We start from the raw sequence: 229,516 nt of genomic DNA on the forward strand, positions 1-229,516 counted from the left end.
CACAGTGACTCCACCGGACCCGTCGAAAGGAAGTGGCGAGGCATGAGCACGGACGGACACGAGGTGACGCTTCTCACGAGGGCGGGGTGCGGTGCGTGCGCGCCGGCCCGCGAGCGGCTGCTGGTGGTGTGCGAGGAGTTCGGGCTGGAACTGACGTGCATAGACGTCGACGAGGCGGCGGCCACGGACCCCGAATTGCGGGCCGAATTCGGCGACCGATTGCCGGTGGTATTGCTCGACGGACGTGAGCACAGTTACTGGGAGGTCGACGAAGAGCGCCTTCGCTCGGATTTACGCAAGTAAGGGAACCCTAAAAGGGGGATCTTCCGATGCCGTGCAGGTAGGACCGCATGTCGCGCAGTCGCAGCGACTTTGTGCATGGGTTCACAAGCAGTTACCGTGGTGTGAACAATTCCCCGGAGCATCGTGAAGAACGGCATCGAATGCCGGTCGGACGAGGAGCCAACGACGTGACCGAAACGCACCAGACGCATGGGTCTGTGGCCCCTGGCGTCACGGGGGCGGTCGGGCAGTCTGTGGTCGGGTCTCCGGCCCCCTCGGTCGCCGGCGCGGCTCCGCTCCCCGAATCGCGGGACATCCCCCAGGCTACGGTGACGCGCCTCGCGACGTACCTGCGGGTCCTCGGAGTGCTGACGGAACGCGGCACGATCATCGTCTCGAGCGAAGAACTCGCCGCCGCTTCCGGTGTCGGTTCCGCGAAGCTCCGCAAGGACCTTTCCTTCCTGGGGCCGAACGGTGTGCGCGGCGTCGGCTACGACGTGACGCGCCTGCGGGCCCGCATCGAGCGAGCACTCGGCCTGGACCGCGGACACAAGGTGGTGCTCGTCGGCGTCGGAAACCTCGGCCAGGCGCTCGCCGGCTACGGCGGCTTCGGCCGTCGCGGGTTCTCCATGGTCGGACTGTTCGACAGCGACCCGGCGCGGGTCGGTGCGCCGGTGGGCGACCTCACCGTGCGGCACGTCGACGAACTCGAACAGGCCTGCGCCGAACTCGAGGCCACCATCGGTGTCATCTCGACGCCCGACGAGGCGGCGCAGGAAGTCGCCGACCGTCTGGTGCGCGCCGGACTGCGCTGCATCCTCAGCTTCTCCCCGACTTCGCTCGACGTCCCCGATCACGTCGAGATGCGCCGCGTCGACCTCGCGGTCGAAATGCAGGTCCTCTCGTTCAACAGCGCACGCAACACGGAATCGGTCCCCACCGCTCCCCGCGTCCGCATCGGACATTCGGCTGTCCCGTCCACCGCACCAAGAAACGGATCAGTGATCGCGCCGTGAGTGTTCTGCTTGTCGGGGTCTCGCACAGGACGGCCCCGGTGCCGGTTCTCGAGCGGGTAGCTGTCACCGACACCGATCGCCCGAAGCTGACGGACAAGCTTCTGGCGTCGTCGCACATCTCGGAGGCGATGATCGTCTCCACCTGCAACCGGGTGGAGATCTACGCCGTCGTCGATGCGTTCCACGGTGCGCTGTCCGAGGTCGGCGAATTGCTTGCCGACCACTCCGGGCTGGATCTCACCGATCTGCACCGGCACGCGTACGTCCGCTACAGCGAGGCTGCGGCGGAGCACCTGTTCGCCGTGGCCAGCGGCCTCGACTCGATGGTGATCGGCGAGCAGCAGATCCTGGGGCAGATCAGGACCGCCTACGCGTCTTCCGACGCCCAGCAGGCCGCGGGCCGCACGCTGCACGAACTCGCGCAGCAGGCGCTGCGCGTCGGCAAGCGGGTGCACTCGGAGACGGGCATCGACTCGGCGGGCGCGTCCGTCGTGTCCGTGGCCCTCGACCGGGCTGCCGGCATCGTCGGCGACGGCGGACTGGCCGGACGCACCGCCGTCGTGGTCGGCGCCGGATCCATGGGTGGCCTGTCGGTCGCGCACCTCACGCGTGCCGGGATCGGCCGCATCGTCGTCGTGAATCGCACCAAGGAGCGTGCGGAGCACCTCGCCGACACCGCCCGGTCCAACGGTGTGGAGGCGGATGCCCTCGAGCTGAGTGAACTCCCGGCCGCGATGGCCCAGGCGGACGTCCTCGTGACCTGTACCGGCGCGGTCGGCGCCGTCGTCACGCTCGCGGACACCCACCGGGCGCTGGTACAGCCCGGCCGCGACGCCGAACGCCCCCTCGTCATCTGCGACCTCGGACTGCCCCGCGACGTGGAGCCCGCCGTGTCGGGCCTGCCCGGGGTCACCGTCCTCGACATGGAATCGCTGCAGCGCGATCCCGCCGCAGGCGCCGCCGCATCCGACGCCGACGCCGCCCGGACGATCGTCGCCGCCGAACTCGCCAACTACCTCGCCGGCCAGCGGCTGGCGGAGGTCACGCCGACCGTCACCGCCCTGCGCCAGCGCGCCGCGGACGTGGTCGAGGCGGAGCTGATGCGCCTGGATTCGCGTCTGCCCGGACTCGACGACCCCGAGCGCGACGAGGTCGCACGCACCGTGCGGCGAGTGGTCGACAAACTCCTCCACGCTCCCACGGTCAGGGTGAAGCAGCTCGCCTCCGCACCCGGTGGCGACTCCTACGCCGCCGCCCTGCGTGAGCTGTTCGAACTCAGCCCCGGGTCCGTCGAGGCCGTCGCCAAGCCCACCGACCTCGGCGGCGCCACCGACCTGAGCGCCATCGACATCACGGATGGCTTCATCGCCGGCCAGGACCCGCGCCTGCGCCGCTTCGTCACAGACGACAACCATGGGAAGGAATCGCAGGCATGAGCGCCGTCGGCACCCGTACGCTGCGGATCGGAACCCGTGGGAGTGAGCTCGCGACCACCCAGGCCGGAACCGTGCGTGACGCACTGATCTCGGCCGGGCACGACGCCGAGCTCGTCATCATCAAGACCAAGGGCGACCAGTCCATGGAATCGGTGGAGAAGATCGGAGTCGGCGTCTTCACCGCCGAACTCCGGGAAGCGCTCGCCGACGGACGCGTCGACGTGGCCGTCCACTCCTACAAGGACCTGCCGACCGCCCCCGACGAACGGTTCACCATTGCCGCCATCCCGCCGCGCGAGGATCCCCGCGACGCGCTCGTGGCCCGCGACGGACTGGTACTCGGTGAACTGCCCGCCGGTTCGAAGGTCGGCACGTCCGCACCGCGGCGCACGTCGCAGCTCCGGGCGCTGGGCCTCGGCCTCGACATCCGCCCGCTGCGCGGCAACCTGCAGCGGCGCCTCGGCAAGGTCGAGTCCGGCGAACTCGACGCGGTCGTCCTCGCCCGAGCGGGCCTGGCGCGGATCGGACGACTGGACCTGATCACCGAGTCCATCGAACCGGTCCAGATGCTGCCCGCACCCGCGCAGGGCGCGCTCGCCGTCGAATGCCTGTCGGCGAACACAGCGCTCGTCGCGATCCTGTCGGAGCTCGACGACCCGAACAGCCGCGCAGCCGTCACGGCGGAACGCGCACTGCTCGCCGAGCTCGAGGCCGGCTGCACCGCGCCCGTCGGCGCCATCGCCGAGGTCGTCGAATCACTCGACGACGACGGCCGCATCTTCGACGAACTGTCCGTCCGGGGCTGCGCCGCAGCCATCGACGGTTCCGACGTCATACGCACGGGGGCCGTGGGCTCCCCGGAGAACGCCGAAGAACTCGGCCGCTCCGTCGCGCGCGAGCTTCTCGAGCTCGGTGCGCGGGAGCTGATGAATGTCACCGAGGCCGGTGATGCCGATGTTTGATGTGCGAAGGCCGACTGATCGGCCGATCCGCTTCCTGTACCCATCTCGACACATGATCGCACTGGAGAATTACCGATGAGCCGAGTCCGTAAGAACACCCCCGGACGAATCCTGTTCGTGGGATCCGGACCGGGCGATCCGGCACTGCTCACCGTGCACGCACGGGACGTCCTTGCCGCAGCGACCCTCGCCTTCACCGACCCCGACGTCGACAAGGGCGTCACGGTCCTGGTGGGCACCGACCTGGGCGTCGACGCCGAGACCGGTGAGCCGCTCGCGGAGGTCCGTCCCGCACTGGGTGAGCCGGCGGAGGTCGCGAAGACCCTCGTCCACGAGGCGAAGAACGGCCACGACGTCGTGCGGCTGGTGTCCGGCGATCCGCTGACCACCGACTCCGTGATCGCCGAGGTCACCGCCGTCGCCCGCACCCAGGTGCAGTTCGAGGTCCTGCCGGGCCTGCCGTCCGCGTCCGCCGTCCCGTCCTACGCCGGTATGGCACTGGGGTCGGGACACACCGAGGCCGACGTCCGCGGCGAGGTCGACTGGGCCGCCCTGGCCGCCGCACCCGGACCACTGGTCCTGCATGCCACGTCGGGTCATCTCGCCGAGACGGCGAGCGCCCTCGTCGAGCACGGCCTGGCTCCGCAGACCCCGGCCGCCATCACGGTCCGCGGCACCACCCGCCAGCAGCGCACCGTGGAGGCAACCCTCGCGACGCTGAACGAGGCCGGTTCCGAACTGGTCGGTTCGCTGGTCGTGACGGTCGGCAAGGTCGTCGCCCAGCGCAACAAGATGTCCTGGTGGGAGTCGCGCGCACTGTACGGCTGGAAGGTCCTGGTGCCGCGCACCAAGGATCAGGCAGGCGAAATGAGCGACCGCCTCGTCACGCACGGCGCCATTCCGATCGAGGTGCCCACCATCGCCGTCGAGCCGCCCCGCAGCCCGGCGCAGATGGAACGGTCCGTGAAGGGCCTCGTCGACGGCCGGTACCAGTGGGTGGTCTTCACGTCCACCAACGCGGTGCGTGCGGTGTGGGAGAAGTTCGAGGAGTTCGGCCTCGACGCCCGCGCGTTCTCCGGCGTCAAGATCGCCTGCATCGGTGAGGCCACCGCCGCCAAGGTGCGCTCGTTCGGAATCAACCCCGAACTCGTGCCCTCCGGCGAGCAGTCGAGCGAAGGTCTGCTGGCAGAATTCGCCCCGTACGACGACGTGTTCGACCCGGTCAACCGGGTTCTGCTGCCCCGCGCCGACATCGCCACCGAGACGCTGGCCGAGGGCCTGCGCGAACGTGGCTGGGAAATCGACGACGTCACCGCCTACCGCACCGTCCGGGCTGCGCCGCCGCCGGCCGAGACCCGCGAAATGATCAAGACCGGTGGGTTCGACGCCGTCTGCTTCACCTCGTCCTCGACGGTGCGCAACCTCGTCGGCATCGCCGGAAAGCCGCACGCGCGCACCCTTGTTGCCTGCATCGGTCCGAAGACCGCCGAGACGGCCATCGAGTTCGGCCTGCGCGTGGACGTGCAGCCGGAGACCGCTCAGGTCGGCCCGCTGGTGGAGGCTCTCGCCGAGCACGCCGCGCGCCTGCGTGCCGAGGGCGCACTGCCCCCGCCGCGCAAGAAGTCCCGCGCTCGGCGATAGGCGCTACGCGCCTGTGCGCCTTTTTGGTTGTTCCCACTACCAAAAAGGCGCACGGGCCCGACGAAGGAGGGCATGTCCTTGTTCCCGACCCACCGACCGCGACGGCTTCGCCGGACACCGGCCCTGCGTCGTCTCGTCGCCGAGACTTCGCTCGAGCCACGGCATCTCGTGTTGCCGATGTTCGTCGCGGACGGTATCGACGAGCCTCGTGAGATCTCGTCGATGCCCGGCGTCTTCCAGCACACACCCGACTCGCTGCGGCGGGCGGCGACGGAAGCGGTCGAGGCGGGACTCGGTGGACTCATGCTCTTCGGGGTGCCGCGTCCCGACGACAAGGACGCCGAGGGTTCCGGTGCATCCGATCCGGACGGCATCCTGAACCGCGGATTGCGCTGGCTCGCAGACGAAGTCGGCGATGCGACGGTGGTCATGGCTGACACCTGCCTGGACGAGTTCACCGACCACGGTCACTGCGGTGTTCTCGACGCGAGCGGTGCGGTGGACAACGACCTCACACTGCAGCGGTACGTCGACATGGCGGTCGCGCAGGCCGAGGCCGGCGCGCATCTGCTCGGTCCGAGCGGAATGATGGACGGCCAGGTCGCCGCCATCCGCAAGGCACTCGACGACGCGGGCTACGCCGACGTCGGTCAACTCGCGTACTCGGCGAAGTACGCATCGGCGTTCTACGGCCCGTTCCGTGAGGCCGTCGGTTCGTCGTTGCAGGGTGATCGCCGCACCTACCAACAGGATTCGGCCAATCGCCGGGAATCGCTGCGCGAGGTCGACCTCGACATCGACGAGGGCGCCGACATGGTGATGGTGAAGCCGGCGATGTCCTACCTGGACGTCCTGCGCGAGACGGCGGACCGCTCGCCCGTCCCCGTTGCGGCGTATCAGATCTCGGGCGAGTACTCCATGATCACGGCCGCCGCACAGAACGGCTGGATCGACCGGGACGCCGCGATCCTCGAATCGCTGACCAGTATCCGCCGCGCAGGCGCGGACGTCGTGCTGACGTACTGGGCGACCGAAGCGGCCGGCTGGTTGTGATCGTTTCGTCGGCGGATACGGTAGTGCCATGACCCAGCAGTGGCCACCGACACCGCCGCACCAGGCTCCGCACCAGCAGGGCCCGTCTCCGCACAATTTGCCGTACCCCCCGCCGGTGCCGCAGCCGAAGCCGGAACGTCCGGCACCGGTCGACGTGGGCACCGCGGCGCAGCTGCTGTGGGCGGTGGCCGGGCTCGGTCTGATCCAGGCGCTGGCCGCGATGGTTCTGGTGGTGGGGGAGAAGTCGACGTTCGTCGACGAACTGATGAACAACCCCAGCGTTACCTCCGGCGAGGTCGACATGAGCCGCGACAGCGTGGAGTCGCTGTTCTACGTGGGTATCGGATTCACGGTCGTCCTCATCCTGATCCTCACCGGGCTGTTCCTCCTGTTCGTGCGTTTCATGCGTAAGGGCCGGAACTGGGCCCGGATGCTGCTCACCATCGCGTGCGTGATGATGGTGGTGTGGACCGTCCCGGTGCTCTTCGGCATCGGATCCGACGGGAGCGGCACCGCGCTCGCTCTGGGCGGCGTGCAGATTCTCCAGGCCGTGGTCGCCGTCGGCGCCGTCGTGCTGATGCACCGCAAGGATTCCAACAGCTACTTCCTGAGGTTGCCCCCCTCCGCCGAGTAGCTTCGATTTGCTCGTGAAATATAAAGATGTACCGTGAAGTACGTCACAAGGGCAGACCGCAGACTTCATTTCGACCGAAGGACTTTTCTCCATGCGCGCTGACGATCGAGCACACGGGTCTCGCAAGGAAGCACTGATGTTCGCCCTCATCGTGGCCTTCGTACTGCTGACCCTGTTGCTCGTCGTGATCCCGGGCGCCCTCTCCTGAGGTGCCTCACGTTTTCCTCGCGGGCCACGATGTCGCAGGATGAGCGTGTGAGCGAACCAGCCGTCTTGTTCAGTGAGCCCGGCGCCCGCTGGCGGATGGTGGCGTTCGGTCCGGTGTTCTGCCTGATCGCATTGATCATCGAACTGCTCACCGGCCCGGTGGTGCACTGGTTCGCGCTGCCGCTGTTCGCGGTGCTGCTCAGCGGGTTCGTCTACGTGCAGGTGGTGGCCGCGCGCAGGCATGCCAGCGTCGAACTCACGACGGCGTCGCTGCGGCAGGGCACCGAAGACCTGCCGATCACCGAGATCGTGAAGATCATGCCCCCGGCCGACCCGGAGTCGTACGAGCAGCAGCCGTGGGAAACCGCCCGGAGTCTGGGAGAGCTGTCCGCGGTTCCCCGCCGGCGGACGGGCATCGGGCTGCGACTGCGGGACGGTGCCCTGGTGCAGGCGTGGGCCAAAGACGACGTAGCACTGCGCGCGCAGCTCGAATCGCTGCTCGCGAAGTCGGGGGGCGGGTCGGCGGAATGAACCGCGGGACCGTGGTGGTGGCAGCGGAGTGGATCGGCGCCGTAGCCGGTGTCGTCGCCGCGGTGTGGTGTTGGAACCACGCCCAGGTCACCTCGGAGTTCGGTCCCGTGGCGCCGGGTGCACCCTCCTTCGAGGGAACCGAGTATTCCGGGTCGTGGATCGCCGTCGCCGCCGGACTGCTGACGGTCGCGGGGTTGCTGGTGATCGACTCGGTACGCCGGTTCCGGTCCGGCCCGGCGGGCGAACCCGCCGAGCCGTCCTCGTCACCGGAAGATCTGGGTCTTGCGGACGGTGTCGGTCCCGGGACCGTCGAGCATCGCGGAGCCGAGTAGCGCCTCGGGAACCCCGAGTCCCTCGATCAACGTCTGCGCGTGCGGCCGCAGCGACCGGCAACGTTCGTTGATTCCCCTCTGCACCGCCTTCGACCGCTCCACCGACAGCTGCCGGTGCTCCATGAACCACGCCTTGTCCTCCTCGATCACGCTCAGCGCGTAGAGGTCGCAGACATCGCTCAGCAGGTCGCGGGCGTCGTCGTCCTCGCATTCGTCGATGCCGGCGACGAACGCCTCGAGCACGACCCGGTCGATGTGCGCCTGCGCGGCGTGCAGCACGTGATCCTGCACGAAATTGAAGGCGTCGAACGGGTTCTCCTCGCGCTTCTGCGCACCCTGGAGGCGACGGGCGGCGGTCGAGAGCAGGTACTGCTCGCGGTCCTCGAACATCGTCAGCTGGGTGCCGCGGTTGAAGAGGCTGCCGTCCTCCTCGTTGTCCTGCCTCGTGTCGAGGATCGTCTGGATGATCTGCTGCGCGGCGGTGCGCTTCTTGACGACGTCGGAGACCGTGGTGGCCGCGAACCGCATCCATTCGACGGGGCTCATGCCGCGCACCTCGTCCGCGTAGGACGTGAGCAGTTCCTTGGCCACCAGCTGCGTCAGGACGTGGTTGTCGCCCTCGAACGTCGTGAACACATCCGTGTCCGCTTTGAGCGCCGTGAGACGGTTCTCGGCCATGTAGCCGGCGCCGCCACACGCTTCACGGGCTTCCTGGATCGCACGGGTGGCGTGCCAGGTGTTCGCGACCTTGAGCCCGGCGGCGCGGCCCTCGAGCTCACGCTGTTCCTGGGGGTCGGCGTCGGCACTGCTCTGGATCTCGTGCATCTTGGCGACGAGCTCGTTCTGGGCGAACTGCAGCGCGTAGGAGCGTGCGATCAGCGGGAACAGCCTGCGCTGGTGGACGAGGTAGTCCATGAGGAGCACCTCGTCCTCGGCCTGCGGGGCATTGAACTGCCTGCGCTGCAACGCATATCGGGTGGCGATCGACAATGCGACGCGGGCGGCGGCGCCGGCGGACCCGCCCACCGTGACCCGTCCCCGCACGAGAGTGCCCACCATGGTGAAGAATCGGCGGTTCGCGTTGTCGATCGGCGAGGTGTACGTGCCGTCGGGTTCCACGTCCGCGTACTTGTTGAGTAGGTTCTCCCGCGGAATTCGGACCTGGTCGAACGTGATTCGGCCGTTGTCGACGCCGGGAAGCCCACCCTTGTAGCCACAGTCCGACGTGTGGACGCCGGGGAGGTCGTTGCCGTCCTCGTCCCGGATCGGTACCACGAAGCAGTGCACGCCCTGCGACTCGCCGCCCGTGATCAACTGCGCGAACACGGCCGCCATCGTCGCGTGCTGCGCCGCCCCGCCGATGTAGTCCTTGCGTGAGGACGGCGTGGGGGAGTGGATGACGAATTCGCCCGCGTCCGCGTCGTACGTGGCGGTGGTCTCGAGCGCCTGTACGTCGCTGCCGTGACCCGTCTCGGTCATCGCGAAACACCCCAGCAGATCCAGGGCGACGAGACGCTTCACGTACGCCTCGTGGTGGCGCGCGGTGCCGAGGTTCTCGATCGCGCCGCCGAACAGTCCCCACTGCACGCCGGCCTTGACCATCAGGGACAGGTCCGACATCGCGAGCATCTCGATGCTCGTGACTGCGGCTCCGGCGTCACCGGTGCCGCCGTGGTCTTTCGCGAATCCGTCGGCGGCGTAGCCGTTGCTCGCCAGCAGACGCAACTGCGCCAGCGTCTTGGCGCGGGCCTCGTCGAGGTCGGGGGTGTAGTGCGGTGCGAAGTCGGGGGAGCCGGACAGTTCCGCCCTGACACGCTCGCGTACCTCCCGCCAGCGTCCGTCGAGTGTGCTTCTCAGGTGGTCAGCTGTGGTGGCCATGACTCGACAGTAGCCGTCGCTCCGAGGCGCGTGATGTCGGTCGAGGAACGGATGGGGATCGTGGCCGCGGCTCTACGCATCTGCGATCCCGTTCTTCCGGCCGACCGTGGCACCGGCGATGGGTGTTGCGCTCTGCACTGTCCGGGGTATTCCGGTGTGGTGAACTTTTCCCGCGCACTACGGTCCGCCGTCACGGGTCCGACCTTCCGGTGGACCTCCGCGCCGAGTGGCACCGCCCGCCACCCGGTCAGCATCACCACGGCATCGGTGTCACTCGAGCAACAGCATCGGGTCCGGGTGCGCAAGTACGTGATCGTGTCGTCGTTGAGGATCCTCGCGTTCGTGCTGTCGGCGGTGGTCTACGGCCTGTCCGGCAACCCGTGGGTGGCTGTGGCGATCATCGGTGCGTCCCTTCCCTTGCCGTGGATCGTTGCCCTGATCGTCGACGACCTGCCGCCGTGGGAGAAGGACGAGTCCCACGGTAGCGGGTGAGGCGTCTGACCAGGACGATCACCAGAAGCGACTCCCGGGCACACCCTTGAACGGGCCCACCACCCGATCGGTGATCCACCCGCCGTAGAAGCCCCCCGTCTGGGGCCGAACCCGCTCGCCGTCGACGAAACAGCCGTCCATCGATCCCGGCATGACCGCAACGTGCCCGACGAGAGATTCGTAGCCGGCGACCGGCCGGGGATAGTGCCACGCCGCACGCTCGGCGACGTGTCCGCCCGCGACGACGTCGAAATAATCCGCCCGCCCCTTCCACTCGCACACCGTGCTCCCGGCAACCGGATGCAAGACCCCCTCGGCGAAACACGTGCGCGGCAGGTAGTACGTCGGCGGGTGGCTCGTCTCGAGCAGACGCAGCGGGTTGCGCGTGCGTGCGACGAGTTGCCCGCCGAACCGCACCTCCACCAACTCGCCGCTCGGCTGGACCACGGGTGGCCGCGGGTAGTCCCACACCGATTCCTGTCCCGGACCGACGGGGTCCGGGATCGGGTGGCCGCTCGTCATGCCGAGGTGCTGATCATCGCGAGGTATCCCACGGGGTCGCGCCAGAAGGCGGTGATCAGGTCGGCGAGTGCAGCCGGGTCGGCGATCAGGGGTGTGATGTGGCCGGCGCCGTCCACCGTGGTGGCCGCGGCGTGCGGCATCGTCGCCGCGGCGGCCCGTGCCTGCTCGAGGGAGATCATCGTGTCTGCGCGGGGGACGACCATCAGCGTCGGCGCCCCGATCCGGGGGAGGAGAGGGTCGAGGCCCTTGCGGTGCAGCATGATCGACTGCATCGCCTGGTGCATGCCGCGTCGCGGAGCCTGCCGGAAGCTGCGGGAGACGGCCCGGAATTGTTGCGGGTGCGTTCGTGAAAGCTCCTTGCCGAGAAGGACGTTCATCACCGCGGTGGTGAGCGGTGGAATCGGTCCGGCGATGCGGTAGGCCCACACCATCGGCACGATCCTGGCGCGTTCCCTGCGGGTGAGGGCCTGGGTCGGTGTCCCGATGGTGAACACGGTGCGGCACCGGTCGGGAGTGTCGGCGGCCGCGACGAGTCCGACGTGTCCACCCCAGGCGTTGCCCACCCAGTCGGCGGGCTCGGTGACGTCGAGCGCGTCGAGGACGGCGATTGCCGCCGTAGCGCACTCGTCCATCGTGAACCGCCGCTGTACGGCTGTGCTGGCCCCATGGCCGGGTCCGTCGATCGAGATCAACTGCCGGTGCGCGACCAGATGGCTGCGCAGGGGCGCCCACGTCGTCGAGTCGACGAAAAGGCTGTGCCACAGCACGGTCGGCGGCCCGCTGCCGGTGACGTGGACGGCGAGGTTCCCGACGCTCGTCGGGACGGTTCGGGTGATCGATTGTGTGTCCATGGGATGCCCCAGGTGCGTGATGTCGAGTATTGCTTCGGAAACCGAAACTTCGGTAACCGTAGTATTCTCCTGTGTCATGGAACGGTCAAGAGGTCTGCCGTCCGATCGGCCGGCGGTGGGGCAGCTGCTGGTTCGTTTGCTGCACGAGTTCCGCCGGGAGTTGAGCGAGCCCATGGCGGAACGCGGTTACGGCGACATCCGCCCGCCGCATCTACAGATCTTCGGCAACATCGGCTGGGAGGGCCGGCGGTTGACGGAGATCGCCTCCCGTGCCGAACTGAGTCTGTCCGCCGCGTCCGAACTGATCAACGATCTCGAGGACCTCGGGTACGTCGAGCGGATTCCGGACACGCGGGACCGGCGGGCGAAACTGGTCGTCCCGACCGCGCGGGGACGGCAGGCGCTGCAGGACGCCGCGGTGCGGGTCGCCGAGATCGAGCACCATTGGGGCGGCATCGTCGGCCACGACCGGTTCGACGACGCCTGCTCCGTGCTCAGTTCCCTGCTGGACGAGTTGAGTCCCGAGGACCGCTGACGGTTGGCGGCGGGGCCGCGGCGCGGACGAGTTGGTCGTGGCGCAGGGCGATCTGGGTTTGTGTCGCGATGACGGTCGACGAGCGTAATACGTTGTGCCCGTCGACGATCGAGTTGATCACCCGCTGCAGGTCCGCGTGGGTACGCGCCACCACGCGGACCAGGACGTCGCCGGCCCCGGTGATCGTGTGCGCCTCGAGCACTTCGGGGATGGCGGTCAGGTGCTCGACGACCGCGGCGTGCCCGTTGCCCTGGGCGATCTCGAGGGTGGCGAACGCGACCACCGGAAACCCCAAGGCCTCCGGGTCGAGGGTCGGTGCCGAACTGGTGATCACGCCGGTGCGTTCGAGCCGGTCGAGTCGCGCCTGGACGGTGCCGCGCGCCACTCCCAGGCGTCTCGACGCCTCGAGCACCCCGACCTTCGGCTCGGCGTGGAGCAGGTCGAGCAGTGCCGCGTCGAGTCGATCGATGCTCATGGCGTACCTGGACAATATGTAGGGTCAAACCGTATTTTCATCCAGCATCCTGTACAGATTGAGCAGCGTCAAGAGGCGCCGTTGCGCAGTGATGTGTGCTGGATCACAGTGGGATATGACTATCTCCGACATTCGCCTGACGCCCCGCGAGGTGGCCGCACATTTGGAGACCGACGAGCTCCGGCAGTTGGTCGGGCTCGTCGAACACGACGACGCGTCAGATCCGTTTCCCGTGGTCGCGATGGATGCCGTGGTATTCGCGTGCGGCAACGCGACGCAGAGCATGCAGTACTTCGTCTCCACCTGGGGCATGACCCTCGTCGCCTACGCCGGGCCGGAGACCGGTCAGCGCTCGCACAAGTCGTTCGTCCTCGAGTCCGGGTCGGCACGGTTCGTGCTGCACGGCGCCGTCGATCCGAAGTGCCCGCTCGCGGACCATCACCGGGCCCACGGCGACGGCGTGGTGGACCTGGCCATGGAAGTTCTCGACGTCGACCGCTGCATCGCGCACGCACGCTCGCAGGGCGCCACCATTCTCGAGGACCCGCGCGACGTCACGGATCAGTTCGGTACCGTTCGGCTCGCGGCGATCGCCACGTATGGCAGCACCCGGCACACCATCGTCGACCGCAGCCGGTACGACGGCCCGTATCTGCCCGGATTCGTCGCGCGCTCCAGCGGTTTCGCGGCGCGACCGGGTAAGCCCGAGCGGTTGTTCCAGGCGCTCGACCACGCCGTCGGCAACGTCGAAATGGGCCGGATGGATCACTGGGTACGGTTCTACAACCGCGTCATGGGGTTCACCAACATGGCCGAATTCGTCGGCGACGACATCGCCACGGAGTACTCGGCGCTGATGTCGAAGGTCGTGGCGAACGGCAATCACCGGGTGAAGTTCCCGCTCAACGAACCTGCGGTGGGAAAGAAGAAGTCGCAGATCGACGAATATCTCGAGTTCTACGGTGGGCCGGGCTGCCAGCATCTGGCCCTCGCGACCGGAGACATCCTCGCGACAGTGGACGCGCTGCGGGCCGAGGGCGTCGAATTCCTGAACACACCCGACGCGTATTACGAGGACCCGCAGCTGCGTGCCCGGATCGGCACGGTGCGGGTGCCGGTGGAGGAACTGCAGAAGCGCGGAATCCTCGTCGACCGCGATGAGGACGGATACCTCCTGCAGATCTTCACCACACCGCTCGGCGACCGGCCGACCGTGTTCTTCGAGCTGATCGAACGGCACGGTTCGCTCGGGTTCGGGGCAGGCAACTTCCAGGCCCTGTTCGAATCCATCGAGCGTGAGCAGGCGGCCCGCGGCAATCTGTGAACCTCCGATCGGCACGCAGTGCATCATCGACTGATGGATCACACGGATCGGGGAACGTTCGCAGGGAAAGTCGCTCTCGTCACCGGGGCGTCCTCGGGGCTCGGGCACGCCGTGGCCCGGCTCCTCACCGACCGGGGCGCCCGCGTGTTCGGGGTCGCGCGGGACGGGGATGCGCTGCGGCAGGCCATGATCGAGATCGCCGGACGGGAGGCCGCGGGGCACTGTGCACCGGCGGACGTCGCCTCGCCGGAAGCGTGCACTGCGGCCGTGGCAGCCTGCGTCGCCGGGCTCGGCGGCCTCGACGTCCTGATCAACGTCGCCGGTTCGCACACCCTCCGGCACACCGCGGACGTCACGGACGAGGACTGGGCGCGCGACCTCGCCGTGAACCTGAACGGGCCGTTCTACCTGTCGCGGGCAGCGTTGCCGCACCTGCTCGAACGCGGAGGCAACATCGTCAACGTCGCATCCGTCGCCGGACTACAGGGGCAGGCGTACTCGGCCGGCTACTGCGCGGCCAAGCACGGACTGGTGGGTCTCACCCGCGCGATGGCACTCGAATTCACCGGCACACCGCTGCGGATAAACGCCGTCTGCCCGGGCGGGATGATGACGCCGCAGGTTACGAACTTCGCGTTCCCCGACGGTGTCGATTTCGAGCTCGTCATGAAGTCTGCCTCCCCGAGAGGGCTGATGGAACCCGAGGACGTGGCGAAGACGGTGGCCTTCCTCGCATCCGACGACGCCTCCGCCATCCACGGAGCCGTGTACTCGGTGGACAACGGGAAGATGGCATGAGCCTCGTCGAAGGCCCGATCTTCCAGATCTGCTGGGTCGTCGACGACATCGAGTCGGCGGAGCGGTACTTCACCGAACAGCTGGGCGTCGCGCGATGGCTGCGGCTCCCGGACGTGCACTTCGGACCCGAGCAGTGCACGTACCGCGGGCGGCCCGCCGACTACGTGATCCACGTGTCGCTCGGATACGCCGGCGGACAGCAGCTCGAACTGATCCAACCGGTGTCGGGGCGCAACCTCTACACGGAACAGCTGGAGACCAGCGGTCCCGGCGTCCATCACGTGGCCTGGGTTCCCGACGACTTCGAGGCCACCCTCGCCGAGGCCGGACGTCGGGGACTGCCGGTGGTGCAGAGCGGCCGGTTCGAGGGCGTCGGGATGGAGTTCGCGTACCTCGAGGGCGGACCGCTCGGCGGTTACGTGGAACTGATGAAGCTGTCCGAGGAGATGCGGGCGATGTTCGCCTCGCTCGTCCCGGAAGCGCCCGGCGCGACGGATCGGGCAGAGTGATCCTGGCCACCCACTACACCCTGTCGTTGGCAAATTCGACAGAACTGGGACACTGGAGGCCGTGACTGTTTCCTCCGGTGACCCCGACGTGCACGCATCCCGCTCCGCCCAGCTCTTCGAGAGGGCTGATCTGGTCATTCCCGGCGGCGTCAACTCCCCGGTGCGGGCCTTCCACTCGGTCGGCGGCACCCCCCGGTTCATCAGGGAAGCGTCCGGCTACACGCTCACCGACGTCGACGGCAACGACTACGTCGACCTCATCTGCTCCTGGGGACCGATGATCCTCGGGCACGCGCACCCGGCCGTCGTCGAGGCCGTGCAGAAGGCGGCCGCCACCGGCCTGTCGTTCGGCGCGCCCACCGAGGGTGAGATCGAACTGGCCGAGGAGATCGTCGGCCGGGTCGCGCCGGTGGAGAAGGTGCGCCTGGTCAACTCCGGCACCGAAGCCACCATGAGCGCCGTCCGCCTCGCCCGCGGCTTCACGGGCCGAACCAAGGTCCTCAAGTTCTCCGGCTGCTACCACGGACACGTCGACGCGCTGCTGGCCGACGCCGGCTCGGGGCTCGCCACGTTCGGCCTCCCGACATCGCCCGGCGTGACGGGCGCGCAGGCCGAGGACACCATCGTTGTTCCCTACAACGACCTCGACGCCGTCGCCCAGGCCTTCGCCGCGAACGAGGGCGAGATCGCGTGCGTCATCACCGAGGCCGCCGCCGGCAACATGGGCGCAGTGGCGCCGCAGCCCGGATTCAACGAGGGCCTGCGGAAGCTGACCAGCGACAACGGCGCGCTGCTCATCATGGACGAGGTGATGACCGGATTCCGCGTCAGCTCCGCCGGCTGGTACGGACTCGACGGCGTCGCCGGTGACCTCTATACGTTCGGCAAGGTGATGAGCGGTGGTCTGCCCGCCGCCGCATTCGGTGGCCGCGCCGACGTCATGGCACATCTCGCCCCGGCCGGACCCGTCTACCAGGCAGGCACCCTGTCCGGGAACCCCGTCGCCGTCGCCGCCGGGCTCGCCAGCCTGCGCGCCGCGGACCAGGGCGTATACGACGCACTCGAGCGCAACAGCGCCACCCTGCGGACCCTGCTGTCCGACGCGTTGACCGCCGAGAGCGTGCCGCACCGGGTGCAGACCGCAGGCACGATGCTCAGCGTGTTCTTCAGCGAGGACCCGGTGACCAACTACGCCGAGGCCAAGGCCGCCCAGACCTGGCGCTTCCCGGCGTTCTTCCACGGGCTGCTCTCACGCGGTGTGTACCCGCCGCCGAGCGCGTTCGAGGCATGGTTCGTCTCCGCCGCCATGGACGACAGAGCCTTCTCGATCATCGCCGACGCCCTGCCGCACGCCGCGAAGGCCGCCGCCGCGGCCGTCCAGCCCTGACGTGTCCTCCCCCCTCGCGGCCGGCAGCCTTGCCGCCGACACCCACCCGCCCTCCCGTCCCGACCCGAGGAATCGCAACGTGACCGAAGCCGATCATCCCGACCACACACAGACCCGCACCATCGTGCACGTGCTCCGGCACGGCGAGGTGCACAACCCGCGAGGAATCCTCTACGGCAGGCTCCCCGGGTTCCGGCTGTCGGTGACGGGTGAGGCGCAGGCCCGCGCGGTGGCGTCGGTGCTGGCCAAGCACGACATCACGCACGTGGTGTCCTCGCCGCTGCAGCGGGCGCAGGAGACGGCGGTTCCGATCGCCGACGCGCACGGTGTCGAGATCGCGACCGACGAGAACCTCATCGAGGCGGGCAACGAATTCGAGGGCCTCAAGGTGTCCGTCGGCGACGGTGCGCTGTCCCGTCCCCGGCACTGGTGGAAACTGCGCGACCCGTTCACACCGTCGTGGGGCGAGCCGTACCTGCAGATCGCGCACCGCATGCTGGCCGCCGTCAACAGCGCCCGCGTGTCGGCGGTGGGCCACGAGGCCGTCGTCGTCAGCCACCAACTCCCCGTCTGGACTCTCCGCCGATTCCTTCAGGGGGAGCGGCTGTGGCACGACCCGCGGCACCGTCAGTGCGGTCTCGCGTCGCTGACCTCCCTCGTCTACGAGGGCGACACCCTCATCGACATCGTGTACTCGGAGCCCGCGGGCGCGTCGGATCCGAGGGTGACCGGGGCATGAGTCGGGGGCGCTTCGCCGGGCTTCTCGCGGTGATCTGTACGGCCGCGGTGTCGCTGTCGGCGTGTGCGTCCGGCGACGACGCCGTGGCCCAGGGCGGCACCTTCGACTTCGTGTCGCCGGGCGGGCAGACGGAGATCTTCTACGACCCGCCTGCCGACCGCGGCACCATCGGCACGGTGTCCGGACCCGATCTGATGACCGAGGGCAAGACCACCTCGCTCGACGATTTCGAGGGGCAGGTCGTGGTCCTCAACGTGTGGGGGCAGTGGTGCGGCCCGTGCCGGGGTGAGGCCAACGACCTCGAGCAGGTGTACGAGGAGACCAAGGATCAGGGAGTGTCGTTCCTCGGGATCAACGTGCGGGACAACCAGCAGGACAAGGCGCAGGACTTCGTGATCGACAACAAGGTGTCGTATCCGTCGATCTACGACCCCGCCATGCGGACGATGATCGCGCTGGGGCAGAACTACCCCACGAGCGTCATCCCCACCACGATCGTGCTCGACCGGGACCACCGCGTGGCCGCGGTGTTTCTGAAGGAACTGCTCGCCGAGGACCTGAAGCCGGTGGTCGAACGGGTGGCGCAGGAATCGTGAGCACCAGCACTACCCTTCTCGCCGGCGGCGTCGGCGACGCCTTCCAGTCCACCGCGGCATCCGGACCGCTGCTGCTCGCGCTCGGCGCGTGCGTCCTCGCCGGTCTGGTGTCGTTCGCGTCGCCGTGCGTCGTGCCCCTCGTTCCCGGATACCTGTCCTACCTCGCGGGTGTGGTCGGCGCGGACGCCCCGGCCGTCACCGCGGAGGAGGCGGCCACCCGCACGAAGACGGTCGCCGACGGTCGGCTGCGGGTCGCGGGCGCCGCGGCCCTGTTCGTCGCCGGTTTCACCGTGGTGTTCGTGCTGGCCACCGCGTCCGTGTTCGGCGCCATCTCGGCGCTCGCGATCAACCGCGACATACTGATGCGGGTCGGCGGGGTGGTCACCATCGCGATGGGCCTGGTGTTCATCGGCCTGATCCCGGCCCTGCAGCGCGACACGAGGCTCGAGCCGCGCCGCATCTCCAGCCTGGCCGGGGCTCCGCTGCTCGGTGCCGTGTTCGCGCTGGGCTGGACCCCGTGCCTCGGCCCCACCCTGGCGGGTGTCATCTCCCTGGCCGCGGGCACCGACGGTGCCACCGCCGCCCGCGGAGTGGCCCTGATCGTCGCGTACTGCCTCGGCCTCGGGTTGCCGTTCGTGATCCTGGCGCTCGGCTCGTCCCGCGCGCTGCGCGGTGTCGGCTGGCTGCGCCGCAACGCGCGGACCATTCAAGTCTTCGGCGGAATCATGCTGGTGGCCGTGGGCATCGCCCTCGTCACCGGCGCGTGGGACCAGTTCGTCGGCTGGGTTCGCGACGCCTTTATCTCGGAAGTGACCCTGCCGATATGAGCGACACCCAGACCCCCGAGGCCCCGGAAGCCGCACCGGTGCCCCGTCAATCGCTGCCGGGCCGCGCGTTCGCGGTCGTCCGTAACACCTGGCGTGGCCTCACGTCCATGCGCACGGCGCTGGTGCTGCTGTTCCTGCTGGCCCTCGCGGCCATTCCCGGCGCGCTGCTCCCGCAGCGCAGCCTCAACGCGGGCAAGGTCGACGAGTACATCTCGAACCGGCCGACCCTCGGTCCGTGGATGGACAAGCTCGAGCTGTTCGACGTGTTCGGAAGCTTCTGGTTCACCGCGATCTACGTCCTGCTCTTCATCTCCCTCGTCGGCTGCATCCTGCCGCGTTGCGTCGACCACGCCAAGGCGCTGCGCACCCGTCCGGTGCCTGCCCCGCGGAACCTCGCGCGACTGCCGCACCACCACGAGGACCGCGTCGGCGAGACGCCGGAGGAACTCGCCGCCCGCATCCGCACCCACCTGAAGGGGTGGCGGGTCGAGACCCGCGCGGGAGGGGAACGCGCCGCGCACGACGGCGAGATCACCATCTCCGCGGAGAAGGGCTACTTCCGCGAGCTCGGCAACCTGGTCTTCCACCTGTCGCTCGTGGCGCTGCTCGTCGCGATCGCCGTCGGCAAGCTGTTCGGCTACGAGGGCAACGTCATCGTGGTCGCCAACAACGGTCCCGGCTTCTGCACCACGTCGCCCGCGGTCTTCGACTCGTTCAAGGCGGGCAACACGCAGGACGGCACCGGCATGACGCCGCTGTGCGTCAAGGTCAAGGACTTCGCGGCCGACTACCTCGACAGCGGTCAGGCCGAGATGTTCACGTCCAACATCGCCTACCAGGCAGGCGACGACCTCGAGACGAACACGTGGCGGGACGGACAGTTGCAGGTCAACCACCCGCTGCGCGTCGAGGGCGACCGCGTCTACCTGCAGGGGCACGGGTACGCGCCGACGTTCACCGTCACGTTCCCGAACGGGGAAACCCGCACCGAGACGCTGCAGTGGCGTCCCGACGACGCGACGACGTTCCTCAGCAGCGGCGCGATGCGGTTCGACCCGCCCGGCGGCATGTACACCGACACCGACGAGCGCCGGAAGAATCAGATCGCGATCGAGGGACTGTTCGCCCCGACCGCGCTGTTGCACGGCAATCTGCTGGCGTCGAGCTACCCGGCCATGAACGACCCGGCCGTCGCCATCGACATCTACAAGGGCGACACCGGCCTCGACACGGGCAATCCGCAGTCGCTGTTCTCGCTCAACACCGAATTGATCAACCAGGGCCGGCTCGTGAAGCAGGACCGGGTGAATCTGAAACCGGGGGAGAGTTCGACGCTGGCCGACGGCACCCAGGTGCGGTTCGACGGTGCCGTGGACTTCGTGAACCTGCAGGTGTCGCACGACCCGGCGCAGCAGTGGGTGCTGGTGTCGGCGCTGACGATGATGGCCGGACTGCTCGTCTCGCTGCTGGTCAAGCGTCGCCGCGTGTGGGCCCGCATCTACCCCGCGGACGCTTCCGATCTTGACCCACGACGTACTGTAGTAGAGCTTGGTGGACTCGCCCGGACCGATCAGGCCGGCTGGGGCGACGAGTTCGGCCGACTCTGCACCCGTCTGCTCACGGACGACACGAAGCCTGACGCGCAGGAGAGCCAACGATGACGACCAACGAGACACTGGCGCAGTACAGCGACTGGGCCTTCCGATCTGCCTTCACCGTCCTGGTGCTGGCACTCGTGCTGCTCATCGTGCAGTACGCGTCCACCCGGGCGCAGGCCGTGCAGGACCGGGAACTCGTGTCGGCAGGCTCCGGTGCACGCTCGGCCGACGCGCCCTCGGTGCCCGGTCGACTGGTCGAGCAGCCGAAGAAACCCATGTCCGAGCGCTTCGGCGGCATGGGCGCGGCCGTGCTCGTCGTCGGCACGGTGCTGATCTTCGCGTCGATCGTGCTGCGCGGATTCGCGACCGAGCGGTTCCCGCTCGGCAACATGTACGAGTTCGTCACGATGGCCTGCGCAGCGGCACTCGTCGTCGGTCTCGCACTCCTGTCGAAGCCGGCGTACCGGTCGATGTGGGTGTTCCTGCTCGTCCCCGTCCTGATCCTGATGTTCCTCGCCGCTACCGTGCTGTACGCGGACGCGGCACCCGTGGTGCCCGCACTGCGGTCGTACTGGCTGCCCATCCACGTCACCATCGTGAGCGTCGGTTCCGGTGTGTTCCTGGTGTCGGGCATTGCGAGCCTGCTGTTCCTGCTGCGCATGCGGTACCCGCGCGGCGAGGAGGGAACGGGCGTGTTCGCGCGGATCGCGGAGCGGCTACCCGACGCGCAGACCCTGGACCGGCTGGCATACAAGACCACCATCATCGGGTTCCCGCTGTTCGGCGCGGGCGTCATCCTCGGCGCCATCTGGGCCGAGGCCGCCTGGGGCCGATTCTGGGGCTGGGACCCCAAGGAGACGGTGTCGTTCATCGCCTGGGTGATCTACGCCGCCTACCTCCATGCCCGTGCGACGTCGGGATGGCGCGACACCAAGGCCGCATGGATCAACGTGGCGGGCTTCGTCGCGATGCTGTTCAACCTGTTCATCATCAACATGGTGGTGTCGGGATTGCACTCGTACGCGGGCCTCAACTGACGGTAGTCACCGACTGATATCCTTCCGCCGCGACGTCTCCGACCGGTGTGATTCGGTGGGGACGATGGAGACTTCACGAGGGGGATGTTGAGTCATGTCCGAAAACAACGCCGGCATGTGGGAGCCGGTACGGCCTGCATCGAATCCGCCCGGGGACGACCACGCATCGGTCGCCGCGTGGAACGCCGCGCGGCAGGCCCCGTACGTTCAGCCGCAGGGTCCCAACCCGTTCGCGCAGCCCGGTGCCCAGGCCCCCTCCGCCGCACCCACGCGGCCGCAGACCCAGGCCCCGGCCGCCGCTCCCGTCCCGCAGCAGGCCCCGGCCCCGCAGCAGACTCCCGTGCAGGGAGCGTTCACGCCGCCGCAGCAGGCGCCGGTCCAGCACGCACCCCAGCAACCCCGCCCGCACACCACGAATGCCGATCAGCAGTACGCGGTGTCGGCTCGTGACCTGTCGACGTCGCTGCTCCTCAAGCAGGTCAAGCCGGCCCCCACCACGGGATGGCGCAAGGCGCTGTACCAACTGTCCGGCCGCTACATCAACGTCGGCAACAGCGCAAAGGAACAGCGCCGGATCGAGCTGACCAAGCAGGTCAACCAGCCGCTGCAGGGCTGCTACAAGATCGCGCTGCTGAGCCTCAAGGGCGGAGTGGGCAAGACCACCACCACCGTGACCCTCGGCTCCACGTTCGCGTCACTGCGCGGCGACCGCGTCATCGCCGTCGACGCCAACCCCGACCGGGGCACGCTCAGTCAGAAGATTCCCCTCGAGACCCCGGCCACGGTGCGCAATCTCCTGCGCGACGAGCAGAGCATCGAAAAGTACAGCGACGTCCGCAGTTACACGTCGCAGAGCCGGCATCGGCTCGAGGTGCTCGCGTCCGACAGCGACCCGGCAGTGTCGGAGGCGTTCAGCGCGGACGACTACTCGCGGACCGTCACGATGCTCGAGAAGTTCTACAGCATCGTCCTCACCGACTGCGGCACCGGACTGATGCATTCCGCCATGCAGACCATCCTCGAAGAGGCCGACGCGCTCGTGGTTGTCAGCTCGGGGTCCGTCGACGGCGCCCGCAGCGCCTCCGCGACCCTCGACTGGCTCGACGCCCACGGATACCGCGAATTGGTGTCCCGGTCGGTGGCCGTCGTCAACGCGGTCCGCCCGCGGTCGGGCAAGGTGGATCTGCCGAAGGTCGTCGAGCACTTCGAGCAGCGGTGCCGCCTGGTCCGGCTGATTCCGTTCGATCCGCACCTCGAAGAGGGCGCCGAGATCGAACTCGAGCGGCTGCGTCCCAAGACGCGCAACGCTCTTCTCGAACTGGCCGCCGCGGTGGCGTCGGACTTCCCGGCGTCCAGTTTCGCGCTACAGGATCGTCGCTGAGGCAATGAGACCGAGGGTGCCGGATCGACCGGCACCCCGGCTTCGGCTCACCCGGCGGGGTCCGCCGGACCGGCATCGGGTTCGTCGGACTTCTTCCGACGGGTCTCCCGATCGACCTTCCAGAGGAAATCCGGATCGTCGTCGGGTCCCTGCACCCGATTGCTGAGCACGGGCCTGGTGTTCGGGCCGAACGCCTTCCAGAGCAGGACCGCCACTGTCACGAGCCCGATGAGTGCCAACAGATAGATCACCGCGCACCTCCTTACACCGCTCGAGGGTAGCCGGTATCCCTGAGCGTAGCCGCGTCGGCGGCAGAGGGCACTTCTCCGGTCGCAGGGCGTCCGGGTAGTGCGGTCGCGGTCAGCTCTACGGCTACCCGCCCAATATCAGGGTCGGCCCGCCTCCGTCGTCAGGGAGCGGAGCAGCTGCATGACCTCGGCCTCGCGGAAGCGGCGGTGCCCGCCGGGGGTGCGCAGCGATCCGAGCCGGCCCGCGTGCGCCCATCGCGTCACGGTCTTCGGGTCGACATGGAACAGGGCAGCCACCTGGCCCGGGGTCATGAGGGCTTCGTTGGATCCGCTGAATCCGGGTCCGTTGTAGGTGGGTGCGCTCATCGACGGTCCTCCACTGCTTTCGACTGGTCTGTGCTGAAGCCGGCCGCTGTTGCGACTGATCTCGGTCATCGTGACATCTGGCCCCCCGGGTACTCGAACGATCTAATGTTGGTAAAGGGGAGGTAATAGACAAATCGGATAAGTCGGACGTGTGAGGGGCGGGCTCGGCGATGGGTAACCTGGGAGCGTGAGTGAGTCATCCGAGAAGCCAGAAGACCAGGTCGAGCGCCCCGTCACAGCCGATTCGAGCGCACCGGCGAAGCAGGACGGGCGGGTGACCAAGGGGCAGCTGGCGCGCGACGTCGCGATCTATTCGATCGCCCGGCTGCTGCTGGTCGTCGTCATCGGCGCCATCATCCTCGGGGTGGCTGCACTAGTCGGAGTCGCCGTGCCGCTGCTCGTCGCCGCCATCTTCGCGGTCCTCATCGCACTCCCGCTGTCGCTGCTGCTGTTCGCGAAACTCCGCCGGCGGGTCAACGAGGGGATCGCCGCGTTCGACGCGCAGCGTCGCGCCGACCAGGCCGACCTGCGTGCCAGGCTCCGCGGTGAGGGCACGTCCCGGTGACGGACGGCGACTGCGTCGTCATCGACCGGAGCCTTCCGCGTGACTGGGTGGACAACGCCGTCCGTCTCATCGACGCCGACGCGCAGCGCAGCGCCGATACGCACCTGCTGCGGTACCCGTTGCCCGTCGAATGGGGTGTGCAGCTCTACCTGAAGGACGAGTCGACCCACATCACGGGCAGCCTCAAGCATCGGCTGGCCCGATCGCTGTTCCTCTACGCGATCTGCAACGGATGGATCACCGAGGGGACCACGGTCATCGAGGCGTCGTCGGGGTCCACGGCCGTCAGCGAGGCGTACTTCGCGAAGATGCTCGGACTCGACTTCGTGGCCGTCATGCCGCGCAGCACGAGCGGCGCGAAGATCGCCCTCATCGAGGCGCAGGGCGGTCGCTGCCACTTCATCGACCGGCCGCCGGAGATCTACAGCGAGGCCCGACGGCTCGCCGCGGAGACGGGCGGTCACTTCATGGACCAGTTCACGCACGCGGAGCGGGCCACCGACTGGCGGGGCAACAACAACATCGCCGAGTCGATCTACCACCAGATGATTCGTGAAGAGCACCCGGTGCCGGAGTGGCTCGTCATGAGCGCCGGCACCGGCGGCACCAGCGCGACGCTGGGCCGGTACATCCGCTACCGCAGGCACGCGACCCGGCTGCTCGTGGTGGATCCGGAGAACTCGGCGTTCTTCGGTGGTTACGACACCAACTCCTGTGACTACGCGACGGGGATGCCCTCGCGCATCGAGGGCATCGGCAGGCCGCGGGTGGAGCCGTCGTTCGTCGGGCAGGTCATCGACCGGATGATGCGGGTGCCCGACGCCGCGTCCATCGCGACGGCTCGGCACGCCAGTTCAGTGCTGGGTCGCCGGGTCGGCGGTTCCACGGGCACGAACCTGTGGGGTGCGTTCACCGTCGTCGCGGAGATGCTCGCGGCCGGACGGTCCGGCAGTGTGGTCACGATCCTGTGCGACGGCGGCGAACGCTACGCGGACACCTACTTCGACGACGACTGGGTGGCCGGGGAGGGTATCGACCTCACCGGTCCGACCGCGGTGCTCGACGGCTTCGCGGCGACCGGGGAGTGGCCCGGTCAGCCCGGCTGAGGCGCGGTCGCGCCGGTACGCACCGGCACCGTCACCGGGCGGGACATCGTGACCCGCGGCCACGCGGCGAGGCCGTGCCGGGCCTCGTCGGCGCGGATGCGTGACAGGCCCGGGGTCAGGGCGTCCTCCGGCAGGGGGCGGAAACCCAGCCGCTCGTAGTAGGGCGCGTTCCACGGGACGTCGACGAACGTGGTGAGGGTGAGGGCGGGCAGCCCGCGGTCCGCCGCCCACGACGAGATCTCGTCGAGGAGCAGGGCGCCGAGGCCCTGACGGGCGTGGCCGGGGTGGACCGACACCTGCTCGATGTGGGCGGCCCCGTCGACCACGGCGACGAGTGCGTATGCGACCGGGGCATCGTCTGCGTCGACCGCGACCCAAATGCATTCCAGCTGGAGGTATTCGGTCAACTCGTCGAGTGTGAACGGGGGATCGTCGGCGACGGCGTCCATTCCGATGTCACGAAACGGCGCACCCGCCGCGATTTCGATGTCTTGCAGGACGGGCAGGTCGGTGGAAATGGCCGGGCGGATCACAGGTCTTTTGTACCCGAAATCGTGCTGTTCGCACAGTTTCCCTGCACTTTCCCAAAACTTACTCCACCGTAGGCTACGCAACCGTAGGTTGGTAGCCTGGCGATAGGACGACGGAGCGGGGACGAGTATGGACAAGCCCGAGGTAACTCTCGAGAACTTCGAAGCGGTGTACGCGTACTACCGCGACCATCAGCAGAATCGGATACTCGCCAAGCTGGCGTACGCGTCGCTGTATGCGAAATACCGGCCGCGGGTCGTGTACGCGGACGACGCGAAGGCGCAGCTGGCGGGGCTCGTGAAGTCCGGCAGGGTGCTGATCGTCGCCGCCAATCACATCACCCACAGCGACCAGTACACGCTTGCGGCCACGGCTTGGAACACGCCGCTGCGCCGCGCGATCGGACGCACCCGGGTGCTCGCCAAAGACGAATTGTTCGTCGACCCCGACCTGCACCAGAAGGTCGACATGATGGGCGGCATCCCGGTGTTCCGCAGCAAGAACTACGGGCTCCGGGCGGTCGCCGACGCGGGCCGCCTCATGATGGACATCTCCGCCGAACGGCTCTGTCGCGGTGACAACCTGGCGATCTTCCCCGAGGGCACGTGCAACGAGGACGACCCGACCCGCCTGCAGCACATCAACAGCGGAATCGGTCACATCGCGAAACGTGCGGCAGATCGCGGAGTCTCACCCGTGCTGCTGTCCATCGGCATCAGTTACGGGCCGGACGCCCACGGGCCCGACCCCGAGAACGTGAAGTCGGCGAGCGTCTTCGTCGGGGAACCGCTGTTCGCCCTCCCGGCGAAGCCGATGGACATCGCCCACGTCGTGCAGAAGGAACTGCAGATCGCCGTCGACGGGGCGGTCGCCGCGTACTGACGGCCGCCCCGAGATCTGTCAAGGCGGGTTGACACCCGGTCGGTGTCAACCTAAATTGACATGCATGACCGAAGCAACCACGCTCGCCGCAGCGGCGGGCAGCCCCGACCCCGCCGAGGGGTTGCGGGCCGTGCGTGCGCTGCGGCGTCTCCTCGAACGGCTCGAGGCCATCCAGGTCGCCAACGCCCGCGCCCAGGGCTGGTCCTGGCAGGCGATCGCCGATTCCCTCGAGGTGAGCAGGCAGGCCGTCCATCAGAAGCACAATCGGAGAGGGAGGTAACGGCGCATGTTCGAACGATTCTCGACGGACGCCCGGGCGGTGGTGATCGGCGCGCAACAAGAAGCGCGCGCACTGAAGTCGCCCCAGATCGGGCCCGAACACCTCGTACTCGCGCTGCTGTCCGTGAAAACCGAACCCGTCCACGGCATCCTCGCCGACGCCGGCGTCGAGGAGGAGAAGTCGCGATCGACCGTCGCGGCCCGCGGCACGGCCTTGAGCGACGCCGACGCGGAAGCACTCGAATCGATCGGGATCGACCTCGACGCGGTGCGGCAGAGCCTCGAGCAGAACTTCGGCGAGGGCGTCCTCGATCCCGAAGAGCCGGCGGAGAAGCGCGGCTGGTTCGGCCGGAAGTCGGGGCACATCGGGTTCACCCGCGACGCGAAGAAGGCGATCGAACTGTCGCTGCGGGAGGCGCTGGCGCGCAAGGACGATCACATCGGCGCCGAGCACATCTTCCTCGGAGTGCTGCGAGTTGCCGACGGCACGACACGGGAGATTCTCGAGGTCCAGGTCGGTGTCGGCGAACTCCGACGTCGCATCCACGCGGCACTCGACGACCGCGCGGCCTGACCATCCCGGTCCCGGGTTATCCGGTTCCCGTTTGTCCGAACGATGTGCCAGCATGCACCCATGACCTTCTTGGTACGCCTCGCCATCAACGCGTTCGCGATCTGGCTGGCGGCAGCCTGGGTGTCGGGCATCGACATCTCCAGTTCAGGCAACGGAACCGGATGGGACATCGTGGTGCTGCTCGGCATCGCGGCGGTGTTCACCGTCGTCAACATCTTCGTCAAACCACTGGTGAAGCTGCTGTCGCTGCCGTTGCTGATCCTGACGCTCGGCCTGTTCACCCTGGTGATCAATGCCCTGATGCTGCTGCTCACCGCATGGCTGAGCTCCCAGACCGATTACGGCCTGACAATCGACGGCTTCTGGACCGCCGTATGGGGAGGCCTGATCATCTCGATCGTCAACTTCATCCTCGGCATCGTCCTCCCGGACGGCGACTGACCCGGCGGCCGCTCAGGCGACCGAGAGGGCCACAGCGGTGGCGGCGCCCCAGATCAGCATCGCCAGCCCCGAATCCCGAAGCGCCGGAATCAGTGCGAGGCCCAGGCCGCCGGAGCGGACCGGCGCGTTCGCCCGGACGGCGAGAGGCAGCGCGAGCAGCCCGACGAGCGACCAGGGGGTGCGCAGCACCAGGACGAGCGTCACGACGAACGGGACCGTCAGCGTGACGAGATGCAGGATGCGGGTACGCGAGTCGCCGAGCCGGACGGCGAGCGTGCGCTTGCCGGACCCGGTGTCGGTGGGAATGTCCCGCAGATTGTTGGCGACGAGAACCGCGCTCGAGAACGAACCGACGGCGATCGCGGACACGAGACCGGCCCAGTCCACCGTCTCGGCCTGCACGTACTGGGTGCCCAGCACGGCGACGAGACCGAAGAACACGAAGACGGCGACCTCGCCGAAGCCGCTGTACCCGTACGGCTTCTTGCCGCCGGTGTAGAACCAGGCGCCCACGATGCAGAGGGCGCCGATCAGCACGAGCCACCACGCGGTGGTGACGGCGAGGACCAGACCGGCCACCGCGGCGACGGCGAAGCAGGCGATGGCCGCAGCCTTCACCGCCGACGGTTTCACCAGCTTGGACCCGACGAGCCGCAGCGGCCCCACCCGCTCGTCGTCGGTGCCGCGGATCCCGTCCGAGTAGTCGTTGGCGAAATTGACGCCCACGATCAACGCGAGAGAGACCATCAGTGCCAATACTGCCTTCCACCACACCGCGCCGCCGAGCGACGCCGCGGCGCCGGTGCCCACGAGCACCGGGGCGATCGCGTTCGGGAGGGTGCGCGGACGAGCGCCTTCGATCCATTGAGCAGCCGTTGCCATGCACCGATCTTTGCACCGTGCGAGAAGACGCCCGCACCCACGCCGTGCAATACCATCGAACGCGGTGGACCAGCACATGAGCGTGGACGAGAGAGTGGCACCGGCAAGCACACCGATCCAGGTCGCCTTGTTGGGTGAGATATCGACGTGGCGATCGGGCGTGCTCGCGCCGCTGCCCGGCACCCGCGCGCGCAGCCTGCTGGTCGCTCTCGCCCGCGATCCCGGCCGGAGCCGGTCGGCGCAGGCCCTTATCGACGAGGTGTGGGGCGAGGATCCGCCGCGGTCCCCGATGAATGCGTTGCACACGCAGGTTTCCCGTCTGCGCGCCGCGTTGCCGGACGGAGCGCTGGAGATCGGCCCGGCCGGTTACCGGCTGGCGGTGCCCAGGGATGCCGTCGACCTGACCCGCGCGGAGGACGTGGCACGCCGGCTGAGAGGCCGGGAGAACGGTCGCAGCGTCGGGCCGGACGAGATCCGCGATGCGCTCGCGTTGTGGCGGGGCGACCCGGGCGCGGACCTTCCCGGGGGTGCCGCCGCAACAGAACTCGCCGCCGATGCCGCGGTGATCCGGGGGCAGCTCGAGGCCGCGGACCTGGCGGCGCTGGTGGCGGCCGAAGACTGGGACGCCGCCCTCCCGAAGGCGCTGGCCCACGTCGCCGCCGAACCGCTGGACGAGCAGGGGCACGCGCACCTGATGCGGGCGCTCGCCGGGCTCGGGCGAGACAACGAGGCGCTGGACGTGTTCGCGACCTTCCGCAAGCGGATGGTGTCCCGGCTGGGGGCCGATCCGTCGCCGGCGCTCGTCGCTCTGCACACCGAGATCCTGCGGGGCGGACGTCCCGGTGCTGTGGCGGCTCCGCTCCTCGCGTCGCCGGACCGGACGGCGATCGGGCTCCGCGCGGCACCCAACGCCCTCCTGGGACGCGACTCGGACATCGCGGAGATCGAGCGGTTGCTCACGTCTTCGCGGGTGGTGACCATCCTCGGGCCCGGCGGTGCCGGCAAGACGCGACTCGCGCACGAACTGGGTTCGCGGGCCGCGGCGGGGACGTCCGTGGCTCTGGTGGAACTCGCGTCGCTGCGCAGCAGCGAGGACGTCGTGGCGGCGATCAGCAGCACGCTCGGGCTCAGCGAGGTCGACATCGCGCCGGGCCGGCTCACCGTCAGCCGCGTCCATTCGGCGCGGGAACGGCTGCGGGAAGCGTTGTCGGCAGGGCCGATGCTCCTGATCCTCGACAACTGTGAGCACGTCATCGGCGCGTGCTCCGAGGTCGTGGCCGACCTGGTGGCGGCCGGCGACCAGCTGACCGTCCTCGCGACCAGCCGATCACCCCTGATGCTCGCGTCCGAGGCCGTGTACCCGCTGCCGCCGCTCGCGATCGACGAAGACGACGCGCCCGCCGTGCAACTGTTCACGGCGCGGGCCCGCGCGGTGCGGCCCACGGCGCGTCTCGACCCGGAGGCGGTGCGCAGCCTCTGCCGCACTCTCGACGGTCTACCGCTCGCGATCGAACTGGCCGCCGCGCGGGTACGCAGCATGAGCGTCGAGGACATCGGCCGACGACTCGAGCATCGGTTCGCGCTGCTGCGGTCGCACGACCCGACGTCGCCCGAGCGGCACCGCACCCTGCACGCCGTCATCGATTGGAGCTGGCAGCTCCTGGGCGAGCAACAGCAGATCGCGCTGCGCAGACTCTGCCGGTTCCCGGCGGGGTTCACCCTCGACGCCGCCCGGACGATCGCGGAGTGGGACGGCGTCGACGACGTCGTGGATGCGGTCGAGGGCCTCGTGAATCAATCCCTGCTGTCCGTGTCGGAGACGTCGGACACGCTGCGCTACTACATGCTCGAGACGGTGCGCGAGTACGGCGAGGAGCAGCTCGCGTCGGCTGGCGAGGAATCGGAAGTGTTTGCTCGCCAAGGGGTCTGGTCCGGCCGGTTCGCGTCGGAGGCGCTCCGCCGGTGCCGATCCGACCAGGTTGCGCTCGCGGACGACATCGACGCCGACCACGACAACCTGCTCGCGGTCCTGCGGTGGGCGGTCGAGCGCGACGACGCCGAGACGGTGGCAACCGTGTTCCCGGTGCTGGGCGGCCTGTGGGCCATTCGGGGCGCGCACTCGGAGGTGATGAACTGGACGCCGCGGATTCTCGGGTCGACGGCGGACGCGGACCTGACGGACGTCGGTTCGGAGCTGGTGGCGTACACGTTCCTGCTCGCGGCGATGCACCTGGTGTTCGGTGGCCAGACGCGCACGCTCGCCCGGGCCCGGATCCGGCTGCGTCACCTGCTCCGGGACCGCCCCGACCTTCCGTCGGTCACCTCGTTCGCGGTGCGGCTCATCCTGTCGCTGGGTTCGGGACGGCGCCTGGCCAGGGTCGTCGCGGACGGGGTGCGGTCGAACGATCCGGAGACCCGCGCGGCCGCGTTGTCCGCGCGGGCCAGCATGCGGGAGAACCTCGGCGACTTCCGCGGCGCGATGAGGGATGCCGCGACGGTGTCCGAACTGTGCGGGGCGATCGGTGACGTGTGGGGCACGGCGATGGCGTCGCAGTTCCTCGGTTCGCTGCACAGTCAGTCCGGGCGCTACCGGCACGCGGTGCGGCACTATCAGGACGCCGTCGAGGGCATGCGGAAGCTGGGTGCGCAGGAGGAGGCGGATCAGTTGTGGGGCTTCCAGGCCTCCGCGCTGATCGCCGACGGTGATGTGGAGGCCGGCCGGAAAGTGCTGGCCGAGACGGTACTCGAGCATCGCGGTGCGGGCACCGGGACCGACGACCACCAGCCGGACGAATGGCGGGCAGCCGCCACCGGCAGTCTCGCGGAAATCGATCTCGCGGACGGCGACGTCGAACGCGGGCTCGCCCGCTACCGTGAGGCGCTGGACATGGTGTATCCCCGGATGCTGTCCGAGCCGTACGCCGATCCGTTCGGAATGATGCTGGCGGCGTCGGTGGTGTGCGCCCATGTGCTGCACGGCCGGTCCGAGATGATGGTGGAGTTCGTGCCGAAGCTCGCGGAGGCAGCGCTGTCGAGGCTGGGACAGGGCGCCTACCAGGATCTGCCGGTCACCGGGGCCGTCGCGGCCGGGGTGGGATGCTTCGAGCTCGCGCACGGTGATCCCGATCGGGGCCTCGCCCTGCTGGCGTTGTCGGTCCGGGCCCGGGCCCGGCAGGACATCGCGTCGCTGCGACACCCCCGGCACGTCGCGTTCGCGCTCGAGCACGTGGGGGAGGACCGCTGGGAGTCGGCGCAGAATCGGTTCGGCAACTGGTCGCGTCGTGCGGTGCGCGCCGAAATCCTGGACATGCTCGGCAGTTCGAGCTGAGTGCCGGTCTCAGGCAGGGACCCGGCCGCTCACCCGGGCCGCACACGATCGCAGGAGGTCGGTGAGTTCCGGATCGTCGACGGCCAGGCGTCCGGTCTTGCCGATCGCCGCAAGGCATCCGACCACCGCGTTCTGCGCATCGTGCACCGGGACGGCGACGGCGCTGCGGCCCACCCGCACCTCGTCGACCTCTCGGGCCGAACCGGTGTGACGGACGGCGTCGAGTTCACCCCGCAGCGCGGCGATGTCGGTGACGGTCCGCGACGTGACCCGGTGCAGGCTCGACGGCACCAGGTCCGGACGGGACGCGAGGAGGATCTTGCCGATGGCGGACGCGTGCAGGTGCGCGGCGATCGTGTTCTCGCCGCTGAGTTCGTGGTCGGGGTCCCGGTCGACGAGTCGCACCCGGCCGCCCGCGAACGACGCCAGATGGATCCCGAAACGCACCTGTTCGCGCAGTTCTTCGAGCACGGCGTGGTGGTCGACCGGGTCCGGCGCCGCATCCGCCCCCGCCAGCTGCCTGGTCCGCCGGCCCAGCGCGAACCCGGACAGGTCGGCGATCCGCACCAGATAGCCGTCGGCGGTCAGGAGATTGAGCAGCCGGTACGCCGTGGCCTGGGGGATCCCCGCGTGTGCGGCGATGTCTCGCGCGGTCGCCCCGGACCCGAGCTGAGCCACGGCCTCGAGCAGGGCGAGTGCCTTCTGCACGGCGCGTGGTTCGTGGCCCGCGACCTCCCCCGCTCGGGCGCCCATCACCGGGACCCGGGGGTACGTCCAGCCGCCGTCAACGCGAGGTTCCCGGCAGCGTCCGTGGCGAAGACCCCGGCTCCCGGCAGCACATCGTCTGTTTCCGCGGTGTCGAACACACCCATCGACCGCAGGCTCGCCGGGTAGCGCCATCGCAGGTACAGCTGCCACGCCGAACCCGACAGCAACAGGGTCAGCACCACGGTGGGGACCATAGCGAAGCCGTGGGCCACGTTCACGAACAGCATGTAGGCCAGGACGATTCCGCCGGCGGCGCTGCCCGCGACTCCCGCCACCAGGACGAGAGGGGTGTGCTCCCCGATCCGGCTGAGGAACCGCACCGACGCCACGGCCACCAACACATACGCCGCGACCACCGCAGTCCTGGCAATCAACTGCACGTGACCGAATCCGGTCGACTTGCCGACGATGCCGAATGTCGCGGCACCGACGCACACGGCGCACACGATGACCGCCAGCGCCGCGTACGGGGTGCGGAAGCTGCGGTGCACCCGGGCGAACAGACGCGGCACGACTCGTTCGATCCCCATCGAATACAGCAGCCGCGACGCGGCATTCGACGACGCCATCGCCGACGCCAGCCACGACGTGCCCAACCCGAGGTTCAGGGCGATCACCACGGCCGGGTCGACCCCGGTGGAGGTGCCGTGCAGATACGCGTTGACCAGGGTGTCCGTGCGACCGGACCAGGCGGCCCACGCCGAGAAGATGAACAGGCCGCCGCAGATCATCGGCGTGAGCATCACGGTGCGGGTGACGGTGGCGAGCGGGCGCTTGGCCTCCGGCCCGAAGAACGTGGCGCTCTCGAAGCCGGCCAGGGCGAACACCGCGGCCAGCGTCATGAGCAGCGGCCCGTACGCGGAATCGGACGGCGGTACCGCGGCGTGCTGGCCGCCCGCGCCGGTCACGATCATCAGACCGACGATGAACAGCAACGAGCACGATTCGACGGCGAGGATGGCGAGGGCCGCGAACCGTACCCCGCGGACCAGACAGGCGAGGATCACGATCGCGATCCCGGCGTAGACGAGGAGACGTTCGGCGGGTTCACGCAGTTCCAGCCCGAAGAAGCCGAGCGTCGCGATCACGGCCTGGCCACCGTGGTACAGCGTCATCACCGCACTGCCCACGTACTTGGTCAGCATGGCGACACCCGCCGTCAGCGCGGCTCGCGTGCCGAGGCCCTGGAACACGAAACTGTAGAGGCCGCCCGCGGCCGCCATACGTCGCGTGAACTGCGAGACGCACACCGCGATCAGGGAGACCACCACCGTCGCGACGACGATCGTGATCAGACCGCTCAGCAGCATCTGGTGGGTGAACATGGTGACGGGCAGGACCACCATCGACACCGCAGGCGCCGTCGTGGCCACCGACTGGGCGAGAACCTCGAAGCCCGACAACTGCCGCCGACCCAGCGCACGCAACGGCGACAGGGCCTGACGTTCGGGCTCGCCGGTGGCGAACGAACGCACGATGGCGTCGGAAAGGGCTGACATGCGCGTGAAACTAGCCGGGTCGTGTTGCCGAAAAGTTTCGGTTTCGGGTCGAACTCCGACTCGGGAGTGAGAACGGCCCGCGCCCGTTCTCGCTCGCCGGCCTCAGACTGTTTCGCCGCCGACAACTTCCCGACTCGCTTCCCTCCCAGGATGAATCCGGACAAGTTACCCGGGTCGCCGGGCGCAAGAATGGGAGCGCGAATTGGCATTCACACGTAGATCTTTCATGAAGGGCCTCGGGGCCACCGGAGGCGCAGGCCTCGCGTACGGCGCGATGTCGACGCTCGGGCTCGCACCGTCGACCGCTGCGCCCGCCCGCACCTTCCAGCCGCTCGCGGCCGGCGACCTGATCGGCAAGGTGAAGGGCAGCCATTCCGTGGTCGTGCTCGGCGGCGGCCCCGCCGGTCTGTGTTCGGCATTCGAACTGCAGAAGGCCGGGTACAAGGTGACGGTCCTCGAGGCCCGCACCCGGCCCGGTGGCCGCGTCTGGACCGCCCGGGGCGGCACCGAGGAGACCGACCTGAACGGCGAGACGCAGAAATGCACGTTCTCCGAGGGCCACTTCTACAACGTCGGCGCCACCCGCATCCCGCAGAGCCACATCACGCTCGACTACTGCCGCGAACTCGGCGTCGAGATCCAGGGCTTCGGAAACCAGAACGCCAACACGTTCGTGAACTACCAGAGCGACACGTCGCTGTCGGGCCAGTCCGTCACCTACCGGGCCGCGAAGGCCGACACGTTCGGCTACATGTCGGAACTGCTGAAGAAGGCCACCGATCAGGGCGCCCTGGACCAGGTGCTGAGCCGGGAGGACAAGGATGCGCTGTCGGAGTTCCTCAGCGACTTCGGTGACCTCTCCGACGACGGCCGCTACCTCGGATCCTCGCGTCGTGGTTACGATTCCGAGCCCGGAGCCGGCCTGAACTTCGGCACCGAGAAGAAGCCGTTCGCGATGCAGGAAGTGATCCGCAGCGGCATCGGCCGCAACTTCAGCTTCGACTTCGGCTACGACCAGGCGATGATGATGTTCACCCCGGTTGGCGGCATGGACCGGATCTACTACGCGTTCCAGGACAGGATCGGTACCGACAACATCGTCTTCGGCGCCGAGGTGACGTCGATGAAGAACGTGTCCGAGGGCGTCACCGTCGAATACATCGCCGGCGGCTCGAAGAAGTCGATCACCGCCGACTACGCGATCTGCACGATCCCGCCGCACCTCGTCGAACGACTGCAGAACAATCTGCCCGGCGACGTGCTCACCGCGCTGAAGGCGGCCAAGCCGTCGTCGTCCGGAAAGCTCGGCATCGAGTACTCGCGCCGGTGGTGGGAGACGGAGGACCGCATCTACGGCGGCGCGTCGAACACCGACAAGGACATCTCGCAGATCATGTTCCCGTACGACCACTACAACTCCGATCGCGGTGTGGTCGTTGCCTACTACAGCAGCGGCAAGCGGCAGGAGGCGTTCGAGTCGCTCACCCACCGCCAGCGGCTCGCCAAGGCGATCGCGGAGGGCTCGGAGATCCACGGCGAGAAGTACACCCGCGACATCTCGTCGTCGTTCTCGGGCAGCTGGCGGCGCACCAAGTACTCCGAGAGTGCCTGGGCCAACTGGGCGGGCAGCGGCGGATCGCACGGCGGGGCGGCCACACCCGAGTACGAGAAGCTGCTCGAACCCGTCGACAAGATCTATTTCGCCGGCGACCACCTGTCCAACGCCATCGCCTGGCAGCACGGCGCCCTGACGTCCGCCCGCGACGTCGTCACCCACATCCACGAGCGCGTGGCCCAGGAAGCCTGACCTTCCCCTCGAACAAGGAGTCGTGAACTGTGAAGTCTTTTCGTACCAAGGCCGTGACCGCCGCGCTCGCCGCATCCGCTCTGATCGCCGGGGCGACGTCGTGCTCCTCCGAGGAGGCGGCAGCGGAAGCGCCCGGCAGCACGTTCGTCTCGAAGTCCGTTCTCGAAGCCGGCGAGGCGAATCCGATGATCGCGCAGGGTGTGGCCATCGGTGGCGGCACCGCCGTCTACAAGTCGAGCGGCATCGGTCCCGGCGCTTCCAACCAGGCCGCACCCGAGGGCACCCCCGAGTCGTACATCGACACCGACGTGTTCACGGGCGGCGCACTCCCGGCCGGAGTCACGATCACCGAAGCACAGGGCATCAACGCGCTCAAGCGGATTCGCGACCATCTCGAGGCACAGGGACTGACGCTCGAGGACGTCGTGACCATGCGGGTGTTCCTCGACAACGCCCCCGGCACCGACCGCGCCGACTACGCCGGCTGGAACCGCGCCTACCGGCAGTTCTTCGCGAACACCAACCTCGAGACCGGCGACACCGAACTGGTCCCGCTCGGCACCGCGGAACCGGCCGCCCCGATGGAACGGAACTCCGCGCGTCCCAGCCGGTTCGCGCTCGAGGTCGCGAGCCTGCCCGCCGCGGGCTGGCTCGTCGAGGTCGAGGTGGACGCCGTGTACCCCGACGGTGAGGAGCCCCAGTAGTGGGGGCGCTCAGCCCGAGCCACTGGGCGATCATCGCGGTCGTGCTCGTGGTGCTGTTCGGGTCGAAGAAACTTCCGGACGCCGCCCGCGGCCTGGGACGGTCGATGCGGATCCTCAAGACCGAGGTGGGGGAGTTGCAGGCGGACGCACCCGAACTGGAGAAATAGGCGAAGCGAGTCGGTGGACCCCGCGTCCACCGGCTCGCTTCGTTCTTCGGGTGTCAAGCCTTACGCATGTACGTCCGGACCGTCAGCGGTGCCATGATCGCGACGATCACGGCGGCGCCGAGCAGCGACCACACGACGTGGACACCGAAGTGGCCGTCGTTGACGAGTTCACGCACCGCGGTCACGACGTGCGACACGGGGTTGACGTTCACGAACGCCTGCATCCAGCCCGGCATCGTGTCGGCGGGCACGAACGCGTTGGACATGAACGTCAGCGGGAACAGGATGAGCATCGAAATGCCCTGCACCGAAGACGCTTTGCTCATCAGAACACCCATCAGAGCGAAGATCCAGCTGATCGAGAAGGCGCAGACGATGACGAGCGCGCCGGCCGACACCACCCCGACGACACCGCCGCCGGGCCGGTACCCCATCGCGATACCGACGGCGAACGTGATGGTCGTGGCGATGCCGTACCGCACGACGTCGGCGAGGAGCGCACCGGACAGCGGCGCGATGCGGGCGATCGGCAGGGACTTGAAGCGGTCGAAGACGCCCTTGTCCATGTCTTCCCGCAACTGGGTGCCCGTCACGATCGACGTGGTGATCACCGTCTGGACCAGGATGCCCGGGATGATGATCGGCAGATACGACGCCACGTCGCCGGAGATGGCGCCACCGAAGATGTACGTGAACATCAACGTGAAGATGATCGGCTGGACGACGACGTCGAACAGTTGCTCCGGATTGTGCTTGATCTTGAGCAGTCCCCGGTACGCCATGGTCAGCGTGTTCGCGACGGACTGCTCGAGGCTGATCCGGTTCCGGGCTTCCGGAATCGGTTGGGGGCCCGCGTGAGCGAGGGATTCGAGGGTGGTGGTCATGCGACGCTCCGTTCGGTGTCGGCCTCGGTGGCGTCTGCGCCGTGGCCGGTGATGGTGAGGAAGACCTCGTCGAGACTCGGCTTCTGGACGGTGATCTCGTCGACGGCGATGCCGTGGTCGCGCAACCGGATCAGGAGTTCGACGGTGAGCGACGGATCGGTCATCGGCGCGGTGAGGCGGCCGATCTCCGGGGTGATCGCGACCTCCACACCGAGGGTGTGGGCGATCACCGAACGCGCGTCGTCGGTCTGTCCGCGATCGACCAGCGTCAACTGCAGCGAGGAGACGCCCACGGACGCCTTCAACTCGTCGGCCGTGCCGTCCGCGATCACCTTTCCGCGGTCGATGACGGCGATCCGATCGGCCAGCTGATCCGCCTCGTCGAGGTACTGCGTGGTGAGCAGCACCGTCGACCCGTCCGCGACCAGCCTGCGGATGGTGTCCCACATCTGGGCGCGCGTCCGAGGGTCCAGACCCGTCGTCGGCTCGTCGAGGAACAACAGGGGAGGATGGGCGATCAGGCTGGCCGCCAGGTCCAGACGTCGACGCATGCCGCCCGAGAAATTCTTGAGCGGCTTCGTCGCCGCCTCGGTGAGGTCGAACTCCTCGAGCAGTTCCGTGCACTTGCGGCGGGCATCACCCCGGCTCAGGCCGAGCAACCGGGCGAAGATCACCAAATTCTCGACCGCCGACAGGTCCTCGTCGACGGACGCGTACTGGCCCGTGACACCGACCAGCGAGCGCACCGCATTCGGTTCGCGCACCACGTCGTGGCCGAAGACGCGGGCCTCGCCGCCGTCCGGACGCAACAGCGTCGCAAGCATCCGCACCGTCGTGGTCTTACCGGCGCCGTTCGGGCCGAGCACTCCGTACACCGACCCGGTCGGGACGGACAGGCTCACGCCGTCGACGGCGCGCTGACGGCCGAAGAGCTTCACGAGCCCGTCGGCCTCGATGGCTGGGGGAGTTGCAGTGAGGTTCATGCCGTAGACGATGCAGCCCACCACTTGCATCGGGCTTGCACGCCTCTTGCACGGTCTTGCGGGCGCTGTCGTCGGGCGAATTCACAGACATTGGTCGGAATCAGGGGCAATTGCGCCGGAATCTGACGAATCGGCGTGCGGATGTGGATTTCCACAACCAGTCGGTTATCCACAGGCAGACTGTTCTCCCTGGTCGGAGAAGGCGGCTGGCGTCGAGCAGGGTGCACGATGCTCGATATGAGAGCAGAGGACCTGATCTTTCGCCGCCGTGCGTTGGCCGACGGAATCACCGACCCGGAACTGCGTCGCGCGAGGACGACCGGACAACTGGTCGCCGTGGCCGCGGGTGCCTACCTCCACAGCGGCAGCTCGGAATCCTTGGACGCGATCGGGATGCACCGAGCCCGGGTTGCGGCGGCGGTCGTGGCGCACGGGGGTGGGGTCGTGGTCCGCCGCAGTCCTCCACGGGCTCGATGTCGGTGCGGTGAACCTCGATCGCGTGCACCTGACCCGGGCGCGTCGATCGGGCGGCCGACGGACCGCGACGCTGCACTTTCACATCGCTCCACTCGACGCGGACGATGTGACCGAGATCGACGGCGTGGCAGTGACCTCGCTCGCTCGGACCGTGGCGGATGTGGCGCGATCGGAATCGTTGGACCAGGCCGTCGTGATCGGCGATTCCGCGTTGCATCGAGGTGTTGTGTCGATCGACGACGTCCAGGCTGTGGTGGAGTGTCACGGGCGCCGGAAAGGCATCGGTGCCGCGCGCCGCGCAGTGGCTCTGCTGGACGGACGCAGTGAGAGTCCCGGTGAGTCGCTCAGCCGAATCAGGATGCGTGAGTGTGGGATGCCGGCGCCCGAGCTGCAACACGAAGTGCGCACCGACGGAGGTGCGTTGGTCGGACGCGTCGACTTCTTCTGGGAACGCTGGGGAGTTGTCGGCGAGTTCGACGGGATGGGCAAGTACAGATTCGGTTCCGGTCAGTCGGGCGACATCGTGGCGAAGGAGAAGTTGCGGAAGGACGCGATACGCGACACGGGTCTCGAGGTGATCCGGTGGGTGTGGGCGGACCTGGGGCGGTTCGACGCCGTGAGGGCGCGATTCGAGCGCGCGTGTGCCCGCTCGCGACGCCGGTGACCCATTCCCTCCCGCCGAATTGCTGGAATCACGCACAAACGCACGGGAATCTAGCGAATCGGTGTGCAACTCCGCAGACGGGAGGACTCGCTAGCCGAATCGCGATTCCAGTGCACGCCGGTCGATCTTCCCCGGACCTCTGAGGGGGAGGGTGTCGACGAGGTGCAGTTCGCGTGGGGCGGCGGTGGGGTCGAGGGTGCGTTCGACGAAGGTGCGGAGTTCGGCGAGTGTCGGTTCGGTGCCGCGCTCGGCGACGACGACGGCGGTGACGCGGCGCCCCAGTCGCTCGTCGGGGAGGCCGATCACCGCGCATTCCCGGACGGCGGGGTGCGCGACGAGAGCCGCCTCGACCACCTGCGGGACGACGGTGAGACCGCCGGTGGAGATGGCCTCGTCGAGTCTCCCGGAGATGCCGAGGACGCCGTCGGTGACGGCGCCGGCGTCGTCGGTGCGGAACCAGCCGGGTTCGGCGAACGCTGGATGGTCCGGGAGTCCGCGGTAACCGGCTGCGAGCATGGGCCCGCCGAGGAGGACGCGGCCGTCACCGTCGATCCGCACCCGGGCGCCGTCGAGGGGAACCCCGTCGTACACGCATCCACCGCACGTCTCGCTCATTCCATACGTACGGACGACGGTGATGCCGGCGTCGACGGCGCGACGCAGGACGGGGGCGGGGGTCGCGGCTCCACCGAGGAGGACGGTGTCGAGTGCGGCGAGCGAGGCCACGGCGTCGGGATGGTCGAGGGCCTTGACCAGCTGGGTCGGAACGAGCGAGGTGTAGCGGCGGGGACCGCTCATCGACGCGACAGCGGCAGGCAGCGCACCGGGGTCGAAGCCGTCGGCCACGTCGATCACCACCGGCTCGGTGCCGGCGAGGACACTGCGCAGCAACACCTGCATGCCCGCGATGTGGTGGGCGGGAAGGGCCAGCAGCCAGGAGCCCGGACCGCCGAGCCGCGCGTGCGTCGCGTCACCGCTGGCGCGGAGGGCGGCCGCGGACAGCATGGCACCCTTCGGCACTCCCGTCGTGCCGGACGTCGCGACCACGAGGGCGACACCGTCGTCGATCGGCTCCCCGGGGTGCAACGCGTCCGTCAGTCGGCGGGTCTCCCGCTCGTCCGCGGCGGGTACGGGGAGGGCGGCCGGGCCGGTTCCGTCGAGGATCGCCGACAGTTGCGGCAGGATGCCGAGAACCCCGACGCCCGACGGGACGGGCAGGACCTGCAGTTCGCTCACTGGGCAGGCCCGGCCAGCGGCCAGCCGCCTGCGGCGAGGTTGCTGCGCACCCGGTCTACGTCCGACTCCAGCGGCAACTCGTCGGTGACCTTGGTGATGAGCACCTGGATGTCGGTCTTCTCGATGGGCAGGTCGCCCTCCTCGACGAGGGCGTCGGCGACGGCGTCCACCTCGTCTTCCGACAGACGGCGGGTGAGCAGCGCGAACAACGGGATGTAGTCCTGCTCGGGCACGCCGTTCGGGTAGCCGGCTCGCAGCCAGCCGATGATGGAGGAGAGAAACGGTGGAAGGCTCATGGCTAGCCTGCGTCGCGGGTTTCTTCCGTGTCGCCGGAGCCGTCGCCGCATTCGGCATCGGGTCCGACCGGCCACCCTCCGGCCTCGAGGTTCGCCGTCACCCGGGCAACGTCCTCCTCGGACGGTTCCTCGTGGGTGATCTCGCTGATGAGACGGCGGATGTTGTCGTAGTCGACGTGGCGTTCGGGTGTTTCGTGGGCCGTCTCGATGGACAGCGCGACGACCTGTTCGATCTCCTCGTCGGTGAGACGGCGACGCAGCACGGCCAGCAACGCGAAATGGTCCTTCGCCGGGATTCCCTCGGGGTACCCGGCGCGTAGCCAGTCGAGCACGGAGCGAAGTGAATTCTTGGGCACGCGTTCGGCCTCTTTCGTCGATGGAACGGGACTCGCGGTCGCCGCTCAGAAGATGTGGATACCGAAGCTGCTGGCCAAAAAGCCCTGCATCAAGAGAAGTATCCCAGTGATGATCGCGATCAGCACCACGGCGAAGCAGGCCCAGGCGCCGATCCGGCCTGCGAAGGTCGGCTGCGAGACTCCCTCACCGGTGTCCGTGCCGCCGAGCGACCGGAGTCCGAGCGCGAAGATCGCGGGGAGGCCCGCGCCGAACAGCAGTCCGACGAGGATGACCTGCCAGAGCGAGTGGATGGTGGTGGTCAGCAGTGTCATGGCGAGCCCCTCAGCGGTTCGCGGCGCGACCGGCGGAGTCCGCGGTCTCGGCCACGCCCGGTTCGGTGGGTTCGGCGGGAACGTCGGTCTCGCCCGACTCCCATTCGGCATTCACGTTGCCGGACGTCACCGGCTGCAGCCGGGAGCGCAAATACATGAACCCGGCGAGCACGATCAGGGCGGCGAACACGACGAGAACACCGGGCAGACCGCCGATCATGTGGGCGATGACCCAGCACACGGCTCCCACGATCGCCGCGGACGGCAGGGTGACCAGCCACGCGACGGCCATGCGTCCGGCGATGCCCCAGCGGACCTCGGCGCCCGTGCGGCCGAGGCCGGTGCCGAGGATGGAGCCGGTCGCGACGTGCGTGGTGGACAGCGGCAGTCCGAGGTGGCTCGACGTCAGGATGATGGCGGCGGACGAAGACTCCGCGGCCATGCCCTGGGGAGCGGCGATCTCCACGAGTCCCTTACCGAGCGTGCGGATGATGCGCCAGCCGCCGAGGTAGGTGCCGAGCGCGATGGCGATCGCACAGCTGAGCTTCACCCAGAACGGCATCTCGTCCTCGGCGGACAGGGACCCGTGCGCGACGAGTGCGAGGAAGATCACGCCCATCGTCTTCTGGGCGTCGTTGGTTCCGTGGGCCAGCGACACCAGGGACGCGGAACCGATCTGACCGATGCGGAACCCGTGTTCCTTGGTGTCCTCCGGCACGCCGGAGGTGATCCGGTAGACCAGCTTGGTGCCCGCGGTGGCGACCAGTGCTGCGACCACGGGGGCGAGGACGGCGGGCACGACGACCTTGCTGAGCACGCCGCCCCACTCGACACCGCTCATGCCGATGGATGCGATGGCCGCACCGATCAGTCCGCCGAACAGCGCGTGGGACGAGCTCGACGGCAGGCCCAGCAGCCACGTCGCCAGATTCCAGATGATGCCGCCGACCAGGCCGGCGAACACGATGAGCAGCAGATCCTCGCCGCCCACTTCTCCCAGATTCACCACGCCCTTGGCAACTGTCGCCGCAACCTCCACGGACAGGAACGCGCCGACCAGATTCAACGATGCGGAGAGCGCGACAGCCGCCTTGGGTCGCAGAGCTCCCGTCGCGATCGAGGTGGCCATTGCATTGCCGGTGTCGTGAAAGCCGTTCGTGAAATCGAAAGCGAGGGCGGTGACGACCACCACCAGGAGAACTACGAGCTCTGCGGTCACACCCAGATTGTGCGGATTTCAACCGAAAATGTACAGCTGACGTCCGGTGTCCAGGATCACTCCCGCGTATGGCTTCCCGTCAGTTCTCACCCTTCGGGCGGGAGTCGCGGCGGATGGGGTGATCCTCCGGAATCTGCACCAGAACGATCGGGATTCCGTCGGGGTCCGCGATCCACATCTCGAACAGCCCCCACGGTTCCTGCCGGGCCTCGCGGTCGATCTTCACCCCGGCGAGAACAAGCTCGGTCTGGACCGCGGTGAGGTCGCGAACCTGCAGCCACAGGGCGCCGTCGAAGGAGGACGACTCACCGGTTCCGCCGTGCGCGGCAACCTCGATCAGACCCTGACCGGCGAAGAACACCGTGCCCCCGGGGTATTCGCGGGCGGTGGCGAGCCCGAGGATGTCACGGTAGAAGCCCAGTGTCGTCGTGTAGTCGCGCGGCCGCAGAATCGTCCTGCTGCTGAGGATCTCCACCCGTCACCCTCCTTCGCCGGGCCGGGCTTCGTGTCCCGTCCGCCCGTGTGTGCGTCGATCTTCCTTCATCTCCGCCTCGAACAGGTGCCGTCGTCCGTCGGCGAGTTCGTGACGTGCGCCCCGCTCGTGCTCGCGCAGCGGCGACCAGTAGTGATCGTCGAACTCTTCGACGAGCTGGAACGTCCACCGGCCCTCGACGACGTTGCGTCCCACGAGCTCGGACTGCACCCGGTCCGCGACGGCCGCGTGTCCCGCGGCGCGGAGCGCGTCTACGGCTTCGCCGAGCTGAAGATCGGCGTGGCCGATCAGTTGATGGAACGAGTAGAGGTGCCCGCGGGCACGCTCGACCGTTTCGAGGGCCTCCGACAACTTCCCGAGCGCGGCGACGGTGTCGTCGCTCACTCCGGGCGGACGGCGGTGTTCCGGTGCGGGGAGCTCGCGGTCGATGCTCATGTGGGTCAGTGTGCCCGAATCGGAGACGTCGCGTGCCCTCTCCTGCCGAGGCGACGAATCCGCCCGCGTATTTCACCCTCGGAGGGTCTACTCGTGCGTGACCGCCCGGTGCTGGACTGGATCGACAGCATCGGACGACGAGGGGACCAGGCCATGAAATCGAGCGTGACAGGCGAGCCGATAGCGGGCGGCGAATCGTTACCGTTCCCGCCGCCGCCGTCGGGAAGCATCGCCGGCCGGACCATGCAGGAGTCCGTGTACAGCCCACTTCCGAAGAAGCGGCGGCTTTCCGACGACGCCCCGAACATTCTGATCGTCCTCATCGACGACGCCGGGCCCGGTCTGCCGAGTGGCCTCGGCGGTGAGGTGAACACCCCGACGCTCGACGCAATGTTGCAGGACGGTGTCGGGTACAACCGATTCCATACCACCGCGATGTGTTCGCCGACCCGCGCGTCGCTGCTGACCGGACGCAACCACCATCGCGTCGGCAACGGGCAGATCGCCGAGCTGGCCAACGACTGGGACGGCTACTCCGGCCGCATCCCGAGGTCGAGTGCGACGGGGCCCGAGGTGCTGCGCCACTACGGGTACAGCACTGCAGCTTTCGGGAAATGGCACAACACGCCGGCCGAGGAGACCACCGCAGCCGGTCCGTTCGACAACTGGCCGACGGGTCTCGGGTTCGAGTACTTCTACGGCTTCCTCGCCGGCGAGGCGTCGCAGTACGAGCCGAACCTGGTGCGGAACACGACGGTGGTGCTGCCTCCGAAGACCCCGGAGCAGGGCTACCACCTCAGTGAGGATCTCGCGGACGACGCCATCGGCTGGCTGCGCAGGCACAAGGCGTTCGACGCCGACAAACCGTTCTTCATGTACTGGGCCAGCGGCTGTCTGCACGGACCGCACCACATCATGAAGCCGTGGGCCGACAAGTACGCCGGGAAGTTCGACGACGGCTGGGATGCCTACCGGGAGCGGGTCTTCACGAGGGCCAAGGAGAAGGGCTGGATTCCCCCCGAAGCGGAGCTGACCGACCGGGACCCGACGATGGCCGCATGGGACGACATTCCCGACGACGAGAAACCGTTCCAGCGCCGGCTGATGGAGGTCGCGGCCGGGTATGCCGAGCACTGCGACGTCCAGGTGGGCAGGCTGTTCGACGAGCTCGACCGTCTGGGGTACCGGGACGACACGCTGGTCCTGTACATCTGGGGCGACAACGGCTCGTCCGGTGAGGGGCAGAACGGCACGATCAGTGAACTGTTGGCGCAGAACGGCATTCCCACCACCCCGGCGCAGCACATCGCGGCCCTCGAGGAACTCGGTGGCCTCGACGTCCTGGGGTCGCCGAAGACCGACAACATGTATCACGCGGGCTGGGCGTGGGCGGGCAGCGCACCGTACAAGGGGATGAAGCTGCTGGCCTCCCATCTCGGTGGCACCCGCAACCCGATGGTCGTCCGGTGGCCGGCGAAGGTGGCACCGGACCCGACGCCCCGTACGCATTTCCTGCACTGCAACGACGTGGTGCCGACGCTCTATGACATCGTCGGGATCACTCCGCCACGGACGGTGAACGGTGTTCCGCAGGATCCGGTGGACGGCGCCAGCTTCGCGCAGACGCTCGTCGAACGCGGCGCCACCGGGGGAAAGCTCACTCAGTACTTCGAGATCATGGGCAGCCGGGCGATCTACCACGACGGCTGGATGGCGTCCGCGTTCGGGCCACGCGCACCCTGGGCGGCGGGTGTGCCCGGTGGCATCCGCGACTGGAGCCCGGACGACGACGTGTGGGAGCTCTACAACCTGGACGAGGACTGGACCCAGAACCGGGACCTCGCCGAGCAGCATCCGCGGAAGCTGGCGCAATTGCGGGAACTGTTCGCGATCGAGGCCGCGAAGAACAACGTGCTCCCCGTCGGCGGCGGGCTGTGGGTCATCGCGCTGCATCCCGAGCAGCGGATCACGACGCCGTACACGAGCTGGGAGTTCTCCGGCGACACGATCCGTATGCCCGAGTTCTGCGCTCCCGCGCTGGGAAACAAGAACAACCGGGTCACCCTCGACCTCTCCGCTCCGGACAATCCGAGCGGAGTGCTCTACGCGCTGGGGAGTAACGCCGGCGGACTCACGTGTTTCGTCGACGACGGCTACCTCTGTTACGAGTACAACCTGTTCATCCTGATGCGCACCAAGATTCGTTCGACCGTGCCGATCCCGCCGGGCACCCGCACGGTGCAGGTGGTCACGGAGTTCGTCGAGACGCGGCCCGGTGGCCCGCTGAACGTGAAGCTCTGCGTCGACGGCAGTGTCGTCGGGGAGGGGCAGGTGCCGGTGAGCGTGCCGTTGCTGTTCACAGCCAACGACTGTCTCGATGTCGGCACCTGCCTGGGGTCCCCGGTGTCGCTGGACTACTACGACCGGGCGCCGTTCCCGTTCAACGGCACCATCGACCGCATGGCGGTTGAGTACACGTAGGGGATCTCAGAAATACCAGGGGTACGGCTTCCAGTCCGGTTCACGCTTTTCGAGGAACGAATCGCGGCCCTCGACGGCCTCGTCCGTCATGTACGCCATGCGGGTTGCCTCGCCGGCGAACAGTTGCTGACCGACGAGGCCGTCGTCCTGCAGGTTGAACGCGTACTTGAGCATGCGCTGGGCCTGCGGGGACTTGCCGTTGATCTTGGTGGCCCAGTCGATTGCGACGTCCTCGAGTTCGGCGTGGTCGACGACCTTGTTTACGGCGCCCATCTGGTGCATCTCCTCCGCGGTGTACGTCTCACCGAGGAAGAAGATCTCGCGGGCGAACTTCTGGCCGACCATCTTGGCGAGGTAGGCGCTGCCGTACCCGCCGTCGAAGCTGCCGACGTCGGCGTCGGTCTGCTTGAAACGGGCGTGTTCGCGGCTGGCGAGGGTCAGGTCGCAGACCACGTGCAGGCTGTGACCGCCGCCCGCGGCCCAGCCGTTGACGAGGCAGATGACGACCTTCGGCATGAACCGGATCAGCCGCTGGACCTCGAGGATGTGGAGACGTCCGGCGCGGGCCTTGTCGACGGTGTCCGCGGTTTCGCCTTCCGCATACTGGTATCCGCTGCGTCCGCGGATGCGCTGGTCGCCGCCGGAGCAGAACGCCCACCCCTCGTCTTTGGGGCTCGGACCGTTGCCGGTGAGCAGCACGGCGCCCACGTCGGACGTCATCCGGGCGTGGTCGAGCGCCTGGTACAACTCGTCGACGGTGTGGGGGCGGAAGGCGTTGCGCACTTCGGGACGGTCGAACGCCACCCGGACGATTCCCTGGGTGACATGCCGGTGGTAGGTGATGTCGGTCAGGTTCTCGAAACCGGGAACCGGTCGCCAGTGCTGCGGGTTGAAAGTCACGGCTCCGAGGTTATCGGGTGCGGTTGGCGGGTGTCCGCGCGCGCACGAGTTTGCCCGGGTTTACCGTGCAGGTATGAGCGAACAGGCTGCCGACGTCACCCGTCTCGACGGCAAGGGCGACGACGAGTACGAGCACCACGGCGGGTTCCCCAAGTACGAGCCGGTGACGCCCGGTCCGGACTGGCCGCGGTTCGTCGAGGGAATGCGCACGTTGCAGGACCTCGCGGTGTCGGTCGACGCCCCGGACGACGTGCTCGCGCAGGCCGCGGACCAGGTGGAGAAGCTGGCCGAACTGCTCGGACCGCACGTCGTTCCCGAGGGGCGGTCGCCGGCGGGCCGCACGATCGAGTTGCCGGGCCGGGGGAGTCTCCTCATGCCGCCGTGGAACATCGAGAAGTTCGGGCCCGAGGGGGTGCGCAGTGCGGGCATGTTCCGGCGCTACCACCTCGGGGGCAACGGTGCCGCGCACGGCGGCACGCTGCCGCTGCTGTTCGACGACCTGATGGGCATGATCGTCCACGCTTACGGGCGGCCCATCAGCCGCACCGCCTACCTGCACGTGAACTACCGCGCGATCACACCGCTCGACACGCGTCTGACCGTCGAGGGCAGCGTCGACCGCGTGGAGGGTCGCAAGACGTTCATCACCGCACGGTTGATGCAGGACGACACGTTGCTCGCCGACTGCGAGGCCCTCATGCTCCAGTTGCTGCCCGGGCAGCCCTGACGTCGTGACGTCCCTGCCCTCCCTGGAGGAGGTCCTGGCCGATGCCGTCGTGGTGAGTCTGCCCATGCGCGTGCGGTTCCGCGGCATCACGACCCGAGAAGCGTTACTGCTGCGCGGTCCCGCGGGGTGGGGCGAGTTCGCGCCGTTCCCCGAGTACGCGGACGACGAGGCGGCGCACTGGTTGCAGTCGGCGATCGAGGACGCCTGGCTCGGGCCGCCGCCCGCGGTACGAACGCGAGTGCCGATCAACGCCACCGTCCCCGCCGTCGACGCCGCACGGGTGCCCGCCGTGCTCGAGCGTTACTCCGGTGCCCGGACCGCGAAAGTGAAAGTGGCCGAACGTGGTCAGACGCTCGACGACGACGTCGCGCGGGTGCGGGCGGTCCGCGCACTCGTTCCGAACGTGCGCGTCGACGCGAACGGGGGGTGGTCGGTCGACGAGGCCGAGACCGCGCTGCGGGCCCTGACCGTCGACGGTCCGCTCGAATACGCCGAGCAGCCGTGCGCGAGCGTGCCCGAGCTGGTGGAGGTCCGCAGGCGGATGCCCGACGTGCGGGTGGCCGCCGACGAGAGCATCCGGCGCGCCGAGGATCCGCTGAAGGTCGTGCGGGCCGGCGGTGCCGACGTGGCCGTCGTGAAGGTCGCCCCGCTCGGGGGAATGCGGCGGCTGCTGTCGCTCGCGGACGAGTTGTCTTCGTACGGTGTGCCGGTGGTCGTGTCGAGCGCCCTGGACACCGCTGTCGGTATCGCCGCCGGTGTCGCCGCTGCCGCCGCCCTCCCCGAATTGCAGTTCGCCTGCGGTCTGGGTACCGGGGGACTCTTCGAGGCGGACGTGGCCCGCCCCCGCGAACCCGTCGGCGGCGAACTCACCGTCGACGCGGTGGCACCCGACGTCGAACGCGTCACGGCTCTCGCCGCGTCCGCGGAGCGTTCACGCTGGTGGATCGAGCGGGCCCGCCGGTGCCATGGCCTGCTCGAACAACGCGGAGTCCGGTTTTTCGTATAGTGTCTGCCGGACCTGATCGCTCAGTCAATACGGAGGCATTGAAAGTGGTTGCAGCTCTGAACGAAACCCTGCTCGACGAGTCGCGCGTTCCTGCGGTCATCGCAGACGTCCAGGCTCTCATCGACGCGGAGGTTTCGGACAAGTCGGGGGCCTCGGGACTGGCACTCAAGGGTGGATACGGCGCGGTCAAGAAGGTGGGACCGTCGATCGTGCCGGACGCCATCGAGGGCCTGCTGCCGGCATTCGTCACCAAGCTCGAGCCGTACTGGCAGGCCTTCACCGCCAGCGGTGAGGCCGGATTCTCCGAGTACCTGGTCGCGCGTGGCGAGGAGGTCGCGGACTCGCTCCTCGGTGTGACCGACGAGCGCATCGAGGGCAGCGACCGCGGTGCTGTCAAGAAGGTGTACTCGTCGCTGCGTCCGACGGCGAAGAAGAATGTGATCGAGGCACTTCCGCGTCTGGGCGCCCTCGTTCAGAAGCACGCCAACTGAGAACCCAGGTGAGTGGCCCGGCGCGCCCAGGCGTGCTGTGCCACTCACCTGTGGTCAGTTGGCAGCGTGGCCGTGGCGCCAGTACCCGGTGAACGAGATGTCGGACTTCGGGATGCGGCGCTCGTTCACGAGGTGGCGTCGCAGCGCCGTCGTCAGCTCGCTCTCGCCGGCCACGAACGTGTAGGACGGCCCGGTCGGCAGCTCCGCCTGTTTCACGGTGTCGAGTGCGAGCACTCCCGGACGGGCATCGGCGTCCTCGCGCACCAGCCAGTGCACGTTCACGCCGTCACCCACCGAAACTTCTCGAGCGTCTTCGGCATCGGGAATCTCGACGAACACTTCGGCCCGCAGGTCCCGCGGTGCCGAACGCAGGATCCCGACGATGGCGGGAAGCGCGCTCTCGTCACCGACGAGCAGCTGCCACTCGGCGTCCGGCGTCGGGTTGTAGATCAGCCCCTCGTCGAGGATCGCCACCTCGTCACCGGCCGCGGCCGAGTTGGCCCACGCCGACGCGGGACCGAGGTCGCCGTGCGAGGCGAAGTCGATGTCGATCTCGGTGCTGTCGCCGAACGTTCCCGATCCCGCCAACCGGATCTCGCGGATCGTGTAGTTGCGCACGACCGGCCGGGTGTCCTTGGACATCAGCTTGTACTGCGCGTACCAGAGGTTGCTCGCGCTGGTCGGTAACCGCAGCGTGCTCTGTCCCCGCTGGGGGATGAACATCCGGAACCACTGGTCGAACCCCATCGGGCTGACGGAGTCGAGTTCCTCGCCCGCGATGGTGACGCGGACGAAGTTCGGGCTGATCTGCTTGCCCGCCACTACGCTTGCGGACGCGATCCGGCGACTCTGAGGTTTGACGAACTTGCTGCGTTGAGCCATGGCGTCGGTTACTCCCCCGGTAGCGGTGCGATTTGTCAGGTAAGCCTAACCAATCGATCCGTTAGGCGGGGCGATGCGGTCGGTCGAGCCTCACGACCTTCGGCGGCAGACCCCACTCGTTGCGGCCGAGCCGGCTGAGCGGGGCGAGTTCCGCGAAGTCCGGAAGTCCGTCGTCGGCGAGCGCCTCGGGCCGCACCGCGACCGTCACGACGTCGCCCATCACCACGAACGAATCACCGACAGGTATCACCTGGTGCAGGGTGCACTCGATGGCGACCGGCGAACCCGCGACCCGCACGGGACGGACCCGCTCACTGGGTTCGGTGTCGATGCCCAGCGCGGCGAACTCGTCGACCTCGCTGTCGAACGTGGCGGAACTGGCGTTGACCGTCGAGATCAGCGGCTCGGTCGCCACATTGATCACGAACTCTCCCGTCGCCTCGATGTTGCGGAGGCTGTCCTTGCGGGTCACCGACGTGAACTGCACCACCGGCGGGTGGGTGCTGGACACCGAGAAGAAGCTGTACGGGGCCAGGTTGGCCACCCCGTCCGCCGAGACGGTGGACACCCACGCGATCGGCCGGGGCACGATCGAGGCGGTCAGCACCTGATACATGCGGTGTGGGGGAAGTTCGGCGGGATCGAAGACTGTGCGCATGCGTTCATGGTGTCAGCGCCCGCGATGTGGCCGTGAACTCACCCGGCGAGGTCGCCGGACGGGGGTGCCGGAGGATCTGACACTCTTGATGTCGTGAACCCGTCCACTGCACAAGCCACCGCGGTCGTCGACGAACTGGTCCGCGGGGGAGTACGCGAGGTCGTGCTCTGCCCGGGTTCGCGCAACGCGCCGCTGGCGTTCGCCCTGCAGGCCGCCGACCTCGAGGGCCGGCTCCGCCTGCACATGCGCATCGACGAACGCACCGCGGGATTCCTCGCGCTCGGCCTGGCCGTGGCCGGCAAGCGTCCCGTCCCGATCGTCATGACGTCCGGCACCGCCGTCGCCAATCTCGGACCCGCGGTCCTCGAGGCGAACTACGCCCGGGTGCCGCTCGTGGTGCTCAGCGCCAACCGCCCGTACGAGATGCTCGGCACGGGCGCCAACCAGACCATCGAGCAGCTCGGTCTGTTCGGCAGCCAGGTGCGCGCGACCATCAGCCTGGGCCTGGCCGAGGACGATGCCGGGCAGAACAGCCAGTGGCGTTCGGCCGTGTGCCGGGTCCTCGCCGCAGCGCGCGGCACGAGGTCGGGCAACGCCGGTCCCGTGCACTTCGACATCCCGCTCCGGGAACCGCTCGTCCCCGACGTCCACGCGCAGGGTCCGGTCCCGCAGGGACGACCGGGCGGGGCGGCGTGGACCACCACCCAGCACGCGACGCTCGACGTGCCGATGGACCTCGACCTCACTCTCGACACCATCGTGATCTCCGGGCACGGGTCCGCCCTGCGGCCCGAACTCGCCGCACTGCCGACGGTCGCCGAGCCGACCGCGCCGCTGCACGGCATCCCGGTGCATCCGATGGCGTTGCCGCAGCTCAAACCGCGGCAGGCCGTCATCACCGGACGCCCCACCCTCCACCGGTCCGTGTCGAAGGTCCTCGCCGATCCGGCGGTGGCCGTCTACGCGCTCACCACCGGCCCCCGCTGGCCCGACGTGTCCGGCAACGTGCTGGCCACCGGAACCCGGGCGGTCGTGTCCGGTGAACCCGACCGGGCCTGGATCAATCGCTGCCGCACGCTGTCCGAACACACCGACAAGGCGGTGCGCGCGCAACTCGCCGCCCACCCGAAGGCGACGGGACTGCACGTGGCGGCCGCCGTCATGGACGCCCTGACCGACGGTGACCAGTTGCTGCTCGGGGCGTCCAACCCCGTGCGGGACGCCGCGCTCGTCAGCTATCCGGCGCCGAAGATCCGGGTGCTGTCCAACCGGGGTGTCGCCGGCATCGACGGCACCGTGTCCTCGGCCGTCGGGGCGGCGCTGGCCTACGAGGAGGGGCGGACGGTGGCCCTGCTCGGCGACCTGACGTTCCTGCACGACGCGTCCGGGCTGCTCATCGGCTCGGGCGAACCGCGGCCCCGGGACCTGACCATCGTGGTCGCCAACGACGACGGTGGCGGCATCTTCGAACTGCTCGAGCAGGGCGATCCGCAGTACGCCGGGGTGTTCGAGCGGGTCTTCGGTACTCCGCACGGGATGGATCTCGCCGCACTCTGTGCCGCCTACCGGGTGGAGCATCACCTGGTGGGTCTGGGTGAGCTGTCGACGCGGCTGAGCGCGCCCGACGCGCCCGGCGACCGCGGAATCCGGGTGCTCGAGGTGACCACCGAACGTTCCGGGCTGCGCGAACTGCACGCCGCGGTGCGGGCCCAACTGTGAATGCGCGGGTGTCGCGGCGCGTCCGGTGTGGGGTGCTGGTGGCGGCGATCGGCATCTCGGTCCTGGCCGTGCTCCTCGTGCTGGCCGCCTGGCGCAACGACCACACCATCCAATCCGACCGGGGCGTGGCCACGGCGGAGGTGCTGTCGGCGGGCTCGCTGCGGTCGGCTATCAGCTTCGTCACCCCTGACGGGGTGACGCACAACCCCGAACTGGGCGTGCTGTACCCGACGAAGCTCACGGTGGGGCAGCGCATCGACGTCGAGTACGCGCGCAGCGACCCCGACCTGGTGCGGGTGTCCGGGCGCGACGCCAGCGTCGCCGTCGTCCCCGCCGGTTCGCTGATCGTCGTGACCTGGCTGATCGCGGGACCGGTGATCTGGTACCTGCGGCGGCGGGAGAGTTCGGCGGAGGCCCAGCCGGCAGTGTCATCCTGAGTTTCCCGGAACTTCGCGCGACGGTCACGTCGATCTCGCTGCTGTGACCACGAGCACTGCCACGCTGAGCGCGTGAGAGTAGCCATCGTCGCGGAATCGTTTCTTCCCAACATGAACGGTGTGACCAACTCGGTGCTGCGGGTTCTCGACCATTTGCAGCGCACCGGACACCAGGCGATGGTCGTCGCCCCGGACACGGTCGGATCGCAGACGTCCGCGCCGACCGAACACGGCGGCGTACCCGTCTACCGGGTGCCTGCGGTGATGGTGCCGAAGGTCAGTTCGCTCCCGGTGGGTCTGCCGCAGCCCGGACTCACCGCCGCGCTGCGTGCGTTCGACCCCGACGTCGTGCATCTGGCGTCACCGTTCCTCCTCGGTGCGGGCGGGCTGGGTGCGGCGCACCGGCTCGACGTCCCCACGGTCGCGGTGTACCAGACGGACGTGGCGGGTTTCGCCGAGAGCTACGGCCTCGGCATCACCAGTCGCGCGGCGTGGGCCTGGACGCGTCGCATCCACCGGGGCTGCACGCGCACTCTCGCGCCGTCCACGTCGGCGGTCGAGGCGCTCGCCGAGCAGAGGATTCCGAGGGTCCATCGCTGGGCGCGCGGCGTGGAGACGACTCGATTCGCACCGTCGCGTCGCAGCACGGGTCTGCGGGACTCCTGGCTGGGCGGCTCGGATCGGCTGGTCGTCGGATTCGTGGGCAGGCTCGCGCCCGAGAAACACGTCGAGCGGCTCGCCGCACTCGCCGGCGACCAGCGGGTGCGGCTGGTGATCGTCGGCGACGGTCCGGAGCGGGCCCGCCTGCACCGGTTGATGCCCGACGCGGTGTTCACCGGACAGCTCGGCGGGGTGGAGCTCGCGGAGGCCTACGCGAGCCTGGACGTCTTCGTCCACCCCGGCGAGCACGAGACGTTCTGCCAGGCGGTGCAGGAGGCGCTGTCCAGCGGGGTGCCGGTGATCGGACCGGATGCCGGGGGACCGCGGGATCTGGTCGCGCACTGCCGCAACGGCTACCTGCTTCCGGTCGACCGGTTCGGCGAACTGCTGCCGAGCGCCGTCGACGCACTGCGCGACCGCCGCATGCGCGCCCGCTTCGGTGAGGCCGCCCGGCAGTCGGTGCTGCACCGCACGTGGCCTGCGATCTGCGACGAGTTGCTGGGTCACTACGCGGCGGTTGTTGGCGGGCAGGACTTTCGCGAGTCCCGGGCGGCCTGACCAGCGGATCGAAACCGGTGGGGAATTCGAGAGGCCGTCTCGTGGTTGCCCGGAGTATGGCGAAGTACAAGACTGTCAACCCAGCGACCGGTGAAACCGTCCGGGAATTCACGACCTTGGACGATGCAGGAGTGGAGTCGGCGCTTTCCCGCGCCCACAACGGATATCTCGACTGGCGGACGACCGCCGCCGAGGAACGCGCCCGGATTCTGGGCCGAACCGCCGATCTCTACGCGGAGCGCGAAGACGAACTGGCGCGGATGATCGCCCTCGAGATGGGCAAACCCGTCCGGGAGGCCAAGGGCGAAGTCAAGCTCTCGTCGGCGATCTACCGCTACTACGCGGACAACGGCCCCGCGCTGCTCGAGGCGGAACGGCTCGACGTGCCGGGTGCGGACGAATCCGTGGTCTACCGCAGGCCGATCGGTGCGCTCGTCGGCGTGATGCCGTGGAACTACCCGTACTACCAGGTCGCCCGCTTCGCGGCGCCGAACCTCATGCTCGGCAACACCGTGCTGCTCAAGCACGCCCCGAACTGTCCGCAGTCGGCACTGCTGATGGAGGAGATCTTCCGGCAGGCCGGTCTCCCGGAGGACGCGTACATCAACGTGTTCGCCACCAACGAGCAGATCGCCGACATGATCGCGGATCCGCGTGTCCAGGGTGTCTCGCTCACCGGCAGCGAGCGAGCCGGGACCAGCGTCGCCGAGACAGCGGGCCGCAACCTCAAGAAAGTGGTGCTCGAACTCGGCGGGTCCGACGTGTTCGTCGTCCTCGACACCGACGATATGGACGCCACGGTCAAGACCGCGACCCGTGCCCGCCTGTCCAACGCGGGCCAGGCCTGCAACTCTCCCAAACGTTTCATCGTGACCGAGCCGAACTACGACGAGTTCGTCGCGAAGCTCGCCGAGTCCTTCAAGGCCACCCCGACCGGCGATCCGCTCGACGCGAAGACCGTCCTCGGGCCGCTGTCCTCGCAGAGTGCCGCGGATTCGCTGATCGAGCAGATCGAGGACGCCATCGCCAAGGGCGCGACGCTCCTCGCCGGCGGGAAGAAGATCGACGGCCCCGGCTCGTACGTCGAACCGACCCTGCTCGTCGACGTGACCCCCGAGATGCGGGCGTACAGCGAGGAGCTGTTCGGGCCCGTCGGCGTCGTCTACAAGGTCGCCACCGCCGACGAAGCCGTGGAACTCGCCAACTCCTCCTCCTACGGTCTCAGCGGTTCGGTGTGGAGCACCGACCTCGACGGGGCACGTGAGGTCGCCGACCGGCTCGACGTCGGCATGGCCTTCGTCAACGAGCACGGCACCACGCTTCCCGGGTTGCCGTTCGGCGGCGTCAAGCGCTCCGGCGTCGGGCGGGAACTCGGTCCGTGGGGAATGGACGAATTCGTCAACAAGAAGCTGGTGCGGGTCTCCAAGAAGTGACCGCCTCGCCACCGCGCCCGGCGCCGACATCGGCGCCGGGCGCGGTTGGTAGCGTTTCGGGCGTGGCAACTACACACGGTTCGCGGGCGTCGCTCGAAAAGGATCCGCACGAGGTCGCGTCGATGTTCGACGGCGTCGCGAAGCGCTACGACCTCACCAACACGATCCTGTCGTTCGGTCAGGACCGCAGTTGGCGCAAGGCGACGCGCTCGGCCCTGGCGCTGAAGCCGGGGGAGCGCGTTCTCGACCTCGCGGCGGGGACCGGGGTCTCTACCGTCGAGCTCGGACGGTCGGGTGCCTGGTGTGTGGCCACCGACTTCTCCAAGGGGATGCTGCAGGCCGGCAGTGGACGCCACGTCCCGATGGTCGCGGGCGACGCGATGCACCTGCCCTACGCCGACGCCGTGTTCGACGCCGCGACCATCTCCTTCGGGCTGCGCAACGTCTCCGACTTCGACGCCGGTCTCCGCGAGATCGCCCGCGTCACCAAACCCGGCGGGCGCCTCGTCGTGAGTGAGTTCTCGACCCCGGTGTTCGGGCCGTTCCGCACGGTCTACATGGAGTACCTGATGAGGGCGCTGCCGCGGGTCGCGCGCGCCGTCAGCAGCAACCCCGACGCCTACGTGTACCTCGCGGAGTCCATCCGCGCCTGGCCGACCCAGCAGGAACTCGCGCAGCGCATCGAGGCCGCCGGGTGGCGGAACGTGCAGTGGCGCAACCTCACCGGCGGTGTGGTGGCCCTGCACCGCGCCACCCGCTGAACGTCAGCCGAACAGCGGTCGCGAGTCGACCTTCGTCGACAGCAGACCGGACGCCCGCCACGCGCGGGCGGTGAGGTCGCTGTCCTCCTCGGTGACGAGGTTGCCCATGACCCGGACCGCGATGGTCATCAGCGCACGGGACCGCATGGCCACCGGACCGGACGCGGGCAGAACCCGAGGGACCGTCAGCAGCCCGGCGAGTCGCCGCGCCACGGAGAACGCCCGGCCGTACCGCTCCCGGAGGATCGCGGGCCACAGCTCCGTCAGGTCGTCGGCGTCGAGGATTTCCGCGACCAGGCGACCGCCCTCGAGCCCGTAATCGATGCCCTCGCCGTTCAGCGGATTCACGCACGCCGCCGCGTCGCCGATGATCGCCCAGTTCCGGCCCGCGATGTGCGACACCGCACCGCCCATCGGCAGCAACGCCGACGCCACCGCGCGCAGCTCGCCGTCCCACTTCCATTCGTCGCGCCGCTGCGCCGTGTACAGGTCGAGCAGCGGTCGCAGCGCACCTGGGGCCGGACGTTTGGCGGTGGCCAGTGTGCCGACGCCGATGTTCACCTCACCGGTGCCGAGGGGGAATACCCAGCCGTAGCCCGACTGCAGCGTCCCCGCTCCGTCCCGCAGCTCGAGGTGCGAGGTGATCCACGGGTCGGCGCTGCGGTCGGTGGCGATGTAGGCGCGGGCGGCAACACCGTAGGCAGTGTCCCGGTGCCATTCCCGGCCCAGCTGCTTGCCCAGCGTGGACCGGACGCCGTCCGCGACGATCAGCGTCCGGCAGCCGATGGTGTGGGTTCCGTCGGACGTCTTCAGCGTCACCGCCGTCACCCGGTCGCCGTCCCGTTCGACGCCGATTGCCTTGGCGCCCTGCACCATGACGGCCCCGGCGTCGACGGCGGTCGCACGGATCCTGTCGTCCAGTTCGGTGCGGGCGACGGCGCTGCCGACCGCCGGGAACGACCTGCCCGGCCACTCCAGTTCGAGCTCCTGACCGAACCCGCTGAGCCTCAGCCCCCGGTTGGTTCCTTTCGACCGCACCCAGTCGCCGAGACCGAGATGGTCGAGCTCGGCGACGGCACGCGGAGTGAGTCCGTCGCCACACGTCTTGTCGCGGGGAAACACCGCCGCGTCGGCGAGCACCACGTCACGACCCGCGCGGGCCGCCCACGCGGCAGCCGAGGAACCGGCCGGACCAGCACCGATGACCAGGACATCGGTGGCGGTGGGAAGCGGGGATCCCGCGGGCGACTGTTCTGCTGCGACCACACCTACATCCTGTCAGGCTTCGCTATACGACCGCGGCGAGGCCGACGGGCAGCGGAACCGCTAGGTTCACTACCGTGGTAGCCGAGCCGCCACCGACGGCGCGGGAACCGAGCCGTCACTGACGACAGGATGGGTACTGAGAACGTGAGCACCGAGGGCGCAGCACACACCGCTGCCGACGCTGTAGTGGGCACTACGGTCGCCGGGATCGATCTCGGCGACCCGCAGCTCGCTGCCACGGTCCGTGAAGGACTGAAGGAAGTCGAGGAACTGCTGGTCAGTGAGCTCTCCGACGGGGAGGACTTCCTCACGGAGGCGGCGTTGCATCTCGCGAAGGCGGGAGGCAAGCGTTTCCGTCCGCTGTTCACGGTGCTCACCGCCCAGCTCGGGCCGAAGGCCTCCGACCCGTCGGTGGTCACGGCGGCCACCGTCGTCGAGCTGGTCCACCTCGCCACGCTGTACCACGACGACGTGATGGACGAGGCGTCGATGCGCCGCGGTGCACCCAGCGCGAACTCGCGGTGGGGCAACAGCGTTGCGATCCTCGCCGGCGACTATCTGTTCGCGCACGCGTCCCGTCTCGTCTCGACGCTGGGACCGGAGGCGGTGCGCATCATCGCCGAGACGTTCGCCGAACTCGTCACCGGCCAGATGCGCGAGACGATCGGGCTTCGCGGCGAGCAGGATCCGGTCGAGCACTACCTCAAGGTCGTGTGGGAGAAGACGGGCTCGCTCATCGCGGCGTGCGGACGCTTCGGCGGCACCTTCTCCGGCGCGGACGCCGACCACGTGAAGCGGCTCGAACGCCTCGGCGACGCGGTGGGCACCGCCTTCCAGATCTCCGACGACATCATCGACATCTCCTCGGTGTCCGCGCAGTCCGGCAAGACACCCGGAACCGACCTGCGTGAGGGCGTCCACACGCTGCCCGTCCTGTACGCGCTGCGCGACGAGGGACCCGACGCCGATCGCCTCCGAGTGCTCCTCGACGGCCCCGTCACCAACGACGACGACGTCGCGGAGGCGCTCGCGCTCCTCGAACGGTCACCCGGCATGGCCGCCGCCAAGGCGAAGCTGGAGGAGTTCGCGGTCCAGGCGCGCGCGCAGCTCGCCGAGCTGCCGCAGGGCCCCGCCAACGACGCCCTCGTGAAGCTCGTCGATTACACGATCGAGCGCGTCGGCTGAGCCGTATCGTCAGTATCTGAACTCGTCTTCACCCGATTTCTCGTCGTCTGTGCGGGAACCGTCCCGCCACCGTGTTTCGTTGAATGATCAAGATCCCGAAACTCGGGCGACGTGATCGGGTGTCAACGACAAGGAAGGCGTGACGTGCGCTACGCAAACGGGGCGAAGACTCTGGTTCTGTTGGTCGGCATGTCGGCGCTGATCGTGTTCATCGGCGCGCTGTTCCGCAACCCCACCATCCTGCTGCTGGCGATCGTGTTCGCGGTCGGAATGAACGCGTACGTGTACTTCAACAGCGACAAGATGGCTCTCAAGGCCATGCACGCCCAGCCGATCACCGAGGTGCAGGCCCCGGTCATCTACCGCATCGTCCGGGAACTGGCCACGACCGCGCACCAGCCGATGCCGCGGCTCTACATCAGCCCCACGTCCGCGCCCAACGCTTTCGCAACCGGGCGCAGTCCGCGCCACGCCGCGGTGTGCGTGACGAGCGGCATTCTGGAGATCCTCAACGAACGAGAGTTGCGGGCCGTGCTCGGACACGAGCTGTCGCACGTCTACAACCGCGACATCCTGATTTCCTCCGTTGCCGGCGCCATGGCCGCCGTCGTGTCGGGGCTCGCGAACTTCGCCATGTTCGCCAACATGTTCGGCGGGCGCGGCGGGGGACAGGGCGCCAACCCGATCGCGCTGCTCCTCGTATCACTGCTCGGGCCCATCGCCGCGACCGTCGTCAAACTCGCGGTGTCCCGGTCCCGGGAGTACCAGGCCGACCAGTCGGGCGCAGAGCTCACGGGCGACCCCCTGGCGCTGGCGTCCGCGCTGCGGAAGCTGGAGCAGGGCACTCAGGCAGCACCGCTGCCGCCGGAGCCTCAGCTCGCCGCGCAGTCGCACCTGATGATCGCCAACCCATTCCGCACCGGCGAGAAGATGAGCCGGATGTTCTCCACCCACCCGCCGATGGCCGACCGGATCGAGCGGCTCGAGCGGATGGCAGGCATGTAGGCGGCTTCGCCGCCCGTGCGCCTTTCTGGTCGTTCCTACAACCAGAAAGGCGCACGGGTGCGGAGCGCCTACCGGTAGTTCACGAACTGCAGCGCGATCCCGAAGTCCTCACCCTTCAGCAGGGAGATCACGGCCTGCAGGTCGTCGCGCTTCTTGCTGCTCACCCGCAGTTCGTCACCCTGGATCTGCGCCTTGACGCCCTTGGGGCCCTCGTCGCGGATCTTCTTGGTGATCTTCTTGGCGTTCTCGGTGGTGATGCCCTGGACGAGGCTGCCGGACAGCTTGTAGATCTTTCCGGACTGCGCCGGCTCGCCCGCGTCGAACGCCTTCAGGGAGATGTCACGCCGGATCAGTTTCTCCTTGAAGACGTCCAGGGCGGCGAGCAGTCGCTCCTCGGTGTCGGCCGTCAGGGTGATGGTTTCCTCGCCGGACCATTCGATCGATGCTCCCGTGTTCCGGAAGTCGAACCGGGTCGACAGCTCCTTGCCGGCCTGATGCAGGGCGTTGTCCACCTCTTGACGCTCCACCTTGCTCACCACATCGAAGGACGAATCAGCCACTTCACACTCCCGGTTTCGTCTAGTTCTCCCCGCCGCGACCCGGCCGGGGGCTCGCCGAATGCCGACGAGCAGATTCGACGCTATCGGTTCGCAACCGCCCGTATCCACCCGGTTTGCAAAACGGGGGGCCGTTCGTTGTATTCTTCTTTCCGCAGCGGAGAGCGATTTCGCACAGATTTCGCGCTCCTCGTGCAACCCGGCAGATTGCCCGAGCGGCCAATGGGAGCGGACTGTAAATCCGTCGGCTTATGCCTACGTAGGTTCGAATCCTACATCTGCCACACACAGATCCCCGGTGAGCGACAGCTCACCGGGGTTCTGTCGTTCGTGGACGAAACGGGGTGCCCACGCATGCGGCGATGCCGACCGGATCGTCGGCAACATGGCCCGACGCGTCGCATGCACCTCTTCGGACGCGAACGCTGGGACCGGCCGAAGGTACGGCCGCTCGGCTGGACGGACTTCGGCGTGCTCCCCGAGCTCGATCGCAGGTCTCGAGCACGGCCACCAGCGGAACTGTCGGGTGCACCGACTTGTGAAAGCCGCTGACCAGGCAATTTGGTTCTGGACGCGAACTCTGTGTAATCTCGTCAAGGCTTCAGCGCGCAGCGATGTGCGAGCGAAGCACGCCCCCTTAGCTCAGTCGGCAGAGCGTTTCCATGGTAAGGAAAAGGTCAACGGTTCGATTCCGTTAGGGGGCTCGCTGGATTGAAGTGGAGCGCCTAGTGCGCGACACTCGACACCGAGGCGGTGTAGCTCAGTTGGTAGAGCAAACGACTCATAATCGTTGCGTCGCCGGTTCAAGTCCGGTCACCGCTACACAATATGCATGATCCACCCTGATTGTTCGTAATCAGATTCACCCGAAAGAAGGCATCCCGTGGCCTCCTCGACTGACGTTCGGCCCAAGATCACTTTGGCCTGCGAGGTATGCAAGCACCGCAACTACATCACCAAGAAGAATCGGCGCAACGACCCCGATCGCCTGGAGATCAAGAAGTTCTGCCCGAACTGCGGAACTCACCAGTCGCATCGCGAGTCCAAGTAACACGGTCCGGAACTAGGACTGCGTTCGCGAAGGGAGTCCTCTAGGCTGCCCTCACGCGCTGACGTCAAGGGTAGAAGAGGTTCTTTCGCGTGACTGACACTGTGACAGAGACAGAGGCATACGTGCCCGCGGCTGTTCCTGCCGATCCTGCCGCGCACGCACTGGCGATGGTCGGGCACCACTACCGCGTCGACGACTTCTACGAGGTCGGACGCGAGAAGGTGCGCGAGTACGCGCGTGCCGTGCAGGACTGGCACCCCGCTCACCACGACGAAGAAGCCGCGAAGGGCCTCGGTTACGACGGTCTCCTCGCTCCTCTGACGTTCATCTCGCTTGTCGGCATCATCGCTCAGGGACGCCTCTTCAAGGAGATCGTCACCGGTTACGATCCGAGCCAGATTCTCCAGACCGACCAGCGGCTCGAGTTTCACAAGCCGATCAAGGTCGGCGACCGTCTGGTCTGTGACGTGTACCTGGAGTCGTTCCGCCAGATGGGCGGCAGCGACATCATCGTCACCAAGAACATCGTCACCGATCAGCACGACGAACTGGTCCAGACCACTTGGACGACGCTCGTCGCGCGTACCGGCGGCGAGGTCGACGAGAACATCGCTCACGCAGTCAAGGACGTGATCATGCATGGCGCTTCGTAAGTTCGAGGACGTCTCGGTGGGTGAAGAACTCCCTGAGCGCATCGTGAAGCTCACGCGTGGCGACCTGGTCAACTACGCGGGCGTGTCCGGCGATCCCAACCCGATCCACTGGAGCGACGAGGTCGTCAAGCTCGCCGGTCTGGACAACGTGATCGCGCACGGAATGCTCACCATGGGCCTCGGCGGCGGATTCGTCACGTCGTGGCTCGGCGATCCGGGTGCGGTCAAGGAGTACAACGTTCGTTTCACGAGCTCGGTCTACGTCCGTGAGGACGAGGCCGCGCAGGTCGAGTACACCGGTAAGGTGAAGTCGCTCGACGAGGAAAGCAAGACAGCAGTAGTCGCGATCGTGGCGCGTTCCGAGGGAAAGAAGATCTTCGGTCGCGCCACCGCAACGGTCCGTCTGGCCTGACAGCCGGGTGGATTGGGTTTGTTCCGGGGCTTTGAAGTACACTGAGATTTCTGGGATTACTCAGCGCTGCGCGCTGCCCTACGGTGCTGTACGGCCGGCAAGGGTGGCGCGCGTGTCATGTAATCACAGAGAGGTCGGTCAAGAATTGGTTCGAGGCTAGTTTCGGACCAGGTCTCCCGACCAAAGGGGCGTAGCTCAACTGGCAGAGCAGCGGTCTCCAAAACCGCAGGTTGCAGGTTCAAGTCCTGTCGCCCCTGCCCCCGGATGCCAGCGACTGAGAGGAACGACGTGAGCGAGGAGCGCGCCAAGCGCGACGGCGACACTTCAGGGTCGACGCGCCCGGACGGTGCCGACGACACCGCGGCCGACGCCACCACCACGCGTTCCGCCACTCCCTCGGGAAAGCCCAGCGGTAAGCGCCAGGGCCGTCGCTCACCGGCAGGTACCGAGGTCGCCGCGAGTTCTGTGAAGTCACCGGAACTCTCGAAGTCGGACACGACCACCAAGGTCAAGCCGGCGAAGAAGAATCGCGCCGACACGCCGCGCAAGGAAAACATCTTCAAGCGACTGCGCCGGTTCCTCCGCGAGGTCATCGCCGAGCTGCGCAAGGTCATCTGGCCCAATCGCAAGCAGATGATCACCTACACCAGTGTCGTCCTGGTCTTCGTGGTGTTCATGGTGACGTTCATCGGTGTGTTGGATCTGGTGGTCATCAAGGGCGTCACCTGGTTGTTCGGTTGACGGAATCCGCCCCGGTGGATCCGAAGTATGTGAGTGACGAGAGGAAGCGAGTGCCCCAGTGAGCACCCCCGAGAACGACACGAATGAGGCTTTGGCCGAAGAGCGTGTTTCTGCCGAGGCGGCAGCCGAAGTGGATGTCGAGGCTGCCGAGGAGGGCACCGAAGCCGCGGAAATCGACGGTGACGACGTTGCCGAGGACGCCCCGGCTGACGAGATCGTCGCGGACGAGGCGCCCGCCGACGAGGCTGTGACCGCCGACGAGGCTGCGACCGCCGACGAGGCTGCGACCGCCGAAGAGCCCGAGGATCCCGTTGCGGAACTCAAGGCCGCTCTGCGCCGCGCACCCGGTGACTGGTACGTCATTCACTCCTACGCGGGCTACGAGAACAAGGTCAAGGCCAACCTCGAGACCCGTGTCCAGAACCTCGACGTCGGCGACTACATCTTCCAGGTGGAAGTTCCCACCGAAGAAGTCACCGAGATCAAGAACGGTCAGCGCAAGCAGGTCAACCGCAAGGTTCTGCCCGGCTACATCCTGGTCCGCATGGATCTCAACGACGAGTCCTGGGGAGCCGTGCGTAACACACCCGGCGTCACCGGATTCGTCGGTGCGACGTCGCGTCCGTCCCCGCTGACCCTCAACGAGGTCATCAAGTTCCTGCTCCCGCAGCAGGAGCAGAAGAAGCAGGCTGCCGCGGCAACCGTCTCGGCGGGGGAGACCGGCGGAGAGAGCTTCGCGAAGCCGCTCATCGAGGTCGACTTCGAGGTCGGCGAGTCGGTCACCGTCATGGACGGCCCGTTCGCCACGCTGCCCGCCAGCATCAGCGAGGTCAACGCCGAGCAGCAGAAGCTCAAGGTCCTGGTCTCGATCTTCGGTCGAGAGACCCCGGTCGAGTTGTCCTTCACGCAGGTCGCGAAGATCTAGCGCCACATACTTGCACTGCAGTAGCAAGAAACACACCCAGCAAGAAATAGGAAATCGAGATGCCCCCCAAGAAGAAGAAGCTCGCAGGGCTCATCAAGCTTCAGATCCAGGCCGGTCAGGCTAACCCTGCACCGCCCGTGGGTCCCGCGCTTGGTCAGCACGGCGTGAACATCATGGAGTTCTGCAAGGCCTACAACGCGGCGACTGAGTCCCAGCGCGGCAACGTGGTGCCGGTCGAGATTTCGGTCTACGAAGACCGGACCTTCGATTTCAAGCTGAAGACCCCTCCGGCTGCCAAGCTGCTGCTCAAGGCTGCAGGCGTGCAGAAGGGCTCCGGCGAGCCGCACAAGACCAAGGTCGCTTCCGTGACCATGGATCAGGTGCGCGAAATCGCGAAGACCAAGCAGGAAGACCTCAACGCGAACGACATCGAGCAGGCCGCGAAGATCATCGCCGGCACCGCACGCTCGATGGGTATCACGGTCGACGGCTGAGTCAGCCCTGATCGATCGGCGGCGTCACCGTCGGCGATCGACTGACGGCACCGCCGTCGAAGAAAGCGTGGGAGGGCCGGCCAGGCCCACACCACTACTGAACCATTCACCATCGCAGACGAGACACATACTGCGGTGAGAAGTTAGGACAGAAGAAATGGCAAAGCGCAGCAAGGCGTATCTCGCCGCCGCTGAGAAGATCGACTTCGACAAGCTGTACAGCCCGCTGCAGGCTGCGAAGCTGGCGAAGGAGACGTCGTCGAGCAAGATGGACGCGACCGTCGAGGTTGCAGTCCGTCTGGGCGTCGACCCCCGCAAGGCGGACCAGATGGTCCGCGGCACGGTCAACCTGCCGCACGGCACCGGTAAGACCGCCCGCGTCATCGTGTTCGCAGTCGGAGAGAAGGCCGCCGAGGCCGAGGCAGCTGGAGCCGACGCCGTCGGTGCCGAGGACCTCATCGAGCGGATCCAGGGTGGATGGCTCGATTTCGACGCCGCCATCGCGACTCCCGATCAGATGGCCAAGGTCGGCCGCATCGCCCGCGTCCTCGGACCGCGTGGCCTGATGCCGAACCCGAAGACCGGCACCGTGACGGCTGACGTCACGAAGGCTGTCGCGGACATCAAGGGCGGAAAGATCAACTTCCGCGTCGACAAGCAGGCCAACCTGCACTTCGTGATCGGCAAGGCATCGTTCGACGACGCCAAGCTGGTGGAGAACTACGGCGCCGCGCTGGACGAGATCCTGCGTGCGAAGCCGTCCTCCGCGAAGGGCCGCTACGTCAAGAAGGTCACCGTTTCGACCACCACCGGCCCGGGCATCCCGGTGGACCCGAACCGCACCCGCAACCTTCTCGAGGATGCCGACGCGTAAGTCACGCTTCACACAGTTCGGCCGGTACGGAAATCTTCCGTACCGGCCGAACTGCTTTTGCCGGGTTCAGTCTTCGTCGGCGGTTCCCGATTCGGACTTCTTTCGCCACGCCAGCATCACGGAGTCCGTGCGAGCCGGTGCCCAGGGCATGAAGATCGCGACGACGAGCGCGCAGACCACCACGGCGCCCGCGGCGACGAGCGACGCAGTGTGCGAGCCCTGCAGGACCGTCGTCTTCATGGTGAGGATGAGATTCTCACGTTGCTGTTCGAGGAACGGCGGGATCTCCCGTTTCCGGATCTCGAGCACGCTCAGGACCGTCGCGCGTGCGAACCCCTTCTCGTCGTCGTTCATCAACGCGGCCGGAATCCGGTCGAGCAGTGGACTCATCGTCGTCGCGTAATACGACGCGACGATCGATCCGAGCACGGCGACACCGAGCGTTCCGCCGATTTCCCTGGTCGTGTCGTTCACGGCCGAGCCTGCTCCCGCCTCGTCGAGGGGCAGCGACGCCATGATCGATTCGGTCGCGGGCCCCTGCACGATGGCCAAGCCGAGCGCCATCGACACCATCGACGGGAGGACGTCCGTCAGGTAGCTGCTGTCGACGGCCACCTGACCGCCGAGGTACAGGCCGACCCCGGTGAGGAGGAGGCCGAACACGATGACCGGGGTCGTCCCGATTCGCTGCGCCAGAAGTGTGGCGACGGGGGCGCCGACCGCCACCGACACCGCGAACGGCAGCGACGCGACACCGAACTCGAACGGCGTGTACTCCCGGACGCCTTGGAAGTACTGCGTGATGAGGAACAGGAAGCCGAACATCGAGAAGTACCCGATGGCGATCGCGAGGGCGGGCAGGGAGAACCTGCGGTTGCGGAACAGCCGCAGGTCGAGGATCGGGTGCTCGGTGCGCAGCTCCCAGAGAACGAATCCGATCAGGACCGCGATCGAGAGGGCGACGGCGCCCAACGTGACGAACGACGTCCACCCGTGATGAGGGGCTTCGATGATGGCCCACACGAGCACGGTGATTCCGGTGATCGAGGCGGCGATTCCGACGAGGTCCATCCGTCCGATGACGGAGGCGCGCGATTCCGGCACCAGGAGCAGCGTCGCCGCTGCCGCGCCCACGGCGATCGGCACGTTGATCCAGAAGACGGAGTGCCAGCTGAAATGCTCGAGCAGCCACCCGCCGGCCATCGGCCCGATGGCGATCGCGAATCCGGCCATCGCGGTCCAGGCGGCGATGGCCAGCGCCCGTTCCCGCACGTCGGTGAAGATGTTGATGACGAGGGCGAGGGTCGCGGGGAAGACGGCGGCCGCGAAGACACCCATCGCCGCGCGGGCCGCGATGACCTGCCCCAGACTCTCGGCGTTGGCGCCGGCGACCGACATGACGGCGACGCCGATCAGGCCGATGACCATGACGCGGCGACGACCGTAGCGGTCGCCGAGGTTGCCGAACGCTAGGAGCAGGCCTGCGAACGTCAGCGTGTAGGCGTCGACGACCCACTGCAGGCCGCTGACACTGGTGCGGAGTTCGACACCGATCGACGGGAGGGCGACGTTGACGATGGTGTTGTCGAGCACGACCAGCAGTTCGGCCAGGCAGATCACGGCAAGCGCGAGGAAGCGGCGCGTCCGGGACCCGGCCACGACGGCCCGGGCTTCGAGGATTGTCATGACCAAAAGCTAGCCCATACATGTAACGGTGCGTAACACGTAATTGGACGCAGCTTCAGTCTGTTGAACCACACCGCAGCGATGGAGTGATGCCTACCACTTCCGCGAGGCGGGTAGCGGCCACGATTTGGCGGTTGTGCAGGCCATGCCGTAATCTGTCCTGCGGAGTTCAATGCAGTATCTGAACTTCACCCCAAATCATGTTCTACCCAAGACCGTTGGTGATCGCTCCCGCAAGGGTGTGATTGAAAGTCCGGGAATGTCCGGCGGCCCACGCAGGAGGACGAGGTAGGGGGATGCGTATCGGTTGTGGGCTCGCGCCCTGACCGTATCGTTTCCTTTCACGCCCCGTGTGCCCTGCACCGGGGCGTTTTGCATGTCGTGGATTGTGTGCTCCGGGATTCCGGCGGTACGCAGCGGTTCCGAAGTGGGATAACGACTGTCATGAGAGGAGGCGAAGTATGGCAAAGCCTGAGAAGGTTTCCGCGGTTGCGGAGATCACCGAGCAGTTCAAGGGTTCGACCGCTGCTGTGATCACGGAATACCGTGGTCTGACGGTGGGCAACATCACGACACTGCGACGCGCTCTCGGAGAAGGTGCCACCTACTCCGTCGCCAAGAACACCCTGGTCAAGCGTGCCGCTGCTGAGGCGGGCGTCGAGGGCCTTGATGACCTTTTCGTGGGTCCGACCGCCATTGCATTCATCAAGGGCGAGCCCGTCGATGCTGCGAAGGCTCTGAAGAACTTCGCTAAGGACAACAAGGCGCTCATCATCAAGGGCGGCTACATGGACGGCGCTGCGCTGTCCGTGGACGAGGTCAACAAGATCGCGGACCTCGAGTCCCGCGAGATCCTGTTGGCCAAGCTTGCCGGCGCGATGAAGGGCAACTTGGCAAAGGCCGCAGGCCTGTTCAACGCTCCTGCTTCGCAGGTGGCACGACTGGCTGCTGCTCTGCAGGAAAAGAAGGCCGCAGAAGGCGGAGCTGCCGAAGCTCCCGCCGAGGCTGCAGCCGAAAGCTGATCCGCACCCGCGCATCACTGCTATAACCCCGCCCGGTCGCGGATCAGCGACATGGGACTTACAGGAAGGACCGCCACAATGGCGAAGCTCAGCACCGAAGAGTTGTTGGACCAGTTCAAGGAGCTCACCCTTCTCGAGCTCTCGGAGTTCGTAAAGGCATTCGAGGAGACCTTCGAGGTCACCGCCGCTGCCCCGGTCGCCGTCGCCGCTGCAGGCGGAGCACCGGCTGCCGCCGAGGCTGCTGAGGAGCAGGACGAGTTCGACGTCGTCCTCGAGTCGGCCGGCGACAAGAAGATCCAGGTCATCAAGGTCGTCCGTGAGGTCGTTTCCGGCCTCGGCCTGAAGGAAGCCAAGGACCTCGTCGAGGGTGCTCCGAAGGCCATCCTGGAGAAGGTTGCCAAGGACGCGGCCGACGCCGCCAAGGAGAAGCTCGAGGCTGCCGGCGCGAAGATCACCGTCAAGTAAGACGGTCTCTCCCGCGCTGCTCGCCGAGCAGACGAAGAGGGCCACTCCCCATCAGTGGGGAGTGGCCCTCTTTTTGCGTCCACAGACGGCTTCGGAGTGTCGAGATTCCTAGCCGAAAGCTGGACGCGTGACCAGAAATTTCGCTACCGTTATCCCAGTTCAGGCGCGTTGTTTTGCATAGTGGGACCCGCTGTTGGCATGCTTCCTTACTCATGAGTAGCATCCCTTGTCACAGGTAACACGTCGATGCGATAGAGTGACCCAACCCACACGGGGTGAGTGCATCGAACGGTCGCGGAGGTAATGGTGGGAGTCGAAGTATCCGTCGAGGGACTGACCAAGTCGTTCGGCTCGCAGAGGATCTGGCAGGACGTCACATTGACCCTCCCTGCTGGTGAAGTCAGTGCGTTGCTCGGGCCGTCGGGTACGGGTAAGTCGGTGTTTCTGAAGTCGCTGATCGGTCTGCTCCGCCCGGAGCAGGGGTCGATCGTGATCGACGGCACCAACATTCTCGAGTGCTCGTCCAAGGAGCTCTACGAGATCCGGAAGCTGTTCGGGGTGCTGTTCCAGGACGGCGCGCTGTTCGGGTCGATGAACCTGTTCGACAACGTGGCGTTCCCGCTGCGCGAGCACACCAAGAAGTCCGAGTCCGAGATCCGCAAGATCGTGATGGAGAAGATGGAGCTCGTCGGCCTGCTCGGGGCCGAGGACAAGCTGCCCGGCGAGATCTCCGGCGGCATGCGCAAGCGCGCGGGTCTGGCTCGGGCCCTGGTGCTGGACCCGCAGATCATCCTCGTCGACGAGCCGGACTCCGGTCTGGATCCGGTGCGCACCACCTACATCTCGCAGACGTTGATCGACATCAACGCCGAGATCGACGCGACGATCCTGATCGTCTCGCACAACATCAATCTCGCGCGGACGGTGCCGGACAACATCGGCATGCTGTTCCGCCGGCATCTGGTGATGTTCGGTCCGCGGGAGGTGCTGCTCACCAGTGAGGAGCCGGTGGTCAAGCAGTTCCTCAACGGCACGATGATCGGTCCGATCGGGATGTCGGAGGAGAAGGACGAGGCCACCATGGCGCAGGAGCAGGCGATGGTCGATGCCGGCCACCATGCCGGTGGTGTCGACGACGTCGAGGGCATCGTCCCGCAGATGAAGGCGACGCCGGGGATGCCGTTCCGGCAGGCCGTGGCCCGCCGTCAGGAACGCGTCCGGCACATCATGCACACCCTGCCGGAGAATGCCCAGATCGCCATCCAGGAAAGCCTCGACGAGACTTCCGGCGGAAACGGCGGCGGGGGCTACGACTACGCATACAGCCAGGAAGACACACAGGTCATCCCCGCATACCGGGGCGAAGGATACGAAAACACCACTCACGGGCAAGGGTAGGCATATCGGATGGGGGTTACCCGCAGCTCGGTCTTGCGGCCGGTCAACGGTGCGCTGACGCAGGCCGGAAATATCGTCGAGCTCTTCGTCGACGTCGCACGAAACACGTTCAAGCGGCCGTTCCAGTTCCGCGAGTTCATCGAACAGGCCTGGTTCATTGCCAGCGTCACGATCCTGCCGACGGCAATGGTCGCGATTCCGTTCGGCGCAGTGGTGTCTCTGCAGACCGGATCGCTCATCAAGCAGCTCGGTGCGGAGTCGTTCACGGGAGCGGCCAGCGTGCTCGCCGTCATCCAACAGGGTTCCCCGCTGGTGACGGCACTTCTGGTGGCCGGGGCTGCGGGATCGGCCGTCACGGCGGATCTCGGTGCGCGGACGATCCGCGAAGAGATCGACGCCATGGAGGTTCTCGGTATCAACCCGATTCAGCGACTCGTCGTGCCTCGGGTGCTTGCCATGGTTCTCGTCGCGATCCTGCTCAACGGCCTCGTGTCCGTGGTCGGTATCGCGGGCGGGTACTTCTTCAACGTCATTCTCCAAGGGGGTAATCCCGGTGCGTACCTGGCATCGTTCTCGGCCTTCGCGCAGCTTCCCGACATCTGGGTCGGCGAGCTCAAGGCGGCCGTCTTCGGTGTCATCGCCGGTGTCATCGCCGCGTACAAAGGCCTCCACCCGAAGGGCGGACCCAAGGGCGTCGGTGACGCGGTGAACCAGTCTGTGGTGATCACGTTCCTGCTGCTGTTCTTCGCGAACCTGATCCTGACCATGGTGTACCTCCAAATCGTTCCGGCGAAGGGATCGTGACCCGATGACAATCGCCAAGGGACGCGGTGACCGGACGCTGATGGCGGCACGCCGAGTCGGTCGTGCGCCGCTCAACGTGCTCGACCGGGCCGGCGAGCAGATGTCGTTCTACGCCAGGGCAATCGCCTGGTCGCCCCACACTCTCGTGCACTACCGCAAGGAAGTGCTCCGGCTGCTCGCCGAGGTCACATTCGGCAGCGGCGCGCTCGCCGTCATCGGCGGCACCATCGGCGTCATCGCGATGATGTCCGGCTTCACCGGCGTCGTCGTCGGACTGCAGGGTTTCGCCGCGCTCGAACAGCTGGGCAGCTCGGTCCTCACCGGCTTCCTGTCCGCGTACGTCAACACCCGTGAGATCGCGCCGATCGTTGCGGCACTCGCGCTCTCGGCCACCGTCGGTTGTGGTTTCACCGCGCAGCTCGGCGCCATGCGCATCTCGGAGGAGATCGACGCGCTGGAGGTCATGGCGGTACCGAGTGTGCCGTTCCTCGTCACCACCCGCATGATCGCGGGATTCGTCGCCGTCATACCGCTGTACATCGTCGGTCTGCTCGCGGCCTATCTCGCCTCCCGCGTCATCAGTACCGTGTTCAACGGCCAGTCGACCGGGTCCTACGACCACTACTTCAACTTGTTCCTGCCACCGCAGGACGTCCTGTATTCGTTCGCGAAAGTGCTGATCTTCGCGTTCGTGCTGATCCTGATCCATTGCTACTACGGCTATCACGCGTCGGGTGGTCCCGCCGGTGTGGGTGTGGCCGTGGGTCGGGCGGTCCGCACCGCGATCGTCACCATCGCCGTTCTCGACTTCTTCCTGAGCCTCGCCATCTGGGGCACGACGACCACAGTGAGGGTGGCCGGATGAGCAACACGACATCTGTTGTGGGCCGACGGGTGCTGGGGCTGGTGTTCTTCCTCGTCCTCGCGTTGTTCCTGGTCTTCACGATCGGCATGTTCAACAAGACGTTCACCAAGGTCGTCAAGATCGACCTCCTCACGGACACCGCCGGAAATGCCCTGCCGCCCAATGCGGACGTGAAGGTTCGCGGCCTCATCGTCGGCGAGGTGCGCTCGGCGTCCTCCCATGAGGGCGAGGTCACCCTGGATCTTGCGATCCAGCCCGACAAGGCGCAGCTGATTCCGTCCAACGCGACGGCGCGGTTGCTGCCCAAGACACTGTTCGGTGAGCGCTATGTGTCGCTGATCGTTCCCGAGGGCGACACCGCTCCGCCGATCCAGGCCGGCGATACGCTGCGTCAGGACAAGAGTGGCAACGCCGTCGAGGTCGGCGAGGTTCTGGACGGTCTGCTGCCGCTGCTGCAGGCGATTCCGCCGCAGGACCTGGCGAACACGCTCGGCGCGCTGTCCCAGGGACTGAGCGGGCGCGGTGCCGAACTCGGACTGACGCTCGACCGTCTCGAGGAGATCTTCGGCGGGCTGAACACGGAACTTCCTGCCATCCAGGAGGATCTGCGCGGTCTGGCAGATTTCTCGCAGACGTACTCCGAGGCGGCGCCCGACCTGGTCAACGCCCTCGACAATCTCCGTACCACCGGAAATACCGTGGTGGAGAAGCAGGGCGAGATCTCCACGTTGCTCGCGTCGCTGACCGGAACCGCGTCCAGCACCGCGGATCTACTGCAGACCAACGCCGAATCGATCGTCAGTATCGCCGCCGATTCGCGTGAGGCACTGCAGATCCTCGGCCGTTACTCGCCGAGTTTCGGCTGCACGTTCGCGGGCTTCGCCAAGTCCGCTCCCGTCGCCCGTGAACTGCTGGCACCGGACGATCCGTACCCGGGTGTGCGTGCCAGCGTGCAGTTCGTCAATCCGAAGGGTCGCTACGTGCCCAACCAGGACGAGCCGCGGCTGCTCGACAACCGCGGACCGGCTTGCTATGACAACGTCACCGCTCCGGGTGGGAAGTTCCCGCAGTACCCGGGCGGGTCGTCCTACAACGACGGTGCCTACCAGGTGCCTTCGCGGAATCCCGGCCCGTCGACCATCGACTTCCTCCCGGCGCCCGCCGGAGTCCCCGATCAGGTCCCGGGGTACGGAGCTGAGGTCACGCCCGCAAGTTACGCGGGTTCGAAGATGGAGCAGGACACGTTGGACGTCGTCTACGGCGAGGCCGGGGGCATGGCGCCGGAGGACGTGCCGAGCTGGACGACACTCGTCGGCGCGCCGACCATGAGGGGGACTGAGGTGAGCTTCAAGTGAGGGGCCTGGCCGCACCATTGGTCAAGCTGATCGTGTTCGCCGTGGTCACCATCCTCGCGACCGGTCTACTGGCCGCCACCATCGCCAACCTCGGTGGCGGCGGTGGCACCAAGTTCAACGCGATCTTCTCGGACGTCACCTCGCTCAACGAGGGCGACGAGGTCCGCATCGCCGGTGTGCGTGTGGGTCAGGTCGAGAAGATCGCGATCCACGACGACCGCGAGGCAGAGGTTCAGTTCACGGTGTCGGAACGGGACTGGCTGCCCGCCAGCACCACCGCGACCATCCGCTTCCGGAACCTCGTGGGGCAGCGCTACATCGCGCTCGAACAGGGCGAGGGGCAGCAGGGAATGAAGATGAGCGGCGGCGACACCATTCCGATGGAGCGGACGAAGCCTGCCGTCAACCTCACCACGCTGTTCGACGGGTTCCGTCCGCTGTTCCAGACCCTCAGCGCCGACGACGTGAACAAGTTGTCGTACCAGATCATCCAGGTGTTCCAGGGCGAGTCGGGAACCATCACGGAACTGGTCGAGAACACGGCAAGCCTCACCAACACCGTCGCCGACAAGGATCGGGTGATCGGTGCGGTGATCAACAACCTCAACGACGTGCTGGCCACGGTGAATCAGCGTGACGATCAACTCGATTCGCTGATCGTCAACACCCAGCAACTCGTCACGGGCCTGGCGAACGAGCGGGGAACCGTCGGTTCGGCGGTGACGTCCCTCGCGGGACTGACCGACGCGACGGCCGACCTGCTCGAACCCACCCGACCGTCCATCCAGGAATCCATCACGTCGCTGAACACGCTGGCGACGACGTTGAACCGTAACTCCGACACGGTCAACAGCGTTCTCCAGACGCTTCCGGTGAAGCTCGAGAAGCTTGGCCGGGCAGCCAGTTACGGATCCTGGTTCCAGTTCTACCTCTGTGGAGTCGACATCGTCGCAGGACCAGGTACCGCGCCCCAACTGAACCTGCCCACGGGCTTGCCCACCGTCAACCAGCCGCTCTATACGAACTCGGCGAAACGGTGCACGCAGGACGGCCTACAGGAGTTGCAGACACGATGAGCAGACGTCGCAGCCCGGCAGTGGCTGGTGCCCTCGGCATTCTCGTGGTGCTGTTGGCCACCCTGTCGGCTTTCTTTCTCGATTCGCTGCCGTTCATCGGCGCCGGATCGACCTATCACGCCGAATTCTCCGAGGCGGCAGGGCTCAAGCCCTCCAACGAGGTCCGGATCGCCGGCGTCAAGGTCGGCAAGGTCACGTCCGTCGAACTCGACGGGGACCATGTGGACGTCGCCTTCAAGGTGTCGGACGCGTGGGTCGGCAACGAGACGTCGGCGTCCATCCAGATCAAGACGATCCTGGGTCAGAAGTACCTGGCCCTCGACCCCCGTGGTTCGGACACCCTGAATCCGAGCGACGTGATCCCGTTGGACCGCACCACGTCTCCGTACGACGTGATCGAAGCGTTCTCGGCCGCCGCACAGACGGTGGGTGACATCGACTCCGATCAGCTCGCACAGAGCATGGTGACGCTGTCGCAGGCGTTCGAGGGAACTCCCACGGAGATCCGAGCCTCCCTGGACGGTGTGAGCAGGCTGTCGCAGACCATCGCCAGCCGCGATCAGGAACTGCAGAAGTTGTTCGACGCGACCGGCAAGACCACCAAGGTCCTCGCCGACCGCAATGCCGAATTCAACAGGTTGATCAGCGACGCCGGTCTGCTGCTCGGTGAGCTCAACAGCCGTCAGCAGTCGATCTCTCAGCTGCTCACCGGAACTCAGCGGCTGTCGCAGCAGTTGACCGGACTCGTGCGCGACAACGAGGCCGCCATCGGTCCCGCACTCGAACAGCTCGACGGTGTCGTCGAGATCCTCAAGGCCAATAACGAGAACCTGGACAAGGCGATGAAACTGTACGAGCCGTTCGTCCGCCTGTACACGAACGTGGTCGGTAACGGTCGCTGGTTCGACCAGGTCGTGGTGAACCTCCTGCCGCCGGGTCTGCCCGACATTCCCGGTCCGCGCGATCCCGTCCGCACGTTGGGGGGTAACTGATGGCAGACGTCGAGAACGGAGCCGAGCGCGGCGGACGCGGCGGGGTCGCCCTCATCGCGGGAATCGTCATCGTCGCGCTGGTGATCGCCGGGGCCCTGTGGTGGTTGTTCACTCGCGCAGGAACCACGCAGATCACCGCGTACTTCGACAAGTCGGTGGGCATCTACGAGGGTTCCGACGTGCGGATCCTCGGTGTGAAGGTCGGATCCGTCGACGGTGTCGAACCGCAGGGCGACCAGGTGAAGGTCGACATGCGCGTCGATCGTGGCGTCGACATTCCCGCCGACGCGAAGGCAGCCCAGGTCACGCCGTCCGTGGTGTCCGACCGCTACATCCAGCTCGCGCCTGCCTACACGGGCGGCGACAAGATGCAGAGCGGTGCCGTCATCTCGCGTGACCGCACGGCCACTCCCGTCGAGGTGGATGAGCTGTACGCGAGCATCGAGAAGCTCTCGACCGCTCTGGGCCCGGACGGGGCGAACAAGGAAGGCGCGCTGTCCCAGTTCGTCGAGACCGGCGCGGCCAACCTCGACGGCAACGGAGAGGCGCTGGGGCAGAGCATCAATCAGCTGTCCGACGCCGCCCGCACGCTCAACGAGAGCCGCGGCGACCTGTTCGACACCGTCAAGAACCTCCAGGTGTTCGTGGGTGCGCTGGCGGCCAACGATCAGCAGGTCCGCGACTTCAATTCGCAGCTCTCCGAACTTTCCGGATTCCTTGCGGGGGAGCGGGAGAACCTCGGTGCCGCCCTCAACCAGCTGGCGATCGCCCTCGGCGACGTCTCGAAGTTCGTGGCCGACAACCGGGAGATCCTCGCCGAGAACGTGGACGATCTGGTTCCGGTGACGCAGACCCTCGCGGACAACCGCGAGTCGCTCGTCAACTCGCTGACCCTGCTTCCGCTGGCGATCAGCAACCTGGCCAACTCCTACGACGCGGAGTCCGGCAACCTGGCATCGCGTCTGGCGTTCCCGGATCTGCAGGATCCGGCCGGCGTCGCGTGCAAGTTGATCGACCTCGGCAAGCTGGTTCCCGGCGATCCGCGGTTCGAGCAACTCGGGCGTCAGATGCAGCCGCTGATCGACAACTGCGCCAACATCACGTCGCAGATCACGCAGTCGGCGAAGACGCCGTCGCTCGTGCTTCCCTTCGGGATCATGAGTGCCGACAACATTCAGCGGACGGTCACGCCCGGCACGGTGCCGGGTGTCGTGTCGCCGCGATTCGAAGGCGCAACGGGTGGTGAGGGCGAATGAAGCGGTCGGTAATCCTCGGCGCCGGTGCGTGCGCCGTCGCCATTGCAGTGACGTCATGCTCGTCGGAGGGAATCTACGGAGTTCCGCTGCCGGGCGGTCCGGATGTCGGTGACCACCCGATGCACCTGACGATCCAGTTCGACGATGTCCTCGACCTCGTCCCGCAGTCCGCAGTCAAGGTCGACGGTGTTCCGGTGGGCCGGGTCGAAACGATCAAGGTGGCGCCGGACGGCTGGACGGCGGAGGTGGAGGTCGTCCTCGACTCGTCCGTCGATCTCGCGGCCAACGCGGTCGCCGCCATCGAGCAGACGAACCTGCTCGGCGAGAAGTTCGTCCAGTTGTCCGAACCGCCGGAGGACAAGGATCCCGCGCGGCTCGAGGACGGCGACACGATCTCCCTCGATCGCACCCGGCACGCCACCGAGATCGAGCAGGTACTCGGCGCGCTGTCGCTGCTGCTCAACGGTGGCGGCGTCGGCCAGTTGCAGCCGATCGTGCACGAACTGACCACCGCACTCGACGGGCGTGAGGATCGTGTCCGCGGACTTCTCGAGCAGGCGAACACGCTCATCGACGGTCTCAACCAGCAGCGCGACGACATCACCCGCGCCCTGGACGGACTCGACACCTTGACCACACGGGTGAACGAACAGAACGAGAAGATCGGGCTGATCCTCGATCAGCTCCCGATCGCCGCCGAAGTGCTCAACGAGCAGCGTCCGCAGCTCACCCAGATGCTGACGCAGCTGGACCGGCTCGGTACCGTCGGCACGGACGTGATCAACAGGTCGAAGAACGATCTGATCGCGGATCTCCTCGCACTGCGGCCGACGCTGAAGGCGCTCGCCGAGTCCGGCGACGACCTGCCCAATTCGCTCGCGTTCATCCCGACCGTCCCGTTCCCGGACGGTGTCGAGAAGATCGCGCTCGGCGGATCGGTCAACCTGTTCCTCACGGTCGACCTGCAGATCGGCGATGCGCTCAGCGCGCTCGGCGTCGGTCAGGGCGACCCGGTGTACGTGCCGCCGAAGTTCGGTGAGCCCAAGCCGATCGTCGATCCCTCGAACCCGTACTACAACGGCAACGGACCGAAGCCGGGATGGCCGACGGTGTCGCTGCTGCCGATTCCGCCGATCATCCCCGCCCCGACGGGTCTGCGGATCCCGGGTCTCCCCGGAACCGCGCCTGCGGCGCGCAACGGTGCAGAGAACGGCACGACGGACGGCGCAGCGCCGTCGCCGCAGAACCCGCTCGGGGGACTGCTGGAGCAGTTCGGAATCGGGGGTGGACAGTGAGGTCACGACTGGTCAGGATCCAGCTCGTCGCGTTCGCCATCGTGGCGATGCTCGGGCTGGTCTACGTCGGCGCCAAATACGTCCGCCTCGACAACCTGCTCGGGTTCGGTGAATTCGACGTGAACGCGCAGTTCAAGGACTCCGGCGGCATCTTCACCAACGCCGAAGTCACGTACCGCGGAGTTCCCGTCGGCCGGGTCGGCGAGCTGTCCCTGACCGCGGACGGAATCAACGTCGAGTTGAAGATCTCCTCGGGTGGGCCCGACATCCCGGCGTCGGCCAAGGCCGTCGTCGCCAACCGATCCGCGATCGGTGAGCAGTACGTGGACCTGCAGCCCGACAGCGACCAGGGGCCGTTCCTCGAACAGGGCTCGGTGATCACCGAGGCCGACACGTCGACACCCGTTCCGGTCGAGCAGGTGCTGATGGCCACCGACGGTCTGGTCCGGTCGGTTCCGGTCGACTCGTTGCGCACGGTCGTCACCCAGCTGGGAACGGCATTCAACGGCAAGGGCGAGGATCTGCAGACACTCGCGGATTCGCTGTCGACGCTGACGAAGGACGGACTCGACGTCCTCCCGCAGACCCTGGCCCTCATCAGGGACAGCCAGACGGTGCTGGCGACGCAGTCCGATCAGTCCTCCGCGATCGCCCAGTTCAGTTCGGACCTCGACGCGGTTGCGGCGCAGCTGCGGACCAGCGACCCCGATCTCCGCGCGATCATCGACAAGGGAATTCCGGCGAGCGACGAGGTCGGTCTGCTGGTGAACCAGATCGGTCCGAGTCTCACCACGGACCTGACGAACCTCGCCGCTGTCGGCGACAAACTGGCTCCGCAGGCGATCGCGCTGCGGCCGATCCTGATGTTCCTGCCTGCCATCGCGGCGTCCGCGTCGACGGTGGCTCCCGGCGACGGCACGGTGCATCAGGGCATCGTCCTGGAAACCAACAATCCGCCGTCGTGCACACTCGGTTACGAAGGGACACAGGAAATCCTGGCCGAGATGAAGCGGCAGGACCCGAACTTCGACGACACCCAGCAGGACTTCCCGTACAACACGAAGGCCAACTGCGACGCTCCCCAGGGAAGCGTGACGGGTGTGCGAAGTGCAGACCGCATCGTGTTCGCCGATCCGGACACGATCCAGCCGTGGGATTTCAAGCCGAAGGTCATGCCTGACACTCTCAACTTGAATCCCATCGCAACGCAGCTCGCGCCGCTCCTCGGGGTTACTCCCAAGTAGCATTCGGTCCCGACCGAGGGCGAGTAGAAGAAAACAATCAGTAGGGTATTGGTGTGACGCGAATTACCACGCCCCCGGAGTCGGGACAATCGACTCCGGGGAAGGACAGAACTCTGAAGGCCTCGTTTGCTGCGGTGACCGCACTGGTGGTGATCGCGGTTGTCGCAGCCGGATGGTTTGGCTTCGGGTGGGCGCGCGCTCTCTTCGTGGACAAGCCGATCGCCGACGCACGCGATTCCGCGTTGACGGGCGCCCAGCAGGCCGCGATCAACCTCAACTCGGTCGATTCGAAAGACCTCGACGGATCGTTCGAGAACATGAAGTCGTCGATCACGGGCGACAAGATGAACCAGGACCTCCAGGCGACGATGGACGGGTTCACCGACCAGATGCGTCAGTCGGGTGCGGCGAGCAAGGCCGAGCTGATCCAGGGCACACTCACGGAACTGAACACCGACGACGGCACCGCGAAGGCGCTGGTCGTCGTGGCAGTCACCACCACGTGGCCGGACCGCTTCGACAAGGCCAAGGTGACGATGCGGATGGACGTCCAGGACGTGGACGGGGTCTGGAAGGCCTCGTCGGTCGAACCGGTGGGCGGGCGTATTCCGCTCGAGAGCGGTCCGGTGCCCGCCGACGGCGCGGCTCCCGCCCCGGCCCCCACCGAACCGGCTCCCGCCGAGCAGGCGCCGGCTGAACAGGCGCCCGAAGGCGACAGTGGCGGTCAGTAGTCCTGATGTGCCGCGGCGGCATGTCGCTGCGGTGTCCACGTCGACGACAGCTCGTCGTGTAATGAGAAAGTGGTGAACTATGCCCCCCAAGCGCCGAAACAACGTGCCGGACAGCGCTGCAAAGGGCAGGCGTCCGCGCGTGGCGGGGACCCGTCAGACAACGCCGAAGCCGGCCCGATCGGAAGCCCCGGCCACGGAGCCTGTGGCGAAGACGAAGAGCGAGCCGGTGACGAAGCCGGAACCGGCGAAGAAGCAAGAGCCGGTCGCGAAGTCGGCCCCGGTGGCGAAGGCCGAGGCCGCAACGACCGCAGCAGCAGCAGCAGCCGCCGCGGCCTCCTCCGCCGCGTCCGACGGGGCGTCGAAGACCTCCGACACGAACGCGACCGTGTCGCTGGCCAAGTCGGTGTCGACCGCGAAGACCGCGTCCGCGGGAAAGACGAAGGTGCCCAACCTTCAACCGCGCATCAGCAAGCAGCAGGCCCCCACCGCCGCCGAGACCGCGGCCGATGACAACGGCTCCGGCAAGATCACCTGGAAGCTCGTCGGGATCCTCGGAGCCGTGGCGGTGGTGCTCGGGGTGTTCGCGGTCGTCGCGGCATTCAAGCCCGGCGCAGACATCACGAACACCGCCTGGGTCGACGAAGGCGCCACTGCCGAGGTGACCAAGGCGGGAACCGAGGCGATCGAGACGCTGTACACGTACAGCTACGAAACGATCGATCAGGACTTCGAGAAGGCGCGCGGCTACCTCAACGACGCCAAGCGTGACGAATTCGACTCGACCGCCGACACCACCAAGGAGGCCGCCATCCAGACCAAGACGGCCACCCAGGCCTCCGTCACCGACATCGGCGTCACGGTGCTCGACGGCGACCGCGCCGAGCTGCTCGCGCACATGAACGTCAGCGCCACCGGTGATGCCGTGGCTCAGGGCAGTGCCGCGACCCCGTTGTCGATCAAGATGGAGAAGATCGACGGCAAGTGGGTGCTGTCCGACATCTCCGACAGCGAGGGCTGATCCTGACGCCCGGAAAGAATTGAGCCGGAACGAGATCCGCGCACGCTGCGCAGGTGCTCGCCGGATTGTCGTCTCCGGCAACGCGAACCGATTCCCATCCGATCGTCTTCACGATTGGATGGGAATCTGTTGCTGCGGTGTCGGTTTCGGATCCTCGGGTGAACCGGGGGCAGGTGCCTTCCGTGCCAGGAATCCCGGCGCCCACCAATTGGCCTCACCCATCAGTTTCACCAGGGCAGGCACCAGCATCATGCGGATCACGGTGGCGTCGATGAGCAGCGCGACGATCATGCCGAGTCCGATGAATCGCATCATCGTCAGCTCCGAGAGCGTGAACGCGCCGGTGACGACGATCAGCAACGCGGCGGCCGCAGTCACGATGCGCCCCGTATGTGCCGTGCCGATCCGCACGGCCTCTTCGGTCGATGCACCCTTGTCGTGGGCCTCGACCATTCGCGACATCAGGAAGATCTCGTAGTCGGTGGAGAGCCCGAACACCACCGCGATGATGAGGACGACCATCGTCGCGGGCAGCGGCCCCGGCGTCACGCCGAGGAATTCGGCACCGTGGCCGTCCTCGAAGATCCACGTGAGCACGCCGAACGAGGCGGCGAGGCTCAGGGTGGCCATCGCGATCGCCTTCAGGGGCAGCACCACGGACCGGAACGCCAGCAGCATCAGCACGAAGGTGACGGCCACCATGATCCCGATCATCCACGGCAGCCGCGCCGCCATCGCGTCCAGTCCGTCGGCGGTCAGGGCGTTCAACCCGCCCAGCATCTTCTCGGTGCCTTCCGGGGGCGGGAGGTCGCGCAGTGCGGCGGCCGTCGCCATGGCCCCCGTCGTGCGGTCGGCGTCGTCGAAGATGGCCCGGATGGCGACGAACGTGTCGGTTGCGCCGACCGGGACGACCCGCTGGACGCCGTCGACCGCGGCCGTCGCCCGGAAGAGCTCTGCCGTGGCGGCCGGGGGCGGGGCCTTGCCGTCGCTGCCCTGCAGGATCAGCGTCGCCCCGTTGTTGGCGAGCGGGAAGTCGGCGGCGAGATCGTCGACGGCGAGCCGGAGCGGGTGAGTCGCGGGCAGCCCGGTGTGATCGAGATCGCCCAAGGATGCGCCAGCGAGGGGCGCGGCGAGCACGAGCAGCCCCGCAACGATGGCCGTCGCGATCGGGACGGGCCGCCGCATGACCTGGGCGGCGACGCCGCCCCAGAACCGGTGCGCCCGGTCTTCGCCGCGTTCGACCACACCCGGTCGCCAGGTGAGCGAGTTGATGCGAGGTCCGAGCAGCGCGAGTGCCGCGGGCAGCGCCGACAGCGACAACACGGCGGCGATCCCGATGGCCGCCATCCCGCCGTAGGCGAACGACCGGACGATGGCCTGGGGGAACACGAGCATGCCCACGAAGCCGCACACCAGGAGGAGGGCGGAGAACCCCACGGTCCGGCCGGCCGTGGCGAGCGTCCGGCGGACGGCGTCGTCGGTGTGGGCGCCCGACCGCAGCTCCTCGCGGAACCGGGTCACGACGAACAATCCGTAGTCGATGGACATGCCGAGCCCGACGAGGCTCGCGATGTTCACCGAGAATGCGCTGACTTCGGTGAAGTAGGAGATCACGCGCAGGGCGCCGAGGGCGCCGAGGATCGCGAGACCGCCGACGCACAGCGGGACGGCCGCGCCGACGAGGCCGCCGAAGATGACGAGCAGAAGGAGCAGCAGAAGCGGGAACGACACCGCCTCGGCGCGCAGTAGATCACTCTCGGACACCTCGTTGAAGGCGTTGGCGGCCGCGCTGAAGCCGCTGAACTCCGCATCCGTGCCGTCGATGACCAGTAGGGGTTCGAGATCGTGATACGCGGCGATCCGAGTGTTCTCGTCGCCGCTCAGCGACAGCACCACCAGTCCCTCGGTGCCGTCGGTGGACCGCAGGAACTCCGTCGCCTGCGGCGGCGCCGACCAGTACGACAGGGGAGTGCTGGCGAGCATTCCGGGGTCGATCTGAGCGAGGTGCGCGGCCACCTCGGGCCCGAGGTCGTCGATCGTCGAACCCGGACGTGCGTGGTAGGTGACCGCCAGATCGGGGGTCTGCCGTCCGAACGTCCCCTCGATCAGGCGCTCGACGCCCGCGGACTCGCTGCCCGGATCGGTGTACCCGCCGAGGCTCAGCCGGTCGAACACACCCGATCCCCACGCCCCGCCGAGCAGCACCAGCAGCACCGTGGCGGCGAGGACCAGCTTCGGACGGGCGACGACGAACGAACTCCAGCGCGTCACGGCTCTGCTTCCCTCGCGAAATCGACGGCGATCGCGTGCGCATATTGTTCACCGCCCGTCAGCGGCTGGGAAGGGGCGGCGGGAACGGCCCGGGCCTCGCGAAACGACGCGACACGCCCCCTAACTCTTGACGCCGCGATGATCACGCGTCACTCTGATGCGTGAACATGCGCAGTGACGCGTGGCCAAGCGCCCGGCTGGGTGCTGTTTCGGGTGCCCGACTCGACATCTACTGAGTTTGGGTGTACTTTTGGACGTTGCGCTGGCTGCCTCCTGTCCACCCCTCGTCCGCACCGCTGCGAAGTGATTCACTCTTCAGCAACTGTGACGAGTTTCGTTCGGGTTGTGACCAGCGAAATTCGAAGCAGATACAGCGGCGGTCGCAACAGCAAGAGCGGCCCGCGTGAGGTGCTGGAAGGACGCATCTTGGCAGTCTCTAGCCAGACCAAGGCAGTTTCCGGAATCCCCGGAGCCCCGAAGAGGGTTTCGTTCGCAAAGATTCGCGAACCCCTCGAAGTTCCCGGGCTTCTTGATGTACAAACCGATTCGTTCGAGTGGTTGATCGGTGCGCAGAGCTGGCGCGAACGCGCCGCCGCTCGTGGCGACAGCGCAATCTCCGGAGGTCTCGAGGACATTCTCGCGGAGCTTTCCCCGATCGAGGATTTCTCGGGCTCGATGTCTCTGTCCTTCTCGGACCCGCGTTTCGACGAGGTGAAGGCCTCGACGGACGAGTGCAAAGACAAAGACATGACCTACGCGGCGCCGTTGTTCGTCACCGCGGAGTTCATCAACAACAACACCGGTGAGATCAAGAGCCAGACGGTCTTCATGGGCGACTTCCCGATGATGACCGACAAGGGCACGTTCATCATCAACGGCACCGAGCGTGTCGTGGTCTCGCAGCTGGTGCGTTCCCCCGGCGTCTACTTCGACCACTCCGTCGACAAGGGCACCGAGAAGGACCTGCACAGCGTCAAGGTCATCCCGGGCCGTGGTGCATGGCTCGAGTTCGACGTGGACAAGCGCGACACGGTCGGCGTCCGCATCGACCGCAAGCGCCGCCAGCCCGTCACCGTGCTGCTGAAGGCCCTCGGCTGGACCACCGAGCAGATCACCGAGCGCTTCGGCTTCTCGGAGATCCTCATGGCGACGCTGGAGAAGGACAACACCGCCGGCACCGACGAGGCGCTGCTCGACATCTACCGCAAGCTGCGTCCGGGCGAGCCGCCGACCAAGGAGAGCGCGCAGACGCTCCTGGAGAACCTGTTCTTCAAGGACAAGCGCTACGACCTGGCTCGCGTGGGTCGCTACAAGATCAACAAGAAGCTGGGCCTGAACCTCGGACAGCCGATCGTCGCGTCGACCCTCACCGAGGAAGACATCGTCGCCACCATCGAGTACCTGGTGCGCCTGCACGCCGGTGACACCGAGATGACCGCCCCCGGCGGCAGTGCGGTGCCCGTCGAGGTCGACGACATCGACCACTTCGGTAATCGTCGTCTGCGCACGGTCGGCGAGCTCATCCAGAACCAGATCCGCGTGGGCCTGTCCCGCATGGAGCGCGTGGTTCGTGAGCGCATGACGACCCAGGACGTCGAGGCCATCACGCCGCAGACGCTGATCAACATCCGGCCCGTCGTGGCTGCGATCAAGGAGTTCTTCGGAACCTCCCAGCTGTCGCAGTTCATGGACCAGAACAACCCGCTGTCGGGGCTGACGCACAAGCGTCGTCTGTCCGCCCTCGGCCCGGGTGGTCTGTCCCGTGAGCGCGCCGGCCTCGAGGTGCGAGACGTTCACCCGTCGCACTACGGCCGCATGTGCCCGATCGAGACCCCTGAGGGTCCGAACATCGGTCTGATCGGTTCGCTGTCGGTGTACGCACGGGTCAACCCGTTCGGCTTCATCGAGACGCCGTACCGCAAGGTGGAGAACGGCCAGGTCACCGACCAGGTCGACTACCTGACCGCGGACGAAGAGGACCGCCACGTCGTCGCCCAGGCCAACTCGGCCCTCGACGCGAACGGTCACTTCACGGACGATCGCATTCTGGTCCGTCGTAAGGGTGGCGAGGTCGAGTTCGTCTCGTCCGCCGAGATCGACTACATGGACGTCTCGCCGCGGCAGATGGTGTCCGTCGCTACCGCGATGATTCCGTTCCTCGAGCACGACGACGCCAACCGTGCCCTGATGGGTGCGAACATGCAGCGTCAGGCGGTGCCCCTCGTTCGCAGCGAGGCTCCGCTGGTCGGTACGGGCATGGAACTGCGTGCCGCCGTCGATGCGGGCGACGTCATCGTCACCGAGAAGACCGGTGTCGTGGAAGAGGTCTCCGCCGACTACGTCACGGTCATGGCCGACGACGGCAGCCGCAAGACCTATCGGATGCGCAAGTTCGCGCGTTCGAACCAGGGCACCTGCGCCAACCAGCGTCCGATCGTGGACGAGGGGCAGCGTGTCGAGGTCGGACAGGTCCTCGCCGACGGCCCCTGCACCGAGAACGGTGAGATGGCGCTCGGCAAGAACCTGCTCGTCGCGATCATGCCGTGGGAAGGCCACAACTACGAGGACGCGATCATTCTGTCGCAGCGCCTCGTGGAAGAGGACGTCCTGACCTCGATCCACATCGAGGAGCACGAGATCGATGCCCGCGACACCAAGCTCGGTGCCGAGGAGATCACTCGCGACATCCCGAACGTCTCCGACGAGGTCCTCGCCGACCTCGACGAGCGCGGCATCATCCGTATCGGTGCCGAGGTTCGTGACGGCGACGTGCTGGTCGGAAAGGTCACGCCGAAGGGTGAGACCGAGCTGACCCCCGAGGAGCGCCTGCTGCGCGCCATCTTCGGTGAGAAGGCCCGCGAGGTTCGCGACACGTCGCTGAAGGTTCCCCACGGTGAGACCGGCAAGGTCATCGGCATCCGCGTGTTCTCGCGCGACGACGACGACGATCTGCCCCCCGGTGTCAACGAGCTGGTCCGCGTCTACGTGGCACAGAAGCGCAAGATCCAGGACGGCGACAAGCTCGCCGGCCGCCACGGCAACAAGGGCGTCATCGGCAAGATCCTCCCGCAGGAGGACATGCCGTTCCTGCCCGACGGCACTCCGGTCGACATCATTCTGAACACCCACGGTGTTCCGCGTCGTATGAACATCGGTCAGATCTTGGAGACCCACCTCGGGTGGATCGGCAAGACCGGCTGGAACGTTCAGATCGCCGGCGACGGCTCCCGTCCCGATTGGGCGGAGCAGCTGCCGGAGGAGATGCTGTCTGCACCTGCCGACTCCAACATCGCCACCCCGGTGTTCGACGGCGCCAAGGAAGACGAGCTCACCGGTCTCCTCGGTTCGACGCTGCCGAACCGCGACGGCGAGGTCATGGTCGCGTCCGACGGAAAGGCCACGTTGTTCGACGGCCGTTCCGGCGAGCCGTTCCCGTACCCGGTCTCGGTCGGCTACATGTACATCATCAAGCTGCACCACCTGGTCGATGACAAGATCCACGCTCGTTCGACCGGTCCGTACTCGATGATCACCCAGCAGCCGCTCGGCGGTAAGGCCCAGTTCGGTGGCCAGCGCTTCGGTGAGATGGAGTGCTGGGCGATGCAGGCCTACGGCGCGGCATACACGCTGCAGGAGCTGCTCACCATCAAGTCGGACGACGTGGTGGGTCGAGTCAAGGTGTACGAGGCCATCGTCAAGGGCGAGAACATCCCCGAGCCGGGTATTCCCGAATCGTTCAAGGTGCTCCTGAAGGAGCTCCAGTCGCTCTGCCTCAACGTGGAGGTGCTGTCCTCGGACGGCGCGGCCATCGCGATGGCCGACGGTGACGACGAGGACCTGGAGCGGGCCGCAGCGAACCTGGGCATCAACTTGTCCCGGAACGAAGCGGCGACGGTCGACGACCTCGCGAACTAGGTTTCGGTCCCCGGGTCCTGAGAAATCAGGGTCCGGGGGCGTAGTTCACATTTGAATTGGCAGTCAGGTATCGGCGGCCACCGCTGATCCACAATCCCTCTGGGGAAAGGAAGTTACGTGCTCGACGTCAACTTCTTCGATGAACTCCGCATTGGCCTCGCCAGTGCAGAGGACATCCGCAATTGGTCCTACGGCGAGGTCAAGAAGCCGGAGACCATCAACTACCGCACGCTCAAGCCCGAGAAGGACGGCCTCTTCTGCGAGAAGATCTTCGGCCCCACCCGGGACTGGGAGTGCTACTGCGGTAAGTACAAGCGTGTCCGCTTCAAGGGCATCATCTGTGAGCGCTGCGGTGTCGAGGTGACCCGCGCCAAGGTTCGGCGTGAGCGCATGGGCCACATCGAACTGGCTGCCCCGGTCACGCACATCTGGTACTTCAAGGGCGTGCCCAGCCGTCTCGGCTACCTGCTCGACCTGGCGCCGAAGGATCTCGAAAAGATCATCTACTTCGCCGCGTACGTCATCGTCGGTGTCGACGAGGAACTGCGTCACAACGAGCTGTCCACTCTCGAAGCCGAGATGCAGGTCGAGAAGAAGTCCGTCGCGGATCAGCGTGACGCCGACCTCGAGGCCCGCGCTCAGAAGCTCGAAGCCGACATCGCCGAGCTGGAGGCGGAGGGCGCGAAGTCCGACGTCCGCCGCAAGGTCAAGGACGGCGGCGAGCGCGAGATGCGTCAGCTCCGTGACCGCGCGCAGCGTGAGCTGGATCGTCTCGACGAGATCTGGACCACGTTCACCAAGCTGAGTGTCAAGCAGCTCATCGTCGACGAACTGCTGTACCGCGAGCTCGTCGACCGCTACGGCGAGTACTTCACGGGCGCGATGGGTGCCGAGTCGATCCAGAAGCTCATGGAGAGCTTCGACATCGACGCCGAGGCCGAGAACCTCCGCGAGACCATCCGCAGCGGCAAGGGGCAGAAGAAGCTCCGTGCGCTGAAGCGTCTCAAGGTCGTCGCAGCCTTCCAGGTCAACCAGAACTCGCCCATGGGCATGGTTCTGAACGCCGTCCCGGTGATCCCGCCGGAGCTGCGTCCGATGGTTCAGCTCGACGGTGGCCGCTTCGCCACCTCCGACCTGAACGACCTGTACCGCCGCGTGATCAACCGCAACAACCGCCTCAAGCGACTGATCGACCTCGGTGCCCCCGAGATCATCGTCAACAACGAGAAGCGGATGCTGCAGGAGTCCGTGGACGCGCTGTTCGACAACGGCCGTCGTGGCCGTCCGGTCACGGGTCCCGGTAACCGTCCGCTGAAGTCCCTGAGCGACCTGCTCAAGGGCAAGCAGGGTCGTTTCCGTCAGAACCTGCTCGGTAAGCGCGTCGATTACTCGGGTCGTTCCGTCATCGTCGTCGGCCCGCAGCTCAAGCTGCACCAGTGCGGTCTGCCGAAGCTGATGGCTCTCGAGCTGTTCAAGCCGTTCGTGATGAAGCGCCTGGTCGACCTGAACCACGCGCAGAACATCAAGTCCGCCAAGCGCATGGTGGAACGTCAGCGCGCACAGGTGTGGGACGTCCTCGAAGAGGTCATCGCCGAGCACCCCGTGCTGCTGAACCGTGCACCGACGCTGCACCGCCTGGGCATCCAGGCCTTCGAGCCGCAGCTGGTCGAGGGTAAGGCCATTCAGCTCCACCCGCTGGTGTGTGAGGCCTTCAACGCCGACTTCGACGGTGACCAGATGGCCGTACACCTTCCGCTGTCCGCGGAGGCGCAGGCCGAGGCTCGCATCCTGATGCTGTCGTCGAACAACATCCTGTCGCCCGCGTCGGGACGACCGCTCGCCATGCCCCGTCTGGACATGGTCACCGGTCTGTACCACCTGACCCGGTTGGACGAGGGTGCGATCGGTGAGCTCGCGGCGTCGACCAGCGACGAGGCGGAGCAGGGCGTGTACTCCTCGCCTGCCGAGGCTCAGATGGCCGTCGATCGTGGCGCGCTCGTCGTGCAGGCGAAGATCAAGGTGCGGCTCACGCAGCAGCGCCCCCCCCGCGACATCGAGTCGGAGCTGTTCCCCGAGGGCTGGAACTACGGTGACGGCTGGACCGCGGAGACGACGCTAGGTCGCGTGCTCTTCAACGAGCTGCTGCCCGCGGACTACCCGTTCGTCAACGAGCAGATGCCGAAGAAGCGTCAGGCAACGATCATCAACGATCTCGCCGAGCGCTACCCCATGATCGTGGTCGCGCAGACCGTCGACAAGCTGAAGGACGCCGGTTTCTACTGGGCCACGCGTTCGGGTGTCACGGTCTCGATCTCCGACGTCCTCGTGCCGCCGGAGAAGGCTCAGATCATGGAGTCCTTCGAGGCTCAGGCCGACCAGATCGAGAAGAAGTACCAGCGTGGTGCTCTGAACAAGACCGAGCGCAACAGCGCCCTGGTCAAGATCTGGTCCGAGGCCACCGACGAGGTCGGTAAGGCCATGGAGGCCCACTTCCCCGACGACAACCCGATCCCGATGATCGTGAAGTCCGGCGCCGCCGGCAACATGACTCAGGTTCGTTCGCTCGCCGGTATGAAGGGTCTGGTGACCAACCCGAAGGGTGAGTTCATCCCGCGTCCGATCAAGTCTTCCTTCAAGGAAGGCCTGACCGTTCTCGAGTACTTCATCAACACGCACGGTGCCCGTAAGGGTCTGGCCGACACCGCGCTCCGCACCGCCGACTCGGGTTACCTGACCCGTCGTCTGGTGGACGTCTCGCAGGACGTCATCGTTCGCGAGGTCGACTGTGGAACCGAGCGCGGCATCGTCACCACGATCGCCGAGAAGCAGGCCGACGGCACGCTGATCCGCGACGCTCACGTGGAGACGAGCACGTACGCCCGAACCCTGGCCGCCGACGCGGTCGACGAGAACGGCAACGTCATCGTCGAGCGTGGACACGACCTGGGCGACCCGGCTATCGACGCGCTGCTCGAGGCAGGCATCACGCAGGTCAAGGTCCGCTCGGTGCTCACCTGCACCACCGGCACCGGCGTCTGCGCCACCTGCTACGGCCGCTCCATGGCCACCGGCAAGCTCGTCGACATCGGTGAGGCCGTCGGTATCGTCGCCGCACAGTCCATCGGTGAGCCCGGTACCCAGCTGACCATGCGTACGTTCCACCAGGGTGGTGTCGCCGGAGACGACATCACCGGTGGTCTGCCGCGTGTTCAGGAGCTGTTCGAGGCCCGCGTCCCCAAGGGCAAGGCGCCGATCGCCGACGTCAGTGGCCGCGTGCAGCTCGAGGACGGCGACCGCTTCTACAAGATCACCATTGTCCCGGACGACGGTGGCGAAGAGGTTGTCTACGACAAGCTCTCGAAGCGTCAGCGTCTGCGTGTCTTCAAGCACGACGACGGCACCGAACGCCTTCTGGCCGACGGTGACCACGTCGAGGTCGGTCAGCAGCTGATGGAAGGTGCTGCCGATCCGCACGAGGTGCTGCGTGTCATGGGCCCCCGTCAGGTGCAGATCCACCTCGTCAACGAGGTCCAGGAGGTGTACCGGAGCCAGGGTGTGTCGATCCACGACAAGCACATCGAGGTCATCGTGCGCCAGATGCTGCGTCGCGTGACGATCATCGACTCGGGCGCCACGGAGTTCCTGCCCGGTTCGCTGACCGAGCGTGCGGACTTCGAAGCGGCCAACCGCCGTGTCGTCGCCGAGGGTGGCGAGCCGGCAGCCGGACGTCCGGTGCTGATGGGTATCACCAAGGCATCGCTGGCGACCGACTCGTGGCTGTCCGCGGCGTCGTTCCAGGAGACCACTCGCGTGCTGACCGATGCGGCGATCAACTGCCGCTCGGACAAGCTGATCGGTCTGAAGGAAAACGTGATCATCGGAAAGCTGATCCCCGCCGGTACCGGTATCAACCGTTACCGCAACATCCAGGTTCAGCCGACCGAAGAAGCCCGCGCTGCTGCGTACGCGGTTCCGTCCTACGACGACCAGTACTACAGCCCGGACGGCTTCGGCCAGAACACCGGTGCCGCGGTGCCGCTGGACGATTACGGTTTCAGCAACGATTACCGGTAGGCGCTCCGCGCCCGTGAGCGGTTGACGAGTCCCAGGACTCGCCGGGCACTCACCAAGGACGAAGGCCCCACCCCTCTCTCTTCGGGGGTGGGGCCTTCATCTGTTTCCTTGCCTTGTCGCCGGGTGTTCGCCGTTGCTAGCGTCGGATGATGGCCCGGTCGAGGTTCGCCATCGCGCTTCTTCTCGCCGTCGTCATGGGGGCAGCGACCTCCTGCACGGCCTCGGACACCGAGCAGAGCGAGGCGACGTCGTCGGCGGCGCCGGCCACGTCCGCCGGTCCCGCCGTGCTCACTCCGGTGGTCGCGGATGTGGTGGCCGCGCCTATCCCGGTGACGGGCAGCGACGGTCGCGTGCATCTCGCCTACGAACTGCGGCTGACGAATACCGGTTCGCAGCCGGCGACGATCACGTCGCTGCAGGTGAAGGGCGACGGCCGCACGCTGGTGGACCTGAGCGGCGAGGCGCTGACACCGTGGTTCCAGGCCCTCGGCGGTGGACCGAGGACCGGCACCGTTCTCACCCCCGGACAGCAGGGGCTGGTGTGGATCGACGCGACACTGAACAGTCCCGACGACGTGCCCCGTAGCCTCGGCCACGTCGTGAACGTCGACTTCCCGCAGGCGACGTCGCTCGTGCCGTCCCAGCTGGCCGAGAACGTGGCTGACACCGAAGTCGACACCCGCGACGCCGTCCGGATCCGCGCTCCCCTCGACGGGCCGCGGTGGCTCGACGGCACCGGCTGCTGCACGGTCACGTCCCACCGCGCGGCCGTGCTGCCGATCAACGGACGGATGCTCGCGGCCGAGCGCTTCGCGATCGACTTCGTCCAACTCGACGAGCAGGGACGCATCTACGTCGGCGACAAGACTCAATTGTCGAGCTACGAGTACTACGGCGCACCCGTCCGTGCGGTGTCGGACGGCAAGGTGATCGCCGTCGTGGGTGATCTGTCCGAACAGGTTCCGGGTGCCAGTCCGCAGGGACTGCCCCTCGACCAGTACGGCGGAAATCACGTCGTCCAGGACATCGGGAACGGGCGGTACGCGTTCTACGCGCATCTGCAGCCCGGCAGCGTCGACGACATCAGCGTCGGCCAGGATCTGCGGGCGGGCGACCAACTCGGGCTGCTGGGCAACAGCGGAAACACCGACGCACCGCATCTGCACTTCCATCTGATGGACGGGCCGGACTATCTGGCGTCGAACGGCATTCCGTTCGAGTTCGAGGACTTCGACCTCGACGGGCGGGTGACGGGGGAGAGCTTCGAGGCCGCTGCGACCGCCGGCGCCCCGGTGGTCGACGCGACGGGAACGCAGACCGGGTCGCGCACCGACGAGATGCCTCTGTACCTCGACGTCGTGACGTTCCCGGGCAGTTAGCCGAGGAGGCCGCGCTCGACGAACCGGGTGAGTGCGGCGATGCCCTCGTCGTCGCCGCCGTCCCGCAGGCCGACGAAGGCGGTCGCCACCGCGGCGATCAGCTGGGCACTGACGTCGGGGCTCGCGGGGAGGTGCGCGCCGTCCGCGGCGAGTGCCGTGAGGAGTTCGGCCCACGGCTTCATCTGTTCGATCCCGAAGTCGTGCATCCGCTGCGCGAACGCGGGATCGACGAGGGCTGCGTCACGGAGCGCGGCCATCACCGTGCGTTGCCGCGCGTCTGGGCGGCCTTCTCCTGTCGGGTGGTCACTGCGCTTTCCTCATCCCCTCGCCGCTCGTCTGCCCTCGCTCGGAGGCTGGTTCTCGTCCGTGAAGACTATCCTCGAGCACACCTGTCCGATATGCGTGGTTTAGCTGAACGGAGACGAGATGTCCGAGAAGAAGATCGATCGCGTCAAGACCGAGTCGGCACTCGAAGTGCTGCGGGAAAGCCCCACGATCGCACTCATCACCGTGGCCCCGGCGCTGGTCGTCTTCGGGGTGGTGTGGTGGCTGTTCGGATTCTGGTCAGCCCTCGTGCTGGTCCTCATTCTGGGTGTCGTCGCCGTCGTCGGCCGGAAGCTGTTCTGAGACCGCTACCGCGGAACGTGGAACGCGGCGAGTGACGCCGCGCTCGACGTGAGTTCGTTCCAGTCGCACGGCACCGTGAGGACGGCGAGCGCGGACGTCGGGAACTTCTCCCGCATCAGGTTGGCCTCCCCGGTATCGGGGTTGCCCGCCAGATCCAGTGCCGTCGACGGCATGCCGGGAACGTGCCCGGCCACCAGCAGGGTACGCACCGACGGTGCGACCCGCACGATCTCCATGAGCACCTCGGACGGGTACGCGCCGTACAGCTCCTCGGCGAACCGGGCGGGAGCGCCGACCCGGGTCGCCTCCAGCGTTTCCCGGGTGCGGCGCGCGGTCGAACACAGCACGGCGTCGATCGGCGGCTGAGTCGACCGCAGCCACTCACCGGCCAGACCCGCCTGCTTCCGGCCGCGCGCCGCCAACGGCCGCTCGTGATCCGCGACCCCCTCCGGGTACGCCGACTTGCCGTGGCGCATCAGGATCAGGGTGCGATTCCGCGACGAGCTGTGCGAGGCCATGGCTAGACGCTAGCGCCCCACGCCGACGCGTTCACTGTCGAGCTGGGCCATCTGCGCGGGCGCGTAGCGTTCCCCGGCGACAGCGGTGTCGGGAACCGCTGCCGCGATGGCCGCGAGGTCACCGGCGCCGAGGTGGACGTCGAGTGCGCCGAGCGTCTCCTCGAGCCGGGCGACGGTGCGCGCTCCGACGACGGGCACGATGTCGTCGCCCTGGGCGAGTACCCACGCGATCGCCAGCTGCGCGACGCTCACCCCGTGCTGCGCGGCCACGGCGGCGAGCGAGTCGACGAGGGTGAGGTTCTGCCGGAGGTTCTCGCCTTGGAATCGGGGGCTGTGTGCGCGGAAGTCGTCGGCCGCGAGGGTCTGATCGGTGCGCAGCGAGTCGCTGAGCAGGCCTCGGGAGAGTACGCCGTAGGCCGTCACGCCGATCCCGAGTTCCCGGCAGAGCGGGAGGATCTCGGCCTCGATACCCCGGGAGACGAGCGAGTACTCAATCTGCAGGTCCACGATCGGGTGCACCGCCGCTGCTCGGCGAAGGGTCTCGGGACCCATCTCGGACAGGCCGATGTGGCGCACGTAGCCGGCCTCGACGAGTTCACCGATCGTGCCGACGGTGTCCTCGATCGGCACGTCGGGGTCGAGACGGGCGGGGCGGTAGATGTCGATGTAGTCGACGCCGAGACGCTGCAGCGAGTACGCGAGGAAGTTCCGGATCGACTCAGGTCGCGTGTCGACTCCGGCCCATGTGCCGCCGGGGCCGCGCAGGCCGCCGAACTTGACGCTGAGCGTCACGTCCTCGCGTCGGCGGCCGGCGAGGGCCTTGCCGATCAGGGACTCGTTGTGGCCCGATCCGTAGAAGTCCCCGGTGTCGACGAGGTCGATCCCTGCGTCGAGCGCCGCGTGGATCGTGGCGACGGACTCCGCGTCGTCCGTCTTGCCGTACATCCCGGACATGCCCATGGCGCCGAGGCCGAGCCGGCTGACGGTGGGACCGGTGGTTCCGAGTGCGGTGGTGCTGATCATGTTCTGCTCCGATGGTCGGTGGCTGTTCCGGACTGTTACCAGCGTCGCCGTCGCCGGGAGCGGCAACCAGAGACCGCTCATCGGGGGACCGGCGATCCCTGGCAGCGGGCAGACGGGTCCGGCACAGTTGATTCATGAACCGCTCCGAGTTGGCCGACTTCCTCCGCCGTCGCAGGGAACAGTTGGTTCCGGCCGACGTCGGACTGCCACCGGGAGTGCGGCGGCGGACGCCGGGGCTCCGGCGCGACGAGGTGGCGATGCTCGCGGGAATGTCGACGGACTACTACACGCGACTCGAGCAGGCACGCGGCCCGCATCCGTCGACGCAGGTCCTGGCGTCGATCGCGCGGGCGCTGCGGCTGACCGACGATCAGCGCGACCATCTCTACCTGTTGTCGGGTCAGGTTCCGCCGATGCGGGCCGCGGGCAACAAGCACGTCGGACCGGGACTGCTGCATCTGCTCGACAAGCTCGACGACACCCCGGGCTGCGTCATCTCGGACCTCGGGGAAGTGCTGGTCCAGAACCGCATGCACGTGATCCTGTTCGGCGACGCGTCCCGGTATTCGGGTCTCGATCGGTACGTGCCGTGGCGGTGGTTCGCGCACCCCGGCGAGCGCGGGATGTTCCCTGAAGACGATCACGAGCGGCTCGCCGGACGTCACGTCGCGGATCTGCGGGCGACAGCCGCCCGGCGGGCGGGTGACGCCGACGTGACGGAACTGGTGGACCGCCTCTACGAGAGCAGCACCGAGTTCGCGGCGCTCTGGGACAGGCACGATGTGGCCGTCCGCCGGTCCGACACGAAGACCGTCCTCCACGCCGAGGTCGGACGTATCGACCTCGTCTGCGAGACGCTGCTGACCCCGAGCGCCTACCAGCACCTGCTCGTGTACATGCCGCAGCCGGGCTCCGATGCGCGGGCCAGACTCGACCTGTTGCGGGTGATCGGCACCCAGCAGATGGTCTGATCAAGTGGTGAGTGGCCCGACCCGGGCCACGGCGCGCAGGGCGTCGTCGACCAGGAACCACACGGTCAGCGACGTGTCGTCCCGCCGCGAACGCAGGACGATCCGGTCGGTCGACACGATGGGCGAGAGGTATTCGAGCACGGCGCGATGGGGGTTGTCGACGAGGCGGCCACCGCCCGGATGCTCGTGGTCGGCGAGCAGTTCTTCGACGGCCTGCCAGTAGACGGCGTTGTTGACGTGGTCGAACGGGTCGATGTCGGTGCGGCGCAGGACGAACTCGGTGTCCACGATGCCGTCCTCGTCGGCGGCCGGAGCATTCTCGACGAGCCACCGCTTCCACTTGAGCCGGTGTTCGTCCGCCGATTCCCCGAGGCGTTCGATGAACCCGTCGTCGATGCGGGTGGGCATTCCCGTTTCGCCGCTGATGTGGATCCAGAAACCTTCGGTCTCGATGAGCGCGCCCGCCTCACCCTCGATCTGGACCCGCATGTTCGTCCAACGGGTCGACAGTGCCGAGCACCAGCGCCGCAGGTGCACCCGCTCGGGCCACACCGCGGGCCGCACGACGTCGATGACGGTGCGCCGGACGATCCACAGCGGGTGGCTGTCGGCGGCGTCGACCGCGTCGAGGTTGTCCAGACCGGCGTCCTGCAGATAGCGCGCGATCCCGTCGAGACGGAGGCGCTTGGCGGCATCGATGTCGCCGGTGCGGACCGGCCAGGACGTCTCGAAGAAGCGGCCGTGTGCGGGGGGAGCGGCGAGGGGTAGGTCGAGTGCCAAGATGCGGTTCCTTCGCTCGTGGACGGAGCTTTGATTCTTCCATCCGGCGCCGGTGCTTGTTTGCGGACGCGATTCTCAGTACAGTCCATATAACTGTTACTACGTGTAACACAAACGAGTTCGATGGTCCGGACAGGTGTGAGGAAACCGCAATGGCATATGTCATCACCCAGGCGTGCTGCAACGACGCGAGCTGCGTCTCCGCATGCCCCGTGAACTGCATCCATCCGACACCGGAGGAGCGGGAATTCGCGCAGACCGAGATGCTGCACATCGACCCGGAAACCTGCATCGACTGCGGGGCCTGCGTCGATGCCTGTCCGGTCGACGCGATCTTCCCGGAAGACAAGCTCATCGGTTCGCTCACCCGCTACAAGGAGATCAACGCCGAGTACTACACGACCAACCCGATGCCGACCGGGTGGATCCCCCTCACGCCGGCGACTCCGCCGCGCCGTGACCTCGGCACACTCCGGGTCGCCGTCGTCGGCGCCGGCCCCGCGGCCTGCTACGCGGCGGGTGAACTGCTCGAACGTTCGGACGTCGAGGTCGAGATGTTCGAGAAGCTCCCGACCCCGTGGGGACTCGTCCGCGCCGGTGTCGCACCCGACCATCCCGGCACCAAGGAGGTGACCCGGATGTTCGAATGGAGCCTCGACCGGCCGAACTTCGAGTTCCACCTCAACGTCGAGGTCGGCAAGCACGTCACCCACGACGAGCTGCTGGAGAATCACCACGCCGTCATCTACGCCGTCGGGGCGTCGAGCGACCGGCGACTGGGAATCCCGGGTGAGGACATTCCCGGCGTGCACGCTGCCACCGAGTTCGTGGCCTGGTACAACGGCCACCCGGACTACGCGGAGCGCACGTTCGACCTGTCCGCGAAGCGCGCGGTGATCGTCGGCAACGGCAACGTCGCGCTCGACGTGGCCCGGATCCTCACGATGAACGTCGAGGAGCTGGAGCGGACGGACATCGCCGATCACGCCCTCGCCGCGCTGCGGCGCAGCAACATCGAGGAGGTCGTGCTCCTCGGCCGCCGCGGGCCCGCGCAGGCCGCCTACAGCAACCCCGAGTTCCTGGCGCTCGGCGACCTCGAGAACGTGGACGTCGTCATCGACGACGCCGACCTCGACCTGGATCCGGCCAGTGAGGCACTGCTGGACGATCCGGCCACCGCGATGAAGGTCCGGCTGGCACGGGAGTTCGCGCAGCGTGCCCCGCGGCCCGGTCACAAGCGCATCGTGTTCCGCTACCTGGCGTCGCCGCTCGAGGTCACCGGATCCGGCAAGGCCGAGGCCCTGCGCTACGGACGCAACGAACTGGTGGTCGACGAGTCCGGCACGTTGTCCGCCCGGGCTCGGGGCGAGGAGGGCTCGCTGGACACCTCGCTCGTGCTGCGCTCCATCGGGTACCGCGGCAATCCCGTCGGCGGTGTCGCGTTCGACGAGAAGCGCGGCGTGATCCCCAACGAGCACGGCCGGGTCACCGACCGGGTGTACGTGACCGGATGGATCAAGCGTGGTCCCAGCGGCGTCATCGGCACCAACAAGGCGTGCGCGAAGGAGACGGTGTCGTCGCTGCTCGCGGATTTCGAGGCCGGAAAGCTCCTCGGCACGGTCGGCACCCGCAAGGACGTGAAGAAGCTGATCGAGCGACGCCAGCCGGAACAGATCGGCTTCCCCGGCTGGCGTGCGATCGACAAGGCGGAGACCGGCCGCGCGGCGGGGTCCGGCCGGCCCCGCGTCAAGATGACCGACACGGTCGAGCTGGTCTCCGTCGCCCGCAGGCGGAAGCGGCTGTTCGCTCGTTGACGCCTCTCGCCACCCCTGCGCGTCTAATGTTTCGAGCATGCGCGCAGTGGTGGTGACAGAGCTGTCGGGGCCGGGCGGCATGACGCTGCAGGACATCCCCGAACCAGCGGCCGACGGACTCGTCCTGATCGACGTCAAGGCCAGCGGTGTGTGCTTCCCCGACCTGCTGATCAGCTACGGCAAATATCAGCTGGGCCCCGAGTTGCCGTTCGTTCCCGGTGCCGAAGTCGCGGGTGTCGTGGTGTCCGCACCGGCAGGCAGCGGGTTCGAGCCCGGTCGCCGGGTGCTCGCGGCGTCGCAGGTCGGCGGTTACGCCGAACGGGTCGCGGTGCCGCCGGCGCAGGTGCTGCCCATCCCGTCGATCCTGGATTTCGACGAAGCGGCGTCGCTGATCATCAACTATCAGACGATGGAATTCGCGCTGGAGCGCCGGGCTCGGCTGCGGGCAGACGAAACCGTCGTCGTCCTCGGCGCGGCGGGTGGGGTGGGAACGTCCACCATCCAGTTGGCCAAGGCGCACGGCGCCCGCGTGATCGCGGTGGTGCGCCGGGACGGGGCCGACGACTTCCTGCGCGAACTGGGGGCCGACGAGGTCGTCCGCCTCGGCGACGGCTGGGGCGCCCGGGTCCGTGAGCTGACCGGCGGCCGGGGCGCGCAGATCGTGGTCGATCCGGTCGGCGGCGACGCGTTCGACGAGGCCGTCCGGGTGCTGGCCCCGGAAGGCAGGCTGGTCGTGATCGGTTTCGCGGGCGGGGCGATCCCCGAGGTGAAGGTGAACCGGGTGCTGTTCCGCAACATCAGCATCGTGGGTGCGGCGTGGGGTGAGTTCATCCGGACCGAACCGAATGCGCTGAAGGAGGTGCATGCCGCGTTGATCCGGCACGTGGAGCGCGGACTGCGTCCCGTGGTCACCTCTCGGTATCCGCTCGAGCGGGCCGCGGACGCACTGCGTGATCTCGAGGCCGGCCTCGTGCTGGGCAAAGCGGTGCTCGTTCAGGACTGAACCCGCAGGTCGAGGGTGCCGCCGGGGAATGTGACACCTGACACCATTTATTCGGTTGCGTCATAGTTGCCCTTGGGCAATAGTTGCATGAGCGCTAGTATTTGAGGGTGCCCGACAAATCTCCTGATCTTCTCTTCGAACTACTCAACGACTTCTTCACCCAACTGTTGAGTGCGGGGGAGTCGGAGTCGATGGACAACCTCATCGAGCTGGACCTCACGTTCTCGCAGGTGCGCATGCTCTTCGCGCTGGTTCAGCACGGTGAGCCACTTCCGATCAACGAGGTGGCCGAGCGGTTGCGGCTCTCGGTGGCCGCAGCGGGTCGGAACGTCGATCAACTCGTGAAGCTGGGTCTGGTCGTTCGCCGGGAAGACGAACGCGACCGGCGGGTCAAGCGGGTCTCCCTGTCGGAGGCCGGACATAAGGTCGCTACCCAGCACATCGAATGCAAGCGTGATCAGTTGCGACGGTTCGCATGGCGGGTTCCGGAGATCGAGCGGACTCGGCTGATCGAGGCACTACAACCGATCCTCGCGGGGGAGTCCCTGCGAGAACTCAACCAGGAGATACTCGGATGACATCGCCGACCGCCGCGAACGCGGCGCCCGATAAGCTCGACGGCACGGTCCTCAAGATCGCGTCCGTGGTGGTGCTCGGTGCCATCATGTCGATCCTCGACGTGACCGTCGTCAGCGTCGCGTTGCCGACGTTCGCCACGGAATTCGACACCACGTACGCCACCGTCGCATGGACGATGACCGCGTACACACTCGCCCTGGCCACGGTCATCCCGGTCACCGGGTGGGCGGCCGACCGATTCGGCACCAAGCGCCTCTACATGACGGCGCTCGTGCTGTTCGTCCTCGGCTCGGTGCTGTGTAGCTTCGCGTGGGACATCACGTCGCTCATCGGCTTCCGCGTCCTGCAGGGCCTCGGCGGCGGCATGTTGATGCCGCTCGGCATGACGATCATGACGAAGGCGGCCGGCCCCGACCGCGTCGGCAGGGTCATGGCGGTTCTCGGAATCCCCATGCTGCTCGGCCCCATCGGTGGTCCGATCCTCGGTGGCTGGCTGATCGAGGCGGCGAGCTGGCACTGGATCTTCCTGATCAACCTGCCCATCGGCATCATCGCCCTGGCTGCTGCGTTCATCATCCTGCCGTCCGACAACGCGTCGCCGTCCGAGTCCTTCGACTTCCTCGGCATGCTGCTGCTCTCGCCGGGTCTGGCTCTGTTCCTGTTCGGTGTGTCGTCCATCCCGGAGGTGGGAACCGTTGCTTCGGCTCGCGTGCTCGTGCCCGGTGCGGTCGGCTTGGCGCTGATCGTCGCGTTCGTGTTCCACGCGCTCCGCAAGGATCACCCGCTGATCGACCTGCACCTGTTCAAGAACCGGCAGCTGTCGGTCGCGGTCATCACGACGTCGCTGTTCATCGTCGCGTTCATGGGTGCCGGTCTGCTGTTTCCCAGCTACTTCATCCAGGTCGGCGGGCACACCACGCTCGCCGCTGGTCTGCTGATGGCGCCGCAGGGTATCGGCGCGATGCTGACCATGCCGGTGGCCGGACGTCTCGTCGACAAGATCGGCCCCGGCAAGATCGTGCTGACGGGTCTGCCGCTGATCCTGATCGGTCTGGGCGTCTTCACGCAGGTGGCGTCGGACTCACCGACCTGGCTGCTGATGGGTGCGCTGTTCGTGATGGGCATGGGCATGGGCTGCACGATGATGCCGCTGATGACCGCAGCGATCGTCACGCTGTCCAACGAGCAGGTCGCGCGCGGTTCCACGCTGATGAACATCGTCCAGCAGACCGCGGGTTCGATCGGTACCGCCGTCATGTCGGTGGTCCTCACCAACCAGTTGCTCGATCGCGGTCTCGACAGCCAGACGGTCGCGATGCAGCACGTGCCCGAGGTCGCCGCGCAGGAGCCTCCCGGGATGGTGGACCAGGTCCTGAGTCAGGCCGCCGATGCGTTCGGCAACACGTTCCTGGTCGCCACCGTGCTGATCGCGTTGACGCTCATCCCGGCGTTCCTGCTGCCGCGCAAGAAGTCGGTCAACCCGCAGCTCGAGGCGGAAGGTGCCCCCACGGTCATGATGCACTGATCGGGCTCGTTCGATCCGAGTGTCGCCGAGGGCGGCAAGCGCACTGCGCTTGCCGCCCTCGGCCGTTTCCGGAATAGGGCGAAGTGGTTGAATGTTGCAATAGGTTCATGCAAACGCATGGAGTTCTGGCGCGAGAGGAACAGCTATGCAGTTCGGAATCTTCACCGTCGGCGACGTGACCCCCGATCCCACCACCGGCCGCACCCCCACCGAGCACGAACGCATCAAGGCGATGACGACCATCGCCAAGCATGCCGAGGACGTCGGGCTCGACGTGTTCGCCACCGGCGAGCATCACAACCCGCCGTTCGTGCCGTCCTCCCCGACCACGATGCTCGGCTACCTCGCAGCGCAGACCGAGAAGATCGTCCTGTCGACGTCCACGACGCTGATCACCACCAACGACCCGGTGAAGATCGCCGAGGACTACGCGATGCTGCAGCACCTCGCGGACGGCCGGGTGGATCTCATGATGGGTCGCGGAAACACGGCCCCCGTCTACCCGTGGTTCGGTCAGGACATCCGCCAGGGAATTCCGCTGGCGCTCGAGCACTACCGGCTGCTGCGCCGGCTGTGGGACGAGGACGTCGTGGACTGGCAGGGACAGTTCCGCACCCCGCTGCAGGGCTTCACGTCGACCCCGCGTCCGCTCGACGGCATCCCGCCCTTCGTGTGGCACGGCTCGATCCGCAGCCCGGAGATCGCCGAGATCGCGGCGTTCCACGGTGACGGCTTCTTCGCCAACAACATCTTCTGGCCCAAGGAGCACTACATCGCCCTGATCAACCTCTACCGCGAACGGTACGAGCACTACGGTCACGGCCGCGCGGACCAGGCGATCGTCGGACTGGGCGGGCAGGTGTTCATGCGCAGGAACGCCAAGGACGCCGTCGACGAGTTCCGGCCCTACTTCGACAACGCCCCTGTCTACGGCCACGGGCCGAGCCTCGAGGACTTCACCGATCAGACCCCGCTCACCGTCGGCACACCGGAACAGGTGATCGAGAAGACCCTGACGTTCGCCGACTTCTTCGGGGACTACCAGCGGCAGTTGTTCCTCGTCGACCACGCGGGGCTTCCCCTGAAGACGGTGCTGGAGCAGCTGGATCTGCTCGGCGGCGAGGTCGTGCCCGTGTTGCGCAAGGAGTTCGCCGCCCGGCGACCTGCGGGCGTGCCGGACAACCCGCCGACGCACGCGTCGATGAAGGCCGATCGCGAGCCGGTCGATGCCGCCCGTCAGTAGGACCGAACGAGCGGCCGAGGCGTGGGAGTCTCTCTTCCGCGCCCAGGTCGCGGTGATGCGCAACCTCGCCGCCGACGACGTGTGGGACGAACTGAGCATGCGCGAATACGACGTGCTGTTCACCCTCGCCCGGGCACCCGGACACAGACTGCGCCTGCACGATCTCAACCGGGAGATCCTGCTCAGCCAACCGTCGCTGAGCCGGCTCGTCGAGCGGCTGTCCGGCTCCGGATTCGTCACGCGGGAGTGCGATCCCGGCGACCGCCGGGGAACCGTCGTCACCCTGACGGACGAGGGTGCGCGCGTGCAGAAGTCCGTCGGACGCAGGCACGCGGCGAGCATCCGGCGGCACGTCGGCCCGGCACTGTCCGACGACGAACTCGACACACTCACCGAACTCTGCGCGAAACTGCGCGGCGCACAGGACTGACGGAAGGCACGATGGAGCAGTGAGCAATCTGGAGACGAATTCGGTGGAAGAGCGGTGCGAGTCGCACCCCGACGGCGGGGGCATCCAGGTGCTCGGTTCGCGCGAGGTCCCGCTCGGTGGTCCCCGCGCGATGCCGGTCCGGCGCACTCTCCCACAGCGCGAACGGTCGCTGATCGGAGCCTGGTGCTTCGCCGACCACTACGGTCCGGACGACGTCGGGAACACGGGCGGGATGAACGTGCCACCACACCCGCACACGGGACTGCAGACGGTGAGCTGGCTGTTCACCGGCGAGATCGAACACCGCGACAGCATCGGTTCGCACGCAATGGTGCGTCCCGGCGAGCTCAACCTGATGACCGCGGGTCGGGGGATCGCGCACTCCGAGGTCTCGACACCGCAGACGCGCATCCTGCACGGCGCGCAGCTGTGGGTGGCGTTGCCGGCGTCGGCGCAGGACGCGGATCCGGCGTTCGAGACGTACGCACCCGACCCGGTCAAACTGGACGGCGCGACGGTGCGGGTGTTCCTCGGGAGCACGGCGGGCTCCACGTCACCGGTCCGCACGTTCACGCCGCTGCTCGGCGCCGAGATTCTCCTGGAGCCGGGTGCGGACGTCACCCTCGACATCCAGCGCGGCTTCGAGGTCGGGGTGCTCGTCGACGAGGGTGAGGTGCAGCTGCGCGGGACCACGGTGCGGTGGGCGGAACTCGGCTATCAGCCGCCCGGGGAATCGCTGGTGGCGTTGCGCAACACGGGCGGGACCCGGGCCCGGCTGCTGCTGCTCGGTGGTGAGCCGCTGGGCGAGCAGGTGATCATGTGGTGGAACTTCCTCGGCCGTAGCCACGAGGACATCGTCGGCTACCGCCGCGAGTGGCAGTCCGAGCTCCGGGGCGCGGCGCCCGCCGACTCCCGGTTCGGCACGGTCGAGGGTTACGACGGCGATCCGCTGCCCGCACCCGAACTGCCGAATAGCCGGCTGAAACCGCGCGGCTGACACGTCTGAGGATCAGTAGCTGGTCATCGACGTGTTGGCGCCGCAGAGCACCACACAGAGCGGCTTGTCGTCGGCGGGGGCGAGCTGTCCGGTGACGATCGCGGCGAGCGCCGCGGCGGTGCCGTGCTCGACGACGATCCGGAACTCCTCCCACAGCAGCGTTCGCGCGTCGATGAGGGCGTCGTCGTCGACGATCAGGCTGGACACGGGCCGCGACCGGACGGTGTCCCAGGCGATGGAACCGATCTTGGTGGCGCCGAGGGAATCGCCGGCGATGCTGTCGATGTCGATGTCCACGGGCTGCCGGGCGGCGACCGCGGAGTGCAGCGTCGCCGCTCCGCTCGGTTCCACGCCGTAGATGCTGTCGTCCTCGCCGCTGCCTGCGACGACACCGGAGAGCAGTCCGCCGCCGCCGACGGCAATCACGTAGGACAGCGGCTCGGCGACGTCGTCCTGGATCTCGAGTGCGATGGTGCCTGCCCCGGCGACGATGTCGGGGAGATCGTAGGCGTGCAGGGCGAGGGCGTTCGACGACGTCGCGAGTTCGTCCGCGTACTCGGCCGCCTCGGCGTATCGAGCACCGACCTTGCGCACGTCCGCGCCGAGCGCGATCAGCTTGTCGATCTTGACGTCGGGTGCCGTGACGGGGACGACCACCGTGCACTTCACGCCCCGGAGCCGCGACGCCCATGCCGCTCCGATCGCGGCGTTCCCGCCGGACGCGATGACGACGCCCGCGTCGTCGAGCCGCCCGTCCTCCTCCGCGTGGAGCAGAGCGTTGAGGCTGCCCCGCACCTTGAACGAGCCTCCGTACTGCAGGAACTCGAGTTTGAAGATCACCGGTACGGGGCCGTGCACGGTGGGGACGGTGGCACGGAACGTGGGTGTCCGGCGGATCAGGCCGGTGATGCGCTCACGCGCCCTGTCCACGGATGCGCGATCGACGGAGTGAGCCATGGTCCCATCGTTCCATCCCGTGCGGCCGCGACTACCGCGGCTGCTTGACCGTCGCCGTGCCCTGGGCGGCGGCGCACAGTACCTCCGAGCCGTCGTCCTGCACCGCGTAGATGTCGCACCGGCACAACGCCTGGCGCCGGGTCGAGGCGTCGGCTCGGGCGTCCGCCCGCAGCAGCACGCCCTGTGCGGGACGGAGGTAGGTGATCGTGAAGCCCGCGGTCATGATGTTCGCGCCGAGCACGGTGCCTGCGGCGAACGTCAGAGCGTTGTCGGCGGCATACGACAGGACGCCGCCGTGCACGAAGCCGTCCTGCTGCCGGAGTTCCTCCCGGACGGGGATCTCGAGGGTGGCGCCGCCCTCCCCGAACTGCGTCATGCGGGCGCCGACCAGCATGCTGAACGGCTGGGCCGCCAGCACGGCCTGCGCGGTGTCGGCGGTGAGTGCGACGTCCACTGTCATGCCTCTACTCCTGGTTCCGTAGCGAGTTCCACGCGGCGCGCGCCAGCTCGGGCGCCACCGCGGTGGGGTCGGTGGTCATGGCGCCCGCGAGCCACTGGCGGGAGTACTCCTGAGCCGGGCCCAGCCACAACGCGTAGAGCACGTCGAAGTCGAACCGGCGGACCGTTCCGTAGTGTTCGTGGACCCGCCACCAATGGGTGACGTCGCGGAAGAACGCCGCATTGGTGGAATCGGCCCGCTCGTCGACGCCCGGGGGCCGGGGCGCGGCGAGGATGGTGGCCCGCTGCGGGTTGCCGGACACCCACTGCAGGTGGCGGACCACGGCGCCCTCCACCCCGGACCGGGCGTCGGCGCATTCCGAGAGCGCGGCCCGGAATCCGTCCTGATAGTCGGCGAGCGCGCGTAACCAGACCTGGAGGTAGAGCACTTCCTTGTTCGGGAAGTGGTGGTAGACGGCTCCCACGCTGACACCGGCCTCGTGCCGGATGTCGGCGAGCCGGGTCGCGAGGACGCCGCGGCGGGCGAAATGTCCCTCCGCCGCGTCCAGCAACAGACTTTGAATCGGCACATACCGAATATAGTTCGGTCATGGCGACGGGGGAAGGCGAGTTCGCAGGTTTACGGCGATGGGCGACGTCGTTCCTGGGACGATGAGGACGTGCGCATCCCGCGACAGCCCCGACGGATCACGCCCCGAACGGGTCGCCTGGTGTCCCCGCCGCCTCGCCCGCTCCGACGCCCGGGTCCGGCACCCACGCAACTCCACGAGTTCGAGGCCGCCGGCCTCCTCGACGGACTCAGCGGATCGGATCGCTCTGCGCGCATGGGGGTGCTGAACACCCTGATCGAGGACGGGGTGTCGATCGACGAACTCCGCGTCGCGTCGCGGGACAATCGCCTCGCGCACCTGCTGCTCGAGCACGCGCTGGCGCCGAAGGGCCGGTACGGCATCGACGAAATCTCCCGGAAGACCGGCGTCACCGTGGAGGACACCCGGCGGTGGTTCCGGGCGATCGGCCGGGGTGCGTCGGAGGACGGGACGTTCTACGACGACGGCGACCTCGACCTCGCGCGCGGACTCAAGCAGTACCGGGACCTGGGGCTCGACGAGAGCGGAATCTTCGCGGCCGCGCGGGTCCTCGGCCGCAACCTCTGGACGGTCGCGGACGCCGCGGACGCGCTCCTGCAGGAGCGACTCGAGGCGACGCGCGATCACCCCGAGGTGGCCCTGCGGTACGCGGTGGAGGTGCGTCGCATCGCGGATTTCGAGGCGCAGATCCTGGCTCACCTCATCGCCACCACTCTGCGCCACCAGTTGCGGTCCGATGCGGTGGGCATCGCCAGGGACTCGAACATGCAGGTTCGCGGTGCGCAGGAGATCGGAGTCTGTTTCGCCGACCTCGTCGGATTCACGCTGCTCGGTGAGCAGGTAGCGCCCGCCGATCTGGGGCGGGTGGCCGAGCGGCTCGACGGGCTGGCCACCGATCTCGCGCTCGCGCCGGTGCGTCTGGTGAAGACGATCGGGGACGCCGTCATGTTGGTCTCGCCCGATCCCAACGCGCTGGCGTACTCCGCGCTCGACCTCGTGCAGGCCGCGCGCACCGAGGGGCTTCCGCCGTTGCGGGCCGGGATCGCCTGGGGCATGGCGGTGCCCAGTGCGGGCGACTGGTTCGGCAGGCCCGTCAACATGGCCAGTCGCGTCGTCGCGGTCGCACCGTCCCACGAGGTGGTCGTAACCGGTGAGTTCTACGACGAACTCGACACCGACGAGTTCTGGGGCGAACCGGCGGGCAGTCACCGGCTCAAGGGAATCGATGCGCCCCAGGAGCTCTTCGGGATCGGCCGCCGGTACGTCGCCTGAGCGGCGCGGCTTCGAAAACGTGTCGTACCCTCGCGATACCGTGATGGCACAGCTCACAGAAGTAGATCGAGTGAGGCACATCATGACTGGCGATTCGGGCGCAGACTGGCATTTCTACGCGGTGGTCGAAACCGCGGTGGACGGCGGTCACACGCTCGCCGCGTTCGGGCCGCGACCGACGGCGCTCGACGCCCTCCGGCTGGCCGTGCATTCGGTCAACCACACCGCGTATTCGGTTCTGGAACAGGGGATCGCGGGCGATCCGCGTGCCGAGGCGAGTGTCGTCGAGCGGTTGCCGATCACGTCGTTCACCATCAGGCGGCACCGCCGCAGCACGAGTGAGCTCGATGCCCGCTGGATGCTGAACGGCGGCAGGCATCACCGGTAGGGCTACCGCGGTTCTGTCGTGAGGTAGTACTCGAGCACGGGCCCGACCCAGCGCATCAGCTGTTCGTGTGTCATGTCCGCCACGGGCGGGACCCGGAGTATGTAGCGGGAGAAGGCGAGTCCGAGGACCTGCGACCCGACGAGGGCCGCACGTTCGTCCGCGCGATCCGCCGCGACCACGGCGAGCGCGGGCGCCACCTGGCGGGCGAAGACCTGCAACATCGCCTCGGCGGCCCGCGGGCTGGTCGCCGCCGCGCGGAGGAGGGGGAGGAACGCACCGTCGTTCTCCCACACCGCGAAGAAGCGCGGCATCAGCACGCTCGCGAGGTCCTCGACGGGAACGTTGTGGAGGTCGGGCAGGTGCAGATCGAATTCGGCGGCCTCGGCGAACAGCGATTCCTTGGTGCTGAAGTACCGGACCACCAGTGCGGGGTCGACGCCCACATCCGACGCGACGGCGCGCATCGTCGTGCGTTCGTAGCCGTCGGTGCCGAACCGGGCGCGGGCGGCGTCGAGTATCGCGGCGCGGGTGGCGACGGCGGAGCGGGCGCGACGTTCGGGCATTCCACAAGTGTAAGTCAACAGCTGTTGACCTGGCGTGGGGATGCGCCTACCGTGGAAGTCAACAGGTGTTGACTTGATGGACCATCTTTCGATCGGAGGCAGCGTCATGAAGCACATCGACGTGGTGGTGATCGGCGCGGGACCCACGGGATGCATGCTCGCGGGCGAGTTGGCGACGGCGGGCCGATCGGTGACGGTGCTGGACAAGCGCGCCGCGCCGTCCACCCTCAGTCGCGCATTCGGCGTCCACGCCCGCACCCTCGAACTGCTCGACGCCCGCGGCCTCGCCGACCGCCTCGTGGCCACCGGCGCCGCCTCACCCGGTCTGAAGTTGTGGCGCGGTGCGGCGCTGAATCTCGGGCGTCTGCGGTCCCGGTTCCCGTTCGTCCTCGTCACCCCGCAACGGAACGTCGACGCCCTCCTGGAGGAGCACGCTCGGGACCGCGGCGCCGACATCATCCGTGGGTTCACCGTGACCGGGGTGGAGCAGGACGGAAACGGCATCCGCGTTCACGGCCGCGACGTTTCAGGACGCGAGAGTACGTTCCACGCGACATATGCGGTCGGTGCGGACGGCGCGCACAGCGCGGTCCGGACGATGATCGGGGCACCGTTCCCCGGCAAGGCCGTGCTGCGGTCGATCATGCTCGCCGACGTCGAACTCGAGAACCCACCGGACAATCTCGTGACCGTCAATGCCGTCCGAGACGGATTCGCGTTCATCGCGCCGTACGGCGACAACCTGTTTCGGGTGATCGCCTGGAACCGGCGCCATCAGGTGGACGACACCGCGCCCGTGGACCGGGAGGAACTGCGCAGCACCATCGAAGTCGCGATGGGCACGGACTACGGTCTCGGCGACGTGCGCTGGCAGTCGCGATTCCACAGCGACGAACGGCAGGTCCCGCAGTATCGGACGGGCCGGGTGTTTCTCGCCGGCGATGCAGCCCACGTGCATTCGCCCGCAGGTGGGCAGGGCATGAACACCGGCATCCAGGACGCCGTCAATCTCGGCTGGAAACTCGCGGCCGTCCTGGACGGCGCGGACGACGCGGTGCTCGACACCTACCACGCCGAGCGGCACCCGGTCGGCCGGCTGGTTCTGCGGTCGAGCGGTGCCACGATGCGCATGATGATCATCCGGCCGTGGATCCTGCGGAAGCTCCGGAACGGGGCAGTGGCGGCGCTTCTCTCCTTCCCGCCGATCGGCGACGCGGTCGCCCGGATGTTCTCGGGAATCGGAATCGGGTACGGCCACGACGCCGGCGAGAGCACCCTGGTCGGCCGACGCGCCGAAGACCTGCCCACCGACGCCGGGCGGCTGTACGAGGTGATGCGCTCGGGCGGTTTCGTCCTGGTCACCGAGCCCGGGGCTCCTGTCCCCGGCGATGTCCACGCGGTGCCCCGGACCGACGGCGGACCCGCACTGCTCGTACGCCCCGACGGCTACATCGCCTGGGCGGGCGACAGTAGGTCCGGCCTGTGGCGGGGCGTCCTGGAACGGTGGACGGCCCGCACGTCGACTGGTGCCCGGCCGGTCAGCCGGTGACGTCCGAACGGCTGTTGAACGCCTGCGCTCGCAGATCCCGGGCGAGATGATCCCGTTGCTCGAGCACCAGCCGTCGTAGCGCGGCGGGCGCGTCGGCGTTGGTGGCGAGCCATCCGTCCGCCGCGTCGAGTGTCGTCTCGGACGGGAACAGCCCGACCACGATCCGCCGCGCGATTTCGATACTGCGCTCCTCCCACACCGGGCGGATCGAGGCGAAGTAGCCGGCGGCGTACCCCTCGACGAGGTCGTGCCGGGCGCCTGCGCGGAACCCGGCGATGACCGCGCCGAGATGTTCGTTGGACAGGGTGCGGTCATGGAAGATCGATTCCCAGGCCTTCGCCTTCACGTCCGGGTCCGGTCGCGAGAACTTCGCTCGCAGGTACGCGGTGCGCCCGGAACCGGTGTCGTCGCGGCGCAGCTCACCGTCGAGGTCGGCGTCGTCGGCGTGTCCAGTGGCGGCGAGCGCGCCCCAGAACCCCCAGCGCAGATCCGGGTCGAGCGCCAGCCCGGTCGGCACCGGCCCGCCGGCCTCGAGGATCGACCGGATGTCGGCCGCGCGACTGCCGTCCATCGCAGCGGCGCCGGCAACCGCACGTGCCCAGGCGAGTTGGCTTCCCGAAGCAGGCGGGGCGTCCCACAACGCACGCCAGGTGTGCTCGAGCCAGTCGAGGCGAGCGGTGTCGCGCGAGGGCTCGGGGAGGAAGTGCTCGATCGCGTACGGGGCGTTGGCCAGCACGGAGGTGAGGAGGGTCAGGTGTGACTCCGCCGGTGAGAACCTCCGGGCCATCGACAGATAGCGCACGGCGCCCAGATCGCTGTCGCGGGTCGCATTCCACAGCGACGACCAGATCAGGCCCCGCGCCAGCGGGTCCCGCAGCCGGTCGAGCGAGGTCTCGACGGTGGTCAGCGATCGGTCGTCCAGCCGCACCTTCGCGTACGTCAGGTCGGCGTCGTTGAGCAACACGAGCGGCGCGTCGGCGAGATCGATCGGGGTGCGGGCGTCGGCGAGGTCGACCTCGACCCGCTGCACGCACACGAGGTCGCCGGTCCCGTCGAAGTCGTAGCGCCCGACGCCGAGCCGGTGCGGACGCGGAACGGTCTGCACGATCGCGGCACGCCCGTCGGCGTCCCGCTGCAGGCTCAGTGCGGACACGCCGGTGGTCTGCAACCAGGCGCGCGCCCAGCTCGTCAGGTCCCGGCCCGACGTGGCCGACAGTTCCGTCAGCAGATCCTTCAGGGTGGTGTTTCCGAAGGCGTGGGCGCGGAAGTAGCGGCGCGCCCCCTCGAAGAACGCGTCACGCCCGGCGTACGCGACGAGTTGCTTGAGGACGCTGGCGCCCTTCGCGTACGTGATGCCGTCGAAGTTCAGTTTCGCGGCCTCGAGGTCGACGATGTCCGCGACGATCGGATGCGTCGTCGGCAACTGGTCCTGCAGGTACGCCCACGCCTTGCGGCGGTTGGCGAATGCCACCCACGCGTCGGTCCACCGGGTGGCCTCCGCGTTGGCCAGTGCGCCCATGTAGTCGGCGAACGATTCCTTGAGCCACAGGTCGTCCCACCACACCATCGTGACGAGGTCGCCGAACCACATGTGGGCCATCTCGTGCAGGATCGTGTTCGCCCGGCCCTCGTACTGGGAGTCGGTGGCGGCGCCGCGGAACACGTACGCCTCGGTGAACGTCACGCAGCCGGGGTTCTCCATGGCGCCGAGGTTGTACTCGGGGACGAACACCTGGTCGTACTTGCCGAACGGGTAGGGGTAGTCGAAACCGTCCGTGAAGAATCCCAGCCCCTGCCGGGTGATCTCGAAGATCGTGTCGGCGTCGAGGTATTGCGCGAGCGAGGCCCGGCAGAGGACGCCCAGCGGGATCGTGAGGTCGCCGCCGCACCACTCCGAGTCGACCCGGTGGTAGGGCCCGGCCACGACCGCCGTGATGTAGGTGGAGATCGGCAGTGTCGGCGCGAACGTGACCACCTGGCCGCCGGTGGTGTCTTCCCGTTCGGCGATCTGCTGGTTGGAGACCACCTCCCACTGCCGCGGCGCGGTGACGACGAACGTGAACGGCGCCTTCAGGTCCGGCTGTTCGAAGCACGCGAACACCCGCCGCGCGTCCGCCGGTTCGTACTGCGTGTAGAGGTACGTCTGCCCGTCCGCCGGGTCGAGGAACCGGTGCAGACCCTCGCCGGAACGGCTGTAATCGCCCCGGGCGGCGACGATCACGACGTTGGATTCACGCAGCCCGGTCAACGCGATGCGGGCGCCGTCGTAGTCGACGGGGACGTCGTCGCCGTTGACCGTCACCGACTCCACATCGGCGCCGAGGAAGTCGAGCCAGGTCGTGGACGTGCGGGCGGTGAACTCGACGGTCGTGGTGGTCGCGAACGTCGCGACCTCCGGGTCGACGGCGCCGAGTACGTCCAGTTCCACCCGATAGCCGAGAACGTCGATCACACGGGAACGTTCGGCGGTTTCGGCTCGGGTCAGGTTAGCGGTGCTCACGCGTCGATCCTGCCAGCCCGGCCCACCGGCCGTGCCGCTACCGGTTGCTCAGGACGGAGCCGACTCCGGCCGCGACGACGAGCGCGATCGCGGCCAGCGACTGCAGTCCGAGGACCTGCCCGAGCACGATCACCCCGGCGAGGGTCGCGGCCGCCGGTTCCAGCGCGATGAGCACGGCGAACACCTTCTTGCTCATCACCTGCAGCGCCCGTAGCTCGAGCGAGTACGGAATCACCGAGGACAGCAGGGCCACCGCCGCACCGACGGCAAGGATTCGGGGGTCGAACAGTGCGGTGCCGCCGGACACCGCGCCGAGCGGAAGCGTCAGGGCCGCCGCGACGATGCTCGCCCCGGCGAGGCCGTCCGCGCTGGGAACCGTGGCCGCGAGGTTCGAGCCGGCGACGATGTAACCGGCCCATGCCGCGCCTGCGGTGAGCGCGAAACACACCCCCACGAGGTCGAGGGACGCGGCGCCCGAGTTCTCGCGCAGGCCGAGCATGACCACGCCGGTCAGCGCCGCCAGTACCCACACACCGTCCCGCAGTCTTCGCGACAGCACGGCGGCGAGGGTGAGCGGCCCCAGGAATTCGATGGTGACGGCGGTGCCGAGGGGCAGCCGCGCGAGAGCCTCGTAGAACGCCGAATTCATCACGGCGAGCGCCACTCCGAGTGCGAGGATGCCCTCGCGCTGCGTTCGTGTCCACCGTCGCCACCGCGGCCGCACGATCACCCCGAGGATGATCGCCGCGATCGTCAGTCGCAGCGACACCGCGCCACTGGCGCCCACCTCCTCGAACAGGGTGCTCGCGAAGGCGGCGCCGAACTGGACGGACAGCACCGATCCGAGGACCGAGACGACGGGAAGAAGCTGACTGCGCGGCTCCGCTGTCACCGGTGTGCGATGCCCGGGTTCACTGGCCGGTGAAGTTCGGGCTGCGGCGATCGAGCATCGCACCGACCGCCTCGTGATGGTCCGCGGTGTGATGGGCGAGCGACTGCATGGCGGCCGACAGTTCGAGGAGGCTCTCGAGGCTCTGGTGACGGCCTTCGCGGAGCAGCTTCTTGGTCATCCGCAGCACCTGCGGCGGGTTGACCGCCACCCGGTCGGCGAGCGCCTGTGCCGCGCCGAGGAGTTCCTCGGGTTCGGTGATCTGCGAGACGAGTCCCCACTCCAGGGCTTTCGCGGCGTCGATCGCGTCGCCGGTGAACGCCATCTCGCTGGCCCGCGCCATCCCGACGGCCTGCGGCAGGAACCAGGCGCCGCCGTCGCCGGGGACGAGTCCGACCTTGACGAAGCTCTCCGCGAACACGGCGGCCGTGGACGCGATCCGCATGTCGCACATCAGCGACAGGTCGCATCCGGCGCCGATCGCGGGTCCGTTGACGGCGGCGATGGTCGGCACCTCGCAGTGGTAGAGGGCGAGCGGGATGCGCTGGATGCCGTGCCGGTAACCCTGCCGCAGGTCGGCGGGGGAGCCGCCGAACATTCCGGCGCGGTCGCGCATGTGCTTGACGTTGCCGCCGGAGGAGAACGCCGAACCCGCACCCGTGACGATCGCGACGCGCACACTGGGATCACCGTTGACCTGGGCCACCGCGTTCTCGAGCGCCTCGATCACGTCCGGCTCGGAGATCGGGTTGCGCGCCTCCGGACGGTTGAGCGTCCAGGTGACGATGTCGCCTTCGCGGGTGGTGAGCACGGCGTCGGTCATGAACGACTCCCTCGGGTGTGAGCGCGGATTCGAGACCGTCCCAGTCTGTCATTGCGCTCAGATGCCGGTGCGCCGTACCAGTGCGTCGGTGGCGGACGGTGCGAACGTGCCGAGCACCCGGAACAGTTCGGCGTAACTGGGGAGCAGTTCGATCGGGCGGATACGCACGGCGGTCACGAACCATTCCGCCGCCTGCTCGGGCGTCAGGGCCGGCATCGCGTCGTAGTCCGTGGTGGGCGCGATCATCGGCGTCCGGACCAAGGGAAAGTCCAGGGTGGTCACGGAGATTCCGCGGTCGCGCACTTCGGCGCCGAGGCTTCGGCCGAACGCGCCGACGGCCGCCTTGGACGCGTGGTAGGCGGAGAACTTGGGCATGACGCCGGCGGGCACGCCCCACGTCGCGACGTTGATGATGTGGCCCTTGCGGCGCTCGATCATCGACGGGAGCAACGCGAGGGTCAGTCGCGTCGAGCCGAAGTAGTTGACGGCCATGGTGCGTTCGAAGTCGTGGAAACGGTCCAGCGAGTCCTCGACCGTCCGCCGGATCGACCGTCCGGCGTTGTTGACGAGAACGTCGACGGGGCCGATCTCCCCGAGCACCTGCGCGACGAGGGCGTCGACGGACTCCGGGTCCGTGAGGTCGCAGGGGACGGCGTGCGCGTCGCAACCGGACCGCAGGATGTCGTTGCGCACGGACTCGAGGGCGTCGGAGCCGCGGGCCACGAGGACGACCTCCGCGCCGAGGTCGGCGAGCCGGCGTGCGGCCGCTTCACCGACCCCCGAGGAACCGCCGGTGACGAGGATCCGCTTCCCGGCGATGCGGTGGCCGGTTCCCGGTACGACTCGGGCGGCCACTGCGCGCGGGGAGGGCAGTGGGTTGAGCGCGGCACGGGTGAGCAACTGTCGTATCACCTGACCAGCGTGGCAGCTCGCCGGACGATCCGCAGCCAAATAACAATCAATCGTGCTTGCTTTTTTATTGGGTCGGTGTGATGCTGGTCGCATGGCTGAACTGCAGAGGTTCATCGATGACTTGTGCGCCGAGAGCGATTCGCTGGATGCCCTGGTCGCCGACCTCCCCGACTCCCGCTGGGCCGATCCGACACCGGCCGAGGGCTGGACCATCGCCCACCAGATCGGACATCTGCTGTGGACCGACGAGGCCGCCCTCCTGGCGATCACCGACCCCGACGGCTTCACCGAGCAACTGACGGTGGCCGCCTCGAACCCCGCCGGCTTCGTCGACGCCGGCGCCGAGGAGCACGCCCGCAGGGAACCGACGGAACTGCTCGCCGCCTGGCGCTCGGCCCGGGCTCGACTCGCGGAGGCCCTCCTGGCGGTGCCGCCGGGACAGAAGATCCTCTGGTACGGCCCGCCGATGAAGGCGGCCTCGATGGCCACCGCCCGGTTGATGGAGACGTGGGCGCACGGCCAGGACGTCGCCGACGCGCTCTCGGTGCCGCGCACACCCACCGAGCGGTTGAAGAGCATCGCCCACCTCGGTGTCCGCACCCGCGACTTCGCCTACGCCGTCAACGAACTCGCCCCACCCGCGGAGGAGTTCCGCGTCGAACTGAGCGCCCCCGACGGAGTGTCCCTCTGGACGTGGGGCCCCGAGGACGCCGCGCAGAAGGTCACCGGACCCGCCGAGGACTTCTGCCTCCTCGTCACCCAGCGCGCGAACCGAGCCGATCTCGCCCTCGATGCCACCGGCGCGGATGCGGACGCGTGGCTGAACATCGCTCAGGCCTTCGCCGGCCCCGCGGGCGGCGGCCGTGAGGCGGGAACCCGATGACCGTGCGGATCGGCAACTGCTCCGGCTTCTACGGCGACCGGCTGTCGGCGATGCGCGAGATGCTCGAGGGCGGCGAACTCGACTATCTGACCGGCGACTACCTCGCCGAACTCACCATGCTGATCCTCGGCCGCGACCGCATGAAGGACCCGAACCGCGGCTACGCGAAGACGTTCCTCCGTCAGGCGGAGGACTGCCTCGGGCTGGCCCTGGACAAGGGTGTCCGCATCGTCGCCAACGCCGGCGGGCTCAACCCGGCCGGTCTCGCGGACGCGTTGCGGGAGCTGAACGACAAGCTGGGGCTGCAGGCGACGGTCGCCCACGTCGAAGGCGACGACCTGATCGGCCGGGCCGCCGAACTGGGGCTGGGCAGCCCGCTGACCGCCAACGCCTACCTCGGCGCGTGGGGCATCGTCGACTGCCTGAACGCCGGCGCCGACGTCGTCGTCACCGGGCGTGTCACCGACGCGTCCGTGATCGTGGGCCCGGCGGCCGCACACTTCGGCTGGCGGCGAGACGCTTTCGACCAGCTCGCCGGCGCCGTGGTGGCCGGGCACGTCATCGAGTGCGGCACCCAGGCGACGGGCGGCAACTACGCGTTCTTCACCGAGATCGGCGACCTCGACCGTCCCGGGTTCCCGATCGCCGAGATCGACGCGGACGGATCGTCCGTCATCACCAAACACCCCGGGACCGGTGGCGCCGTGAACGTCGGCACCGTCACCGCGCAGTTGCTGTACGAGATCACCGGTGGCCGCTACGCCGGTCCCGACGTGACCGCGCGAATCGATTCCGCCGCACTGTCGCAGGACGGCCCCGACCGCGTGCGCGTCAGTGGCGTCGTCGGCGAGGCGCCGCCGCCGCAGCTCAAGGTGTCGCTGAACACGCTCGCGGGTTTCCGCAACGAGGCCGTGTTCGTCCTCACCGGCCTCGACATCGAGGCCAAGGCGGCCCTGGTGAAGCGGCAGCTCGAGGGGTGGCTTCCCACCCGGCCGGCCGAACTCGACTGGTCACTCGCCCGCACCGATCACCCGGACGCCGACACCGAGGAGGCCGCGAGCGCGCTGCTGCGCTGCGTGGTCCGGGATTCGGACGCCAACGCAGTCGGGCGCGCATTCTCGTCCGTCGCAGTCGAAATGGCACTGGCGAGCTACCCCGGCTTCACGCTGACGGCGCCACCCGGGCAGGGTCAGCCCTACGGCGTGTTCACCCCGGGATACGTGTACGCCAAGGAGGTGCCGCACGTCGCGGTGCTGCCGGACGGAACGCGCGTCGACATCGAACCCGCCACCGAAGTCCGGGAACTCGAGAACGTCGCCGAACCCGCGCTCCCGGAGCCGCGGGGCGCCGAACCGACGGCGCGGGTGGCGCTCGGGACCATCGCCGGAGCGCGCAGCGGCGACAAGGGCGGCAACGCGAACGTCGGTGTGTGGGTGCGCACCGACGAGCAGTGGCGGTGGCTGGCCCACGCGCTGACCGTCGACGAACTGAAGCGCCTGCTCCCGGAGGCCGCCGACCTCACCGTCACGAGATATGTGCTGCCGAAACTTCGCGCCGTCAACTTCGTGATCGAGGGAATCCTCGGGCAGGGCGTCGCGTCCCAGGCCCGGTTCGACCCGCAGGCCAAGGGTCTCGGCGAATGGCTGAGATCCCGGCACGTCGACATACCGGAAGCACTCCTTCCCGAAGGGACAACGTTGTGAGCGTGTGGGATTCACCCGAGCGGCAGGAACTGCGCAAGACGGTGCGCAGCTTCGTCGAACGACAGATACTGCCGCACCTGGACGAGTGGGAACGCGACGGCGAACTGCCCCGCGCGCTGCACCGGGAGGCCGCCGAGCTGGGTCTGCTCGGCGCCGGTTTCCCCGAATCCGTCGGGGGCGAGGGCGGAGACCTCGTCGACGCGGTGCTGATCTGCGAGGAATTCCACCAGGCAGGTGCATCGGGTGGCGCGTTCGCTTCCCTGTTCACGTCGGGAATCGCGCTGCCGCACCTCGCGGCGGCCGGTGACCCGGAGCAGATCGAGAAGTGGGTCCGCCCCACCCTGCGCGGAGAGCTCATCGGCTCGCTCGCCATCACCGAACCCGGCGGCGGTTCCGACGTCGGGCATCTGCGGACCACGGCGGTCCGCGACGGCGACCACTTCGTCGTCAACGGATCCAAGACGTTCATCACTTCCGCTGTCCGGGCCGACTTCGTGGTCACCGCAGTCCGCACCGGCGGTCCCGGCGCGTCCGGGGTCTCCCTGCTCGTGATCGAGAAGGGCACACCGGGATTCGAGGTGGCCCGCAAACTCGACAAGATGGGCTGGCGTGCGTCGGACACGGCCGAGTTGTCGTTAGTCGACGCCCGGGTGCCCGCCGCCAACCTTGTCGGCGAGGAGAACAGCGGGTTCGCGCAGATCGCCCAGGCGTTTCTCACCGAGCGCATCGCCCTCGCCGCGCAGGCCTATTCGAGCGCGCAACGGTGCCTCGACCTCACGCTGCAGTGGGTGCGCGACCGCGAGACGTTCGGCCGTCCGCTGATCAGCAGGCAGTCGGTGCAGAACACGGTCACGGAGATGGCGCGCAAGACCGACGTGGCCCGCGTCTACACCAGAGCGCTGGTGGAGCGTTCGCTCGTGTCGAACGAGGACTTCATCGCGGAGGTCTGCTTCGCGAAGAACACCGCCGTCGAGTCGGGCGAATGGGTGGCCAACCAGGCCGTCCAGCTGTTCGGCGGCCTCGGCTACATGCGGGAGAGCGAAGTGGAACGGCAGTACCGCGACATGCGCATCCTCGGGATCGGTGGCGGTACCACCGAGATCCTGACGGGGCTCGCGGCCAAGCGATTGGGGTATCAGTCATGACCACGTTGAAGTCCACGCTGGACACGAGTTCCGAAGAGTATGCCGCGGCGGCGAAGGCCATGACGGACAAGCTCGCCGAGATCGACACCGAGCACGCCAAGGCGCTCGCGGGCGGCGGCGAGAAGTACACCGAGCGGCACAAGAAGCGCGGCAAGCTGCTCGCCCGGGAGCGAATCGAACTGCTCCTCGACCCCGACTCGCCGTTCCTCGAACTGTGCCCGCTCGCGGCGTGGGGCAGCGACTTCCCGGTCGGCGCCAGCACCGTCGTCGGCATCGGTGTGGTGGAAGGCGTCGAGTGCCTGATCGTCGCCAACGACCCGACTGTCCGCGGCGGCACCAGCAATCCGTGGACGTTGCGGAAGGGATTCCGCGCCAACGACATCGCCCGGCAGAACCGGCTCCCCGTCATCTCCCTCGTGGAATCCGGCGGCGCGGACCTTCCCACTCAGAAGGAAGTGTTCATACCCGGTGGCCGCATGTTCCGCGACCTCACCCAGCTCTCCGCCGCGGGTATCCCGACCATCGCCCTCGTCTTCGGCAATTCGACGGCGGGCGGCGCGTACATCCCCGGCATGTCCGATCACGTCGTCATGATCAAGGAACGATCCAAGGTGTTCCTCGCCGGACCGCCCCTCGTGAAGATGGCGACCGGTGAGGAATCCGACGACGAAACCCTCGGCGGCGCCGAGATGCATGCCCGCAAGTCCGGCCTCGCCGACTACTTCGCGGTCGACGAGCAGGACGCCATCCGGATCGGCCGCAGCATCGTCAAGCGCCTGAACTGGAAGAAGCAGGGTCCCGCGCCCCGGGCCGAGGTCATCGAACCGCTCGCGGACCCCGAGGAACTGCTCGGCATCGTCCCCGCCGACCTCAAGATCCCGTTCGATCCCCGCGAGGTGATCGCCCGCATCGTCGACGGCTCCGATTTCGACGAGTTCAAGCCGATGTACGGATCGTCACTCGTCACGGGCTGGGCCGAGCTGCACGGATACCCGGTGGGCATCCTCGCCAACGCGCGCGGCGTGCTCTTCAGCGAGGAATCGCAGAAGGCGACCCAGTTCATCCAGCTGGCCAACCGCTCGCACACCCCACTGTTGTTCCTGCACAACACGACCGGATACATGGTGGGCAGGGAGTACGAGGAGGGCGGGATGATCAAGCACGGTTCGATGATGATCAACGCCGTATCCAACTCCACCGTCCCGCACATCTCGATCCTGCTCGGCGCGTCCTACGGCGCCGGTCACTACGGCATGTGCGGACGCGCGTTCGACCCGCGCTTCCTGTTCGCCTGGCCCAGTTCCAAATCCGCGGTCATGGGCGGGGCGCAGCTGGCCGGTGTCATCTCCATCGTCAGCCGCGCCTCCGCCGAGGCCCGCGGGCAGGCGTTCGACGAAGAGGCCGACGCAGGCATGCGCGCCATGATCGAGAACCAGATCGAGGCGGAATCCGTGCCGATGTTCCTGTCCGGTCGCCTCTACGACGACGGCGTGATCGACCCGCGCGACACCCGAACCGTGGTGGGAATGTGCCTGTCGGCCATTGCCAACGCCCCGATCGAAGGCGCCGAGAACTTCGGCGTCTTCCGGATGTGAGGCCCGAAATGATCCAGTCCGTACTGGTTGCCAATCGTGGTGAGATCGCCCGCCGCATCTTCGCCACCTGCCGCCGCGCAGGCATCGGGACCGTCGCCGTGTTCTCGGACGCCGACGCCCTCAGCCCGCACGTCGCCGAGGCCGACACCGCGGTCCGGTTGCCGGGCAACAGTCCTGCCGACACGTACCTGCGCGGTGACCTCGTCATCGAGGCGGCACTGCTCGCCGGCGCCGATGCCATCCACCCCGGCTACGGGTTCCTCTCCGAGAATGCGGACTTCGCGCGCGCCGTCCACGACGCGGGTCTGACGTGGATCGGGCCGCCCGCGCCCGCCATCGAGATGATGGGTTCGAAGGTGGAGTCCAAGAAGATGATGGCCGCCGCCGGAGTCCCGGTGCTGGCCGAACTCGACCCGGGTGCCGTCACCGAAGCGGACCTGCCGGTACTCGTCAAGGCGTCCGCAGGCGGCGGCGGACGCGGCATGCGCGTCGTGCGTGAGCTCGCGGACCTTCCGGAACAGCTGGAAGGCGCCCGCCGCGAAGCGCAGTCGGCGTTCGGCGACCCGACCGTGTTCTGCGAGCGCTACCTGGAAACGGGCAGGCACATCGAGGTCCAGGTGATGGCCGACCGGCAGGGAACCGTTTGGGCGGTGGGGGAGCGTGAATGCTCCATCCAGCGGCGGCACCAGAAGGTGGTGGAAGAGGCGCCGTCACCGTTGGTCGAAGCCGTCCCCGGGATGCGCGAGCGACTGTTCGAGGCCGCCCGGCTCGCGGCGAAGGCCATCGACTACGAGGGTGCGGGAACGGTCGAGTTCCTGGCTTCCGGTCGAGCGGAGCGAGGGGGAGACGACCCGGACCAGGGTGACTTCTATTTCCTCGAAATGAACACCCGGCTGCAGGTGGAACACCCGGTCACCGAATGCACCACTGGCCTCGACCTCGTGGAACTGCAGCTGCAGGTGGCGTCCGGGCAGGCGCTCGGCGCCGAATCGCCCGCCGTGTCCGGCCATTCCATCGAGGTCCGGCTGTACGCCGAGGATCCGGCGCAGAACTGGCAGCCGCAGAGCGGACCGGTCCACCGCCTGGACCTGCCCGGGAACGCGGTCGAATTCGACGTTCTCCGCACCCCGGGCATCCGCCTCGACTCCGGTGTGGTCGACGGATCCACCGTCGGCGTGCACTACGACCCGATGCTCGCGAAAGTCATCTCGTTCGCGCCCACCCGCACGCAGGCGGCCACGCGGCTGGCAGCGGCCCTGAGCCGCGCGCAGATCCACGGACTGCGCACCAACCGCGACCTCCTCGTCAACGTGCTCCGCCACCCGGCATTCCTCGCCGGGGACACGGACACCGCCTTCTTCGACACACACGGGCTGGACGTGCTGGCGCGCCCGCTGGCCTCGGCCGACACCGAGCGACTGTCGGCGCTGGCCGCCGCACTCGCGGACGCCGCGCACAACCGCGACGTCGCGACCGTGAACACCTCGCTGCCCAGCGGATGGCGGAACCTGGCGTCCGCGCCGCAGAGCAAGACGTTCACGGGAACCGACGGTGACATCGTGATCCGGTACCTGCTCACCAGGTACGGGCTGAAGGCCGAGGGCTTCGACGACGTCGCGCTCGTGTCGGCCACGGCGCGGCACGTCGCACTGGACGTCGCGGGGCTGCGCCGCTCGTTCGAGGTGTCCCGGTACGGGGACGACGTGTTCGTCGACTCCGCCCTGGGCCCGGTGAGCCTGCACGCCGCACCTCGATTCACCGATCCGAGCGCCGTCGTCGCCGAGGGGTCGCTACTCGCGCCGATGCCGGGTTCCGTCATCCGCCTCGGCGCCGCGGCCGGCGACTCCGTGACCGCCGGTCAGCCGATCGTGTGGCTCGAGGCGATGAAGATGGAACACACGATCAAGGCGCCGGCTTCCGGTGTCCTCACCGAACTTTCCGTGACCGCCGGTCAGCAGGTCGACGTGGGAACGGTCCTGGCAGTAGTCGAAGCAGCGCAGCCTGAAGGAGTGTCATGAGCTTCATCGAGACCGAAGAACAGAAGGAACTCCGCGCCTCCGTGTCGAGGCTCGGGGAGCGATTCAACTACGTCGACTACGTGCTGCCCCGTGCGCGGCGCAGCGAACCGCTGACCGAATTGTGGAACGAGGCGGGCAAACTCGGCTTCCTCGGCGTCAATCTCCCCGAGGAATACGGGGGCGGCGGCGCAGGCATCTACGAACTCGCCCTCGTCCAGGAAGAACTCGCGGCCCACGGCGCCGGCCTCCTGCTGGTGGTCGTGTCGCCGGCCATCTGCGGCACGATCATCGGCAAGTACGGCACCGAGGAGCAGAAACAGACCTGGCTCCCCGGCCTCGCCGACGGTTCGAAGATCATGGCGTTCGGCATCACCGAGGCCGACGCGGGTTCGAACTCGCACCAGATCACGACCACCGCGCGTCGGGTCCGGTCGAGCGAAGCGAGGGGTGATGGTCAAGCCGAGGACTGGCTGCTGTCGGGGAACAAGATCTACATCTCCGGGGTCGACCAGGCCGACGCCGTGCTGATCGTCGCGCGGACCGAGGACTCGAAGACCGGCAAGCTGAAACCTGCCCTGTTCATCGTCCCCACCGACGCCGCGAACTTCGTGAAGACGCCGATGGAGATGGACATCGTCGAGCCCGACCACCAGTTCATGCTGTTCCTCGACGACGTCCGGCTACCCGCCGACGCCCTCGTCGGCGAGGCCGATGCGGCGTTGATGCAGCTGTTCGCGGGTCTCAACCCCGAACGCATCCTCGGCGCCGCCATGGCGATCGGCATGGGCCGCTACGCGCTGGGCGCCGCGGTGCGGTTCGCGAAGGAACGCACGGTGTGGAAGGAGCCGATCGGCGCGCACCAGGGCATCGCGCATCCGCTGGCGCAGATCAAGATCGAACTCGAACTCGCCAAGCTGATGATGCAGAAGGCGGCCGTCCTCTACGACAGCGGCGACGACTTCGGCGCCGCCGAGGCCGCCAACATGGCCAAGTACGCCGCCGCCGAGGCCAGCATCAAGGCACTCGACCAGGCCGTCCAGACACACGGCGGCGCAGGCCTGACCAAGGAATACGGTCTCGCGGCGATGCTCGGCGCGGCACGCATCGCACGAGTGGCCCCGGTGAGCCGGGAAATGATCCTCAACTTCGTCTCCCAGCACTCGCTCGGGTTGCCGAAGTCGTACTGATGTCGAACGGACAGCACATGACCGACGTGGAAGCCGACCGGTACGTCCGGTACGAGGTGAACCGGGGGTTCGCCACCCTCACCCTCGATTCGCCCCACAACAGGAACGCGATCTCCGGCAGGCTCGTGGACGAACTGCTGCAGGGATTGCGGGACGCCGCCGCGGACAACGACGTCCGAGGCGTCGTCCTCACCCACACCGGCGGCACGTTCTGCGCCGGGGCGGATCTGAGTGAGACGTCCGGCGACGTCGGCTCGCGCACCCGGCAGATGGCCGACCTGCTACGGGCCATCGTCGAGTTGCCCAAGCCGGTGATCGCCCGGATCGACGGTCACGTCAGGGCCGGGGGCATGGGCTTGGTCGGGGCCTGCGACATCGCCGTCGCCGGCCCGCGCAGCACGTTCGCGCTCACCGAGGTCCGGCTCGGACTCGCCGCGTCGATCATCTCGTTGACCGTGCTGCCCCGGATCGATTCGCGCGCCGCGAGCCGCTACCTCCTCACGGGCGAGAAGTTCGATGCCCATGAGGCGGAGGCCATCGGGCTGATCAGCGAGTCCGCCGAGGATCCCGAGGACACCGTCGAGGAAGTGCTCGACCAGTTGCGGCAGGCGTCGCCGCAGGGCCTGGCCGAGTCGAAGACCCTGACGACGCGCAGTGTGCTCGCCGATTTCGACCGCTACACCGACGAGCTGACCGCCCAGTCGGCGAGGCTGTTCGAATCCGAGGAGGCGCGGGAAGGCATGATGGCGTTCCTGCAGAAGCGGCCGCCGAGATGGGCCTCCGGCCACGTGCGTGGTTGACGAGTCTCAGGACTCGTCGAGCACTCACGGGCGCGCAGCGCGACGAGAGGAAGTGACACATGACCCGCGAACCGAAGCAGGACCGTAGCCGGGTCACGCGCGGGCACCTCCTCGAGGTCACCATCGACTGCCTCGCCGAGCTGGGCTGGGGTGCCACCACGGTGAGCCTCGTCGCCCAGCGCGCCGGGGTGTCCCGCGGCGCGACCCAGCACCACTTCCCCACCCGCGAGGATCTCATCACCGCAGCGCTCGAGGTCATGTTCGATGCCCGGATGGAGCAGGCCCGGCGCGAGGCCACCGACCTGCCGACCGGGGAGGGGCGCACCGAGGCCGTGGTGTCGCGGCTCGTCGACTACTACACGGGCACCCTGTTCAAGGCGGCGCTGCAGGTCTGGACGGCCGCGGCCGCCGACCCCGAACTCCGGGCCCGGATCGTGCCGCTCGAGGAACGGTTCGGGCGGGTCGCGCACCGCACCGCCGTCGAACACTTCGGATTCGACGACGCCGATCCGGTGGCGCACCGGCTCGTCCAGGCCACCCTGGATCTCGCCCGCGGACTAGGCCTGGCCGACGTGCTCACGGACGACTCCAAACGACGAGCGGAGATCGTGCGGCAGTGGGCGGCGCAGCTGGATGCGGCGTTACCGTCCGGACAGCCGCTGAGCGGTCAGTCGGCACAGCCGCCGAGCGGTCAGTCGGCACAGCCGCCGAGCGGTCAGTCGGTACAGCCGCGGAGGCTGGACGCGGCCGTTCTCGACTGACCGGGCAAAGAGCGCGGGGATCGGTAGAGTCACCGACCATGGGCCGGAAATGGGGAGCGCTCGTCCTGATCACCGTCGCCGCCGGTCTGGCCGGCTGCGGGGGAGACGGAGACGATTCCGGTACCGAGCCTGCCGCGCAGCAACTCCCGCAGGTGACCGATCCGGGCCCGTTCTTCGGTCAGTGCGGTTCGGTCACCGACGACGAGGTCGCGACGGCGTTCGGGATGCCCCCCTTCACCGGCGTGACGCGAAATTCCGTCGGCTGCGAGTGGGAAACCGCAGGAATAGGCGGTCCCAGCGTGACGTTCTCCTGGTACCGCGGCAGTCCCATCGGCCGCGAGCGGGCAGGTTCCGAGCTGATCGGCAGGCCGGCCACCGACATCGACATCCAGGGGCACCCCGGATTCATCGCATCGTCCGAAGGAATTCTGTGTGAACTCGGCGTGGAGTTCGGGGGCGACTTCGTCCACTGGTCGGTGATGTACGCGGACGCGCAACCCGCGGCGGACCCGTGCACGGTGGCGCGCGATCTCGCCGAACTCAGCGTGTCGAGGGCCAAATGAGCGGGGGAGTGATGAACGGCGGGACGTGGCGTGCGGTTCGGGTGCTGGCCGCGGCCACCGCGGTCGGGCTGATCGCGGGGTGCGGGTCGACGATCGAGGGCTCACCCAGGGCTGAAGGGGCGTCATCGTCCGGTGACACCGAACAGTTCACGGCCTTGCTGGAGGAGTGCAACGCCGTCGCCGACGAACAGATCGCCCAGACCGTCGGCGCCGACGCCATCGAACGGGGCTTCTTCGGCGCGATCTGCCGCTGGGACGCGGTCGGCGCCAACGGTCCCGTGAAGGTGACGTTCAACTGGTTCGAGACGGGTTCTCTCGACACGGAGAAGTCGACCGGCGAGAAGCTCGGCTACACGGTGGAGTCCTTCACCATCCAGGGGCGCAAGGCCGTCGTGATGCGTCCCCCCGGCGATCCGGGGGCGTGCGGAGTGACGGTCGGATCACCCTCCGCGGGCGTCGTCGGCTGGTGGGTACAGTTCCAGACGGGGGCGGCAGACCCGTGTGAAGCGGCATCGACGCTTGCGGATCTGACGCTCAATCTGAGTAGTTGATGTGCCCGTGTCCGTACCGACAGCTCCGAGCAGTACCCCACATCGCAGGTCAGCCCTTACCACTGCCAGCCCACTTTGACCTTCCGGCGCGCCGCCGGGTATCGTTGTGGGTCGTGTCCGGCATGCCCGGGCCGATCTGTGTGCCTAGCGAGGTATTGCCGTGCGCGCGTTCGTGCAGATTTCTGCATGGAACGAGCATCCGGCTGCCTGTGTGGGGGTATGCGACACACCCGACCTCGGGTGCAGCTCGAGGTGCGGGTGAGGGGCAGCAGCTCTCTTGCCCCAACTGCTAGATCCCTAATTTCAGAACAGCCAAGGTTGCTTGTCCAGAGCAGTCTGTTCAACACGAAGAAAGCCGGTAAATGCCAACCATCAACCAGCTGGTCCGCAAGGGCCGCCGCGACAAGACCGCGAAGGTCAAGACGGCAGCCCTCAAGGGCAGCCCGCAGCGTCGTGGCGTGTGCACCCGCGTGTACACCACCACCCCGAAGAAGCCGAACTCGGCGCTCCGTAAGGTCGCGCGTGTGCGCTTGACCAGCTCCGTCGAGGTCACCGCTTACATCCCGGGCGAGGGTCACAACCTGCAGGAGCACTCGATGGTGCTCGTCCGCGGTGGTCGTGTGAAGGACCTCCCCGGTGTGCGCTACAAGATCATCCGTGGCTCGCTCGACACCCAGGGTGTCAAGGGCCGCAAGCAGGCCCGCAGCCGCTACGGCGCCAAGAAGGAGAAGAGCTAATGCCACGTAAGGGCCCCGCTCCGAAGCGTCCGCTCATCAACGACCCGGTCTACGGTTCGCCCCTGGTGACGCAGCTCGTCAACAAGATTCTCCTGGACGGCAAGAAGTCCACCGCCGAGCGCATCGTCTACGAAGCACTCGAGCAGGCGCGCGAGAAGACCGGCACCGATCCGGTCGTCACCCTCAAGCGCGCACTGGACAACGTCAAGCCTGCCCTCGAGGTCCGCAGCCGCCGTGTCGGTGGCGCCACCTACCAGGTGCCGGTCGAGGTCCGTCCGGGCCGCTCCACCACCCTCGCGCTCCGCTGGCTCGTGACCTTCTCCCGGCAGCGCCGCGAGAAGACCATGGTCGAGCGTCTCGCCAACGAGCTCCTCGATGCCAGCAACGGCTTGGGTGCCGCTGTGAAGCGCCGTGAGGACACTCACAAGATGGCCGAAGCCAACAAGGCATTCGCCCACTACCGCTGGTGACGTCACGTCGGAGCAGTCACCTACCGTGACTGCTCCGGCGTCGTCGCACGTCGGGCCCCTACCGGGGACCGGCTGATCTACAACTCGAGACAATGGCCCCGCTGGTGGAACACCGGGGAGGCCGACACCCGATACACGAGCTACGAGCGGGGAAGAATCCTGTGGCACAGGAAGTGCTGACCGACCTGAACAAGGTCCGCAACATCGGCATCATGGCGCACATCGATGCCGGCAAGACCACGACCACCGAGCGCATCCTGTTCTACACCGGTGTCAACTACAAGATCGGTGAGACGCACGACGGTGCCTCGACCACGGACTGGATGGAACAGGAGAAGGAACGCGGCATCACGATCACCTCTGCCGCGGTGACCTGCTTCTGGAACAACAACCAGATCAACATCATCGACACGCCGGGCCACGTCGACTTCACCGTCGAGGTGGAGCGTTCGCTCCGCGTGCTCGACGGCGCCGTCGCAGTGTTCGACGGCAAAGAGGGCGTCGAGCCCCAGTCGGAGCAGGTGTGGCGTCAGGCCGCCAAGTACGACGTTCCGCGCATCTGTTTCGTCAACAAGATGGACAAGATGGGCGCGGACTTCTACTTCACGGTCCAGACCATCATCGACCGCCTCGGCGCGAAGCCGCTCGTCCTGCAGCTGCCGATCGGCGCCGAGGACGACTTCGACGGCGTCGTCGACCTGGTCGAGATGAAGGCTGTCACCTGGCGTGGCACGGTCGCCATCGGCGCCGAGCCCACCATCGAGGAGATCCCGGCCGATCTCGCCGACAAGGCTGCCGAGTACCGCGAGAAGCTGCTCGAGACGGTCGCCGAGTCCGACGAGAAGCTCATGGAGAAGTACTTCGCCGGCGAGGAGCTCTCCGTCGAGGAGATCAAGGGCGCCATCCGCAAGATGACGGTCAACTCCGAGCTGTACCCGGTGCTGTGTGGTTCCGCGTTCAAGAACAAGGGCGTTCAGCCCATGCTCGACGCGGTCATCGACTACCTGCCGAACCCGCTGGACATCGGCGAGGTTCAGGGTCACGCCCTGGGCAACGAAGAAGAGATCCTCACGCGTAAGCCGAGCAAGGAAGAGCCGTTCTCGGCTCTGGCCTTCAAGATCGCTTCGCACCCGTTCTTCGGCAAGCTGACGTTCGTCCGCGTGTACTCCGGCCGGATCGATCCGGGCGCCCAGGTCATGAACGCGACCAAGGGCAAGAAGGAGCGCATCGGAAAGCTCTTCCAGATGCACGCCAACAAGGAGAACCCGGTCGACGAGGCCGTGGCCGGCCACATCTACGCGATGATCGGTCTGAAGGACACGACGACCGGTGACACCCTGTGTGCACAGGACGCGCCGATCGTGCTCGAGTCCATGAGTTTCCCGGACCCGGTCATCCAGGTCTCGATCGAGCCCAAGACCAAGTCCGACCAGGAGAAGCTGGGCACCGCGATCCAGAAGCTCGCCGAAGAGGACCCGACGTTCTCCGTCGAGCTCGACGAGGAGACCGGCCAGACCGTCATCGGCGGCATGGGCGAGCTCCACCTCGACATCCTCGTCGACCGTATGCGTCGCGAGTTCAAGGTCGAGGCCAACGTCGGCAAGCCGCAGGTTGCCTACCGCGAGACCATCACCAAGAAGGTCGAGAAGCACGACTACACCCACAAGAAGCAGACGGGTGGATCGGGCCAGTTCGCCAAGGTGATCATCGCGCTGGAGCCGTTCGTCGGCGAAGACGGTGCCACCTACGAGTTCGAGAACAAGGTCTCCGGCGGCCGCATCCCTCGCGAGTACATCCCTTCCGTGGATGCAGGCGCGCAGGACGCGATGCAGTACGGCGTTCTTGCCGGCTACCCGCTGGTGAACCTGAAGCTGTCGCTGCTCGACGGTGCATACCACGACGTCGACTCGTCGGAAATGGCCTTCAAGGTTGCCGGTTCGCAGGCGCTGAAGGAAGCCGCCCGCAAGGCCGGCCCGGTCATTCTCGAGCCGCTCATGGCTGTCGAGGTCACCACACCCGAGGAGTACATGGGTGATGTGATCGGCGACCTGAACTCCCGCCGTGGCCAGATCCAGGCCATGGAGGAACGCAGTGGTGCCCGTGTCGTGAAGGCGCTGGTTCCGCTCTCGGAGATGTTTGGTTACATCGGTGATCTGCGGTCGAAGACCCAGGGCCGGGCGAACTTCTCCATGGTGTTCGATTCCTACGCAGAGGTTCCCGCGAACGTCTCGAAGGAAATCATCGCCAAGGCGACCGGCGAGTAACCTCGGTTCCAGCCGGCCGAAGCACGACCCAGTAATAACAACCGCACTGCTGCATACCGCAAGCATCAATCAGTCCAGGAGGACACACAGTGGCGAAGGCGAAGTTCGAGCGGACGAAGCCGCACGTGAACATCGGCACCATCGGTCACGTCGACCACGGCAAGACCACGCTGACCGCGGCCATCACCAAGGTTCTGCACGACGCGTACCCGGATCTCAACGAGGCTTCGGCCTTCGACGAGATCGACAAGGCTCCTGAGGAGAAGGCTCGCGGTATCACGATCAACATCTCGCATGTTGAGTACCAGACCGAGAAGCGCCACTACGCGCACGTCGATGCTCCCGGTCACGCCGACTACATCAAGAACATGATCACCGGTGCGGCGCAGATGGACGGCGCCATCCTCGTGGTCGCGGCCACCGACGGCCCGATGCCCCAGACGCGTGAGCACGTGCTGCTCGCCCGCCAGGTCGGCGTGCCGTACATCCTCGTCGCCCTGAACAAGGCCGACATGGTGGACGACGACGAGATCATCGAGCTCGTCGAGATGGAGGTCCGTGAGCTCCTCGCTGCGCAGGAGTTCGACGAGGACGCTCCGGTTGTCAAGGTCTCCGCACTCAAGGCGCTCGAGGGCGACCCGGAGTGGACCAAGAACATCCTCGAGCTCATGGCTGCGGTCGACGAGTCCATCCCGGACCCGGTCCGCGAGACCGAGAAGCCCTTCCTCATGCCCGTCGAGGACGTCTTCACGATCACCGGTCGTGGCACCGTCGTCACCGGTCGTATCGAGCGTGGCGTGATCAACGTCAACGAGGACGTCGAGATCGTCGGCATCAAGGAAACCAAGACCAAGACCACGGTCACGGGTATCGAGATGTTCCGCAAGCTCCTCGACTCGGGCCAGGCCGGTGACAACGTCGGTCTGCTGGTTCGTGGTATCAAGCGCGAAGATGTCGAGCGTGGACAGGTTGTCGTCAAGCCCGGCACCACCACCCCGCACACCGAGTTCGAGGGCCAGGCGTACATCCTGTCCAAGGACGAGGGCGGCCGCCACACGCCGTTCTTCAACAACTACCGTCCGCAGTTCTACTTCCGTACCACGGACGTGACGGGTGTTGTGACGCTGCCCGAGGGTACCGAGATGGTCATGCCCGGTGACAACACCGAGATGTCCGTCAAGCTGATCCAGCCCGTCGCCATGGACGAGGGCCTGCGCTTCGCGATCCGCGAAGGCGGCCGTACCGTCGGCGCCGGCAAGGTCACGAAGATCAACAAGTGATCTAGCTCCACCAACGCCAATGGCGCCCACCCCGGAGGGTGGGCGCCATTGGCGTTTTCGGGGTACGGACTTCAGCGGTAGTTCAACGCATCCCATTCTCGGATGTCGCCGGGTTGCGCGATGCCTTCGAGGACGAACGGGTCGCGGGCGATGAACTGTTCTGCTCGCTCGCGGCTGCTGAAGATCGCCATCGATCCGTTGCTCGCCGGGTCGTCGAACGGTCCGATACCGAGGAGCCCACCTTCCGCGGCGAACGCGTCGAGGTACTCCCGGTGCCGGGGGTAGATCTCCGGGATCCGGGCGGCGGTGGTCGGATCGGTCGCATAGAACACCACGTACTCCATGGCATCGAACCTACCGAGACCGGAACGCCCCGCGTCAGCTTTCGACGTGGACCGGGTGGTCGGCGCGGTCGAGGTGGAGCAGGACCTGGGTGGCGACCTCTTCACCACCGAGGGTCGATGCGACCCACGACGCGACGTCCTCGGATTTGCGCGTGAAGTCGTAGATGTCGAGGGTGGGGTCGGCGGTCACGACGATCGACAGGGTGGGGAGGCCGCGTTCGATGACGGCGCGAGCGCGTGTCTGCCGGACTCCGGGGTACTGGGCGAGTTCACTGGCGACCCCGTTGGCGAGGGAGCCGAGGTCGACAGTCACGTAGGTGCCCGATTCGCGATCAGGTACGGCGACGGGGGACGTGCGTCGGCGGGTGAGGTCCAGGGCGAGGAGCACGATCCCGAAGACCAGTCCGACGACGACCGTGGCGGCGAGCGCCCAGCCCCACCAGTCCTGGTCGGGGAGTGCGGTGACACGCTCGCGGTCGTACCGCGACACCCATTCGCGGACGATCGGAACCTGGAGGTCCCAGGCCATGGCGTAGGCGCCGAACCCGAGAAGCGCGAGCCCGACGATCAGGACGATGAGCCGGTTGACGGCGGCGGTCCGATGTCTCACGGCTTCACCTGCACTCGGAGTTCGGGGGACGTGCCGAGCAGCGACAGCGTCGGTTCCACCGCCTCGCGGACGGAGATGGCCACGTCGCCGGCGGGTGTCGATTCGGTGCGCACCACGCGGACGGTGACGTGCTTGCGGTCGACCGTCGTGTGCGCCGACAGCACCCCGGGGACGGTCTTGGCGTGGCTACTGGAATTGCGAGCGAGGTCCGTGGGGCGCAGCCAGACGATCGGGGTGTCACCTACGGCGAGCGGCAGGTGGGTGCGCGGCCGCGGTTTGAGGGCCGCGACGATGAACACGACCCCCAGGACGATCGCGCCCGCCGCGGCGGGGACGATCCACTCGGACCAGTGCAGCCGGCCCAGCCATTGCACGGTGTTGCGGATCCAGGGCGCGTTGGCGAAGGTGCCGCGCATGATGAGCAGCTCACGCGCCGCAACGATCGCGAGACCGAGGGCCCCGACGGCGACGATGATTGCGGCGGGCACGGCGGCCGGGGTCGCACGAGGCGTGCGTGGCCGGATGGGTGCCACCGGGGCGGGCGGCACGGCCGGGTCGCCTTGTTCGGAGTAGCGGCTCTCGGTCGAACTGTCTTCGGGGGCTGCGGATTCCGTTCCGACGACCACGATGTTGAGTTCGATGACCGGCATCCCCGTCATCTGTTCGACCTGACGGTGCACCTGCGCGCGGAGCCGGCGGTTGACGAGGTCGAGGTGACACGGCCATTGCACCGCGATGTACAGGTTGATCGCGACGGCGCCCGCTCCCGTCGAGACGTCGGCTCGGGGCAGTTCCCGACCCGTCAGGCGAGACAGCCCACCGGACTGCTTGACGACGCCGGGTACCTGAAGCGCCGCGGCGACGGCGATCTTCACGACGGCGCGCTCCTTGATGACCAGTTCGCCGCGCAGGGCGGTGTCGTCGAGCGCCGCGTCGTCGTGGGGACCGGCGGGGGGTGCGGTGAAGGGTTCAGCCACGGCCGCGGCTTCGGAGGATGGCGCCGAGATCGAGGTGGCCGTCGCGGTGCGCGCCGACGGCCATGCCCAGCGCGCCGAGGAGGACGGCGAAGACGAATCCGCTGAAACCACCGAGGATGCCGGCGATGGCGAGAAGTAACCCGACGATCAGGCCTGTGATTGTGCTGTTCATTGAGCTTGTCCTGTCTCTGTCAGGAGATCTTCGATGGTCACGTCGACGGGGACGTCCACCAGCGATTCCACTGCGGCCCGCACTCTTTCGGCGGTGTCGACGACGTTGGCGGGGTAGCGCGCCGCGAGGTGGACGGCACAGGACGTGGGGCCGACGGTCACCCCGGTCACCCGGCGTCCGGGCAGGTAGGTCGCGACTTCACCGAACGCGCCGCCGTGCATCGCTGCCACCCCGGGGGTTGCGAGGACGGCAGCGACGATGCGTTCGGAGATGTCCTCGGCGTGGGTGTCCGGTGGAAGTGGTCCGGTCACTGCACCCTCGGTTTGCCGTCGAGCTCGGACGCGGCCTCGGATTCGTCGAACAGCATGACGTCGAAGACGGTGATGTTCACTTCGGTCACTTCGAGCCCGGTCATGCGCTCGACGGCCGCGATGACGTTGCGCCGGATGCCGACCGCGAGTTCGTGCAGTGCGACGCCGTATTCCGCGACGATGCCGATGTCGATGGCGGCCTGCTTCTCGCCGACTTCGACGGCGACGCCCTGGGCGTGGTTGACGCGGGCGCCGGGGATCCGATCGCGGAGAGCGCCGACAGCGCGTGCGGTGCCGCCGCCGACGTCGTAGACGCCGTTGATCTCACGGGTGGCGATACCGGCGATCTTGGCAACCACTGCGTCCGCGATGATGGTCCGTCCCTCGGAACTGACGAGTTCCGGCGTCGCCCCGGCACCGAACTGCACGCGGCTGCGTGCGCCTGAATCGCTGGTCATCGTGGATCCCCTTCGAGTCGCCTGCCTTCTCCTCAACAGTAATGATCACCGACCGTACGCGGGGTCTCCCACGCGCCTTTGCACCCGCGGATCTGCCGACGAATGACACCAAAAAATATTTGATATGACTACCCGGTAGCATCTGACGTGATGCAGGTAACAGAGGCGGGGCACGACGAAAGGAACTCCATGGCGGAAGAGCGCACCGGTGAGGACGCCGCTCCCCAGGCCCGGACGCCGGCCGTCACCGCGAGTGTGGTAATTCTGGCCGTCCTCGCGCTCGCGTTCGTCGCGGTCAGCGGCTACTTCGGCTACACGCACCGGCAGGCGGAGCAGGAGGCGCAGCAGAGATCCGAGATCCTCGATGCAGCGCGCCAGGGCGTCGTCGATCTGACGACGATGGACTTCGAGCGGGCCGACGAGGACGTGCAGAAGGTGCTCGACGGCTCGGCCGGAGAGTTCCGCGACGAATTCGAAGCCCGGTCCGCAGACCTGATCGCGGTCATGCAGGAGGCCAAGGTCAAGTCCCAGGGGGAGGTGCGCCAGGCTGCGATCGAGACGCAGAACGGCGACTCCGCAGACGTGCTCGTGGCGGTCGCGCAGAAGGTGTCCAACGCGGGCGGCGCTGCCGAGGAGCCACGCGGTCAGAGAATGCGCGTGACGATGCAACTCGAGGACGGCACATACAAGATCGTGAAGGCAGGGTTCGTGCAGTGAGTACCGACGCATCGCCGAAGTCGCGCAGACTCCTCCTGATCCTGGGCGCGCTCACCGCGGTCGCGGCCGTGCTGGCGGGGGTTCTGTACTTCACGCTCTACCGGCCCGACCAGCGCGTCGACGACACCGTCCGCGCCGCCGTCACCGACACCGCTTCGCAGGGCGCGATCGCCCTGCTGTCGTACGAGCCGGACACGGTGGAGAACGACGTCGGCGCCGCAAAGGAACGCCTGACGGGGGAGTTCCTCGACTACTACACCCAGTTCACGACGGACGTCGTCGTCCCCGCGGCCAAGGAGAACCAGGTGGCCACCCAGGCGACGGTGGCCGCGTCCGGTCCGGTCGAGGTGGCGGCCGACACCGCGACCGTGCTTTTGTTCGTCAACCAGACCACCACCAGTGCGGCGAAACCGGAACCGGCGGTGACGGCGACGAGCATCAACGTCGAGCTGACCAAGTCCGGCGAGAACTGGCTGATTTCCGGCTTCGATCCGGTCTAGCCGCACGGGTAGCGTTGGCGCCCATGAGTACTCTTCGAGAGGTCGGCGTCCGCGAGTCGTGGCGCTGCTGGCTGTGTGACGAACCGGTGGATCCCGACATGTCGGTCAACGATCCGCGCGGCCCCAGTATCGACAGCGTCGTCACCGCGAAGAAGGCCAAGGCGAAGGGCGGCGTCGAACGCCTCGCTCACCGTGCGTGCAACACCAAGAAGGGCGCCGTCAAACCGGTCGTGCCGTGGCCCGACCGGTTGTTCGTCGTCGATCCCGCTCCGATCATCGGTGTGGTCGAACAGCTCGGCCGCAAGGGTGGCCGGGTGGCGGTGGCGCGGTGCCCGGGCAAATCGGACGCCGAGGACGCGGCGGCGTGGTTGCTCGACAGGTTGTCCCGTCTCGCACCGGAACTGAACGTCGAGACGCAGATCGATGCCGCCGGTGGTGCGTACCTGCTCGTCCTCCGCACCGCCTGACCTGTGAGCCGCACGAGGGAGTAACGTCGGGACCAGAACATGAATCCGACCTCGAGTGCGAAGGAATTCCGATGAATCTGGCCTTGACCGACGAGGAGCTGGCGTTCCGCGACGAGATGCGAACGTTCTTCACCACGCAGATTCCGGCGGAGATCCGCGAGCGGTATGCGCGTGGAGAAGAAGTGGGGAAGGAAGGGTTCATCGAGTCCCAGCGGATTCTGAACGCCAACGGTCTCGCGACGCCGCACTGGCCGGTCGAGTGGGGCGGCCGCGACTGGACGCCGGTGCAGAAGCACATCTGGCTCGACGAACTGCAGTTCGCGTCGGTGCCCGAGCCGCTCGCGTTCAACACCAGCATGGTCGGCCCGGTCATCGCGGCCTTCGGTTCGCAGGAGCAGAAGGAGAAGTTCCTTCCCCCGACCGCCAACCTCGACATCTGGTGGTGCCAGGGTTTCTCCGAACCCGAGGCCGGCTCCGATCTCGCGTCGCTGAAGACCCGCGCCGTCCGCGACGGCGACGACTACGTGATCAACGGCCAGAAGACGTGGACCACGCTGGCGCAGCACGCCGACTGGATCTTCGTCCTCGCTCGCACCAACCCGGACGCCCCCAAGAGGCAGGCCGGTATCTCGTTCATCCTCGTCGACATGAAGACGCCCGGCGTCACGGTGCGCCCGATCAAGTTGATCGACGGCGGCTACGAGGTCAACGAGATCTTCTTCGAGGACGTGCGCGTGCCGGCCGAGAACCTCGTGGGCGAGGAGAACCAGGGCTGGAGCTACGCCAAGTTCCTGCTCGGCAACGAGCGCACCGGTGTGACCCGGCTGGGATTCTCCAAAGTCCGTCTCGCGCAGGCGAAGGAACGCGCAGCCGAGATCTCGGTCGGCGAGGGGACGCTGCTCGACGATCCGCTGTTCGCCGCCCGGATCGCCGAGTTGGAGAACGAGATCATCGCGCTCGAACTCACCCAGCTGCGGGTGGTGGCCAGTTCGGCGGACGGCAAGCCGAACCCGGCGTCGTCGCTGCTGAAGCTGCGCGGGTCCGAACTGCAGCAGGCCACCCTCGAACTGCTCACCGACGTCGCGGGACCCGACTCCCTGCCCTTCGCCGCAGGTGACGGCATCTCCTCGCCGCTCTGGGCGCAGCGGACGACTCCGACGTATCTGAACTACCGCAAGGTTTCCATCTACAGCGGATCGAGCGAAGTGCAGCGCAGCATCATCGCCTCCTCGATCCTCGGATTGTGAGGGCGTGACATGGACTTCGAACTGACCGACGAACAGAAACTGCTGCGCGACACCACGCGTGAACTGCTGGGCCGCAGCTACGACGCGGAGAAGCGCAACGCCGTCACCGACACCGAGCAGGGGTGGAGCCCGCAGGTGTGGAAGCAACTCGCCGAGGTGGGACTGCTGGGCCTGAGCTTCGACGAGGAAGACGGCGGAATGGGCGCCGGACCGGTCGAGGTCGCATCGGTGATGACCGAGATCGGCCGCCGCCTCGCGCCCGAACCCGTCCTCGACGCCGTGCTCGTCCCCGGCGGCCTGATCGCCGCGGCAGGCAGCACGGAGCAGCGCCGCCGGATTCTGCCCGACGTGTCGGAGGGCAACCTCCTGCTGGCCTTCGCGGATCGGGAACCAGGTGTGCGCTGGCCGTCGACCCAGGTGTCCACGTCCGCGAAGAAAGACGGCGACGCGTGGACCCTCACCGGTACCAAGAACCCTGTTCCGCACGGCGGTAGCGCGAACACACTGGTCGTCACGGCGGCACTCCCGGACGGTGGGGTCGGACTGTTCCTCGTCGACGCCGGCGCCAGCGGCCTGACCCGCACAGCCTACGCGACCCACGATGGACTGCGGGCCGCGCAGGTGGAACTGTCGGACACCCCGGCGGAGCCCCTCGGTGAGGGCGGCGACGCGTCGTCGGCGATCGAGAGTGCGCAGATCCGGGCGCAGGCGGCGCTGTGCGCGGAGGCCGTCGGCGCGATGGAGGAGGCGCTGCGGCTGACCACCGAGTACCTGAAGACCCGCAAGCAGTTCGGTGTCCCGATCGCGAAGTTCCAGACGCTCACGCACCGTGCGGCCGACATGTACGTGCTGCTGGAACTGGCTCGCAGCATGAGTCTCTACGCGACGATGTCGCTGGCCGACGGAACCGTCGATCCGGTGGTCGCCTCGCGCGCCAAGCTGCAGATCGGCCGCTCCGCCCGCACGATCGGGCAGGAAGCGATCCAGATGCACGGCGGCATCGGCATGACGGCCGAGTATCCGGTCGGACACTACGTGAGCCGGCTGACGGCCATCGAGCACACCCTCGGCGGGTCCGACGACCACCTGCGGGTGCTCGCGTCGGCGACCACCCAGGGGACCGTCAGCATCATCTAGCCGCCCCCGTGAGTACTTATTAACCGCCCGCGGTTAATAAGTACTCACGGGTCCAGGTCTCGGATTGGTATCGGAAAGAGCGTTTTCGACGTGTCGCACAGGGACCCCAGTGTGACGCGGCTAACGTTCTGCGCGCACACCAGAACTCACGGGGGATGTACGTAATCTCGGTGAAGGAGCATTGCTATGGGGTCCGGTCCAGTCAAAGCGATCATGTGGAGCCTGCTTTTCGTGGGACTCGTCGGTGCGGGAGTCGGGATCTCCGAACTGCACGTTCCCTGGACGGTCGCATCGCTGATCGTCGCCTCGGTCTCCGGACTGGTCCTGCTCAGGATCCGCGCCGACGCGCACCCCGAACTGCACAGCGACCGCCGGATGGCTGCCGGCTGACTCCCGGTCATTCCGTCTGGAGACTGTCGGCCCACCTGCCGATATCGCCGCGTTCCAGTGCGAGCGCCAGCAGTTCCGGGAACTTGTCCGGTGTGCAGGCGAACGCGGGAATGCCGAGCCCACCCAGGGCCGCCGCATTGTCGTGATCGAACGACGGGGCGCCGTCGTCGGACAGTGCCAGCAGAACAACCACCTGGACGCCTGCGTTCTTCATCGCCGCCATCCGCCGCAGCATCTCCGCGCGGATCCCGCCCTCGTACAGGTCCGAGATCAGCACGAACAGCGATTCCGTCGGCCTGTCGATCAGTGACTGGCTGTAGGCGATGGCCCGGTTGATGTCGGTGCCGCCGCCGAGTTGCGTGCCGAACAGCACGTCGACCGGATCGGACAGCTTGTCGGTGAGGTCGACGACCGCCGTGTCGAACACGACCAGCGACGTCTTCAGCGCCCGCATCGAGGCGAGCACCGCGCCGAACACGGACGCATACACGACGCTCGACGCCATCGACCCGGACTGGTCGATGGCGAGGACTACGTCGCGGTGCACGGCCTGCGATCGGCGGCCGTATCCGAGCAGTCGCTCCGGCACCACCGTCTTGTATTCGGGCAGGTAGTGCGCGAGGTTGGCGCGGATGGTGCGATTCCAGTCGATGTCGCGGTACTTGGGGTTGGTGATGCGGGCCGACCGGTTCAGGGCACCGGTGACGGCGGTCCTGGTCTTCTGCGCGATCCGTTCCTCCACCTCCCGGACCACTTTCTCGACGACCATCCGGGCGGTTGCCTTGCTGGTCTCGGGCATCACCCGGTTCAGGCTCAGCAGCGTGCCGACGAGGTGGACGTCCGGTTCGACGGCGTCGAGCAGTTCGGGTTCGAGGAGCAGCTGGGTGAGGCCGAGTCGGTCGATGGCGTCCTTCTGCATCACCTGCACGACGGTGCTCGGGAAGTAGGTACGGATGTCGCCGAGCCAGCGGGCGACCTTCGGCGCCGATCCGCCGAGACCCGCGCCGCGACGGCGGCTCTTCGACCCTTCGCTGCTGGTGTCGTACAGGGCGGCCAGAGCGCCGTCCATCGCGGTGTCCGTCTTGGACGCGAGACCGCCGGTGGACTCCTCGGCGGCGTTGCCGAGCAGCAGCCGCCACCGTCGGAGCCGCTCCGCATCTTCGGTCACGATGTCACCCCCAGAATGTCCGCGACGGTCCGGACCGCGATCGTGCCCCGACGAGCGTCGATCTCGGCGCGGGCATCTTCCGTGGACCCGCCCTCCACGGACTGCCCGATCGCCCGGCGTTCCCCGGTTTCGAAGCCGCCGAACGTGCGCCGCAGCAATGGCAGCACGTCGACGAAGTCCTGCTCGCGCAGTCCCGACACCCAGCCGTCGAGCAGTCGCAGCAGCTGCCGGTCGTGGACCAGCAGCAGACCTCCGCCGCCGAGGAAGCCGTCCACCCACCCCGCCTTGGCGGAGGGATCGGCGCCGACGGACAGCGCCCGCGACAGTCGGGTGGCGGACTCGGTTTCGCTGACGGTGCCTGCGTCGCGGAGCAATCGGACCATGCGTCCGATCACGAGGCCGTTCACGTCGCTGCGGTCGACGAGGCCGGCGAGCGTGCCGAGCCACCGCGTCGACGCACGATCGTCGTCGCGCAGCATCACCGCCGCATGGACGTCGTCGACGGCGCGGCGCAGGTCGAGTGCGCTGTCGTCGTCCAGACCCGACAGCGCCGAGGGCAGTCCCGCGCAGATGCGGACGAGCAGGCTGTCGGTGACGCGGGTGAGGGACGAGACGTCGGTGCCGCGGACGTCGCCGTATCGCAGCGTGCGGGTGAGCGCGGGCAGGGCATCCATCAGGTGCATCACGTCGTGGTCGAGCGTGGCCGCGGTCTCCAGCGCGCGCAGCAACTCGGCCAGCGCATCTCCGAGATCCGACAGCAGGGCCTGCTCGAGCAGCCCGGTGAGCCGGGCGAGGGAGACGTCACCGGACGAGGCCTCCTCGCGCACCTTCGCTGTCGCCGCGGCCTCGACGGTGGTGCCCCACAGCGACGCCTCGATGATCGAGACCGCCAGTTCGGGTTTCCAGGTGAGGGACCACGTCTCGCGGAACGTGCCGGTGCCGCGGACGTCGCTGTCGGCCGGGGTGCCCCAGCCGACACCGAGGATCTGCAGGCGGTGCAGGAGCCGGGACCGCGCGACGTCGTTGTCTCGGCGCAGGTCGAGGTCGATGGTCTTCTCGGTGGCCTGCTGCTTGAGCCGCAGGGTCTTCGCCCGCGCCCGCAGGTCGGCGTCGAGGGGAACCGTCGGGGTGTCGTCCGGGACGGCGCCGAGGGCCTCGCCGACGACGAGTCGCCGTGTGATGAGGTCGAGCAGGACGTCGTCGCCGTCGCACATCACGGCGCGGGTGGCCTCGGTGACCTCGGAGAGACCGGCCAGCGGCCGCGCACGCATCGCTGCCAACGTGTCTGCGAGACGGACGGATTCGATGACATGCGCACTCGATACCGGAAGGTCCTCGTCCCGCAGCACCCGCGCGACCTTGGTGAGCCATCGGGTGATCGTGCGGTCCGGTGCGGTGAACAGGTGGTGATACCAGCCGGGGGACGTGATCCCGGCGCCGTACCCCGACGCCGCGGACAGTCGTGAGTGCGTCCACGGCACCCACGTCAGCGAGGTCTTGATCTTGGGGATTCCCTTGAGGATTCGCGCGTCCGCGGTGGCCGGTCCGAGAGGTCCGGCGAGTGCCGGGGCGTGCCAGGCGCCGCACACCACCGCGATCCGCTGGGCGCCGCCCTTGATCACCTTCCGCAGCGTCTGGCGCATGTACGCCTCGCGCCTGCTGGTGGGTTCGTCGAGTTCGACGGTGTCCCGCAGCGCGGTCATGGCCTCGGTGATCGCGTCGAACGAGTCGGGGCTCGAACCTGATTCGATGACGGCGTCCCACCAGCGTTCGGTGTCGTCGTAGCCCGCCGCGGCGGCCAACTGGGTCAGCGGATCCTCGGAACGGGGGTCGGAGTCGTCGGCGGCGAGGGTGTTGGCGGCCGGAAGGTCGCAGAAGCGGACGTCGACACCGCGCCCGGCCGCCCACGACAGCGCCTGCCACTCCGGGGAGAACACGGCGAACGGCCAGAATGCCGCCGTCCTGGGCTCCCCGGTGGCATACGCGAGCAGGGCCACCGGAGGTTCCATGGTGTCGGAGGCGGTCAACGTGACCAGCGGATCGGCGTCCGCGGGCCCTTCGATGAGGACGGCGTCGGGGACGAATTCGTCGAGCGCGCGACGCACCGATCGTGCCGAACCGGGCCCGTGGTGGCGGATGCCGAAGACACGGACGTCGGAGTTCACCCGGTGACCTCGCGGCACGCCCGGTAGAAGTCGGCCCAGTCCTCCCGTTCGCGGACCACGGCCTCGAGGTATTCGGTCCACACCACCTTGTCGGCCACCGGGTCCTTCAGCACCGACCCGAGGATGCCGGCGGCGACGTCGGACGGACGGAGCACCCCGTCGCCGAAGTGCGCCGCGAGGGCGAGTCCGTTGGTGACGACCGAGATCGCCTCCGCCGTCGACAGCGTTCCGGACGGCGACTTCAGTTTGGTGCGGCCGTCGCCGGTGACGCCCGACCGGAGTTCGCGGAACACGGTGACCACGCGCCGGATCTCGTCGACGGTCGCCGGGATTTCCGGCAGTTCCAGCGAGGACCCGAGTTGCTCGACGCGCCGAGCGACGATGGCGACCTCGTCCTCCTCGTTGGCGGGCAGGGGCAGGACCACCGTGTTGAACCGCCTGCGCAACGCGGAGGACAGTTCGTTGACCCCGCGGTCGCGGTCGTTCGCGGTGGCGATCAGGTTGAAACCCTTGGCGGCCTGCACCTCGGTGCCCAGTTCGGGGATGGGCAGCGTCTTCTCCGACAGCACGGTGATGAGTGCATCCTGCACATCGGCGGGAATGCGGGTGAGCTCTTCGACCCGTGCGATCCGCCCGCCCTGCATGGCCGTCATGACGGGGGACGGAACGAGCGCGCCCGCTGTCGGGCCCTCGGCGAGAAGCCTCGCGTAGTTCCAGCCGTACCGGATGGCCTCCTCCGGTGTCCCCGACGTTCCCTGGACGAGCAGGGTCGACTCGCCGGAGACCGCCGCCGACAGGTGTTCGGACACCCACGTCTTGGCGGTTCCGGGGACACCGAGCAGGAGCAACGCGCGATCGGTCGCGAGCGTCGCGACGGCCACTTCGATGAGCCGGCGGGGACCGACGTACTTGGGGGTGATGACGGTGCCGTCGTCGAGTTCGCCGCCGAGCAGGTACGTCACGACCGCCCACGGAGACAATTTCCACGACGGTGGCCGGGGCCGGGTGTCGTGCGCGGCGAGGGCGGCGAGTTCGTCGGCGTAGGCCTGCTCGGCGTGGGGTCGTAGCAGGTCGGCCTGGGCGGCCGCGATCTCGGTCACTCGAGCTCCTTCAGGACTGTTCTGCGGTGGTCGATGTTGGTGGCGACAGTGGCGAATGCCTGGTGCCAGCCGGGATCACGGGTGCGTTCGGCGGCCGTTCGGAGAAGCGGCGCCGCAGCGAACGGGAAGTGCGTCTCGGCGCTGCGGAGGGTCGAGTAGTGGCTGTGCCGGGAAAACTGCCCGAGGTCCTTGCCGGTGTCGGCGTGCCGCCCGGCGACGTCCTCGAGGCGAGCGATCACCCGCTCGGCCAGGTCGAGCGGCCAGGGGTGGGGCAGACCGTCGAACAGTGCGGCGCCGTCGACGCCCAGCAGGTAGGAGTCGGCGCGACCCGACAGGATGTATGCGAGGCGTTCGCGGGCGGGGACGATCGGTACGACGCGACGTTCGGTCTTCCGCCCTTCGCGGTGCAGCAGAGCCGACGCCCAGCGCGGATTGCGTTGCAGCACAGTGGCGGTGGTCCACGCCTCCATCATCACCTCCCGCCACTGGTCTTCGATCCGGATCTCCAACGCGGTGGAGGCGGAGCCGATCATGCCTTCCCACACCGACAAGGGGGCTGCGGTGACCACCATCCGCAACCACCAGCTGCGGATTCCCTTGTTCTTGAAGTGGACGTCCTCGATGCCGTCGCGACGGGCCGAATCGTCCAGGGAACCGGGCATGTTCACCACGAGACGGGTACGCAGCGGCTTCTTCTCCACCCGCACCCATGCCCGGGCGCGAGCGGCCATTCGCCCGGCGTATGCGGAGTTCGGCAGCTGCCGCAGCAACTGGACCGCCTGCTGGCGCACCTCTTTCCGCCGGTCGTCGAGTGCGTGCTCGAGCAAGGCGGAGTCGGCGTCACTCAGCCCCGTTCCCAGAACGGCGATGAACGCCGCCCGGTGCTCGCCCCGTTCGGAATCCCAGGTGCGGCTCAATTCGGCCATCGCGATCGCCGGGTTCACCGCTCGCATGGTCGTGAGCCATTGCAGTCGTTCCTGGTGTGCGCCGTGTGTCCACACGTCGGTGCGATCGGACCGGCGGACCAGCATCGACCAGTCCGGGTTCTGCGCGGCGAGCCACTGGCCGCGGGAACCCACCAGTCGGAGAATGCTCTCGCGGTGGGTGTCGTTGGTGCGGGCCGAGGTCATCAGGTCGGCGACGAGATGATCCGGCGCGCGGTAATCCCGCTCGGCCACGACCGCGAACCACTCGGTGAGCGTCCACGACTTGGCCGCGAGCAACTGCATCAGATGCGACGCGGACGCGGGTGGCAACTGCAGCCTCGGATCGTCCTCGGCGGGTGCGGGCAGCACGCGCGCGGAGGCGGCGACCCCGCCGTCGCGGTAGGCGTTCTCGAGGGCGGCGGCGCCCAGCAGAGTCTCCGCCGGATCGCCGCTGACCGAGTGTGCCAGTTCACCGGTGGCCAGATCCTCGAACGACGGGACGGTCCGTGCCGTGCCGAGCAGGGCTGCGGACAGGAGTTCGCTCATCGCCGACTCCCCACGGCCGAGGGTGTACCGGCCCCGAGTGGGTACACGTCGCCGCGATCGAACACGGACACGGGAACCAGCGATTCGCTGTTCCACTCACCGAACACGGTGACGGGACGGCCGCCGGACATTCCGAGGAGCCGCCACAGGACCGGGTCTTCGCCGGACAGCGGCAACGCGCGCCCCTGCGCGTCGACGACGAACCAGTGTCCGTCGTCGAATGCCGGGGTGACGCCGGTGAGCAGAGCCGGCCACGAGCGGACCCACGGGTCGGCTCCGACCGCGGCGGCGAAGTGGTCGAGAGCGGTGTCGATGTCGCTCGGTGCGACGGTGGTGAACGGTTCGGGGGTTTCGTGGGCGTCGCCGAACTGGGCGCGCAGCGGTGCGGCGCCGGGGTAGAAGTGCAGGGTGGCGTCGACGAGCGATCCAAGCGGCGGGACCACTGTGGAGAAGTTCGCGGAGCCGTGTGCGAAGTCGAGGAGGATCGCGCGGCGACCGTGGTCGCGGCCGATCAACCACACCTTGCGGGTGAAGAGGCGCTTCTCCTCGGTGGTCTGCATTCCCAGGACCATCCACCGGTCGCGGACTCCCGGCTCGCTGCGCACGCTGTCGGTGGCCACCGGGTATCCCACGTGCGCGCGCACCGACGCCTGCAGGGGTTCCGGTAGTTCGCTCAGGCGGCGATGGGCGACGACGAGAAGGTGCAGCCTGGCGTACTCGCGGAGCAACCGGTCCGGCCAGTCTGCTCGAGTGGCCACGACGATCGGCAGGCGACGCAGGGCGGACGCGACGCCGGGCGCCTGGGCGTCGACCATCCGGGCCGCGATGGCGTCGAACGCGGATGCCGAGATGTCGGCTGCGCCGAGCCCGCCGCGGATCTGGTCGGTGAGCCACAGGTCGAGTTCGTCGAGGCCCGCCGTCACCCGCTCGGCCCGGCGTTCGGTGGCCTTCACACCGGCCGTCTTGGTGGCCGGAGCCGCCGGAGCGGCTGCCCGCCCGGCCCTGCGGCTGAGCCATTCCGCCGCGAACGGGGGCGGTTCGGACTGCTCCGGGACCCGGCCCCGCGACCAGATCAGCAGCAGGCCGAGCGTGTGTTTGCAGGGAAATTTCCGGCTCGGGCACGAGCAGTTGTACGCCGGCCCGGACAGGTCGACGACCGATCGATAGGGGCTCTTGCCGCTGCCCTGGCACAGTCCCCAGAGCGCGCCGCCGTTGCTGCCCGTCTCCGACCACGCGGCCGACAGCTTTCCTGCGGCAGCGAGCGAGCCGGCATCGGGCGCGACCGATGCGACCTGTCCCTCCGACCAAGGCGACGTCACTCCGTCACCGTAGGGGAGTTGTCCGACAGGAAGGGAGGAGGGTGGCCGGAATTGTGGCCCAACTTCGGTGTAGACGTCGGTCTCCCGTGTCAAGCTGTCGTCAGGTACGACAGCGAGGGAGTGGGCCGGTGATCCACGGAAGGTATTTCGAGTTCAAGGGTCGTCCCGCCGTGCGGTTCCGGTGCACGTACCCGTTTCCCGTCCAGAGGCTGTGGGAGGCGGTGTCCGAGCCGGACGAGCTTGCACAGTGGTTTCCGTCACGGGTCCGCCTCGACACCTACGCCGGTGGCGACATCGAGTTTTTTCCGGAACCGCACAGCGACCCGGAGACGGGGACGGTCCTCGTCTACGGCGCCCCGTGCACGCTCGCGTTCACGTGGGGCGGGGACGAGATCCACTTCGAGGTCGAGCCGACCGCGGACGGGTGCGCCCTGACGCTCGTCAACGTTCTCGAGGTCCGCAACACTGCGGCCAGGAACGCCGCCGGGTGGAGTGTCTGCCTCGCCGACCTCGACCGGCACCTCGACGGGTCCGACGCGCCCGGTCACCGTGGAGATGCGTCCGCGGACTGGCGGCCGTTCTACCAGACCTATTTGGGAGAGGGGATGCCGTCCGGTGCGCAGATCCCGGGCGAGTCCGCCTGATCGCGGCCGTCGGCAGTCCGGCGGCGAGGGCGTTCGAACAGGCTCTCCACGTCCGACGCCGGCTCGTCCGGTTCCTCGACCGCGATGTTCCCGCCGGTCCTCAGCCACCCGTTCCGCAGTGAAGACGTCAACCAGTTGTCCAGCGCGGCTTGGGTTTCGAACTTCAGCACGATCACGCAGACATCCGAGGTGCTGCTCTCCTTGAGCCATCCTCCGCCGAGGAATCCGGGAAACAGCCGGGCGAGCCCGAGTCCGGTCTGGATCCAATCGGCGAATTCCTCGTCGCAGCCGGGAAGGACCCGGCGGACGATGGTCGTCGTGACGGACGCATCCACAGGCCCGGCTGTTCCGGCGCCCTCGGCCGCGTGCTCCATCGTTTCCTACCTCGGTTCCCGCTCACCCCCATGACACGTGCCACCTCAAACTACCAGCGGATACGAGCTCACAGGTCGTAGAAGGGCGCGGCGTACCTGAACGTGCCGGACATGCTCGGATCCCAGCGAGCGAGCAGGCGAACCTGGAAGTGGGACGACCACGAGGGCTGGTCCGGCTCGATCCCGACCGACGTTCCGGAGACGAAGCCGAACCGCGGGTAGTAGTCGAGGTGACCGAGCAGTGCCACCAGGGGTTCGTCCCTGGCGTCGGCGCCGCCGAGCGCGGCGTGCATCAGTGCCGAACCCACGCCGTCGCGCTGGAGGCCGGGGAGCACGCCGATCGGGCCGAGCGCGAGTACGTCCGTGGAGTCGACTGTCGCGCGGGTCAGGCACACATGACCGGCGACGGACCCCGCCACTTCGGCGACGAGGGACAGCTGCGGAACCCACGCGTGGCTCGAGCGCAACCGGGTCACGAGGCCGACCTCGAGGGGAGCGTCACCGTCGAACGCCTGCCGGTGCACCGCCGCCACCGCGTCGATGTCGCCCGGATTCTCGCGTCTGATCAGCATGCGGACAGAGTGCATCGACGGGCCCGCGCCCGCAACGGATTTCTGACGGCGCCCGTTGTCCGGCCGGTAGCGGTGGACGGAAAGCGTTCTCCAATTGTGACCGTGTGACGTCTCCGGCCGAATGAATTTCCGGAGCATCGATAGCAGTATGGGCAGAACGTGAGTCGAGCAAACGACAACCGGAATCGAGGTGCGGGTGGTCGAGGCCAGAGTGGTCGGATACAGTTGCGGTGTGCAACACAACGAGGTCGAGCCGGAGGAAACGCCCGCATCGGGCGTGGTGGCCGTCCATGACGAACTCGTCCGCCTCGTCCGTCAACTGGTTGCCGGTGACCGCCCTCCCGTCGGATCCCCGACGTTCGCTCAACATTCGCTGCTCTCCTTCGTCGCCCGCAACCCGGGATGCCGGGCCACCCAGATCTCGGACGCATTCGGCGTGCACCGCTCCACCGTGTCGCGTCAACTCCGGGGCTGCATCGACGAGGGGTGGGTGCACGCCGAGCCGGGACCGCTCCGCAGCGGTCACCCGCTGAGCCTCACCGACGGCGGGGTCGCGGTGCTGGCCGGCGCCGACGCACGCCGCGTTGAGGAAGTACGCGACCGGGTCGCCTCGTGGTCGGACGGCGAAATCGCCGCGTTCGCCCGGCACCTCCGGAAATTCCGCCAGGGCGGCGACACAGACCGTGACAGCATCGGAGACGACACCCGTGCGTGAGTACACCAGCGCCCCGACGTTCACCGTCTCCGACCACGAGAACGCCGTGCTGAGGGTGTTCGCGCACGCAGAGAGCCATCCGGATCGGGTGATGTACACCCGCCCGGAGTCCGGCGGATGGGTCGACGTGACGGCCAAGGACTTCGGCGCGCTCGTCGTCGGGGTCGCGAAGGGTTTGATCGCAAACGGTGTCCAGCCCGGCGACCGCGTGGCACTGCTGTCGTCGACGAGATTCGAATGGTCGCTGCTCGACTACGCGATCTGGGCGGCGGGCGCCGCGTCCGTTCCGATCTACGACTCGTCCTCACACGACCAGATCCGGTGGATCATCGAGGATTCGGGGGCCGTCGCCGCGCTCGTGGAGACGCCGGCCCACGCGTCGAGTTTCGCGGGCGACGGCATCCCCTACACGCTGAAGCGGATCCTCACCATCGACGAGGACGCGGTGGGCACGCTCATCAGGGACGGATTGTCGATCGACGATTCCGAGGTGTTCAAACGCGTGGTGGCGCTGACCGCCAACGATCTCGCCTCGCTCGTGTACACGTCCGGGACCACGGGCCGTCCCAAGGGCTGCATCCTCACCCACCGGAACTTCCTGTCGGAGGTGCGGGCGTTGCTCGCGGCACCGATCGGTGACGTCGCCCGGCCGGGCAACCGGGTCCTGACGTTTCTTCCACTGGCACACGTGCTGGCGCGCGCGGTGTCGCTGGCGATGTTCGAGGCCGGCGCGATTCAGGCGCACTGGTCCGACTTCGGCACGGTCACGGGCGAATTCGAACGGTTCCGGCCCAACACCATTCTCGGTGTTCCCCGCGTGTTCGAGAAGGTGCGGGACGGTGCGGCGCGCAAGGCGTCGTCGGCGGGCGGCCTGCAGAAACGGATCTTCGACTTCGCCGAGGCCACGGCGGTGGCGTACAGCGAGGCCCAGGACGCGGGTGGTCCGTCGCTGCGGCTCCGGCTCGAGCGTGCGCTCGCCGACAAGCTCGTCTACGCGAAACTCCGTGCCGCCCTGGGCGGCGACTGCTGGTGGGCGATCTCGGGTGGCGGGGCGCTCATGCCGAGGCTCGGTCATTTCTTCCGCGGCATGGGAGTTCCGGTCTACGAGGGCTACGGTCTCACCGAATCGACTGCCGCGCACTGCGTGAACGTCCCCGGTGTCCAGAAGATCGGGACGGTCGGTCAGCCCCTGAGCGGCAACAGTGTGCGCATCGCCGAGGACGGTGAGATCGAACTGCGCGGCGGCGTCGTGTTCGGCGGCTACTGGCGCAACGAACACGCCACCCGGGAAGTGCTGGACGACGGCTGGTTCCGCACCGGCGACCTCGGCGACCTGGACGACGAGGGCTACCTCACCATCACCGGCCGCAAGAAGGATCTGCTGATCACCGCAGGCGGCAAGAATGTGTCGCCGGGACCCCTCGAAGACCGGCTGCGCTCGCACACCCTCGTCTCGCAGGCCGTGGTGGTGGGGGACGGCCGCCCGTTCGTCGGTGCCCTGCTGACCGTCGATCCGCAGGAATTCGACAAGTGGAAGTCCGCGCACGGCAAGCCGTCCGACGCCGCGGTCGCGGACCTCCGCGACGACGAGGAGCTGCGCGGGGATCTGCAGGACGCGGTGGACGACGCAAACACCACCGTGTCGCACACGGAGTCGATCAAACGGTTCGTCGTCCTAGGCCGCGACCTCACGGAGGCCGACGGGGAATTGACCGCCACCCTGAAGATCAAGCGTCGCGTGGTGACCGAGCGCTTCGCCGACGACATCGCGAGCCTGTACCGGCGGGGCTGACCCGCTACGGTGGCGGCATGACAACAGCTTTCGTTCTGTCGGGCGGGGCGAGCCTCGGGGCCATCGAGGTCGGCATGTTGCAGACCCTCATCGGCAGGGGAATTCGGCCGGACCTCATCGTCGGCACGTCCGTCGGCGCGCTCAACGGCGCCTGGCTCGCCGGCGGCTCCTCCGACGCAGACCTGCGTGAACTCGCAGACCTGTGGCGCGGTCTCACCCGCAGTGCGGTGTTCCCCACCGGATTGCTCACCGGATTCACCGGTTTCGTCGGCCTCCGTAACCACCTGGTGTCCAACCGCTCCATCAGGAGGCTGCTGGAGCAGAATCTCCGGTTCGAGCGGATGGAGGACGCACCCACCCCGCTGCACGTCATCGCCGCCGACGTGCTGACCGGCAAGGACGTCCGGTTGTCGACGGGACCGTCCGTCGACGCCGTCACCGCCAGCGCGGCGCTGCCCGGCATCCTCCCACCCGTGGTGATCGACGGCCGCGCGCTGATGGACGGTGGGGTCGTCAACAACACGCCCATCTCCCACGCGATCGAACTGGGGGCCACGACCGTGTGGGTGCTCCCCACCGGATATGCGTGCACACTGTCGAAGGTCCCCGGAAGTGCCCTGGGTATGGGACTGGTCGGTGTGACCCTCGCGATCAATCAGCGGCTCGCCCTCGACATCGAGCGGTACGAGAGCGCCGCCGACATCCGGGTGGTGCCCCCGCTGTGCCCGCTGGACACGAGTCCCGCCGACTTCGGCGACGCCGACGAGCTGATCACACGGGCACGGGAGCAGACCGCGAAGTGGCTCGACGAGGCGCGGGTCGTCGAGGTCGGTCAGGCCGATCTGCTGCTGCCGCACGTGCACGGATGACCGTCAACGGCACCCCGCAGGTGCCGACACCCCGGCCAGTCGCTCGTCGATCCAGCGCACCACCTCGGGCAACGCGAACACGGCCGCGGTGAGGTGCTCGCCGAACTGCGGGGCGTAGGCGACGTCGCCGCCACCGCCGCACCATTCCTGCTGCAGAGCGATCACCCCCTTCCTCCGGAATCCACTCGTCGCCGAGGAACACCCGCGACGACCCGTGATAGAGCAGCACCGGCGTGGCCGGGGTGAGCGCGCCCATCCTGTTCTCGGCGACCACCGTTCGGGCGGTGGGATTGCCGAACGGATCGGGTACGGCGAACAGTTCGGCGGGAAGCAATGCGATCCCGGCCGGCGCGAGCGCCAGGATGCACTGGTCCTTCAGCGGGGACGTCCCCAGCAGCACACCGAGTGGATTCGCCAATGTCAGCATTTCCGGATACTCGCGGGCGAGCCCGAGGACGGCGGACAGGTACAGACCCGAACCGAGCTGGCCGTTCATGGTCCTGCGCAGCAAACCGAAATCGGCGGGTATCCCGCCCGCGGCGGCGCCGGCGAGTTCGACGTCCGGCGCGTACGACGGTTGCAGTTGCGCTGCCCAGCCGGTGGCGATCGCACCGCCGCTGTAACCCGTCGCGACGACCGGACTGTCCGAGAGCCCGAGGCCGGGCAGCCGCTTCATGCCGCGAATGCTGTCGAGCACGGCATGACCCGCCATTCGTCCCGCGCTGTACGCCATCCGCGGTCCCTGGTGGTCGGGCACGAGCACCGCGTAGTTCTTCGCGAGGAACAGCGACAGCACCGGTGGGATGTCGAGGTCCAGGGTCTGCCAGTCGTGCACCATCTTGTAGGACGGGGTGCACCGGGCGCCCAGGGAGTCGATGGGCATGTTGTAGTCGACCACCGGTCTCGGTCCCGTCTCCGTCCACGCCGCGGTCGGCACCAGGACCGTCGCGGTCACCGGCACGGGGCGGTCCTTGGAATCGTTGGAACGCACCATGATCTGGTGGGCGCGGTGCGGCACCAGCGTGTTCGGGAACGCCCGGAGCGTCACTTCCCGTGAGCGAATGATCTCGCCGGCACCGAACTCCGCGACGTTCGGCGGCCACGCGAAGAAGTCGTCGTCCAGAATGGGGGACGGGAGAATGGATTCGGTCCCCAGGGGCTGGGCGGACACACGTGGGGGATGGGCGCAGACATACGCGGCTGCGCAGGTGGACAGTGTCATCAGGACCACTGCACGAAACAGCATCATCGCTACCACCGCCTGAGGTAACTGTCCCAGAATGTAACTGTAACTCCAGTCACATCATCGCAGATCGACACGGGTACAGCGGTGGTTTGTTTTTGCCGCTGGGTGGTTACTGTGTGTGCATGGCGGTCACCGTGGAGCGGGCAGTACTCGAGCAGGCTGAAGACATCGTTCAGATGCACTGGGACGCCGAGGATTGGATCCTGGCCAGGGAACTCGACGCACCCGCCCGGGGTGAGGTGTCGCTCGCCGACGTTCGCGAACAGATCGAGTCCGGGGAATGGCGTGTCGCACTGTTCGCGGGCATCGTGGTGGGGGCGCTGCGGGTGCTCCGGTCCGACCCGGACGTGTGGATCGAGGACGACATTCCGGCCGCCTACGTGGCCCGCGTCATGACCGACCGCCGGCACGCCAGCGCCGGACTCGGCGCCCAGTTGCTCCGTTGGGTCGACGAGCACGCCCGCTCCGAAGAGGCGTCCGTCGTCCGGCTCGAATGCGTCGAAACCAACGCCCGGCTCCGGGACTACTACGAGGAGCAGGGTTTCTTCCTGGTGGGTCGCAGGGACTTCGAGGTGGAGTGGCCGAGCGTGGTGCTGATGGAGAAATCCCTGCGCTGACCGTTCACAGCGGGTCGAGGATGCGGTGCAGGAACTGACGCAGTCTCGGCCCGGTCGGATTGGCGAGTACGTCTTTCGGTGTGCCGCGTTCGAGTACGACCCCGTTGTCGACGAACAACACCTGGTCGGCCACCTGCTGCGCGAACCGGATCTCGTGGGTGACGATCACCATCGTCCAGCCCTCGGTCGCGAGATCCCGGATCACGCGCAACACCTCGCCGACCAGTTCGGGGTCGAGTGCGGAGGTGGGCTCGTCGAACAACATCAGTTTCGGCTTCAGGGCGAGCGCCCGGGCGATACCGACCCTCTGCTGCTGACCGCCCGACAGCTGGTACGGGTACTGGTCCGCCTTCTCCGCCAAGCCGACCTGGGTGAGCAACCGCATCGCGTCCGCGCGCGCCACGTCCTTGGGGCGTTTCTGCACCACGATCGGGCCCTCGGTCACGTTCTGGATCACCGTCTTGTGCGGAAACAGGTTGTGGGCCTGGAACACCATGCCGCTCTGCCCGCGGAACCTGGCCAGCGTCGACCGGTCCACATCGGCGCCGAAGTCCACGGACACGTCGCCGATGGAGATCGTCCCGCGGTCCGCAAGGTCGAGGGCGTTGAGGGTGCGCAACACCGTGGTCTTGCCGGAGCCCGACGGCCCGATGATGACGGTCACCGTTCCTGCCCCGACGTCGAAGCTGATGTCGCGCAGGACGTGATGGTCGCCGAACGACTTCTCGACGCCGGATACCTGAAGCAGGGGAGAGGTGTCGGTCATGTGGCTACATACCTGTCGAGTCGGGCTTCGAGCCGGCCCTGGATGGCCGACAGGAAGATGCAGATCACCCAGTAGTACAGGGCAGCGTCGCTGTACAGGGCGAAGAAGTCGAAGGTGGGCGCGGCCGCGAGCTGGGCGACGCGCAGCAGTTCGGTCACCAGGATCGTCGACGCCAGCGAGGTGTCCTTCACCAGTGAGATCAGCGTGTTCGACAGCGGCGGCACCGCGACCCGTGCGGCCTGTGGCAGGACGATCCGCTGCAATGTGGTGGTGTACCCCATCCCGATGGTCTGCGCGGCTTCCCACTGCCCCTTGGGGATCGACAGGATCGCCGACCGGATCACCTCGGCGGCGTACCCGCCGACGTTGAGGCTGAACGCGATCACGGCCGCCGGGAAGGGGTCGAGAACCACGCCGAACTGGGGCAGCGCGTAGAACACGATGAACAACTGCACCAGAAGCGGCGTGCCGCGGATGATGGAGACGTAGAACCGGGCGATCACCGACAACGGTCTGATCGACGAGATCCGGGCGAGCGCCACCAGCAAAGCGATGACGAGTCCGATGCTGAAGCTGATGATCGTCAACGGAATCGTCATGGTGACGGTGGCCTTCAGCATCGGCCACAGGTTGTCCAGAATCAGCTGGAGTGTTGCGTCGTCCACAGGCAGGCTCTCAGTTGGTCGGTGCCGAGACGTCGGTGCCGAAGTACTTCTGCGAGATCTGGGCGAGCGTTCCGTCGGCGCGCAGTTCGTCGAGGGCCTTGTCGATGTCGGGCATCAGACCGCTGTCCTTGCGGGCCGCGAACGCCTGCTCGCTCGTGTCACCGGTCTCGGCGGCCACCTTCACACCGGTGTCGTTCGTCTGCTTCTGGTATTCGGCGACGGCCAGATTATCGTTGACGGTGGCATCGACGCGGCCGTCCTTGAGCAGCGTGATGGCCTGCACGAAGCCCTCGACGGATTCGACGTTCGCGCCCGCATCCCTGGCGACCTGCGCCCAGTTGCTCGTCGCGGACTGCGCCGTCGTCTTGCCGTTCAGGTCGGCGAGTGAGGTGATCGAGTTGTCGTCGGCGCGGGTGACGATCACACCCTCGGAGTAGGTGTACGGCGTCGACAGGTCGTACTTCTGGGTGCGTTCGTCGTTGACGGTCACCTGGTTGGCGACGAGGTCGTAGCGCTTCGCTTCGAGGCCCGCGAAGATCGAGTCCCACGGAGTCTGCGTGAACTCGACGGAGACGCCCAGTTTGTCACCGACCGCGCGGATGACATCCACGTCGTACCCGGTGAGCTGACCGTCCGGGCCCTGGTAGCTGAACGGTGTGTACGTGCCCTCGGTGCCGACCTTCAGGACCCCGGCCTCGCGAACCTGGTCGATGACCGGTCCCGAGTCGGAGTTCCCACACCCGGCCAGCGACAGCGCGGTCAGGACGGCGATCAGGACGGCCGGAAGTGTGCGTCGCACGGGGTTCCTCCTCTGTCGGCGGATCAGCTAACCGTACTGGTCGAACGCTACCCGGATAGGATCTTCGGGTCTCCTCAGGAAGTAGGTTTGTCGCGTCGTGCCTTCTCTCGCTCTCCGACGGCCGGTGTGGCTGCATCCGACGGTTTTTCGTATCGAGTCGTTGTCCGCGCTCGTCGTGGCGATGGCCCTCATCCCGGAGGCGTTGTCGTTCTCCATCATCGTGGGGGTCGATCCGCGGGTCGGCTTGTTCACAGCCGCGATCATGGCGATGACCATCGCGTTCACCGGCGGACGTCCTGCGATGATCTCCGCGGCCACCGGTTCGGTGTCGCTGGTGCTGGCCCCGCTCATGGCATCACACGGATTGCAGTACCTCATTGCCGCCGTCTTCCTCGGCGGTGCGATGCAGATCCTCCTCGCCGTCCTCGGGGTCGCGCGTCTCATGAGGTTCCTGCCTCGCAGCGTGATGGTCGGGTTCTGCAACGCGCTGGGGATCCTCATCTTCGTTCACCAGTTTCCGTATCTGACGAACGTGCCATGGGCGGTGTACGCGCTCCTCGCCGCCGGTCTGGCGCTGCTCGTGTGGATCCCGAAGCTGACCACCGCGGTGCCCGCCCCGCTGCTGGTGATCGTCGGTCTCACCGCGTTCACCGTCCTCACCGGTGTCGCGGTGCCCACCGTCGGGGACCAGGGGGAACTGCCCGACGGACTGCCGACCCTGATCGGGCTGCCGGACGTTCCGCTCACAGCCGACACCCTGAAGATCATTGCGCCGTTCGCGCTGGCGATGGCCGTCGTCGGACTGCTCGAATCGTTGATGAGCGCCAAACTCGTGGACTCCGTCACCGATACGCACTCGGACAAGACGCGGGAGTCGTGGGGCCAGGGCGTCGCGAACATCGTGACCGGGCTATTCGGCGGCATGGGCGGGTGCGCACTGATCGGGCAGACCATCATCAACGTCAAGACCGGTGGCGCGCGAACCCGGTTGTCGACGTTCCTGTCCGGTGCGTTTCTGCTGATTCTCGTGGTCGGGCTCGGCGACGTGGTGGGGACCATTCCGATGGCGGCGCTCGTCGCCGTGATGGTGCTGGTGGCCGCCACGACCTTCGACTGGCACAGCGTCCGCACGCTCCGGCGGATGCCGTTGAGCGAGACGATGGTGATGCTCAGCACCGTGGCGGGCACCCTGGCCACCGACAACCTCGCGATCGGTGTGGGTGTCGGCGTGCTGGTGGCGATGGTTCTGTTCGCGCGCCGGGTGGCCCACATGGTGGACGTGCGCGGCGAACTCGACGGTGACGTGAAGAGGTACCGGGTGAGCGGTCAGCTCTTCTTCGCCTCGTCCAACGACCTCGTGTTCTCGTTCGACTACGCCGACGACCCCGGCAGCGTCGTGATCGACCTTTCGGGCGCCACCATCTGGGACGCGTCCACCGTGGCCGCGCTCGACGGCATCACCACCAAGTACGCGAGCCGCGGGACCGACGTCACCGTGGAGGGACTAAATCCGGTCAGCGAGGAGCGGTACCGCAGGCTGACCGGCCGGCTGGGCGACTAACCGACGGTTTCCCGCAGGTACGCGAGGTCCTCGGCCAGCCCCTCCGCCGGTGTCTCGAGGACGACGGGCGCGTCGGCGGTGCGCACGACCTCGGCGAGCAGTTCGGCGTCGATGGTTCCGTCGGCGAGATTGGCGTGCCGGTCGCGGGCCGAGTTGAACTCGTCGCGGGAGTTGTTGAGGTGCACCAGGTCGATGCGTCCGGTGATGGCCTTGATGCGTTCGACGACACCCACCAGTTCCTCACCGCCCGCCCACGCGTGACAGGTGTCGAGGCAGAATCCGGCGCCGAAATCGCCGACCTCCTGCCACAGCCGGTCGATGGCGTCGAAGTGCCGTGCCATCGCGAAGTCGCCGCCTGCGGTGTTCTCGATCAGGATGGGGACGGGGAATCCGCCCTTGTCTGCCTGGCGTTCGAAGAGTTTGCGCCAGTTGACGATCCCCGCGTTCACGTCCTCGCCGTCGCGGACGTGGCCACCGTGGACCACCAGCCCGAATGCGCCGATGTCGGCGGCGGCCTGGGCCTGCTGCGCGACGGCGTTGCGGGACGGCATCCGGAGCCGGTTGTTGAGGCTGGCCACGTTGATCACGTACGACGAGTGCACGACGACGTCGATGGGGCTGTTCCGGATCTCGTCGGTCCGCGGATGCGTCGGCGGCTTCTCCCATTTCTGTGGGTCCGTGAGGAACATCTGGATGACGTCGGCGCCGAGCGTTTCGCCGTATCCGATCGGATCTTCGTCCTGGCGGACGTGTGCTCCTATGCGCATGTATCCAGGGTAGGGGGTGGGTGTGTTGACGTACTTTGTGCTTGTGATCGCAGGCTTAACGTGGGAGATGGCTCGGTTTATGTTCTTCTCAAGCTTTAAGCTTGCTATCGCAGTCATAGGGGTAGACTTCGGGGCAGAATCGGTGCACACTGTCGTTAAGCGTCCGTCGACAAGCATTGCACCGATCAGGGAGGCTTCATGGCAACCCCACGCCGCCGCGAGCGAACCGAGACCGGCGGAGTAGCCGACGGGTTCGTCGCGCGGCGGCACCAGCTCGGGCTGACGCAGGCGGAGCTGGCCGACCTGGCCGGGGTGTCGAGGTCGAGTGTGCAGTCGATCGAATCTGGTCGGGGGACCGTGCAACTGGACCTCGTCGTCGCCGTCGCGGACGCGATGGGGTGCCGTCTGGCGCTCGTCACCCGCTCGGGTGTGGAGGTGGCGTCCTGATGGTCGAGAACCTCAGCAGTGTCGACCGCGCCGACGTCTACAAGGGCGAACGCCTCGCGGGCAGTCTCGTGCGGGAGGGCGGTGACGTCGTCTTCCGCTACGACACCGCCTACCTGCAGGACCCCGGCGCCCCGCAGGTCGCATGGACGATCCCCACGTCGTCGACCGAGGTGCGTGCGAGTGGGGGCAGCGTCCCGCCGTTCTTCGCGGGGCTCCTCCCGGAAGGAATCCGGCTGCGGGGCGCGGTGGCAGCCACCAAGACGTCCGAGGACGATCACCTCACAATCCTGATGGCGGTCGGGGCCGACACGATCGGCGACGTGCGCGTCCTGCCCGCGGGGGTGCCGCCGCCCGAGACCGCACCGATGTTCGACCCCGACGCGGTCGAGCGCCAGGACCTGCGGGCGCTGTTCGAGCACATGTCGGGGCACGAGGCGGTGAAGCTGGACCCCACCTCGCTGCCCGGTGTTCAGGCGAAGGTGTCGGCGCAGATGTACTCGACGCCGATCGCGACAGAGAAGGGTCCCGCCATCCTCAAACTCTCACCACCGCAGGGGTATCCGCAGTTGGTCGAGAACGAGCACTTCTTCATGGGACTCGCCGCGCAGTGCGGGTTGCCCGTCGCCGATCATCAGCTGGTGCGTGACGGGAAGGGCAATGCCGGTCTGCTCGTCGCCCGTTTCGACCGGCGCGTCGATCCGTCCGGCCGCGTCATCCGCACACCCCAGGAGGATGCGTGCCAGGTGATGGGGATGTTCCCCGCCGCCAAGTACCGGCTGAAGACCGAGAGCGTGATCACCGCGCTCGCCGGCGTCTGTGAGCGCGGCGGCGGTTCGGCGCGGGTGGCCACCCTGGAACTGCTTCGGCTGGTGGCCTATTCGTACGCGATCGGCAACGGCGACCTGCACGGAAAGAACTTCTCGGTGCAGCTCGCTGAATCGGGGTTGTGGAGTGTCACACCCGCCTACGACCTGCTGTGCACCCAGCCGTACCTCGGATGGCGCGACCCGATGGCTCTCGACTTCTACGGCAAGGCGAACAAACTGAACCGCAGGCACTTCGTCGAATCAGGTGGGCGCCTCGGTGTTCCCGAGCGCGCGGTCACCAGAATGCTCGACGGCGTCCGCAAGGGCATAGGACGGGGCATCGAGGAGATCGAGACGATCGGCTTCACCGCGAAGGAGAATGCCCTACTGCGTACGCTGATGGAACGGCGCTCGGACGAACTGGGCTGAACCGGTTCACCACACTCGAAACGCGCTGTCCGAGAGCGTGAATCCGTGGCCCACTTCGCTGCGGCACGTGACCCCGGACGTCTCGTCGACGAGGCACGTCAGGTCGTTCACCTGCAACGCGGTGCCGTACGACAGTGCGGGCGCGGCGGATCCGTCGAGGGGGTAGTACCGGGGATCGCCGGCGCTGGCGAACTGACCGGCGCGGCCACCGGTGACCTCGATCGCGTTGGGCGTCACCGGGGTGCCGGACGCGCCGGCACCCGGAACCTTCGGCGCCGACGCCGGCATCGGGCCGTGACAGCCGGCGGTAGGAAGGTCGCCGCCGGTGAGGATCGCGCAGTGGAACTTGGTGCTCGGCGTCGTGAAGTAGTAGCTCCCCGCCGCGGTACCGGCAAACATCTGCGGGTTTGCCTCGGCCGGGGTGTTCGTGGTGGTAGTAGTCGTCGTGGTGATGGGGCTCGTCGACGTGGTCGTGGTCGTGGTCGTGCTCGTCGTACTTGTCGTCGTCTTCGGTGCGGTCGTCACCGTCGGCGCCGTCGCGGGCCCCGCGATGGCGCCGGTCTCGGGGGATCCGTCGACCGAGCGACCGCAACCGGCCACCACCAATGCCGTCGCGAACAGAAGCACCGCACGCACCGTGTAGGTCATGGTGGAGAGCCTAGAACCGCACCCCGCCTCGGCGGTCGCGGCGCGTCGGACGAAATTCTGGGACAGTGGTGACCAGTGAACTGCCAGGAGGTCCGATGTCGGAAAGCACCCAGTACGAGGAGCGGCGTGCACGCATCTCGCTGCAGGTCCGCCAGTGGTGCGAACGATCCGCGATCACGGGCACCCACGCCCCGTTGTCGGACGCCGCTGCCGTGCTGATCGCCGCCGGACATCTCGATTCGCCCACCCGGCAGGTACTCACCCACCGGCGTCGCGCGGGCCGCACCGTCCCGTCGATTGGCGGCTTCGGGGCACTGCGTCTGCTGACGGACGAGTACCACCAGGTGGCGCGCCGCGCCGACAGCCTGCGTCCCGGACCGGCGCAACTACTGTTCAAATACCGTGCCACCGAACTGGGCCGCAAGCTGCAGTCGTCTCGGTCTGCGGTCGTGATGTCGCCGGCGCACTACGGCAACGGTGTCCGGGCGATGCGCCGGGATCGGCGTGAGGGCGTCCATCTCGATCTCGAACAGCGTGAGGCTCTGTTCCGGGCTCTGCAACGCACACCGGCGCCGATCGCCGGTACCGCGCTCGAACGTGCAGGCAACTATGCCCGCGGCACTGCGGCGGAACGACTCGGCCAGGCGGCCGAAAACACGCCGATGGCCGCGGTCGGACGACGCGTCGCCGACGCCATCGGCAAGGGCGTCGATCTCGACAACGACAGATTCGCCGACTCGTACGACACCCTGCTCTATCTGGCGGGGATGCTCTTCGACAGGATCGACGGTTCTGCAGTCTGGCATTCGGAGCACTTCGCGATCCAGCGGTACCAACTCGACCTCGCCGAAGAACTGACACAGATCGCCGTCGACACCGTGGCGCTGCGCGGAATCCGGACCGAGCTCGACGAAGCGCTGCGCGCCACCCATTCCGACACGGCGCGCGAACAGATCGAGGCCCGGCAGAACGCGCTGAAGCCGGTGTGGGATCAGCTGGTCGACCGCGTCGCCGCACTCGCACGGATCGGCGACCTGCTGTCCCGAGCCGAGGTGCAACTGCGGTCCGTGCTGGCGGTCAACCGGGCGATGAGTCTCGACAGCCGCATCGACGAACTCATCGCACGCTCCGGCGACCGCGAGCTGTCGGCGGAGAACACCCATTACGTGGGCGATCAGTTCGGCGGGGTGGAGGAGCTGATGCTCACCTACCAGTCGACGCTGTACGGAGACATCGCCGAGCTCACCTCCTGGTCCGGTGGGAACAGGTGACCCCGGCGACCGCGAAGGTAGCCGCCGCCGCCTCATGACGCGCGCAGGTGTGCCGGGACCGGGAGCGGTGGGGCCGCTGACCGGTAGTGGTGTCCGGTCGGGGTGCCGACGTCGATGAGGTGGGTGCGGCCGGGGTTGTGCACTGTGCGGGCGGACCATCCGTCGCCCTCCTTCGCGTAGTTGCAGGCCTCGCACAGTCCGGACCCGTTTCGCGCGGTGGTCGCCCCGTGCTGTCGTCGGGAGCGGATGTGGTCGTGGTGCCGGATCGGTGCATCGCACCACGGCGTACGACACGTGCGGTCGCGGAGGCCGATCAGCGTCCGCAGGCTCTTCGGGAACGTGCGGGACTGTGATTCCATCGCCGTCAACGCCCCCGACTGCGGGCACGAATACACCCGCTGTATCGATGTCTCGGTGTCACTGTCGACGGCGTCGGCCACCAGCCGCCGAGCGATTCCGGCCGGCACCGGCCCGAAGCCGTGGAGCTGCGCGGCCTCGTGCCCGCCGGCCAGCAAGGTCTCGTCCGAGAGGACCAGATTCACCGCCACCGGGACACCCGACGCCACTGACGCTCCGGTGCCGCGCTCGAACAACAGGTCCACCATCAGCTGATTGCGGGTGCGGCCACCGCTGTTGCCGGTTGCGATCAGACTGTCCGCATCCCGGCCCAGGGTCGCCTGCAGACACACGGCCTGCTCCACGGGCATCAGCACGCTCAGATAGGCCATCGAATCCGGCGCCGGCCGCGTCGTCACCCGCCGCTCGGACACCGCCTTACGATGCCGGGCCACGACCGCAGCGGCGTCGAGTTCCACCGCCAACGCCTTCGCCCGTGCGATCAGACCGCGATCGCCCACCCCGTCGAGAATGGCCGGGTCCGAGCACAACCGGCGGTCCACGATCGCCCGATCCGTAGCCGACAGGCAGGCCGTTTCCCGCACCAACAACGTCGCCCGCCATTCGTTCAACCGCCCGGTCTGCAACATGGCCAGGGTGTGCGGCATCTCGTGCACCAGAGCCTGCGCGAAACCCAGATGTCGGCCACCACGGTTCGGGGATTCCCTGCGCGCCAACGCAATCTGCGACGCGATACCGCGGTCCCACTCCGCCCGCGGCAACGCTCGAGCCCTGCGGTCCGCACGGATACTCGTCGCGACGCCGTCGGTGATCACCGCCTGCACCGCACACCCGACCGACTTCAACGCCTCGATCGCATCGAGCAGGTCGATCCCCAAGCCCGCATCCCCGTCAGCGGAAACCACCCGCAGCCGTGCCGCGAACGCCCGCAACTCGTCCAGATCCGGTGCCATCAATTCCCCCACAACCAACCTCCCCCCCAAGGTTCGAATGTATGTGGCACTCCTCGGGTTTCTGTGGGCGCCATTTCTGCTGTTCAGGGTGGGTTGTGTTGTTGGCCGCACTGTTCGGCGTTTCACCGGTGAGATGAGGGACGCGCACGTGCAGCACCTCTAGGTTTCGGGGTTACCACACCTACCTCAACCCGGAGGCCCGCTACACGTGCGCGTCAGTACTGCATTTAACCGTCTCTTGAAGATCCCCGGTGCATCGGTGTCCGCGGTGTCGATCACAGACAGCGATGTCAAGGTCGAAGTCCGCCTGCGCGCCCGCCGACTCCAGTGTCCCTGCGGGTATATCTCGTCGGCAACATATGACCGGTCCACTCGCCGTTGGCGACACCTTGACCTCGGCACCCACCGCCTGTGGTTGGTCTCCGAGATCCGCCGCATCGACTGCGCCGACTGCGGGGTGCGCACCGAACAGGTGCCGTGGGCGCGGCCCACCGCCCGGCACACCCGAGACTTCGAAGACACCATCCTGTGGCTCGCCGCCCGCACCGACCGCACCTCCGTCGCGACGTTGATGCGCTGCGCGTGGGAAACGGTCACCGCAATCATCAACCGCACCGTCGACGAACTGATCGACAGTCGCCGACTCGGGGCGATCTACCGCATCGGCGTCGACGAAATCTGCTACCGACACCCGCACAAGTATTTGACTGTTATCGGCGACCACGACACCAAGACCGTGGTGCATATCGAACCCGGGCGGAGCACCGAATCACTCGCGGCCTTTTATGAGCAGCAACAGGAGTCAGATCTCGACTCGATCGAGTCGGTATCGATGGACGGATCGAAGGCATATCGCGTCGCCACCGAGGAGCACGTACCAAACGCCCGTATCTGTTTCGACCCATTCCATGTCATGCAGTGGGTAAACCGGGCGTTGGACCGAGTGTTCTCCGAGGCTTCCTCGGCCAACCGCCGCAGAATAGAGCTCTCGAGCGGTAGCTGGCGCAAAGTCCGCATCGCGTTGCGAACCGGCGCCGAACGACTCACCGACCAGCGCCGCGCCCTGGTCGACACGCTCACAGGTCAGGATCAGCAGGTCGGGCACGCATGGCGACTGAAAGAGCAAATGCGGGACTTGTTCCGCACCGTCAAACCCTCACGTGCCAAACGACATCTACGCGCATGGATCGACGACGCCGCACACAGCGGAATCCCGGCATTCACAATGCTCGCCCAACAGATCCACAAGCACTACGACGGAATCATCGCAGCAGTAGAACTCGGCATCTCAAACGGCCTCATCGAAGGTATCAACTCAAAGATCAGACTCATCAACGCTCGCGGCTACGGACACCATTCCGCTGAATCGCTGACCTCGATGATCTACCTGACGCTCGGAGGAATTAATCCAAAACTACCCACACAAAGGTGAGGAGCGCCATGTATGTTCGACTTTATCAATCAGGTTCGACCAAGGCAATACCCGGATACGGTGGTGTGGGAACTCTCGTCGAGAAAGATGTAGGGGCTGGGTGCGATGACCGATGACGCCGATCTGCAGCGGGCGGTTGCGAACGAGTTCTCGGCACTGGCCGATCTGTTCGACGGGATCTCGGATGCGGAATGGGACACGCCGTCGCTGTGCGAGGGCTGGCGGATTCGGGAAGTGGTCGCGCATTTCACCATGGCAGCGCGCTACTCCGAGGAGCAGTTCATGGCGCGCTTGCGTGAGTGCGAGTTCGATTTCACCCGGCTCTCCAACGAGATCGCCCGTAGCGACGCCGAATTGGCACCGGCGGAACTCGTCGCCAGCCTGCGCTCGGATGTCATGCGCCAGTGGATCCCGCCGGGCGGCGGCTATCACGGCGCGCTCAACCATGTGGTGATCCACGGTCTCGACGCCACCGTGCCGCTCGGCGTGCCACGACACGTACCGGAGGAGACGATGCGCGTCGTCCTCAACGATCTCACGGCGGGTGGTGGGCACTCGAATTTCGGCATCGACATCGAGGGACGGGGCCTGCGGGCCACGGACCTCGACTGGTCGTACGGGTCGGGCGCCGAATTACGCGGAACGGGCGAGGATCTGGCGCTGATGATCTGCGGCCGTACGCTGCCGGCCGGACGGGTCGAGGGCGACCCGTTGTAGCCCGGTTCAGATACCCGGGATGAAGCCCGGGTAGACGAAGTGCCCGGGACCTCCGCCGGGGAGGGTGGCGCCGAGGGATCCGGGGAAGTTCATGGACAACTTGACGAGTTTGTGTGGTTGGCCGTTCTGGTCGGCTTGCCAGCAGTCGAGCAGTACGCCGTGGAATCCGGTGCAGACGATGCGGTTGGCGGTTCCGAACGGTGACGTGAGCCGATTCGCGCTGACGAACGGATTCCAATAGTCGAGGTCCGTGGGGGTGAGGAAGTTCTGGGTGTCGAACGGCGCGACCGGACTGGGCTCGGTGGGTACCGGCGGCCATTCGTCGGCCGCGGCCATACCGGCGCTCCCGAGAAGGGCGGCGGCGACGACGGCCACGGTCGCGGTGAGCTGTGCGAATCGGCGAGTAGCGGTAGTCATCTCCACCACGCCACAGTAAACCGGCGGCAGTTTCTACGTCCGCAAACCGGGATGACGGCTGGCAAGGACGGGGACGAGGAGCTTGTTCGGCGCGAGGTGGGCGAACACGGACGCCGCCCGGTTCGCGAGGCCGGGAATGGCGATCATGTGCCCCTTGTCGAGGCCGTCGATTCCGGTCCTGGCCACGGATTCTGGGCTTTCCCACATGAAGCTGGGCAGTGCGGCTTCGGCGTCTTCCTTCGCGAAGCCGGCTGTCTCACCGAAACCGGTGTCCACGGGCCCGGGGCAGAGGGCGGTCGCGGTGACGCCAGTGCCCTTCAGTTCGCCGGTGAGGCTCTCGGTGTAGGACAGGACGAATGCCTTTCCGGCGGCGTAGGCAGCCTGTCCGGGCAGCGGCTGGAACGCGGCCGTGGAGGCGACGTTGAGGACCGCTCCTCGGCGTCGTTGCACCATGCCGGGCAGGGCGCGGCTGCAGAGGTCGGCGACGGCCATGACGTCGACCTCGATCATGTTCATCTCGGCGTCCGGGTCGGACGCGGCCACCGGGCCGAGCGTGGACAGACCGGCATTGTTGACGAGGATGTCGAGGGTGAGCCCGAGCTCGCCGACCCGGTCGAGCAGCGTCGCGCGGGCCGAGCGGTCGGAGAGATCGGCACCCAGCACATGCGCCCGACCACCCGCGGCTCGTAGCTCGGTGGCCAGCTCCTCCAACTTCTCGGCTCGGCGGGCGACGAGCACCACCTGGTGACCGCGGCGGCTGAGTTCACGGCTGAGGGCCGCGCCGATCCCCGACGACGCTCCGGTGACGAGCGCGGTGCGGTCGGCGGCAGGGGTGGGCAGGCTCATGTGTCCAACCTACGTGCCGCCGTCGCACGCGCAAGGGTTCAACCGGTCAGGCGTGGGTTCCGCCGTCGATGCGGATCTCGGTTCCGGTGACGAACGCGCCGTCGTCGGAGGCGAGCATGGCGACGACTCCGGCGACCTGCTCGGGTCCGCCCATGGCCGCGCCGCCCGATTCCAGGGTGGTGGGCAGGATGGGTGAGAGCTTGGCGAACAGGCTCCAATCGGCATCGGACGGAACGTATCCGGATGTGGCGTCGGTGATGCCGGTCTTGATGCTGCCGGGGGCGACACCGACGGCGCGCAGACCCTGCTTGCCGTATTCGAGGGCCAGCGCATGGGTGAACGACTGGATGCCGCCCTTGCTCGCGGCGTACGCGGCCATGTAGGGGTGCGCGAACGCGGCGGACGTGGAACTGAAGTTCACGACCACGCTGCGTTCGTTGCGCAGCAGCGCGGGCAGGCATTCGCGGACCATGAGGAACGTGCCGGTGAGGTTGATCCCGATCACCTGATTCCACAGGTCCAGCGACGTCCCGTGGGTGTGCGAGGCGCGGAGGATGCCCGCGGCGTTCACGAGTACGTCCAGTCCGCCGAGCTTCTCGACGCTGCGGCTCACGCCGTCGGTGACGGACTTCTCGTCGCCGATGTCGATTGCGGCGACGCTGAGGCGTCCCGCCGTGCCTGCCGCGTCGGCCAGTTCCGCCGTCCGAGCGAGGCCGTCCTCGGAGACGTCGGCTGCCACGACGGTGCCGCCTTCCTCGAGCAGTCGGAGGGCGGTGGCCTGTCCGATCCCCGACGCGGCTCCGGTCACCAGGATCCGCCGGTTGTCGAATCGATTCATCGTGTGTGCTCCTCGTGTGGCTTGCGAATTCGATCTCATTGGCCCATGACGTATTTGACGGTCGGCCCGGCGGTCCATCCGCCGTCGACGGCCAGTTCCGCTCCGGTGACGTACGTGGACGCATCCGACAGCAGGAACCCGACGGCACCGGCGATCTCCTCGGGCACGCCGACCCGGGCCATGGGAGTGTTCGGGTAGTTGCCGTCGCCCTGCTGGATTCCGAGGCCCGCGGTCATCGGGGTGTACGTCATCCCCGGGTGGACGGAATTGACGCGGATCCGGTCGGTGCCCAGTTCCACGGCGGCGATCTTCGTGAGCCCGCGCACGCCCCACTTGGACGCGCCGTAACCGGCGGTCAGCGCGAGTCCCATCAGACCGGCGGCCGACGAGATGTTGACGATCGATCCGCCGCCGGCGGCGCGCATCGGGGCGATCACGGCCTGCAGGCCGTTGAACACACCGGTCAGGTTGATGTCGAGGACCGTCCGGAAGTGTTCGAGCGGTTCGTGCTCGATGTATTGGCCGGTGGAGATACCGGCGTTGTTGACGAGGCCGTCGACGCGTCCGAATTCGCTCGTCGCCACGTCGACTGCCGCCTGCCACTGCTGCGGGTCCGTGACGTCGAGGTGGCTGTACCGCGCCCGGTCGCCCAGCTGGTCGACGGTCGCGCGGCCGTCGTCGTCGAGAACGTCGCCGACCACGACGCTGCCGCCCTCGTCGACGATGCGCTGGGCGAATGCTGCGCCGAGCCCCCGCGCCGCCCCGGTCACGATCACCACCTTCCCCGCCAGTTGCTGTGCGGTCTTGGTCATCTCAGCTCACATCCTCGTCGTCAAAGAGTCACTTTCGTCGGGCACGTCGGCTGCCGACGGCCCGAGTCTGCTGTGGGCGCCGCCGGCGGGAAACGGGTTCTCCCGGTGATCGGAACAACTCGTAGCCACGGGAAACGTCCGACCACTGTGATGTGGGTTACCCGCTGACACTCCGGACATGCCGGACGAGCGGATCTCCCCGACAGCTCATCGAAAGGCTTCCCCTATGTCTCGACGCGTCACCTCCACCGCCGTGGTGCTGATCACCGGCAGCGTCCTGTTCGCGGGTTTCGGCACGCCTGCGCTCGCTTCGGCGGACCCGCTGTCGCTGCCCGGAATCAGCCTCCCGGGATTCGGTTCGTCCGACTTCGGGAGCGCGGGCCCGGTCGTCGAGACACCGCGACTGGCGTCGGTCGACAACTTCCGCGACGTCGGGGGATCGGGTAGGGGGTACGCCACCACCCACGGAGGACACGTCACGAGGGGACTGTTCTACCGTTCGAACGTTCTGGTTCCGAACGATCAGGATCTCGCCGTCCTCACCGGGCTCGGACTGACGGCGGTGTACGACGTGCGGACCGTCGAAGAGGTGGCGGCGAAACCCGACCGGCTCCCGGCCGGGCCGCGCTACCTCGGCATCCCCATCCTGTCGGGAGACCTGGGTGCCGCAGTCGCGCAATTGAAGTCGCCCGCCGACGCCGTCGTCTTCATGCAGCAGATGAACCGCAGCTTCGTCGACGACGCGGCGACCCGGGCCGGGTTCGCGCAACTCCTGACGTCATTGGCCGACACCGACGGACCGCAGGTCTTCCACTGCACGGCGGGCAAGGACCGCACCGGCTGGGCGTCCGCGCTGCTGCTCTCCATCGCGGGCGTCCCGCAGGACACCATCTTCGACGACTATCTGCTCACCAACGAGTACACCGCCGCGTCGATGAAGGTCACGTACGACCAGATCGCCGCCAGCCGCGGCGAGGCGGTGGCGCAGATCTACCAGCCGCTGCTGGGCGTCGACCGGAGCTACCTCGAGGCCGGGCTCGGCCGGCTCACCGAGCAGTACGGCACGGTCGACCGCTATCTCAGCGAGGGGCTCGGTCTGAGCGCGGCGACCGTCGACCGGCTCCGGGGCAAGCTGCTGAGCTGAGGTCAGGCGCCGATCGCGTCCGAGAGAGTCGTGAGCCGGCTGATCTCGGATGCGGTCAGGGTCACGGTCGGGGCGTCGAGCAGCGCGGGAAGTTGTTCGAGGCGGCTCGCGCTCGCGATCGGCGCGGTGATGCCGGGCCGGGTGAGGAGCCACGCGAGCGCGATGGTCGAGATTTCCGCCGAGTGCGTGTCGGCGATCTCGGCCAGGGCCTCGACGACGGCGAGTCCGGACTCGGAGAAGTAGCGGGTCGCCATCCGCTGGCGCGGCTGACCGTCCAGGTCGGCCTGGGTGCGGTACTTGCCCGCGAGGAAGCCTGCGGCGAGCGAGTAGTACGGGAAGACGCCCAGGCCGTTCTCGGTGGCGATCGCGGCCACCTCGGGCTCGTAGTCGTGGCGGTGCACCAGGTTGTAGTGCGGCTGCAGCGCGATCGGGGCCGCGAAGCCGTTCTCGGCCGTCAGCGACAGCCACTCGCGGATGCGCTCGGGCGAGTAGTTGGAGATGGCGACGTGGCGGACGAGTCCGTCGCGGACGAGCTCGTCGAAGGCGCCGAGTGTGTCGACGAGGGGAGTGTCGGCGTCGTCGAAGTGGGCGTAGTACACGTCGATGTGGTCGGTCTGCAGCCGCTTCAGGGATGCCTCCGCCGCCGCGCGGACTGTGGCGGGGGCCAGGCCCTTGAACTCCGGGTGCTGGCTGACCTTGGTGGCGATCACCATGTGGTCGCGGTTGCCGCGGGACGCCATCCAGTTGCCGAGGACGGTCTCGGACTCGCCGCCGGAGTTGCCCTCGGCGAACGCGGAGTACGAGTCCGCCGTGTCGACGAAGTTGCCGCCGCCTGCGGCGAAGGCGTCGAGGATCTCGAACGACGTCGGTTCGTCACTGGTCCAGCCGAAGGTGTTGCCACCGAGGGCCAGGGGAAAGATGTCCAGATCCGAGTTGCCGATCGCGACCACGGGTGCTCCGTTTCTAGGTGTGTCCTGTCCGGGAATGTGCGAAGAGTTCGCCTGACGACGCTATCGCAGCCGCTAGGCGCACGCGCGTCCGGCTACCGGACACAGTCTTCTCGGCCACGGATACCGTCGCGAATCGGACATGTGTGCGCGATCCCCGCCCACCGCGACTCCGACGGCATACCGTAAAGGGGGGTGCGTTCGTTCCGGCGAGACACGGAGTTGAGTGATGCAGGACCAGTCGATCGATGACCTCTTGAACACGGGCCTGTTCGTCGACGGGCAATGGATCCGCTCCAGCTCCGGTGAGACCCGGGACTGCATCAATCCGGCCGACGGATCGGTGGTCGCCACCGTCGACGAGGCCTCCCCGGAGGACGCAACTCGCGCAGTCGCCGCGGCCCGCGCGGCGTTCGACGAGGGAACCTGGCCCCGCACACCCGTCGCCGAGCGCACGGCGTTGGTCGCGAGGATCGCCGATCTCCTCGAGCGAGACAAGGAGACCCTGGCGCGCATCGAGACGCTCGACACCGGAAAAACTCTGGAGGAGAGCAGGATCGACATCGACGACGTGGTGTCGGTGTTCCGGTACTACGCGCAACTCGCCGCGGTCGAAGCCGACAATCTGGTCGATGTCGGGCGCCCCGAGGTGATCAGCCGGGTGGTGCGCGAGCCGATCGGTGTGTGCGTGCTCATCGCACCGTGGAACTACCCGCTGCTGCAGATCTCGTGGAAGGTGGCGCCCGCGCTGGCCGCCGGGTGCACCATGGTCCTCAAACCGAGCGAGGTAACCCCGCTCAGCACCATCGCGTTCACCGCGCTGATCGCCGAAGCAGGTGTCCCCGCCGGGGTGGTGAACCTCGTGCAGGGCAGCGGCGCCGTCCTGGGCGCCGCACTCACGGGCACCCCCGACGTCGACTTCATCTCGTTCACCGGCGGGCTGGCCACCGGACGCGTCATCCTCGAGACCGCGGCGAAGAACGTCACCAAGGTGGCGGTGGAACTCGGTGGCAAGAATCCGCACATCGTCTTCGCCGACGCGGACGGAGACGACTCGGTGGACCAGGTGCTCACGGGGGTGTTCCTGCATTCCGGGCAGGTGTGCTCGGCGGGAACCCGCCTGATCATCGAGGAGTCCATCGCCGACCGGTTCGTCGCCGCGCTCGCCGCACGGGCGGAGAAGATCCGGATGGGCAACGGTCTCGATCCAGCGAGCCGAACCGGCCCGCTGGTATCCGAGGCCCACCGGGAGAAGGTCGAACGGTACGTGGCGCTCGGCCTCTCCGAGGGCGCCCGGTTGGTGACCGGGGGAGCCCGGCCCTCCGATCCCGCGTTGGCGGACGGGAGCTACTACCTGCCCACCATCTTCGACTACTGCGACCGCACCATGCGCCTCGTGCAGGAGGAGACGTTCGGACCGATCCTCACCGTCGAGCGCTTCACCACGGAAGCGGAGGCGCTACGACTCGGCAACGACACCGAGTACGGCCTCGCCGCGGGCGTCCGGACCGCCGACAGTGCGCGGGGCGAGCGGATGGTGCGGGGTCTGCGCCACGGCACGGTGTGGCTCAACGACTTCGGCTACTACACCGCCGCCGCCGAGTGGGGCGGCTTCAAGATGTCGGGTAACGGGCGCGAACTCGGCCCCACCGGTCTGGCGGAATACCAGGAGACCAAACATATCTGGCACAACACCTCGCCCACGGCGGCGGGGTGGTTCGACAACGGCTAGGTCGGCGCACGGAGAGGCGAGAGAACCATGGCTACTCGGCACGGAGCAGTGGGTGACGGAGGTGCGCCGGGGGACAGCGGACTCGGCGAACTGGGGTACAAACAGGAATTGGACCGCAGCCTCGGCAAATTCGCCAGTTTCGCGGCGGGAGTCAGCTACATCTCGATTCTCACCGGCACGTTCCAGTTGTTCTACTTCGGGTTCGGCACCGCGGGGCCGGCGTATCTGTGGTCCTGGCCGATGGTGTTCGTCGGGCAGATGGCGGTCGCTCTGTGCTTCATGGAGCTCGCGGCCAAGTACCCCGTGGCCGGCTCGGTGTACAACTGGGCCAAGCTGCTCGGCAGCAGGATCGTGGGATGGTCGTCGGGCTGGCTGATGCTCACCGCGTCGATCGTGACCCTCTCCGCCGTCGTGCTCGCTCTGCAACTCAACCTGCCGAGGCTGTGGAGCGGGTTCCAGATCTTCGGTGACGGCAGCGGCGAGTACGACTTCGCCACCAATGCCGTCATTCTCGGCACCATCATGATCGCGTTCACCACGGCGGTCAACGCGTTCGGCGTCAAGCTGATGGCTCTCATCAACAGTACGGGTGTGTTCGTCGAACTGATCGCGGCCGTCCTCATCGCGATCATCCTCGCCGCCAACATCACTCGCGGTCCGGACGTGTTCTTCTCCACCCACGGCTACGGCGCCGGGGAGAGCGGGGGATATCTGACCGTGTTCCTCGTGGCGTCACTCGCGTCCGGGTACGTGATGTACGGATTCGACACCGCGAGTTCGCTCGGCGAGGAAACCGTCGACCCACGGCGGACGGCGCCCAAGGCCATCCTGCGGGCGATCCTCGCGTCGTTCGTCATCGGCGGGGCGATCCTGGTGTTCGCCGTGATGGCGGCCCCCGACCTCGAGGATCCGCTGATCGGCAGCAGTGAGGGCGGCCTGCAGTACATCGTCGAGCAGGTGATGTGGGGACCGCTCGGCAAGATCTTCCTGGTCTGCATCGTTGTCGCGGTCACGGTGTGTTCGCTCGCGGTGCACGCCGCGGCCATCCGGCTCACGTTCGCGATGGCCCGCGACAACGCGCTGCCGTTCGGGGAGCGGCTGGCCCACGTCAACCCGAAGCATCAGACGCCCGTGGTCCCCGCCATCGTGATCGGTGTGCTCGCGGCGTTCATCCTCGTCATCAACATCGGCCAGCCGCAGATCTTCACGGTGCTGACGTCTATCGCGATCATCATGATCTACCTGGCGTACCTCATGGTCACCGGTCCGCTGCTGAAGAAACGACTGCAGGGGCAGTGGCCGCCGAAGGAACTCGCGGAGAGCGGCTACTTCACGATGGGCCGGTGGGGGCTTCCGGTGAACATCTTCGCCGTGCTGTGGGGTGTGGGGATGGCGCTCAATCTGGCGTGGCCGCGCCCCGAGGTGTACGGCACTCCCTGGTACAACACGTGGGGTGCGTTCGTCTACATCGGCCTCATCCTCGGGCTGGGCCTTCTCTGGTATGCGGTGAAGGGCCGCAACCACATCGGCTGTCTCGCGTCGCACGCGGCGTCGTCGAAGGACGAGGCGGAGAGTGAACTGCCATGACGGACACCGTGTTCGACTACGTGATCGCCGGCGGCGGAACGGCCGGATGTGTGCTCGCCGCGCGGCTCAGCGAGGACCCCTCGGTGACCGTCTGCCTCGTAGAGGCCGGGCCCTCCGACGTCGGTGACCGCAACGTCCTTGAGCTGTCGCAGTGGATGCATCTGCTGGACTCCGGCTACGACTGGGACTATCCGGTGGAGCCGCAGGAGAAGGGCAACAGCTTCATGCGGCACGCCCGCGCCAAGGTGCTCGGCGGATGCTCCTCCCACAATTCGTGCATCGCGTTCTGGCCGCCCGCCGAGACCCTCGACGACTGGGCGGCGGCGGGCGCCACCGGCTGGGGCGCGACGGACGTGCTGCCGCTCGTGGCGCGGGTGGAGAACAACGACGCCCCCGGCGAGCAGCACGGCCGCAGCGGTCCGGTGCGGTTGCGTGACGTCCCGCCGCACGACCCGTGCGGCGTGGCCCTGCTCGAGGCTGCGGCGAAGGTCGGGTTGCCCACCGTGCAGTTCAACCGGGGCTCGACGGTGCTCGACGGGGCGGGGTGGTTCCAGATCAACGCGTCCGAGGACGGCACCCGGATGTCGACGTCGCACGCCTACCTGCATCCGATTCTCGGGTCCCGCCCCAACCTCGACGTGCGCACCGACTGCAGGGTCAGCGAGATCGTCATCGACGATGCGATGGCGGCGACCGGCGTGCGGTACCAGCGCCCCGATCTCACCGGATACGACACCGTGTCCGCGCGCCGCGAGGTGATCGTCACCGCCGGGGCCATCGACACACCGAAACTTTTGATGCTCTCGGGTATCGGGCCGACGGTGCACCTGCGCGAGATGGGTGTGCAGGTTCGGGTCGACGCCCCCGGGGTCGGGCAGAACCTCGACGATCACGTCGAGGGGCTGGTGTTCTGGGAGGCGTCCCGGCCGATGGTCGAGACGTCCACCCAGTGGTGGGAGATCGGTCTGTTCGCCACCACCGAGGAGGGGTTGAACCATCCGGACGTGATGATGCACTACGGCAGCGTGCCGTTCGACATGAACACACTCCGGTGGGGATACCCGACCACGGACAACGGCTTCTGTCTCACCCCGAACGTCACGCAGGGACTCTCTCGCGGAACGGTGCGGCTGCGGTCCCGCGACTTCCGGGATCGTCCGCGAGTGGATCCCCGGTATTTCACCGACCCCGACGGCCACGACGAGGCGGTGATGCTCGCCGGAATCCGGCTGGCACGTCGCATCGCCGAGCAGGAACCTCTCCGCGGCTGGATCACGAGGGAACTGGCTCCCGGGCCGGAGGCGGTCACCGACGACGAACTGATCGACTACGCGCACCGGACGCACAACACGGTGTACCACCCGGCCGGGACCGCCAGGATGGGTGCGGCCACCGACCCGATGGCCGTCCTCGATCCGGAACTGCGGGTGAAGGGCGTCCGCGATCTGCGGGTGGTCGACGCGTCCGCGATGCCGAAACTGCCCTGCGTCAATCCCAATATCACGGTCATGACGATGGCCGAGAAGTGCGCCGATCTGATCCGCGGAACCTGACCCGACGAGGTACCGGAGGCCCTGCGTGAACCGCTGGGTACTTTGAAGTCCTACTATCTCTCCATACTGGTAGAGAGACGGAAGGACACGTCATGAATTCTCCTGAACCGATCGTGGTAGTCGACGGCGCGAGGACCCCGATCGGCAGCTTCGGTGGTGCGTTCAAGGACGTGCCAGCCCACGAACTGGGTGCCACCGCCGCGAAGGCCGCACTGGGGCGTGCCGGGGTGCCGGGTGAGGACATCGACGAGGTGGTGATGGGCTGCATCGGTCAGGTCGGACCGGACGCCTACAACGCCCGCCGCGTCGCCCTCGCCGCCGGACTTCCCGAGAAGACCCCCGCGTACACCGTCAACCGGCTGTGCGGGTCCGGTCTGCAGGCCGTGTGGTCGGCGGCGCAGCAGATGCGCTGGGGTGGGGTGGACTTCGCCCTCGCCGGCGGCGACGAAAGCATGTCGCGGATGCCGTTCTACGACTTCTCCGCCCGCTCCGGCTACAAACTCGGCGACCGCACGCTCGTCGACGGCACGGTCGCGATTCTGACCGACCCGTTCGGTGGCGTGCACATGGGCCGCACCGCCGAGGCCGTCGCCCGCAAGTACGGCGTCAGCCGGCAGCAGCAGGACGAGTTCGCCGTCGAATCCCAGCGCCGTGCCGCCTCCGAGGCCGCGAAGGCCGCGTTCGCCGAGGAGATCACCCCGGTCGAGATCGGGGGCCGCCGCCCGAAGACGATCGACGTCGACGAGCACCCCAAGCCCGACACCACCCTCGAGACCCTGGCGAAGCTGCGGCCGGCGTTCGAGGAAGGCGGCTCGGTGACCGCGGGCAACGCGTCCGGTATCAACGACGGCGCCGCGGCCCTGGTGCTGGCGACGCAGTCCGCCGCGCAGGAGAAGGGCCTGACCGGGCTGGTCACGTTGGAAGCCGTCGCGACCGCGGCGATGGACCCGGGCCTGATGGGATACGCCCCGGTGCTGGCGCTGGCGAACCTGTTCGAGCAGACCGGCACCACCCCCGGCGACATCGACGTGATCGAGCTGAACGAGGCGTTCGCGTCGCAGGCGGTCGCGGTGATCCGGGACGCGAAGCTGAACCCGGAGAAGACCAACCCGTACGGCGGTGCGATCGCGCTGGGTCACCCGGTCGGGGCGACCGGCGCGATCCTGAGCCTGCGCCTCGCGAAGGACCTCGTGCGCCGCGACCTCGAACTCGGCATCGTCACCATGTGCATCGGCGGCGGCCAGGCCCTCGCGGCACTCTTCCGGCGCGTCTAGAAACAGGGCAGGCGATGAAGAAGCACATCCCGTCGTGGCACGACGACGAGGTGAAGGCCCTGTCCGAGCTCGCGGTCGGGTTCTTCGAACGTGAGGTGGTCGCGCACAACGAGAAGTGGGACGCCCAGCATCGCATCGACCGTGCGGTGTGGCTGGCGGCGGGCAAGTTGGGGTTGCTGTGCTGCTCGATCCCGGAGGAGTACGGCGGCGGTGGGGGCACGTTCGCCCACGACCTCGCCGTGTTCGAGGCCCAGGGCTATGCCGGCGACCTCGCGCTCGGCATCTCGGTGCATTCGGGGATCGTCGCGCACTACCTCCTCGAGTACGGCACCGAGGAGCAGAAGAAGAGCTGGCTGCCGGGGATGGCGACCGGGGAGATCCTCGGCGCCATCGGCATGACCGAGCCCGGCGCCGGATCGGACCTCAAGGCGATCAAGACCACCGCGATCCGGGACGGTGACGAGTACATCGTCAACGGGTCGAAGACGTTCATCACCAACGGTGCGTCGGCCGACATGATCGTGCTGGCGGTCACGACCGACCCGAAGGCCGGCGCCAAGGGGGTGGCGCTGCTGATCGTCGATCTGCGGGACTGCCCGGGGTTCGCTGTCGGGCGGGTGCTGGACAAGGTCGGTCAGCACGGGGCCGACACGTCGGAGTTGTCGTTCACCGATGTGCGGGTGCCGGTGTCGAACCTGCTCGGCGAGGAGGGGCAGGGTTTCGGGCAGCTGATGGCGCAGCTGGTGCAGGAACGGCTGATCATCGGCGCGCAGGCGTCCGGTGCGATGACGCGTGCGGTGGAGGACACCGTTGCGTACACGAAGTCGCGGCAGGCGTTCGGACACAGTCTGTTCGAGTTCCAGAACACGGCGTTCGAGCTCGCCGAGTGCCAGACCATCGCCCGCACCTGTGCGGTGTTCCTGGACCACTGCATCGAGGCGCACCTGCGTGGGGAACTGGACCCGTCCGAGGCGGCGATGGTCAAGTACTGGCTCACCGAGCAGCAGTGTGCGGTGATCGACCGGTGCGTGCAGTTGCACGGCGGTTACGGGTACATGCGTGAGTACCTGATCGCCCGGATGTACGAGGACGCCCGCGTCCAGAAGATCTACGCGGGCGCCAACGAGGTGATGAAGGGAATCATCGCGAAGTCGCTGTAGCCGACGCCGGCTCACGCGACACGTCGTACGCCGCCTCGTCGAACCGGCCGAGTCGCTGCCGCATGCGGTCGGTCGACCACGGCCAGTTGAAGCTGTTGCGGCCGTTGACGTCGAGGAAGTAGCTCTGGCAACCACCGGCGTTGTACACGGTGGTGGCCAGGGCTTCCTGGACCTGGGCGTTGAACGCGTCCTGCACTTCCCGGCGCGGTTCCATCCTGGTCCACCCGTTGCTCCGGGCACTGGTGACGGCCTGGATCAGGTAGTCGAGTTGCGCCTCGAGGATCATGAACGCCGACGTGTGACCGGTGCCCAGCGCGGGCCCGAGGAGGACGAAGGCGTTGGGGAAACCCGCGACGGTGGTGCCGAGGTAGGCCTGCGGGCTGCCCTTCCAGTGATCGTCGAGGCTGCGACCGTCGCCGTCGAACAGCTTGGCACCGATCGGCATGTCGAGGATGTGGAAGCCGGTGCCGAAGATGATGGCGTCCACTTCCCGTTCTGCGCCGTCGCTGCCGACGACGACGTTTCCGCGCACCGACTCCACGGCGTTGGCGTGGACCTCGACATTCGGGCGGGTGAGTGCGGGGTAGTAGGTGTTGGACAGCAGCAGTCGCTTGCAGCCGAGCGTGTAGTCGGGGGTCAATGCCGTGCGCAGCTTCGGATCCCGCACCTGCGCGCGGAGTTGTGCCTTGCCGATCTGCTGGATCACCCGCAGGATCCACGGGTGCCGGAAACCGAGTCCGAGCGTTTCCATGATCGTGTACTCGACGCGTCGCAGCGCGCGGATCGCACCCGGTACCCGGCGCAGGATCGCGCGCTCGACGCCGGGCAGGGTGTGATCCGGTTTCGGTAGCACCCACTGCGCGGTGCGCTGGTAGAGATGCAGCGTTTCGACCTGCGGCTGGATCGCCGGGACGAATTGCACTGCGGATGCACCGGTTCCGACTACGGCCACGCGTTTGCCGGTGAGGTCGTAGGTGTGATTCCAGCGGGAGGAATGGAACGCCTCGCCGGTGAAGGTGTCGAGGCCGGGGATGGTGGGAACGAGCGGTTCGTTCCACGGTCCGGCGGCGGCGATGACGGCGTTCGCGGTGAACGTGCCCGCGGACGTGTCGACCGTCCACCGCCTGCTCTGCTCGCTCCAATGGGCACGCTGCATCTCGGTGCCGAACTTCACGTGTGCGGGCACCCCGTGTTCGGCGGCGGTGCGCTCGATGTACCGGCGGATCTCCTCCTGTCCGGCGAACAACCGCGACCACTCCCGGTTGGGTGCGAACGAGTAGGAGTACAGGGCCGAGGGGACGTCGCACGCGCAGCCCGGGTAGGTGTTGTCGCGCCAGGTCCCGCCCAGCGCGTCCCCCTTCTCGAGGATGGCGAAGTTGTCGATTCCGCTCTGCTTCAGACGAATTGCGGCTCCGATGCCGGAGATCCCGGCACCGACGATCAGAATGTCGTAATGCTTCATGCGCGTACTCCGTTCGCGAGCTGAGTGCGGGTGGTGACGAGGGAATGTTCGAGTGTGGCGAGCCGGCGCCGGCCGTCCATGAAGTTCGGACCCATGACGGCGAGGTCCTCGGCGGTCGCGTCGAGGCGTATCACCCGGGTGCCGGCCGCCTCCAGCTTCGCGATCTCGGCGTCCAGCCCGGAACTCATCCAGTTCCGGAGCGTCAGGCGTTCGATCCGGGCCGCCCGGCGGCCGGCGATGCGGCCGGTCGACGCCATCGGTGCCAGCACGACCACCTCGTCGAGTTCGAGGGGCAGCACCAGGTCGGCGGATGCCGTGGACGCCGCGCCGCCGTCGACGAACCGGCGGCCGCCGATGTGGACCGGCGGATACCAGCCGGGAATCGCCCACGACGCCCGCAGCGCCTCGGACAGGGTCGCGGTCGGTGCACCGGGTGAGCCGAACGCGACGCGCTCTCCCGTGTCGTAGTCCATGCTCACCAGCCACGTCGCCGGGTGGCGCACCCAGCCGGAGTCGCAGGCGAACCGCTGTGCGAGCCGGTCGAGCCAGGCGGCATCGCCGCGGCCGTGGGGGAGGAGCCCGCTCGCGGCGGTCACGGGTGGCAGCCCGCGGCGCAACAGCCCTGGCGAACCGAGGCCCGGCCCGGGGAGCGGCGGGAACCGTCCCGGTGCGGCGGCGAGGTGTCCGTCGAGCGCCGGATGGGTGGGCCCACCGAGCTGCATCGCGAGCAGTTCGTCGACGCCCGCCCCGCCACCCAGCATGGTGACGAGTTCGGCGCCGGCGGACGTGCCCACGAGGACGTCGGCGTCGCGTGGGTCCCAGCCCAGCGCGTCGCTCACGGCGACCAGGGCCGCCACGGTCCAGGCCGCGCCGAGCGTGCCGCCGCAACCGATCACCAGTCCGCGGCTGAATTGTGTGTCACTCGAAGTCATATCTAGAAGCTAGCAGAAACCAGATACCGGCGGTATATGAAAATTGGAATATTCTCGCAGGGGCTTCGAAGAAAGGGTGAGCATGGCGCGATTGACCAGGTCGGAGAGTCAGGCGCGTACGCGGGCGCATCTCGTCGCGACTGCACGCGACCTCTTCCTGGCCGACGGGTACGCGGCCACGTCGCTCGAGAAGGTGGCCGACGAGGCCGGCTATTCCAAGGGGGCGGTGTACTCCAACTTCAAGAACAAGAAGGAACTGTGCCTCGAGGTGCTCGGGCTCATCCACGCCACCAAGGGGCAGGAGATCGCCGAGGCGCTCGGCGGTGGCGACACGATGGAGGAGCGACTCGAGGCGTTCCAGTCCTGGGCGGAGAAGACGCTCGGCGACGTCGGATGGACCATGCTCGAGTTCGAGCTGATCGTGTTGTCCCGCCACGATCCCGAACTCCGCGACGCACTCACCGCCACTCTCGGGGTCGCGCGGGAGATCACGGTGACACTGCTGAAGTCGTTCACCGACTCACTCGGGGTCGTCCTGCCGGTGCCCGCGGAGGATGCGGCCGGCAGCATCCTCAGTCTCGGTGTCGGACTGGGTATTCAGCGCGCCATCGATCCGACCATTTCCGCTCGGGTGGTCACCGACAACTTGCGGGTGCTGCTTTCGGTGTCGCAGGAGGCTCCGACTCCGGGGTCCGTGCCGGGGTGAAATTGGCGCGAGGAGCCGATCCGAGTGGCGGCGCGCGCGTACGGTGAATTCATGAAGCGGTGGAACGTCCTGGCAATTCCGGCTGCCGCCGCGGCTGCGATCGCGTCGTACGACCTTGTTCAGCGACGCCACGCGCTGCTCCGGAATTTTCCCGTGGTCGGGCACGGACGCTATCTGCTCGAGTCGCTCGGCCCGGAACTCCGGCAGTATATTACGACCGGCAACGACGAGGAACGTCCCTTCACCCGGGACCAGCGTCGCTGGGTGTACGCGTCGTCGAAGCGGGTGACCGACACGTTCGGGTTCGGTACGGACAACGACATCGAGTTCACCGACGGCTACACCATCATCAAGCACCGGACGTTCTCGGAGATTCCTCCCTCGGCGATGCCGCATGCCGACGAACATCTCGCGATTCCGTCGGCGAAGGTGCTCGGTGCCGCCCGCGGCCGGGCGCATGCCTTCCGCCCGCGCTCCATCGTGAACATCTCGGGGATGAGTTTCGGGGCGCTGTCGTCCGCGGCCGTGGTCGCTCTCAACCGTGGTGCCGCTGCCACCGATTGCCTGCACAACACCGGCGAGGGTGGAATCTCCCGATACCACCGGAACGGCGCAGACCTGATCTTCCAGATCGGGACCGCGTATTTCGGCTGCCGCGACGAGGACGGCCGGTTCGACCTGGCGCGGCTCCGGGCGCTGGTCGAGTCGGCGCCGGTGCGGGCCATCGAGATCAAACTCAGCCAGGGCGCGAAACCGGGCCTCGGGGGTCTCCTGCCCGGGGCGAAGGTGACACCGGAGATCGCCGAGATCAGAGGCGTACCGGAGGGCCGTGACTGCATCAGCCCGTCCCGGCACACGGCCTTCCGTGACGTCGACAGCATGCTCGACTGGGTGGAGCTCCTCGCCGCCGAGACGGGGCTGCCGGTCGGGATCAAGTCCGCGGTCGGCGACCCGACGTTCTGGGACGTGCTGGTCGACGCGATGAGCAACTCCGGGCGGGGTGTCGACTTCGTGACCATCGACGGGGGTGAGGGCGGTACCGGCGCGGCACCGCTGGTGTTCACCGACGCGGTCTCATTGCCGTTCCGTAGCGGCTTCGCGCGCGTGTACGCCAAGTTCGCGGAAGCCGGTCTGACCGACGGCATCACGTTCATAGGCTCGGGCAAGCTGGGCCTGCCCGACAATGCCGTGGCGGCGATGTCGCTCGGATGCGACCTGATCAATGTGGCGCGTGAGCCGATGCTCGCGGTCGGGTGCATCCAGGCGCAGAAGTGCCACACCGATCGGTGCCCGACGGGTGTTGCGACGCAAAACCCCTGGCTCGCACACGGACTCGACGCCGGTATCAAATCGGTCCGGGCCGCGAACTACCTGCGGGCGTTGCGCCGGGACGTATTCAAGGTGGCCGAGGCGTGTGGTGTCGCGCACCCGGGCCTGATCACCGCGTCGGACGTCGAGGTCGCGGACGGCAACCGGCATTCGATTACGCTCGCCGACCTCTACGGTTACCGGACCGGCTGGGGGCTGCCCGGTGACGCCGACCGTGCCGAGATCACCCGCCTGATGAGCGAGGCCGCCGCCGTTCCCGCGGGCGAGACCGGGTCGCCAGGAGCGAAGACGGCGCCCTGAGGGCGTGTCCGTCCCGACTACAGCCAGTCGCGTCGGCGGAACAGGATGTAGAGCAGGGTGGCCGACGTCACGATCACGATGGTGCTGGCGATCATTCCCGACAGCTGCCCGACTCCGGGGAACAAGACGTTCTGACCGAACCACCCGGTCACCGCGGTGGGAACCGCGATGATGGCCGCCCAACCGGTGAGCTTCTTCATGACGGTGTTGAGCCGGGCATCCTGGAGCGACAGATTCGTCTCGAAGACGGTCACCACCATGTCGCGCAACGACTCCGTCCACTCCGCGGCGCGCGTCACGTGGTCGTAGAGATCGGTGTACAAGCTGTCGAGAACCGGCGACTTGTCGCGTCCTGATTCGGCGCGCCCGCGCATGACGGCGCCCACCACCTCACGCATCGGCAGCACGACGCGACGCAGTTGCACCAGTTCCTTCCGCAGCCGGTACGTGCGCTGCTGAATCTCCCGGGTCCGCGCGGACTCGTCGAACAAGCCCTCCTCGAGCGCTTCGATCGCGTCGTCGATCATCTCGATCGTCTCGAACTGCCCGTCCACGATGGCGTCGAGCAGTCCGTGCAGGAGCGCGAGTGCGCCGGAACCCGGTGTGAGCAGTGCGGGGTCCTCCTCCCAGCGCTCCACCACCTGCGACATGTCGAATCGATCGTCCCGCCGCACCGTGATGATCCCGTTCGGCACCACGAACGCGGAGACGCGGCTGAGCCGAAGCCGGGAATCGAGGACGCCGAGAGTGCTGACGTCGTCGGTCTCGAACCAGGTGGCGTACGCGGTCACGAACGCATGGCCCGCATAGCGCGTCGCCTTCGGCCGCTCACCGCGGGCGACGGCATCCTCGATAGCGTTCGGATCGAGCGACCACTCGGCCGCAAGCTCGGTCAGGCACTCGTGGTCGGGGTCGCACAGGTCGACCCACACGAGCGCATTCTCGTCCTTCACCTGTTCGGACACGTCGGCAAGCGGGAAATCCTTGCCGACGCACTCGCCATCGCGCCACACACGGGTCTGCACCAGGTTGAGGGTCACGCTCCCAGTCTGCCGAACCATTCCGGCAGGGAAGCGGTTATGACGCGCGATCGGACGAATACCCCCACAGCCAGTCGGTGTACTTGTAGCTCGACGTGTCGCGGGTGCGGAACAGTTCGTTGCGCGCGATGCGGGCGGTGCCGTCGAGGTGCCACAGCTCGCCCCACATGCGTCCGGTGGTGAGGATGCGGTTGCAGCGCGGTGCGCGTTCGGTGTTGACCTCCTTCAGGATCTGCGGCCACGCGGAGTTTCCGCCTGTGGAGAAGTCTTCGGCGGCATAGTCGGCGAGGCACTTGGCGTCCTCGATCGCCATCACGGCTCCCGAGGCCAGGTACTGCAGTGGCGGGTGCGCTGCGTCGCCGAGCAGGATCATCCGCCCGTCCACCCAGTTCTCGATCGGCTCGCGGTCGTACATCGGCCACCACCGGTCCTTCCACAGGTAGTCGATCCCGCGGCGGACGTTCTCGTGGCAGTGCGCGTAGGCCTGTTCGAGCTCCTCGGGTCCACCCCAGTTCTCGATTCCGTTCTTGAAACCGGGCGATTCGAACACCGCGACCTGGTTGAGCATTTCGCCGCCGCGCAGCGGGTACTGGATGAAGTGGCACCGCGGTCCGATGTAGCCGACCACATCCTCGATGTCCTCGTCGAGTGCGACGTCCTGGTACGGGGTGGTGCCCCGGTAGGCGGCGTAGCCGGAGGACACGGGTTCGTCGTCCGAGATCTTCCCCCGCAGCCGGGATTTGAGGCCGTCCATGCCGAGCGCGATGTCCGCTTCGTGCCTGCAGCCGTCGTCGGTGCCGACGGTCACCTTGTCACCGTCGGTGATCACGTCGGTGACGGTGACGCCTGTGTGCAGTTCGGCGCCCGCAGCCCGCGCGGCGTCGACGAGGGTCGCGTGCAGGTCACTGCGGTGGGTGACGAAGTACGGTCCGCCGTAGCGGGCGCGGAACTCGGCGCCGAGGTCGATCGTGGTGAGCACCTCCGCGGTGATCGCGTCGCGGAACACGATGTTCTTCGGCAGGAAGGCCCGGGAGAGAACGTCGTCGAGCACGCCCCAGGAGTCGAGGATGCGGGCGCCGTGCGGTCCGACCTGCAGTCCGGCGCCGACCTCACCGAACTCGGAGGCACGTTCGAACAACGTGACGTTCGCGCCCTTCCGGGCGAGAGCCAGGGCGTTGGCCGCGCCACCGATCCCGCCTCCGGCGATGATGATGCGTGCGTCCTGCAGATTCGACATGACAGTTCCTTCGTTTCGAGCGTTCGGGGCATGTGAGTGGCAATGCGTGCCAGGGCACGCGGCGGCACTCACGTGGGGGAGGGGAAGCGGCGCCAGATCACGGTGAGCAGCAGTGCGGCGACGAGGGCGCTGACACCGAAGAGGATGAAATTGGAATCCGCGCCGAGTCCGGCGGCCAGGAGCCAGCCACCGATCTGCGGTGCGGCGACGGCACCGATTCGGCCGACACCCAGCGCCCAGCCGAGGGCCGTGCCCCGGAGGTAGTCGGGGTAGTAGGACGCGACCGCCGCGATGATGAGGCACTGGGTTCCGTGTGTCCCGACGCCGGCGAGCACGAAGATCACATAGATCAGCGCCACCGGTGGGCCGGTGAGCAACGTCAGCAACGCGAGACCCGCGAGGAGTGCGGCGACGATGCTCGTGGGGATCGTGCCGAACCGGACGCCGCCCCACGCGGTGACGAACGAGCCCGCCACGGCGCCGAGGTTGAGTGCGAGCGCGAACGTGAGCGCGCTGCCGAGATCGGTTCCCTCGCCCTGCATGAGTTTGGGCAGCCACGTGCCGAGGCCGTACCAGGCGAGCAGGGTGACCACGGTGGCGAGCGCGAACATGATGCTGACAGACCGGAACCGGGTACCGAGCAGTGCGCTGAAGCCGGTTGCCGGCCGCACCTCCGTCGACGTCACCGCGGCGGTGTGATCGGGCAGCGTCTTCCACGCGATCGGCACCAGCAGGATCAGCGGGAGGAGCGCGAAGGCGAACATCGGCTGCCAACCCCAGTTCGGGATGACGGGGATGCCGATCAGTGCCGCGATCGAACCGCCGATGGGAACACCGGACATCATCATCGTGGCCACCGCGGCGCGCCACTTCGCGGGGATCAGCTCTGCGGCAAGTGCATTGGAGGTCGGCACGAGGCCGCCCAAGCCGAGTCCGGCGATCAGACGCAATGCGCCGAACATGACCGGTCCGGTCGCCAGCGCACACAGCGCGGTGAATACGGACAGGACGATCGCGCATCCGATCACCGCGCGTTTGCGTCCCACCACGTCGGAGAGGCGTCCCGCGAGCACGGCGCCGATCATCATCCCGAGGAATGCGAGGCTGCCGAGCGTGCCCGCGGTCGCGGCGCTGATGCCCCATTCCTGCTGCAGGCTCGGGATGACGTTGCCGTAGACGATGAGGTCGTAGCCGTCGAAGACCACGAACAGCCAGCAGACGACGACGGCGATCATGGCGGTGCGGTCCAGTCCGACGCGGTTCACCGGTGGCGCCGCGGTGGTGGCAGTGAGGGGCATGAATCGAGGGTGATGCGGCGCACAGCCCACGTGCAATAAAGTTCTGCTGTGCAGAAGAAGCGAACGATCGAAAAGCCGACGTACATGTTGGAGTCCGTCGACAACGCGTTGCGCCTCCTGCAGATGCTGCGCGACGTCGGCGGGCTGCGGCTCAAGGATGCTGCGGAGGAACTCGGCATCGCGCCGTCCACCGCGCACCGGCTGCTGGCAATGCTGGTGTACCGGGGGTTCGCCGTTCAGGACGAGAAACGCATGTACCACCCCGGGTCGGCGATGGGCGCCGGCCCCGCACAGCGCGGGTGGACCCGTGAATTCACCGACCTCTGCCGGCCCCACATGGAAGCCCTCGCGATCCTGTGCGGCGAGACCGTCAACCTCGTGATCCGCGTCGGCACCCAGGCGCGCTTCCTGTCGTCCGCCGAGTCGACCGGGATGTTGCGCGTCGGCGACCGTCAGGGGCAGGTGCTCGACGCGGAATTGACTGCGGGAGGGCGCATTCTGCTGGCAGAACTGCCGGGGGAGACCCTCGAACAGCTGTACCTGAGGCCCGCGGATCTGGCCGACGACGAACGCGAGTGGGGTGACCGCCGTCTGTCACCCGACGACTTCGAGCGGTTCCGGCGAGAACTGTCCGCCGCCCGCGCCGTCGGATTCGCCGTCAACGTGCAGCAGACCGAGGAAGGGGTCGCGGCGTTCGGTGTCGCGATCCGGAACCGGGCCCGCACGGCCGTCGGGGCGCTGACGGTGGCCGTGCCGATCACCCGCTTCCGGCAGCACTCACAGGGACCGCTGGTGTCGCAGATCAAGAACGCGATTCGCGAGCTCGAGGTGGACATCGCCGACCTCGAACCCTGACAGCAATTCTGCACAGAAGAATTCTGTATCGGCCGGGACGCCGACCCTCCTAGCGTCGATGCCATGACCGCTACCGAACCGCACGTCGACGACACTCCGCTCGCCCAGTTGTACCGGGACTTCGAGAGCGAACACCTGAATCCGTTGTGGACCCAGCTCGGTGATCTGATGCCGATGACGCCGACGTCGCGGGCGGTGCCGTTCGTGTGGAAGTGGTCGACGCTGTATCCGCTGGCGCAGCGCGCCGGGGACCTCGTGCCGGTCGGCCGCGGCGGGGAGCGGCGGGCGATCGCCCTGGCGAACCCCGGCCTGGGTGGGGTGCCCTATGTGACGCCGACGTTGTGGGCGGCCATCCAGTACCTCGGACCGAAGGAGGTGGCCCCCGAGCACCGGCACGCGCAGAACGCCTTCCGGTTCGTCGTCGAGGGCGAGGGGGTGTGGACGGTCGTCAACGGCGATCCGGTCGCGATGCGGCGCGGCGACTTCCTGTTGACCCCGGGCTGGCATTTCCACGGCCACCACAACGAAACCGATCAGCCGATGGCCTGGATCGACGGCCTGGACATCCCGTTCGTGCATTACACCGACACCGGGTTCTTCGAATTCGGGTCCGAGAACGTCACCGACGACTCCACCCCGGACGTGTCCCGGTCGGAGCGGTTGTGGGCGCATCCGGGGCTACGACCGCTGGTCGGGTTGGACGCGAAGACGTCCTCGCCGATCGCGGCGTACCGGTGGGAGCACACCGACGCCGCGCTGCGCGAGCAGCTGGCGCTCGAGGACGAGGGGTATGCGGCGACCACCGAACCCGGTCATGCCGCGGTCCGCTACACCAACCCGACCACCGGCGGCGACGTGATGCCCACCATCCGCGCCGAGTTCCACCGCCTGCGCGCCGGCGCCCGCACCCGGCCCCGCCGCGACGTCGGGTCCACCGTCTACCAGGTGTTCGACGGCGAGGGCCGGTTCGTCCTCGGCGGCCAGGCCCGCACCGTGGCCACCGGCGACATGATCGTCGTCCCGTCCTGGACGGAGTGGTCGATCGAGGCCGACACCGAATTCGACCTGTTCGCGTTCTCCGACGCCCCCATCGTCGAGCGCCTGCACTTTGACCGCACGTACATCTCCGAAGGAGCCTGACAATCCCATGAAGCTTGCCACCCTGCGCCGCGCCGGCACCACCGTCGCCGTCCGCGTCGATTCCGACGCCACCGCCACGATCATCGACGGATACCCGGACCTGTCCGCGCTGCTGACCGACCCGAACTGGAAGACGCTCGCGCAGAACGCGTCCGGTGCCATCGTCGATCTCGACGGGGCCGATTACGCCCCGGTGGTCCCGCACCCGGGGAAGATCATCTGCGTCGGCTTGAACTACGCCAACCACATTCAGGAGATGGGCCGGGATCTGCCCGAGTACCCGACCCTGTTCGCGAAGTTCAAGGAGGCCCTGACCGGTCCGTACGACGACGTGATCGTGCCGTCGTATGCCGCCGCCCAGTTGGACTGGGAAGGGGAACTCGCGTTCGTGGTGGGGAAGCAGGCGTACCAGGTGCCCGAGGCGGACGCGGAGTCCTACATCGCCGGGTATTCGGTGATGAACGATTACACGATGCGCGACTACCAGTACCGGACGCTGCAGTGGGATCAGGGCAAGACGTTCGAGAAGACCAGCGGTTTCGGGCCGTTCCTGACGACCACCGACTCGTACACGTTCGGCGGGACACTGGAGACGAAACTGGAAGGGCAGGTGGTGCAGAGCACCACGACCGATGATCTGGTGTTCACCCCGGCCAAGCTGGTGGAGTACATCTCGCACATCGTGACGTTGCAGCCCGGTGACGTGGTGATCACCGGCACCCCGGGCGGGGTCGGGCACGCCCGTAAGCCCGGTCTTTACATTCAGGACGGGCAGACCGTCGAGGTCACCATCGAGGGCCTGGGCACCGTCCGCAACACGACGATCGTCAAGTAAGGGTGCACCCGGTGGGTTTCCACGATCTTCCCCTGGCCGAGCGGTTGCTGATCGCCCGCCGCGGCACCGCGTACTTCGCGCAACGCCTCGCCGAGCTGTCCGACGAGCAGCTGAATGGCGACACCCTCCTGTCCGGGTGGTCGCGGGCGCATCTGCTCGCGCACGTCGGCTACAACGCGGCCGCGTTGTGCCGGCTGCTGGACTGGGCGGCCACCGGGATCGAGACCCCGATGTATGCCTCGCCGGAGCAGCGGGGCCGGGAGATCGCCGAGGGCGCCACCCTGTCGCCGGCGGCGTTGCGGAACCTGTTCGACCACACCGTCGCCCGCCTCGACGAGAAGTGGCGTCACCTGCCGGCCTCGGCGTGGGAGGCGCAGGTCCGCACCGCGCAGGGCCGCACCGTCCCGGTGTCGGAGACGGCGTGGATGCGCACCCGGGAGGTCTGGATCCACGCCGTGGACCTCGGCAACGGCGGCCGGTTCGGCGACTTCCCCGACGTCGTCCTCGAGTCGCTGCTCACCGACATCGTCGGAATGTGGCAAAAGAAGAACCTCGGCGCCGGCCTCGTGCTCGCGGTCGACGGAGGTGAACCGGTTGCGGTGCAGCCGGAGTCACCACCCGCCGAGAAGGTGTCCGGCCCCCTCGCCGCGGTCGTGCGGTGGGCCGCCGGACGCGGCACCGTCGGACTCGGCGCCGCCGGAGAGATCCCGGAGCCCCCGCACTGGCTGTAAGCGAGTGTCCCGCTAGTACGCCCTGCCACCGCTGGCGTCGTAGACGGCGCCGGTCGAGAAGCTGAGCGCCTCCGAGCACAGCCATGCGACGAGTTCGGCGATCTCCTCGGGCCGTCCCATCCGGGCCATCGGGGTCAGGCTCTGTGACCGCGCGAGGATCGCCGGGTCGGTGCCGGCATTCATCGGGCTCTCCACCGCAGCGGGGGCCACCACGTTGGCCAGGACACCGGTTTGCGCGACCTCCTTGCCGAGCGATTTCGTCAGCGCGATCACGGCGGCCTTCGACGCCGAGTAGGCGCTCTGGTTGGGATTTCCATCCTTCGCCGCGATGCTCGCCAGATTCACGACCCGCCCCCAGCCGGCGTCGGCCATGGCCGGCACGAACGCGCGGCAGAGGAGGAACGTCCCGTCGACGTTGATGCGGAACGTGCGGCGCCAGTCCTCGAGGTCGACGGCCACCAGGGGAGCGGACGGCCCCACGACACCGGCGCTGTTGACGAGGATGTCGACGCTGCCGAGCCGGGCGGCGAGCTTCTCGACGGCGTCGGCGTCGGTGACGTCGAGTTGCTCGTCGGCCCCGGCGGCGACGTCGGCGGTGACGACGCGGACCCCGGCGCCGGCGAGGCGTTTCGCGCACGCCGCACCGATTCCGCTCGCGCCGCCGGTGACGAGCGCGGTCGCGCCCTCGGGATACGTGGCCATGGTGGTTTCTCCTCGCGACTGTGTGCGCATTAGTCTTGTTCTATGTGCGAAATCAGAATGATCGGTTTCACACTGTGTGCGAATTGGAATATATGGGCTGAGCCACACTCGTCAAACTCGCGAAGGGAATCCGATGGAGATTCGCTGGCTGCAAGCGTTCGTCGCCGTCGCCGAAGAACTGCATTTCGGCAGGGCCGCCGCGCGGCTCCAGATGGCCCAGTCGCCGCTGAGTCAGACGGTGCGCAAACTCGAGAAGGACATCGGCGTGCCGTTGTTCGAGCGGAGCACCCGCAGTGTGGCCCTGACGTCGGCCGGCCACACGTTCCTGCCGCACGCCTACCGCATTCTCGAGAGTGTCGACATCGCGCGGCAGGCCACCCGCGCGTCCGCCGGGGGCGTGTACGGCCGCATCAAGATCGGCTTCACGGGCGTGCTCAATCACCTGTCGCTGCCCCCGCTCACCCGTGCACTCCGGCAGCGCTACCCCGACATCGAACTCACCCTCGTCGGACGCATCATGACCCGCGACGCCATCACTCAACTCGACAGTGGCGCACTTGATCTCGCGTTCGTCGGACTTCCCGTGGAGACCGCCTCGGTGTCCACCCGGTTGATCCGCCGCGAGCCGTTCGGGGCGGTGCTCCCGGCGGACCACCCGCTCGCGTCGGAGCCGGAGATCGACTTGCGCGACCTCGCCGAAGACGGGTTCGTCACGACACCGCTGTCGGCAGGCTCGGCATTGCAGGAGGTCGCGATGCGGGCCTGTGTCGATGCGGGATTCCGTCCCCGCGTGGTGCAGGAGATCACCGACCCGTACATGATCCTGATGCTGGTGGCGACGGGTGTCGGCGTGGCGCTCATGACGTCGGGTATTGCCGCGCTCACGCCCCCGGGCACGGTGTTCGTGCCGCTCACCGGCGAGCCGATCTACATGAACCACGGACTCGCCTGGTCCCCGCGTCGGGTCTCCGACGCGCTCCGGGTGGCCCTCACGGTATCGGAGGACATTCTCCCGACTCCCGATTAGGACATTTTCGGTCTATATCTAAGACCTTTTTTGCGCTGGACTGCGCATAGTCCGCCATGACACGCTCGTCACGGTCCGGAACTTCGTGTGAGGTGGGTCACCTCCGAAGAAGCCTTGCGGCGCACCGGATCCCTGGGACGAAAGGAACACCATGGCAAGCACGTCTACTCGCGACACCGGGGGACAACCGAACGAGAACGCCCGCCGGGCCGCCGTCTCGGGATTCCTCGGCAGCACGCTCGAGTACTACGACTTCTTCATCTACGGGTCCGCGGCAGCGCTGGTCTTCCCGCGGATCTTCTTCCCGGGCGGTGGCGCCACGGCGACCCTGCTGTCGATCGGCACGCTCGGTGTGGCGTACATCGCGCGTCCACTCGGCGCAGTGCTGTGGGGACATCTCGGGGATCGATACGGGCGCAAGAATTCGCTGCTGGCGTGCCTCCTGCTCATGGGTATCGCGACCGTGGTCGTCGGGTGCCTGCCCACGTACGACCAAATCGGTATCGCCGCGCCCATCATCCTGGTGCTCCTGCGGTTGCTGCAGGGCCTGTCCGCCGGCGGCGAATCGCCCGGGTCGTCCGCGTTGACGCTCGAACATGCACCGGACAACCGTCGCTCGTTCTACACCTCATTCACCATGAGCGGCATCATGTTCGGCATCGTCATCTCCAGCCTGGTGTTCATTCCCGTGGCCGCGTTGCCCGACGACGCGCTCTACTCGTGGGGCTGGCGTGTGCCCTTCCTGCTCAGCATCTTCGTGACGGGTGTTGCGGTCTGGCTGCGTCGCAAGCTCGACGAGCCGGAGGTATTCGAGGAGCTGAAGGAACACGACGACACGGCGGGCATCCCCGTCGTCGAGATGTTCCGCTCGCACTGGCGCACCGTGATCCGCATCAGCCTCAGCGCGACATTCGCGATGATCAACACCATCGTCAACGTCTTCGCGCTGGCGTACGCCGTGCAGGTCGCCGGGCTCGAACGCTCCACGATGCTGTGGGCTATCGCCGTCGCCAACTTCGTCGCGGTCCTCACCCAGCCGCTGTTCGGAATGCTCGCCGACCGGATCGGCCGCAAACCGGTGTTCGTGACGGGCGCCGTCGGTGCCGCGGGCATGGTGTTCGTGTTCTTCCACGCGATCGGAACGGGCAGCGCGCCGATGGTGTTCGCGGCCGGCATCGTCCTGATCGGCCTGTTCTACGCGATGCCCAACGGCGTGTACCCGGCGTACTTCCCCGAGCAGTTCCCCGCCAAGGTCCGGTACACGGGAATGGCCGTGAGCCTCATGCTGGGACTGTTGGTCGCCGGCTTCACCCCGGCCATCGCGCAGTGGCTGTCGGCGGGCGACACCGCGAACTGGACCCCGGTCGCCTGGATGTGCCTGGGCTTCGCGCTGCTGTCGTCGGTCGCCGCGCTCACCGGCCCCGAGACGTACCGCACACCCACCGAGCAGCTTGGCGAACCCGGCACGACGACGGTCGGCACCCGGCACCAGGCGCTCGTCCGCACCGACGCCTGACCGGACCTTCACCACTGCAGGAGATTTTCATGCACCCCGTATCCACCCGGCACCGGATCCGCCTCGTCGGGGCAGGGATCGCCACGTCCCTGTCGCCGGCGCTGCACGAGCACGAGGCCGCCGCCCTCGGCCTGACCGACTACCGCTACGACCTGCTCGACGTCGCGGCGGAGGGCATCCCCGTCGACCGTTCCGGCGACACGCTGCGGCAGGCCGTCGCAGCGGGTTGCACCGGACTCAACGTCACCCACCCGTGCAAGCAGGTGGTCGTCGACTCCCTCGACGAATTGTCCGACAACGCGCGACTTCTCGGTGCCGTCAACACCGTCGTCGTCCGTGACGGGCGGCTGATCGGTCACAACACCGACCACAGCGGATTCCTCGCGGCGCTGCGCCGGGGACTGCCCGGTGCCACGCTCGGCCGCGTCGTCCTCGCCGGTGCGGGCGGTGCCGGTTCGGCCGTCGCCTACGCGCTCGCCGCCGCCGGAGTGACGGACCTGCGGGTCGCCGACCTCGACCCGGCCCGCGCGGCGGACGTCTGCGCGCGCCTCGCGGCGGCCTTCCCGCAGACGCGGGTCACGGCCATCCCCCTCGGCGCGATCGAAGCGAACCTGGAACGCTGCGACGGCGTCGTCAACGCCTCCCCGATCGGCATGGTCGGACATCCTGGAACGCCGTTCGACACCGGCGCGCTCCATCCCGGACTGTGGGTCGCCGACATCGTCTACCGCCCCCTGCGGACCGAACTCGTCTCGGCAGCAAGCGCTCTCGGCTGCGCCGTGCTCGATGGCGGTCAGATGCTCGGCGCTCAGGCGGCCGACACGTTCGCCCTCCTCACCGGGGTCACGCCCGACCCCGATCGCATGCGACGTCATCTCGGCGAACTGCTCGCCGATCAGTGCGCCCCGACCGTTCTCGAGGAGTCCCGATGACCGCGCGTCCGTTCGCCGCACCACTCGACCTGGGTAAAGTGCGACTGCGCAACCGCTTCGTGTCGGCGCCGATGGAGCGCAACTACTGCGAGGTCGACGGCACGATGACCGACGAGTACATCGCGTACCTCGAGCGCCGTGCGGCGGGCGGCGCAGCACTCGTCTTCACCGAGGCCAGCTACGTGCGGGCCGACGGCAAGGGCCGTGTCCGGCAGATGGGTGTGGACGTCGACGAACGCATCCCGGGCATCGCGAAGATGGCCGAGGCGATTCATGCGCAGGGTGCCCTTGTCGGCGTCGAACTCAATCACGGCGGCCGCACCGCGCAGGGTTCCGTCAGCGGATTCGTCCCTGTCGCACCGTCACCGATCCCGTGCGCGGTGGTCGGCGGCGAAATGCCCGAGCAACTCGACGGCGACGACATCCAGCACATCATCGAATGCTTCGGTGAGGCCGCCGCGCGCTGTCAGCAGGCCGGGGTCGACGTGATCTCGCTGCACGGCGGTCACGGCTACCTCATCCACCAGTTTCTCTCGCCGGCGTACAACCACCGCGACGACGAGTGGGCCGATCCGGCACTGTTCGTCAACAAGGTGATCGACGCCGTGCGCGCGATGGCACCGGGTATCGCTCTCGGACTGCGATTCTCGGCGTTCGAGGCCGTCGACGGCGGTCTCGACGCGGAGACGACCCGCGCCCGGATCGACGCGATCGCCACCGACCGGCTCGACTTCCTCGACGTCTCCGCCGGTAACTACGAATCCGGGCAGTGGATCATCCAACCCGGCGAGTGGCCGCGCGGGCTCCTCGCCCCGTTCTCCGAGCAGTACACGCGGGACTTCGACCTCCCCGTCGGAGTCGCAGGCCGGATCAGCTCACCCGAGGTCGCGGCGCAGATCATCGAATCCGGGCAGGCCGACTTCGTCAGCATGGCCCGCACCCTGCACGCCGACCCGGACTTCCCGAACCGCGCGCTGGACGGCGGCCGGTACCGGCCCTGCATCGCCTGCAACTACTGCATCGACAGCCTCGCCGCCGGACCCGTTCCGTGCTCGGTCAATCCGTGGGTGGGCCGCGAACTCGAGCAGCCGTCGAAGCCGGCGGACGTGGCGGTGCGTGTCGCCGTCGTCGGCGGCGGGCCGTCGGGCATGGCGGCCGCCCGCGACCTCGCGCTCGCCGGGCACCGAGTCGACCTGTACGACGAACGCGGCAGTCTCGGTGGCGATTTCGCGCTGGCCTCGCGACTACACGAGTACCCCGAGTACGCACGGATCGTCGACTGGTACCTCGCCGAGATCGTCGGCCTCGACATCACCTGCCACACCGGGACGCGGGTCGACGCCGCCGCACTGGCGGAACTCGACTACGACGCTGTCGTGCTCGCGACGGGCGGCCGCGGACCCGAGGTCGACCTCCCCGGGGCCGACACCCGGAGGGTCCGCGACGTTCGCGAGTTCCTGGAATCCGGAGACCCTGCACCCGAGGCGATCACGATCTTCGGCGCCGACCGGGAAGCGGCCGCGGTCGCCGACGACCTGCTCCAGCACGGCACGAAGGTGGTCATGATCGGCCCGCAGGAGACGATCGCCCACGATGTCGGCCGACGCGGCAAGATCGTGCTGCTGCCGCGGCTCGCGGCGAGTGCGAACCTCACCACCCATCTGTCGTCGATCGTGACGCGGATCGAGGAAGACCGGGTGGTGATCTCGACCGCCGGGGACGAGCGGGTGGTGGACGCTCCCGGTGAACTGCTGATCTCGCACGGCGTCGAGCCGCGCACCGACCTGCTCGCCGCAGTGCGGTCGCTGGCACCGCGACTCGGCGTCCACACGGTCGGTGACGCGAGTGGCGACGGCGGCTCCATCCACGCCGCTCTCGTCACCGCAGCCGACGTCGCCGCGAAGATCACCGCGGCCGCCGAAGCCCGCGAGGAGGTCAGCGCATGATGGACATCCCGCCCCTCGGTCTCGGGACCTGGCCACTGACCGGCCCGGACGCCACCCGGGCCGTGCTGTCCGGCATCGAAGCCGGCTACCGGCTCGTCGACACCGCCACGATCTATGACAACGAGGACGGTGTGGGTGTGGCGCTCGCGGAGTGCGGACTGCCCCGCGAGGAGCTGTTCGTCACCACGAAACTGCGGGGGAGCGATCACGTGTCGGGTGACATCCGCGGCGCGGTCGAGCGCAGCCTGAAGAATCTGGGACTCGATCGGCTCGACCTGTTCCTCGTCCACTGGCCGCTGCCCCGCCACGACAGGTACGTGGCGGCGTTCGAGGCGATGCTCGCGTGCCGCGACGCCGGCCTCGTCCGCTACGTCGGCGTCTCCAATTTCCTGGAGACGCACCTGCGTCGCGTCGTCACCGAAACCGGAGAAGCGCCGGCAGTCAACCAGATCCAGATGGACCCGTCGCTCGCCCGGCTGCCCGTCCGGCGCGCGAACGACGAACTCGGCGTGTTCACGCAGTCGTGGAGCCCGCTGGGCCGCGGCGTAGTGCTCGACTCGCCCGTGGTCACCGACATCGCCCGGCGCCTCGACCGCACCCCCGCGCAGGTGGTCCTGGCCTGGCATTTCGCGCAGGGTGTCGTGCCGGTCGCGAGATCCGCGAATCCCGCGCGCCAGGCCGAGAACCTGGCCGCCCTCGACGTGCGGCTCACCGGCGCGGACGTCGACGCCCTGAACCGTCTCGACCGCGGCGAGTCCGCGGCCAGGGACGTCGAAACCGAGGAGCACTACTGATGGCACTACGTATCGGCATCGTCGGCTGCGGAAAGATCGCCGGCAACCACGCACGGGCCCTGCAGCAGGTGACCGGCGTCGAGGTGGTCGGCTGCTGCGACCCTGACGTCGACCGCGCCCGCGAGTTCGCATCCGCGCACGGCATCGCGCGGGCCGTCGGTTCGGTGGAGGAATTGATCGCCCTCGGCCTCGATGCGTGCACCGTCTGCACCCCGCATCCGGTGCACGAGCAGGTGGTCGTCGCGGCCGCCGAGGCCGGGATCCACGCGCTGTGCGAGAAGCCGATCGCGGTCGACGTCGCCGCGGCCGACCGGATGATCGCGGCCGCCGACCGCGCGGGCATCACGTTCGGTGTGCTGTTCCAGCGCCGGTTCTGGCCGGCCGCGAGGCGGATCAGGACGGCCATCGACGACGGCCGGATCGGCATTCCGGTGCTCGGTGAGGCGTCGGTGCTTCTCCACCGCCCGTCGTCCTACTACTCCGCCGACGAGTGGCGCGGACGGTGGGACACCGACGGCGGCGGTGTCCTGATGACGCAAGCCGTCCACCAGATCGACATGCTCCAATGGTTCATGGGTGAGGCCGTCTCGGTGAGCGGCTTCATCCGCACCCACACACACGGCGACCACATCGAGACCGAGGACAGCGCGTCCGCCGTCGTCTCGTTCGCGTCGGGCGGCACGGCTACCGTCACCGCGACCACCGGCGCCAACCACAACCTCGGCAACCGGGTCACCGTGATAGGGCAGACCGGTGCGATTGCGAGCGTCCTCGAGTTCCCGGAGGGCCGGGAGGGCGTCAACGAGATCTGGACGGTCCCCGGCGAAGTGGAGTTCCGTGCCCCGTTCCCAGCTGACGTCCGCGCCAATCTCGACGTCACCGAAGTCAACGCCGGACTCGCCGACTTCCACACACTCCAGGTGCAGGACTTCGCGGACGCCGTCCTGACCGGTCGCGATCCTGCCGTCACCGGACGTGACGCGCGCGCCTCGCTGGCGATCATCGCGGCGATCTACGAGTCTTCGCGCACCGGCCGGGTCGTCGACCTCACGCCCGCAACGACTTTCGCAACGACATCCGCTCAGGAGACGCTATGACCCCCGAACACACCATCGCCACCTACGACGTCGTCGTCATCGGCTCCGGAGCGGGCGGTCTGTCCGCCGCCGTGGCCGCAGCCGACGGGGGGGCCTCCGTCCTCGTCGTCGAGAAGGCGGCCACGTGCGGCGGCGCGACAGCGTGGTCCGGCGGCTGGATGTGGACGCCGCGGAACCTGTTCGCGCAAGCGGACGGCGTGAACGAGGATCGCTCGCTGCCGCGCACCTATCTCGAGCACCGACTCGGCGAGAACTTCGACGCCGCCAAGGTCGATGCCCTGCTCGACGGCGCACCCGTGATGGTCGAGTTCTTCGAGAGGAAGACGGCGCTGCAATTCGTTCCGGGCGCGAAGATCGCCGACATCCACGGCGACACACCGGGTGCGGGCACGGGACACCGCTCCGTCGGGCCGAAGCCGGTGAGCCTCCGGAAGCTCGGCCCCGACGTCGCGGCGCTGCTCCGGCGGCAGCTCTACGAGACGTCGTTCCTCGGTATGGGCATCATGGCCGGCCCGGACCTCCAGGCTTTCCTGCACTCGACGCGTTCGGCGAAGGCGTTCGTGCACTGCGCCCGCAGGGTGTCCACGCACCTGCTCGACCTCGCCACCACACGCCGCGGCCAGCAACTCGTCAACGGCACCGCGCTCGTCGGCCGGCTGCTGCGGTCGGCGCTCGACGCCGGCGTCGAGATCCGCGTGAGCACGGCGGCCACCGCGCTGACCACCGACTCCGCGGGCACCGTCACCGGTGTCCGGCTGGAGGGCCCGGACGGGGCCTACTCCGTGTCCGCCCGCCGCGGAGTCGTCCTCGCGACGGGCGGCTTCAGTCGCGACGTCGACCGGCGCCGCGAACACTTCCCCCGCACACCCACGGGCCGTGAACACTGGACCCTCACCCCGTCGACGACCACCGGCGACGGCATCACCCTCGGCGAGTCGGTCGGCGGCCGACTCGACCGCTCGGTCGCATCGCCGGTGGCGTACTGCCCGGTGTCGATCATCCGATACCGCAACGGCAAGGAGGGCGTGTTCCCGCACATCCTCGACCGCGGAAAGCCCGGCGCCATCGGCGTTCTCGCCGACGGTCGCCGCTTCGTCAACGAGGCCCTCGGCTACCACGACTACACTCTTGCGATGGTCGAACAGGTCCCCGACGGCGACGAGGTCTGCTCCTGGTTGATCGCCGACCAACGGTACCTGCGGTACTTCCCGCTCGGCATGGCCAAGCCGCTGCCGATCCCCACGTGGCCGTACCTGAAGTCCGGCTACCTCACCCGCGGCCGCACGGTGCGCGAGCTGGCCGAGAAGATCGGCGTCGACCCCGACGGCCTGGAGAAGACGGTCGCAGCGTTCAACGAGGGCGCCCGCGACGGCGTCGACCCCGAGTTCGGTCGTGGCACCACCCCGTTCACCGTCGGGTCCGGGGACGCCGACAATCCGTGGCCCAACGCCTCCCTCGCACCGCTCGAAGAAGGCCCGTTCTACGCGGTCAAGGTGGTGCCCGGCAGCTTCGGCACGTTCGCCGGTCTGGTCACCGACAGGGCGTCGCGGGTGCTGAACGACGACGACCAGCCGATCGACGGGCTGTTCGCCGTCGGGGTCGACCAGTCCAGCGTCATGGGCGGCCACTACCCGTCCGGCGGCATCAACCTCGGCCCGGCCATGACTTTCGGCTACCTCACCGGTCGCCGCCTCGCCTCGACGACAGGAGATCTGCGATGACCGCCCCACTCGGCCTTGCCGCACTCACCGTGCTGGACACCGCGCCGTTGCAGCAGGTGGACCTCGCCGAGAAGCACGGCTTCGACACCATCGGCATCCGGCTGCTGCCCGCCGCGCCCGGCACCACCGCCTACCCGCTGCACGAGGACGACGCCGCCCTCGACGCGCTGGTCCGGCGTCTCGACGATTCGTCGATCGAGGTGTTCGACCTCGAAATCATCCGGCTGGGAGCCGATTTCGACCCGAAGTCGTACGTTCCGCTGCTCGAGGCGGGCGCCCGGCTCGGTGCGAAGGCCATGCTCGTCGGCGGTGACGACCGCGACCGTTCCCGGCTCACCGACTCCTACGCCCGGCTCGCGGAACTGTGCGCGCAGTACGGCATCGTCGCGAGCCTCGAGTTCATGCCGTGGACGGCCGTGCCCGACGCGACCACCGCGGTCGAGATCGTGTCGCAGGCCGACGGGTCGGCGCGCAGCGTGCTGGTGGACGGGCTGCACGTCGGACGGTCGAGCACCACGCTCGACGACCTGGCGGCGATCCCTCGGGAGTGGCTGCACTACGCCCAGATGTGCGACGGCTCGGTGCCTGCGCCCACGGACGACGCCGAACTGATCCGTCAGGCGCGCGAAGAGCGGCTGGTGCCGGGGTCGGGCGGCATCCCGCTCGCCGATATCTGGGCGACGTTGCCGGCGGGCCTGCCGGTGAGCATCGAACTCCCCAACGAGCCGCTCCGGCGGGTCGTCGGCACGGACGCGTGGCTCGCGCGGCTGGTCGCCGCCACCCGGGAGGTGCTCGCGCAGGTCCCGGCGACCACCGGACACTGAATTGTCCGCGCTACCGTTCTTGCATGCCCCGCCCCGACAACGTCCCCGTGTACACGATGCGCCAGCTGGCGGCGTTCGTGGCGGTGGCGGAGACCGGGACGATCAGTGGTGCGGCCGAGCGGATGCACCTGTCGCAGTCGGCGTTGTCCGCGGCGGTGACGGACCTGGAGAAGGCACTGAAGGCGCAGTTGTGTGTGCGCCGGCGGGCCCGCGGTGTGCAGCTGACCCCGACGGGGGAGGCGGTGCTGTCGCGGGCGCGTGCCCTGTTGCAGCAGGCGGGGGAGTTGCAGGCCGACGCATCCGGGGAGGGCGGTGTCGTGGCGGGGCCGATCGCCGTCGGCTGCTACCCGGCGCTCGGCCCGACGATCCTGCCGTCGATGTTGTACGCGTTCACCGCGGAGTACCCGCGGGCGTCCGTGGAGTTCCGGGAAGACACCCAGAACCGGTTGCGGACGCAGCTCGAGGGCGGCGAACTGGACGTCGCCATCGTCTACGACCTCGACCTCTCCCCGGAGTGGCAGACCGTGCCGCTCATGACCCGCGAGCCGATGGTGGTGCTCGGGGCGGAGCATCCGCTGGCGGGTGTCGACGGGCCGGTGCGGCTCGCGGATCTGGCCGAGCACCCGATGGTGCTGCTGGACGCGCCACCGAGCACCAACCATGCGATGGACGTCTGCCGGGAGGCCGGATTCGCGCCCCGGGTGGCGTATCGGACCGCGAACTTCGAGACGGCGCGGGCCTTCGTCGGACGCGGTCTGGGGTGGACGCTGCTGCTGCAGCGACCCCGGGTGGATGTCACGTACGAGGGGCTGCCCGTCGTCGTGAAACCGATCGCCGACCCGAAACCGGCGTCGGTGGCCGTGGTGGTGGCGTGGCATCAGGAGGCGACGCTGAGCCGGGTCGCGCGGGCATTCATCCGGTTCGTCACACCCTGAGCTGCGCATTCACGACTTCCACGGTTTTTCTGCAATTCATGTGGGGATAGTTCCGCTTTTCAGATGTATGTGAGTCGGGTCATTGTTTTCCGGTAGCGCGATGAGTGCGCGCGCAGCAGAACCGGGAAGGCAGACGATGACGGCAATCACCGAGGCGACACCGCCGGTGTCTCACAAGGAAGCACGCAGGGCAGTCCTGTCGAGCTTCGTCGGTACCGCGATCGAGTGGTACGACTTCTTCATCTACGGCACCGCCGCAGCCCTGGTGATCGGACCGCAGTTCTTCCCCGGCGCGTCGACGTTTGCCGGAACCCTCGCCGCATTCGCCACGTTCGCGGTCGGCTTCATCGCCCGCCCGATCGGCGGTGTCGTCATGGGCCACTTCGGTGACCGCATCGGGCGCAAGTCGATGCTGGTGCTGTCGCTGACGATGATGGGCGCCGCGACCGTCGGCATCGGCCTGCTCCCGAACTTCGAGGCCATCGGGGTGGCCGCACCCATCCTGCTGGTGGCGTTGCGGTTCGTCCAGGGCATCGGTGTGGGCGGCGAATGGGGCGGTGCGGTGCTCATGGCCACCGAGCACGCCCCGGAAGGCAAGCGCGGACTGTACGGCGCGGCACCGCAGATGGGCGTTCCGGCCGGAGTGATCATGGCGAACGTCGTGTTCCTCGCCGTCACCCAGCTGCTGTCCGACGACGCGTTCCAGACGTGGGGCTGGCGGGTGCCGTTCCTGATGAGCGCCGTGCTCGTCGGCGTCGCGATGTGGATTCGGCTCGGCGTCTTCGAGTCCCCGGCGTTCGCGGAGGCCAAGGAGAGCGACACGATCGTGAAGATGCCGATCGTCGAGGTGCTGACCCGCAACTGGCGGACGGTCCTGCTCGCGGCGGGCACGTTCATCGCGACCAACGGCATCGCCTACGTGTTCATGGTGTACGTCCTGACGTACGGCACGAAGGAACTCGGCTACAGCCGAGCCACGATGCTTACACTGCTGATCGCCGCGTGCCCGGTCTGGATGGCGGGCATGGCCCTGTCGGCCTGGAAGTCGGACGTGCTCGGCCGGCGCCGCGTGTACACGTGGAGTTCGATCGCACTGGTGATCGTGGCCGCGGTGTTCTTCCCGCTCATCGACACGGCGTCGATCCCCGTCATGCTGCTCGCGATGATCGTGATGGCGGCGGTCCTCGGCACCACCGCGGGGCCGCAGTCGGCACTGTTCGCGGAACTCTTCCCCGCCCACATCCGCTACAGCGGTGCGTCTCTCGGCTACCAGATCGGCGCCATCCTCGGCGGTGGGCTCGCACCGTTCATGGCGACGTGGCTGTTCGAAGCGTTCGGCACCTCGACGGCCGTCACCGCCTACTTCGTGGTGATCGCCGTGGTCAGTCTCGTCTCGATCCTGCTGTTGCCGGAAACCACCACCAAGCGCCGGAAAGCGGAGGCCGCCTGACATGTCCACCTACTTTCAGCCACAGAAGTACCCGGCGACGGAGTTCGCGTCGACCGGTGCAACCGACGAGGCCCTGCCCGTCGTCGTCGTGGGCGCGGGACCGGTCGGCATGGGCGTGGCACTCGGCCTCGCGCAGCGCGGCATCCCCGTCACCGTGCTCGAGGCCGCCGACCAGGTGTCGTTCGGCAGCCGCGCCATTTGTATCTCCCGGCACAGCCTCGAGGTGGCCGCCCGGCTCGGCTTCGGGCCGGAACTCGAGAAGATCGTGCTCCCCTGGGTGGGTGGGCGCAGCTTCTACCGCGACGAACAGGTGCTGCACTTCGAGATGGCGCACGGCGACCACGACGTCCGCGGGCCCATGGTCAACGTGTCGCAGTCCGAGATCGAGCAGATCATGACGGACACACTGCTCGCGCACCCGCTGATCACTTTCCACTGGTCGTCGAGCGTCGCCGGGGTGCTGCGGTCGGACGAGGACGTGACGCTCGACGTCGACACCGCGTTCGGTGCGCGCCGCCTGCGCGCGCGCTGGGTGGTGGCCGCCGACGGCGGTCGCAGCCGAATGCGTGAACTCGCCGGAATCCGGTTGCAGGGAAACAGCTATCAGGGTAATTACGTCATCGCCGACATCCACTGGGAATCGACGCTGCCCGCCGAGCGGATGGTGTGGTTCGACCCGCCGAGCAACCCCGGCTCGACGATCATCATGCATCAGCAGCCCCGCGACATCTGGCGCATCGACTACCAACTCGACAGCGCCGACGACGCCGAACTCGAGACACAGGAAGACCACATCCGCGACCGGATCACCCGGCACCTCGACTGGCTCGAGAACGACGTGCCGTGGACCCTCGAATGGCACGGCTTCTACCGCGCGCACGCGCTCGCGCTGGACGACTTCACGCACGGTCGCATCCTGTTCGCCGGGGACGCCGCCCACCTGGTGCCGATCTTCGGAGTCCGCGGGCTGAACTCCGGCATGGAGGACGCCGAGACCCTGGCCTGGACCCTGGCCGCCGTCGTCCACGGGACCGCGGGCGAGTCTCTCCTGCAGGCGTATTCGGCCGAACGGCGCGCCGCCTGGCAGCAGAACGTCGACAACGCGGGCAAGTCGACGCTCATCATGTCGCCCGGCAGCCACGGCTACCGCACCACCCGCGACGCGGTGCTGGCGCTGGCCACGACCCGTCCGGAGTTCGGTCACCTCGTCAACCCGCGGCAGTCGAGTGCGACGCACGCGCACCTGTCGCCGCTCACGTGGCCGGTGGCCGAGGGGACGACCGGCGTGCTGCCCGGGGATCCGATGGAGGACCGGCGCGTCCGCGTCCGCGTCACCACCGCCGACGGGTCGGTGCAGTCTTCGCTGAACCGTGTCCGGGGAACGGGTTTCGCGGTGCTCGGTGTCGGAGTCGACCCGGCCGGTGCTCGGATGATCGCCGCACACGCGTCCGCGCTCGCAATGGCGCTGTCGCCGGAATCGGTGCGGGCGGTCGTCGTCCCGGCACCGGGGGCGGCGGTGGACGGGGCGGCCGACCTGACGGTCCTCGACGACCCCGACGGCGCGTTGGCGCAGGCCCTCGGCGCATCCGCGGGTGAGTGCTTCGTGATCCGCCCGGACGGACTCGTCCTGTGCCGGGTCCGGGACCTGTCGCTACTCGGCGACGTCCGCGATCACCTGAAAACGGCAACCGCCCCCGCGCTGGGCGTCGTCCCCACTCATACGGAGACGACGGCGACGCCGGACGAACTGCTGCGCGAGAACGTGTGGATGGGACTGTCCGAGGCGCTCGACCAGGCGGGCGAATCGGACCGCGAGGGATTCCTGACCCGGCTCGCGCTGCTGCTCGGATCGCAGTCGGGCCGGCGGGAGTTCGAGGAAGCACTGGCCGCCGCCTCCCACGTGAGTGGCAAAGTGTCCTCAGGCACGCCGCGGCACTCACATGCGGACGCTTAGCCTGGGAGCATGGCGCACCCACAGTTCCTGAACTCGCCCAAGTCCTTCGTCGTCGACGCGCTCCGCGGGGCCGTCGCCACCACCGACGACCTCGAATGGCATCCGGAACCGGGATATCTCACACGGCGGGAACCGTTGCGCGCCGGGCAGGTCGCGTTGCTGTCGGGCGGCGGGTCCGGGCACGAACCGTTGCACGCCGGGTTCGTCGGCCGGGGCATGCTCACCGGAGCCTGCCCCGGCCTCATCTTCAGTTCACCCAACGCACTGCAGGTGCGGGCCGCCACCCGGGCCGTGGACGCGCGCGGCGGCGTCGTGCACATCGTGAAGAACTACACCGGCGACGTCCTCAACTTCCGCATCGCCGGCGAACTGGCGGCGGAGGACGGCATCACGGTCGAGCACGTGCTCGTCGACGACGACGTCGCCTCCGAACAGGAGGACGGGCCCGGACGTCGCGGCACCGCGGCCACGATCGCGGTCGAGAAGATCTGCGGCGCTTCGGCCGAGCGCGGAGACGACCTCGCCACCGTCGCGGAGTTCGGGCGACGCACCGCCCGGAATTCCCGCAGCATGGCGGTCGCGTTGAGAGCGTGCACGGTCCCGGGGGCGGACTCGCCGTCGTTCGACCTCCCCGACGGGCAGATCGAACTCGGGATCGGCATCCACGGCGAACGCGGAACCGAACGGGTCGACGCGATGGGGGCGGCCGAACTGGTCCGCCGGCTCATCGACCCCGTGCTCGCCTCGCTCGGCGTGGAGCGGGGCGAGCCGGTGATCGCGATCGTCAACGGGCTCGGCGCGGCCCATCCGCTGGAGCTGCAACTGCTGTTCGGTGAACTCGCCGACCACCTCGCGGAGCGGGGTGTGGTGATCCGGCGCTCGCTGGTCGGCAGCTTCGTCACCGCCCTCGACATGGACGGCGCGTCCATCACGCTGGTGCGCTGCGACGAGCAGCTCCTCGACCTGTGGGACGCACCGACCGCCGCACCGGGATGGCCCAACGCCCCGGCCGGTGAATTCCGCGGCATCGCAAACGAATCCGAGGTGCGGTTCCGGTCGAACGTCGCCTCCCGTGAGGACGAGCCGGAGGTGTCCGGCACCGCCGACACACTGGGCCGTGCGCCGGTGGGCGCGTGGATCGGCGCGTTCGTGGAGAAGGTGCTCGCCGAGGAGGCGAACCTCACCGACCTCGACCGCCGCGCAGGCGACGGGGACTTCGGCACCAACATGGCGGCCGCACTCGACCACGTCGACGTTCCCAGGATCCGCGACAGCTACTCCCCGCCGACGGTGTTCGAGTCACTGTCCGACGCCTATCTCGGTCACGCGGGCGGCACGTCGGGCGCGCTGTTCGGTGTCTGGTTCCGGCAGTTCTACCGGGTGGCCGCCGACGCACCGCACGGTCTTGACCTGAAGGCGATCGCCGCCGCGGCACGGGCGGGCCTCGACACGATCCAGGAACTCGGCGGGGCGCAGCCCGGAGACAAGACGATGATCGACGCCATCGACCCGGCCGTCGCCGCCCTCGAATCGGCCGCCCCGGCCGGGAAGAGTCCGGCCGACGGTCTGGCCGAGGCCGCGGACGCCGCCGCACGTGGCGCCGAGGCGACCGCGGACATCACCGCGCGGCGCGGCCGGGCCAGCTACATCGGGGAGGCGGCGCGCGGCGTCGTGGACCCCGGTGCCCTGGTGCTGTCGTGGTTCTTCGCCGAGGCGGCGGAAGCGGCCCGCGCGGTCGGGTAGTCACCGTGCGCCGGGCTCGGCACGTAAGGTGAGGGGAAGAACGCCGAGTCGTGCTGCGCAAACCCGTCGCCACACCTCTCTCCACCTGCATACGGGACGCAGAATCAGGGACGGACACGTAGACAGTGGAAGACACCGCCAGCCGGGGAATCCAGGCTTTCATCGCCGATGTCGTGGAACGGGGCGGCAAGGCAGTCCGGCTCACCCACTCGCGACGTAACCCCGTCCAGGTCTGGGGCGACGACGGCACGAGCTGCATCGTGCGGGTGCGCTCCAAGCTCAGCGGTGACTGGCAGGCCCGCAAACAGGACGAATCGCTCGACGACGACGACACCGGCTCGCAGTTCTGGGTGTTCGTGGATCTCGCGAGTTCGCCGGAGGAGTTCTTCGTCGTGCCCTCGTCCGAGGTGGCCGACGACATCCGCGCCGAGGTGGATCTGTGGATGATGGACACCCCGGGCCGCACGCGGACCGGACACCACGCGATTCCGCTGAGCCGGGTCGCGCACGGTCGCGGGCGCTGGGATCTTCTCGGGCTGGCGGGGGAGAAAGACCCCAGCCGCTACAGCGACGCGCAACGCGCCACGACGGCGGCCACGTTGCGCGCCGACGCCGTCGCGCGCGCCTCCGCCCGGAAGAAGCCGGCCAAAGCGACCGCGGCGTTGGAGGAACTGACCGATACCCGCCTCGAGGTCGTGGCCGACTTCGAGGGTTATCGGCTGGTCGGACGGTTCGACCCCGACACGCAGACTCTGGAGATCATGCGCGGACCGATGCAGGGCCGCCGGTTTCCCGACCCCACGACCGCGGCGACCGCCGTTGCCAGTCACATCAGCGGAGACATCGAAACCCACGACGGCTGGGAATTCTGGCGCACCGAACAAGGTGATCGAATTCCCATGGGACAGAACAGCATCCGATAGTCGCTGAGAGTTCCCTGAAACTGTTCCGGCGCGCGGCGGTTGAGAATACCCTGAGGTGGGTACCGCAGACATGATCCGCCGCGCATCGGCGGTAGTGGCCACGGCCGATGGGAGTTCGTCATGCGAATCGTCGACGGCACAGCGCACGCCGTGTCAGGTGCTGCGAACGCGACGACCAGCGCGGTCGGTGCGGTCGGCGGCGCCGCGATCGGCGGTGTGGTCGGCGGAGTCCGCGGGGCGGCGAGCGGAGCCCGGTCCGGCATGGAGAGCGGCAGTCATTCGACGCCCGCCGCCGCCCTGACCCTGGCCGCCGTCGGCGCGGCGGGACTGGTCGAGTGGCCGGTGCTGGTCACCGTGGGCGGGGCGGCGCTCGTGCTGCGGCAGTTCGGCGCAGGTTCCAGGCAGTAGCTGCCGTGGGAGTCGGTCGATACCTCCGCGCCACCGCATCCCTGCCGGTGCGCGGCGCCGGTGTCGGACTCGGGGTGGCGTCCTACGGGGGCACGGTCGCTGCCGATCTGATGGCGACCACCGCACGGACCGCGACACACATCGCTACCGAGGTGCTCGGAGGAACCCCCGCCCGCCGCACGAGTTCCGGACACGGCCGTGCCTGGATCGAGGTCCGCGGACTCGACGGACCTCGCGGGGACGACGTGGCCGCGACCGTTCTCGGCGCCGTCCGGGAGACCGCCGGTGTGGGGGGAGCCGAACTCAACCGCGCGCTGTCCCGGCTGGTGGTGACGGTCGACGAGCACGGACCGTCGGTGGCCGCGTTGTGTGCCGTGGTCGCGGGCGCGGAGGATGTCGCGCGACCGATCGCTCGCGGCGCCGTCCGTGACCGGCCCGGAGAACTTCCCGGCGACGACGTCGCACTCGCCGAACGCGCGCTCGCACTGGCCGCCGTCACGACGGGGCTGGTCGCGGCCGCCGGCCTTCGCCTGCTGCCGATGCCCGCCCTGCCGTCGGCGGTGCCTGCCGCCGCCGTCACGTTCGTCAACTATCAGCCCCGATTGCGCAGCATGGTCGAGAACCGGCTCGGGCCGGACGCCGCCGAACTGCTGCTCGCCACCGCTCAGGCCGTCGGCGACGTGCTGCGGCGGGCACCTGCGTCACTCGCCGTGGACGTGGCACTGCGGTCGGCGATCACGGCGGAGGCGTGGTCGGGCCGGCGGGTATGGCACCGCCGCGAACCCGAACTGGCCCGGCACCCCGTGGACGACACGGATCGCCCCGCCCGCGCGCGCGGCACATCGGGACCGGTCGAGCGGGACGTCGACCGGGCGGCGATCGCGCAGTGGGTCGGCGCGACCGCGGTGGGGGCGGCGACCCGAAGTGTCGCAGGCGCCGCGGACGCGGCCCTGGTCGCCGCGCCGAAGGCGGCGCGCACCGCACGCGAGGCCTTCGCCGCGACGCTCGGCCGTGGATTGGCCGATCGCCACACCGTGCTGGCCCTGCATCCCGGCGCGCTGCGCTGCCTGGACCGGGTCGACGCGGTGGTCGTGGACCCGTCGGTGTTGCACACGGCCGAGCTCCGGGTGAGCGGCATCCGTGCGGTTCGGGACGCCGACCGGACGAGAGTGTGGGAGGCCGCGCGTTCTGCCGTGGGGGCAGGCGCTCTCGGGGTGGGCTGGCACGCGCTGACCGACCTTACGGACGATATCGCCGCGGCAGCCGTGGACGAAGATTCCGCTGTCCTGGTGACCCCCGCCCACCACCCGAGCGCGGCGGCCGTGCTCGCGCAGGCGCGCACGTCGGGCGCCCAGGTGGTGTCGGTGAACGTGGACACGCTCGGCGGACTCCGCTCGGCGTTCGACGATCTGCTGCCCTCGAGCGGGTCACTGGACGCGGACCTTCGCGACGCCGTCGCGCAGTTGCAGGCGAACGGCGCGACGGTCGCGGTGATCGCCGGCCGGGCGCCGCACGCCCTGTCGTCCGCCGACGTCGGGATCGGTGTCCTCGTCGACGACGCCCCGCCACCGTGGTGCGCGGACCTGCTGGTCGACGATCTCGTCGGAGTATGGCGGGTGCTGCGGGCCCTGCCGGACGCGCGGACGGCGAGCCGGCGCGGTGTCGAGATCGCAACGGCGGCGTCGATGCTCGGTGCGCTCGTCATGCTGCCCGGAGTGCGTGGCCGCGGACCCGGACCCGTCACGGTCGGCGCGGCGGCAGGATTGTGGACGGGGCATTCCCTCGCGCGCAGTGTGCTGCGGGCCGAGGTTCCACCCGCCGCCCCGGTTCACGCCTGGCACGAGATGCCGGTGCCGGACGTGCGCCGCCTGCTGCCCCCGCGCGACGAAGAGGATGCCGCGGTCTCCCGGCGTCGCTCGGTGAATCTGGTGCTGACCCCGGTCGAGGCGATCGGGCGGCTCACCGCGTGGCCGGTCGGGCTGGCCTGGGATTTCGGTCGGGTGATGCGGACGGAACTGGCGGATCCGCTGACCCCCGTCCTCGCCACCGGATCTGCGGCGAGCGCCCTGCTCGGGTCGCCGATCGACGCGGTGCTGGTGGGCTCGGTGCTGGCGGGCAACGCCGCGCTGTCGGCCGTGCAACGGCTGCACGCGGAACGTCTGCTGAACCGGTTGCTGGCGGCGGGCGATCCGCCCGCACACCGCGTCGCCGGGTCCCCGGAGCGCCGGGTGACCGAGCAGGTGGAGGCCTCGCGGTTGCGGCCGGGCGACGTGATCGAGATCGGTCCCGGCGAGGTGGTGCCCGCCGACGGCAGGCTGGTCGAGGCGTCCGGCGTCGAGGTCGACGAGTCCTCGCTCACCGGGGAATCGCTGCCGGTGAGCAAGCAGACGTCGCCGACTCCGGGCGCACCGCTCAGCGAACGTGCCTGCATGGTGTTCGCGGGGACCACGATCCTCACCGGCACGGCGACGGCGATCGTCACCGCGGTGGGCGATACAACGGAAGCGGGACGCGCGGGCGCGCTCACCCCGGCGAGTGCGTCGCACGTGGGTCTGCAGGCGCAGCTCAGAAGCCTCACCGACCGGGTGCTGCCCGTCAGTGTGGGCGGCGGCGCCCTCGTCACCGCCGTCGGGTTCCTGCGCGGCACCGGACTGCGGCAGGCGGTCACGAGTGGTGTCGCGGTCGCGGTGGCGGCGGTTCCCGAGGGTCTGCCGCTCGTCGCGACCCTGGCGCAGCAGGCCGCCGCACGCCGACTGACGGGGTCGGGCGCGCTGGTGCGGGCGCCCCGTTCCGTCGAGGCGCTCGGCCGCGTCGACGTGGTGTGCTTCGACAAGACGGGCACCCTGAGCGAGAACCGACTGCGGGTCATCACCGCCGTCCCGGAGTCGGGGTTCGATCGCGAGGACGTGCTCGTGTGCGCGGGCCGGAGCGCGGTGACCCCCGACGGCAGTCCGGCCGCACACGCCACCGACGCCGCGATCGCCGACGCGGCAGTGGACCTGCTACCGCAGGGGGAGGACCGGAGCAGTTACCTTCCGTTCCGGTCCGGACGGTCCTACTCCGCCTCGCTGTCCGGGACACACGTGTCGTTGAAGGGTGCGCCGGAGGTCGTGGTCGCGGCGTGCACCGGAATCGACGCGGACGAGGTCCACGACACCGTTCTCGGCATGGCTGCTGACGGGTTACGCGTCATCGCCGTCGCCCGCCGGACCGTCACGCCCTTCCAGGCGCGTCGCGCGGCCGACGACACCGCGGTGCTCGACGATCTGTGCGGCAGTGGGCTGCAACTCGTCGGACTGCTCGGGCTGGCGGACACCCCGCGCCCCGAAGCGGCCGGACTGCTCCCGGCATTGGAAGGGCTACAGGTCGGGGTCCGGCTGATCACCGGCGACCATCCCGTCACGGCCACCGCCATCACGAAAGAGCTGGGACTGGCGGTGTCGTCCGAGCAGGTGATCAGCGGGACCGACTGGGACACCCTGTCGCACCGGGGGCAGGAGAATGCCGTCGAGAAGTGCGTCGTCTTCGCCCGGATGTCGCCGGAGAACAAGGTGCAGATCGTGCAGACCCTCGAGCGTGTCGGTCACGTCTGCGCGATGGTCGGCGACGGCGCCAACGACGCGGCCGCGATCCGGGCGGCCAGCGTGGGGATCGGTGTCAGCTCGCGCGGCAGCGACCCGGCCCGCAGCGCCGCGGACGTGGTGCTCCTCGACGGCCGCGTCGACGCGTTGCTCGACGCCCTCGACGAGGGCCGTCAGCTGTGGCGGCGGGTGCAGGCGGGAGTGTCGGTGCTGCTCGGCGGGAACGCAGGCGAGGTGGCGTTCGCCCTGATCGGCAGTGCGATCGCCGGACGGTCGCCGCTGACGGCGCGTCAGCTCCTGCTGGTGAACGTGCTCACGGACGCCCTGCCCGCGGCCGCGCTCGCGGTGAGTCCGCCCAACGAACAGGCCCGGGGAGAGGGCCGCGGCCCGGACGGTGCGGCGCTGTGGCGGACAGTCGCGATCCGCGGCGCCGCCACCGCGGCGGGCGCGACGACGGCGTGGGCGCTGGCGAGCGTGACGGGCAGGCAACGCCGGGCGTCGACGGTCGGGCTGGTGGCGCTGGTCGGCACACAGCTGGGTCAGACGCTCATCGATTCGCGGAGTCCGCTCGTGGTGCTCACCGCGGGCGGTTCACTCGCCGCACTCACCGTCATGGTCAGTACTCCCGGTGTCAGTCAGCTCCTCGGTTGCACCCCGCTCGGACCGGTCGGGTGGGCCCAGGCGCTCGGCTGTGCGGGTGCGGCGACCGCGGCGGCCGCGTTCGCACCGGGGCTGCTCGAAAAGCTTGTGGGCGATCAGTCGACGATCTCGATCACGCCCGCCCGCAGCAGTACGGCGTACACCTCCCGCAGCGGTGGGGTGAGCACGCGGGTGACCACCCCGGTCAACGGGTCCCCGGCTGCGGAGAAGACACCGGCAGCGGTCTGGGCGACGGAACTCAGCACAGCGGACACGGTCCGCGATCAAGGTGGCTGACCGGGAAACGGCACGGACAAGGGAGACGAACTATGGCCCAACGAACGTCGGAGGCGGAATCGCAGAGCGACGCCGTCCAGCGGGTGCGGGAGGCCCACAGCTTCGCGGTGCAGCTACCGATCCTCGGCAGGGTGCCGCTGCCGCGTCCCGAGCAACTGGCATTCTTCGCGGCGATCGGCTTGCTCGCCGCAGTCGAGATCATCGAATGGCCGGTCGCCCTGACCATCGCGGCAGGGCACATCCTGATCACCGATCAGCACAACCGCGCCGTCCAGGAGATCGGGGAGGCCCTGGAAGGCGCGTGACGCGGAGGTCCGGATCAGGCGGGCGGACAGGCCGGTGACGTCAGCTGCGCGATCGCCACGATGGAACATGCCGTCGCCTTCGACAATCTCCACGTCCCGTTCTCGCCGGGCACGAAGATGGCGGGCAGGGTGTTCTGCTGCACCTGGCCGTTGATCGTCAGCTGCAGCTGCGCGCTGGCGCTGCCGTCGCCGTTATCGATCACCGGGTCCAGTACCTGGACCTGCGCACCTGCCTGCTGGGCGGCGGCGGCGACCTGATTGAACAGGTTCGGGTCCTGCTCCGAACCCTCCACCATGGCGATCTTCTCCTCGAGGGGAGTGGCCGGGTCGAGGCCCTTCGCCAGCAGGGCGTTGAGGTCGGCCGCGGTCGGCAGTTCGAGTTCGGCGCTGGTCTCGGCGGCTGCAGTGGTCGTGGACGTGGTGGTCGCGCTCGGCCCGGAAGACTCGTCGGAACCACAAGCGGACATCGTGAGGGCTGCGGCGATCGCTACCGCGGCAACCGTGATTTTGCGGATCGTCAACTCAGTTACCTCTTCGTATCTCGGTGCGCTGGTCGTTCGGTCTCACATCGAGTCTGAAGGTTTGGGCAGCGTCGCGCCGTCGAAGCCAGAGAATTCTCAGACTTCGACCGAATTCAGGCCGCCGTGCCGAACGCGCCACGGTACGGAGTGGCGTGGCTCCACTGCAGAGCGGCAGCGGTGACGTCGGACGCGGGAAGGTCGTGGTGATGGGTCTGGATGAACGCGATCAGTGCGCGGGCGGTGCGGGCGAGGGCGACCTTGTGCCTGCGGGACGTCTCCGCGAGTTCGGTGAACGCGTCGTTCTCGGAGCATCCGCGGTAGGCGATGAGGATGCCGACCGCGATGTCGACGGCCGTGCGGGTGGAGTAGCTGGGCGCTGTCATGAGTGTTCTCCCAACCTGCGTCGCAATGGGTACAACTCCATCCTCCCGCACTCGGTAGGACGTCGAAAGGGTTCGAATCTCCTCGAGCCTTCCTCGTGCGAGTTCTTCACCCAGGTTTTCCCTTACGGTAGGGGCATGGCTACCGTCTGGACGATCCCGATCGACATCACTTCTCGCTGGCTCGACAATTCCGAGGTCCAGACTTTCCTCGCGTCCAACGACCTGGACAACGCGGCACCCGACCCCCGGGTGCGGTTCGCGCAGTTCGCGGACGTCACGAAGTCGCTGGAACGCCACATCGGGCACACCTTCTCCTCGGTGCAGGGCGCGGCCACCGCACTCTTCGACGGCATCGACGGCGGCGTCCCCGTCGCGTTGAAACTGGCGGCGCTGCGCCTGATCCTGAAAGAGGTGTATCAGACCCGTCACGCGCCGCAGCCGTTCCCGAAGCGGGTGGGCGAGGAACTCGGCACCTACGTCTACGCGCTCCTCGATCCCCGCAACAGGTCGGTGTTCTACGTCGGCGCCGGGCGGGGCACCCGGGTGTACGGCTACGTGTGGGAGGCGTTGGCCGAGAACGAGCACCGGCAGACGCTCGAGGATCCGGAGACCGACAGCGCTGAGGTGAAGGCCGCGACCATCGCCCGCATCCGCGAGATCTACGACTCCGGCCACGAGGTCGAGCATTACATCGTGGCGCATCGGATCGCCGACACCGGTGACGTCGCCGGTGCGGTGCGGGGCGGAATCGTAGGCGCGTTGGGGCTGAACGAGGGTGCGGTGCTCAGCAATCTCGCCGGTGGCGCGGGCGAGCATCGTGCGGTGCCCGTCGACGACCTCGTGTTGCAGTACGCAGCAGAACCCGTCCCGAACCTGCCGACTCCCTGCGTCGTCCTCGAGGTGCCCGCCGCGTCCCGGCGCGGCGTGACGCCGGAGGAGGTGTACGAACTGTCCCGCGGCGCGTGGGCGGCAGGCGCTGCCGTCCGCAACACCGACGACATCCCGGTGATCGTGTTCGCGGACAACATCGTTCGTGCCGCATACCGTGCCAAGTCCTGGTCCTCGGTCGCCCGACCGGGCGACGCGGCGCTGTGGCGGTTCACGGGCGAGCCCGACACCGAACTGGAGAGCCAATTCGTGAACAAGCGGATCGTTCCCGCCAAGGTCGGTCTGAAGAAGTGGCCCACCCACGGCTGGGTTCCGCACCTCACCCAGGCGCGCCCCGGCCGCTGACGTGAGTGGCGAAGCGTGCCCCGGCACACTTTGCCACTCACCTGCAGAGTGTGGCCTCCCGAGTCGGTGGGTTGTGGTAAGTCTGAGCCGACCGGAGTTGGGGAGCGAAGGGAGGCCACGTGCTCGTACTGCATCGCGCCGAGCGTTCCACCACTCTCGCGTCGGCTCTCGGCGACGTGCTCGCGACCCCGCTGCCCGATCCGTTCGCCCGGGAGGTCGTCGCGGTCCCGGCGAAGGGGGTGGAGCGCTGGCTCACGCAGCGCCTCTCGACCGCGCTCGGTGCCCGGCCCGACGTCGGCGACGGGGTGGCCGCGAACATCGACTTCCCGTCCCCGACCCGGCTCGTCGACGAATGCCTCGCCGCCGCCACGGGGGTAACCGCCGACGACGACCCGTGGAATCCGTCCCGCGTGCTGTGGTCATTGCTCGGCGTCGTCGACGACTGCCTCGGTGAGCCCTGGTGTGCCGTCCTCGCGAAACACCTCGGCCATGGCCTCCCGGATCGCGACCCGGACGATCACCGGCCGGGCCGGCGCTACGCCACCGCCTCACACCTGACCGATCTGTTCCGCAGTTACGCCGCACAGCGGCCGGCGATGCTGGTCGACTGGGCCGGAGGCCGCGACACCGACGGTGCGGGTGGTCCACTCGACGACGACCTTCTCTGGCAGGCCGAACTGTGGCGGCGGCTGCGTGAGCGTGTCGGCAGTCCCGCTCCCGCCGAGCGGCTCGACTCCGCCTGCGCCCGGCTGCGCGAGGAACCGGACCTCGTCGAACTCCCCGCCCGACTGTCGCTGTTCGGTCCGACACGCCTCGCGACCGATCAGATCGCGGTCCTCGCCGCCCTCGCCGTCAATCGTGATGTGCACCTGTGGCTTCCGCATCCGAGTCCCGCGATGTGGTCGTCGCTGTCCACGGCAGCCAGCGTTCTCGCACGCGCCGACGACGACACCGCGCTGTCCGTCGCCCATCCGCTGCTGTCGAGCCTGGCGCGGGACGTCCGCGAACTCGAGTCGAGGCTGACCCGCCTCGACGTCGACGACCTCCACCACGAGGGACCTGCGCCCCGCGACTCCCTGCTGGGGTGCCTGCAGGCGGACGTCCGGGACGACCGGGCGCCCGCGCTCGCCGAGTGCACGGCCGACGCGTCCGTCCAGGTCCACGCGTGCCACGGCCCGGCCCGCCAGGTGGAGGTCCTGCGTGAATGCCTCCTGCATCTCTTCGAGGACGATCCGACTCTCGAACCGCGCGACGTGCTCGTCATGTGCCCCGACGTCGAGTCGTACGCCCCGCTGATCCGGGCCGCATTCGGACAGGACGTGCTCGGGCATCCCGGCCATCGCCTCCGGGTCCGCCTTGCGGATCGCGCCCTGCACCAGACCAATCCGGTTCTCGCCGTGGTGTCGACGCTCCTCGAACTCGCCGACGCGAGGGTGACGGCGAGTCAGGTCCTGGACCTGTCGGCGGCCGCGCCGGTGCGCAGGCGGTTCCGGTTCGGCGACGACGACCTCGAACGGATCCGGGAGTGGGCGACCGCGACGGGCGCCCGCTGGGGAATCGGGCCGCGGCAGCGCGCCGCATTCGGTCTCGGCGAGTTTCCGCAGAACACGTTCACCACCGCGCTCGACCGAATCCTGCTCGGCGCCGCGGCCGACGAGTCCGAAGGCGAATGGCTCGCCCTGGCCCTGCCGCTCGACGACGTCGACAGCAACGACATCGACCTGACCGGGCGGCTGGCCGAATTCGTCGACCGGCTCGACGTCGCGCTGCGCGGGCTCGGCGGGCCGCAATCGGTCGCGGAATGGTCGAGCGCGCTCACCCGGGCGCTCGACCTCCTCGTCGACGTCAGCGCCGCCGACACGTGGCAACTCGCGCAGGCGCGACGAGAACTCGGGGCGGCGACGGAACACGGTGGCGACGCGGTCCTGCGACTGTCGGACGTGCGCGCCATGCTGGCCACCCGGCTCGCGGGCCGCCCCACCCGCGCGAACTTCCGCACGGGCGAGCTGACGGTGTGCACGATGGTGCCGATGCGGTCGGTGCCGCACCGTGTGGTCGTTCTCCTCGGCCTCGACGACGAGGTGTTCCCGCGGGGTGTGAGCGTGGACGGCGACGACGTGCTGGCCCGTAATCCCCTTCTCGGTGAACGCGATCCGCGCAGCGAGGACCGGCAGTTGCTGCTGGACGCCGTGATGTCGGCGAGGGAGAAACTCCTGCTGTTCTACACGGGCGCCGACCCCGTCACCGGCATGTCGCGGCCGCCGGCGATCCCGCTGTCCGAGCTGCTCGACGCGGTGGCGGCCACCGTCGGGAGCGATGCCCTGCCCGGCATCGTGACCCGGCATCCGTTGCAGCCGTTCGATGCACGCAACTTCCGGCCCGGGCACCCGTTCAGTTTCGACCGGGCGGCGCTGGCCGGTGCCCGCGCCGCGCAGCACCCGCCCGAACCGGAGCCCGCGTTCCTGCCTGCGCCGTTGGTGCCGCCGCCGCTGGGGGACGTCGATCTCGCCGACCTCATCGCGTTTCTGGTGCACCCGACGCAGGCGTTTCTGCGGCAACGGCTCGGGTTGCGGGTCCCCGACGTGGACGAGGACCTCGCCGACGCATTGGACGTGGCGCCCGATCCGCTGGCCCGGTGGGATCTCGGCCAGAGGATGCTCGTCGCGAGGCTGGCCGGAGTCGAACTGGCCGCCTTCCGCGCCGCGGAGTGGCGCCGAGGGACGCTGCCGCCGTTCAAGTTGGGGGAGTCGGTGCTCGGCGGAATCGAGCACGCGGTCGAGTCGCTCGTCGCCGTCAGCGGGTCCGTGCACGTCGGGCGCGCGGAGACCGTGGACGTCGATGTCGATCTCGGCTCCGGACGGCGCCTCACCGGCACCGTCGGCGGTGTGCACGGGTCGGTGATCGCGAGCACCACGTATTCGAAGCTGGGGCCGAAACACCGTCTCGCCGCCTGGGCGCAGTTGCTGGCGGTCGCGGCGTCCGACAACGAGACCGAGTGGACTGCGGTCACGACCGGCCGCGGTGCGTACAGCCGTCCGGCGTGGCGCTCGACCCTCACCGCACCCGAGAACGCAGTGGAAGAGTTGGTGCGACTCGTCGAACTGCGCGATCTGGGGCTGCACGCGCCGTTGCCGATCGCCACGGGCGCGTCGGCGGCCTATGCCGAACGACGCCACGGCGGCAGCAGCATGGAGGACGCGATCGAGGCGGCCCGGAAGGAATGGAGCAGTGACTTCGGTGACTCACGCGACCGGCACATCACATACGTGTACGGGGCTTCGCCCGGGCTCGACGTCCTCGGCGACACGGTGACCATCGAGAACTACGCCCGGCAGATGTGGGCGCCGCTGCTCGCCGCCGAGACGTTGGCGCAGCCGTGACCGGTGCGCGAGGCTTCGACCTCCTCGGTCCGCTGCCGGAGGGCACGACGGTGCTCGAGGCGAGCGCCGGCACCGGCAAGACGTACGCGATCGTCGGTCTGGCCGCCCGCTTCGTCGCCGAGGGTGGCGTGGACCTGTCGCAGCTGTTGCTGGTGACGTTCAGCCGGGCGGCCACGCAGGAGCTGCGGGAACGCACCCGTGAGCGGTTCGGTTCCGCCGCAGCCGCATTGGCCGATCCCGCGGCGGCGCGACTGAGCGCGGATCAACTGATCCGGCATCTCGCCGAAGCCGACACCGACGAGGTGACGCTGCGCCGCCGACGCCTGCTGCAGGCACTGTCGGACTTCGACGCCGCCACCATCGTCACCACCCACAGCTTCTGCCAGCGCATGCTCGACGGGCTCGGCATCGCGGGCGAACGCGACCCCGACACGGTGCTGGTCGAGGCCGCCGACGACCTCACGACGGAGGTGATCGCCGACCTGTACCTGCGGGCCTACAGTCGAGTCGAGTCGGCGCCGTTCACTCCGGCGGAGGCCACCGCGGCCGCCCGGGCGGCCATCTTCGACCCGCAGGCCGTGCTCGCCCCGGAAGATGCGCGGGGCACCCCGGCCGGGGATCGGGTGGCGTTCGCCGAGGCGGTGCGCGCCGAAGTCGAGCGGCGCAGACGCGCGGTGGGTCTGCGTGACTTCGACGATCTCCCGATGCTGCTCCATCGCGTCCTCAGCGATCCCGAGCACGGTGCGGCGGCCTGCCGGCGTGTCCGCGAACGCTACGGCGTCGTGCTCGTCGACGAGTTCCAGGACACCGACCCGCTGCAGTGGGACATTCTGCGCCGAACGTTCCACGGCAGCGGAACTCTGGTGCTCGTCGGCGATCCGAAGCAGGCCATCTACGCGTTCCGTGGGGCGGAGGTGCTCAGCTATCTGGACGCGGTGCGGTCGGCGGACCGTCACCAGGAGTTGACCACCAACTGGCGCAGCGATCAGGAACTCCTCGACGGGCTCGAATATCTGCACGGCGGGGCCGCGCTCGGGCATCCCGAGATCGTGGTGCACCGCGTCGACGGTGCGAGACCGAAGTCGCGTCTGACGGGTGCCGTGCCGCTGCGGCTGCGGTATCTGCCGAGGACCGGCGCCGGGCCGATCAACAAGTCGGGATACCCCGCGGTGGGGCCGCTCCGGAAGCGGATCGCGGCGGACCTCGCCGCCGACATCGTCGCCCTCCTCGACGGTGGCGCGACACTCGACGTCGGGGGGAGCGCCCGACTCGTCGAACCGGGCGACATCGCCGTCCTGGTGCGCACCAACGCGCAGATCACACTGGTCCACGACGCCCTCGACCGGGCGGGTGTGCCGTCCGTGCTCGCCGGCGGGGCCAGCGTCTTCACGACTCCGGCTGCGCAGCACTGGCTCTGGATTCTGCAGGCCATCGAGCAACCGCACCGTTCCGACCGGGTGCGGCTGGCCGCGCTCACCCCGCTGCTCGGGCACACGGCCGAGGAACTCGACGCTCGCGGCGACGACATCGTCGCTGAGGTCGGCGGGCAGCTCCGCGAGCTCGGCGCGGTGTTCGCGCAGTCCGGTTTCGCGGCCCTGTTCGAACGACTGTCCGCGGTCGGCGCGCTGGAGGCGAGACTGCTTCGGGTGGCAGCGGGTGAGCGGGCACTGACCGATCTCCGGCACGTGGCGCAGTTGCTCAACGGTGCCGCCGTCGAGCAGTCGCTCGGTCTGACGGCCGTCACCCGCTGGCTCACCGAACGGATGAAGGATCCGTCCTCGGGTGGGGTGGACCGCAGCCGGCGACTCGACAGTGACGCCGCAGCGGTGCAGATCGCGACCGTCCACGCCAGCAAGGGCCTCGAATTCCCGCTCGTGTACCTGCCGTACGCCTGGGACGCCGCGAAGATCTCGAAACCGAGCAAACTGCTGCTGCACGACGACGACGGGCGACGCATCCTCGACGTCGGCGGTCCGGGCAGCCCCGGTTACGCGGACCGCAGGAACCGGCACGACGCGGAAGAGGCGGGGGAGGAGTTGCGGCTGCTGTACGTCGCCGTGACCCGGGCGATGTGCGGGCTCGTGGTGTGGTGGGCACCGGCGTTCACGACGGCGGGCGCACCGCTGCACCGGATGATCCTGGGGCGGCAGCCCGGGCAGCGGGAGGTCCCGCCGAAGGTCACCGTCCCCGAGGATCCGGTTGTCGCGGAACGGTTGTCCGCGTGGGGTACGGAAGCTGCGGAGACGGTGACCGTCGAGGCGGTGGGTTCCGACCCGATCGCGCGGGTCGGGTGGACACCACAGCGTGAGCCCAGCGGAGACCTGGAAGCCGCGCGCTTCCGGCGGCTGCTCGACACGCGCTGGCGTCGCACGTCGTACTCGGCGTTGACCGCATCTGCGCACGACGCGCCCGCGGTGGGCAGTGAGGCCGAGGTCGAGGAGAAGACGGACGAACCGGACGAGCCTCCGTTGCAGGCGCCGGCCGACGTCACTTCGGGGGTGCCGTCGACGATGAACGAACTGCCCGGCGGCGCGACGTTCGGCACGCTCGTCCATGCCGTCTTCGAGATCGTCGACACCGCGGCACCCGATCTGGAAGCAGAAGTCCTGCGGTGCTGCCGCGACGTGATCGCGTCGACGCTGTCGGACATCGACCCCGCCCAGCTGGCGACGGCGCTGCTGCCCGTGTTGCGGACTCCCCTCGGCGCGGGGGGCGAGCCCACGCTCGCCGACATCGCCCCCACAGACCTGCTGGCGGAGCTCGACTTCGAACTGCCGCTCGCCGGTGGCGACACACCCTCGCTCACCGTGATGCTCGACGGCGTCGGCAGGCTGCTGCGCACCCACCTTCCCGTCGACGATCCGCTGCGGTCGTACGCCGATGCCGTGCAGACACTCGAGCCGACCCCGCTGCGCGGATACCTCACCGGCAGCATCGACGTCGTGCTGCGGTTGCCCGGACCGCGGTACGTCGTGGTCGACTACAAGACCAATCGCCTCGCGCAGGGCGACCTGACCACCGCGCACTACACCCGCGAGAGGATGGCCGCCGAAATGTTGCGGGCGCACTATCCGCTGCAGGCGTTGCTGTATTCCGTTGCGTTGCATCGCTACCTGCGCTGGCGGCAACCGGACTACGATCCGGCGGTGCACCTCGGTGGTGTCCGGTATCTGTTCGTTCGCGGAATGGTCGGCCCCGGCACCCCGCCCGGCTGTGGTGTCTTCGACTGGGCGCCGCCCGCCGCGCTGATCACCGAGCTGTCCGATCTGCTGTCCGGGTCGGCCTCCGAGCGCGAGGGGACGCGATGACCGAGGTGCAGGTGGCGCAGCGCGGCAAGGGGATGCTGCGGGTCTTCAACGAGGCCGGTGTGCTGGCCGCCGCGGACGTGCACGTCGCGTTGCGGTTGTCGGCGCTCGGAGGCGAATCGTCGGAAGACGTCGTACTGGCGACGGCGCTGGCGGTGCGGGCGGTGCGGTCCGGCTCGGTGTGCCTGGACCTGACGCGGATTCGTGAGGTGACCGTCGACGAGGAGTCCGAAGTCGATCTCGACGCACTGCCGTGGCCGGACGACGGCACGGTCGTCGAGGCACTGCGGCAGAGCCCGCTGGTCACGGGTGGTTCGGCGGGTCCGCTGCGACCGCTGCGGCTCGTCGACACGGCCGAGGGCGGGCTGCTCTACCTCGACCGGTACTTCCGGCAGGAAGCGACCATCCGGCGGGTACTCGACCACCGCGCTGTCGGGCATCCCCTCGTCGACGAGCAGTCGCTGCAGGAGGGGCTGGACGCGTTGTTCCGCGACCAGCACGACCACGGGGCGCCGGCCCCGGCTCCGGATCGGCAGCGGATCGCCGCCGCGGTCGCCGCCACACAGTGGACGTCGGTGGTGGTCGGCGGACCCGGAACAGGCAAGACGCACACCGTCGCCCGGGTGCTGGCGCTGCTGACCAGGCAGCCCGGGCCGGGCCTCCGGATCGCGCTCGCCGCACCCACCGGGAAGGCCGCGGCGCGGTTGCAGGAATCGGTGCGCGAGCAGTCCGACGCACTCGGGTTGCCGCCCGACCTGACCGCGATGACGCTGCATCGGCTGCTGGGCTGGCAGCGCGGACGTGGTAGCCGGTTCCGCTACAACGCGAACAATCACCTGCCCTACGACGCGATCGTGGTCGACGAGACGTCGATGGTGTCGCTGACGATGATGTGCCGCCTCCTCGAGGCCGTCCGCCCGGACACCCGGCTGGTGCTCGTCGGCGACCCCGATCAGCTGACGTCCGTCGACGCGGGCGCGGTCCTGGCCGATCTCGTGGCCCGGCCGGTGACGGGAACCGAGAATCCGGTGCTCGCCAGGATCGTCGGCGATGACCTGGAGGCAGCCGACGACCCGCTCGAAGCCGCCTTGAGTGCGGGAGAACGGGACAGATTGCGGGGCGGAGTGGTGCGGCTCAGCCGCGGGCGGCGGTTCGGCGGCGGCATCGCGCAGCTGGCCGTCGCGGTGCGGAAGGGCGAACCGGACGAGGTCATGGAGATCCTGTCGAGCGGCTTCCCCGAGGTGTCGTTCCACGGTCCCGAAGATCTGGACGCACTGCGGGCGGACGTGGTGGGGACGGCCGCCTCGGTCACCGGGTCCGCGGAATCCGGTGATGCCCTTGCTGCACTGCGGCATTCGGAGGAGCACCGGCTGTTGTGCGCGCACCGCGAAGGTCCGTACGGCGTGCAGTGGTGGGCGCGGCAGGCGATGGAGTGGATAGGGGAGGCGACCGGGCAGCGACTGAACCCGGATCGCTGGTATCCGGGCCAGCCGCTGATGGTGTCTGCCAATGATCACGAAACGAAGATCTACAATGGCGACACCGGGGTGATCGTGCGCCGCGACGACGACGAACTCGTCGCCGCATTCGTGCGGGGCAACGAACCGTTCCTGTTGCATCCGACGCATCTGTCCGCCGTGCAGACGGTGTACGCGATGACGATTCACCGCAGTCAGGGCAGTCAGTACGACACGGTGTCCGTGGTTCTTCCCGGCGAGGCGTCGTCGCTGCTGACTCGCGAATTGCTGTACACCGCGATCACCCGGGCACGAAAGCACGTGCGGATCATCGGGTCCGAGGATGCAGTGCGGGCGGGAGTGCAACGTCGGGTGCTGAGGGCGAGTGGGCTTCGGAGGGCGATTCCGTAGCACGGCTCCGGAGGGAGGAGATCACGACGGCGAGAGTCGCGGACACGAAGACGACCTGCAGGAGTGTGCGGGGGATCAGCGCTTCGAACGGTCCCGTCGAGAGTTCCTCCACGGCGGCGTACACGTTCGCCGGGAACATCACGATCAGCAGGGCGGTGAGGCAGCCCGCCGCCCACGGCGCAGTGCGTCGTATCAGCAGTCCCGCGGCGCCGGCCAGTTCGAGCAGACCGGTCACGGTCACCAGCAGGCCGGGATTCGGCAGAGACGGCGGGACCATGTCGACGAGTTCCGCGCGCATCCCCACGAAGTGGGCCATGCCGGTCAGCGTGAACATGGCCGCGAGTCCGCCCCTCAGGGCAACGGGCCACGGCCGGAACCGGCGCACACCCGCCGCGCCTGCGACGAGGAGTGCCAGAGTGACGGCAACGAGGGCGATCAAGGGTTCCATGGTCCTTCTCCTGAATCGATCACTGTTCGTGGGTGTTGTTACTGCGGGACAGCCGGTCTCGGGCGCGGCTGAACTTCTGTGCGACGGGCACACGTGCGGTGGCGCGGGCCAGACCCATCGCCGGCGTGCCGACGTAGATCGACTCGGCGCGGTCCACCGGATAGGTCTCGTGCCAGACACCGACCGCACCGGGTGCCTTGCGGGCCCGCCGGTTGAATGCGGCCCAGGCCGGACGATGCTTCGCTTGGCTGTCACTGGCGTAGGCGTACAGCTTGTCGACGGAGTTCCAGTACTGGATCACTGTCGGGCCGCGGCCCTCGAACGTCAGGCGGTAGCCCATCAGACCCGAATCCGGGTCTTCGGACAGCTCACGCAGCATCCTCGGCATCGCGAGGAAAGTGGGCAGCCACAGGTCCGGTCGCCAGGGTCGGTTGATGGTCATCCCGATCAGGAAGACCACCAGTTCGCCGTCGTAGTGGTGCGTCGAACGGGTGGGGTCGATCGTCGTCATCGGATGCCTCCAAGGTTGGATACCGCTACTATCTAATAGTGGATAGTGAGAGTATCCAATGTCAAGGGGTGTGGGCATGCAAAAAAACCCGGGCCGCGCAGTGCGCGGCCCGGGTGACTGGGTCAGGAGCGAATTACGGCGACGGCGGTGTCGGTGTCACCGGGACGACCGAGGCGAGTGCGCGCTCGTGGGCGTCGGTGGACCATTCGGGTTCGGTCGTGATGTTCATGTCCCCGACGATCGTGCCGAAGAAGTCGATGTCCGTGCTGTACAGGATCACCGCGTTGCGCTGCGAATCCGTGAAGTTCGTGCCGGTGATGTTCGCGTCGCTCAGGTTGGCGTACGACAGATTCGCGGCGGCGAAGTTGGTGCCGGTGAGGTTCGCCCGTTTCATGTTCGCGCCCGACAGGTCGGCGAAGCTCAGGTTCAGGCCCGCGAGATTCGCGGAACTCAGATCGGCGCCGGGGCAGGTCGTGCGATCGTCGGGATGTGGATTCGCCACAATCCTGCAGCCGTTGATCTCGGTGAGGACGTCCGCCGCGGCCGTTCCGGTGCCCGCAGTGAGTGCGGCACCCCCGGCCAGCGCGACCGCACCCAGTGTCAGAGCCCTGAAATGTGTCCTGCTCATGCCGGACCGCCCCCTCGCGTAGAACCTCAACCATCATCGCCGAACTTAGTGCCGAGCGCACTGCGCCGCACGGGGAATGGCGACACCTGCACGTCGGGTGAGGCGTTGCCGGACACCGACGCACCCCTTCTCGGTGGACGCACCCGTTCTCGGGCTCGAAAACGGGTGCGTGGGCACAGAAGGGGTGCGTCTGTCGGATGGCGCGCCCGTGATCGACTACTCGCAGGCGATGCCGTCGTTGTCGCGGTCGAGGTGCGACGCGTAACCGTCCTGGCCGCGGTAGATCGGCGTCACGCCGGCATTGCGGGCCTCGGTGCAGTTCTTGTACCCCGCCCGCGGTGCGGGTGCCGGCGGTGCCGGAGCCACCTGCGGTGCCGGAGCCACCTGCGGTGCGGGTGCTGCCTGCGGGGCCGGCGCGACCTGCGGCGCGGGTGCCGGTGCTGCCGGAGCGGCGGGCGCGGGCGGCAGGAGGGGGTTCACGGCGTCTGCCGAACCGCTCGGAATCAGGGACGCAATCTCCGGGGGGAGGAAATCGAAGATCGTCGCCGCCAGTGCGGAGGGCGCGGTTGCCATCGAAATGGCGGCACAACCGAGGACGCTGAGAACTAACCGTCGAGCCTTCATGTTTACCTCGTTCAGGGGTGGGGTGGGGCTTCCACAGAATGGTCGAGAAATGCCACGACGGCCACTCCATTCGGTGTGACGAGGATAGTAGCCAATTGGTAACGAACTTCGAAAGCTGTTGAGGCGCAATGGTCCTCTGTGTCATTCACTCGAATGACACAACCCTCGACCTGTACTTGAATAAAAAACTACCGAGAAATTCGGAATTGGCACGATATGTGCCGGAGATTTCCGTGTCGTCGATCAGAACGGCGAGAACTGGGCTCTATAGTCGCTCTGTGCTGTCATCTGCCTCCTCGACCATGACCCGGCCGGTGCGATTGCCGACGGGGCACCGCTGGGTCGTCCTGGACGTCGAGACCTCCGGTCTGCGTTCGTCCACGCACAGAGTGCTCAGCGTCGCGGCGTTGGCGTTGCGTGAAGACGGTTCGGTGGAGCGTAAATTGGTGACTCTGCTCAACCCGGGCTGCGACCCGGGACCGGTCCATATCCACAATCTCACGCCACAGCGTCTGGCGGGGGCGCCCCGTTTCGAAGACGTCGCGAAAGATCTGCTCGAACTTCTCGACGGTCGGACGCTGGTCGCGCACAACGCGTCGTTCGATTACGGCTTCCTCGACGCCGAGGTACGGCGGGCGGGGATGACGATGCCGACACGGCAGAGGCTCTGCACCCTCGCCCTGTCCCGCCGCCTCGAGATCGACGTCCCCAACCACAAGTTGTCCACTCTGGCCGCGCACTGGAAGGTTCGTCAGAACCGGGCTCACGACGCTTACGACGACGCCCTCGTGCTGACGGAGGTCTTCGCGCACAGCGCCTCGCTGGCCGAGTCCCTCAGACTTCCTTTGCCGGTCGTCGGTTGCGCCGATCGGCGGGCGGTGTACCCCGATCGGGTGCCGCGCGTGGAGTCTCCGTGGCGGAATCCGGGTCGGCTGGATCCGGGGGCGGGACTGGTCCAGGGCATGAAACTGGTCATCAGCGGCAGTACGGATGTTCCCCGTCTTGCGCTCGCCGCACGTATGACCGCCGCCGGCCTGGACGTCATGAATTCGGTCAGCCGTCAGACGAGTGTCGTCGTCTGCAACGACCCGCACTCGTCGAGTGCAAAGGTGCGCCGCGCGGTGGCCGACGGGATTCCTGTCCTGACCGAGCGGCAGCTCGGCGAGATGTTGCTGCACGTGACACCGGGTGAGCCGAAGGCCGCCGCGGCGCCGTCCGACGTTCAGCGGCCTCGACCTACGACAACTGTTTCCTCCACGAAGCCTTGGCACGGAAGAAGAGTGCTCATCGTCGGTGGCTCACATTCGGACTCCGTTCTGATGCGCTCCCGCATCGTGCAGCTGGGTGCCAAGCCGTCGGTCAATCACTCCGCAGGAGTCACCGATGTCCTCGTTCTCGACGGTGGTGAACTCGATCCCCGCATGGACCGAGTGTCGGCCCGTCAGTTGCCTCTGCTCACCGCCCCCGATGTGAACTCCGCACTCGAACCGGCGGCACCACCCGAGCGGGGGGCGCTCCGCGAGCCGATCCGGCCGCCGTGTCAGTGGGTTGCGCCGTTGCTCGCTCGCGAGAGGTGATCGACCTGCCACCACAGACGACATCGCTGACGGTCAACGCGTCTTGGCGCGCCCACACCCAGGACGATGCGTTCGACGTGGACGTGGTTGCGCTTCTTCTCGGCGAAGACGGCCGGGTCGGTTGCGACGAGGACTTCTTCTTCTACAACTCGCCGACGAGTTCGGACGGCACCGTGGAATTGTCCTGCGACGGCAGCAGCGAGCAAGGAGTGCGGATCGAATTGGCTGCCCTGCACTCCGACTACCAGTGCGTGTCCGTATCGGCGGCGATCGGCGGAGATCGCACCTTCGGTGAACTCGGTCCGATCTCGGTGACCGTCGACGCGCCGGACCACACAATCGCATCGTTCGTTCTGGACGCCGGCACGACCGAACGGACGATGCATTTCGCCGAGATCTACCGACGCGCCGGGCAGTGGCGTCTCCGCGCGGTGGGTCAGGGGTACGAATACGATCTCGCCACGCTCGCCACCGAGTACGGGGTGACGGTCGACGATTGAGGATCCCTCACCGTTCGGAGCGAACAGTTTCGGGGGCCGGGGAAGTCCGCCGGATCTGGACGTCGGGGAAGGTGGGGACTTCGAATCGGGTGTGTACGAAGGGTTCGGTGCAGACGCGCTGGGCGTGCCGCGATGTCCCCGAGGGTGGTCGCCCACATCCCGTCCATTGCCTTGACGTTCTCGATGAGTCGTTCCAATGCGGCTGCCTTGGAGGGTCTTCCGGAGATGAACGGATGGTTCGTGAGGACGAAGCACCCGCCTTCGGCATGGGGCCTCCGCTTCGAGGGTCCACATCTCCAGGACCTTGGCGGGGCTTTCGATGACGCCGCTGCCGGTGACACCGGGGTAGAACGCATACTGTTCCCAGTCGTCGAGTGCCCAGTCGACGGGGATCTCGATCAGTGTTCGTTCCGACGCCGGGCTCGTCGCCATCAGGTAGGGCTTGTCGCCGTCGAGCAGACTCGAGTCGTACAGAAACCCGCGATCGGCGAGCAACTCGGTTGTGTGCCAGTTCATTTCCCACCAGGGCGAGCGATATCCGACGCGGCGGATGCCCGCGACCTCCTCGAGCGCGTCGAGCCCCCGGTCGAGGTAGCGTGCCTCGGTCGCAGGGTCGAGGCCCTTCATCGGTTCGTGCAGATACCCGTGGTGCCCCACCTCGTGACCGCCGTCGATGATGGCGCGGACCGCGTCGGGATAGCACTCGGCGGTGAATCCCGGCACGAAGAACGTTGCGCGAACGTCCTGACGTTCGAGTATTCGCAGAATGCGTTAGCCGACGTCCTCGCACACCCGAGCCTCGCTGCCGGACGCCCGGCCGTTCGGGCCGGAGCCGACCTGCTGGCCCAGCCAGTGCGCTGGGTGCATTCGAGTGAAGTCATCGACATCGCGCACCTTCTTCGCGGCGGCGAGTTGCTGCTGACCGGCGGGTTCGCACTCGCGTCTGCCGACCCGGCCGGACTGCGGCGGTACGTGCGTGAACTGTCGGCCCGCCGTGTCGCCGGAGTGGCCATCGAGACCGGGGCGCAACTGCCGCGGATCCCGCCTTCGCTGGTCGAGGAGGCGTCGGAGGCGGGTTTGCCCGTCGTCGAACTGCGTGGTGTCGTTCCGTTCGTCGAGGTCGCCGAGGCGATCAACGCCCTGCTGGTCAACGAATCGGTGCAGCGACTGCGTCGTGGTGACGCGGTCGCGCACGCGTGTCCGAGGAGTTGGCCCGCGGTGGCGGACCCGACGAGTTGCTCGAGGTGCTCGCGCGACTCTTGCCCGGTGACGTGACCCTGCTCGACGCGACCGGCGACGTGATCGCGGCCCTCGGGAACGAGATCACAGCCCCTGCCACCGGTTCGGGCGTGCTCGCCGTGCCGGTGTCCGTTCAGGGTGTCGGTGTGGCGACGCTCATGGTGTCTCCGGACGACCCGGCCGATCTCGTCACCGCAGAGGCGATCGTCGAGCGAGCACCGGCAGCGCTGGCGATCTCCCTCCTGCGATCGTTTCCTCCTTCGGCCGCGGTCCGCGCCTCGCAGGCCTTGCTGCGGATCGCCTGCCAGCCGAATCCTGCCCCGGAACGTCTCGTTGCGGCGGCGCGCGCGGCCGGGATGGCCGACGGAGCGTCATACGTCGGGGTTGTCGGACGTTCGGTCGACGGTCCGGTATCGCTCGGCGCTGTCGATGCGGCACTGCACCGGTACGCGGCCGGAACGGTGTCGTCCATCGCCGGCGACGAGTTGCACGCAATCGTCGTGCTCCGGGCCGACGACCGAGTCGGTTCCTGCGCGTCGCTGGTCGAATCGCTGCGCGCGACACCGCAGGCGGAGTTGGCGCGGGTTGCGGTGGGTCCGGTGGTCACCGGTCTGATCGGGCTCCCCGAGACGCTGGCGGAAGCGCGGTTCGCGCTCGACCTCGCGGCTGATCTGGGTATCGCCGACACCATCGTGGACGCCGCGGAACTCGCTCTCGAACGCCTCGGCCGGCGAATCGGCGATCCGGCGCTGCTGACGTCGTTCGTCAGGGAACTGCTCGGGCCGCTTCTCGCGGTCGGTCCCGAACGTGCTCGCCGTCTGATCGACACGCTGGACATCTACCTGCAGTGCGGGTGCAACAAGACCGAGGCGGCGCCCGGCTGCATGTGCAGCGTCAGACGCTGTATCAGCGGCTCGATCAGATCTTCGCGCTACTCGGCGAGGATCCGACGGGTTCGCCGCGTCTCGCTGCCGTGCACCTCGCGACCCGCCTCTATCTCGGCGGTGCGGTCGACGAGCGCGGTCTGACTTTCACGGGTGACCGGGAAAGCCACCTCCGGGCTCATCTGTTGCAACTGTGTTGCATTCCCGTGAACATCGCCGAGAACTGCGGATCGGGTAGCGCAACCGCGACCGTGCGTGTTTACTGCGGGTTCACCTTGCAGCCGCAGTCCGGTCATGAGAAGCAAGACATCGTTGACATGTGATGCTAAGCACAATATGGTCGGTGAACGACTTGCCGTTGCAATGAAAGCAACAAATGCCATTCGTCGCAGTCGGCAAGCGCCGACGCCCCGAGAAGGAGTGGGCATGGCCCAAAACCTCAATTCCCCCTCAACCCCGCCGCAATCGGACGAGGACGGCGCGGTGAACCCCTCGCCCCGTGTTCTCCGGCGGGTCATCACGGCGAGCTTCATCGGCAACTTCGTCGAATGGTTCGACTACGCCGTATACGGCTATCTCGCAACGGTTATCGCGGTGGTCTTCTTCCCCGAGGCCGAGCCCACGACGGGTCTGCTGGCCACGTTCGCCGTGTTCGCCATCTCGTTCGTCATCCGCCCGATCGGCGGACTCGTCTGGGGGCACTTCGGTGACAAGATCGGACGTCGCACGGCGTTGTCACTGTCGATCCTCATCATGTCGGCGTCGACGTTCTGCATCGGCCTGATCCCTGGCTTCGATCAGATCGGCTA

221 protein-coding genes, 4 tRNA genes and 2 pseudogenes (1 of these 227 running past the window's edge) are annotated in these 229,516 nt (G+C 68.0%); 151 read left to right on the forward strand and 76 right to left on the reverse strand.

What is annotated here, in order from left to right; translation table 11 throughout:
* The first annotated feature begins 42 nt into the window (after positions 1–42).
* The 9 genes from GO592_RS04275 to GO592_RS04315 all read left to right on the forward strand — a co-directional run bounded on the left by GO592_RS04275 (position 43) and on the right by GO592_RS04315 (position 8,094).
* On the forward strand, positions 43–303 hold the full coding sequence (locus GO592_RS04275; RefSeq protein ID WP_005258381.1) for a glutaredoxin family protein: 261 nt from the start codon (positions 43–45) through the stop codon (positions 301–303).
* 140 nt (positions 304–443) lie between these two features.
* Entirely contained in the window at positions 444–1,298 is an 855-nt protein-coding gene (locus GO592_RS04280) for a redox-sensing transcriptional repressor Rex (protein WP_007300746.1), read from the forward strand.
* Entirely contained in the window at positions 1,295–2,734 is a 1,440-nt protein-coding gene (locus GO592_RS04285) for a glutamyl-tRNA reductase (protein WP_007300747.1), read from the forward strand. The genes GO592_RS04280 and GO592_RS04285 overlap by 4 nt, the downstream gene beginning before the upstream one ends.
* A complete protein-coding gene (gene hemC, locus GO592_RS04290; RefSeq protein ID WP_007300748.1) occupies positions 2,731–3,696 on the forward strand; it encodes a hydroxymethylbilane synthase in 966 nt (321 codons plus the stop codon). The genes GO592_RS04285 and hemC overlap by 4 nt, the downstream gene beginning before the upstream one ends.
* A gap of 75 nt (positions 3,697–3,771) precedes the next feature.
* The gene (locus GO592_RS04295; protein WP_005566479.1) at positions 3,772–5,337 is read left to right on the forward strand and encodes a uroporphyrinogen-III synthase; all 1,566 of its coding nucleotides are present in this window, start codon (positions 3,772–3,774) and stop codon (positions 5,335–5,337) included.
* A 78-nt stretch (positions 5,338–5,415) separates the two neighbouring features.
* Entirely contained in the window at positions 5,416–6,390 is a 975-nt protein-coding gene (gene hemB / locus GO592_RS04300) for a porphobilinogen synthase (protein WP_007300749.1), read from the forward strand.
* Between the two features lie 28 nt (positions 6,391–6,418).
* Positions 6,419–7,024 (forward strand): hypothetical protein, encoded by a 606-nt coding sequence (locus GO592_RS04305; protein ID WP_039952859.1) that lies wholly within the window; start codon positions 6,419–6,421, stop codon positions 7,022–7,024.
* Positions 7,025–7,279: 255 nt separating this feature from the next.
* Positions 7,280–7,762: a hypothetical protein gene (locus tag GO592_RS04310; RefSeq protein ID WP_007300750.1), complete on the forward strand. Its 483-nt coding sequence runs from the start codon at positions 7,280–7,282 to the stop codon at positions 7,760–7,762.
* Positions 7,759–8,094, forward strand: a complete 336-nt coding sequence (locus tag GO592_RS04315) for a hypothetical protein (protein ID WP_039952861.1) — start codon at positions 7,759–7,761, stop codon at positions 8,092–8,094. Before GO592_RS04310 ends, GO592_RS04315 begins: the two co-directional genes overlap by 4 nt.
* Here GO592_RS04315 and GO592_RS04320 read toward each other — a convergent pair.
* On the reverse strand, positions 8,026–9,972 hold the full coding sequence (locus GO592_RS04320) for an acyl-CoA dehydrogenase family protein (protein WP_005566484.1): 1,947 nt from the start codon (positions 9,970–9,972) through the stop codon (positions 8,026–8,028). The two genes, GO592_RS04315 and GO592_RS04320, sit on opposite strands and share 69 nt — an antisense overlap.
* A 159-nt stretch (positions 9,973–10,131) precedes the next feature.
* Here GO592_RS04320 and GO592_RS04325 point away from each other — a divergent pair, with 159 nt between their 5' ends.
* On the forward strand, positions 10,132–10,464 hold the full coding sequence (locus GO592_RS04325; RefSeq protein ID WP_231137683.1) for a DUF3099 domain-containing protein: 333 nt from the start codon (positions 10,132–10,134) through the stop codon (positions 10,462–10,464).
* 18 nt (positions 10,465–10,482) lie between these two features.
* Here GO592_RS04325 and GO592_RS04330 read toward each other — a convergent pair whose 3' ends face one another.
* The gene (locus tag GO592_RS04330; RefSeq protein ID WP_005566486.1) at positions 10,483–10,986 is read right to left on the reverse strand and encodes a DUF427 domain-containing protein; all 504 of its coding nucleotides are present in this window, start codon (positions 10,984–10,986) and stop codon (positions 10,483–10,485) included.
* Positions 10,983–11,837, reverse strand: coding sequence for an alpha/beta fold hydrolase (locus GO592_RS04335; RefSeq protein ID WP_007300752.1), 855 nt, complete (start codon positions 11,835–11,837; stop codon positions 10,983–10,985). Before GO592_RS04335 ends, GO592_RS04330 begins: the two co-directional genes overlap by 4 nt.
* A 76-nt stretch (positions 11,838–11,913) precedes the next feature.
* On the opposite strand from GO592_RS04335, the gene GO592_RS04340 reads away from it, so the two are divergent.
* On the forward strand, positions 11,914–12,372 hold the full coding sequence (locus GO592_RS04340) for a MarR family winged helix-turn-helix transcriptional regulator (protein ID WP_206031912.1): 459 nt from the start codon (positions 11,914–11,916) through the stop codon (positions 12,370–12,372).
* Here the strand turns inward: GO592_RS04340 and GO592_RS04345 are convergent.
* The gene (locus GO592_RS04345; protein ID WP_007300753.1) at positions 12,332–12,847 is read right to left on the reverse strand and encodes an Lrp/AsnC family transcriptional regulator; all 516 of its coding nucleotides are present in this window, start codon (positions 12,845–12,847) and stop codon (positions 12,332–12,334) included. The two genes, GO592_RS04340 and GO592_RS04345, sit on opposite strands and share 41 nt — an antisense overlap.
* 115 nt (positions 12,848–12,962) lie before the next feature.
* Here GO592_RS04345 and hppD point away from each other — a divergent pair, with 115 nt between their 5' ends.
* The 10 genes from hppD to GO592_RS04395 all read left to right on the forward strand — a co-directional run bounded on the left by hppD (position 12,963) and on the right by GO592_RS04395 (position 23,043).
* The gene (gene hppD, locus GO592_RS04350) at positions 12,963–14,171 is read left to right on the forward strand and encodes a 4-hydroxyphenylpyruvate dioxygenase (protein ID WP_007300754.1); all 1,209 of its coding nucleotides are present in this window, start codon (positions 12,963–12,965) and stop codon (positions 14,169–14,171) included.
* 33 nt (positions 14,172–14,204) lie between these two features.
* A complete protein-coding gene (locus GO592_RS04355) occupies positions 14,205–14,969 on the forward strand; it encodes an SDR family NAD(P)-dependent oxidoreductase (protein ID WP_007300755.1) in 765 nt (254 codons plus the stop codon).
* Positions 14,966–15,478 carry a VOC family protein gene (locus GO592_RS04360; RefSeq protein WP_007300756.1) on the forward strand — a complete coding sequence of 171 codons (513 nt, stop codon included), beginning with the start codon at positions 14,966–14,968 and terminating at the stop codon, positions 15,476–15,478. Before GO592_RS04355 ends, GO592_RS04360 begins: the two co-directional genes overlap by 4 nt.
* Before the next feature lie 61 nt (positions 15,479–15,539).
* Positions 15,540–16,865, forward strand: a complete 1,326-nt coding sequence (gene hemL, locus GO592_RS04365; protein ID WP_007300757.1) for a glutamate-1-semialdehyde 2,1-aminomutase — start codon at positions 15,540–15,542, stop codon at positions 16,863–16,865.
* A gap of 79 nt (positions 16,866–16,944) precedes the next feature.
* Complete coding sequence (locus GO592_RS04370) at positions 16,945–17,604, forward strand: histidine phosphatase family protein (protein ID WP_005566498.1); 660 nt, start codon at positions 16,945–16,947, stop codon at positions 17,602–17,604.
* Positions 17,601–18,200 carry a TlpA disulfide reductase family protein gene (locus GO592_RS04375; RefSeq protein ID WP_005258349.1) on the forward strand — a complete coding sequence of 200 codons (600 nt, stop codon included), beginning with the start codon at positions 17,601–17,603 and terminating at the stop codon, positions 18,198–18,200. Before GO592_RS04370 ends, GO592_RS04375 begins: the two co-directional genes overlap by 4 nt.
* Positions 18,197–19,027: a cytochrome c biogenesis CcdA family protein gene (locus tag GO592_RS04380; RefSeq protein WP_007298110.1), complete on the forward strand. Its 831-nt coding sequence runs from the start codon at positions 18,197–18,199 to the stop codon at positions 19,025–19,027. Before GO592_RS04375 ends, GO592_RS04380 begins: the two co-directional genes overlap by 4 nt.
* A complete protein-coding gene (gene resB / locus GO592_RS04385; protein ID WP_007298109.1) occupies positions 19,024–20,688 on the forward strand; it encodes a cytochrome c biogenesis protein ResB in 1,665 nt (554 codons plus the stop codon). Before GO592_RS04380 ends, resB begins: the two co-directional genes overlap by 4 nt.
* Complete coding sequence (gene ccsB / locus GO592_RS04390; RefSeq protein WP_005566502.1) at positions 20,685–21,662, forward strand: c-type cytochrome biogenesis protein CcsB; 978 nt, start codon at positions 20,685–20,687, stop codon at positions 21,660–21,662. The genes resB and ccsB overlap by 4 nt, the downstream gene beginning before the upstream one ends.
* A 94-nt stretch (positions 21,663–21,756) precedes the next feature.
* Complete coding sequence (locus GO592_RS04395) at positions 21,757–23,043, forward strand: MinD/ParA family ATP-binding protein (RefSeq protein ID WP_007298108.1); 1,287 nt, start codon at positions 21,757–21,759, stop codon at positions 23,041–23,043.
* Positions 23,044–23,090: 47 nt separating this feature from the next.
* On the opposite strand, the gene GO592_RS04400 is transcribed toward GO592_RS04395, so the two are convergent.
* A complete protein-coding gene (locus GO592_RS04400) occupies positions 23,091–23,294 on the reverse strand; it encodes a hypothetical protein (RefSeq protein ID WP_005252018.1) in 204 nt (67 codons plus the stop codon).
* Between the two features lie 135 nt (positions 23,295–23,429).
* Entirely contained in the window at positions 23,430–23,657 is a 228-nt protein-coding gene (locus GO592_RS04405; protein ID WP_005252019.1) for a BldC family transcriptional regulator, read from the reverse strand.
* A gap of 187 nt (positions 23,658–23,844) precedes the next feature.
* On the opposite strand from GO592_RS04405, the gene GO592_RS04410 reads away from it, so the two are divergent.
* Together GO592_RS04410 and GO592_RS04415 are read left to right on the forward strand one after the other, a co-directional pair.
* On the forward strand, positions 23,845–24,222 hold the full coding sequence (locus GO592_RS04410; protein ID WP_005258331.1) for a DUF4229 domain-containing protein: 378 nt from the start codon (positions 23,845–23,847) through the stop codon (positions 24,220–24,222).
* Positions 24,219–25,328, forward strand: a complete 1,110-nt coding sequence (locus GO592_RS04415; protein ID WP_007298107.1) for a PLP-dependent cysteine synthase family protein — start codon at positions 24,219–24,221, stop codon at positions 25,326–25,328. The genes GO592_RS04410 and GO592_RS04415 overlap by 4 nt, the downstream gene beginning before the upstream one ends.
* On the opposite strand, the gene GO592_RS04420 is transcribed toward GO592_RS04415, so the two are convergent.
* Positions 25,316–25,861, reverse strand: coding sequence for a GNAT family N-acetyltransferase (locus GO592_RS04420; RefSeq protein ID WP_007298106.1), 546 nt, complete (start codon positions 25,859–25,861; stop codon positions 25,316–25,318). The two genes, GO592_RS04415 and GO592_RS04420, sit on opposite strands and share 13 nt — an antisense overlap.
* Before the next feature lie 127 nt (positions 25,862–25,988).
* Here GO592_RS04420 and GO592_RS04425 point away from each other — a divergent pair, with 127 nt between their 5' ends.
* The 4 genes from GO592_RS04425 to GO592_RS04440 all read left to right on the forward strand — a co-directional run bounded on the left by GO592_RS04425 (position 25,989) and on the right by GO592_RS04440 (position 28,035).
* Positions 25,989–26,741, forward strand: a complete 753-nt coding sequence (locus GO592_RS04425; RefSeq protein WP_007298105.1) for a lysophospholipid acyltransferase family protein — start codon at positions 25,989–25,991, stop codon at positions 26,739–26,741.
* Between the two features lie 64 nt (positions 26,742–26,805).
* A complete protein-coding gene (locus GO592_RS04430; protein WP_005258323.1) occupies positions 26,806–27,021 on the forward strand; it encodes a hypothetical protein in 216 nt (71 codons plus the stop codon).
* A 6-nt stretch (positions 27,022–27,027) separates the two neighbouring features.
* The gene (locus tag GO592_RS04435; RefSeq protein WP_007298104.1) at positions 27,028–27,594 is read left to right on the forward strand and encodes a Clp protease N-terminal domain-containing protein; all 567 of its coding nucleotides are present in this window, start codon (positions 27,028–27,030) and stop codon (positions 27,592–27,594) included.
* A 60-nt stretch (positions 27,595–27,654) separates the two neighbouring features.
* The gene (locus GO592_RS04440) at positions 27,655–28,035 is read left to right on the forward strand and encodes a phage holin family protein (protein WP_007298103.1); all 381 of its coding nucleotides are present in this window, start codon (positions 27,655–27,657) and stop codon (positions 28,033–28,035) included.
* A gap of 12 nt (positions 28,036–28,047) precedes the next feature.
* On the opposite strand, the gene GO592_RS04445 is transcribed toward GO592_RS04440, so the two are convergent.
* Positions 28,048–28,917, reverse strand: a complete 870-nt coding sequence (locus tag GO592_RS04445) for a 1,4-dihydroxy-2-naphthoate polyprenyltransferase (protein WP_007298102.1) — start codon at positions 28,915–28,917, stop codon at positions 28,048–28,050.
* A 76-nt stretch (positions 28,918–28,993) separates the two neighbouring features.
* Between GO592_RS04445 and GO592_RS04450 the strand changes: the two genes are divergently transcribed.
* Entirely contained in the window at positions 28,994–32,245 is a 3,252-nt protein-coding gene (locus GO592_RS04450; RefSeq protein ID WP_050998633.1) for a BTAD domain-containing putative transcriptional regulator, read from the forward strand.
* A gap of 9 nt (positions 32,246–32,254) precedes the next feature.
* On the opposite strand, the gene GO592_RS04455 is transcribed toward GO592_RS04450, so the two are convergent.
* Positions 32,255–32,998, reverse strand: a complete 744-nt coding sequence (locus tag GO592_RS04455; protein WP_007298100.1) for an IclR family transcriptional regulator — start codon at positions 32,996–32,998, stop codon at positions 32,255–32,257.
* Positions 32,998–34,512 (reverse strand): APC family permease, encoded by a 1,515-nt coding sequence (locus GO592_RS04460; RefSeq protein ID WP_007298099.1) that lies wholly within the window; start codon positions 34,510–34,512, stop codon positions 32,998–33,000. Before GO592_RS04460 ends, GO592_RS04455 begins: the two co-directional genes overlap by 1 nt.
* A 226-nt stretch (positions 34,513–34,738) precedes the next feature.
* Here GO592_RS04460 and GO592_RS04465 point away from each other — a divergent pair, with 226 nt between their 5' ends.
* Genes GO592_RS04465 through tatA form a run of 3 tightly spaced genes read left to right on the forward strand, consistent with a single transcriptional unit; the run spans position 34,739 to position 37,190 of the window.
* Positions 34,739–36,319 (forward strand): flavin monoamine oxidase family protein, encoded by a 1,581-nt coding sequence (locus tag GO592_RS04465; RefSeq protein WP_007298098.1) that lies wholly within the window; start codon positions 34,739–34,741, stop codon positions 36,317–36,319.
* 29 nt (positions 36,320–36,348) lie between these two features.
* On the forward strand, positions 36,349–37,023 hold the full coding sequence (locus GO592_RS04470) for a Rid family hydrolase (RefSeq protein ID WP_007298097.1): 675 nt from the start codon (positions 36,349–36,351) through the stop codon (positions 37,021–37,023).
* The gene (gene tatA / locus GO592_RS04475) at positions 37,023–37,190 is read left to right on the forward strand and encodes a Sec-independent protein translocase subunit TatA (protein ID WP_005252050.1); all 168 of its coding nucleotides are present in this window, start codon (positions 37,023–37,025) and stop codon (positions 37,188–37,190) included. Before GO592_RS04470 ends, tatA begins: the two co-directional genes overlap by 1 nt.
* Before the next feature lie 53 nt (positions 37,191–37,243).
* On the opposite strand, the gene GO592_RS04480 is transcribed toward tatA, so the two are convergent.
* Together GO592_RS04480 and GO592_RS04485 are read right to left on the reverse strand one after the other, a co-directional pair.
* Positions 37,244–38,074: an ABC transporter permease gene (locus tag GO592_RS04480; RefSeq protein WP_007298096.1), complete on the reverse strand. Its 831-nt coding sequence runs from the start codon at positions 38,072–38,074 to the stop codon at positions 37,244–37,246.
* A complete protein-coding gene (locus tag GO592_RS04485; protein ID WP_039951627.1) occupies positions 38,071–39,057 on the reverse strand; it encodes a daunorubicin resistance protein DrrA family ABC transporter ATP-binding protein in 987 nt (328 codons plus the stop codon). The genes GO592_RS04480 and GO592_RS04485 overlap by 4 nt, the downstream gene beginning before the upstream one ends.
* A 436-nt stretch (positions 39,058–39,493) precedes the next feature.
* Between GO592_RS04485 and GO592_RS04490 the strand changes: the two genes are divergently transcribed.
* Positions 39,494–40,198, forward strand: a complete 705-nt coding sequence (locus tag GO592_RS04490; protein WP_007298094.1) for a hypothetical protein — start codon at positions 39,494–39,496, stop codon at positions 40,196–40,198.
* Positions 40,199–40,288: 90 nt separating this feature from the next.
* On the opposite strand, the gene menE is transcribed toward GO592_RS04490, so the two are convergent.
* From menE to GO592_RS04525, 7 genes are all read right to left on the reverse strand, one after another.
* Entirely contained in the window at positions 40,289–41,434 is a 1,146-nt protein-coding gene (gene menE, locus GO592_RS04495; RefSeq protein WP_007298093.1) for an o-succinylbenzoate--CoA ligase, read from the reverse strand.
* Entirely contained in the window at positions 41,431–41,730 is a 300-nt protein-coding gene (locus GO592_RS04500; protein ID WP_005252058.1) for a DUF3349 domain-containing protein, read from the reverse strand. The genes menE and GO592_RS04500 overlap by 4 nt, the downstream gene beginning before the upstream one ends.
* A 2-nt stretch (positions 41,731–41,732) precedes the next feature.
* Entirely contained in the window at positions 41,733–42,086 is a 354-nt protein-coding gene (locus tag GO592_RS04505; protein ID WP_005258309.1) for a DUF3349 domain-containing protein, read from the reverse strand.
* A 45-nt stretch (positions 42,087–42,131) separates the two neighbouring features.
* Entirely contained in the window at positions 42,132–42,398 is a 267-nt protein-coding gene (locus GO592_RS04510) for a hypothetical protein (protein WP_005258308.1), read from the reverse strand.
* A 10-nt stretch (positions 42,399–42,408) separates the two neighbouring features.
* Positions 42,409–43,617 (reverse strand): inorganic phosphate transporter, encoded by a 1,209-nt coding sequence (locus GO592_RS04515; protein WP_007298092.1) that lies wholly within the window; start codon positions 43,615–43,617, stop codon positions 42,409–42,411.
* Positions 43,618–43,696: 79 nt separating this feature from the next.
* Positions 43,697–44,092: a VOC family protein gene (locus GO592_RS04520; RefSeq protein WP_005258305.1), complete on the reverse strand. Its 396-nt coding sequence runs from the start codon at positions 44,090–44,092 to the stop codon at positions 43,697–43,699.
* A 3-nt stretch (positions 44,093–44,095) separates the two neighbouring features.
* Entirely contained in the window at positions 44,096–44,545 is a 450-nt protein-coding gene (locus GO592_RS04525; protein WP_007298091.1) for a hypothetical protein, read from the reverse strand.
* Between the two features lie 93 nt (positions 44,546–44,638).
* On the opposite strand from GO592_RS04525, the gene GO592_RS04530 reads away from it, so the two are divergent.
* Positions 44,639–47,026, forward strand: a complete 2,388-nt coding sequence (locus tag GO592_RS04530) for an arylsulfatase (protein WP_007298090.1) — start codon at positions 44,639–44,641, stop codon at positions 47,024–47,026.
* Between the two features lie 6 nt (positions 47,027–47,032).
* On the opposite strand, the gene GO592_RS04535 is transcribed toward GO592_RS04530, so the two are convergent.
* A complete protein-coding gene (locus GO592_RS04535; protein ID WP_005252069.1) occupies positions 47,033–47,926 on the reverse strand; it encodes a 1,4-dihydroxy-2-naphthoyl-CoA synthase in 894 nt (297 codons plus the stop codon).
* Between the two features lie 73 nt (positions 47,927–47,999).
* On the opposite strand from GO592_RS04535, the gene GO592_RS04540 reads away from it, so the two are divergent.
* The 3 genes from GO592_RS04540 to GO592_RS04550 are packed head-to-tail and all read left to right on the forward strand — an operon-like array spanning position 48,000 to position 50,150.
* The gene (locus tag GO592_RS04540; RefSeq protein WP_005258299.1) at positions 48,000–48,653 is read left to right on the forward strand and encodes a PaaI family thioesterase; all 654 of its coding nucleotides are present in this window, start codon (positions 48,000–48,002) and stop codon (positions 48,651–48,653) included.
* A 4-nt stretch (positions 48,654–48,657) separates the two neighbouring features.
* Positions 48,658–49,659 (forward strand): o-succinylbenzoate synthase, encoded by a 1,002-nt coding sequence (locus GO592_RS04545; protein ID WP_007298089.1) that lies wholly within the window; start codon positions 48,658–48,660, stop codon positions 49,657–49,659.
* A 44-nt stretch (positions 49,660–49,703) separates the two neighbouring features.
* Entirely contained in the window at positions 49,704–50,150 is a 447-nt protein-coding gene (locus GO592_RS04550) for a DUF6918 family protein (protein ID WP_007298088.1), read from the forward strand.
* A 54-nt stretch (positions 50,151–50,204) separates the two neighbouring features.
* Here GO592_RS04550 and GO592_RS04555 read toward each other — a convergent pair whose 3' ends face one another.
* A complete protein-coding gene (locus GO592_RS04555; protein WP_007298087.1) occupies positions 50,205–51,032 on the reverse strand; it encodes a siderophore-interacting protein in 828 nt (275 codons plus the stop codon).
* A 61-nt stretch (positions 51,033–51,093) separates the two neighbouring features.
* Positions 51,094–51,690, reverse strand: coding sequence for a flavin reductase family protein (locus GO592_RS04560; protein WP_005574505.1), 597 nt, complete (start codon positions 51,688–51,690; stop codon positions 51,094–51,096).
* 93 nt (positions 51,691–51,783) lie between these two features.
* Here GO592_RS04560 and menD point away from each other — a divergent pair, with 93 nt between their 5' ends.
* The 5 genes from menD to GO592_RS04585 all read left to right on the forward strand — a co-directional run bounded on the left by menD (position 51,784) and on the right by GO592_RS04585 (position 57,258).
* Complete coding sequence (menD, locus tag GO592_RS04565; RefSeq protein WP_007298086.1) at positions 51,784–53,409, forward strand: 2-succinyl-5-enolpyruvyl-6-hydroxy-3-cyclohexene-1-carboxylic-acid synthase; 1,626 nt, start codon at positions 51,784–51,786, stop codon at positions 53,407–53,409.
* Positions 53,406–53,846 (forward strand): DUF3592 domain-containing protein, encoded by a 441-nt coding sequence (locus tag GO592_RS04570; protein ID WP_039951615.1) that lies wholly within the window; start codon positions 53,406–53,408, stop codon positions 53,844–53,846. Before menD ends, GO592_RS04570 begins: the two co-directional genes overlap by 4 nt.
* Before the next feature lie 72 nt (positions 53,847–53,918).
* Positions 53,919–55,064, forward strand: coding sequence for a glycosyltransferase family 4 protein (locus tag GO592_RS04575; protein WP_082324937.1), 1,146 nt, complete (start codon positions 53,919–53,921; stop codon positions 55,062–55,064).
* Between the two features lie 56 nt (positions 55,065–55,120).
* Entirely contained in the window at positions 55,121–56,497 is a 1,377-nt protein-coding gene (locus tag GO592_RS04580) for an NAD-dependent succinate-semialdehyde dehydrogenase (RefSeq protein ID WP_007298083.1), read from the forward strand.
* Between the two features lie 62 nt (positions 56,498–56,559).
* Entirely contained in the window at positions 56,560–57,258 is a 699-nt protein-coding gene (locus tag GO592_RS04585; RefSeq protein ID WP_037204242.1) for a demethylmenaquinone methyltransferase, read from the forward strand.
* Between the two features lie 3 nt (positions 57,259–57,261).
* Here the strand turns inward: GO592_RS04585 and GO592_RS04590 are convergent, their stop codons facing one another.
* A complete protein-coding gene (locus tag GO592_RS04590) occupies positions 57,262–58,524 on the reverse strand; it encodes a geranylgeranyl reductase family protein (protein WP_007298082.1) in 1,263 nt (420 codons plus the stop codon).
* A 129-nt stretch (positions 58,525–58,653) separates the two neighbouring features.
* On the opposite strand from GO592_RS04590, the gene GO592_RS04595 reads away from it, so the two are divergent.
* The gene (locus GO592_RS04595; protein WP_005571705.1) at positions 58,654–59,709 is read left to right on the forward strand and encodes a polyprenyl synthetase family protein; all 1,056 of its coding nucleotides are present in this window, start codon (positions 58,654–58,656) and stop codon (positions 59,707–59,709) included.
* 144 nt (positions 59,710–59,853) lie between these two features.
* Positions 59,854–60,714, forward strand: a complete 861-nt coding sequence (gene htpX, locus GO592_RS04600; protein WP_144287875.1) for a zinc metalloprotease HtpX — start codon at positions 59,854–59,856, stop codon at positions 60,712–60,714.
* Positions 60,715–60,782: 68 nt separating this feature from the next.
* On the opposite strand, the gene GO592_RS04605 is transcribed toward htpX, so the two are convergent.
* On the reverse strand, positions 60,783–61,274 hold the full coding sequence (locus GO592_RS04605) for a YajQ family cyclic di-GMP-binding protein (protein ID WP_007298080.1): 492 nt from the start codon (positions 61,272–61,274) through the stop codon (positions 60,783–60,785).
* 198 nt (positions 61,275–61,472) lie between these two features.
* On the opposite strand from GO592_RS04605, the gene GO592_RS04610 reads away from it, so the two are divergent.
* The 11 genes from GO592_RS04610 to rplA all read left to right on the forward strand — a co-directional run bounded on the left by GO592_RS04610 (position 61,473) and on the right by rplA (position 66,421).
* Positions 61,473–61,555, forward strand: a tRNA-Tyr gene (locus GO592_RS04610).
* 347 nt (positions 61,556–61,902) lie between these two features.
* Positions 61,903–61,975 (forward strand) — tRNA-Thr (locus GO592_RS04615).
* A gap of 45 nt (positions 61,976–62,020) precedes the next feature.
* Positions 62,021–62,093 (forward strand) — tRNA-Met (locus tag GO592_RS04620).
* Between the two features lie 61 nt (positions 62,094–62,154).
* A complete protein-coding gene (rpmG, locus tag GO592_RS04625; protein ID WP_005252089.1) occupies positions 62,155–62,322 on the forward strand; it encodes a 50S ribosomal protein L33 in 168 nt (55 codons plus the stop codon).
* Between the two features lie 89 nt (positions 62,323–62,411).
* Entirely contained in the window at positions 62,412–62,975 is a 564-nt protein-coding gene (gene hadA / locus GO592_RS04630) for a (3R)-hydroxyacyl-ACP dehydratase subunit HadA (protein WP_005252090.1), read from the forward strand.
* Positions 62,962–63,387: a (3R)-hydroxyacyl-ACP dehydratase subunit HadB gene (gene hadB, locus GO592_RS04635; RefSeq protein ID WP_005252091.1), complete on the forward strand. Its 426-nt coding sequence runs from the start codon at positions 62,962–62,964 to the stop codon at positions 63,385–63,387. Before hadA ends, hadB begins: the two co-directional genes overlap by 14 nt.
* 184 nt (positions 63,388–63,571) lie before the next feature.
* Positions 63,572–63,644 (forward strand) — tRNA-Trp (locus GO592_RS04640).
* A gap of 31 nt (positions 63,645–63,675) precedes the next feature.
* Positions 63,676–64,128, forward strand: coding sequence for a preprotein translocase subunit SecE (secE, locus tag GO592_RS04645; protein ID WP_007298078.1), 453 nt, complete (start codon positions 63,676–63,678; stop codon positions 64,126–64,128).
* A gap of 58 nt (positions 64,129–64,186) precedes the next feature.
* On the forward strand, positions 64,187–65,053 hold the full coding sequence (nusG, locus tag GO592_RS04650; protein WP_007298077.1) for a transcription termination/antitermination protein NusG: 867 nt from the start codon (positions 64,187–64,189) through the stop codon (positions 65,051–65,053).
* Positions 65,054–65,112: 59 nt separating this feature from the next.
* Entirely contained in the window at positions 65,113–65,547 is a 435-nt protein-coding gene (gene rplK, locus GO592_RS04655; protein ID WP_005252095.1) for a 50S ribosomal protein L11, read from the forward strand.
* Positions 65,548–65,704: 157 nt separating this feature from the next.
* Entirely contained in the window at positions 65,705–66,421 is a 717-nt protein-coding gene (rplA, locus tag GO592_RS04660; RefSeq protein ID WP_005252097.1) for a 50S ribosomal protein L1, read from the forward strand.
* 66 nt (positions 66,422–66,487) lie between these two features.
* Here rplA and GO592_RS04665 read toward each other — a convergent pair whose 3' ends face one another.
* A complete protein-coding gene (locus tag GO592_RS04665) occupies positions 66,488–68,107 on the reverse strand; it encodes an MFS transporter (protein WP_007298076.1) in 1,620 nt (539 codons plus the stop codon).
* A 461-nt stretch (positions 68,108–68,568) separates the two neighbouring features.
* On the opposite strand from GO592_RS04665, the gene rplJ reads away from it, so the two are divergent.
* From rplJ to GO592_RS04730, 13 genes are all read left to right on the forward strand, one after another.
* The gene (gene rplJ, locus GO592_RS04670) at positions 68,569–69,129 is read left to right on the forward strand and encodes a 50S ribosomal protein L10 (protein ID WP_005252102.1); all 561 of its coding nucleotides are present in this window, start codon (positions 68,569–68,571) and stop codon (positions 69,127–69,129) included.
* 78 nt (positions 69,130–69,207) lie between these two features.
* A complete protein-coding gene (rplL, locus tag GO592_RS04675; RefSeq protein ID WP_005252104.1) occupies positions 69,208–69,594 on the forward strand; it encodes a 50S ribosomal protein L7/L12 in 387 nt (128 codons plus the stop codon).
* Positions 69,595–69,897: 303 nt separating this feature from the next.
* Positions 69,898–70,992, forward strand: a complete 1,095-nt coding sequence (locus GO592_RS04680; protein ID WP_005258257.1) for an ABC transporter ATP-binding protein — start codon at positions 69,898–69,900, stop codon at positions 70,990–70,992.
* A 9-nt stretch (positions 70,993–71,001) separates the two neighbouring features.
* A complete protein-coding gene (locus GO592_RS04685) occupies positions 71,002–71,796 on the forward strand; it encodes an MlaE family ABC transporter permease (protein ID WP_005252107.1) in 795 nt (264 codons plus the stop codon).
* A gap of 4 nt (positions 71,797–71,800) precedes the next feature.
* Entirely contained in the window at positions 71,801–72,661 is an 861-nt protein-coding gene (locus GO592_RS04690; RefSeq protein ID WP_005258256.1) for an MlaE family ABC transporter permease, read from the forward strand.
* Positions 72,658–74,016, forward strand: a complete 1,359-nt coding sequence (locus GO592_RS04695) for an MCE family protein (RefSeq protein ID WP_037204233.1) — start codon at positions 72,658–72,660, stop codon at positions 74,014–74,016. The genes GO592_RS04690 and GO592_RS04695 overlap by 4 nt, the downstream gene beginning before the upstream one ends.
* The gene (locus GO592_RS04700) at positions 74,013–75,092 is read left to right on the forward strand and encodes an MCE family protein (RefSeq protein ID WP_005258253.1); all 1,080 of its coding nucleotides are present in this window, start codon (positions 74,013–74,015) and stop codon (positions 75,090–75,092) included. Before GO592_RS04695 ends, GO592_RS04700 begins: the two co-directional genes overlap by 4 nt.
* A complete protein-coding gene (locus GO592_RS04705; protein WP_007298075.1) occupies positions 75,089–76,084 on the forward strand; it encodes an MCE family protein in 996 nt (331 codons plus the stop codon). The genes GO592_RS04700 and GO592_RS04705 overlap by 4 nt, the downstream gene beginning before the upstream one ends.
* Complete coding sequence (locus GO592_RS04710; RefSeq protein ID WP_007298074.1) at positions 76,084–77,340, forward strand: MCE family protein; 1,257 nt, start codon at positions 76,084–76,086, stop codon at positions 77,338–77,340. Before GO592_RS04705 ends, GO592_RS04710 begins: the two co-directional genes overlap by 1 nt.
* A complete protein-coding gene (locus tag GO592_RS04715; protein WP_007298073.1) occupies positions 77,337–78,635 on the forward strand; it encodes an MCE family protein in 1,299 nt (432 codons plus the stop codon). The genes GO592_RS04710 and GO592_RS04715 overlap by 4 nt, the downstream gene beginning before the upstream one ends.
* Positions 78,632–79,879 carry an MCE family protein gene (locus GO592_RS04720; RefSeq protein ID WP_005258243.1) on the forward strand — a complete coding sequence of 416 codons (1,248 nt, stop codon included), beginning with the start codon at positions 78,632–78,634 and terminating at the stop codon, positions 79,877–79,879. The genes GO592_RS04715 and GO592_RS04720 overlap by 4 nt, the downstream gene beginning before the upstream one ends.
* A gap of 134 nt (positions 79,880–80,013) precedes the next feature.
* Complete coding sequence (locus GO592_RS04725) at positions 80,014–80,610, forward strand: hypothetical protein (RefSeq protein ID WP_007298072.1); 597 nt, start codon at positions 80,014–80,016, stop codon at positions 80,608–80,610.
* A gap of 79 nt (positions 80,611–80,689) precedes the next feature.
* Positions 80,690–81,628: a hypothetical protein gene (locus GO592_RS04730; RefSeq protein ID WP_039951608.1), complete on the forward strand. Its 939-nt coding sequence runs from the start codon at positions 80,690–80,692 to the stop codon at positions 81,626–81,628.
* A gap of 108 nt (positions 81,629–81,736) precedes the next feature.
* On the opposite strand, the gene GO592_RS04735 is transcribed toward GO592_RS04730, so the two are convergent.
* On the reverse strand, positions 81,737–83,899 hold the full coding sequence (locus tag GO592_RS04735) for an MMPL family transporter (RefSeq protein WP_007298069.1): 2,163 nt from the start codon (positions 83,897–83,899) through the stop codon (positions 81,737–81,739).
* A 408-nt stretch (positions 83,900–84,307) separates the two neighbouring features.
* Between GO592_RS04735 and rpoB the strand changes: the two genes are divergently transcribed.
* The 3 genes from rpoB (at position 84,308) to GO592_RS04750 (ending at position 93,267) form a co-directional block, all read left to right on the forward strand.
* Positions 84,308–87,814, forward strand: a complete 3,507-nt coding sequence (rpoB, locus tag GO592_RS04740) for a DNA-directed RNA polymerase subunit beta (protein ID WP_005258235.1) — start codon at positions 84,308–84,310, stop codon at positions 87,812–87,814.
* A 117-nt stretch (positions 87,815–87,931) separates the two neighbouring features.
* Complete coding sequence (locus GO592_RS04745) at positions 87,932–91,888, forward strand: DNA-directed RNA polymerase subunit beta' (RefSeq protein WP_005252128.1); 3,957 nt, start codon at positions 87,932–87,934, stop codon at positions 91,886–91,888.
* Positions 91,889–92,034: 146 nt separating this feature from the next.
* Entirely contained in the window at positions 92,035–93,267 is a 1,233-nt protein-coding gene (locus tag GO592_RS04750) for a M23 family metallopeptidase (protein WP_050998631.1), read from the forward strand.
* Here the strand turns inward: GO592_RS04750 and GO592_RS04755 are convergent.
* Positions 93,264–93,524 carry a hypothetical protein gene (locus tag GO592_RS04755; protein WP_007298067.1) on the reverse strand — a complete coding sequence of 87 codons (261 nt, stop codon included), beginning with the start codon at positions 93,522–93,524 and terminating at the stop codon, positions 93,264–93,266. The two genes, GO592_RS04750 and GO592_RS04755, sit on opposite strands and share 4 nt — an antisense overlap.
* Positions 93,525–93,693: 169 nt before the next feature.
* Between GO592_RS04755 and GO592_RS04760 the strand changes: the two genes are divergently transcribed.
* On the forward strand, positions 93,694–93,894 hold the full coding sequence (locus tag GO592_RS04760) for a hypothetical protein (protein ID WP_005258232.1): 201 nt from the start codon (positions 93,694–93,696) through the stop codon (positions 93,892–93,894).
* Between the two features lie 5 nt (positions 93,895–93,899).
* On the opposite strand, the gene GO592_RS04765 is transcribed toward GO592_RS04760, so the two are convergent.
* Positions 93,900–94,412, reverse strand: coding sequence for a SixA phosphatase family protein (locus GO592_RS04765; RefSeq protein WP_007298066.1), 513 nt, complete (start codon positions 94,410–94,412; stop codon positions 93,900–93,902).
* A 9-nt stretch (positions 94,413–94,421) separates the two neighbouring features.
* Complete coding sequence (locus GO592_RS04770; protein ID WP_007298065.1) at positions 94,422–95,435, reverse strand: aldo/keto reductase; 1,014 nt, start codon at positions 95,433–95,435, stop codon at positions 94,422–94,424.
* A 134-nt stretch (positions 95,436–95,569) separates the two neighbouring features.
* Here GO592_RS04770 and GO592_RS04775 point away from each other — a divergent pair, with 134 nt between their 5' ends.
* Positions 95,570–96,406 carry a helix-turn-helix transcriptional regulator gene (locus GO592_RS04775; RefSeq protein WP_007298064.1) on the forward strand — a complete coding sequence of 279 codons (837 nt, stop codon included), beginning with the start codon at positions 95,570–95,572 and terminating at the stop codon, positions 96,404–96,406.
* Here GO592_RS04775 and GO592_RS04780 read toward each other — a convergent pair whose 3' ends face one another.
* The gene (locus GO592_RS04780) at positions 96,407–97,186 is read right to left on the reverse strand and encodes an acyl-[acyl-carrier-protein] thioesterase (protein ID WP_007298063.1); all 780 of its coding nucleotides are present in this window, start codon (positions 97,184–97,186) and stop codon (positions 96,407–96,409) included.
* Between the two features lie 152 nt (positions 97,187–97,338).
* Between GO592_RS04780 and GO592_RS04785 the strand changes: the two genes are divergently transcribed.
* The 7 genes from GO592_RS04785 (at position 97,339) to GO592_RS04815 (ending at position 104,777) form a co-directional block, all read left to right on the forward strand.
* Positions 97,339–99,000, forward strand: coding sequence for an FAD-dependent oxidoreductase (locus GO592_RS04785; protein WP_007298062.1), 1,662 nt, complete (start codon positions 97,339–97,341; stop codon positions 98,998–99,000).
* Positions 99,001–99,037: 37 nt separating this feature from the next.
* Complete coding sequence (locus GO592_RS04790; protein WP_039951604.1) at positions 99,038–100,003, forward strand: NADPH:quinone oxidoreductase family protein; 966 nt, start codon at positions 99,038–99,040, stop codon at positions 100,001–100,003.
* Between the two features lie 107 nt (positions 100,004–100,110).
* Entirely contained in the window at positions 100,111–100,581 is a 471-nt protein-coding gene (locus tag GO592_RS04795) for a MarR family winged helix-turn-helix transcriptional regulator (RefSeq protein ID WP_005574387.1), read from the forward strand.
* Positions 100,578–102,107, forward strand: coding sequence for a DHA2 family efflux MFS transporter permease subunit (locus GO592_RS04800; RefSeq protein WP_005258217.1), 1,530 nt, complete (start codon positions 100,578–100,580; stop codon positions 102,105–102,107). Before GO592_RS04795 ends, GO592_RS04800 begins: the two co-directional genes overlap by 4 nt.
* Positions 102,108–102,252: 145 nt before the next feature.
* Positions 102,253–103,350, forward strand: coding sequence for an LLM class flavin-dependent oxidoreductase (locus GO592_RS04805; protein ID WP_007298060.1), 1,098 nt, complete (start codon positions 102,253–102,255; stop codon positions 103,348–103,350).
* A complete protein-coding gene (locus tag GO592_RS04810) occupies positions 103,334–103,780 on the forward strand; it encodes a MarR family winged helix-turn-helix transcriptional regulator (RefSeq protein WP_007298059.1) in 447 nt (148 codons plus the stop codon). The genes GO592_RS04805 and GO592_RS04810 overlap by 17 nt, the downstream gene beginning before the upstream one ends.
* Positions 103,781–103,799: 19 nt before the next feature.
* On the forward strand, positions 103,800–104,777 hold the full coding sequence (locus GO592_RS04815; protein WP_007298058.1) for a pirin family protein: 978 nt from the start codon (positions 103,800–103,802) through the stop codon (positions 104,775–104,777).
* A 12-nt stretch (positions 104,778–104,789) separates the two neighbouring features.
* Here the strand turns inward: GO592_RS04815 and GO592_RS04820 are convergent, their stop codons facing one another.
* The 3 genes from GO592_RS04820 to GO592_RS04830 are packed head-to-tail and all read right to left on the reverse strand — an operon-like array spanning position 104,790 to position 106,762.
* A complete protein-coding gene (locus GO592_RS04820) occupies positions 104,790–105,734 on the reverse strand; it encodes a serine/threonine dehydratase (RefSeq protein ID WP_007298057.1) in 945 nt (314 codons plus the stop codon).
* 31 nt (positions 105,735–105,765) lie between these two features.
* Positions 105,766–106,194: a PaaI family thioesterase gene (locus tag GO592_RS04825; RefSeq protein WP_007298056.1), complete on the reverse strand. Its 429-nt coding sequence runs from the start codon at positions 106,192–106,194 to the stop codon at positions 105,766–105,768.
* Positions 106,195–106,198: 4 nt separating this feature from the next.
* Entirely contained in the window at positions 106,199–106,762 is a 564-nt protein-coding gene (locus GO592_RS04830; protein ID WP_005258206.1) for a TetR/AcrR family transcriptional regulator, read from the reverse strand.
* A 90-nt stretch (positions 106,763–106,852) separates the two neighbouring features.
* Here GO592_RS04830 and GO592_RS04835 point away from each other — a divergent pair, with 90 nt between their 5' ends.
* Entirely contained in the window at positions 106,853–108,055 is a 1,203-nt protein-coding gene (locus GO592_RS04835) for an adenylate/guanylate cyclase domain-containing protein (protein ID WP_007298055.1), read from the forward strand.
* Between the two features lie 82 nt (positions 108,056–108,137).
* Entirely contained in the window at positions 108,138–108,443 is a 306-nt protein-coding gene (locus tag GO592_RS04840; RefSeq protein WP_005258203.1) for a hypothetical protein, read from the forward strand.
* A gap of 2 nt (positions 108,444–108,445) precedes the next feature.
* On the opposite strand, the gene GO592_RS04845 is transcribed toward GO592_RS04840, so the two are convergent.
* Positions 108,446–109,006 carry a TetR/AcrR family transcriptional regulator gene (locus tag GO592_RS04845; RefSeq protein ID WP_007298054.1) on the reverse strand — a complete coding sequence of 187 codons (561 nt, stop codon included), beginning with the start codon at positions 109,004–109,006 and terminating at the stop codon, positions 108,446–108,448.
* Between the two features lie 76 nt (positions 109,007–109,082).
* Between GO592_RS04845 and GO592_RS04850 the strand changes: the two genes are divergently transcribed.
* Positions 109,083–110,555, forward strand: a complete 1,473-nt coding sequence (locus GO592_RS04850) for an FAD-dependent oxidoreductase (RefSeq protein WP_007298053.1) — start codon at positions 109,083–109,085, stop codon at positions 110,553–110,555.
* On the opposite strand, the gene pepN is transcribed toward GO592_RS04850, so the two are convergent.
* The 4 genes from pepN to GO592_RS04870 are packed head-to-tail and all read right to left on the reverse strand — an operon-like array spanning position 110,545 to position 115,793.
* Positions 110,545–113,055 carry an aminopeptidase N gene (gene pepN / locus GO592_RS04855; protein WP_007298052.1) on the reverse strand — a complete coding sequence of 837 codons (2,511 nt, stop codon included), beginning with the start codon at positions 113,053–113,055 and terminating at the stop codon, positions 110,545–110,547. The genes GO592_RS04850 and pepN overlap by 11 nt on opposite strands.
* Before the next feature lie 37 nt (positions 113,056–113,092).
* The gene (locus GO592_RS04860) at positions 113,093–113,947 is read right to left on the reverse strand and encodes an EamA family transporter (RefSeq protein ID WP_007298051.1); all 855 of its coding nucleotides are present in this window, start codon (positions 113,945–113,947) and stop codon (positions 113,093–113,095) included.
* A gap of 19 nt (positions 113,948–113,966) precedes the next feature.
* Positions 113,967–114,767 (reverse strand): crotonase/enoyl-CoA hydratase family protein, encoded by an 801-nt coding sequence (locus tag GO592_RS04865; RefSeq protein WP_007298050.1) that lies wholly within the window; start codon positions 114,765–114,767, stop codon positions 113,967–113,969.
* 57 nt (positions 114,768–114,824) lie between these two features.
* Positions 114,825–115,793, reverse strand: coding sequence for an SDR family oxidoreductase (locus tag GO592_RS04870; protein ID WP_272943278.1), 969 nt, complete (start codon positions 115,791–115,793; stop codon positions 114,825–114,827).
* Between GO592_RS04870 and GO592_RS04875 the strand changes: the two genes are divergently transcribed.
* From GO592_RS04875 to tuf, 14 genes are all read left to right on the forward strand, one after another.
* The gene (locus GO592_RS04875; RefSeq protein ID WP_007298048.1) at positions 115,771–116,562 is read left to right on the forward strand and encodes a TIGR03084 family metal-binding protein; all 792 of its coding nucleotides are present in this window, start codon (positions 115,771–115,773) and stop codon (positions 116,560–116,562) included. The genes GO592_RS04870 and GO592_RS04875 overlap by 23 nt on opposite strands.
* A complete protein-coding gene (locus GO592_RS04880; RefSeq protein WP_007298047.1) occupies positions 116,559–118,265 on the forward strand; it encodes an acyclic terpene utilization AtuA family protein in 1,707 nt (568 codons plus the stop codon). Before GO592_RS04875 ends, GO592_RS04880 begins: the two co-directional genes overlap by 4 nt.
* A complete protein-coding gene (locus tag GO592_RS04885) occupies positions 118,262–119,410 on the forward strand; it encodes an acyl-CoA dehydrogenase family protein (RefSeq protein ID WP_007298046.1) in 1,149 nt (382 codons plus the stop codon). The genes GO592_RS04880 and GO592_RS04885 overlap by 4 nt, the downstream gene beginning before the upstream one ends.
* On the forward strand, positions 119,407–121,005 hold the full coding sequence (locus tag GO592_RS04890) for an acyl-CoA carboxylase subunit beta (protein WP_007298045.1): 1,599 nt from the start codon (positions 119,407–119,409) through the stop codon (positions 121,003–121,005). The genes GO592_RS04885 and GO592_RS04890 overlap by 4 nt, the downstream gene beginning before the upstream one ends.
* 8 nt (positions 121,006–121,013) lie before the next feature.
* Positions 121,014–123,023, forward strand: a complete 2,010-nt coding sequence (locus GO592_RS04895; RefSeq protein WP_007298044.1) for an acetyl/propionyl/methylcrotonyl-CoA carboxylase subunit alpha — start codon at positions 121,014–121,016, stop codon at positions 123,021–123,023.
* Entirely contained in the window at positions 123,020–124,210 is a 1,191-nt protein-coding gene (locus GO592_RS04900) for an acyl-CoA dehydrogenase family protein (RefSeq protein WP_005572738.1), read from the forward strand. Before GO592_RS04895 ends, GO592_RS04900 begins: the two co-directional genes overlap by 4 nt.
* Positions 124,210–125,010: an enoyl-CoA hydratase family protein gene (locus GO592_RS04905; RefSeq protein ID WP_007298043.1), complete on the forward strand. Its 801-nt coding sequence runs from the start codon at positions 124,210–124,212 to the stop codon at positions 125,008–125,010. The genes GO592_RS04900 and GO592_RS04905 overlap by 1 nt, the downstream gene beginning before the upstream one ends.
* A 59-nt stretch (positions 125,011–125,069) precedes the next feature.
* Positions 125,070–125,771: a TetR/AcrR family transcriptional regulator gene (locus tag GO592_RS04910; RefSeq protein WP_007298042.1), complete on the forward strand. Its 702-nt coding sequence runs from the start codon at positions 125,070–125,072 to the stop codon at positions 125,769–125,771.
* Between the two features lie 38 nt (positions 125,772–125,809).
* The gene (locus GO592_RS04915) at positions 125,810–126,334 is read left to right on the forward strand and encodes a DUF3558 domain-containing protein (protein WP_007298041.1); all 525 of its coding nucleotides are present in this window, start codon (positions 125,810–125,812) and stop codon (positions 126,332–126,334) included.
* An 11-nt stretch (positions 126,335–126,345) separates the two neighbouring features.
* A complete protein-coding gene (locus tag GO592_RS04920; RefSeq protein ID WP_007298040.1) occupies positions 126,346–126,885 on the forward strand; it encodes a DUF3558 domain-containing protein in 540 nt (179 codons plus the stop codon).
* 362 nt (positions 126,886–127,247) lie between these two features.
* Positions 127,248–127,622 (forward strand): 30S ribosomal protein S12, encoded by a 375-nt coding sequence (gene rpsL / locus GO592_RS04925; RefSeq protein ID WP_005252198.1) that lies wholly within the window; start codon positions 127,248–127,250, stop codon positions 127,620–127,622.
* Positions 127,622–128,092, forward strand: coding sequence for a 30S ribosomal protein S7 (gene rpsG / locus GO592_RS04930; protein WP_005252199.1), 471 nt, complete (start codon positions 127,622–127,624; stop codon positions 128,090–128,092). The genes rpsL and rpsG overlap by 1 nt, the downstream gene beginning before the upstream one ends.
* A 161-nt stretch (positions 128,093–128,253) precedes the next feature.
* Positions 128,254–130,356 carry an elongation factor G gene (gene fusA, locus GO592_RS04935; protein ID WP_005258137.1) on the forward strand — a complete coding sequence of 701 codons (2,103 nt, stop codon included), beginning with the start codon at positions 128,254–128,256 and terminating at the stop codon, positions 130,354–130,356.
* An 89-nt stretch (positions 130,357–130,445) separates the two neighbouring features.
* Complete coding sequence (tuf, locus tag GO592_RS04940; protein ID WP_005252203.1) at positions 130,446–131,636, forward strand: elongation factor Tu; 1,191 nt, start codon at positions 130,446–130,448, stop codon at positions 131,634–131,636.
* Between the two features lie 71 nt (positions 131,637–131,707).
* On the opposite strand, the gene GO592_RS04945 is transcribed toward tuf, so the two are convergent.
* The 6 genes from GO592_RS04945 to GO592_RS04970 are packed head-to-tail and all read right to left on the reverse strand — an operon-like array spanning position 131,708 to position 134,508.
* Positions 131,708–131,980, reverse strand: coding sequence for a YciI family protein (locus GO592_RS04945; protein ID WP_007298039.1), 273 nt, complete (start codon positions 131,978–131,980; stop codon positions 131,708–131,710).
* A 34-nt stretch (positions 131,981–132,014) separates the two neighbouring features.
* Positions 132,015–132,590: a hypothetical protein gene (locus GO592_RS04950; RefSeq protein WP_007298038.1), complete on the reverse strand. Its 576-nt coding sequence runs from the start codon at positions 132,588–132,590 to the stop codon at positions 132,015–132,017.
* The gene (locus tag GO592_RS04955; protein WP_007298037.1) at positions 132,587–133,567 is read right to left on the reverse strand and encodes a DUF6286 domain-containing Asp23/Gls24 family envelope stress response protein; all 981 of its coding nucleotides are present in this window, start codon (positions 133,565–133,567) and stop codon (positions 132,587–132,589) included. Before GO592_RS04955 ends, GO592_RS04950 begins: the two co-directional genes overlap by 4 nt.
* Positions 133,560–133,739, reverse strand: coding sequence for a hypothetical protein (locus GO592_RS04960; protein WP_005252219.1), 180 nt, complete (start codon positions 133,737–133,739; stop codon positions 133,560–133,562). The genes GO592_RS04955 and GO592_RS04960 overlap by 8 nt, the downstream gene beginning before the upstream one ends.
* Entirely contained in the window at positions 133,736–134,050 is a 315-nt protein-coding gene (locus GO592_RS04965; protein WP_005252220.1) for an Asp23/Gls24 family envelope stress response protein, read from the reverse strand. The genes GO592_RS04960 and GO592_RS04965 overlap by 4 nt, the downstream gene beginning before the upstream one ends.
* On the reverse strand, positions 134,047–134,508 hold the full coding sequence (locus tag GO592_RS04970) for an Asp23/Gls24 family envelope stress response protein (RefSeq protein WP_005252221.1): 462 nt from the start codon (positions 134,506–134,508) through the stop codon (positions 134,047–134,049). The genes GO592_RS04965 and GO592_RS04970 overlap by 4 nt, the downstream gene beginning before the upstream one ends.
* 189 nt (positions 134,509–134,697) lie before the next feature.
* On the opposite strand from GO592_RS04970, the gene GO592_RS04975 reads away from it, so the two are divergent.
* The 6 genes from GO592_RS04975 (at position 134,698) to GO592_RS05000 (ending at position 138,966) form a co-directional block, all read left to right on the forward strand.
* A complete protein-coding gene (locus GO592_RS04975) occupies positions 134,698–135,225 on the forward strand; it encodes a hypothetical protein (protein ID WP_007298036.1) in 528 nt (175 codons plus the stop codon).
* Entirely contained in the window at positions 135,222–135,725 is a 504-nt protein-coding gene (locus GO592_RS04980; protein WP_007298035.1) for a hypothetical protein, read from the forward strand. Before GO592_RS04975 ends, GO592_RS04980 begins: the two co-directional genes overlap by 4 nt.
* A 23-nt stretch (positions 135,726–135,748) precedes the next feature.
* Complete coding sequence (locus tag GO592_RS04985; protein ID WP_039951595.1) at positions 135,749–136,192, forward strand: hypothetical protein; 444 nt, start codon at positions 135,749–135,751, stop codon at positions 136,190–136,192.
* A 71-nt stretch (positions 136,193–136,263) separates the two neighbouring features.
* A complete protein-coding gene (locus tag GO592_RS04990) occupies positions 136,264–137,439 on the forward strand; it encodes an acyl-CoA dehydrogenase family protein (RefSeq protein WP_007298034.1) in 1,176 nt (391 codons plus the stop codon).
* Between the two features lie 9 nt (positions 137,440–137,448).
* On the forward strand, positions 137,449–138,576 hold the full coding sequence (locus GO592_RS04995; RefSeq protein WP_007298033.1) for an acyl-CoA dehydrogenase family protein: 1,128 nt from the start codon (positions 137,449–137,451) through the stop codon (positions 138,574–138,576).
* 186 nt (positions 138,577–138,762) lie between these two features.
* Entirely contained in the window at positions 138,763–138,966 is a 204-nt protein-coding gene (locus GO592_RS05000) for a hypothetical protein (RefSeq protein ID WP_005252231.1), read from the forward strand.
* A gap of 7 nt (positions 138,967–138,973) precedes the next feature.
* On the opposite strand, the gene GO592_RS05005 is transcribed toward GO592_RS05000, so the two are convergent.
* The 5 genes from GO592_RS05005 to GO592_RS05025 are packed head-to-tail and all read right to left on the reverse strand — an operon-like array spanning position 138,974 to position 146,190.
* Entirely contained in the window at positions 138,974–140,134 is a 1,161-nt protein-coding gene (locus GO592_RS05005; RefSeq protein ID WP_007298032.1) for a VWA domain-containing protein, read from the reverse strand.
* Complete coding sequence (locus GO592_RS05010) at positions 140,131–142,299, reverse strand: DUF5682 family protein (RefSeq protein ID WP_193385481.1); 2,169 nt, start codon at positions 142,297–142,299, stop codon at positions 140,131–140,133. The genes GO592_RS05005 and GO592_RS05010 overlap by 4 nt, the downstream gene beginning before the upstream one ends.
* Positions 142,296–143,399: an ATP-binding protein gene (locus GO592_RS05015; RefSeq protein ID WP_007298030.1), complete on the reverse strand. Its 1,104-nt coding sequence runs from the start codon at positions 143,397–143,399 to the stop codon at positions 142,296–142,298. The genes GO592_RS05010 and GO592_RS05015 overlap by 4 nt, the downstream gene beginning before the upstream one ends.
* A complete protein-coding gene (locus tag GO592_RS05020; protein WP_007298029.1) occupies positions 143,396–144,871 on the reverse strand; it encodes a DUF5691 domain-containing protein in 1,476 nt (491 codons plus the stop codon). Before GO592_RS05020 ends, GO592_RS05015 begins: the two co-directional genes overlap by 4 nt.
* Complete coding sequence (locus GO592_RS05025) at positions 144,868–146,190, reverse strand: SWIM zinc finger family protein (protein WP_007298028.1); 1,323 nt, start codon at positions 146,188–146,190, stop codon at positions 144,868–144,870. The genes GO592_RS05020 and GO592_RS05025 overlap by 4 nt, the downstream gene beginning before the upstream one ends.
* A gap of 128 nt (positions 146,191–146,318) precedes the next feature.
* Here GO592_RS05025 and GO592_RS05030 point away from each other — a divergent pair, with 128 nt between their 5' ends.
* Positions 146,319–146,834, forward strand: coding sequence for an SRPBCC family protein (locus GO592_RS05030; RefSeq protein ID WP_005564877.1), 516 nt, complete (start codon positions 146,319–146,321; stop codon positions 146,832–146,834).
* Here the strand turns inward: GO592_RS05030 and GO592_RS05035 are convergent.
* Together GO592_RS05035 and GO592_RS05040 are read right to left on the reverse strand one after the other, a co-directional pair.
* A complete protein-coding gene (locus GO592_RS05035; RefSeq protein ID WP_005564878.1) occupies positions 146,780–147,208 on the reverse strand; it encodes an antibiotic biosynthesis monooxygenase in 429 nt (142 codons plus the stop codon). The genes GO592_RS05030 and GO592_RS05035 overlap by 55 nt on opposite strands.
* A gap of 68 nt (positions 147,209–147,276) precedes the next feature.
* Complete coding sequence (locus GO592_RS05040; RefSeq protein ID WP_007298027.1) at positions 147,277–147,780, reverse strand: GNAT family N-acetyltransferase; 504 nt, start codon at positions 147,778–147,780, stop codon at positions 147,277–147,279.
* A gap of 190 nt (positions 147,781–147,970) precedes the next feature.
* Between GO592_RS05040 and GO592_RS05045 the strand changes: the two genes are divergently transcribed.
* Genes GO592_RS05045 through GO592_RS05055 form a run of 3 tightly spaced genes read left to right on the forward strand, consistent with a single transcriptional unit; the run spans position 147,971 to position 151,156 of the window.
* The gene (locus GO592_RS05045; protein WP_007298026.1) at positions 147,971–148,495 is read left to right on the forward strand and encodes a MarR family winged helix-turn-helix transcriptional regulator; all 525 of its coding nucleotides are present in this window, start codon (positions 147,971–147,973) and stop codon (positions 148,493–148,495) included.
* A complete protein-coding gene (locus tag GO592_RS05050) occupies positions 148,488–150,287 on the forward strand; it encodes an AMP-dependent synthetase/ligase (RefSeq protein WP_007298025.1) in 1,800 nt (599 codons plus the stop codon). Before GO592_RS05045 ends, GO592_RS05050 begins: the two co-directional genes overlap by 8 nt.
* A gap of 17 nt (positions 150,288–150,304) precedes the next feature.
* Entirely contained in the window at positions 150,305–151,156 is an 852-nt protein-coding gene (locus GO592_RS05055) for a patatin-like phospholipase family protein (protein WP_007298024.1), read from the forward strand.
* Here the strand turns inward: GO592_RS05055 and GO592_RS46240 are convergent.
* Entirely contained in the window at positions 151,059–152,405 is a 1,347-nt protein-coding gene (locus GO592_RS46240) for a lipase family protein (protein WP_007298023.1), read from the reverse strand. The genes GO592_RS05055 and GO592_RS46240 overlap by 98 nt on opposite strands.
* A 119-nt stretch (positions 152,406–152,524) precedes the next feature.
* Here GO592_RS46240 and GO592_RS05065 point away from each other — a divergent pair, with 119 nt between their 5' ends.
* On the forward strand, positions 152,525–153,019 hold the full coding sequence (locus GO592_RS05065; protein ID WP_005258099.1) for a GNAT family N-acetyltransferase: 495 nt from the start codon (positions 152,525–152,527) through the stop codon (positions 153,017–153,019).
* 4 nt (positions 153,020–153,023) lie between these two features.
* Here GO592_RS05065 and GO592_RS05070 read toward each other — a convergent pair whose 3' ends face one another.
* Genes GO592_RS05070 through GO592_RS05080 form a run of 3 tightly spaced genes read right to left on the reverse strand, consistent with a single transcriptional unit; the run spans position 153,024 to position 155,249 of the window.
* Entirely contained in the window at positions 153,024–153,785 is a 762-nt protein-coding gene (locus GO592_RS05070) for an amino acid ABC transporter ATP-binding protein (RefSeq protein ID WP_005564884.1), read from the reverse strand.
* Positions 153,782–154,450 (reverse strand): amino acid ABC transporter permease, encoded by a 669-nt coding sequence (locus tag GO592_RS05075; protein WP_007298022.1) that lies wholly within the window; start codon positions 154,448–154,450, stop codon positions 153,782–153,784. Before GO592_RS05075 ends, GO592_RS05070 begins: the two co-directional genes overlap by 4 nt.
* A 10-nt stretch (positions 154,451–154,460) precedes the next feature.
* Positions 154,461–155,249: an amino acid ABC transporter substrate-binding protein gene (locus GO592_RS05080; protein WP_007298021.1), complete on the reverse strand. Its 789-nt coding sequence runs from the start codon at positions 155,247–155,249 to the stop codon at positions 154,461–154,463.
* 97 nt (positions 155,250–155,346) lie between these two features.
* Here GO592_RS05080 and GO592_RS05085 point away from each other — a divergent pair, with 97 nt between their 5' ends.
* Positions 155,347–156,810 (forward strand): SulP family inorganic anion transporter, encoded by a 1,464-nt coding sequence (locus GO592_RS05085; RefSeq protein WP_039951584.1) that lies wholly within the window; start codon positions 155,347–155,349, stop codon positions 156,808–156,810.
* Here GO592_RS05085 and GO592_RS05090 read toward each other — a convergent pair.
* Positions 156,807–157,577 (reverse strand): deoxyribonuclease IV, encoded by a 771-nt coding sequence (locus tag GO592_RS05090; RefSeq protein WP_005564888.1) that lies wholly within the window; start codon positions 157,575–157,577, stop codon positions 156,807–156,809. The genes GO592_RS05085 and GO592_RS05090 overlap by 4 nt on opposite strands.
* Positions 157,578–157,775: 198 nt before the next feature.
* On the opposite strand from GO592_RS05090, the gene GO592_RS05095 reads away from it, so the two are divergent.
* Positions 157,776–158,024 (forward strand): helix-turn-helix transcriptional regulator, encoded by a 249-nt coding sequence (locus tag GO592_RS05095; RefSeq protein WP_005258081.1) that lies wholly within the window; start codon positions 157,776–157,778, stop codon positions 158,022–158,024.
* The gene (locus tag GO592_RS05100; RefSeq protein ID WP_005258080.1) at positions 158,024–159,259 is read left to right on the forward strand and encodes a type II toxin-antitoxin system HipA family toxin; all 1,236 of its coding nucleotides are present in this window, start codon (positions 158,024–158,026) and stop codon (positions 159,257–159,259) included. Before GO592_RS05095 ends, GO592_RS05100 begins: the two co-directional genes overlap by 1 nt.
* A gap of 6 nt (positions 159,260–159,265) precedes the next feature.
* Here GO592_RS05100 and GO592_RS44050 read toward each other — a convergent pair whose 3' ends face one another.
* Positions 159,266–159,658, reverse strand: coding sequence for a hypothetical protein (locus GO592_RS44050; protein ID WP_007298019.1), 393 nt, complete (start codon positions 159,656–159,658; stop codon positions 159,266–159,268).
* A 31-nt stretch (positions 159,659–159,689) separates the two neighbouring features.
* Between GO592_RS44050 and GO592_RS44055 the strand changes: the two genes are divergently transcribed.
* A complete protein-coding gene (locus GO592_RS44055; protein ID WP_157234264.1) occupies positions 159,690–159,902 on the forward strand; it encodes a hypothetical protein in 213 nt (70 codons plus the stop codon).
* A gap of 100 nt (positions 159,903–160,002) precedes the next feature.
* The gene (locus GO592_RS05110; RefSeq protein WP_039951617.1) at positions 160,003–161,178 is read left to right on the forward strand and encodes a hypothetical protein; all 1,176 of its coding nucleotides are present in this window, start codon (positions 160,003–160,005) and stop codon (positions 161,176–161,178) included.
* Positions 161,179–161,210: 32 nt separating this feature from the next.
* Here GO592_RS05110 and GO592_RS05115 read toward each other — a convergent pair whose 3' ends face one another.
* Positions 161,211–162,500: an HNH endonuclease gene (locus GO592_RS05115; protein WP_007298016.1), complete on the reverse strand. Its 1,290-nt coding sequence runs from the start codon at positions 162,498–162,500 to the stop codon at positions 161,211–161,213.
* A 196-nt stretch (positions 162,501–162,696) separates the two neighbouring features.
* On the opposite strand from GO592_RS05115, the gene GO592_RS05120 reads away from it, so the two are divergent.
* Entirely contained in the window at positions 162,697–163,920 is a 1,224-nt protein-coding gene (locus tag GO592_RS05120) for an ISL3 family transposase (RefSeq protein ID WP_202715099.1), read from the forward strand.
* A gap of 105 nt (positions 163,921–164,025) precedes the next feature.
* Positions 164,026–164,637, forward strand: a complete 612-nt coding sequence (locus tag GO592_RS05125; RefSeq protein ID WP_007300346.1) for a maleylpyruvate isomerase family mycothiol-dependent enzyme — start codon at positions 164,026–164,028, stop codon at positions 164,635–164,637.
* 6 nt (positions 164,638–164,643) lie between these two features.
* Here GO592_RS05125 and GO592_RS05130 read toward each other — a convergent pair whose 3' ends face one another.
* From GO592_RS05130 to GO592_RS05145, 4 genes are read right to left on the reverse strand one after another with little or no spacing between them, the layout of a single operon-like run.
* On the reverse strand, positions 164,644–165,054 hold the full coding sequence (locus GO592_RS05130; RefSeq protein ID WP_039952808.1) for a hypothetical protein: 411 nt from the start codon (positions 165,052–165,054) through the stop codon (positions 164,644–164,646).
* Between the two features lie 33 nt (positions 165,055–165,087).
* Positions 165,088–165,900 carry an SDR family NAD(P)-dependent oxidoreductase gene (locus tag GO592_RS05135; protein WP_007300348.1) on the reverse strand — a complete coding sequence of 271 codons (813 nt, stop codon included), beginning with the start codon at positions 165,898–165,900 and terminating at the stop codon, positions 165,088–165,090.
* A gap of 46 nt (positions 165,901–165,946) precedes the next feature.
* Positions 165,947–166,738 (reverse strand): SDR family NAD(P)-dependent oxidoreductase, encoded by a 792-nt coding sequence (locus tag GO592_RS05140; RefSeq protein ID WP_005565289.1) that lies wholly within the window; start codon positions 166,736–166,738, stop codon positions 165,947–165,949.
* A 35-nt stretch (positions 166,739–166,773) separates the two neighbouring features.
* On the reverse strand, positions 166,774–167,550 hold the full coding sequence (locus GO592_RS05145) for an SDR family oxidoreductase (protein WP_007300349.1): 777 nt from the start codon (positions 167,548–167,550) through the stop codon (positions 166,774–166,776).
* Between the two features lie 226 nt (positions 167,551–167,776).
* On the opposite strand from GO592_RS05145, the gene GO592_RS05150 reads away from it, so the two are divergent.
* The gene (locus GO592_RS05150; protein ID WP_007300350.1) at positions 167,777–168,694 is read left to right on the forward strand and encodes a tyrosine-protein phosphatase; all 918 of its coding nucleotides are present in this window, start codon (positions 167,777–167,779) and stop codon (positions 168,692–168,694) included.
* 2 nt (positions 168,695–168,696) lie between these two features.
* On the opposite strand, the gene GO592_RS05155 is transcribed toward GO592_RS05150, so the two are convergent.
* Positions 168,697–169,644, reverse strand: coding sequence for an aldo/keto reductase (locus tag GO592_RS05155; RefSeq protein ID WP_007300351.1), 948 nt, complete (start codon positions 169,642–169,644; stop codon positions 168,697–168,699).
* 226 nt (positions 169,645–169,870) lie between these two features.
* Between GO592_RS05155 and GO592_RS05160 the strand changes: the two genes are divergently transcribed.
* The 5 genes from GO592_RS05160 (at position 169,871) to GO592_RS05180 (ending at position 176,947) form a co-directional block, all read left to right on the forward strand.
* Positions 169,871–171,373: an aldehyde dehydrogenase family protein gene (locus GO592_RS05160; RefSeq protein WP_007300352.1), complete on the forward strand. Its 1,503-nt coding sequence runs from the start codon at positions 169,871–169,873 to the stop codon at positions 171,371–171,373.
* A 27-nt stretch (positions 171,374–171,400) separates the two neighbouring features.
* The gene (locus GO592_RS05165) at positions 171,401–172,960 is read left to right on the forward strand and encodes an APC family permease (RefSeq protein ID WP_050998693.1); all 1,560 of its coding nucleotides are present in this window, start codon (positions 171,401–171,403) and stop codon (positions 172,958–172,960) included.
* On the forward strand, positions 172,957–174,513 hold the full coding sequence (locus tag GO592_RS05170; protein ID WP_007300354.1) for a GMC family oxidoreductase: 1,557 nt from the start codon (positions 172,957–172,959) through the stop codon (positions 174,511–174,513). The genes GO592_RS05165 and GO592_RS05170 overlap by 4 nt, the downstream gene beginning before the upstream one ends.
* A gap of 92 nt (positions 174,514–174,605) precedes the next feature.
* Positions 174,606–175,787, forward strand: coding sequence for a thiolase family protein (locus tag GO592_RS05175; RefSeq protein ID WP_007300355.1), 1,182 nt, complete (start codon positions 174,606–174,608; stop codon positions 175,785–175,787).
* A 14-nt stretch (positions 175,788–175,801) separates the two neighbouring features.
* Positions 175,802–176,947: an acyl-CoA dehydrogenase family protein gene (locus tag GO592_RS05180; protein WP_007300356.1), complete on the forward strand. Its 1,146-nt coding sequence runs from the start codon at positions 175,802–175,804 to the stop codon at positions 176,945–176,947.
* Here the strand turns inward: GO592_RS05180 and GO592_RS05185 are convergent.
* Positions 176,928–178,409, reverse strand: a complete 1,482-nt coding sequence (locus GO592_RS05185; RefSeq protein ID WP_007300357.1) for a flavin-containing monooxygenase — start codon at positions 178,407–178,409, stop codon at positions 176,928–176,930. The genes GO592_RS05180 and GO592_RS05185 overlap by 20 nt on opposite strands.
* Positions 178,406–179,341 carry a patatin-like phospholipase family protein gene (locus GO592_RS05190; RefSeq protein ID WP_007300358.1) on the reverse strand — a complete coding sequence of 312 codons (936 nt, stop codon included), beginning with the start codon at positions 179,339–179,341 and terminating at the stop codon, positions 178,406–178,408. Before GO592_RS05190 ends, GO592_RS05185 begins: the two co-directional genes overlap by 4 nt.
* Positions 179,342–179,423: 82 nt before the next feature.
* Between GO592_RS05190 and GO592_RS05195 the strand changes: the two genes are divergently transcribed.
* Complete coding sequence (locus GO592_RS05195; protein ID WP_005253918.1) at positions 179,424–180,047, forward strand: TetR/AcrR family transcriptional regulator; 624 nt, start codon at positions 179,424–179,426, stop codon at positions 180,045–180,047.
* Positions 180,048–180,098: 51 nt separating this feature from the next.
* Positions 180,099–181,676 (forward strand): FMN-binding glutamate synthase family protein, encoded by a 1,578-nt coding sequence (locus GO592_RS05200; RefSeq protein WP_237720601.1) that lies wholly within the window; start codon positions 180,099–180,101, stop codon positions 181,674–181,676.
* Positions 181,677–181,693: 17 nt separating this feature from the next.
* Here GO592_RS05200 and GO592_RS05205 read toward each other — a convergent pair whose 3' ends face one another.
* The 3 genes from GO592_RS05205 to GO592_RS05215 form a co-directional block, all read right to left on the reverse strand.
* A complete protein-coding gene (locus GO592_RS05205) occupies positions 181,694–182,716 on the reverse strand; it encodes a magnesium transporter CorA family protein (RefSeq protein WP_007300360.1) in 1,023 nt (340 codons plus the stop codon).
* A 37-nt stretch (positions 182,717–182,753) separates the two neighbouring features.
* Entirely contained in the window at positions 182,754–183,953 is a 1,200-nt protein-coding gene (locus GO592_RS05210) for an FAD-dependent monooxygenase (protein WP_007300361.1), read from the reverse strand.
* Positions 183,954–184,021: 68 nt separating this feature from the next.
* On the reverse strand, positions 184,022–185,251 hold the full coding sequence (locus GO592_RS05215; protein WP_007300362.1) for an MFS transporter: 1,230 nt from the start codon (positions 185,249–185,251) through the stop codon (positions 184,022–184,024).
* Positions 185,252–185,299: 48 nt separating this feature from the next.
* On the opposite strand from GO592_RS05215, the gene GO592_RS05220 reads away from it, so the two are divergent.
* The 4 genes from GO592_RS05220 to GO592_RS05235 all read left to right on the forward strand — a co-directional run bounded on the left by GO592_RS05220 (position 185,300) and on the right by GO592_RS05235 (position 188,812).
* On the forward strand, positions 185,300–186,106 hold the full coding sequence (locus GO592_RS05220; protein WP_007300363.1) for an IclR family transcriptional regulator: 807 nt from the start codon (positions 185,300–185,302) through the stop codon (positions 186,104–186,106).
* 63 nt (positions 186,107–186,169) lie between these two features.
* A complete protein-coding gene (locus GO592_RS05225) occupies positions 186,170–187,246 on the forward strand; it encodes a cupin domain-containing protein (RefSeq protein WP_007300364.1) in 1,077 nt (358 codons plus the stop codon).
* Positions 187,247–187,253: 7 nt separating this feature from the next.
* Positions 187,254–188,081, forward strand: coding sequence for a fumarylacetoacetate hydrolase family protein (locus GO592_RS05230; protein ID WP_007300365.1), 828 nt, complete (start codon positions 187,254–187,256; stop codon positions 188,079–188,081).
* An 11-nt stretch (positions 188,082–188,092) separates the two neighbouring features.
* Positions 188,093–188,812 (forward strand): maleylpyruvate isomerase family mycothiol-dependent enzyme, encoded by a 720-nt coding sequence (locus tag GO592_RS05235; RefSeq protein ID WP_007300366.1) that lies wholly within the window; start codon positions 188,093–188,095, stop codon positions 188,810–188,812.
* A 12-nt stretch (positions 188,813–188,824) separates the two neighbouring features.
* On the opposite strand, the gene GO592_RS05240 is transcribed toward GO592_RS05235, so the two are convergent.
* Positions 188,825–189,514: an SDR family NAD(P)-dependent oxidoreductase gene (locus GO592_RS05240; RefSeq protein ID WP_007300367.1), complete on the reverse strand. Its 690-nt coding sequence runs from the start codon at positions 189,512–189,514 to the stop codon at positions 188,825–188,827.
* 133 nt (positions 189,515–189,647) lie between these two features.
* Here GO592_RS05240 and GO592_RS05245 point away from each other — a divergent pair, with 133 nt between their 5' ends.
* The 16 genes from GO592_RS05245 to GO592_RS05320 all read left to right on the forward strand — a co-directional run bounded on the left by GO592_RS05245 (position 189,648) and on the right by GO592_RS05320 (position 211,606).
* Positions 189,648–190,541, forward strand: a complete 894-nt coding sequence (locus GO592_RS05245) for a LysR family transcriptional regulator (RefSeq protein WP_007300368.1) — start codon at positions 189,648–189,650, stop codon at positions 190,539–190,541.
* Between the two features lie 151 nt (positions 190,542–190,692).
* Positions 190,693–192,057 (forward strand): MFS transporter, encoded by a 1,365-nt coding sequence (locus tag GO592_RS05250; protein ID WP_005253933.1) that lies wholly within the window; start codon positions 190,693–190,695, stop codon positions 192,055–192,057.
* Between the two features lie 29 nt (positions 192,058–192,086).
* Complete coding sequence (locus tag GO592_RS05255; protein WP_007300369.1) at positions 192,087–192,989, forward strand: shikimate dehydrogenase; 903 nt, start codon at positions 192,087–192,089, stop codon at positions 192,987–192,989.
* Positions 192,986–194,935 (forward strand): oxidoreductase, encoded by a 1,950-nt coding sequence (locus tag GO592_RS05260; RefSeq protein ID WP_007300370.1) that lies wholly within the window; start codon positions 192,986–192,988, stop codon positions 194,933–194,935. Before GO592_RS05255 ends, GO592_RS05260 begins: the two co-directional genes overlap by 4 nt.
* Positions 194,932–195,729 (forward strand): aldo/keto reductase, encoded by a 798-nt coding sequence (locus tag GO592_RS05265; protein ID WP_039952790.1) that lies wholly within the window; start codon positions 194,932–194,934, stop codon positions 195,727–195,729. The genes GO592_RS05260 and GO592_RS05265 overlap by 4 nt, the downstream gene beginning before the upstream one ends.
* Positions 195,729–196,826: a Gfo/Idh/MocA family protein gene (locus tag GO592_RS05270; protein ID WP_007300372.1), complete on the forward strand. Its 1,098-nt coding sequence runs from the start codon at positions 195,729–195,731 to the stop codon at positions 196,824–196,826. Before GO592_RS05265 ends, GO592_RS05270 begins: the two co-directional genes overlap by 1 nt.
* A complete protein-coding gene (locus GO592_RS05275; protein WP_007300373.1) occupies positions 196,823–198,547 on the forward strand; it encodes an FAD-dependent oxidoreductase in 1,725 nt (574 codons plus the stop codon). Before GO592_RS05270 ends, GO592_RS05275 begins: the two co-directional genes overlap by 4 nt.
* Positions 198,544–199,371, forward strand: coding sequence for a sugar phosphate isomerase/epimerase family protein (locus GO592_RS05280; RefSeq protein WP_007300374.1), 828 nt, complete (start codon positions 198,544–198,546; stop codon positions 199,369–199,371). The genes GO592_RS05275 and GO592_RS05280 overlap by 4 nt, the downstream gene beginning before the upstream one ends.
* 23 nt (positions 199,372–199,394) lie before the next feature.
* The gene (locus GO592_RS05285) at positions 199,395–200,306 is read left to right on the forward strand and encodes a LysR substrate-binding domain-containing protein (protein ID WP_005253940.1); all 912 of its coding nucleotides are present in this window, start codon (positions 199,395–199,397) and stop codon (positions 200,304–200,306) included.
* 136 nt (positions 200,307–200,442) lie between these two features.
* Positions 200,443–201,756, forward strand: a complete 1,314-nt coding sequence (locus GO592_RS05290) for an MFS transporter (protein ID WP_007300375.1) — start codon at positions 200,443–200,445, stop codon at positions 201,754–201,756.
* A gap of 1 nt (position 201,757) precedes the next feature.
* Positions 201,758–203,710: an FAD-dependent monooxygenase gene (locus GO592_RS05295; protein WP_007300376.1), complete on the forward strand. Its 1,953-nt coding sequence runs from the start codon at positions 201,758–201,760 to the stop codon at positions 203,708–203,710.
* 9 nt (positions 203,711–203,719) lie between these two features.
* A complete protein-coding gene (gene dhaL / locus GO592_RS05300; RefSeq protein ID WP_007300377.1) occupies positions 203,720–205,453 on the forward strand; it encodes a dihydroxyacetone kinase subunit DhaL in 1,734 nt (577 codons plus the stop codon).
* 125 nt (positions 205,454–205,578) lie between these two features.
* Positions 205,579–206,376 (forward strand): hypothetical protein, encoded by a 798-nt coding sequence (locus GO592_RS05305; RefSeq protein WP_007300378.1) that lies wholly within the window; start codon positions 205,579–205,581, stop codon positions 206,374–206,376.
* Between the two features lie 120 nt (positions 206,377–206,496).
* Positions 206,497–206,784, forward strand: coding sequence for a hypothetical protein (locus GO592_RS05310; protein WP_007300379.1), 288 nt, complete (start codon positions 206,497–206,499; stop codon positions 206,782–206,784).
* Between the two features lie 5 nt (positions 206,785–206,789).
* Positions 206,790–211,301: a cation-translocating P-type ATPase gene (locus tag GO592_RS05315; RefSeq protein WP_007300380.1), complete on the forward strand. Its 4,512-nt coding sequence runs from the start codon at positions 206,790–206,792 to the stop codon at positions 211,299–211,301.
* 32 nt (positions 211,302–211,333) lie between these two features.
* A complete protein-coding gene (locus GO592_RS05320; protein WP_005253947.1) occupies positions 211,334–211,606 on the forward strand; it encodes a hypothetical protein in 273 nt (90 codons plus the stop codon).
* 14 nt (positions 211,607–211,620) lie between these two features.
* Here GO592_RS05320 and GO592_RS05325 read toward each other — a convergent pair whose 3' ends face one another.
* Positions 211,621–212,127 carry a hypothetical protein gene (locus GO592_RS05325; protein ID WP_005253948.1) on the reverse strand — a complete coding sequence of 169 codons (507 nt, stop codon included), beginning with the start codon at positions 212,125–212,127 and terminating at the stop codon, positions 211,621–211,623.
* 113 nt (positions 212,128–212,240) lie between these two features.
* Entirely contained in the window at positions 212,241–212,510 is a 270-nt protein-coding gene (locus GO592_RS05330; RefSeq protein ID WP_005563493.1) for an ANTAR domain-containing protein, read from the reverse strand.
* Positions 212,511–212,645: 135 nt separating this feature from the next.
* On the opposite strand from GO592_RS05330, the gene GO592_RS05335 reads away from it, so the two are divergent.
* The 4 genes from GO592_RS05335 to recD all read left to right on the forward strand — a co-directional run bounded on the left by GO592_RS05335 (position 212,646) and on the right by recD (position 222,296).
* Positions 212,646–213,743, forward strand: a complete 1,098-nt coding sequence (locus GO592_RS05335) for a GIY-YIG nuclease family protein (protein ID WP_007300381.1) — start codon at positions 212,646–212,648, stop codon at positions 213,741–213,743.
* Between the two features lie 119 nt (positions 213,744–213,862).
* Entirely contained in the window at positions 213,863–217,123 is a 3,261-nt protein-coding gene (recC, locus tag GO592_RS05340) for an exodeoxyribonuclease V subunit gamma (protein WP_007300382.1), read from the forward strand.
* Positions 217,081–220,431, forward strand: coding sequence for a UvrD-helicase domain-containing protein (locus tag GO592_RS05345; protein ID WP_039952791.1), 3,351 nt, complete (start codon positions 217,081–217,083; stop codon positions 220,429–220,431). The genes recC and GO592_RS05345 overlap by 43 nt, the downstream gene beginning before the upstream one ends.
* A complete protein-coding gene (gene recD / locus GO592_RS05350; protein WP_007300384.1) occupies positions 220,428–222,296 on the forward strand; it encodes an exodeoxyribonuclease V subunit alpha in 1,869 nt (622 codons plus the stop codon). Before GO592_RS05345 ends, recD begins: the two co-directional genes overlap by 4 nt.
* On the opposite strand, the gene GO592_RS05355 is transcribed toward recD, so the two are convergent.
* From GO592_RS05355 to GO592_RS05370, 4 genes are all read right to left on the reverse strand, one after another.
* Positions 222,214–222,744 carry a DoxX family protein gene (locus GO592_RS05355; protein ID WP_007300385.1) on the reverse strand — a complete coding sequence of 177 codons (531 nt, stop codon included), beginning with the start codon at positions 222,742–222,744 and terminating at the stop codon, positions 222,214–222,216. The genes recD and GO592_RS05355 overlap by 83 nt on opposite strands.
* Before the next feature lie 19 nt (positions 222,745–222,763).
* Positions 222,764–223,255, reverse strand: coding sequence for a DUF4188 domain-containing protein (locus GO592_RS05360; protein WP_005252368.1), 492 nt, complete (start codon positions 223,253–223,255; stop codon positions 222,764–222,766).
* Positions 223,256–223,388: 133 nt separating this feature from the next.
* Positions 223,389–223,883: a pentapeptide repeat-containing protein gene (locus GO592_RS05365; protein ID WP_007300386.1), complete on the reverse strand. Its 495-nt coding sequence runs from the start codon at positions 223,881–223,883 to the stop codon at positions 223,389–223,391.
* A gap of 216 nt (positions 223,884–224,099) precedes the next feature.
* Complete coding sequence (locus GO592_RS05370; RefSeq protein WP_039952792.1) at positions 224,100–224,507, reverse strand: excalibur calcium-binding domain-containing protein; 408 nt, start codon at positions 224,505–224,507, stop codon at positions 224,100–224,102.
* 302 nt (positions 224,508–224,809) lie between these two features.
* On the opposite strand from GO592_RS05370, the pseudogene GO592_RS05375 reads away from it, so the two are divergent.
* Positions 224,810–226,584 (forward strand): annotated as a pseudogene (locus GO592_RS05375) (TerD family protein).
* 537 nt (positions 226,585–227,121) lie between these two features.
* Here GO592_RS05375 and GO592_RS44060 read toward each other — a convergent pair.
* Positions 227,122–227,307, reverse strand: a pseudogene (locus GO592_RS44060) (polysaccharide deacetylase family protein); the annotation flags it as partial.
* On the opposite strand from GO592_RS44060, the gene GO592_RS44065 reads away from it, so the two are divergent.
* From GO592_RS44065 to GO592_RS05390, 4 genes are all read left to right on the forward strand, one after another.
* Entirely contained in the window at positions 227,245–227,859 is a 615-nt protein-coding gene (locus GO592_RS44065; protein ID WP_237720602.1) for a PucR family transcriptional regulator ligand-binding domain-containing protein, read from the forward strand. The pseudogene GO592_RS44060 and the gene GO592_RS44065 overlap by 63 nt on opposite strands.
* Positions 227,781–228,851 carry a PucR family transcriptional regulator gene (locus GO592_RS05385; RefSeq protein ID WP_237720603.1) on the forward strand — a complete coding sequence of 357 codons (1,071 nt, stop codon included), beginning with the start codon at positions 227,781–227,783 and terminating at the stop codon, positions 228,849–228,851. Before GO592_RS44065 ends, GO592_RS05385 begins: the two co-directional genes overlap by 79 nt.
* Positions 228,746–229,030 carry a hypothetical protein gene (locus GO592_RS44070; RefSeq protein ID WP_237720611.1) on the forward strand — a complete coding sequence of 95 codons (285 nt, stop codon included), beginning with the start codon at positions 228,746–228,748 and terminating at the stop codon, positions 229,028–229,030. The genes GO592_RS05385 and GO592_RS44070 overlap by 106 nt, the downstream gene beginning before the upstream one ends.
* Before the next feature lie 103 nt (positions 229,031–229,133).
* Positions 229,134–229,516: the 5' end (the start) of an MFS transporter gene (locus tag GO592_RS05390; RefSeq protein WP_007300390.1), read on the forward strand. 952 nt of this gene lie beyond the right edge of the window; the window shows 383 of its 1,335 coding nt (coding positions 1–383); the start codon lies at positions 229,134–229,136; the stop codon falls past the right edge of the window.

Origin of the sequence: Rhodococcus sp. 21391, assembly GCF_016772255.1 — a bacterium.
Lineage (GTDB): Bacteria > Actinomycetota > Actinomycetes > Mycobacteriales > Mycobacteriaceae > Rhodococcus_F > Rhodococcus_F opacus.

Excerpts from the sequence above, each read along its gene's own strand:
- GO592_RS04275 (WP_005258381.1), top strand. The coding sequence starts at position 43 with ATGAGCACGGACGGACACGAGGTGACGCTTCTCACGAGGGCGGGGTGC.
- GO592_RS04280 (WP_007300746.1), top strand. The coding sequence starts at position 444 with ATGCCGGTCGGACGAGGAGCCAACGACGTGACCGAAACGCACCAGACG.
- hemC (WP_007300748.1), top strand. The coding sequence starts at position 2,731 with ATGAGCGCCGTCGGCACCCGTACGCTGCGGATCGGAACCCGTGGGAGT.
- GO592_RS04295 (WP_005566479.1), top strand. The coding sequence starts at position 3,772 with ATGAGCCGAGTCCGTAAGAACACCCCCGGACGAATCCTGTTCGTGGGA.
- GO592_RS04305 (WP_039952859.1), top strand. The coding sequence starts at position 6,419 with ATGACCCAGCAGTGGCCACCGACACCGCCGCACCAGGCTCCGCACCAG.
- GO592_RS04315 (WP_039952861.1), top strand. The coding sequence starts at position 7,759 with ATGAACCGCGGGACCGTGGTGGTGGCAGCGGAGTGGATCGGCGCCGTA.
- GO592_RS04320 (WP_005566484.1), bottom strand. The coding sequence starts at position 9,972 with ATGGCCACCACAGCTGACCACCTGAGAAGCACACTCGACGGACGCTGG.
- GO592_RS04330 (WP_005566486.1), bottom strand. The coding sequence starts at position 10,986 with ATGACGAGCGGCCACCCGATCCCGGACCCCGTCGGTCCGGGACAGGAA.
- GO592_RS04335 (WP_007300752.1), bottom strand. The coding sequence starts at position 11,837 with ATGGACACACAATCGATCACCCGAACCGTCCCGACGAGCGTCGGGAAC.
- GO592_RS04340 (WP_206031912.1), top strand. The coding sequence starts at position 11,914 with ATGGAACGGTCAAGAGGTCTGCCGTCCGATCGGCCGGCGGTGGGGCAG.
- GO592_RS04345 (WP_007300753.1), bottom strand. The coding sequence starts at position 12,847 with ATGAGCATCGATCGACTCGACGCGGCACTGCTCGACCTGCTCCACGCC.
- hppD (WP_007300754.1), top strand. The coding sequence starts at position 12,963 with ATGACTATCTCCGACATTCGCCTGACGCCCCGCGAGGTGGCCGCACAT.
- GO592_RS04355 (WP_007300755.1), top strand. The coding sequence starts at position 14,205 with ATGGATCACACGGATCGGGGAACGTTCGCAGGGAAAGTCGCTCTCGTC.
- GO592_RS04360 (WP_007300756.1), top strand. The coding sequence starts at position 14,966 with ATGAGCCTCGTCGAAGGCCCGATCTTCCAGATCTGCTGGGTCGTCGAC.
- GO592_RS04375 (WP_005258349.1), top strand. The coding sequence starts at position 17,601 with ATGAGTCGGGGGCGCTTCGCCGGGCTTCTCGCGGTGATCTGTACGGCC.
- resB (WP_007298109.1), top strand. The coding sequence starts at position 19,024 with ATGAGCGACACCCAGACCCCCGAGGCCCCGGAAGCCGCACCGGTGCCC.
- ccsB (WP_005566502.1), top strand. The coding sequence starts at position 20,685 with ATGACGACCAACGAGACACTGGCGCAGTACAGCGACTGGGCCTTCCGA.
- GO592_RS04395 (WP_007298108.1), top strand. The coding sequence starts at position 21,757 with ATGTCCGAAAACAACGCCGGCATGTGGGAGCCGGTACGGCCTGCATCG.
- GO592_RS04405 (WP_005252019.1), bottom strand. The coding sequence starts at position 23,657 with ATGAGCGCACCCACCTACAACGGACCCGGATTCAGCGGATCCAACGAA.
- GO592_RS04425 (WP_007298105.1), top strand. The coding sequence starts at position 25,989 with ATGGACAAGCCCGAGGTAACTCTCGAGAACTTCGAAGCGGTGTACGCG.
- GO592_RS04430 (WP_005258323.1), top strand. The coding sequence starts at position 26,806 with ATGACCGAAGCAACCACGCTCGCCGCAGCGGCGGGCAGCCCCGACCCC.
- GO592_RS04435 (WP_007298104.1), top strand. The coding sequence starts at position 27,028 with ATGTTCGAACGATTCTCGACGGACGCCCGGGCGGTGGTGATCGGCGCG.
- GO592_RS04440 (WP_007298103.1), top strand. The coding sequence starts at position 27,655 with ATGACCTTCTTGGTACGCCTCGCCATCAACGCGTTCGCGATCTGGCTG.
- GO592_RS04445 (WP_007298102.1), bottom strand. The coding sequence starts at position 28,917 with ATGGCAACGGCTGCTCAATGGATCGAAGGCGCTCGTCCGCGCACCCTC.
- GO592_RS04450 (WP_050998633.1), top strand. The coding sequence starts at position 28,994 with ATGAGCGTGGACGAGAGAGTGGCACCGGCAAGCACACCGATCCAGGTC.
- GO592_RS04455 (WP_007298100.1), bottom strand. The coding sequence starts at position 32,998 with ATGGGCGCCCGAGCGGGGGAGGTCGCGGGCCACGAACCACGCGCCGTG.
- GO592_RS04460 (WP_007298099.1), bottom strand. The coding sequence starts at position 34,512 with ATGTCAGCCCTTTCCGACGCCATCGTGCGTTCGTTCGCCACCGGCGAG.
- GO592_RS04465 (WP_007298098.1), top strand. The coding sequence starts at position 34,739 with ATGAAGGGCCTCGGGGCCACCGGAGGCGCAGGCCTCGCGTACGGCGCG.
- GO592_RS04480 (WP_007298096.1), bottom strand. The coding sequence starts at position 38,074 with ATGACCACCACCCTCGAATCCCTCGCTCACGCGGGCCCCCAACCGATT.
- GO592_RS04485 (WP_039951627.1), bottom strand. The coding sequence starts at position 39,057 with ATGAACCTCACTGCAACTCCCCCAGCCATCGAGGCCGACGGGCTCGTG.
- GO592_RS04500 (WP_005252058.1), bottom strand. The coding sequence starts at position 41,730 with ATGAGCCTTCCACCGTTTCTCTCCTCCATCATCGGCTGGCTGCGAGCC.
- GO592_RS04510 (WP_005258308.1), bottom strand. The coding sequence starts at position 42,398 with ATGACACTGCTGACCACCACCATCCACTCGCTCTGGCAGGTCATCCTC.
- GO592_RS04525 (WP_007298091.1), bottom strand. The coding sequence starts at position 44,545 with ATGAGCATCGACCGCGAGCTCCCCGCACCGGAACACCGCCGTCCGCCC.
- GO592_RS04540 (WP_005258299.1), top strand. The coding sequence starts at position 48,000 with ATGAGCGAACAGGCTGCCGACGTCACCCGTCTCGACGGCAAGGGCGAC.
- GO592_RS04555 (WP_007298087.1), bottom strand. The coding sequence starts at position 51,032 with ATGGCTCAACGCAGCAAGTTCGTCAAACCTCAGAGTCGCCGGATCGCG.
- GO592_RS04560 (WP_005574505.1), bottom strand. The coding sequence starts at position 51,690 with ATGCGCACAGTCTTCGATCCCGCCGAACTTCCCCCACACCGCATGTAT.
- GO592_RS04580 (WP_007298083.1), top strand. The coding sequence starts at position 55,121 with ATGGCGAAGTACAAGACTGTCAACCCAGCGACCGGTGAAACCGTCCGG.
- GO592_RS04595 (WP_005571705.1), top strand. The coding sequence starts at position 58,654 with ATGGGTACTGAGAACGTGAGCACCGAGGGCGCAGCACACACCGCTGCC.
- hadB (WP_005252091.1), top strand. The coding sequence starts at position 62,962 with ATGGCGCTTCGTAAGTTCGAGGACGTCTCGGTGGGTGAAGAACTCCCT.
- rplK (WP_005252095.1), top strand. The coding sequence starts at position 65,113 with ATGCCCCCCAAGAAGAAGAAGCTCGCAGGGCTCATCAAGCTTCAGATC.
- rplA (WP_005252097.1), top strand. The coding sequence starts at position 65,705 with ATGGCAAAGCGCAGCAAGGCGTATCTCGCCGCCGCTGAGAAGATCGAC.
- GO592_RS04665 (WP_007298076.1), bottom strand. The coding sequence starts at position 68,107 with ATGACAATCCTCGAAGCCCGGGCCGTCGTGGCCGGGTCCCGGACGCGC.
- rplJ (WP_005252102.1), top strand. The coding sequence starts at position 68,569 with ATGGCAAAGCCTGAGAAGGTTTCCGCGGTTGCGGAGATCACCGAGCAG.
- rplL (WP_005252104.1), top strand. The coding sequence starts at position 69,208 with ATGGCGAAGCTCAGCACCGAAGAGTTGTTGGACCAGTTCAAGGAGCTC.
- GO592_RS04680 (WP_005258257.1), top strand. The coding sequence starts at position 69,898 with ATGGTGGGAGTCGAAGTATCCGTCGAGGGACTGACCAAGTCGTTCGGC.
- GO592_RS04685 (WP_005252107.1), top strand. The coding sequence starts at position 71,002 with ATGGGGGTTACCCGCAGCTCGGTCTTGCGGCCGGTCAACGGTGCGCTG.
- GO592_RS04690 (WP_005258256.1), top strand. The coding sequence starts at position 71,801 with ATGACAATCGCCAAGGGACGCGGTGACCGGACGCTGATGGCGGCACGC.
- GO592_RS04695 (WP_037204233.1), top strand. The coding sequence starts at position 72,658 with ATGAGCAACACGACATCTGTTGTGGGCCGACGGGTGCTGGGGCTGGTG.
- GO592_RS04705 (WP_007298075.1), top strand. The coding sequence starts at position 75,089 with ATGAGCAGACGTCGCAGCCCGGCAGTGGCTGGTGCCCTCGGCATTCTC.
- GO592_RS04710 (WP_007298074.1), top strand. The coding sequence starts at position 76,084 with ATGGCAGACGTCGAGAACGGAGCCGAGCGCGGCGGACGCGGCGGGGTC.
- GO592_RS04715 (WP_007298073.1), top strand. The coding sequence starts at position 77,337 with ATGAAGCGGTCGGTAATCCTCGGCGCCGGTGCGTGCGCCGTCGCCATT.
- GO592_RS04730 (WP_039951608.1), top strand. The coding sequence starts at position 80,690 with ATGCCCCCCAAGCGCCGAAACAACGTGCCGGACAGCGCTGCAAAGGGC.
- GO592_RS04750 (WP_050998631.1), top strand. The coding sequence starts at position 92,035 with ATGATGGCCCGGTCGAGGTTCGCCATCGCGCTTCTTCTCGCCGTCGTC.
- GO592_RS04755 (WP_007298067.1), bottom strand. The coding sequence starts at position 93,524 with ATGGCCGCGCTCCGTGACGCAGCCCTCGTCGATCCCGCGTTCGCGCAG.
- GO592_RS04760 (WP_005258232.1), top strand. The coding sequence starts at position 93,694 with ATGTCCGAGAAGAAGATCGATCGCGTCAAGACCGAGTCGGCACTCGAA.
- GO592_RS04765 (WP_007298066.1), bottom strand. The coding sequence starts at position 94,412 with ATGGCCTCGCACAGCTCGTCGCGGAATCGCACCCTGATCCTGATGCGC.
- GO592_RS04770 (WP_007298065.1), bottom strand. The coding sequence starts at position 95,435 with ATGATCAGCACCACCGCACTCGGAACCACCGGTCCCACCGTCAGCCGG.
- GO592_RS04775 (WP_007298064.1), top strand. The coding sequence starts at position 95,570 with ATGAACCGCTCCGAGTTGGCCGACTTCCTCCGCCGTCGCAGGGAACAG.
- GO592_RS04785 (WP_007298062.1), top strand. The coding sequence starts at position 97,339 with ATGGCATATGTCATCACCCAGGCGTGCTGCAACGACGCGAGCTGCGTC.
- GO592_RS04790 (WP_039951604.1), top strand. The coding sequence starts at position 99,038 with ATGCGCGCAGTGGTGGTGACAGAGCTGTCGGGGCCGGGCGGCATGACG.
- GO592_RS04800 (WP_005258217.1), top strand. The coding sequence starts at position 100,578 with ATGACATCGCCGACCGCCGCGAACGCGGCGCCCGATAAGCTCGACGGC.
- GO592_RS04805 (WP_007298060.1), top strand. The coding sequence starts at position 102,253 with ATGCAGTTCGGAATCTTCACCGTCGGCGACGTGACCCCCGATCCCACC.
- GO592_RS04810 (WP_007298059.1), top strand. The coding sequence starts at position 103,334 with ATGCCGCCCGTCAGTAGGACCGAACGAGCGGCCGAGGCGTGGGAGTCT.
- GO592_RS04820 (WP_007298057.1), bottom strand. The coding sequence starts at position 105,734 with ATGGCTCACTCCGTCGATCGCGCATCCGTGGACAGGGCGCGTGAGCGC.
- GO592_RS04825 (WP_007298056.1), bottom strand. The coding sequence starts at position 106,194 with ATGACAGTGGACGTCGCACTCACCGCCGACACCGCGCAGGCCGTGCTG.
- GO592_RS04840 (WP_005258203.1), top strand. The coding sequence starts at position 108,138 with ATGACTGGCGATTCGGGCGCAGACTGGCATTTCTACGCGGTGGTCGAA.
- GO592_RS04845 (WP_007298054.1), bottom strand. The coding sequence starts at position 109,006 with ATGCCCGAACGTCGCGCCCGCTCCGCCGTCGCCACCCGCGCCGCGATA.
- GO592_RS04850 (WP_007298053.1), top strand. The coding sequence starts at position 109,083 with ATGGACCATCTTTCGATCGGAGGCAGCGTCATGAAGCACATCGACGTG.
- GO592_RS04865 (WP_007298050.1), bottom strand. The coding sequence starts at position 114,767 with ATGACCGACGCCGTGCTCACCACCCGCGAAGGCGACATCGTCACCTGG.
- GO592_RS04875 (WP_007298048.1), top strand. The coding sequence starts at position 115,771 with ATGGCTGAACTGCAGAGGTTCATCGATGACTTGTGCGCCGAGAGCGAT.
- GO592_RS04870 (WP_272943278.1), bottom strand. The coding sequence starts at position 115,793 with ATGAACCTCTGCAGTTCAGCCATGCGACCAGCATCACACCGACCCAAT.
- GO592_RS04880 (WP_007298047.1), top strand. The coding sequence starts at position 116,559 with ATGACCGTGCGGATCGGCAACTGCTCCGGCTTCTACGGCGACCGGCTG.
- GO592_RS04890 (WP_007298045.1), top strand. The coding sequence starts at position 119,407 with ATGACCACGTTGAAGTCCACGCTGGACACGAGTTCCGAAGAGTATGCC.
- GO592_RS04895 (WP_007298044.1), top strand. The coding sequence starts at position 121,014 with ATGATCCAGTCCGTACTGGTTGCCAATCGTGGTGAGATCGCCCGCCGC.
- GO592_RS04900 (WP_005572738.1), top strand. The coding sequence starts at position 123,020 with ATGAGCTTCATCGAGACCGAAGAACAGAAGGAACTCCGCGCCTCCGTG.
- GO592_RS04905 (WP_007298043.1), top strand. The coding sequence starts at position 124,210 with ATGTCGAACGGACAGCACATGACCGACGTGGAAGCCGACCGGTACGTC.
- GO592_RS04910 (WP_007298042.1), top strand. The coding sequence starts at position 125,070 with ATGACCCGCGAACCGAAGCAGGACCGTAGCCGGGTCACGCGCGGGCAC.
- GO592_RS04915 (WP_007298041.1), top strand. The coding sequence starts at position 125,810 with ATGGGCCGGAAATGGGGAGCGCTCGTCCTGATCACCGTCGCCGCCGGT.
- GO592_RS04920 (WP_007298040.1), top strand. The coding sequence starts at position 126,346 with ATGAACGGCGGGACGTGGCGTGCGGTTCGGGTGCTGGCCGCGGCCACC.
- rpsL (WP_005252198.1), top strand. The coding sequence starts at position 127,248 with ATGCCAACCATCAACCAGCTGGTCCGCAAGGGCCGCCGCGACAAGACC.
- rpsG (WP_005252199.1), top strand. The coding sequence starts at position 127,622 with ATGCCACGTAAGGGCCCCGCTCCGAAGCGTCCGCTCATCAACGACCCG.
- GO592_RS04945 (WP_007298039.1), bottom strand. The coding sequence starts at position 131,980 with ATGGAGTACGTGGTGTTCTATGCGACCGATCCGACCACCGCCGCCCGG.
- GO592_RS04960 (WP_005252219.1), bottom strand. The coding sequence starts at position 133,739 with ATGAACAGCACAATCACAGGCCTGATCGTCGGGTTACTTCTCGCCATC.
- GO592_RS04970 (WP_005252221.1), bottom strand. The coding sequence starts at position 134,508 with ATGACCAGCGATTCAGGCGCACGCAGCCGCGTGCAGTTCGGTGCCGGG.
- GO592_RS04975 (WP_007298036.1), top strand. The coding sequence starts at position 134,698 with ATGGCGGAAGAGCGCACCGGTGAGGACGCCGCTCCCCAGGCCCGGACG.
- GO592_RS04985 (WP_039951595.1), top strand. The coding sequence starts at position 135,749 with ATGAGTACTCTTCGAGAGGTCGGCGTCCGCGAGTCGTGGCGCTGCTGG.
- GO592_RS04990 (WP_007298034.1), top strand. The coding sequence starts at position 136,264 with ATGAATCTGGCCTTGACCGACGAGGAGCTGGCGTTCCGCGACGAGATG.
- GO592_RS04995 (WP_007298033.1), top strand. The coding sequence starts at position 137,449 with ATGGACTTCGAACTGACCGACGAACAGAAACTGCTGCGCGACACCACG.
- GO592_RS05000 (WP_005252231.1), top strand. The coding sequence starts at position 138,763 with ATGGGGTCCGGTCCAGTCAAAGCGATCATGTGGAGCCTGCTTTTCGTG.
- GO592_RS05020 (WP_007298029.1), bottom strand. The coding sequence starts at position 144,871 with ATGAGCGAACTCCTGTCCGCAGCCCTGCTCGGCACGGCACGGACCGTC.
- GO592_RS05035 (WP_005564878.1), bottom strand. The coding sequence starts at position 147,208 with ATGGAGCACGCGGCCGAGGGCGCCGGAACAGCCGGGCCTGTGGATGCG.
- GO592_RS05040 (WP_007298027.1), bottom strand. The coding sequence starts at position 147,780 with ATGCTGATCAGACGCGAGAATCCGGGCGACATCGACGCGGTGGCGGCG.
- GO592_RS05055 (WP_007298024.1), top strand. The coding sequence starts at position 150,305 with ATGACAACAGCTTTCGTTCTGTCGGGCGGGGCGAGCCTCGGGGCCATC.
- GO592_RS46240 (WP_007298023.1), bottom strand. The coding sequence starts at position 152,405 with ATGATGCTGTTTCGTGCAGTGGTCCTGATGACACTGTCCACCTGCGCA.
- GO592_RS05065 (WP_005258099.1), top strand. The coding sequence starts at position 152,525 with ATGGCGGTCACCGTGGAGCGGGCAGTACTCGAGCAGGCTGAAGACATC.
- GO592_RS05070 (WP_005564884.1), bottom strand. The coding sequence starts at position 153,785 with ATGACCGACACCTCTCCCCTGCTTCAGGTATCCGGCGTCGAGAAGTCG.
- GO592_RS05090 (WP_005564888.1), bottom strand. The coding sequence starts at position 157,577 with ATGCGCATAGGAGCACACGTCCGCCAGGACGAAGATCCGATCGGATAC.
- GO592_RS05095 (WP_005258081.1), top strand. The coding sequence starts at position 157,776 with ATGGCAACCCCACGCCGCCGCGAGCGAACCGAGACCGGCGGAGTAGCC.
- GO592_RS05100 (WP_005258080.1), top strand. The coding sequence starts at position 158,024 with ATGGTCGAGAACCTCAGCAGTGTCGACCGCGCCGACGTCTACAAGGGC.
- GO592_RS44050 (WP_007298019.1), bottom strand. The coding sequence starts at position 159,658 with ATGTTTGCCGGTACCGCGGCGGGGAGCTACTACTTCACGACGCCGAGC.
- GO592_RS05110 (WP_039951617.1), top strand. The coding sequence starts at position 160,003 with ATGTCGGAAAGCACCCAGTACGAGGAGCGGCGTGCACGCATCTCGCTG.
- GO592_RS05125 (WP_007300346.1), top strand. The coding sequence starts at position 164,026 with ATGACCGATGACGCCGATCTGCAGCGGGCGGTTGCGAACGAGTTCTCG.
- GO592_RS05130 (WP_039952808.1), bottom strand. The coding sequence starts at position 165,054 with ATGACTACCGCTACTCGCCGATTCGCACAGCTCACCGCGACCGTGGCC.
- GO592_RS05135 (WP_007300348.1), bottom strand. The coding sequence starts at position 165,900 with ATGAGCCTGCCCACCCCTGCCGCCGACCGCACCGCGCTCGTCACCGGA.
- GO592_RS05140 (WP_005565289.1), bottom strand. The coding sequence starts at position 166,738 with ATGAATCGATTCGACAACCGGCGGATCCTGGTGACCGGAGCCGCGTCG.
- GO592_RS05145 (WP_007300349.1), bottom strand. The coding sequence starts at position 167,550 with ATGACCAAGACCGCACAGCAACTGGCGGGGAAGGTGGTGATCGTGACC.
- GO592_RS05150 (WP_007300350.1), top strand. The coding sequence starts at position 167,777 with ATGTCTCGACGCGTCACCTCCACCGCCGTGGTGCTGATCACCGGCAGC.
- GO592_RS05160 (WP_007300352.1), top strand. The coding sequence starts at position 169,871 with ATGCAGGACCAGTCGATCGATGACCTCTTGAACACGGGCCTGTTCGTC.
- GO592_RS05165 (WP_050998693.1), top strand. The coding sequence starts at position 171,401 with ATGGCTACTCGGCACGGAGCAGTGGGTGACGGAGGTGCGCCGGGGGAC.
- GO592_RS05170 (WP_007300354.1), top strand. The coding sequence starts at position 172,957 with ATGACGGACACCGTGTTCGACTACGTGATCGCCGGCGGCGGAACGGCC.
- GO592_RS05175 (WP_007300355.1), top strand. The coding sequence starts at position 174,606 with ATGAATTCTCCTGAACCGATCGTGGTAGTCGACGGCGCGAGGACCCCG.
- GO592_RS05180 (WP_007300356.1), top strand. The coding sequence starts at position 175,802 with ATGAAGAAGCACATCCCGTCGTGGCACGACGACGAGGTGAAGGCCCTG.
- GO592_RS05185 (WP_007300357.1), bottom strand. The coding sequence starts at position 178,409 with ATGAAGCATTACGACATTCTGATCGTCGGTGCCGGGATCTCCGGCATC.
- GO592_RS05190 (WP_007300358.1), bottom strand. The coding sequence starts at position 179,341 with ATGACTTCGAGTGACACACAATTCAGCCGCGGACTGGTGATCGGTTGC.
- GO592_RS05195 (WP_005253918.1), top strand. The coding sequence starts at position 179,424 with ATGGCGCGATTGACCAGGTCGGAGAGTCAGGCGCGTACGCGGGCGCAT.
- GO592_RS05200 (WP_237720601.1), top strand. The coding sequence starts at position 180,099 with ATGAAGCGGTGGAACGTCCTGGCAATTCCGGCTGCCGCCGCGGCTGCG.
- GO592_RS05210 (WP_007300361.1), bottom strand. The coding sequence starts at position 183,953 with ATGTCGAATCTGCAGGACGCACGCATCATCATCGCCGGAGGCGGGATC.
- GO592_RS05215 (WP_007300362.1), bottom strand. The coding sequence starts at position 185,251 with ATGCCCCTCACTGCCACCACCGCGGCGCCACCGGTGAACCGCGTCGGA.
- GO592_RS05225 (WP_007300364.1), top strand. The coding sequence starts at position 186,170 with ATGACCGCTACCGAACCGCACGTCGACGACACTCCGCTCGCCCAGTTG.
- GO592_RS05230 (WP_007300365.1), top strand. The coding sequence starts at position 187,254 with ATGAAGCTTGCCACCCTGCGCCGCGCCGGCACCACCGTCGCCGTCCGC.
- GO592_RS05240 (WP_007300367.1), bottom strand. The coding sequence starts at position 189,514 with ATGGCCACGTATCCCGAGGGCGCGACCGCGCTCGTCACCGGCGGCGCG.
- GO592_RS05245 (WP_007300368.1), top strand. The coding sequence starts at position 189,648 with ATGGAGATTCGCTGGCTGCAAGCGTTCGTCGCCGTCGCCGAAGAACTG.
- GO592_RS05250 (WP_005253933.1), top strand. The coding sequence starts at position 190,693 with ATGGCAAGCACGTCTACTCGCGACACCGGGGGACAACCGAACGAGAAC.
- GO592_RS05255 (WP_007300369.1), top strand. The coding sequence starts at position 192,087 with ATGCACCCCGTATCCACCCGGCACCGGATCCGCCTCGTCGGGGCAGGG.
- GO592_RS05260 (WP_007300370.1), top strand. The coding sequence starts at position 192,986 with ATGACCGCGCGTCCGTTCGCCGCACCACTCGACCTGGGTAAAGTGCGA.
- GO592_RS05265 (WP_039952790.1), top strand. The coding sequence starts at position 194,932 with ATGATGGACATCCCGCCCCTCGGTCTCGGGACCTGGCCACTGACCGGC.
- GO592_RS05270 (WP_007300372.1), top strand. The coding sequence starts at position 195,729 with ATGGCACTACGTATCGGCATCGTCGGCTGCGGAAAGATCGCCGGCAAC.
- GO592_RS05275 (WP_007300373.1), top strand. The coding sequence starts at position 196,823 with ATGACCCCCGAACACACCATCGCCACCTACGACGTCGTCGTCATCGGC.
- GO592_RS05280 (WP_007300374.1), top strand. The coding sequence starts at position 198,544 with ATGACCGCCCCACTCGGCCTTGCCGCACTCACCGTGCTGGACACCGCG.
- GO592_RS05285 (WP_005253940.1), top strand. The coding sequence starts at position 199,395 with ATGCCCCGCCCCGACAACGTCCCCGTGTACACGATGCGCCAGCTGGCG.
- GO592_RS05290 (WP_007300375.1), top strand. The coding sequence starts at position 200,443 with ATGACGGCAATCACCGAGGCGACACCGCCGGTGTCTCACAAGGAAGCA.
- GO592_RS05295 (WP_007300376.1), top strand. The coding sequence starts at position 201,758 with ATGTCCACCTACTTTCAGCCACAGAAGTACCCGGCGACGGAGTTCGCG.
- dhaL (WP_007300377.1), top strand. The coding sequence starts at position 203,720 with ATGGCGCACCCACAGTTCCTGAACTCGCCCAAGTCCTTCGTCGTCGAC.
- GO592_RS05310 (WP_007300379.1), top strand. The coding sequence starts at position 206,497 with ATGCGAATCGTCGACGGCACAGCGCACGCCGTGTCAGGTGCTGCGAAC.
- GO592_RS05320 (WP_005253947.1), top strand. The coding sequence starts at position 211,334 with ATGGCCCAACGAACGTCGGAGGCGGAATCGCAGAGCGACGCCGTCCAG.
- GO592_RS05330 (WP_005563493.1), bottom strand. The coding sequence starts at position 212,510 with ATGACAGCGCCCAGCTACTCCACCCGCACGGCCGTCGACATCGCGGTC.
- GO592_RS05335 (WP_007300381.1), top strand. The coding sequence starts at position 212,646 with ATGGCTACCGTCTGGACGATCCCGATCGACATCACTTCTCGCTGGCTC.
- recD (WP_007300384.1), top strand. The coding sequence starts at position 220,428 with ATGACCGAGGTGCAGGTGGCGCAGCGCGGCAAGGGGATGCTGCGGGTC.
- GO592_RS05355 (WP_007300385.1), bottom strand. The coding sequence starts at position 222,744 with ATGGAACCCTTGATCGCCCTCGTTGCCGTCACTCTGGCACTCCTCGTC.
- GO592_RS05360 (WP_005252368.1), bottom strand. The coding sequence starts at position 223,255 with ATGACGACGATCGACCCCACCCGTTCGACGCACCACTACGACGGCGAA.
- GO592_RS05365 (WP_007300386.1), bottom strand. The coding sequence starts at position 223,883 with ATGAGCAGGACACATTTCAGGGCTCTGACACTGGGTGCGGTCGCGCTG.
- GO592_RS05370 (WP_039952792.1), bottom strand. The coding sequence starts at position 224,507 with ATGAAGGCTCGACGGTTAGTTCTCAGCGTCCTCGGTTGTGCCGCCATT.